This window comes from Streptomyces narbonensis, assembly GCF_014649015.1.
In the GTDB taxonomy this organism is placed as follows: domain Bacteria; phylum Actinomycetota; class Actinomycetes; order Streptomycetales; family Streptomycetaceae; genus Streptomyces; species Streptomyces narbonensis.
This window is the reverse complement of record NZ_BMSF01000006.1, coordinates 54,747-281,089: the sequence shown is the minus strand read 5'-3', so window position 1 is coordinate 281,089 and position 226,343 is coordinate 54,747. Positions and strand designations below refer to the sequence as shown.

The following is a 226,343-nucleotide window of genomic DNA, read 5'->3' as shown; positions in this document are numbered from 1 at the left end:
CACCACCAGCAGTGGCGGGGAGCACCGCCCCCGGCTCCCTCGACCGGGGGGCGAGGCGTCCGTCAGACGGGCTGGGTGGCGAAGACGAAAAGGCCCTCGGAGGTGCGGACGGCCGCGTACCCGTTCGTCGTGAACTGCGGCATCTGCTCGATCCCCGAGGCCAGCAGCTTCTTGTCGTCGGCGCCGAGCGCGGCTCCGGTGCCGTCCAGGTACGCGTAGAGGACGCCGTTGCCGGGGAGGGCGTTCGGACGGATCGTCACCTCGTCGTCGGCCTGGCGCCACAGCTCCTTGCCGGTCTCCGTGTTCCAGGCGACCGCGCCCTCGCCGTACTGCACCACGGCGGTCTTGCCGTCCGGGGAGATGGCGAGGCCGTCGTCCTCGATGGTGCCGTTGGTCTCGATGGCCGGCCCCTCGACGAGCCGGCGGCCGCTCTTGACGTCGACCAGCGTCATGACCTCCTCGGAGTCTCCGTACGAGGACCAGCCGAGGAGCACCTTGTCACCCTGGAACGGCATCAGCCGCGCGGTGGTCGCCTTGTCCGAGGTGACGAGCTTGGCGATGGCGGCCGGCGGCGCGAGGTCCTTGGTGCTCCACGCCTTCCTGCCCGTGACGACGTCCTTGGCGGTTATCCACCGGGCGGAGGGCTGGAAGGAGATGTCCTCCTGCGAGAAGTAGCCGGTGCCGGAGCCGACCCTCCTCTCCAGGTCGATGTGCGTGGTCTCGCTGGTCTGCGGCTCTCCGTCACCGATCGGGGTGAACGTGGAGCCCTGGGACAGGCCGGCCTCCTCGAGGTAGCCGTACCGGACCGGGGTGATCATGTGGGTGTCCCCGTCGAAGGAGGAGCTTCCCAGCTTCTCGCCGGACGGGGCGTACATGGTCAGCACGGTCTGGGTCGTGGCCTTCTTCAGGCCGCTCGCCGGGGTGTCGACCCGGTTGCGGATCAGCAGGGCCGGCGAACCGTCCCGCCACTCGGCCACCTGAGCCCGGGCAAACGTCGGCGGGGAGGATCCGTCCTGCTTGGGGACGGTGAACTCGAACTTCTTGCGCAGTTCACCGCTCTTGGCGTCGAGGAGCCGGGCGGTGAAGGTGCTCACGTCCGACTGCCCGTTGTTGGAGTCGGTGACGATGACGGCGTCCCCGACCGTGCATACGTCGAGCTGCCCCGTGTCCGGCTCGTCCGCCTTGCTCGCGCAGTTCCCCGCCTCTTCGGCGGTCAGGCTCCAGGCCGGCTTCGCGGCAAGGCCGGGCACCGGCTTGCCCTGGTAGACCGGGCTCTTGGGCGCCGCAGAAGCGGACTCCGTGGCCTGCCCCGTCTTCCCCGTCTCCCCGCCGCCGGGCTTGGCCTCGGGGTCCGCACCTCCGGAGCACCCGGTCACGAGACCCGCGGACAGCACCAGACCGAGCGCCACCGTCGTTCGTTTGCGATTCAAGTTCCTTGCCCGTCTTCCCTCTTGAACTGATCAACGGACAACCATACTGCGATCATGAACCGTCACTGCCGGGCCGCCGGGCCGCGGGGCCGCCGCGCCGCCGGGCGGTCGGCCAGGGCAGGGCAGGGCAGGGCAGGGCAGGCCAGGGCAGGGCAGGCCAGGCCAGGGCAGGGCAGGGGGCGGCCCGGTCGAGCGTGACGGCCGCCGGCGTCAGGGGCGTGGAGGGGGCACCGGTCCGGCCGTTCGAACTCCCGCGAGCCGAATCACCCTGCTTCCGGGCCCTGTTCGGCCTCAGGGGCGGTGGGCGTGGCCGCGGGGCCGGAGCCGGCGGACTCCCCGTCCTCCGTGGACGGTGCCGCGACCCGGCCCGTCAGCGCCGCGAGCGAATGGCGGATGTGCTCCATGTGCCCGTGGATCTCGTCCCGCGCCTCGCCGTGCTCCCGCAGCACCCGCTCCGTCTCGCGCTCGGCCCGCTCGCCCTTCATCCGGGCCTCCGCCAGCACCTCCTCCGCGCGGGCCTCCGCGTCCTCCTGGCCGTGCCGGGCCTGTTCCTCGGTCTCCGCGAGGAAGCGCTGCGCCTCCGCGAGCCTCTCCTCCGCGCGGGCCACCAGCTCCTCGTGGCGCGCGTCCAGTTCGGCTGCCGCGGTCTCCGCCGTGCGCTCGGCCTCGTCCCGTACGGCCGTCTGCTCGGCCCGCTGCTCCGCCTGGAGCTCCGCCGCCCGGCGCTCGGTCTCCTCGAAGACCTCCCGCGCCGCCGACCGCTGCTCCGCCGCCTCGCGGCCCGCGTCCGTCGCCAGCTCCTCGGCCCGCTCGCGCGCGGTCTTCAGGGTGGCGCGGGCCGTCGACTCGGCCGCCGCCCGGACGCCCTCCGCGTACGCCCGGGCCGACTCCTCCGCCTCCCGGCCCGCCGCGTCGGCCGCCTCCGCGAGGGCCTGCGCGTCGGCCTCCGCGGCGCGGACGAGCGTCTCGTCCTCCTGCTCGGCCATCGCCAGGATCTTCCGCGCGCGCTCGCTCAGCGCCTCGTACCGCTGCGGCGCGAGCGCCTCGACGGCCGCGCGCAGCCGTGCCGCCTCCGCCTCCATGTCCTTCGCGAGGACGGTGAGCCGCGCCGCCCGCTCCCACGCCCCGTCACGCTCCTCGGAGAGCGCGGCGAGGTGGCGGTCGACCTGCTCGGGGCGGTACCCGCGCCCCCGCCCGACTGCGAAATTCATCCGTGACGCCCCTTCCGTCCTACGGCCCGACCCATAAAGGATGCGCCATCAGAACGGACAAAAGGCGCCCAACGTGGATACACGTCGAGCGCCTTTCGTCACATTCTGTCCAACTGGGCCCACAGGCACCCGGAGGCACCTAAAGAAGGCCGTCCCACATCTGCTCAAGCAGCACCGACCACCAGTTCTCCGGCGAGGACAGCGCCGCCGGGTCCAGCATCGCCAACTGCGCCTGGAAATCGACCGTCCAGCGACCCGCCTGCTCCGGGTTGAGCCCGAAGCGCAGCCGCCACATCCGGCCCAGCAGCGCCATCGACCGCGTGAACTCCGGCAGTCCGCTGTTCACGAACTGCGGCGGCACCGACTGCCCGCCGGGACCGGCCTCCACCGGCACCGCCACGATGTGCGCGGTCCCGTACTGGACACAGATCGCCCGGCCGAAGTCCGAACCGAGCACCAGGTACGAGCTCGCGTCCGGCGCCGACTGCACCTGCCGCTGAGTCGCCAGCTCCGCGAGCGTCGGGACCACCGGCACGGCCGGCTGCGCCCAGAAGAACGGCCCGAAGTCCGCCGGCAGCCCCGCCCACACCAGAGTCCGCGCCACCAGCTCCGGCACGCCCTGACGCGACACCGCCTGCTGGTCGAAGCGCAGCACGCCCGGACCGAAGGCCCCGGCCAGCTCCTGCGCGATCGCCTCCGGCGGAACCGGCGGAGCCGGCTGCACCTGCGGCAGCGGGGCCCGCACCGGCGCGGGACGCGCCGGACCGTCCGCGACCTGATGCAACTCACCCTGATGCGTGAGGAGTTGTCGCATGCCCTGCTGCCGGCCGGCGTGATCGCGACCGTACGGGGCAATGCTCGTGATCCGCGCCTGCGGCCACGTCTCCCGGATCATCCGCGCGCAGTAACCACCCGGCAGCTCACAGGACTCCAGCTCCGTGTGCAGTTCGAGCACCTGCTGCGGCGGAACGTTCATCGCGCGCAGCTCGTGCAGGATCTGCCACTCCGGATGCGGGGTGCCCGGCGCCGAACGCCGGATGATCTGCGCCTCCGAACCGTCGGGCGCCCGGTAGCGCAGCACCGCCTGGTAGCCGGGACCCACCGTCGGCTGACCCGCGGCCTGCGGATACCCGTACGCGGGAGGTACGGGCCCCGGGCCGGGCGGCGGCGTGTGACCGCCGTGCACCGGCGGCGGCGGAGCCGGCGGCCCCGGAGGCGGCGGCACCGACGGACCACCCGGCCCACCGGGACCGGGGTGCGCCAGCATCGTCGCGGCGTGCGCGACACCACCCGCGGGCGTACCACCGGGCACACCCGGCGGCGGCGGGGGCGGCGGGGGCGCGCCGGGACCGGCCTGGCCCGGGTGCGCCAGCATCGTCGCCGCCTGGTGCACGGGCTGCGGCGGGGCCGGCGGCCCGGGCGGACCCGGAGGACCGGGCGGGGCGGGCTGCGGCGGACCGGGCGGCTGGAGCCCCTCGGGCCCGAGCTGCGACACGAGCTGGGTCGGTACGTACGCGGGGGCGCCCGACCCACCGGGCACGCCGGGCACGCCGGGCGGCGGAGGCGGCGTCGCCGGACCACGCCCGCCCTTCGGCGCCGGCGCGGCCTTGCTCGTCGCGGCGTCCGCGATGTCCCCGGCACCCGGCGCCCTCGGCGCGGGCGGCGGAGGCGGCACACCGGGCCCGGCGGACGGGGCCGGCGGAGGACCGGGAGGACCGGACTGGACAGGGGGCGCGGGAGGACCGGGCTGGACCGGAGGCGTCACCGGCGCCGAAGGCGGCGGCGCGGCCGGGTCGAGCCGCGGGGCCACCGCGGTCGCGGGCAGCGCGCTGCCCCCCTTCATCAGTGCGGTCGGCGCGTCGGCACCGACCACCGGAGGCGGGGTGTCCTCGTCGTCCGTCCCCGAAAGCGGCGGCGCGAACACGGTCGCGGGCAGCGGAACAGCCCCGTCGGCACCACCGGAACTCGCGTTCGCATCCGCCCACGGACTCGCCGCGGGGGCGGGGGTTGGGGTGGGAGGGGAGGCGGGGGCGGGCGTGGGGGTCGGCGCGGGGGCCGGCGCGGGCACGGAAGCAGGCGCGGGCGGAACCGGCGCAGTCGGCGGGGCGGGGGCGGCGGGCGCTGCCCCGACCGAAGCCGCGGCCACCGGCTCACGGTCACGATCACCGGATTCCGAAGGCGCGGGCACCGAAGGCACGGGCGAAGGCTCAGCCGAAGGCGCGGGCACCGAAGGCTCAGCCGAAGGCGCGGGCACGGAAGGCGCAGCCGAAGGCACGGGCACGGAAGGCGCGGGCACGGAAGGCGCGGGCACGGAAGGCGCAGCCGAAGCCCCGCCCACCGGCACCACCGCGTCCGACGCGTCGTCCACCGGCGCCGACGAACTCCCGCCCTCCTGCGAAGCGTTCGGACCCTGCGGCGGCAGACCGATCCGGTCCGCCGCGTCCTGCAGCCACTCCGGCGGACTCAGCAGGAACGACGTCTGGTTCAGGTCGATCCGGGCCGCCTGGGGCGCCGCCGGAGCGGGCGCCTCCTCCGGGGACCCGTACTCCTCCTCGTACCGCCGGATCACCTCACCGACCGGCAGCCCCGGCCACAGCGTGGCCTCGCCGCTGTCCCGGGCGATGACCAGCCGCTGCCGGCCGCCGTCCGAGACCGGACCGCCCTGGCGGTCCTCCGGCCACACCACGAAGCCCAGCTCGAACTCCCGCACCCGCACCTCGCGGTGCTGGTACGCCGGCAGATCGCCGTTGATCCATTCCTCGGCGCGCTCCTGCGCCTGCGCGAACGTCACCACAGCCAGTTCACTCCCCTACCGGGACCACGGGCACGGCGCGCGCGAAGCCGCCGTCCACCATCAGGTTCGCCACCGTCTCCAGCTCCGGCGGGCTGCCGGCGAGACGATGCAGGAACGCGTCGAAGTCCTCGCCGCAGGGCAGCAGCAGCCGCTCCACCCGCTCGGCCACCGTCCAGCCCGCCGCCTCCGGCCCCGAGTCCCGCGCGTCGTCGTACGCGCAGAACCACACCGAGCCGAGCGCGTCGCCCCGCACCTTCACCGCGACCAGACCGCCCTGGACGAAGGCGACGCCCAGATAGTCCTTGGTCAGGTGGTCACGCAGACACTTGTTGACGTAGACGAGGTCGTTCGTCCCCGCCTGCTCCCGCACCGTGAAGAACGGCTGGTCGACCAGGAGCCCGAGCTCGGCGTCGAGCGCCGTGCCCACCGGGGCACACCCGCCCGCCGCCTTCAGGAACGAGCGGTACGCACCGGGCAGCCGGTAGCCGAGGTCCTCCTCGACGCCCTGGAGCTGGAGCTCCGACACCGACACGAGCGCCTTCGGCAGGCCGAAGTGCGCGGGACGGGTCTCCTGCAGCGGCCGCGTGCCGCGCTTCGTGTGGTCGACGGCGGCCGTCGCCACCCCGCCGTGGTGCCGCAGCAGCGCCTTCACCTCGACCGGGACCAGCTCCATCCGGCGGCTGCGCGCCACGTGGTGCCAGGTCCAGCCGTGCGGGGTCGCCACCGACGGGATCGTGTCCCACAGCTCATGACCGGTCGCCGCCATCGCCGCGTTCGCCGACACGTAGTCGGTGAGGCGCAGCTCGTCGACGCCGAAGCCCTCCGGAGGGTCGGCGATCTCCGCCGCCGCACGCGCGTACGGCGAGAAGTCCGGGTGGCCGTGCTCGTCGATCCGTACCCCTCTGGGGTGACGGGCGGCGCGGACCGGGTCCGGGAAGTGCACGACCTGCCCGGCATAGGCCGCGTTCGGTGGCGCGGTGTCCTGCCCGAGCCGACCTGTCGTCATGGCGGTTGCCCCCTGCACTGGCGTCGCTGACTGCTGCTACCGACTGATCTGGCACAGCCTATGCGCTGCCACAAGAGCCCGAACGGCCCCCGCCCGACGGTGACCAAGTGTCACGACGCCATGACAGTTGCACCATGATTCCGACACACCGGCCCCACCGTTCGCGCCCCCAGCTTCCCCATATGGCTCCCTATTTGGCAGGCTGTGCACGCAACTCGGGGGATTGCACGAGGGGAAGACGAGCACCATGCAAACAGCAACGACGCCCACACAGGGTGACCCACGCCTCAACTGGAGCAGCAGCGCCGAAGCCACACGCGCGCCCTTACTGCTCCACCGCCGCGACGGCATCCTTCCCACCGTCGGGGCAGCCCTCTCCGTACGCGGCGAGACGCTCACCTGCACCGCGGGCCGCGGCGACCGCCCGCCCCTCCTGCACGCGCTCGTCCAGGACTTCCTGGACACCCTCACGAGCGGGCAGCGGGAGCGCTTCACCGGACGGTGCCCCGAGGCGATCCTGCTCTCCCGGCACCTCACCTCCACCGAGAACGGCCGCTCCAAGCGCGCCCAGCGCAAGCCGCTCACCCCCGGCGAGGCCCGCAGGTCCCTCAAGCACGCCAAGCTCACCGCCCGGCGCATCCGGGAGGACGGCGACCCGCTGCACGGCAGCTACGTGGCACCCTGCCGCTCCTGCACGGCGATGCTCGCCCACTTCGGGGTCCGCCCCGTCGACCCCACGACGCCTGTCGAGAACGGCTGACCGCACACCCATGCCCGACCACCTCAGCACCACGCGCTTCCCGGTCAACGTCGACGCCGCCCTCCGCGAGGCCGGCTGGCAGCCCGGCCGCTGGGACATCAAGCTCGCCGAAGAGTGGGCCGACGCCCTACGGGCCCACGTATCCCCCGCCGGCCACCGGCACAGCGTCTTCCCCGCGGCCGTCGAGGCCTGGGCGGAGTTCGGCGGCCTGCGGATCACCTCGCCCGGGCACGGGCGGCAGATAGCTCCCACGACGGTCCGCTTCGACCCGCTCGCCGGACTCCACCTCGCGCGCACCCTGGCCGACCTGGGGCGCGCGCTGGAGAGCGAGCTCGCGCCGCTCGGGGAGGAGGGCGAGCACCAGGCTGTCCTGGCGATGGACATCGAGGGCCGGGTCTACAGCCTCGACCACGCGGGCGACTGGTATCTCGGCAAGGACATCGACGCGGCGCTGTCGACCCTGGTCAACGGCGTCCAGCCGACCCGCCTGACGGCGGGGTAGACGGAAGCCCGGTCGTCACTCCGCGACCGGCAGCACGGCCGACACCCGGAACCCGCCCGCGTCCGTCGCACCCGACACGAACACGCCACCGATCCGCAGGACCCGCTCCCGCATCCCGACGAGCCCGTTCCCGCCGCTCGGCAGGTGCGCGTCGGCGACCACGGTGTCGGCCGGACACGGCCCGTTCTCCACCTGCATCGCGACCTCGGCCTCCCGGTGCGCGAGCCGGACCACGACCGCGGCACCCACCGCGTGCTTGTGGACGTTGGTCAGCGCCTCCTGCACCACGCGGTACGCCGTACGCTCCACCTCCGGCGGATACGCGCGCGCCTCCCCCAGCACCACGAACTCCACGACGGCCCCCGCGAGCCGCGACTGCTCGCACAGCGCCTCCAGGGCGTCCAGGCGGGGCCCGTCGTCGGCGGCGGCCTCGGCGGCAGCGGCGGCGGCGCGCCCCACGGCGGCCAGCGGCACCGGCGCGGGGGCGACGGGCGCCGGCCCCTCCCTCAGCACCCCCAGCATCTCCCGCAACTCGGTCAGGGCCTGCCGCCCCATGTCACCGACGAGCGCGGCGTTCTTCACGGCCTTCTGCGGATCCTTCAGGGCGACGGCCTGCAACGCCGCCGCATGCACCACCATCAACGACACGCGGTGCGCGACCACGTCGTGCATCTCCCGGGCGATCCGCGTCCGCTCCTCCTGCCGCGCCCACTGCGCCCGCTGCTCGGCCCGGTCGGCCAGCAGCGACAGCTCCTGCTCCAGGCTGTCGGCCCGTTCGCGCAGGCTCTCCATGAGACGACGGCGGGCCCCTATGTAGAGGCCGAAGAGCACCGGCGGCGCGTTGAGCCCGAGGGTCATGAAGAGCGACATGACGGGCACGTACCAGCCGCTCGGGTCGATGTCGGGCCGCCCGACGTCGGCCTGGTCGATGTCCTGGCGCAAACCCACGAAGGTCACGACGAAGACGGCGACCGTCGACATCGAGGCGAGCACGGCGGTGATGCGGCGCGGCACCTCGGAGGCGGCGAGCGTGTAGAGCCCGACGATCCCCATCAGGAAGCCCATCTCGGCGGGCGTGACGGCCATGGAGACGAGGACGACGGAAATCGGCCACCGGCGCCGCACGAGCAGCGTCGACCCGACGATCAGCCCGAACAGCACCCCCACGGGCACGGGCAGCCCGGCCTTCTCGGCGAACCCGATCCCCTGGAGCGCGCACTCCAGCGCGGACAAGAGGGCGAGCCCCACATCAAGAACGACACTGCGCCGTCTCCCCCACCACCACCAACTCCCCGAACGAACGCCCACAGCGTCCCGGTCTGCCCCCGTCGTGGTCATGCCCTCCACCCTAAAGGCGCACCGCACACGACAGGGCGCGCCGTCGGCTCTCCGGGCGCGGAGCTATACCGTCGCGTCGAAGGCTCCTGGTACGGCATAGTGGAGGCCGCCGGGGCACAGGACTGACGACTTGTCCGTTTTGACCCTTAATGCCATCCCCTGTGGTGTAATTGGCAGCACTGAGGCTTTTGGTGCCTTATGTCCGGGTTCGAGTCCTGGCGGGGGAGCTTCTTCACTCGGGTCCTGACCTCCACGGTCAGGACCCGCGCTCATGTCCGGACCCCGGCCCCCCGGTATCCTTCGTGCGTCCACCACCCAAAGCCGAAGGGCATTCCCGTGAGCGCCAACCGCCCGGCAGCCGTCGTCGTCCTCGCAGCGGGTGAGGGCACCCGCATGAAGTCGAAGACCCCCAAGGTCCTGCACGAGATCGCCGGACGTTCGCTCGTCGGGCATGTCGTGTCCGCCGCCCAGGAGCTCGAGCCCGAGCACCTCGTCGTCGTCGTCGGGCACGCCCGCGAGCAGGTGCGGGGGCACCTGGAGGCGCACTACGCCGGGACCCGGACCGCCGTGCAGGAGGAGCAGAACGGCACCGGGCACGCCGTGCGCATGGCGCTGGAGGAGCTCGGCAAGACGCCCGAGGGGACCGTCGTGGTCGTCTGCGGTGACACGCCGCTGCTGTCCGGCGAGACCCTCAAGGCGCTGGCCGGCACGCACGCCGCCGACGGCAACGCCGTGACCGTGCTGACCGCCGAGGTGCCGGACTCCACCGGCTACGGCCGGATCGTGCGCGACGCCGGGACGGGCGCCGTGACCGAGATCGTCGAGCACAAGGACGCCTCCGCCGCGCAGCTCGCCATCCGCGAGATCAACTCCGGAGTGTTCGCCTTCGACGGGAAGCTGCTCGCCGAGGCTCTGGGCCAGGTGCGGACGGACAACAGCCAGGGCGAGGAGTACCTCACCGACGTGCTGTCGATCCTGCGCGAGGCCGGGCACCGTGTCGGCGCCTCCGTCGCCGGTGACCACCGCGAGATCCTCGGGATCAACAACCGCGTGCAGCTCGCCGAGGCCCGTGGCCTGCTGAACCAGCGGCTCCTGGAACGCGCCATGATGGCCGGCGTCACGATCGTCGACCCCTCCTCCGTCCTCGTGGACGTGGCCGTCACCTTCGAGGCCGACGCCGTCATCCTGCCGGGTACGCAGCTCCTCGGCGCGACGCACATCGCCGAGGACGCCGTGGTCGGCCCGAACACCCGCCTCCAGAACACCCGCGTCGGCAAGGGCGCCCGGGTGGACAACACCGTCGCGGACACCGCCGTCGTCGGTGAGGGCGCCTCCGTGGGGCCGTACGCGTACCTCCGTCCGGGCACGAACCTCGGCACGAAGGCCAAGGCCGGCACGTACGTCGAGATGAAGAACGCGACGATCGGCGAGGGCACGAAGGTCCCCCACCTGTCGTACGTCGGCGACGCGACGATCGGCGAGTACACGAACATCGGCGCCGCGAGCGTCTTCGTGAACTACGACGGCGAGGCGAAGCACCACACCACGGTCGGCTCTCACTGCAAGACCGGTTCGGACAACATGTTTGTGGCTCCCGTCACGATCGGGGACGGTGCCTACACGGCCGCCGGGTCCGTGATCACGAAGGACGTCCCGGCCGGTGCACTGGCCGTGGCCCGGGGCCAGCAGCGGAATATCGAGGGTTGGGTGGCCCGGAAGCGGCCCGGCAGCGCTGCCGCGCAGGCCGCTCTGGTCGCCTCGGAGGACTCCGCAAGCGAAAGCTGACCGGAAACGGGTGCGTCGAACTCGGCGTACCGTGATACGTGCACACAAATTCGGCTGGCTCGCACACGCGCTCGCAGGGCGTGGGACCGCGGCCAGAGAACACGTCTGAGGAGACAGTGCTGTGACCGGGATCAAGACGACCGGCGAGAAGAAGCTGATGCTCTTCTCCGGCCGCGCCCACCCCGAGCTGGCCGAGGAGGTCGCGCACCAGCTGGGCGTCGGCCTCGTTCCCACCAAGGCGTTCGACTTCGCCAACGGTGAGATCTACGTCCGCTTCCAGGAGTCGGCCCGCGGCGCGGACTGCTTCCTGATCCAGAGCCACACGGCTCCGATCAACAAGTGGATCATGGAGCAGCTGATCATGATCGATGCTCTGAAGCGGGCCTCGGCCCGGAGCATCACCGTGATCATCCCGTCGTACGGCTACGCCCGTCAGGACAAGAAGCACCGCGGTCGCGAGCCGATCTCGGCCCGTCTGGTCGCGGACCTGCTGAAGACCTCGGGCGCGGACCGCATCCTGACCGTGGACCTGCACACCGACCAGATCCAGGGCTTCTTCGACGGCCCGGTGGACCACCTGTCGGCCCTCCCGGTCCTCGCGGACTACGTGGGTGCGAAGGTCGACCGCTCCAAGCTGACGATCGTCTCCCCGGACGCCGGCCGTGTGCGGGTCGCCGACCGCTGGTGCGACCGTCTCGACGCGCCGCTGGCGATCGTGCACAAGCGTCGCGACAAGGACGTCGCCAACCAGGTCACCGTCCACGAGGTCGTCGGTGACGTGAAGGGCCGCGTCTGTGTCCTGGTGGACGACATGGTCGACACCGGTGGCACGATCTGCGCCGCCGCGGACGCGCTGTTCGCGCACGGTGCCGAGGACGTCATCGTGACGGCCACGCACGGCATCCTGTCGGGTCCGGCCGCCGACCGTCTGAAGAACTCCAAGGTCAGCGAGTTCGTCTTCACGGACACGCTGCCGGTTCCGGGCGCCCTTGAGCTCGACAAGATCACGGTCCTGTCGATCGCGCCGACGATCGCCCGCGCCGTGCGCGAGGTGTTCGAGGACGGCTCGGTGACGAGTCTCTTCGAGGAGCACTGAGTCACCGCAGTCTCGTGACGAAGGGCCGTTTCCCCCGGTGGGGGAAGCGGCCCTTCCGCGTTCCGGTCACGTCCTGAGCGCGTCCACCGCGATCCTCGCCGCCCCGCCGATCACCGCGTCCGCCGCCGGCAGCGTCACGGCCGTGGAGGCCGCCCGGGTGAAGACGGCCACCGCGTAGCGGCCGCCGTCGGGGTACTCGACGACGCCGGCCTCGTGCCGGAGCGTGGGCAGGGAGCCGGTCTTGCCGCTGACCCGCACGTCGTCGAAGGGGAAGCCCGCGGCGAGCCGGTGGCTCCAGGCCTGGAGGCCGAGGAGGGCCCGCAGTTCCTCGCCGTACTCCCCCGGGCAGGCCTCGTCGCGCCAGACGGCGGTGAGCAGGGCGGTGATCTCGCGGGGGGTCGAGCGGTTGGTGCGGGTGGGGTCGAGGGCGCGGAGCCGGGCGACGACGGCGGGGTCGGTGAGTGCGGCGGGCTCGCCGGCGGCGTCCTCGCGGACGGTCGCGAGGAGCTCGCGCATGGTCTGGACGGCGTGGGTCCTGGTCAGTCCGAGGCCGGTCATGGTGGCGTTGACGGTGTCGAGGCCGAGGGCGTCCCAGAGGAGGTCGGCGGCGGTGTTGTCGCTGACGGCGACGGCGAGGCTCGCGAGGTCGCGGAGGGAGAGCCGGGCGGCGTCGCGCATGGCGGAGAGTCCGGTGGCGCCGGGGGCGCGGTTCCCGGCGGGGACGTCGACGGGGCGGGTCGGGTCGACGAGGCCGAGTGAGGACTGCCGGTAGAGGGTGGTGACGAGGCAGAGCTTGTGAACGCTGGCGGTCGGTACGAGGGTGTCGGAGCCGACGCCGAGTGCGGTGCCCGTGTCGATGTCGACGGCGTGGAGCTGTCCGGTGACGCCCGCGTCGGCGAAGGCCGCGGTGATGCGGCGGCGTGCGGCGGCGTGCGCGGTCACAGGGGGAACTCCGATGCGGGGCGGGGGAAGACCATCCTCGCCGACGGGGCGGTGCGCATGTCGGCGTGCTCGCGGAGGACGGTGTGGGCGGTGTCGGTGAAGAGGCGTACGGCGGGGCTGTCCTTGCCTTCGGGCCAGGCGGTGGAGGTGCGCCAGGTGACGGTGGTGCCGTGCAGGGGGCGCCAGACGGTGCCGGCCTCGTCGGGGGCGCGGGGGACGAGGGCGACGGCGCCGCCGGAGAGGACGAGGCCTCGGGTGAAGTCGGGTCCGGTGGCGGCGAGGACGGTGGCGGGGGTGCAGCCGTGGCGGGCGCAGGCGGTGAGGGTCTCGTCGTGGAGGGCGGGGGCCTCGGCGCGGGGGAAGAGGACGAGGTCGCGGCCGGTGAGGGCCGCGGCGGGGAGTTCGGGCCGGGCGGCGAGCGGGTCGTCGGCGGCGAGGAGGGCGCCGAGGGGCTGGTGGAGGGTGGGGCCGAAGGTGAGGCCGGGGGCGGGGCAGGGATGGCGGACGATGCCGACGTCGAGGGTGCCGGCGGTGAGTTCGGCGGTCTGTTCGGCGGTGGGGAGTTCGCGGAGTTCGAGGGTGGCGCCGGGTGAGCGTTCGCGGAAGGCGGTGAGGAGGGCGGCGACGGCGGTGGCGCCGAGGCCGGGCGGGGCGGCGGCGCGGAGGGTGCCGGCGGCGCCGCTGTGGACGCGGGCGACGGTGGCGGTGAGCCGGTCGGCGGCGGCGAGGAGGTGGTCGGTCTCGGCGAGGACGAGGCGGCCCGCGGGGGTGAGGGTGGCGCCGCGGGCTCCGCGGTCGAGGAGGCGGACGCCGAGTTCGCGTTCGAGGCGCTGGATGCGCTGGGAGAGGGAGGGCTGGGCCATGCGCAGAAGGGCGGCTGCCCGGCCGAAGTGCTGTTCCTCGGCGACGGTCCTGAAGTACCGCAGATGCAGGAGCAGGTCCATGAGCAGTAAGGATAGGCATTCGACTATGTCTTTCATGGCGATATGAGTCTTGGACCGGTCGCACACGTGTCTGTTTCGCTGCCGGTATGACGACTTATCGGGCGGCAGGGAGCGGTACGGGAACGAGGCGGGTGCGGCGGCGGCGCCGGTGGCCCGCGGTGGTGGTGGCGGGCGCTGTGGTGGCGGGGGTCGCGGGGTGGGCGGTGGCGTACGGCCCGCTGAGGGCGGAGGAGCCGCCGAGGACGGCGGATCCCGAGGCCGTGCGGACGGCGCGGGCGTTCCTGAGCAGCTGGGCGGCGGGGGATCTGCCGGCGGCGGCGCGGCTGACGGATGCGCCGGCGAAGGCGGAGGAGACGCTGCGGAACTTCACGGCGGGTCTGGAGATCGCGAAGCCGGTGCTGACGGCGGGCGCGGCCCGGGTGGACGGTGCGGCGGACACCGGGGCCCGGGTGCCGTACCGGGCGAAGATGCCGGTGGCGGGGCTGGGGACGTGGTCGTATGGCTCCGAGCTGGCCGTGGCGCGTACGGAGGCGGGGTGGCGGGTGCGGTGGGAGCTGCCGCTGATCCATCCGCAGCTCAACGCGGAGCAGCGGTTCAAGCTGGTGGAGGAGGAGTCGGCGGAGCTCGCGGCGGTGGACCGGGAGGGTGGGGCGATCTCGGCGGCGGAGCATCCCTCGCTGGTCTCGGTGCTGGGCCTGGGCGGCGGGAAGCCGCGCGGTGAGGTGCAGGTCGTGGACCGGATCACGGGCGAGACGAGAGCGACGGCGGTGCGGTTCGGGCCGGAGCCCGGGGAGGGCGGCGGTCCGCTGCGGACGACGATCGACGCGCGGACGCAGCGGGCGGCGGAGAGGGCGCTCGCCGAGCACGTGAAGGGGCGGAACGCGGGCCTGGTGGCGGTGCGGATCGACAGCGGCGAGGTGGTCGCGGTGGCGAACGGGCCGGCCGGTGGCTTCAACCGTGCCTTTCAGGGCACGTACGCGCCGGGGTCGACGTGGAAGGTGGTGACGAGTGCGGCACTGCTCGCGAACGGGTCGGTGACGCCGGAGTCGCGGGTGGCCTGCCCGAAGTACCTGACGGTCGGCAAGCAGTTCCACAACCTGGACACCTCGGAGATCCCCGGGGCGTCCTTCCGTGACGACTTCGTCCATTCGTGCAACACGGCGTTCGTGGCGCTGCGGGGGCGCCTCGCGGACGACGAGATGACCGTGTTCGCGAAGGACTACTTCGGCATCGGCCCGGAGTGGAGGACGGGCGTGGGTTCGGTGGACGCCAGGGTGCCGGTGCCGGCGAACGAGACGGAGAAGGCGGCGGCGCTGTTCGGGCAGGGGAAGCTTCAGGCGAACCCGCTGGCGATGGCGTCGGTGACGGCGACGGCGGTGTCGGGGACGTTCCGCCAGCCGCTGCTCGTGAAGGGGACCGAGCAGCCGGAGGTGGCCACGAAGCCCCTGCCTCCGAAGGTGGTGAAGCAGCTACGGTCGCTCATGCGGGACACGGTGACGAAGGGGTCCGCTTCGGTGCTCGCGAGCGTGCCGGGCGAGGTCGGGGCGAAGACGGGGACGGCCGAGGTGACCGAGGACGGGAACAACAACGGCTGGCTCGTGGCGCACGACGGGGAGATCGCGGTGGCGTGCGTGGTGGAGGAGGCGGAGAGCGGTTCGGGCTCCGCGGGCCCGGTCCTGCGCGACCTGCTGACGGAGCTGGCCGAGAGGTCGGGCGGGGCCGCGGGTTGATCCATTTGGGCGGTTCGGTGGCGGCGGGTAGACTGCCGTAGTTGCTCGGCGAGGGAGGCCGTACCCGTACGTGTGTACAGGGTCACGGCTGTCCGTTATCGACGCGCTCTTCGTAGCAGGCCATCGCCAGTCGTGGCCGGGTGACCACTTTTTTCGTCACCTTCTACGAGGAGTGCAACATGTCCGAGGTCAAGCTCGCCGCTTCCGTCCGTACCGAGTTCGGCAAGGGTGCTTCCCGCCAGCTCCGTCGTGCCTCCCTGGTCCCCACGGTCCTCTACGGCCACGGCACGGACCCGGTCCACATCTCCCTCCCGGCCCACGAGCTCGGTCTGGCGCTGCGTACGCCGAACGTCCTGCTCTCCCTGGACATCGAGGGCACCAGCGAGCTGGCGATCCCGAAGGCCGTCCAGCGTGACGCCATCAAGGGCTCGCTCGTGCACGTCGACCTCATCCTCGTGAAGCGCGGCGAGAAGGTCACCGTCGAGATCCCCGTCCAGGCCGAGGGCGAGCTCGCCGCCGGTGGCAACCTGCTGGAGCACGTGCTCAACACGCTCTCCGTCGAGGCCGAGGCCACCCACCTCCCCGAGGCCGTCACGGTCTCCGTCGAGGGCCTGGAGGCCGGTGCCTCCGTCCTCGCCAAGGACATCACCCTCCCGAAGGGCGCCACCCTGGTGACCGACGCCGACGCCGTCGTCATCCAGGTCCTGGCCGCGCAGGCCGAGGAGCCGGCCGCCGAGGCCGAGGCCACCGAGGGTGCGGAGGCCTGAGCCGTAGGCTCTGCCTGACGTGACGGGGTGACGGGCCGTGCGGCCCGTCACCCCGTTTCTCTTGTACGGACGCGTGGACGGACGTGCGTACGGAACGGATACGAGGAGACCTGACGCGATGACAGACGACGCCAACGCCCCCTGGCTGATCGTCGGCCTCGGTAACCCGGGGCCCGAATACGCGGCCAACCGCCACAACATCGGCTTCATGGTCGTGGACCTGCTCGCCGAGCGGATCCGCGGCTCGTTCAAGCGGGCGCAGAAGGCCCAGGCGCAGGTCGTCGAGGGCCGGATGGGTCCCCCCGGGCCGGAGAACCGCCGGGTGATCCTCGCGAAGCCGATGTCGTACATGAACCTGTCGGGCGGTCCGGTGACGGCGCTGCGCGACTTCTACAAGGTGCCGACGGCGCACGTCGTGGCGATCCACGACGAGCTGGACATCGACTACTCGGTGCTGCGGCTGAAGATCGGCGGCGGCGACAACGGGCACAACGGTCTGAAGTCGATGACGAAGGCGATGGGTGCCGAGTACCACCGGGTGCGGTGCGGCATCGGGCGTCCCCCGGGCCGGATGCAGGTCGCGGACTTCGTCCTGAAGGACTTCTCCTCGACGGAGCGCAAGGACCTCGACTGGTTCGTGGACCGGGCGGCGGACTCGGTGGAGTGCCTGGTCGCGGAGGGCCTGGAGCGGGCCCAGTCCGCCTACAACTCGTAGGACCTGGCCATCCGGACGTACGACTGTACGATCGCGGGTCATGACGCACGTCCGTAACGCCGCCATGGCCCTGGTCGCCCTGCTCCTCGTCGTCGGGGGTGCGTGGGCTTCGTGGGACTCCGCCCAGCACGTCCTGCTCGCCAAGGGCCGCGAGCACGGGACGCTGACGGTGACCGGCTGCACGGAGGAGACCTGCAGCGGTACGTACGCCTCCGAGGATCCGTCATCGCCCAGGCGGACGCTGACGATCGCGGCCTCGGTCGCGGCGGAGAAGGGCGTGACGATCCCGGTGGTGGTGAAGCCGGGGACGGACGAGGGCGTACGGACGGGCTGGGGCGGCGGTCTGCACGCGTGGCTGCCGCTGGGGGGTGCGCTGCTGCTCGCGGCGCCGGTGATCGGCGGCGGGCTGCGGATGACGCGGACGGCGTGGTCGGTGGCGGGTGGGGGCGGGGCGCTGTTGGTGGCGGCGTTCCTGACGCTCTGACCGGATTCCCCGCGATTGCCGGTGCGATCGTTACGCACCTCTGGGTTAAGGCCGGCCTGAAGCGGTGGATAGGCTGCCCCCGCCACCTCCCACGGGCAACCTTTTTCCCACAGATGGACGACTGCACATGCGACGTTCCCTGATTTCCGCCGGCGCGCTGGTCGCAGCGCTCGCCGGCTCCCTCGTGCTCGCCCCGGTCGCGTCCGCGTCGGAGGGCTCCAAGCCGCTTCCCCTGAACCCGGGTCAGAAGCTTCCGATCACCGCTGACAAGTTCGAGAACGGCGACTGCCCCACGGTCCCCGCCGGCAAGGACGGCTGGCACTTCGTCATCCCCGGCGGCAAGGGTGTGTTCACCAAGCTGACGGTGACTTTCGACAACGGCACCCCGATCGAGGTCACCGAGTTCGGCCCGCCGAAGGACGACCACGCCTACGTGGCCTCCGAGCCGGGTGCGAAGCTGACTGCCGTCGTGGCCCAGGTCTCGAACGACGTCACGAAGGACTTCTTCAACCTGTCCCACACCTGCCCGGCCACTCCGGTCGAGACCACGCCTCCGGTCGAGACCACGCCCCCGGTCGAGACCACGCCTCCGGTCACCGAGACCCCCGGCACGGAGACGCCCGGCACGGAGACCCCCGGTACCGAGACGCCCGGTACCGAGACGCCCGGCACGGAGACCCCCGGCTCCGAGACCCCGGCTCCGTCCGAGTCGACGCCCGCCGGCACCGAGTCCCCGGCCCCGTCCGGCAGCGCGTCCGTGACCGCCCCGGCCGGCGAGACCTCCGACACCGGCTCCACCGGCTCCACCGGTGAGGGCGACCTCGCCGAGACCGGTTCCAGCGCCCCGGTCGGCGTCCTCGCCGCCGTGGCCGTGGCCCTCGCGGGCGCCGGCGCCTTCCTGGTGACCCGCCGCCGCAAGGCGCAGCAGCACTGACGTACCCCGTCATGACGGTGCCCCCGTCGGAGTCCGAGGATTCCGGCGGGGGCACCTTCGTGCGTACGGACCGGGTCAGCCGGTGTTGCGCAGGCCCGCCGCGACACCGTTCACGGTGAGGAGCAGGGCCCGGGAGAGCAGCGGGTCCGGCTCCTCGTCGCTCTCGGCGGCCGCGCGCTGGCGGGCGAGGAGGGCGACCTGGAGGTAGGAGATCGGGTCCAGGTAGGCGTCGCGGATGGCGAAGGTCTGCTGGAGGACCGGGTTGGAGTCCAGGAGCTTCTCGCCTCCGGTGATCTTGAGGACCTCGGCGACGGTCAGCGCGTGCTCGGTCTCGATGGTGTCGAAGACGTGCTTCAGCTCGTCGGGGACGAGGGTGTCGACGTAGTGGCGGGCGATCCGCAGGTCGGTCTTCGCGAGCGTCATCTCGACGTTGGCGAGGAAGTTGCGGAAGAAGTGCCACTTCCCGTACATCTCGCCGAGGACGGCGTCGAGTCCGGCCTCGCGCAGGGCCTTGAGGCCCGAGCCGACGCCGAACCAGCCGGGGACGATCTGGCGGGACTGGGTCCAGCCGAACACCCAGGGGATGGCGCGGAGTCCGTCGAGGGAGACGCCGGACCCGGGGCGGCGGGAGGGCCGTGAGCCCAGGTGGAGGTCGGCGAGCTGGTCGACGGGGGTGGAGGCGAGGAAGTACGCCGGCAGGCCGGGGTCCTCGACGAGCTTGCGGTACGCGGTGTGGGCGGCGTCGGAGACGGTGTCCATGGCCGCGTCCCAGCGGGCGAGGGCCTCGTCGGACTGGCGCGGGGAGGTGTGCAGGGCGGAGGCCTGCAGCGTGGCCGCGACGGTCAGTTCGAGGTTCTCGCGGGCGAGGGACGGGATCAGGTACTTGTCGGAGATGACCTCGCCCTGCTCGGTCACCTTGATCTCGCCCTCCAGGGTGCCCCAGGGCTGCGCGAGGATCGCGGTGTGCGAGGGGCCGCCGCCGCGGCCGACGGTGCCGCCGCGGCCGTGGAAGAGGCGCAGGCGCACGCCGTAGCGGTGGGCGACGTCGCGGAGCCTGCGCTGGGCGCGGTGGATCTCCCACTGGCTCGTGGTGATGCCGCCGAACTTCGAGGAGTCCGAGTAGCCGAGCATGACCTCCTGGACGTCGCCGCGGAGCGAGACGAGGCGCCGGTAGGAGGGGTCGGCCAGCATGTCGTTGAGGATGACGTCGGCGGCCTTGAGCTCGTCGGTGGTCTCCAGGAGCGGCACGATGCCGATCTTGGCCCAGCCGGCGTGCAGGTCGATGAGGCCGGCCTCGCGGGCGAGGACGGCGGCGGCGAAGACGTCGTCGGCGCCCTGGCACATCGAGATGATGTAGGACTCGATGACCTCGGGGCCGAAGCGCTCGAAGGCCTGCTTGATGGTGTGGAAGACGCCGAGGGTCTTCTCGCCGGCGGCGTCCAGCGGGGCCGGGGTCGGGGCGAGCGGGCGGCGCGAGCGCAGCTCCTTGGCGAGCAGCTTCTGCCGGTAGTCGCGGGGCATGTCCGCGTACCGCCAGGACTCCTCGCCGAGGCGGTCGAAGAGCTGGCCGAGGGCGTGGTGGTGGGCGTCGGCGTGCTCGCGGACGTCCATGGTGGCGAGCTGGAGGCCGAAGGCCGACAGGGTGCGGATGGTGCGGTCCATCCGGCCGTCGGCGAAGAGGCCGCCGCGGTGCTCGCGCAGCGAGGTCTGGATCAGGGTGAGGTCGTGGATGAGCTCGGCGGTGCCGAGGTAGTCGCGGCCGTCCTGGTGCGGGGTGCCGGAGGCGAGGCGCGCGCGGGTGTTGACGAGCTTCTGCCGGATGCAGGTGGCCTTGAGCCGGTAGGGCTCCTCGGCGTTGAGGCGCTTGTAGCGGGGGCTGATCTCCGGGAGGAGCTCCAGATCGCGCTGGAGGGAGTCCAGGAGTTCCTGGGTGGCTCCGGCGTAGCGGATGGAGTTGGAGAGGAGTCCGCGCAGGTAGTCGACGAGTTCGAGGGCGTCGGTGATCCCGTGCTCGTGCTGGAGGATCAGGATGTCCCAGGTCACCTGCGGGGTGACGTTCGGGTTGCCGTCGCGGTCGCCGCCGATCCAGGTGCCGAAGGTCAGCGGGCGCGTGCCGGCGGGCAGCTCGACGCCGACGCGGTCCAGCTCGGCGGCGAGGTCCTCCAGGACGTCGCCGACGGCGTTGGCGTGCAGCTCGTCGAGGTAGTAGATGGCGTTGCGGGCCTCGTCGGCGGGCTCGGGCCGGACGACCCGGAGCTCGTCGGTCTGCCAGATGAGGTCGATGTTCTCGGCGAGCCGCAGGTCGTGGCGGCGCCGGTCGGCCTCGATGACCGGGGTCTCCAGGAGGGCGGCGATCCGGCGCAGCTTGTTGAGGACGGAGCGGCGGGCGGCCTCGGTGGGGTGCGCGGTGAAGACCGGTCGCACGTTGAGGTTCTTGACCGTCTCGCGTACGTGCTCGGGGTCGCCGTCCTTGAGCATGTCGGCGGTGCGGGCGAGGAGGCCGCCCTCGGCGGCCCGCTTCTCGCGCATCTCGCGGCCGCGGTGGACCTGCTCGGTGACGTTCGCCAGGTGGAAGTAGGTGGAGAAGGCGCGCACCAGCTTGGCGGCGGTCTCCAGTTCGACGCCGCGGAGCAGCTCGGCGGCGGCCTCGCCGTCCTCGCGGGTCAGGCTGCGGACCTTCTCGACGAGGTCGAGGAGCTCGTGGCCCTCCTGGCGGACGAGGGTCTCGCCCAGGAGGTCGCCCAGTCGGCGGATGTCGGCGCGCAGCTCGGCGCTGGCGGTGGGGGTCTGGTCGGCACTGCTCACAGGTGCGGCTCCTTGCAGTGTTTGAGCACGTCTGGAGGGGTACTGGAGGCTTGCGGACCGCGCTGTCCGACGCACCCAGGATAGGTGTCCGCCGTGGCGGCGCGGGCAACGCCCCTCTCGTGCCCCCTTGCCGCGCGTCACGGCACTGCCATACTTACGACGCCGTAGGTTACGGAGGCGTAGCCACGGCTCAGGTTTCCGCTCTTTTCACCCTCACCCTCACCCTCATCCCCAGGGGACACCTATGACCATCAGCCCCGAGGTGACCTCGACGCCCGAGGCGCCCGAGGCGCCCGCCGGCGCCGCGGCCCTTCCCTTCGCCACGCTGGGCGGTGACCGCAAGGGTTCGACCGAGCAGATCGCGCTGGGCCTGTTCATCACGGTGCCGTTCGTGGCGCTGCTCGCCGCGGTGCCGCTGGCCTGGGGCTGGGGGGTGAGCTGGCTGGATCTCGGGCTGATGGTGGCGATGTACTACATCGGCTGCCACGGGATCACGATCGGCTTCCACCGTTACTTCACGCACGGTTCCTTCAAGGCGAAGCGGCCGCTGCGGATCGCGCTCGCGATCATGGGGTCGCTGGCCGTGGAGGGGCCGCTGGTGCGCTGGGTGGCGGACCACCGCAAGCACCACAAGTTCTCGGACGCGGAGGGCGACCCGCACTCGCCGTGGCGCTTCGGGGAGACTGTCCCGGCCCTGATGAAGGGCCTGTGGTGGGCGCACATCGGGTGGATGTTCGACGAGGAGCGGACCCCGCAGCACAAGTACGCCCCCGATCTGATCAAGGACCCCGCGCTCCGGGCGATCTCGCGACACTTCCTCTCCTGGACGATCCTGTCGCTGGCGATCCCGCCGCTGGTGGGCGGCCTGGTGACGATGTCGTGGTGGGGCGCCTTCACGGCGTTCTTCTGGGGCTCGCTGGTCCGGGTGGCGCTGCTGCACCACGTGACCTGGTCGATCAACTCGATCTGCCACGCGGTGGGCAAGCGTCCCTTCAAGTCGCGCGACCGCTCGGGCAACGTGTGGTGGCTGGCGGTGCTGTCCTGTGGCGAGTCCTGGCACAACCTGCACCACGCGGACCCGACCTCGGCCCGGCACGGGGTGCTGCGCGGCCAGGTCGACTCCAGCGCGCGGCTGATCCGCTGGTTCGAGCTGGCGGGCTGGGCCTCGGACGTGCGCTGGCCGGCGAAGGAGCGTCTGGAAGCCCGGCGGCAGAACCCGTCGTCAGAAGCGGCATGATGGAAGACGTGGCGATCGACGGCAGTTCCCTTGGTACCGGCAGCGCAGGCGGCGACAGCGGAGAGCAGAAGCCCCGGCGTGGCCGCCGGGTGCGGATGACGGGCGCGGAGCGCCGGGAGCAGCTCCTCGACATCGGGCGCGCGCTGTTCGCCGAGAAGGGCTTCGAGGGCACGTCGGTGGAGGAGATCGCGGCGAAGGCCGGGGTCTCCAAGCCGGTGGTGTACGAGCACTTCGGCGGCAAGGAGGGGCTGTACGCGGTCGTCGTCGACCGGGAGATGCGGCAGCTCCTGGAGGGGGTGACGGGTGCGCTGACCGCGGGCCACCCGCGTGAGCTCCTGGAGCAGGCGGCGTTCGCGCTGCTCGACTACATCGAGAACTACACGGACGGTTTCCGGATCCTGGTGCGGGATTCGCCGGTGGCTCAGTCGACGGGCACCTTCGCCTCGCTGATCAGCGACATCGCCACGCAGGTCGAGGACATCCTCGGGATGGAGTTCAAGAACCGCGGCTTCGACCCGAAGCTGGCCCCGCTCTACGCGCAGGCGCTGGTCGGCAGCGTGGCGCTGACGGGCCAGTGGTGGCTGGACGTCCGCAAGCCGGACAAGGCGGAGGTCGCGGCGCATCTGGTGAACCTGGCGTGGCACGGACTGGACGGTCTGGAGCAGAAGCCGCGGTTGATAGGGCATCGCAAGAACTGAACCGGAAGGTTCGGTTCGGGCAGTTTCGCTGAGTAAAGCTCTGGCATAAGGCGCCCCCGTGGGTAGACTCACGTTCAACATCCGGGGGGGTGTTCCGACCTTCGGACGAAGCCGTCTCCGCGCGCCCAGTGGCCTGCGCTGACGCCGTCCGATGCCTGTACGAGCCCCCCTGTTTGGTTCCTGCGAACCTCTGATTCCCTGGGGGGATCTTCTTGTTCTTCCTTCGCTCCAAGCGTGCCGGCCGCCTCGCCGCCTGCACGGCTCTCGCCCTCTCCGCCGGCATGCTCCTCACCGGCACGGCCTCCGCCGAGACCCCGGCGCCGCGACCGTCCGTCGAGAAGAAGACGCCCGCCTTCACCCCGCCGAAGCTGACGCTTCCGAAGCAGGACGGCGCCCGCGCGGGCATCGCCGCTGCCGAGGCCGCCTCCCCGCTGCTCTCCGACCTGGACGGGGACGGCGTCGAGGACCTCATCCTCCGCGCGCTCGACGGCGAGCTCTACACGGACGTGTCGACCGAGCCGTTCGAACTCCACCGCTTCGAGGACGTCGCGAAGGAGATCGTCCCGATCGGCAACCAGGGCGGTGACACCACCGAGCCCGAGGTGCTCGTCGTCTCCGAGACCGGCGCCCTGACGCTGTACCAGGACGCCGGCCCGACCGGCACCCCGTACGAGCACCCCGTGGGCGGCGGCTGGCAGATCTACAACAAGGTCACCTCGCCCGGTGACGTGAACAACGACGGCCGCGCCGACGTGCTCGCCCGCACCAAGGACGGCCAGCTGTACCTGTACCTGGCCACCGGCAACCTGACCAGCCCGCTCGGCACCCGGATCAGCGTCGGCGGTGGCTGGGGCGTCTACGACCAGCTCGTGGGCGCCGGTGACGTGACCGGCGACGGCAAGGCCGACCTGTACGCCCGCGACACCGCCGGCAACCTGTACTTCTACACCGGCACGGGCAGCACGACCGCTCCGTTCTCCGGCAGGAAGCTGATCGGCGGCGGCTGGGGCGTCTACAACCAGGTCCTGCCCGTCGGCAACGGCGACCTGCTGGCCCGGGACAACGCGGGCACGCTCTACTTCTACGTCAGCAACAGCAACGGCACCCTGGCCGCACGCCAGCAGGCCAGCAGCGTGGGCGACTGGGCGGGCGTCACGCAGTTCGCGCTCGCCGGCAACAACCCGTACACGGGCAAGGAGGGTGTCATCGCCGGCACCTCCGGCGGGTCGCTGTACTGGTACGGCAACGACACCACCGGCAAGCTCGGCGCGCGCCAGATCCTCGACGAGCCGGGCAGCTGGGCAGGGCTGAAGGTCTCGCACCTGTCCTCGATGAACCAGGACGGTTTCTCCGACTTCGGCACCGTCTTCAGCGACGGCGAGCTCTGGATCAACGGCCCCATCGGCTACGGCTGGAACTCCTACAACGCCCTCGTCGGCCCCGGTGACCTCAGCGGCGACGGCAAGGGCGACCTGCTCGCCCGTGACGGCGCCGGTGTCCTGTGGATCTACCGCGGCGACGGCAAGGGCGAGGGCCTCTCCGGCCGCGTCAAGGTCGGCAGCGGCTGGGGCGCGTACAACAAGATCCTCGGTGCGGGCGACTACACCGGCGACGGGCGTGCGGACGTGCTGGCCCGCACCACGGGCGGCGACCTGTACCTGCACCCGGGCTCCGGCAACGCCGCCTCGCCGTTCAAGCCGCGCGTGAAGATCGGCAGCGGCTGGGGCACGTACAAGCAGCTGGCCGCTCCCGGTGACCTCAACGCCGACGGCAAGGCCGACCTGCTCGGTGTGACCTCGGGCGGCGACCTCTACCGCTACCTGGGCACCAGCCCGTCGAAGTTCTCGGCGCGCACCAAGATCGGCTACGGCTACCAGGCCTACAACTCCATGTCGTAAACGGCTCCGCCGTTACCAGCCGGCCCGCATCGGAGTTCCGGTGCGGGCCGTCTCATCCCTGGGGGGATTCTTGACTTCCGCGTTCTTCGGGCGCGCCCGCCGTGTCACCACGTGCACCGCGCTCGCCCTGTCCGCCGGCATGCTCCTCGCCTCGCCCGCCGTGGCCGAGCCCGCCGAGCCCGGACCCCGGACCTTCGTGAAGCAGGCGCCGCGCGATGACAGCACGACGCCGGTACTGGACATGTCGCAGCCGGCCGTCGAGCAGGGCACGGCTCGCACCGCCGCGGCGACGGCCGTCGTGCGGCCCCGTTTCGACGTGACCGGGGACGGCAAGACCGACCTGGTCCACCGCAGGTGGACCGGCTGGACGTTCGTCGCGCCGTCCAACGGCGCGGCCGCCACCGTGTTCGACGAGCCCCACGGCTCCGGGCTGAGCTTCGACCTCGTTCCGCTCGGCGACCAGAACGGCACGGGCAAGCCCGAGCTGCTCACGCTCGCCGAGGACGGTGTGCTCCGTCTGTACTCGGAGTCGACCCTGACCGGCGGCTCGATCACCTGGTCGGGCAAGGGCTGGACCCTCTACAACAAGATCTTCTCGCCCGGTGACATCAGCGGCGACGGCAAGGCCGACCTGCTGGCCCGCCAGCACAACGGCGACCTCTACTACTACCGCTGGACCGGCGCGGCGTCCGCGCCGTTCGCCGGCCGCGTGAAGATCGGCGGCGGCTGGGGCGTCTACGACCAGCTCGTGGGCGTCGGCGACAACAGCGGTGACGGCCGCGGTGACGTCGTGGCCCGGACCACGGACGGCAAGCTGTACTTCTACGGCAGCACCGGCGACCCGAGGGCGCCGTTCAAGCCCCGCCGGGAGCTCGGCAAGGGCTGGAACACGTACAACCAGATCCTCGCCCCCGACGACCGCAACGGCGACGGCAGGGCCGACCTGCTCGCCCGGGACGCCGCCGGCGCCCTCTGGGCCTACAGCGGCCTGGGCAACGGCTCGTACTCGGCGCGGGCGAAGCTCTCCGGCAGCTGGTTCGACGTCGACCAGTTCGCCTCGGCGGGCAACGTCCCGACGAACGGCAAGCGCGGGATCCTCGCCCGCGACAAGGCCGGGACGGTCTTCGAGTACCGCCACCGCAACGGCGGCAAGCTCGGCGCCCGCGATCAGGTGGGTCCCACCGGCTACTTCGCCGGGGCGAGCGTCTCGTTCGCCTCCGCGCTGGACCCGGGCCCGATCTCCGACCTCCTGGAGGTCTACCAGGGCCACCTGTACAGCAACGGCTCGGTCGACCTCGGCGGCGGCTGGCAGATCTACAACCTGATCGTCGGCCCCGGTGACCTGACCGGCGACGGCAAGGCCGACCTGGTCGCCCGGGACCGTACCGGTGTCCTCTACCTGTACCCCGGCAACGGCAAGGGCACGGCGGTGGCCTCGCGGATCCGGGTCGGCGACGGCTGGAGCGCGTACAACCGCGTCCTGGGCGCGGGCGACTTCTCGGGCGACGGCCGGACGGACCTGCTGGCCCGCGACGGCTCCGGCACCCTCTGGCTGTACCGGGGCACGGGCTCCGCGACCGCCCCGTTCGCCAAGCGCGTGAGCCTCGGCGGCGGCTGGAACACGTACAACAAGCTGGCGGCGCCCGGCGACATGAGCGGCGACGGCAAGGCCGACCTGCTGGCGGTGAACTCGGCGGGTGACCTGTACCGCTACCTGGGGACGGGCACCGGCGCGACCCTCACCCCGCGGGTGAAGATCGGCTACGGCTACCAGACCTACGGCGACCTGTACTAGAAGGACGGGCCGGCCACGGGAGCCCCGCACCGGAACTCCGGTGCGGGGCTCCCGCACGTTAAGGCACTCACGCCGGCTTGCGTGCGACGGCGAAGACCCGGCGGAACGGGAAGACCGTGCCGTGCGGGCCCGGTGGATAGGCCTGGCGGAGCAGGGTGCGGTACTGCGCGAGGAACGCGTCGACCGCCGCCTGGTCGTCGCCCAGGGTCGTGAGGACGGGCCGCAGCGCCGTCCCCATCACCCAGTCGAGAACGGGGTCCTCACCCTGGAGGAGCCGGCAGTACGTGGTCTCCCAGACCTCGGTCTCGCAGCCGAGGTCGGTGAGCCGGGTGAGGTATTCGGCCGCGTCGAGGATGTGGACGAAGCGGCGGCCCTGGTCGCCGAGGCGCGAGCGCCACTCGGGGGTGTCGCAGAGTTCGCCGATCAGGGCGTGGCTGGGCGAGACGAAGTTGCCGGGGACCTGGAAGGCGAGGGTGCCGCCGGGGCGGAGCCCGTCGATCCAGGCGGCGAAGGACTCCGGGTGGTTCGGCACCCACTGGAGGGCCGCGTTGGAGACGATCAGGTCGAAGGGCTCGGCGGGCGTCCAGTGCGCGGCGTCGGCGGGCCGGAAGTCGAGCCAGCCGCCGCCCCTCGTGGTGCCTGACCAGTCCTTCTCGGCGCGCTCCAACATGTCGGGCGACAGGTCGAAGCCGGTGATGTGGGCGTCGGCCCAGTGTTCGGCGAGGAGCGCCGTGACGTTTCCCGGCCCGCAGCCGAGGTCGGCGATGCGGGCCGGCCGGTCCTTGGCCGGCAGGCGTGGTATTCGGGCGAGCAGGTCGAGGAAGGGCCGGGTGCGGTGGCCGGAGTGACGGAGGTACTGCTGCGGATCCCACGTTGGTGCGGCGGATTCCACGGAATGCATGTTCGAAGCCCCCTTGCTGGAACGAGTTACCAAAACGGAATGATGTTCCGGCCGGTCTCTTCCCCACAGTTGGCTGAAATATATCTCGCAATCGAGATTCTCGATATCGAGAAACTTGAACCCAAGAGACTTTATGTCAACAGACCCTCTACACTGATCGTCATGGAGGACGAGGTCGACCGACTGGTCGCAGCATGGCGCCGCGAGCGCCCCGACCTCGACGTGGAACCGCTCGAGGTGCTCAGCCGCGTCTCGCGGCTCGCCCGGCACCTCGACCGCGCCCGTCGTCTCGCCTTCTCCGAGCACCAGCTGGAGCCCTGGGAGTTCGACGTCCTCACCTCGCTCCGCCGGGCCGGCGCGCCCTACCAGCTCTCCCCCGGTCAGCTCCTGACACAGACTCTGGTCACCTCGGGCACCATGACCAACCGCATCGACCGGCTCACGAAGAAGGGCCTGGTCGAGCGGCTCCCCGACCCCAGCGACCGGCGCGGGGTCCTCGTCCGGCTCACCCCCGAGGGCCGCGACCGCGCCGACGAGGCGCTCGCCGGGCTGCTCGCCCAGGAGCGCGCCATCCTGGCCCAGCTCTCCCGCGCCCAGCGCGGCGATCTGGCCGCGCTGCTACGCCGGCTGACCGCCCCGTTCGACAACATCCCCGGGTAGTACGCGACCGGGCGGCGCCTGCCCCGGCAGCACCTGCCCGGCCGGCTCCCGGCCCGGCGGGGGGTCCGTTTCCAGCTGCGCCGGGCCGACGCCCGCGCGGCGGGCCAGCGCCACCGCCGCCAGGGTCGAGTGGACGCCCAGCTTCCCCAGCACGTTCTGCATGTGCGTACGGACGGTGTGCGGGGAGAGGAAGAGCCGCTCGGCGACCGCCTTGCGGCCCAGGCCCGCGACCATGCAGCGCAGCACCTCCCGCTCGCGCGGCGTCAGGGACTCCACCAGCCGCTCGCTGTCCGTACGGTGCTTCCGCGCCGCCGTCAGCTCCCGCAGGACGCCCGTGAGCAGCGCGGGCGGCAGATGCGTCTCGTCCCGCAACACCCCCCGGACCACGGCGAGGAGACGCTGGAGCGAGCAGTCCTTCGCGACCCAGCCCGAGGCCCCGGCCTGGAGGGCGAGCGCCGCCCTGCGCGGGTCGTCCTTCTCGGCGAGGACGACGGTGCGGACGGCGGGCTGGGCCCGGCGCACCCCCGCGACCAGGGAGATCCCGTCGACCACGGGCTCCGCCTGGTCCGGTACGGCGCGCGCCGCGGCGCTCGCCGGCACGACGGGACCCGCGCCCAGCTCGGCGTCGACGAGCAGCACGTCGAACCTGCGCCCCTCCGCGGCCCCGCGGTCCAGACAGCGCATGGCGGCCGGGCCGCTGCCCGCGGCGGAGACGTCGACGTCGGGTTCCGCCGCGAGAGCCGCGGCCAGAGACTCGGCGAAGATGCGGTGGTCGTCCACCACCAGGACCCGGATACGTGCCACGGACACCCCCAAGTGTCGAGGAACGGACCGGCGCGGGCACGGCGCCGGGGGCGGGTCCGTCGGTCACACGGCCGCCGCCGTGCGTTGACTGTTACCCCCGCTCGCGGCACCGTACCCGGCAGGTCTCGACCCCTGATCGGCACCGGCCCCCACCGACGCCGCCCCTCACAGTAGGGGTGGGGCGTCGCGGCGGGGGCCGTTTGGCGGAACTGTGTGAAGTCGTCCGTTTGTACGACGGGGGATGGGCGGGGGTGGGCGGGGCTCAGAGGCGGCGCGCGCCCCCCGCGGGCACGGCCGGGAAGATCCCGGGAGCCGTGTACCCGGCCTCGGCGAAGGCCTTCCCGACGGCGGCGGCGACCGCCTCCGCCCGGGCGGTGTCGACGAGGACGACGGCGGAGCCGCCGAAGCCGCCGCCGGTCATCCGGGCGCCGAGGGCCCCGGCCGCGTTCGCCGCCTCGACCACGAGGTCCAGCTCGGGGCAGGAGACACGGAGGTCGTCCCGAAGGGAGGCGTGGCCCTCGGTGAGGACGGGGCCGACGGCCCGGGTGTCCCCGGCGTCGAGGAGCGCGATCACCCGCTCCACCCGGGCGTTGTCCGTGACGACGTGCCGGACGTAGCGCAGAACCGTCTCATCGCTCAGGAGTGCGAGCGATTCGGGCAGATGCACGGAGCTCACGTCACGCAGGGCGCGCACGCCGAGCGCCCGCGCACCCGCTTCGCAGCCGGCGCGCCGCTCCGCGTACGCGCCGTCCCCGAGCGCGTGCTTCACCCGGGTGTCGACGACGAGCAGCCGGAGCCCCTCGCGGGCCAGGTCGAAGGGGACCTGGCGGTACGAGAGGTCGCGGGTGTCCAGATGGAGGGCGTGTCCCTCCTCCGCGCAGGCGGAGGCCATCTGGTCCATGACGCCGCAGGGGACGCCGACGAAGGCGTTCTCCGCGCGCTGGGCGAGCCGCGCGAGCTCGGGCCGGGTGAGTCCGAGGCCGAAGAGGTCGTCGAGGGCGAGCGCCGTGACGACCTCCAGGGCCGCCGAGGAGGAGAGCCCGGCGCCCGTCGGCACGGTCGAGGCGAGGTGGACGTCCGCCCCCGTCACGGGGTGCCCGGCCTCCCGCAGCGCCCAGACGACTCCGGCCGGGTAGGCGGCCCAGCCGCCGCCGGAGAGCGGTTCGAGCTCCTCGACGTGCAGCTGGACGATCCCGCCGTCGATGTCGGCGGAGTGCAGGCGGAGGATGCCGTCGTCCCGGCGGGAGACGGCGGCGACGGCGGTGTGCGGCAGCGCGAGCGGCAGCACGAAGCCGTCGTTGAAGTCGGTGTACTCACCGATGAGGTTGACCCGCCCGGGGGCGGCCCACACCCCGTCGGGGGCAGCGCCGTACAGCGCCTCGAAGCCGGCGGCGACACTCGTCGACATCACGGCCGCACCCCCGCCCGCTGCCGCGCGAAGGCCCAGGCGTCGGCGACGACGTCCGCGAGGTCCGGGCGGGACGGCGTCCAGCCGAGCCGCTCGCGGGCGGTGTCGGCCGAGGCGACCAGGGCGGCCGGGTCGCCGGGGCGGCGGGCGGCGGTGATCTCGGGGACCGGGTGCCCGGTGACCGCACGGACGGTCTCGACGACCTCGCGGACGGAGAAGCCGTTGCCGTTGCCGAGGTTGCAGATCAGGTGTTCACCGGCCGGCACCTCGCCCGCCGTCATGGCGTCGAGCGCGCGGAGGTGGGCCTCGGCGAGGTCGGCGACGTGGATGTAGTCGCGGACGCAGGTGCCGTCCGGGGTCGGGTAGTCCTCGCCGTACACGGAGATGGCCTCGCGCTCGCCCAGGGCGACCTGGAGGACGAGCGGGATCAGGTGCGACTCGGGCGCGTGGCGCTCGCCGAGCGAGCCGTACGCCCCGGCCACGTTGAAGTAGCGCAGCGAGACGGCGGCCAGGCCGTGGGCGGCGCACTCGCCGCCGATCATGTGGTCGACGGCCAGCTTGCTCGCGCCGTACGGGCTGGTGGGCGCGGTCGGCGCGGACTCGGGGATCGGCACGGACTCGGGCTCGCCGTAGGTCGCGGCGGTGGAGGAGAAGACGAGCCGGCGCACGCCGGCCGTGCGCATGGCGGCGAGCAGGGCCATCGTGCCGCCGACGTTGTTCTCCCAGTACTTCTCCGGCTTGGCGACGGACTCGCCGACCTGGGAGAAGGCGGCGAAGTGCAGGACGCCGTCGTAGGAGTCGTCCAGCCACTTCGCGGCGTCCTGGACGCGTCCCGCGATGAACTCGGCGCCCTCCGGGACGCCTTCGGCGAAGCCGGTGGAGAGGTCGTCGAGGACGGTGACCCGGTGGCCCCGCTCCAGGAGGTGGGCGGCGACGACGCTGCCCACGTATCCGGCCCCGCCGGTCACCAGGTACTTCTCGGCTGTCGTGGTCACTTGCTCGCCACCTCTCGGATGCGTCGGGCCGCGTCCTCCGGCCGTACGTCGTTCATGAACGCGCCCATGCCGGACTCGGTGCCCGCGAGGAACTTCAGCTTGCCAGAGGCCCGTCGGACGGTGAAAAGCTCCAGGTGCAGTCCGAAGTCCTCGCGCCGCGCGTCCGTGAACGGCGCCTGGTGCCAGGCGGCGATGTAGGGCGTCGGCGGCTCGTCCGGGCCGAAGAGCCGGTCGAAGCGCCTCAAGAGTTCCAGGTAGACCTGTGCGAACTCTGTGCGGGCGGCCTCGTCGAGGGCGAGCAGGTCGGGCACCCGGCGCCTGGGGTGCAGGTGGACCTCGTACGGCCAGTGGGCCGCGTACGGCACGAAGGCGATCCAGTGCTCGGTCTCCAGGACGATCCGCTCGCCGTCGGCCAGCTCCCGGGCGACGACGTCGTCGAAGAGGTTCCGGCCGGTCGCGGCCCGGTGCTCGTCGAGGCGGCGGCGCATCTGGGCCGTGCGGGGCGTCACGTACGGGAAGGCGTAGATCTGGCCGTGCGAGTGGGGCAGGGTGACGCCGATCTCCTGGCCGCGGTTCTCGAAGCAGTAGACCTGCTCGACGCCGGGCAGCGCGGAGAGTCCGGCGGTCCGGTCGGTCCAGGCGTCGAGGACGAGCCGGGCCCGCTCCTCGGTGAGGTCGGCGAAGGAGGCGGTGTGCTCGTCGGTGAAGCAGACGACCTCGCAGCGGCCGACGCCGCCGGACAGGGAGGGGAAGCGGTTCTCGAAGACCACCACCTCGTAGTCCGCGGCGGGGATCTCGCTCTCGCGGCCGTCCCGGCCGGGGCAGAGCGGGCAGGCGTCGGCCGGCGGCTGGTAGGTGCGGGCCTGCCGGTGCGAGGCGACGGCGACGGGGTCGCCGGTGAGCTCGTCGAACCGGATCTCCGAGCGGGAGACGACGGGGGTGAGGGGGCGCGGGTCGACGGCGTCGCGGACGGTGTCGTCGCGGGAGTCGTAGTAGATCAGCTCGCGCCCGTCGGCGAGCGTGGTGACGGTCTTCTTCACGGGGGTGCCCTCCGGGCAGGATCAAACAGAACCACGCACAAAGAATCACATCCGAACATCGCCGTCAATGCCGAAGCCCGCCCGCACATCCGCGCGACCGCCCGCCGGACGCCCGCGCGTCCGTACGTACGGACAAGTGATCGAAGGATTACGGCAGTGCGCCCCGCTGGATCGGCACCGCCCGATCGAGCAGCCCCGTCCGGGCCGCGAGCGCCGCAGCCTCCAGACGCGAACCGACGCCCAGCTTCATCAGGACCCGCTGCACGTGCGTCCGCGCCGTGCTCGGCGCGATCCGCATCCCCGCCGCGATCAGCCGGGTGTCCTCCCCCTCCGCGACCCGGACCAGGACCTCCACCTCCCGCTGCGTCAGCAGCCGCAGCAGCCGCTGCCCCTCGTCGTCCTGCCGCACCGACGGGTTGAGCAGCTCCGCGAACGCCGACTGGAGCAGCTGCGGCGCCACCGCCGTCTCCCCCGCCCGGGCCTTCACGAGAGCGCGCTCGACGCCCTCGATGCGCTCGTCGTGCCGGACGTATCCCGAGGCCCCGGCCGCGAAGGCCGCCGCGATCCCGCGCGGCGACGGCACCGGGCCCAGCACCACCACGGCCACCTGCGGCCTCTCCCGCTTGATCCGGGCGACCACGTCGAAGGCGCCGGGCTCGGCCGGGGCCGCGGTGCCCAGCAGGCAGACCTCCGGCGCCCGGGCCACCACGAGCTCCGCCGCACCCGCCACCGGCGCCGCCGCCGCGAGCACCCGGTGCCCTCGCAGCTTCAGCGCCGAGGCCAGCGCCTCGGCGAGCAGTCGGTGGTCGTCGACCACCACGAGGCGTACGCCCATCCCGGTCATCCCCCATCCTCCGGGCCCGCCGACACCCGGCACGGCCCGCTCGACCTCGAATTCCTCACCAGCCCACGTGCCACGCAAACGGCCCGGCGCATCGGGTGAACCGATGCGCCGGGCCGCGCGGCGAGTGCTCCGAGGGCGTCAGCGGGTGCTGTACGACACCGCCAGAGGCTCCTTGTCGGCCGGCGATGCCGACGCCCGCGGCTTGGAGAGAATCATGGCGGACATGAACAGCCTTCCGTCGCGGTACAGGATCTCCGAGTAGTCCGGAGAGAAGGTGTTCTCGATGTCGTTGACCGTGGCGTCCGCCGGGTTCTCCAGGAGCAGCGTCTCCTTCATGGTGACGCCGTCGATCGAGACGACCCGACCGCCCTTGTTGTACGGCGGGGCCTTGTAGGCGATGAGGCTGCCGCCGTCCATGCGGAGCGGGACCAGCGTGTACTTGTCCCCCGCGTCCGCCTTCTCCGGCGCCGTCCGCCCCGTGGCCAGGTCGAAGGCGATGACCTCGTTGGTCTCGTCGCCGTACTCGCCGCTGGCGCCCTCGTGCTCCTCGGTCGGCACGTACAGGCGGTTGTTGCCGACGAGGACCTTCGTGCAGGACTCGACCTTCGTCGAGCGGCAGCGGCCCGCGTACTGGTCGGGGTCCGCCGTGATCTTCGCCTTCAGCTTGCCGGTCTTCTCGTCCAGGGAGAAGAAGTCCGAGATGCCGCTGCCGTCGCCGGCGCTGTCGCCGACGTCGGCCGCGACGACCAGCGGCTTGGTGGAGACGATCGACGCGTACTTCACGCCCGACGGCATCTTGTACTGCGAGAGCGGCGCTCCCGTCATCGGGTTGAGGTTCTGGATCAGCACGTACTGGGAGTCGTACGGACCGCACTTGCGGACCGCGACGAGACCCGCGCCGCCGCCGTACCCCAGGTCGAAGCAGTCCTGGTCGTTGGCCTGCGGCTTCCAGCGCGGGTTGCCGTTGGCGATGTCGAAGGCCGCGCCCCCGTCGTTGCCGCCGGCCGCGACCGTCTTCCCGCTGATCGTGACCTCGCCGAACCTGGCCTTCTGGTCGCCGGCGGAACCACCGGTGACCGAGGTCGACCAGAGCAGCTTGCCGGTGCCGAGGTCGACCACACCGACCTCGGTGCACTGCTGGTAGTAGCGCGGCGGGACCCGCTTGGTGGCCTCGAAGAGGATCGCCAGCTTGTTGTCGGCCGTCAGATGGCGCGAGGTGCCGCAGATCTGCCCCGTCAGCGGCAGGGTCCAGGCGGGGGTGCCCTTGGTGAGGTCGTACGCGACGAGCGAGTTCACGCCCGTCTTCACGTACGCCTTGTCGGTGACCCACGAGCCGGAGACGTCGGTGACGTCCGGGACCCCGGGCTTGGGCAGCTGGAAGGCCAGCTTCGCCTGGGTCTCGGCCGGCGCCTTCTCGCTGCCGCCCCCGCCGGTCCCCTGGGACCCGCCGCCGGAGCCGCCCTGCGAGCCGCCCTGCGCGGTGCCCGCCGAGCTCAACGGCTGCTCGTTCTTGCCATCGCCGCTCTCGGAGTTGGCATACCAGATGCCGGTGCCGACGATCAGGACGACGGCGACGGCCGCCGCGATCACGATCTGGAGCTGCACGGACAGCTTCTTGCCACCGGGCGCCACGGCCGGGACCGGGGCGGTCTGGTAGCCGCCGTAGGGCTGTTGCGGCGGCGCGGCCGGGTAGCCGTACGGCGGCTGGACCGGCTGCTGTCCCCCTGGGCCCTGCGGCCCGGGAGGTGCCCCCAGCGGGGCCGTCGGGTAGTTGTACGGGGACTGCGGCTGCTGCGGCTGCTGGTAGCCGTAACCGGGGTCGGGCTGCTGCGGCGGGGGCTGCTGCGGATAGCCGTAACCCGGCTCGGGCTGCTGCGGCGGGGGCTGCTGCGGATAGCCGTAACCCGGCTCGGGCTGCTGCGGGTAGCCGTAACCCGGCGCCTGCGGCGGGGGCGTGGGCGCGCCGAAGCCGCCCTGGGGATCCGGGGGCTGGTTCGGCGGGGGCGGGGGTGGCTGCGTCATCGGTCCGAATCCCTCACTTGCTGAAGGCCATCATCGTCTTGACCTGCTTCTCTTCCTTGTCGTTCGTGGCGGAGACGCGTCCGCTCGTCACGACGAAGGTGCCGCTGCCGTAGGCGTAGCCCGGGTCGTAGAAGTTGCCCTCGATCTCGGCGGTCGAGGCCGGGTGCTGGAGCACGATCTTCGGCGCTCCGCCGGTCGGGGCGATGGTCGCGACGGCGCCGCCCTTGTCGTACGACGCGTCGACGTAGACCAGGACCTGACCGCTGTCCATGCGCAGCGGGATCATCTGCTGCTCACCCGGCGCCTTGGAGCGCCACTTGGGCTTGCCGGTCTTCAGGTCGAAGGCGACGACCTCGTTGGGCTTGCCGTACGAGGTCTCGGTGGCCATGTAGAAGGTGTTGGCGTCGGCGGCGACTCCGGTGCAGCCCTGGAGGTTCTTGCCGAAGATGACGAAGCTGCCGCCGCAGGACGGGGCGAACTTGTCCTTGCCGCCCTGGATCTGCGAGCGGAGCTTGCCCTTGGCGTCGAGCGCGAAGATGGTCCACTTCTTCTGCTCGCGCTGGGTGGCGGAGACGACCAGCGGGTCGACCGAGTAGACCTTGTCGACCTCCCAGTTCGCCTCCAGCTGGAAGGTGTACTTGGGCTTGCCGGTGGCCGGGTTGACCTCGCCGACCGCGTGGATCTTCTTCGTCGTGCTGCCCGAGGGGCAGTCCATCGCGGCGATCAGCTTGCTGCCGCCCGCGTAGGCGAAGGGCTTGCAGCCGGAGGCGGGGCTCGCGAAGAGCTGCTTGCCGTCGGTGAGGGAGAAGCCGTAGGCGGTGCTGGAACCGGCCGCGGTGACCGTGTTGCCGCTGATGGCCAGGGTGTTGTCGGAGAAGGCGAAGAGGCCGGTCGGCTTGGGGACGGACTTCTTCCAGCCCACCTTGCCGGTCTTCAGGTTGACCTGCTGGAGCCCGAGGCACTTGGCGCCGTCCTTGGCGCTGTCGTTGTGCCCGAAGACCATGAAACCGCCGGTGGAGGGGGCCGGCGGGGCCGCGCACAGCTCGAACGGCACGTCGACGTGCCACTTCAGGGAGCCGTCCTTCAGGCTGTAGCCGTCGATGCTCTTGTACATCGCCTTGACGACGACGTCACCGACGATCCACGGGCCGAGGACGTCGGAGCCGTTGCGGGGCAGGTCGACGTTGTTCTTCAGCAGCCAGTTGACCTTCGCCTCGCCGGGCTTGCGGCCGGCGTTGAGGTCGTCGTCACCACCGCGGCCGTCGCCCGAGCCGTCGCCCTCGTCCACCGACTCGCTCGGCTTGGGGGCGGCGGACTCCGACGCGGAGGCCGAGGCCGTCGCGGTCGGCTGGGCGATCGGGTCCTTCTCGTCGTCCCCGCCGCCGACGACCGCCCAGGTCGTGACGGCGGCGACCAGGACGGCCACGGCGGCCACACCCGCGACGACACCGGTCCGGCCCTTGAGGCCACCGCCGCCGGAGGCCGGCGGCGGAGTGGGCGCGCCCTGGTACATGGGCTGCGTGGGGTAACCACCGCCGTAAGGGCCGGGCTGCTGACCGTACGGGCCCGGCTGCTGGCCGTACGTGCCGGGCTGGCCGGGCTGGCCGGGCTGGCCGGGCTGCTGCGGGTAGCCGTACGGGCCGGGCTGCTGCCCGTACGGGCCGGGCTGGGCCGGCTGGCCGGGCTGGGCGGGATATCCGTAACCGGGCTGCGGCGGCTGCTGGCCGTACGGACCGGGCGCGCCGGCCTGCGGGGCCTGCGGCGGCACCGGCGGGGCCTGCGGCGGGACGGGCGGGACGGGCGGCATGCCTTGGCCGGGGACCTGGTTCGGATCCTGGGGGGCTCCGAAGCCCCCCGGCGGCTGGTTGCTGGGCGGCTGGGTCATCAGCGGTTCCCCCTAGACGTGAGCGACTTTTCTTTCTACCACTCACGCGACGGCGCAAAAGCGACCGGTCCGCCCCTTGTGCCCAAGGGAGGACCGGCCTGTGATGCCCTTGTTATGCGGCTCGTTTGCGTTTGGTTATGCGTCCTCGGCCAGTTCGAGCCAGCGCATCTCCAACTCCTCGCGCTCCCCGGCCAGTTCCCTGAGCTCCGCGTCGAGCTTCGCCACCAGCTCGAAATCGGTCGCGTTGTCGGCGATCCTGGCGTGCAGCTTCGTCTCCTTCTCGGAGACCTTGTCGAGCTGCCGCTCGACCTTCTGCAGCTCCTTCTTCGCCGCGCGCGCGTCGGCGGCGGAGACGCCCGGCTTCTGCGGCGCGGCCGCGGCGGCGGGCGTCGGGACGGCCGCCTCGATCATCTTCCGGCGGCGCTCCAGGTACTCGTCGATGCCGCGCGGCAGCATCCGCAGGGTCTTGTCGCCGAGCAGAGCGAGCGTCTTGTCGGTGGTGCGCTCGATGAAGAACCGGTCGTGGGAGATGACGACCATGGAGCCCGGCCAGCCGTCGAGGAGGTCCTCCAGCTGCGTCAGGGTCTCGATGTCGAGGTCGTTGGTGGGCTCGTCGAGGAAGAGGACGTTCGGCTCGTCCATCAGCAGGCGCAGCAGCTGGAGGCGGCGGCGCTCACCGCCGGAGAGGTCGCCGACCGGCGTCCACTGCTTCTCCTTGGAGAAGCCGAACTGCTCGCAGAGCTGGCCGGCCGTCATCTCGCGGCCCTTGCCGAGGTCGACGCGGTCGCGGATCTGCTGCACGGCCTCCAGGACGCGCAGCGAGCCGGGGAGCTCGGTGACGTCCTGCGAGAGGTAGGCGAGGCGGACGGTCTTGCCGACCGTGACGCTGCCCGCGGCGGGCTGGGTCTCGCCCTGGGTGACGGCCGCGTCGGCGAGCGCGCGCAGGAGTGAGGTCTTGCCCGCGCCGTTGACGCCGACGAGACCGATGCGGTCGCCGGGGCCCAGCTGCCAGGTGAGGTGCTGGAGGAGCGTCTTGGGACCGGCGGTGACGGTCACGTCCTCCAGGTCGAAGACCGTCTTGCCGAGGCGGGCGTTGGCGAACTTCATCAGCTCGGAGGTGTCGCGCGGCGGCGGCACGTCGGCGATCAGCTCGTTCGCGGCCTCGATGCGGTACCGCGGCTTGGAGGTGCGGGCGGGGGCGCCGCGCCGCAGCCAGGCCAGCTCCTTGCGCATCAGGTTCTGCCGCTTCGTCTCCTCCGTGGCGGCGATGCGCTCGCGCTCCGCGCGGGCGAAGACGTAGTCCGAGTAACCACCCTCGTACTCGTGCACGTCACCGCGCTGCACGTCCCACATGCGGGTGCAGACCTGGTCGAGGAACCAGCGGTCGTGGGTGACGCAGACGAGCGCCGAGCGGCGCTCCTGGAGGTGCTTGGCGAGCCACGAGATGCCCTCGACGTCGAGGTGGTTGGTGGGCTCGTCGAGGACGAGCAGATCCTGGTCCTCGATGAGGAGCTTGGCGAGCGCGATCCGGCGCCGCTCGCCACCGGAGAGCGGGCCGATGACGGTGTCGAGGCCCTGCTCGAAGCCGGGCAGGTCGAGCCCGCCGAAGAGGCCGGTGAGCACGTCGCGGATCTTGGCGCTGCCGGCCCACTCGTGGTCGGCCATGACGCCGATGACCTCGTGCCGGATGGTGGCCTTCGGGTCGAGCGAGTCGTGCTGGGTGAGCACCCCGAGGCGGAGCCCGCCGCTGTGCGTGACACGGCCGGTGTCGGCCTCCTCCAGCTTCGCGAGCATCCGGATGAGGGTGGTCTTGCCGTCGCCGTTGCGCCCGACGACCCCGATCCGGTCCCCTTCGGAGACGCCGAGCGAGACGCCGTCAAGGAGGGCACGGGTGCCGTAGACCTTGGTGACGGCCTCGACATTGACGAGGTTGACGGCCACGTTGACTCCTGTAGGGGGGAACGATCGACGTCCCAGAGTACGTTGCCGCCACAAGTACACCTCCGGTATACCCCGGGTGTACTTTGGTGCCATGGCTGACTCCACGATCAAGGTGCCGGACACCACGCGCGACCACCTCGCCTCGCTGGCGCGCGAGCGGGGCACCACGATAGGAGCGCTCGTCACGGAACTGGCCACGTCCCAGCTGACGGAAGCGCAGGCGCGGGAGAAGGTGGCCGAGAGCCGACGGATCATGCGCGAGCGCATGCACTCCACTCTTACCGACGACGAGTTCGACGCGACCCCGAACGCCCTCGACAAGGTCTACGAGATCGCCGCCGAGAACGCCCGCCGCGCCTTCGGGGGCACGGCGGCGTGATCATCCTGGATACCTCGGCCGTGCTCGCCCTGGCCGGCGGCCACCGCGAGCTCCAGCGAGTCGCCGACAACGCGGCCGCGTCACCGTTCCGCCACCTCCAGGTGCCCGCCCTCTGCCTGCTCGAGGCCGAGACTCAGAACGAAGGCGCGGGCGACGCGGCCCTCGCACTCCCCGGCATCGACGTCGTCCCTCTCGACACGGTGGCCTCCGTGACCGTCGCGCGAATGGTCCGCGGCGGGTTCGGCGGCCCCGACGTCTGCCATGCCCTGTACACCGCGCTGCCCGCGCCTCACCGTCCCACCATTGACCTGATCCTCACGGACCGTGCGGACCTGTATCCGCCCGGGACGGTGACCGTGGACATCGACGACGAGCGGCTCGACGACTGACCCCGGTGGTCAACCGTCCCTGCCCGCCCGCTCCACCAGCAGCCAGCCCGCCAGGGCGAGGCCGACGGCCGCCGGGGCGGTGACCGGGACGGCGATCAGGGTCGCCGTGTGACCGTCGAGGAGTCCCGCGAAGCCCGTCAGCGAGAGACCCAGGACGCCGAAGAGCGCGAGCGTGATGCCGGCCGCCGCCACGGGGCCGCCCTCGCCGGTCGCCGGGACCGCCGGGACCGGGGCCTCGAAGCGACGGAAGGCGGCCACGAGCAGCGCCGTGAGAAGGCCCGCCGCGAGGAAGCGGAGGGGGACCTGCGCCCACCAGGAGCCGGTCGCCGGGACGGGCAGCTCCGCACCGAGGCCGAGCATCGCCCCGTACACCCCGAGCATCGCCGTCAGGTGCCACAGGAACGCCGTCATCGCGATCCCGTTCGCGGCGACCACCGTCCGCCACACCCCGGCGCGTGCGACGAGCCGCGCGCCGGGGCCCTTCAGGAGCTCGACCGCGCCGACCAGCCACAGGCCGTGGCAGAGCAGGGCGAGGGTCGGCGGGGCCATGTTCGACACCTCCTCGCCGGGCAGCCCCACCATCGACAGCGGATACGGGCCGAGGGCGACGAGCGCGGTCGCGCCGAGCAGGCCCGTGCCGGCGAGCAGGGCGGGCCGGCGGATCACGCCGTCGGCGCGGAGGAAGCCGAGCTGGTGGACCGCCAGCCAGACGAACGCGAAGTTCAGGAACTCGACGAACGGCACGTCCGCCGCGAACCGCAGGACGTCGACGAGGACGGCCGCTCCGACGAGCCCGGCGAACGCGCCCCAGCCGTACCGCTCGTGCAGCCGCAGCAGCGGCGGGGTGAAGGCGACCATCGCCAGGTAGATCCCGATGAACCAGAGCGGCTGCGTGACCAGCCGCAGCGCGACCCCGGCGAGCCCGCCGTCCGCGCCGGCCAGCTGGAGGACGAGCGCGGCGGCGCCCCAGACGCCGACGAAGACCATCGTCGGCCGCAGCAGCCGCTGGAGCCGGGCCCGCAGGAAGGCCGCGTACTGCGGCCGGGAGCGGTGGGCGAGGGCGTGCGAGAAGCCGCCGACGAAGAAGAACACCGGCATGACCTGGAAGACCCAGGTCATGACCTGGAGCTCCGGTACGACGGCGAGGAGGTTCCCGACCTGGCCGTCGACGGTGACCGCCGCCATCAGCCAGTGGCCGAGCACGACGACCGCGAGCGAGGCGACCCGGAGCAGGTCCACGTACCGGTCCCGGGTCGCCGGGGTGGCGGCGGCGAGTTCGCGAGCGCTGATTCCCATGGGGGTACGGTCCCGCGCGGGGGCGCGGCGCCGACAGGGCGCGCGTACTCAACCGGCGGGTAAGTACCCACCCTTCGGCCCCGTTGTGTGTCGCTCAGGCGGGGAGGACCGTCGCGCCCGGTGCCGGGGACGTCGCCACGCGGGCCGTGCGGCACGTGCCCGAGGCGGTCAGGGCCGTGGCGACGGATTCCGCCGCCTCCGCGTCCTTCACCAGGAAGGCCGTCGTCGGGCCCGAGCCGGAGACCAGGGCCGCCAGGGCGCCCGCTTCCGTGCCGGCCGTCAGGGTCGCCGCGAGCGACGGGCGCAGGGAGAGCGCCGCCGCCTGGAGGTCGTTGGCGAGGGCGCCCGCGAGGGCGTTGGTGTCGCCCGTGCGCAGGGCCTCCAGGAGGACCGGGGAGGCCGTCGGCTCCGGGACGTCGACGCCCTCGGTGAGGCGGTCGAACTCGCCGTACACCGCCGGGGTCGACAGCCCGCCGTCGGCGACGGCGAACACCCAGTGGAAGGCCCCGCCGACCGGCAGCGCGGTGAGCCGCTCACCGCGTCCGATGCCGAGCGCCGCCCCGCCGACCAGGCTGAAGGGCACGTCGGAGCCGAGCTCGGCGCAGATCTCCAGGAGCACGTCGCGGGGCGTGTCCAGGCCCCAGAGCGCGTCGCACGCGAGCAGCGCGCCCGCGCCGTCCGCGCTGCCGCCGGCCATGCCGCCGGCGACCGGGATGTCCTTGGCGATGTGCAGGTGCACGTCCGGGGAGATGCCGTGCCGGGCGGCGAGCAGCTCGGCGGCGCGCGCGGCGAGGTTGGTGCGGTCCAGCGGCACCTTGTCGGCGTCCGGGCCCTCGCAGGTGATCGTCAGCTCGTCGGCCGGGGTGGCGGTCACCTCGTCGTACAGGGAGACGGCGAGGAAGACGTTGGCCAGGTCGTGGAAGCCGTCGGGGCGGGCCGCGCCGACCGCCAGCTGGACGTTGACCTTGGCGGGGACGCGGACCGTGACGCCGGCGGGGGCGGTCATGCCTTCGCCTCCGCGATCCGGGCGAACTCCTCGACGGTCAGGGCCTCGCCGCGCGCCTGCGGCGAGATCCCGGCCTTGACCAGGGCCTCCTCGGCCGCGGCGGGCGAGCCCGCCCAGGTCGCGAGGGCCGCGCGGAGGGTCTTGCGGCGCTGGGCGAAGGCCGCGTCGACGACCGCGAAGACCTCCTGGCGGGAGGCGGTGGTCGCGAGCGGCTCGGTGCGCCGGACAAGGGAGACGAGACCGGAGTCGACGTTCGGCGCGGGCCAGAAGACGTTGCGGCCGATGGAGCCGGCCCGCTTGACCTGCGCGTACCAGTTCGCCTTGACCGACGGGACGCCGTAGACCTTGTTGCCGGGCTTGGCGGCGAGCCGGTCGGCGACCTCGGCCTGGACCATGACGAGGGTCCGCTCGATGGTCGGGAACCGCTCCAGCATGTGGAGCAGGACCGGCACGGCGACGTTGTACGGGAGGTTGGCGACGAGCGCGGTCGGCGCCGGGCCCGGCAGCTCCTGGACGTGCATGGCGTCGGAGTGGACGAGCGCGAACCGGTCGGCGCGGGCGGGCATGCGGGCCTGGATCGTGGCGGGCAGCGCGGCGGCGAGCACGTCGTCGATCTCGACGGCCGTCACGCGGTCCGCGGCCTCCAGGAGGGCCAGGGTGAGGGAGCCGAGTCCGGGCCCCACCTCCACGACGACGTCGTCGGGCCGCACCTCGGCCGTGCGGACGATCCGCCGGACGGTGTTGGCGTCGATGACGAAGTTCTGGCCCTTCTGCTTCGTGGGGCGCACGCCGAGGGCGGCGGCCAGCTCACGGATGTCGGCGGGGCCGAGGAGGGCGTCGGGGCTTTCGGGGCCGGTGGTGGTGCTCACCGGTACAGCCTACGGGGCCCCGGTGGGCCGGACCTACGGCTCACCCGTGGGGCCCCGGCACGGGCCCGCCGTGCGCTCACCCGTGCAGCCGTCTGCCGCAGTGGGGCCACGGACTCGCCCCCCGCTGCACGTACAGCTTCTTCGCACGGAAGGTCTGCTCGGCGGCGGGCGCGTTCTGGGCGACTCCGCTGCCGCCGAGGGAGCGCCAGGTGCCGGGGTCGAACTGGTAGAGCCCGCCGTAGGTCCCCGAGGGGTCGACGGCGTTCGGGCGGCCGCCGGACTCGCAGGCGGCGAGGGCGCCCCAGTCGAGGCCGTCGGCCCCGCCGACGGAGGTGGGCAGGGCCTTGGTGCCGATCCGCACCTTGCGGCTGACGGGTTCGCGGACGATCTCCTCGCCGGTCCTGCGGGGCTTCTGCCGGACACCGTTGACCGTGCGCAGGCTGTACGTGACGCGGCGGACGCCGGTGACGCCCTGCCGTTCGACGACCTCGTTGCCCGCGAAGAGGTCCGGGTCGCGGACCTTCTCGACGGCGTACGGGATGGTCTCCTCGCGGACCTGCCGGGAGCCGGTGATGCGGAGCACGGTGACGGTCTGGCCGTCGCGGGGGAAGGAGCCGGCCGCGACGGAGGCGGTGTCCTGGCCGGAGAGGGTGATCCCGGCCTCGGCGAGGGCCTCGCCGATGGTGGCGGAGTTGGTCCGGACGACGCGTTCGCGGCCGTCGGCGAGGAAGGTGACCGTCCGTTCGGTGCGGACGTCGAGGGCGAGGCCCTGGCGGGTGATCGGGGCGGCGCGGGAGACCGAGAGGAACGCGCCCTCCGCGCGGACGCCGAGCTGGCGCAGGGCCCCCTCGACGGTCCTGGCGGTGGTCCAGATGGTGTGGCGCTGCCCGTCGAGGGTGAGGGAGATCGGCCGCCCGTACCGGACGACGACCTCGTCGCCGTTGGCCAGGGCCTCGCCGGGGGCGGGGGCGACGATGTCGTGGGAGCCGACGGTCAGGCCCTCGTGGGCGAGGAGCTCGTCGACGTCGTCGGCGAAGGTGTGGAGGGTGCGCGGGACGCCGTCGACGGAGAGCCGGACGGCCTTGTCGTTGGCGACGAAGGCGCTGGTGCCGCCGGCGAGGAAGGCGACGACGAGGGCCTGCGGGACGAGCCGGCGCAGGCCGTCCCGGGGGGAGCCGGAGGCCTTGCGGCGGCGGGCGGCGCGCCGGGCTCCGGCGCGGGAGCCGCCCTGACCGGGGACGCCGCCGGGGACGCCGCCGGGGCCGGACGCGGGGCCGGTGCCGGGGCCGGACGCGGGGCCGGTGCCGGGGCCGGACGCGGGGCCGGTGCCGAGGCCGGCGCCGGGGATGACGAGCGGCGCCGCTTGGGTCGGCTGCTCGTGGACGGGCAGGGTCGCCGCTCGCCGTCCGGCTCGGTGACTGCCCTGGGAAGTACTCACGAGGCCGGGACATTAGCCCCGGCCGCGGTCACTCTCCCGAACCTTCCGGCTACGACACGTAACCGTTATGGATCAGTAATCGAAGGCGCGGGCCGTGTTCACGGCGATCGCCTCGGCGAGGTCGTTCTCCCCGATCCCGCGCACGGCCGCCATCGCCCGGAGGGTGACGGGGATGAGGTACGGGGCGTTGGGGCGGCCCCGGTAGGGCGCGGGGGTGAGGTAGGGGGCGTCGGTCTCGACGAGGACGAGCTCCAGCGGGGCGACGGCGAGCGCGTCCCGCAGGGGCTGGGCGTTCTTGAAGGTGACGTTGCCGGCGAAGGACATGTAGTAGCCCTTGGCGGCGCAGATCTCGGCCATGGCGGCGTCGCCGGAGTAGCAGTGGAAGACGGTCCGCTCGGGGGCGCCCTCCTCGTCGAGGACGCGCAGGACGTCGGCGTGGGCCTCGCGGTCGTGGATGACGAGCGCCTTGCCGTGCCGCTTGGCGATCTCGATGTGGGCGCGGAAGGAACGCTCCTGCGCGGCGATGCCCTCGGGGCCCGTGCGGAAGAAGTCGAGGCCGGTCTCGCCGACGCCGAGGACGTGCGGCAGGGCGGCGAGGCGGTCGATCTCGGCGAGCGCGTCGTCGAGGGCGGCGTCCCCGCCACCCTCGCGGGCACCCTGCCGGGACCAGCCGTCGGGGTCCCCCAGCACGATCCGGGGCGCTTCGTTCGGGTGCAGGGCGACGGCCGCGTGCACGTTGGAGTGGGCGGCGGCGGTCTCGGCGGCCCACCGGGAGCCCTTCACGTCGCAGCCGACCTGGACGACGGTGGTCACGCCGACGGCGGCGGCCTTGACCAGGGCCTCCTCGACGGTCCCGGACTGCATGTCCAGGTGGGTGTGCGAGTCCGCGACCTCCACGAGGAGCGGCTCGGGCAGCGGCGGCGGGGCGTCCTTGGCACTCATGGCCCCGATCGTACGAGGGCCACGAGTACCGGCGCGGCACGCGGGGTCACCGGCGGGGGCCGCCCGCCGGGACGTCCGCCGGTTACTCCCTGGGCGGCTGCTTGCCGTGGCGGAAGGGATGCAGGAGGTCGGAGAGGTGCCAGTGGTGCGGGACGGGCGGGGTCTCCGGGCCCGTGGTGTTCGCCGCGCCCACGGTGTCCGCCGTGTCCCGGGTGTCCTCGGTGAGTTCCTGACCGATGGGCCCGGCCATCGAGACGGGCTTGGTCGCCCTCGCCCCGTGCTGGTGCCTCTCCGTCGCGGCGATCAGGTCGAGCACCGACGACACCTGCCCCGCGCGCATGATCCGGACGACGTGACCGCCGCAGTTCATGCAGGTGGGACTGGACAGCGGGGACGGGACCCGCTCCCCCTCGGCCTTGTAGACGACGAATTCCTGGCCGGCGGCGTCGACGTGGTGCTCGATGTCGTACGCCTGCTCCCAGCCGTATCCACAGCGCATGCAGGCGAAGGCGTACGCCTCATGGGCGACGGATATGCCGGTGCCGGTGATCTCGCTCATGCCAGCTCCTCTCCACTGATCAGTGGACGCCTTTTCGGGCCGGAGCGCATCAGCAGGGGACGAACCATGGAAGGCTTTTGGCTCTTCCCTTGCCAAGCACCCAAGGAAATGTCCCGGCGCCGGGTTCGGCTTTACCTTTCAGCGTAAATCCGCAAGGGACGCCATGACCGTCGGACCGGAGAGACGAGTTTCCCCATTCGACGGCAAAGTCACACCCGGTAGCGATACGGTCACTCGCGTGAAGATCGTGGTGCGGGTGAAGCTCCTGCCGGATGCCTGTCAGGCGTCGGCGTTGGGAGCGACCGTGCGCGCGGTCAACGAGGCGGCGAACTGGGTGTCCACCGTGACGTTCGAGCGCGGCGTGCCGCGCGAGTTCGAACTACGGAAACACACCTACGCCGAGCTGAAGGCTTCCGGCCTTGGGGCGCAGGCGGCCCAGCACGTGATCAAGAAGGTCCGTGACGCCTACACCACGCTGAAGGCGAACCTCCGGGCGGGGAACCTCGGCAGGCCCGGATCGAAGCGCAGGGTCAAGGCAGAGTCGAAGCCGATCAACTTTCGGCCGAACTCGGCGCAGCCGTACGCCGACCGGTGCCTGTCATGGCAGCACGACGCCCGGACTGTGTCCATCTGGACGACTGCGGGACGGCTGAAGCACGTCCGCTTTCGCCTGCTCTGCCGACATGTTCACGACGCTGCGCGAGTACCGCAAGGGCGAGTCGGACTTGATCGAACGCGACGGCGTGTTCTACCTGATAGCGACGTGCGACGTCCCCGAGGCCAAGACTTACGAACCATCCGGGTTCATCGGAGTGGATCTGGGCATCGTCAACATCGCGACCACGTCCACTGGCTACCGGGCGGCCGGGCGCGGCCTGAACCGCCACCGCAAGCGGCAGCTCGAACTGCGCCGCAAGCTCCAGGCCAAGGGAACCAAGTCCGCCAAGCGTCTCCTGAAGCGACGTAACCGGCGCGAACGGTGTCACGCCGCCAACGTCAATCACATCATCGCGAAGAAGATCGTCACCACCGCTGGGGGCACCTCCCGTGCCGGAGGCTACGGGGGAGCACCGGCCGCGGTATCGCGCTCGAAGATCTGAGCGGGATTCGTGACCGGGTACGGCTCCGCAAGGACCAGCGGACACAACTGCACACGTGGGGCTTTCACCAGCTCGGCCGGTTCATCGCCTACAAGGCGCTGCGGGCCGGAGTGCCGCTGGTGTACGTCGATCCGGCGTACACCAGCCAGCAATGCTCCCAGTGCGGTCACATCGACCGGAGGAACCGCGTCGATCAGGCTACGTTCGCGTGCCGCGCCTGCGGCGCCCTCATGCACGCGGACGACAACGCGTCCCACAACGTCGGCAGCAAGGGCGAAGCCGTGTGGACTGCGGGGCGTGAGTCACGCGTCCCTGCCACCCCGTAGGGGGTGTCTGGACGGAGGAGACGGCCCGACAGCCAGCCGGGCCCTACCTCCAAGCCCGGCCCTCGGGGCCGGGTCGAGTCGACATGAGTCCTTTACCGGCGGCCGGCCGCCGCGTTCTTTGCCGCCACGACCGCATCGAACACCTCGCGCTTGGGCAGCCCCGCCTCGGCCGCGACCGCGGCGATCGCCTCCTTGCGGCGCTCCCCCGCCTCCTCGCGCACCTGCACCCTGCGCACCAGCTCCTCGGCGTCGAGTTCGGCCGGTCCGGTCTCGGGCGCGCCCTCGACGACGACGGTGATCTCGCCCCGTACGCCCTCGGCGGCCCAGGCCGCCAGCTCGGCGAGCGGGCCGCGCTTGACCTCCTCGTACGTCTTGGTCAGCTCGCGGCAGACGGCGGCGCGGCGCTCGGCGCCGAAGACCTCGGCCATCGCGGCGAGCGTGTCGTCGAGCCGGTGCGGGGCCTCGAAGTAGACGAGGGTGCGGCGCTCGTCCGCGACCTCGCGGAGCCGGCCGAGGCGCTCGCCGGCCTTGCGCGGCAGGAATCCCTCGAAGCAGAAGCGGTCCACGGGCAGCCCGGAGAGCGCGAGCGCGGTGAGCACGGCGGAGGGGCCGGGGACGGCCGTGACCTTGATGTCCTGCTCGACGGCGGCGGCGACCAGCCGGTAGCCGGGGTCCGAGACGGACGGCATGCCCGCGTCGGTGACGAGCAGCACACGGGCGCCGCCCACGAGCGCCTCGACCAGCTCGGGCGTACGGGCGGACTCGTTGCCCTCGAAGTACGAGACGACCCGTCCCGAGGTGTGGATGCCGAGGGCCCGGGTCAGGCCACGCAGCCTCCGGGTGTCCTCGGCGGCCACGATGTCCGCGTTCTGCAGTTCGGTGGCGAGTCGGGGCGGAGCGTCCGCGATGTCACCGATGGGGGTCCCTGCGAGTACCAGCGTTCCAGTCACACAGGACATCCTCCCAGCCCGGACAGGCGACGCGCACAGGCGCGTTCCCTACGATGGCGCGGTGACCAGTACCGCACCCGAGGCCCTGGAGGGCCAGCACCCCATGGCGGCGCCCGTGGCAGAGCCCTCTTCGTGGCAGCAGAGGCTGCGGCGCTTCGGCTACGCGCCCCGCGCCGAGAACGCCGCTCCCATCGGGCTGCGGGAGCGGCTCGATCCCCCGTACGCCCGTCCCTCGGCGCGCGTGTGGTCGCTCTTCGGCATCGGGCCCGACCGGGCCGACCGGCTGTGGCGGCTCCTGGCCTGGGGCGGTCCGCTCCTGGTCACGGCGGTCGCGGGCGTGCTGAGGTTCTGGAACCTCGGCAAGCCGCACGCGGTGATATTCGATGAGACGTACTACGCCAAGGACTCCTGGGCCCTGATCAACCAGGGGTACGAGGGCGCCTGGCCGAAGGACATCGACAAGACGATCCTGTCGGACCCGGGCGCGGTGCTCGTGCCGACGGACCCCGGCTATGTCGTGCACCCTCCGATGGGCAAGTGGGTCATCGGCGTCGGCGAGAAGCTCTTCGGCTTCGAGCCCTTCGGCTGGCGCTTCATGGTGGCGCTGCTGGGCACGCTGTCGGTCCTGCTGCTGTGCCGGATCGGCCGCCGTCTCTTCCGCTCCACCTTCCTGGGCTGTCTGGCGGGCCTGCTGCTCGCCGTCGACGGCCTGCACTTCGTGATGAGCCGCACGGCGCTCCTCGACCAGGTGCTGATGTTCTTCGTGGTCGCGTCCTTCGGCTGCCTGGTCGTCGACCGCGACCGCACCAGGAAACGGCTCGCGGCGGCGCTCCCCGAGGACGAGGAGGGGGTGCTGCGGCCGGACGCGGAGGTCGCGGACAGGCTGCGCATGGGGTGGCGGCCGTGGCGGATCGCGGCCGGCGTGATGCTGGGGCTCGCGGCGGCGACCAAGTGGAACGGCCTGTACGTCATGGTGGCGTTCGGCCTGATGACGGTCCTGTGGGACGTGGCGGGGCGCCGCACGGGCGGCGCGGTCCGCCCGCACCTCTCGGTGATCAAGCGGGACCTGCTGCCGGCGTTCGCGTCGGTGGTGCCGGTGGCGATCGGCACCTACCTGGTGACGTGGACGGGCTGGATCGTCTCCGACAAGGGCTACTTCCGTGGCTGGGCGGCGCAGCAGGACAAGCTCGACGGAGGCGGGGCCTGGAGCTGGATGCCGCAGTGGTGGCGCAGCCTGTGGCACTACGAGTCCGAGGTCTACAACTTCCACGTCGGCCTGACCTCGCCGCACACGTACGAGTCGAACCCCTGGTCCTGGATCGTCCTCGGCCGCCCCGTCTCGTACTTCTACGAGTCCCCGGCCCCCGGCACCAACGGCTGCCCGGCCACCGCCAAGGAGAAGTGCGCCCAGGAGGTCCTGGCCCTCGGCACCCCGCTCCTGTGGTGGGCGGCCTGCTTCGCCGTCCTGTACGTCCTGTGGCGCTGGGCCTTCCGCCGCGACTGGCGCGCGGGCGCGATCGCCTGCGCGGTCGCGGCGGGCTGGGTCCCGTGGTTCCTCTACCAGGAACGCACCATCTTCCTTTTCTACGCGGTCGTCTTCGTGCCTTTCCTGTGTCTTGCGGTGGCCATGATGCTGGGCGCGATCATCGGCCCACGCGGTTCCTCGGAAAGGCGCCGGACGTTCGGCGCGGTGGCGGCGGGCTGTCTGGTTCTGCTGATCGTCTGGAACTTCATCTATTTCTGGCCCATCTACACCGGCACTCCCATTCCGATAGACGAATGGCGGGGCCGGATGTGGCTCGACACGTGGATCTAGCGGCTTAGGGCCTGTCCGGCGGATCAGGGTCGGATAGGCCATTCACGGCGCCGTGCGGGAGGGGCGCGACCGGAAGGAACGGTCGCGTCCCTCCCGGCGTTCCGGGGCCCGGGCTGCCCGATCGGCCGCTCGCCTCTGCCCCCGCCTCTGCCCCCCACGCCTCGAACAGGCGGCCCGCTCCCGGGTATCCAGGAAGCCCAGGCCGCGACCAGGAGTGAGGTAGCCGTGCGGACCCCGAGCGACGGCAGGACGAACAACGGCGGACAGCCGGACCGGGCGCCGGACGGCAGGGCGGCCGCGCGGCGGGGGCCGGAGTCCTCCGCGCCGGGCCCGGACCGCCGGCTGCCGCTCGGCGCGGGCAACGCGGCCGTCGTCCAGATGCTCCGGCAGGCCGGCCACCCCTGGGCCCAGGAGCAGCACCGGCACGGCGCCGGCTGCGGGCACGGGCAGCAGGCGGAGCCCTCGGTGCAGCGCTCCGCCGTCCACGACGTGCTCCGCGGTCCCGGCCGCGCCCTGGACGAGTCGACCCGCACCGACATGGAGGCCCGGCTCGGCGCGGACTTCTCCGACGTACGCGTCCACGACGACTCCGCCGCCAAGGCTTCCGCCGCCGAGGTCGGCGCCCGCGCCTACACCTCCGGCAGCCATGTCGTCATCGGCGCAGGCGGAGCCGACAGCCACACCCTCGCCCACGAGCTGACCCACGTCATCCAGCAGCGCCGGGGGCCGGTGGCCGGGACGGACAACGGCTCGGGGCTCCGCGTGAGTGACCCCTCGGACCGCTTCGAGCGCGAGGCCGAGGCCAACGCGAGGCGGGTGATGGCGGGCCCGGCGCCCGCGTCGCAGGCGCCGGCGGAGTCAGGAGCGGCTGTGCCGACGGAGGCAGGTCCGTCTCCGTCGGTGCAGCGCGCGATCGGCCTTGAGGTGGAGGTCGACCGGCCGGTCGTCCGGCACACCGGCACCGACGTCAAGAACGGCAACAGCACCGGCATCGAGATGATGGAGCACCCCGGCCAGGGCATCAAACTGGTCTCGGACAGCCGAGGCACCTACACGAACGCCGAGTTCGTGGCCGAGCCCAGCGCGGTGCTCCCCGGCGAGGGGGAGCGGTTCCCGCGCACGACGGAGCAGACCATCGCCCATCTTGAGGAGGCCCACCGACGCCTCTACACCCCCGAAGCGGGATCACCTCAGGCCGACAAGCAGATGAGGAAGCTCTATCCCGAGAGCCAGGGATACGCGGTGACCCCCGGCTTCAAGATGGCGAGGGTGGCCCCGGAGAAGGAGCACGTGGAGAGGAACGGCAAGGAAGGGAAGGGGCAGGGGCTCTTCATCCACCAGACCGTGGGCCTTCCCCTGAACGGCATGACGGACGTCTTCGCGGAGGCCGTACAGACCCCGGAGCCGAGGAACCGAACCGGGAGCAAGGTCCGCGCGCTGGTGAAGAGCAAGGCCCACGACCACCTGGTGAGGTCGGTCCAGGTCGGGAACGAGCTCGGCGCACGGTTCCTGCAGTCACCGGCCGCCGCCGCTCCCGCTCACCAGGTCGCGGTGGGCGCGCAGGAGGTCCGCGGCTTCGGTTCGCTGTGCTACACCCAGTTCGCCGCGCTGGCGGACAAGCTCCGCGCGGACGATCCGGAGCGACCGGGCGTGACGGCGGCGGGCCAGGTGAAGAACAAGACCGCGGTCCTGGCACGGGTGAGCCTCGGCACGGTCCAGCAGTCCCTGCCGGACCCCGCGAAGCTCTTCCTCGTCGGCGACGTGGACGCGATCCGGGACGGCATGTGGGCGCACTACTTCGCGGTGGCGCCGAGGACCGGCCCGGATCTTCCGCCGATGAGCCAGGAGAGCATCGACGAGTTGAACACGTACCTGCGCGAAGCACTGTCGGGTATCGCCGAATTCCTCCCGCCCGCGGATGACCCGAACCGCCTGGTGGGCCCGCAGGAGAGGGCCTTCGGCGGCATGACCGAGCTCACGTCGCTGGACTCCCCCGGCGGGGTCCCCGTCGTCCCCCTGGAGTTCCGCAGCTTCGGGGTCGGCATGGCGAGCTTCGCCGACCTGCGCCAGGACGTCGGCCATCTGGAGAACTGGTCGAAGGCGGCGCACGGAACCGCGGCGAAGGCCCGCAGCGGAGAGCAACAGCGTGAGTTCACCCCCATCGAGGTGACGGCTCCCTGGAGCGTCGCCGCACCCCAGGCCGCCGCACCCCAGGCGGCGCCGCAGCTGTCGCACGAGCAGCAGTTCGCGGCGTCCCTGGAGCGGTGCCGTCAGATCTACACCCGGCAGTCCGGGAATCCGGCCACCGCGGCACTCGCCCCCTTCCTGCAGATCGCGAGCGTGCTCGCGCCGAGGGGTGGCAACGCCCAGGGTCCCGCCGAGACCCTCTCCGCGCTGGAGCACGTCATGACCAACGGGGGGTCCCTGGCCGACGTGCAGCAGATCGCCGCCCGCTTCACCGAATGGGCGACGGCGGTCGGCATGGCGCCGCAGATGAGCAGGCCGATCGCGAACGCCGTCGCGGCCTTCGGGCGCGCCGTGAGCGGGTAGGCGCGACCGGGCCGGCCCGCGGCCCTCCCCGCCCATGTGACGGATGTGTCGATAGTTGCTCGACACACTCAGGGCCCGCTGGTTGACTGGACGGCCACCTGGGGAGGGGACTGTCAGTCATGCGCAGTGGAGCCAAGACCGCAATCGTCGGGGGTGTGTTCCTCGTCGTGGCGGGCGGGGTCGGGTACGGGGGCCTCAACCTCTACAACGGGATCACCGGCGGCAACACGACCCCGGAGGTCCGTGCCGGTGACGCGCCTCGGACCGGGCCCGTCACCCCGGACGAAGTGACCGCCACCGCTCGGGACTTCCTCGCCGCCTGGGCCGCCGGGGAGCCGGAGAAGGCCGGGCAGCTGACGAACGACCCGGTCTCGGCGGGGCCGGCCGTGGCGGCCTACCGTGACGGCGCGAGCGTCTCGGAGGCGACCATCACGCCGGGGACGCCGGTCGGGACGACGGTGCCCTTCACGGTGAAGGCCACGATCACGTACAAGGACGTGTCGAAGCCCTGGTCGTACGCCTCCGAACTGACCGTCGTCCGGGGGCAGACGACGGGCCGGCCGCTGGTGAAGTGGGCGCCGTCCGTGCTCCACCCGAAGCTGCTCGGCGCCGACGCCACGATCCGTACGGGCGTCGCGAAGGCCGCGTCCGTGAAGGCCGTCGACCGCAACGGCGTCGAGCTGACGGCGGAGAAGTACCCCTCGCTCGCCTCGGTCCTGGCCGAACTGCGCAAGCGGTACGGGGCGAAGGCCGGCGGCTCGTCCGGCATCGAGACATGGATCGACTCGGGCACCGAGTCCGGGACCGACATCCCCCTCCTCGTCCTGTCGAAGGGCAAGGAGGGGACGCTGAGGACCACCATCGACGCGGGCGTGCAGGCGGCGGCCGAGAAGGCGGTCAAGGCGTTCGACAAGGCCTCGGTGGCGGCGATCGAGCCGTCCACGGGCGCGATTCGGGCGGTGGCCAACAATCCGGCCACCGAGTTCAACACGGCCCTTGAGGGTCAGCAGGCGCCCGGCTCGACTATGAAGATCGTCACGGCGGCGATGATGATGCAGAACGGCGTGGTGGACGGGCCCGGCAGCAAGGTCGAGTGTCCTCCCGACGTGCTGTCGAGGGGACAGACCTTCGAGAACCTGGACCGGTTCAGCATCCCGAACGCCACCCTCGCCCAGGCGTTCCGCCGATCCTGCAACACCGCCTTCATCAAGGCGATCACCGTCCTCAGTGACAAGAAGATCGCGGACACCGCCCTCGGCGACACCGCCCGCGACTCCTTCGGCATCGGTCAGAGCTGGCAGGTGGGCGTCCGGGCGATGGACGGCAGCGTCCCCGAGTCCGCGGGGAATGAGACCTCGGCCTCGTACATCGGCCAGGGCAGGATCCAGATGAGCGCCCTGAACGTCGCCTCGCTCTCCGCGACCGTGAAGAACGGCGGCTTCCTCCAGCCGTACCTGGTGGCGAAGGACCTCGACGACCGCGAGTTTGCCGCTGCCGAACCGCTCTCGCGCGGGGTCGCCTCCGCGCTGCGGAAGATGATGAACGAGACGGCGACCCTGTCGGACGGCACCGCGGTCGACGCGATGTCCGGCGTTCCCTCCCCCAAGGGGGCGAAGACCGGCTCCGCCGAGGTCGGTGGCCAGTCCAAGTCCAACAGCTGGTTCACCGGCTACTCCGGCGACCTCGCGGCGGCGGCGGTCGTCCAGAGCGGCGGCCACGGGGGTGACGCGGCCGGGCCGGTGGTCGCGAGGGTCCTGAAGGCCGGCTGACCGCCGGCGCCCGGAACCCGGTCGCATGGCCCGTACAGCTACCGCTAGCGTGCGGGCCATGACCACTGACGCTCACCCCCAGTTCGCCGCCGCCCTCCAGGAGTTGGGCCTCGACGTCGAGATCCGCCGCTTCCCGGACGAGACCCGCACCGCGCAGCAGGCCGCCGAGGCCATCGGCTGCCGGGTCGCCGAGATCGTGAAGTCGCTGATCTTCGCCGCCGACGGGGTGCCGGTCCTCGTCCTGATGGACGGTGCCTCGCGGGTGGACGTCGAGCGGGTACGGGAGGAGCTGGGCGCGGAGAAGGTGACGCGGGCCGACGCGAAGGTGGTCCGGGAGACGACGGGGTACGCGATCGGGGGCGTCCCGCCCTTCGGGCACCGCACCCGGACGCGGGTCCTCGCCGACCGGGGCGTCCTCGACCACGAGGTGGTGTGGGCGGCGGCGGGCACCCCGCACACGGTGTTCGCCCTCGACCCGAAGACCCTGGTCGCTCAGGCCGGCGCCACGCTCGTCGATGTCCGCGAGGCCTCGGCATGACACCGCTCGTCACCCTCGCGGTCCTCGTCGCGGCGATCACGCACGCGAGTTGGAACGCGATCGCGCACCACATCAAGGAGCAGTTGCTCTCCTTCACCCTGATATCCGGCGGCGGGGCGCTGCTCGGCCTGGTCACGGCCGCCTTCGTGCCGTTCCCGGCGGCCGGCGCCTGGCTGTACCTGATCCTCTCGGCGGTCCTCCACATCGGCTACTACGCCCTGCTCATGCGCTCGTTCACGCTGGGCGACTTCGGACAGATGTACCCGATCGCCCGCGGTACGGCCCCGCTCGTGGTGACCGTGCTCGCGGCGGTCTTCCTCGACGAGGTGCCGGGCGGCTGGCAGTTGCTCGGGGTGGCGGTGGCCTGCGCGGGCCTGACGGGGCTCGCCCTGTGGGGCATCCGGGGGAAGGGCGCCGCCCGCCCGCAGTGGCCGGCGCTGGCAGCCGCAGGCGCGACGGGACTGTCGATCGCGCTCTACACGGTGGTCGATGGCGTCGGCGTCCGCGCCTCCGGCACCCCGCTCGGCTACATCGCGTGGCTGATGGTCCTGCAGGGCCTCGTGATCCCCGCGTACGCCCTCTGGCGGCGCCGCGCGGCCCTCCTCCCCCAGCTCCGCCCGCACGCGGCCCGGGGCCTCCTGGGCGCGGCGCTGTCGGTCTCGGCCTACGCCCTCGTCCTGTGGGCCCAGACGAAGGCCCCGCTGGCCCCGATCGCCGCGCTCCGCGAGTCCTCGATCATCGTGGGGGCGGCGATCGGGGCCCTCTTCTTCAAGGAGCGCTTCGGCGCCCCGAGGATCGCGGCGGCGGGACTGATGGTCCTCGGCATCGGACTGATGCTCCAGGCCGGCTGACCGGGTCGCGATGCGCGGGCGCTCGGCTCGGGTGCCGCCGGATCGGACTGCGTCGACTCAGGCACCCTCGGCTCAGGCACCCTCGGCTCAGGTGCCGCCGTCTCGGACTGCGTCGGCTCAGGTGCCGCCGGATCGGACTGCGTCGGCTCAGGTGCCGCCGGATCGGACTGCGTCGGCTCAGGTGCCGTCGCAGGAGGCCCGGAAGAAGTCGGTCCTGATGCGACGGAAGCCGGTGTGACCGGTCTCCTCGGCGTGGGCCAGGCACCAGACGGCGGGCCCGCGCCCGTCGTCCGCCGCGCCGGAACCGTCGTGGCAGGTGGTGCACTCGGCCTCGGTGATCAGGCCGCTCCCGGACCGGTCGGCCCGTAACGCCCAGAGTTTCGGCCGCCGGGCCCCCCGGTGGTACGGCCCCGCCATCCGACCGGCCGCGATTCCCTCACGACGCATCCGACTCCCCCTCCACGGCAAGCTCGCCCACCCCAGCTTTCCCGCCCCGGGGCGGTCGCAGACACCCCACTTGTCGGCGAGGACACCCACGAGGGGAAGCCCCACCCGCGGGTGGTGACGGTCAGGGCGAAGCCGGCCGCGTGACCGGCCGAGGGGCTCGCCCCTTCGACCGGGGTTCCTGGTCAGTCGAGACGGTCCTTCGCGCGCCCGGCCCTCCGCCAGAGCACTGTCATCCCCAGCGCCAGGACGCCCAGGGCGGCGACCACGACGGCGACCTTGATCGCGCGGTCCGGCAACAGGTGGTGGAGGAGGCCGGACGGGTCCGCCGCGAGGCTGATCATCGTCCACCACCCAGTCGCCGCGACCGGGAGGCACCGCTCCGCCCGTCCTCGAACCGTCGCGCGGCGGCACGCAGTCCGGCCTCACCACGGGGTCCGCATAGCGGCGCACTTCGTCGAGCCTGCCCCTGCGCTGCGGTTCGCCCTGCAGGCGATGCTCGACCGGGTCGGCCCACTCCTGACCCACCTGAACGATCTGTCACTGCCCGATTGACGACCATGGCGAGGGCGGCGGCCCGGCTGCCGGCACCCTCGCTCACCCGGGAGGCCTCGTTCCGTCAGTTCGCCGGATCGGCCGCCCGGGGAGTCACCACCGGTGACGGGATCGTCGGGCCCGGCGAGGGCGATACCGGGCCCGGTGTGGGCGGTGCCGGATCGCTGATGCCAGGCGGGCGGGCCGGCTGGACCGGGATCGGGGCCGGGGTGCTGCCCGGGAACAGGTACAGGAGGCAGACGGCCGCCACCGCCGCGGCTGCGGCCAGCGCCGCGAGGGCCGGGGCGCGCAGGGCGCGGACCGTCCGCGTGCGGCCCCGCGGGGGGTCTTCGCGGCGGAGGTCACGGGGGGTGATCTGCGCCGCGCGGGCCGTCAGGGCGGCCCTGAGCCGGATCTCCGTCGTGGTGCGGCGGTCTTCGGGGGGCGGGGTCGTCGTCACCGGGACGCCTCCAGTCTCTTCTCCAGGGCGTCCAGGGCCCGGCTCGCCGTGGACTTCACCGTGCCGCGCGAGAGGCCCAGGGTCTGCGCGATCTGCGCCTCGGTCAGTTCCGACCAGTAGCGCAGGACCAGTACCTCCCGCTGGCGGTGGGTGAGTCGGGCCAGCGCTTCGAGGACCGTGCGGTGCTCCTCCGCCAGGAGCAGGCCCTCGTCCACCGGGGCGCTCGCCGGCTGGTGGGGCGGGGTGTAGCCGCGGGCCGTGCGGCGGCGGCGCAGGACGGAGCGGGCGGCGTTGACCACGGCCGTGTGCAGGTACGCCCCCGGGTCCTGGAGGCCGTCCAACGAGGTCCCGTACGCCCTGCACACGGCCGTGAAGGCGTCCTGGACGACGTCCTCCGCCGTGGGCAGGTCGTCCACCAGGAAGAGCGCCAGCCGCACCATGTCGAGCCGGCGGGCCCGGTAGAGGTCGGTCAGCGTGGGCGGTCGCTCGTCGTGCGTGGTGATCCGCGCGCGCGGACGGAGTTCGCGTACGACCGCCGTTCCCCGGGTCCCGGACACGCGGGCCAGCAGACGGGACCACCAAGGCGGCGGCGGTGCCACGGCCATCGCGTACTGCATGCGCTGCTCTATCCGTCGGGGGTGGTGGGAGTTGGTGGGGCGGGCGGGCCGGCCCCTTCATCGAGGGGGCCGGCCCGCCCTCCCGGTCACTTGCCCGGGGCGATCACGCGGGGCTCGTTCTCCGGCGCGGCGGTCTTCTCGGCCGGGGCGGGCCGGGGCACCGCCTTGCCCGGCGTCACCACGGCCGGCTTCGGGGCCGGCGTCTCCACGGCAGGCTTCGGGGCCGGAGTCTCCACGGCGGGCCTCGGGGCCGGCGTCTCCACGGCGGGCCTCGGGGCCGGCGTCTCCACGGCAGGCTTCGGGGCCGGCGTCACGACGGCCGGCTTCGGAGCCGGCTTCGCGGCCGTTTCCGCCGGGGTGACGACCTTCGGTGCCGGCTTCGCACCGGAGTCGGCGACCGCCTGGGCCGTGAAGGCACCGCCCAGGAGCAGTGCGGCGCCGGTGACGGCGCCCAGGATCCGGCGACGGCGAGAGATGCGGGTCATGAGGTTCTCCCAGTGAGGAGGTGGAACAGGACGTGAAGGGCGCCTTCAACCCACCAGACGTGCGGCACCTCCCGAGGTTGCGTCCGCGGGCGGAGAAGTTCCACGGGCCGAGAAGTCCGCGGTCACCCCTCAGTCCCCCAGTACCTCCGCGAAGTGCGTGTTCACCGCCAGCAGGCCGCCGTCGACCCGCAGGACGGTGCCCGTGATCCAGGACGCGTCCCGTGAGGCGAGGAACGCGACGGCGGCGGCCACGTCCTCCGGCGTGCCGACGCGGCCCAGCGGGTAGACCCGGTCCGCCAGGGCGGCGAGGTCGGCCTCCCGGCCCGCCCAGGCGGTCGTGGCGATCGTCCCCGGGTTGATCTGGTTGACACGGACGCCGCGCGGCGCCGCGTCGCCCGCCAGCGTCCGGGTCAGCGAGGCGAGGCCCGCCTTGGCCGCGCTGTAGGCGTGGTTGCCGAAGTCCACCTCGGCGTTGACCGAACCGATGGTGACGATGGCTCCGCGCCCGCCCGCCGCCGCGAGGTGCGGCAGCGCGGCCCGGGAGCAGCGGACCGCGCCCATCAGCGTCACGTCGAGCTGGCCCGCCCAGCCCCCGTCCTGATCGTCCTCGAAGCGGTCCGTGTCGGGGGCGACGGGGGCGAGGGCGTTGTTGACGAGGACGTCGAGGCCGCCGAAGGTCTCCACCGCGTACGCGACGGCCGCCTCCACCGAGTCCCGGTCGCCGACGTCGCAGCGCAGGGCCACCGCTCCGGGCAGTTCGGCGGCGGTGCGGAGGGCCTGGTCCTCGTCGATGTCCGTGACCAGCACCCGCGCGCCCTCGGCCGCGAGCCGCCGCGCGGTGGCCGCGCCGATGCCGCGCGCCGCGCCCGTGATCAGTACCGCGTATTCGTCGAAGCGCCTTGTGTGCGTTTTCGTTTGTGCGTTTGCGTTCATGTCGTCCATGGAGGGATCACAGCATGAGGAAGGCCTGCTGTGAGGGGAGTTATGACAATTCGGCCGCGACCGAAAGACTTTGACATGCCCCCGCCGCGAATACCACGATCGGTTCGACCGATGATCACTTGGACACAGGGGGAACAATGTCTTCGTCGTACGCGTCCGGAGTAGAGGAAATATGCGAGTCCCTTTCCTCCCGGAGCTTTGACCTCCGCTCCGGTGAGAAGGTCAGGGAACTCCTCCTCCAGCGGTCCGAGACCGCGCTCGACGACCTGGAGCCCTTCCGCGAGAGCTGGGGCCGGATGCCGCTCGACAGCTACATGGCGGACGGCGGGCGCTACCGCCGCCGGCGGCACGCCACGCTCAGCGCGCCCCGGTCCAGTACGGACTACCGCGTCGAGGCCCACCAGCCGCACTACCAGGGGCTCGACTACAACACCCTCAACGGCGGCGTCGCCCGGCACTACGAGCCCTTCGAGGACGCCTCGCTGCGCGGCGCGACGATGAACAGCCTGGTTACGCTGGGCTGCGACATCTTCGGTCGGCTCGCCCCGTACTCCGCCTGGCACATCGAGGCCCACCAGTTCCGCATCGAGGTCGACGGCGAGGAGGTCGGCCTGCCCACGCCCGAGGGCGTCCACCGCGACGGCGTCACCTTCGTCCTGATGGCGATGATCGGCCGCTCGAACGCCACCGGCGGCGAGAGCACCGTCTTCAACCTGGACAAGCAGCCGGTGGAGAAGTTCGCCCTCACCGACCCCCTCGACCTGGCGCTCGTCAACGACGAGCGGGTCTACCACGGCGTCTCGCCGATCGAGCGGATCGATTCCTCGGTCCCGGCCTCGCGCGACGTGCTGGTCGTGACCTACCGTCACAAGCCCTGACGTCAGGGGCGGGCGGGAGGGGACAGGCTCCACAAGGGCTCTGCCCCTCCCGCCCGCTCACCCTTGAGTGAGAACGTGAGCGAGAAGGCGGGAAGTCGGGTACATGGGTCAGCTCATAGCCGTGGCGGTCATCACCATTCTGGCTGTCATCAGCCCCGGCGCGGATTTCGCGATGACCGTCCGCAACAGTTATCTGTACGGAAGGACCGCCGGAGTTCTCGCGGCCGCCGGAATCGCACTCGGCGTTCTCGTCCACGTCACCTACACCATGCTGGGCGTGGGACTTCTGGTCTCCCGTACCCCGATGCTCTTCACGGCGATGAAACTCATCGGCGCCGCATATCTGGTGTACATCGGCTACAAGACGTTCGTCACCAAGGCCCAGGTGGACATCGACCTTTCGGAGGACGGCGGGCTTTCGAAGGCCGGCGCGCTGCGCACCGGCTTTCTGACCAACGCACTCAACCCGAAGACGATGCTGTTCGTGCTGAGCACGTACACCCAGGTCGTCAGCGCGGACACCCCCGTCTTCCAGCAGATCGGCTACGGACTCTTCATGTCCTTCGCCCACCTCGTCTGGTTCGCCCTCGCCGCGGTCCTCTTCTCCAACCAGGCCCTGCGGTCCCGGCTGCTGCAGCGGCAGACCGTGCTCAACAAGGTCATCGGGGCCGTCCTCGTCGGCCTCGGAATGCTGCTCGCACTGACGCCCGCCATGGCCTGATCCGCCTCCGACCGCCCGCCGCGCCCTCAGTCCGTCGAGACCCGCTCCACGCGCGGCTCCGCGATCGACCGGTAGTCCGCGCTGGAGAGGGCGATCGAGCGGTCGAGGCGGGCGGCGTTGAAGTAGAACTCCTCGTGTGCCAGCAGGTCCGGGTCGACGAAGAGCTCCAGGCGCTCGTCGAAGGAGAACGGCAGGATCGTGCCGCTCTCCGAGCCCGCGAGGTCCTCCGCGATCTCCGGGGACGCGAAGGAGACGTAGGTGCCGCCGTACAGCGCCTTCACCGCCGCGAGGTCGATCCGCCGGTCACCGGGGACGACGACCAGCGCGAACCGCTTCTCCTTCTTGCCGATCTTGACCATCGCGATGATGCACTTGGCCGCCTGGGCGAGTTCGTGCCCCCGCAGGGCGCTGACCGCCTCGGTGGCGCCCTCGGGCGCGTGCTCGATCACCCGGTAGGCGGCACCGCGCTCGTCGAGCAGGGCGACCAGCTTCTCGTACGTTTCCTGGGACATGCGTTCTCTCCTGTTGCAACCTGTGTACGTGTACGGCGAGTTGACCCTACTGCCCGGTCACCGCACCGCCGGGGTCCCGCGCGCGTGGTCCAGCTGCCTCAGCAGCACCGCACCCGGGCGGTCCAGCTCGTAGAGCACGCGCACGCCCACCCTGCGCCGCCGCACCACGCCCGCGGCCACCAGCGCCGTGAGGTGCTGGGAGACGGTGCTCGGGGCGAGGCCGAGGGCCGTCGCGAGGTCCGAGGTGGTCGTGGGCGTCACGAGGGCCCGGACGACACCGGCCCGGCTGCGGCCGAGCAGGATCTCCAGCCGGTCGCCGCGCACGGGCGCGTCGGCGCGCCGCCCGGCCGGTGCCTCGCCGACGAGGACGGCGGACCCTTCGACCGGGTAGGACAGGGCGGCCTCGGAGCCGTCCGGGGCCGAGGTGGAGAAGGGCGCTCCCCGGCCGAACAGCAGGGGTACGAGGACGAGTCGGGAGACGCCCGACACGGCCATCACGCCGGGCACCGCGACCCCGCCGGGCACCGCGATCCCGCCCACCGCGTCCAGCAGCGCCTCCGGGCCCCGGGTGGCGAGCGTGCGGGCGCGGCGCAGGACGTCCTCCTCCGTCGCCGCCCGCAGGGCCGCCGCGTAGGGGGCGAGCGCGGCCTGCCAGTACCGCGGCAGGAAGGCGCGGAGTTCGGCGACGCGCGCCACGGGGTCCGCGTACAGCGGGCGGATTTCGGTGGGCACGCCCTGCGGGAAGCGCTGTTCGAGCTCGGCGCGGACCCGGGACGGGCAGACCGCCGCCAGGGTCGCGAGCTCCTCCCTCAGGTCCGGCCCGTCCTCGGCCGGGACGGCGAGGAGGAACGGCGGAAGGCTCCCGCCGCCGGCCCGGAAGAGATGGACGAGCCAGCCCGGGATGGTCACCTCGGAGCTGCTCAGCGAACGGCGTGCCGCCTTGGCCCAGTGGGCGTACGGCCAGGGCACGAGGCCCCGGTGCGCGGCGAGCAGTCCGATGCTGCCGTAGATCTCCCAGAGCCGGCTGCTCGCGATCCGCAGCGCCATGCGGTCGGCGGGCGCCGCCGCCCGCGCCGCCGCGTGTGGTGCCGTTCTCGGTGCTCGTGCCGTTCCCAAGGCCCTCGCCGGTCGCGACGGTCGCGACGGAATCCCGCTCACCCCTGCACCCCCGTGCCCGCCCATCGGTCAGTGGGCTCGCACACGGTACTGGCCGCGCACCCCTTGACCCGCGGGTCGACGGCGCAGAATGTCAGGTCAGTTCAAGGCGCTTCAGCGGCAGGTCAAGGCAGGGTCAGGGTCGGTTCAAGACGGTTCAGGGTCAGGTCAAGTCGGGCGCAGGATCGGGTCAGGTCAAGTCGGGCGCAGGATCGGGTCAGGTCAAGTCGGGCGCAGGATCGGGTCAGGTCAAGTCGGGCGCAGGATCGGGTCAGGTCAAGTCGGGCGCAGGATCGGGTCAGGTCAGGTCCACGACCGACCGCACCGCCCGGACCAGCGCCTGGGCGCGCGGGTCGGCCGTGACCGTCTTCCGCATGCCGTTGGTGACGTACCCGAAGGCGATCCCCGACTCGGGGTCGGCGAAGCCGAGGGAGCCGCCGCGGCCGGGGTGGCCGAAGGAGGACGGACCGAGGAGCGGGGAGGCCGGTCCGTGCAGCATGTGGCCGAGCCCGAAGCGGGTGCCGACGAGCAGCACCCGGTCCGCTCCCGCCGACTCCTCCGTACGGGCCAGGGTGAGCGTCGCCTGGGCGAAGAGGCGCTCGGCGCCGTCCACGGGGCCGAGGGTCGCGGCGTAGAAGCGGGCGAGCGCGCGGGCGGTGGCGACACCCGCCGAGCCGGGCAGTTCGGCGGCCCGGTAGACGGGGTCGTTCTCGTCGGGCTTGGGCTCGATGACCCCGAAGGCGCGCCGGGTGAGGGAGTCCGGGTCCTTGTAGGCCTCGCTGACGGAGCGCTTGGGACGGAGCTTGAGCGCCCCGCCGCCGGGCGGGTCGATCTCCTCGACGGGGCCGAGGCGGCCGACCCGGTGGACCTCCGCGTCCGGCAGCCCGATCCAGAGGTCGAGGCCGAGGGGGCCGGTGATCTCCTCGGCGACCCAGCGGCCGATGGTGCGGCCGGTGACGCGGTGGACGAGGCCGGAGAGCAGCCAGCTGAAGGTGTGGGCGTGGTAGCCGTGGGCGGTGCCGGGCTCCCAGACGGGGGCCTGGGCGGCGATCGCGCCGGTCGCCGTCGGAAGGTCGATCGCCTCGGCGAGGGTGAGCGGGCGGTCGAGGACCGGGACCCCGGCCCGGTGCGCGAGGAGCTGCCGTACGGTCACACGGTCCTTGCCGGCCGCCTTGAACTCCGGCCAGTACGTGGCGACGGGTGCGTCCAGGTCGAGCAGGCCGCGCTGGTGCAGGAGCAGGGGTACGGCGGCGGCGACGCCCTTCGTCGCCGAGCGGATGACCTGGGCTGTCGACTCGGTCCACGGGGCCGTGCCGTCCACGTCACGGCTGCCGGCCCACAGGTCGACGACCTTCACCCCGTCGCGGTGGACGGCGACGGCCGCCCCGCGCTCGCCGCGCTGCTCGAAATTGCGCAGGAACGCGTCCCTGACCGGCTCCCAGCCCGCCGCCACCGTGCCCTGGACGTCCACCTGACCCACTCTCCCTTTCGTACGACCGGCTCCCATGGTGCAACGCGAGGGGAGAAGGCCGGATTCCGGGGTCAGGGGGACGTCGGGGCCGTCAGGGTTTGATCGTGATCGTGAAGCGCCGCTGGCCCATGCCGATGGTGTCGGCGTGGATCGAGCCGCGGGCCCGGTCGTACTGCCCGGTGCCGCCGGTGATCGCGTTGTCGAACGACGGAGGGGGACCCGGGTTGAGGTGGCCGAAGACCATCCCCTGCACGGCGAGCTGGCCGCCCGGGAGGGTGTAGGTCACGACGCACACCTCGGCTCCGCCGGTCGCGAGGTCGGCCCGGGTGGTGGTGCAGGTGCCGGCGGTCTCGCCGATCTTCTTGTCGTCCAGGTCGTAGAGGTCCGAGCGGAAGGCCGTCCGGTCGCCCTGTGCGGCAGGGCCTTCGGGGTTCACGGGGAAGCGGGTCTGCTCCGCGAGCTTGCCGATGACGGTGATGACCTTGGCTTTGTCCCTGGCGGGGGCGGTGCCGGTGTCCGTCGCGGCGGCGGTCGTGATCGAGGTGCAGGCGAAGACGCCGGCCAGTGCCGTGGCCATGCCGAGACGGGCTGCTCCGAGGGGGCGCATCATGCGGCTCCTGAGGTCGATGTGAGGAAATGATCGAATGACGAACTGTCATCCGATTTCCTTCATAACCTCGGCTCCGGCCCCGTACGTGACAGCGCGGCGCGACCCACCGGCGGATCCGACCGGTCGGAGCAAGGTCAGACCACGGAACTCGGTACGAAGCCGAACGGCAGCTCCAGGCGGTGCCGGGCCATCAGCTCCGTGTCCGCGAGGATCTCGCCGGTCCGCCCGTCGGCGGCGATGACGCCCTCGCTGAGGATCACCGCGCGCGGGCAGAGCTCCAGGGCGTACGGCAGGTCGTGGGTGACCATGAGGACGGTGACGTCCAGGGAGCGGAGGATGTCGGCGAGCTCGCGGCGCGAGGCCGGGTCCAGGTTGGAGGACGGCTCGTCGAGGACGAGGATCTCCGGCTCCATGGCGAGGACGGTGGCCACGGCGACCCGGCGGCGCTGCCCGAAGGAGAGGTGGTGCGGCGGCCGGTCCGCGTACTCGGCCATGCCGACCCGGTCGAGGGCCTTGCGCACGACGGCCTCCAGCTCGGCGCCCCGGACGCCCGCCGCCGCCGGCCCGAAGGCCACGTCCTCGCGGACGGTCGGCATGAAGAGCTGGTCGTCGGGGTCCTGGAAGACGATGCCGACCTTGCGCCGGATCTCGGCGAGGTGCTTCTTCCCGACCGGGAGCCCGGCGACGGTGACCGTGCCCGCGCCGCCGGTGAGGATGCCGTTGAGGTGGAGGACGAGGGTGGTCTTGCCGGCGCCGTTGGGGCCGAGCAGGGCGACCCGCTCGCCGCGTCCGACGGTCAGGTCCACGCCGAAGAGGGCCTGGTGGCCGTCGGGGTACGCGTAGGCGAGGCCGGACACCTCCAGGGAGGGGGGAATCGTCATGAGGTCGTCCATCCGAGGAGGCAGATCAGGAGTGCGGTGAGGGGCAGCACGGCGGCGTGGGTCCACTGGGCGCGGGTGGCGGTCACCTCGTCGAGGACGGGCATGGTGCCCGTGTAGCCACGGCTGACCATGGCGAGGTGGACCCGCTCCCCGCGCTCGTACGAGCGGATGAAGAGCGCGCCCGCGGACTTCGCGAGGACGCCCCAGTGCCGGACGCCCCGCGCCTCGAAGCCGCGCGAGCGGCGGGCGATCGACATGCGGCGCATCTCGTCGGTGATGACGTCGCCGTACCGGATCATGAACGAGGCGATCTGGACGAGCATCGGGGGCAGCTTCAGCCGCTGGAGGCCGAGGAGGAGCGCACGGAGTTCCGTGGTGGAGGCGAGGAGCACGGAGGCGGCGACGCCGAGGGTGCCCTTCGCGAGGACGTTCCAGGCGCCCCAGAGGCCGGGGACGCTGAGCGACACACCGAGGACGGTCGTCTGCTCGCCGGGGACGACGAAGGGCATGAGGAACGCGAAGGCGACGAACGGCACCTCGATGAGCAGCCGCTTCAGCAGGAAGCCGGCCGGGACGCGGGCCTTCGCCGCCACGACCGCGAGGAGCAGGGCGTAGCCGGCGAAGGCCCAGACGGCCTCGCGGGGCGTCGAGACGACGACCACGACGAAGCCGAGGACGGCGGCGAGCTTGGTGTGCGGAGGCAGCTCGTGCACCGGCGAGTGCGCGTGCCGGTAGAGCTTGTGGGCGTGGCCGGCTCCCATGTCAGACCGATCCCCTGTCCCGGACCGCACCCGCGCCCCGGACGCGGCCCATGTCCCGGACCGCACCCGCGCCCCGGACGCGGCCCTTGTCCCGGACCGCACCCGCGCCCCGGACGCGGCCCATGTCCCGGACCGCACCCGCGCCCTCGACGCGGCGCATGCTCTGGGCCGCACTCGGGTCACGGACCACGCTCGTGTGGCAGACGGCACCCACGTCAGGCCGCCGCGGCTTCCTGGCTCGTGCGGCGGCGGCGGACCACCCAGAAGGCGCCCGTGCCGACGGCGAGGGTCGCGCCGACGCCGATGACGCCGGCCAGACCGCCGGAGAGGCGGGCGTTGTCGACGTCCTTGACGCCGTAGTCGGCGAGCGGCGAGCCCGCGGCGGCGTGCTCCTCGACCTTGGCGTCGATGCCCTTGTCGGCGGCGACCTTCTCCAGGCCGTCGGGGCTGGCGGAGGCGTAGAAGGAGACGAAGCCGGCGAGGACGAGGGCGGTGACGAGGCCGCCGATCCACAGCTTCCTCGGGGAGCCGGAGGCCGTGGGCGCGGGCACCGGGGTGGCCGCGTCGACCAGCTCGCCGTCGACCCGGAGCTTGAGCGGGGCGGTCAGGCCCCGGGCGCCGAAGACCAGGTCGGGGCGGACCGCGATGACCGCGCCGACGGTCAGCATGGTGATGACGGCCTCGCCGATTCCGATGAGGAAGTGGACGCCGACCATGGCCGTCAGGACCTTGGAGATCGGCACGTCGGTGGTGCCGCCGATCGCGTAGATCAGGGTGAAGGCGGCGGCCGAGGCCGGTACGGAGACGAGTGCGGCGACGAAGGAGGCCGCGGTCACCGAGCCGCGGGTGCGCGGCAGTACGAGGACGAGGCCGCGGAAGAGCGCGTATGCGACGACGACCGTGACGACGCCCATGACGGTGATGTTCACGCCGAGGGCGGTGAGGCCTCCGTCCGCGAAGAGGATGCCCTGCATCAGCAGGACGACGGCGACGCACAGGACGCCGGTCCAGGGGCCGACGAGTATCGCGGCGAGCGCGCCGCCGAGCAGATGTCCGCTGGTCCCGGTGGCGACCGGGAAGTTCAGCATCTGCACGGCGAAGATGAAGGCCGCGACGAGACCGGCGAGCGGCGCCGTCCGCTCTCCCCCGTGGCCTTCGCCAAGTTCGCGGCGGGCCCCGCGCAGGCTCACGGCGACGGCGCCGGCGGCGACGACGCCGGCCACGGCCGACACGGGGGCATTGATGAATCCGTCAGGTACATGCACGCCCCGAATGATGAGCTTCCTGCGAACCAGTTGCAAGAGCGCATGGGTCACAGATCACAGCGTGGACGGCGCATGCCCCGCGCACAGCGGGGGAAGGAGTGGCACATTGGCTTATAGCAGGACAAATGTGAGGAGCGCGCGATGGCCGCCGTAGACGAGCAGCACGCAGCCGACGTTCACGCGGTCGACGACCACGCCAGGGGACGGATCATCAGCGACGCCCCGCTCTCCCGGCCCGTGCCCGTGACCCTCCACTACGACGCCGACCTCTCCCCCGCGACCGTCCGCTTCGGCTTCCCCGGCGACGTCGAATGGTCCTTCCCGCGCACGCTCCTGGAGACCGGACTGCGTACCCCCACCCGCCGCGGCGACATCGAGGTGTGGCCCTGCGGCCGGGTGCAGACGGTCGTCGAGTTCCACCAGGACGACGGCGTCCAGGTCGTCCAGTTCGACACGGCCGCGCTGCTCCGCTTCCTCCGGCACACGTACGCCGCCAGTACGTCGATGACGACACACTGACGGCGTACGGGGACGGGACCGGGCGTCAGACCTTCACGAGGTCCGGCCCGGTGCGCGGGTCCGCGTCGACGGTGGCGGCGAGGCCCTCGCCCTCCACGTCCACGGTCGGCAGGGCCCGGTCCAGCCACTTCGGCAGCCACCAGGCCTTGTGGCCGAGGAGCGCGAGCACGGCCGGGACGATCGCCATGCGGACCACGAAGGCGTCGAAGAGGACCGCGACGGCCAGGCCGAAGCCGATCATCTTGATCATCTGGTCGTCCATGCCGATGAAGCCGGCGAAGACCGCGATCATGATGACCGCCGCGGCGACGACCACCCGGGCGCTGTGCCGGAAGCCGGTCACGATCGCCTCGCCGGGCCGCTCGCCGTGGACGTACGCCTCCCGCATCCGCGTCACGAGGAAGACCTCGTAGTCCATCGCGAGACCGAAGACGACACCCACCATGAAGATCGGCATCATCGACATGATCGGGCCGGTCTGCTCGACCCCGAAGAGGCCGCCGAGCCAGCCCCACTGGAAGACCGCGACGACCGCGCCGAGGGCTGCGACGACCGACAGCAGGAAGCCGAGGGCCGCCTTCAGCGGCACCAGGATCGACCGGAAGACCACCGTCAGGAGCAGGAAGGCGAGGCCGACGACGAGTGCCAGGTAGGGCACGAGCGCGTCGTTCATCTTCTGCGAGAAGTCGATGTTCATCGCGGTGGCGCCGGTGACGAGGACCTCGTCGCCGGTGGCGCCCCGAATGTCGTGGACCAGTTCCTCGGTGGCGCCGGAGGACGGGCGGTCCTTCGGGATCACCGTGATCATCGCGGCGTCGCCGGCCTTGTTCGGGGTCGCCGGGGTGACGGCGGCCCAGCCTTCGAGGCCCTTGATCGTGGAGACCGCCTTCTCGGCGGTGGCCTTGTCGCCGTCGACGACGACGAGCAGCGGGCCGTTGAAGCCGGGGCCGAAGCCGTCCGACAGGGTGTCGTACGCCCGGCGCTCGGAGGTCGAGGTGGGCTTGGCGCCGTCGTCCGGCAGGCCCATCTCCAGGGAGGCGGCGGGCACGGCGATCGCGCCGAGGCCGAGCACGCCGACGAGCAGCACCATCAGGGGGCGGCGGATGACGAACCGGGCCCAGCGGGTACCGCCGTTGGGCTTGTCGCTCTCCTTCGCGGTGCCCAGGCGCTGCTTGCGGCCGACGATCTTGTCGCCGGCGAAGCCGAGCATCGCGGGGATGAGGGTGAGGCCGACGAGGACGGCGATGACGACCGTGCCGGCGGCGGCGAAGCCCATCTTCGTCAGCATCGGGATGTTGACGACGGCCAGGCCGACCAGGGCGATGACGACGGTGAGTCCGGCGAAGACGACCGCCGAGCCAGCCGTGCCGACCGCGCGGCCCGCCGCGTCCTCCTTCTCGCGCCCGTCTGCGAGCTCCGAGCGGTAGCGGGAGACGATGAAGAGGGCGTAGTCGATGCCGACCGCGAGGCCGATCATCATCGCGAGGGTGGAGGTGGTGGAGCCCAGGTCGAGGACGTTGGCGAGGGCGGCGATCGAGGAGACGCCGATGCCGACGCCGATGAGGGCGGTGAGCAGCGGGAGTCCGGCGGCGACGAGCGAGCCGAAGGTGATGACGAGCACGATGCCGGCGATGATGATGCCGATGGCCTCACTCGCGCCCTGCTCGGGCATGCTCTGCAGGGCGTCGCCGCCGACCTCGACGGTCAGCCCCTTGCCCTGCGCGCTGTGGCCGGCCTCGGTGAGGGCCTTCTTGCTCTCGTCGGTCAGCTCCATCCCGTTGACCTTGTAGGAGACGGAGACGTAGGCCGTGGAGCCGTCCTGCGAGACGGCCTGCGCCGTGTACGGGTCGGTGACCGAGACGATCTGGTCCGAGCCGGACTTCAGCGCGGCGACGGTCTCCTCGACGACGGTCTTGTGGGCCGGGTCGGTCATCTTCTGGCCGTCGGGGGCCTTGAAGACGACACGGGCCGTGGCCCCGTCGGCGCCTGCACCCGGGAAGCGCTCTTCGAGGAGGTCGAAGGCGCGCTGGGCCTCGGTGCCGGGTATCGAGAAGGAACTGGACGTGGGGGCGGGCGCGGTGGCGGCGCCGATACCGGCGACCGCCAGGAGCGCCACCCAGAGGAGGGCGACGAGCCGTCGGCGCCGGAAGGCGGAACGGCCCAGCTTGTAGAGGAACGTGGCCACGGGGGCGTACTCCCATTGTGGGGCGGGACAGGACATGGGGAGCCGGCCCGACGGCGTGAGCGGTTCGACGTCAGGTGGAGAAAGGGTCCAGCGGTACTGCGGGGAGGATCAGACGCCGAGTGAGGGGAGCACGACGGCGTCGAAGTACGCGCTGAGGAAGGCGCGGTCGACCGGCCGGTCCTCGATCAGCGGGCGGGCGATGAACGCACCGATCAGCATGTGCGGGACGAGCTTCAGCGCCGGGTTGTCGGCGGCGACCTCGCCCCTGCGGACCGCTCGTTGCAGCACTTCGTCGAGGCCGTTCATCTCGGGTTCGATGAGCAGCTCGCGCAGTGCGCGGTGCAGTTCGGGGTTGGTGTGGACGGCATGGGCGAGGCCCCGCATCAGCGCGGCGTCCTTGTCCATCTGGCAGTCGTCGGTGTGGGCGAGCATCTCCTGGATGTCGCCGCGCAGCGAGCCGGTGTCGATCTCGGAGAGATCGGCGGGCTTGTTGGCGCGGAGTGCCCGGGCGACCAGCTCCGGCTTGCTCCCCCACTGGCGGTAGAGGGTGGCCTTGCTGGAGTGGGTGCGGGCGGCGACGGCGTCCATGGTGAGGGCGTCGTAGCCGACCTCGCGGAGGAGGTCGAGCACGGCTGTGTACAGCTCGGACTCCCGCTCGGGAGTGAGTCTGCTGCGAGCCATGACCGGCTCCTCCGATCGACACTGCGAACGAAACGGTTTCGTACAGTACGAAGATACCCCCGCCCCCAACGAAACGAAACCGTTTCGTACGTGTCCTGGCCCACACGCGCGTCCGCATCCCGTCCTCGCGCACGCGGACACACGTACGAGTTGCCGCGCCCCCTCCGCGCGGAAAGCATGTACAGGTGAGTGACGACGTCGCGTATCTCCGGTTTCCGCACCTCCACGACGACCTGCTGTGCTTCGCGGCCGAGGACGATCTCTGGATCGCGCCCCTGGTCCCCGAGGGCCACCGCCCCGGCCGGGCCTGGCGGCTGACCGTCGACCGCACCCGGGTCGGCCACCCGCGCTTCTCCCCGGACGGCCGCCACATCGCGTACACGAACTGGCGCAGCCTCGACCCGGAGATCCACCTCGTCCCCATCGACGGCGGCTCCGCCCGGCGCCTCACCTACTGGGGCTCCACCGACACCCGGGTCTGCGGCTGGACTCCACCGGACCCCGACCGGGACGGCCGCTCCGATATCCTCGCCGTCTCCTCGCACGGGCAGCCCTTCTCGTACTACTCCTGGGCCTACACCGTCCCCACCGACGGCTCCCCCGGCCTCCGCATGCCCTGGGGCCCGGTCTCGGACATCGCCGTCACCGACGACCCCGTCGTCTGCGGCCACCCCGGCGCCACCGGCAACGGCGGCGACCGCCGTACCCTCCTCCTCACCGGAAAGCCGCCGCACGAGCCGGCCTCCTGGAAGCGGTACCTCGGCGGCGCCACCGGACGGCTCTGGCTCCACGGCGAACGGCTGCTGCCCGACATCGGCGGCCACCTGGACTGCGCGATGGCCGTCGACGGCCGGGTCGCCTTCCTCTCCGACCACGAGGGCATCGGCAACCTCTACTCCTGCCTGCCCGACGGCACCGACCTGCGCCGCCACACCGACCACGACGCCTTCTACGCCCGGCACGCCTCCACCGACGGACGCCGGGTCGTCTACCAGTGCGCGGGCGAGCTGTGGATCGTCGAGGACCTCGCGGCCGACTCCCGCCCCCGGAAGCTGGAGGTCCGGCTCGGCGGGCAGCGCGTCGGCCGCCGCCACTACCAGGTGCCCGCCGCCCACCACGTCGACGCGGTCTCCGTCGACGAGACGGGCCGGGCCAGCGCCGTCTCCGTACGCGGCAGCCTGTACTGGCTCACACACCGCGACGGCCCGGCCCGCACGATCATCGACACCCCGGGCGTCCGCGTCCGTCTCCCCGAGATGCTCGGCAGCGGCGGTCAGGTCGCGTACGTCACCGACGCCGACGGAGAGGACGCCATCGAGGTCGCCTACCTCCCGCGCGCCAGCGGCGACCGGCCGCCGCGCCGGCTCGCCTCGGGCCGGCTCGGCCGGGTCGAGGAACTCATCTCCGACCCGGACGGCGAGCGCCTCGCGATCGCCTCCCACGACGGACGGCTCCTCCTCATCGACGCGACGGAGGACGCGACGGAGGACGTGAGCGAGGGCTCGACGGAGGACGCGGGCGAGGGCTCGGCGGAGGACGCGGGCGAGGGCTCGGCGGCGGACGCGGGCGAGGGCTCGGCGGAGGACGCGGGCGAGGGCTCGGCGGCGGACGCGACGGAGGACTCGGGGAAGCACTCGGGGGAGGACTCCGGGCCGGACTCCGCCGAAGGCTCCGCGGGAGGCTCGGCCGAGGGCTCCCGGGAGGGCGGGGTCACCGAGCTGATCCGATCCGTCAACGGACCCGTCCGCGACCTCGCCTTCTCCCCCGACGGCGCCTGGCTCACCTGGTCCCACCCCGGCATCGGCCGCTCCCTGCGCTCCATCAAGATGGCCCGCATCTCCGGACCCGGCGCCCGGACCGTCATCGACGTCACCAACGGCCGCTTCGAGGACGAGAACCCCGTCTTCACCCGGGACGGCCGCTACCTCGCCTTCCTCTCCTGGCGGGGCTTCGACCCGGTGTACGACGTCCACACCGGCGACCTCTCCTTCCCGCTCGGCTGCCGCCCCTACCTCGTACCGCTCTCCTCCGCGACGCCCTCGCCCTTCGCGCTGCTGCCCGACGGGCGCCCCGCGGCCGGCGGCCTCGACCCCGCCGACGACGAGGCGGACACCGGCGACGGCACGGTCACCGTCGAGATCGAGGGGCTGCCCGACCGCGTCACCCCCTTCCCGGTCACCGCCTCCAAGTACTCCGCCCTGCACCCCGTCAGCGGCGGCGGGCTGGTCTGGCTGCGCTGGCCCATCTCCGGCGCGCTCGGCGAGACCTTCGCCAACCCCGCCGACACCTCGGGCCGCCCCACCCTGGAGCACTTCACCATCACCAAGGCCCGCAAGACCGAACTCGCCAAGGACCTGGACTGGTTCGCCGTCAGCGGCGACGGCACCCGGCTCGTCGTCGCCGACGAGGGGGAGCTGCGGGCCGTGCCCGCCACCGAGTCCGGGGACGGCGACTCCACCGTCTACCTGGACCTGAGGCGCATCCTCCACGAGGTCGATCCGGGCGCCGAGTGGCGCCAGGCCTTCGACGAGGCCGGCCGGATCGTCCGCGCCTACTTCTGGGAACCCGGCATGGGCGGCGTCGACTGGCCGGCGGTCCTCGACCAGTACCGGCCGCTCGTCGAACGGGTCTCCTCCCCCGACGAGTTCGCCGACCTGCTCCGCGAGGTCGTCGGCGAACTGGGCACCTCGCACGCCTACGTCACCCCCGCCCGCCGCAACGAGGGCCCGCCGCACTACCAGCGGCCCATGGGCCTGCTCGGCGCCAACCTCGTGCCCCGGGAGGCCGGCTGGACGGTGAAGCGGATCCTGCCCGGCGAGTCCTCCGACTCCAAGGCCCGCTCGCCGCTCGCCGGCACCGGCATCCGCGAGGGCGCCGTCCTCACCCACGTCGACGGCCGGCCCGTCGATCCGGTCGCCGGCCCGTACCCGCTGTTCTCCGGCACCGGCGGCACCACCGTCGAGCTGACCTTCACCCCCGCCGAGGGCGAGGGCCGCTCCCGCCGCGTCGCCGTCGTCCCGCTCGTCGACGAGCGGCCGCTGCGCTACCAGGACTGGGTCGCCAAGCGCCGGGCCGTGGTCCGGGAGCTCAGCGGAGGCCGCTGCGGCTACCTGCACATCCCCGACATGGGCGGCTCCGGCTGGGCGCAGTTCAACCGCGACCTGCGCATGGAGGTCTCCCGGCCCGCGCTCATCGTCGACGTCCGCGGCAACGCCGGCGGCAACATCAGCGAGCTGGTCATAGAGAAGCTCACCCGCAGGATCCTCGGCTGGGACCTCACCCGGAACGCCCAGCCCGTCTCGTACGCCTCGAACGCCCCGCGCGGCCCCGTCGTCGCCCTCGCCGACGAGGCCACCTCCTCCGACGGCGACATGATCACCGCGGCCTTCAAGCTCCTCGGCCTCGGTCCCGTCGTCGGCCAGCGCACCTGGGGCGGCGTCGTCGGCATGACCGGCCGTCACCGGCTCGGCGACGGCACCCAGATCACGGTCCCGATGAACGCGGCCTGGTTCCCCGAGTACGGCTGGTCCCTGGAGAACCACGGCGTCGAACCCGACCTCGCGGTCCTGCGCACGCCCCTCGACTGGGCCGAGGGGCGGCACGCCCAGCTCGACGACGCCGTGATCGTCGCCCTCTCGCTCCTCGAGGAGACCCCGCCGGCCAGCCCCCCGGGCTACGAGGCGGTCCCCGACCGCTCCCGCCCGAAGCTGCCGCCGCGGCCCTCGGGCCCTCCGGACGCCCCCTAGGGCGTGTGGGTCGCGCCGAGGTCCAGCTCGTAGGAGGTGCCCGGCTCGCCGTCCAGCGTGACGCTCCCGACCGCGCCGAAGCCGACCCGCCCGAGCACGGTCCTCGACCCGGTGTTGTCGAGGGTCGTGGCGGCGGTCAGCCGCGTCAGCCCGTACGCCTCCCGGGCCAGCCGGCACACCTCGCGCACCCCGGCCGTCGCCACACCCCGCCGGGCCGCCTTCTCGGCGACCCGGTAGCCCAGCTCGGCAGCCCCGTCGGCGGCGTCCACGAGGTTGAAGCGGCCGAGCACCTCCCCGTCCTCCCCCACCAGGACGTGGAAGTGGATCGCACCGGTCTCCTGCTCGTCGAGGAGCGCCCGGTGCCGGTCCTCGAACTCCTCGAAGAAGGCGTCGCCCCGGTCGGGCACGGAGGCGGCGAAGTAGGCGCGGTTGTCCCGCTCGAACGCGAGCAGGGCGGGCGCGTGGTCGGAGCGCAGTCGCTGCAGTTCAGGCATGGGGGCACGGTATGCGCTCGCCTGGGATAGGGCGCCCTAATATCCTGCGGCCCGGGGCCGGTCACGGCGGAAACCCGCCGGGCGGAGCACGCCGTCCAGGATGCAGAAGATGCAGAACAGGAATCCGCATGCCCGCACGACCACCGAACGGCCAGACCCTCATCCAGTCCGTCCAGCGCGCCGTCCACCTCCTGCGCGCCCTCAACCACCGGGGCGGCAGCGCCAGCGCGAAACAGCTCGCGCGCGACACCGACCTGCCGCTTCCCACCGCGTACCACCTGCTGCGCACCCTCTGCCACGAGGGCCTGGTGAGCAAGGACCGCCACGGGTACGCGCTCGCGGACCCGGACGGCCTCGCCGTCCCGCAGTCCTCCGCGCCCGAGAGCCTGCCCACCCAGGAGTGGGCCGACCAACTCAGTCTGGAACTCGACGCCGCCGTCTACTTCGTCGTCTACCGCGAGGGCGAGATCCGGGTCACGACCGCCTCCCGCAACCCCGACTGCCCGCCCGTCGGCGAGTGGGCCGAATTCCGCCTCACCGGCCACGCGCACGCCGCCGGCCAGGTGCTCCTCGCCCAGCTCGGCGACGAGGAGCGCGCCGACCACCTCGACCGGCACCCCGCGACCCCGCTCACCCGGCACACCGTGGCGGGGCGCGCCGCCATCGAGCGCCGCCTCGCCTCCCAGCGGCGCGGGACGCCCTTACTCGAGTACGAGGAGTACGCCCTCGGCTCCGTCTGCGCCGCCGTCCCCATCACGGTCGGCTCCTCGGCCGCCGCCCTGGCGATATCGCTGCCGTCCGTCCGGACCTCCGACCTCAAGCCGCTCGCGCACCGTCTCCAGGACCGCGCCGAGAGCGTCCTCCTCGACCGGACCTTCTCCATCACCCCCCGCACGCCCCGCCCGTCCCGCACCGGGAACGCGTGAAGGCGCACCCGGCGTCCCGGGTGCGCCTTCACGGAGCGGGCGTCAGGCGTCGTAGTCCTGGTCGAAACGGTCCTGGGCCTCCTGCTGGGCCCGGCGCGTCTCGTCGTCGGTGCGTTCACGGCCCTTGGAGGCGCGCTCGGACGCCTCGTCCTTCGCCTTGCCCGCGGCCCGCTTGGCCTGTTCCTTGAGCTGCTCCGCCTTGTCCTTGAACTGGTCTTGCATGCCCATGAAGGTTCACTCCTAGAAGGGTGTGAGGGGGACGGGGCGTCGCGCCCCTCGGGCTCGACCAGCCTTGCACGCGCTCACATTCCACGCATTTCGATCAGCACGGCCCCCCTCACTCCCCGTCACCGACGGGCTGTGCCTCCCGGGTCTCCCGCGCGCGCCTGCTCGTCGGCCGCTCCGCCGGCGCCCACGAGGCCCTTGGAGACGGAGCCGAGCCGGGGCTCGAAGCGCCGCATCTCCCGCTGTCCGACGGTCGCGATCATCCCGGGCAGGTAGCCCCGGACCGACTGCATCCCGCGCAGCCACCACTGCGCGTAGACGTGGGAGGAGCGCCGCTCGATGCCCGCGACGATCCGGTCGACGGCGGGGCCGAGGGGGTAGGTGCGGTTCGCGGGCCACGGAAGCCGGGAGCGGAGCTCGCGCATCACGTCGTCCTGGTCGGCGCCCCGCACCATGTCGGTGTCGGTCCAGGAGAGATAGCCGACGCCGACCCGCACGCCCTTGTAGGCGACCTCGGCGCGCAGGCTGTGCGCGAAGGCCTCGACGCCCGACTTGGAGGCGCAGTACGCCGTCATCATCGGGGCCGGGGTGATCGCCGCGAGCGAGGCGATCTGGAGGAAGTACCCGCGGGACTCCATGAGGACGGGCAGGAACGCCCGGCCGGTCACGGCGCCGCCGATCAGGTTGACCTCGATGACCCGCCGCCAGGCGTCGGGGTCGGACTCGACGAACGGACCGCCCGCCGCGACACCGGCGTTGGCGACGACGATGTCGACCTTCCCGAACCGCTCCTTGACCTCGGCCGCGACCTTCGCCATGGCCTCGTGGTCGGTGACGTCGGCGTGCCACCAGTCGGCCTCGGTGTGCAGCCGCCCCGCGACCTCCTTGAGCTGCTCGGGCTCCAGGCCGACGAGCGCGATCTTCGCGCCGCGCGCGGAGAGCTTGCGGGCGAGGAGTTCGCCGACGCCTCGGGCCCCTCCGGTGACGACCGCGACCTGTCCTTCCAGGCTCACCCTGCTCATGCCTGCTCCTTCTCCTTCTCCTGGTCCCCGGACTTCACGCCCAGGTACGTGAGGGTCAGTTCGCGGATCTGCGCGGTGACGGCCTCGGGGGCCTCCACCGGCGTCATGTGGCCCATGCCGGCCAGCTGGACGAGGCCCGTGCAGTGCGGCAGCGCGTCCGCCATCGCGCGGGAGTGGACGGCCGGGGTGAGCCGGTCGGCGGTGCCGACGAGGACGGCCACCGGCAGCCGGAGCTCACGCAGTCCGGCTTCGAGGTCGAGGCCGGCGAGCACCTGCGACCAGCCGTGGCGGGCGCCGCGCGGGCAGGCGTGCACGATCCGGGCGCAGGCCTCGACGCGGTCGGGCGCCGTACCCGGTCCCATCGTCGCGTACTTGAGGACCTTCTTCGAGACGGCGTTGACCGGGCCGAGCGGCGCCTTCGCACCGAGGACGGCCGTGGTGAGCCGGCTGCGCAGGCCGCCGGGCCGGAGCGGGACGACGGTGGCCTCGGCGGTGAGCCGGGAGGGCCCGGTGGAGCAGAGGAGGACGGCGGCGGCGTGCTGCCGGAAGCGGGGGCGTGCGGCGGCGGCCATGATCGTCATGCCGCCCATGGAGTGGCCGGCGAGGACGGCCCGCTCGCCGGGACCGAGGGTGGCCGCGAGCACCGCCTCCAGGTCGTCGGCGAGCGCCGTCGTGGAGTAGCCGCCGGGGGCGGCCGCGGGGGACCCGCCGTGGCCGCGCTGGTCGTAGGCGATGACCCGGTGGTCGGCGGCGAGCGCCCGTATCTGCTCGGCCCAGAAGGCGGTCGAGCAGGTCCAGCCGTGGGCGAGGACGACGGCGGGCGCGCCCTCGGGGCCGTACACCTCGACGTGGATCGGGGAGCCGTCGGCGGAGAGGGCGGTGAGCTCGCGGGGCGCGGGCAGCGGGCCGGGGCGGGCGCTCACTGGGCGGCCTCCTTCTTGCGGGAGGCGGCGCGGCCCTTCTCCGCCGGGGCGGGCTCCGCCGCGCGGACCACCTCGTACTCGGAGAGGTCGACCTGCCGGGTCTCCTTGCGGAACTCGCCCGTCGTGCCCGGCCACAGCGTGGTGTTGCGGCCGTTGGCGTCGAGGTACCAGCTCTCGCAGCCGCCCGCCTTCCAGACGGTCCGCTCCATCCGGGCCTGCACCTTGCGGTTCCAGACGCCGACGGCGGAGGGGCGGACGGCGAGGGCGGCGCGACCGCCGCGCCCGGAGGAGGTGAGCAGGGTGAGCTGGCGCAGGTAGTCGGCCATGTAGTTCAGCTGGGACTCGATCATCAGGATCATCGAGGAGTTCCCGAGGCCGGTGTTGGGGCCGATGACGGTCATGAAGTTGGGGAAGCCGACGGCGGTGGCGCCGCGCAGCGCCTCCATGCCGCCCTTCCAGGTCGCGGCGAGGGTCTTGCCCTCGGCGCCGACCACTCGCTCGGCGATCGGCATGTCGGTGACGTGGAAGCCGGTGCCGAAGACGATCGCGTCGACCTCGGTCTCGGTGCCGTCGGCGGCGACGACGGTCGAGCCGCGGACCTCGCGCAGTCCGGAGGCGACGACGTCGACGTTGGGCTGGGCGACCGCCGGGTAGTAGGTGCTGGAGAGCAGGATGCGCTTGCAGCCGATGCGGTACGAGGGCGTCAGCTTGGCCCGCAGCGCCGGGTCCTTGATCGCCTTGGCGATGTTGGCCTTGGCGAGCTTCTCGATGAGGCCGAGTTCGTTCGGGTGCTTGGTGAAGGCGCCGACCTGGAGTTCGCGGATGCCCCAGAGCAGGCCGCGGCGGAGGGTGCCGGTGACGGGCACGGCGCGGTGCAGCCAGCGCTCGGGGCCGCTGATCGCCCGGTCCATGCGGCGCATGACCCACGGGGGCGTGCGCTGGAAGAGCGTCAGCTTCCCGACCAGGGGCTGGATCGCGGGCACGATCTGGATGGCGGAGGCGCCGGTGCCGATCATGGCGACGCGCTTGCCGGTGAGGTCGTAGTCGTGGTCCCAGCGGGCGGAGTGGAAGACCTTGCCGGGGAAGTCGGCGAGCCCGGGGATGTCGGGGATCTTGGGGTCGGAGAGCGGCCCGGTGGCGGAGACGACGACGTCGGCGCTGAAGCGTCCCCGGCCGGTCTCGATCTCCCAGCGCAGCGCCTCGGCGTCCCACTCCATCCGCAGTACCTCGTGGCCGAGGCGCAGGTGGGGGCGGATCCCGAAGGTGTCCGTGACATGCTCCAGGTAGGCGCGGATGTGGCGCTGTCCGGAGAAGGTCCGCGGCCAGTCGGGGTTGGGCGCGAAGGAGAAGGAGTAGAGGTGCGAGGGCACGTCGCAGGCGCAGCCGGGGTAGCTGTTGTCGCGCCATGTGCCGCCCACGGAGTCGGCCCGCTCCAGGACGACGAAGTCGGTGATTCCCTCGCGACGCAGCCGGACGGCGGCGCCGAGGCCACCGAATCCCGATCCGATCACCGCCACCCGTACGTGCTCGTGCTTCGCCATGCCGCCTCCCGCGCGCCCAGCAGATCACGCCAGCAATCACTGGCACAGTCGGGACTGTAGAGCAGCTCCAAACCGAGCGGTAGGGGTACGGCGAGGGAAAGTTACCGGCGGTACAACATAGGCTGGCGTGCGTGGCAGAAGGATCAGTCGAAGGATCAGTCGCGGGGCCGGTCGAAGGACCGGGGCCCGGCGGCGTACGCGAGTACCGCATGGAGGAGCTGGCGACGGCCGCCGGCATCACCGTGCGCACCCTCCGCTTCTACCGCGAGCGCGGACTGATCCCGCCGCCCCGCCGCGAGGGCCGGATCGCCTGGTACGACGAGCACCACCTCGCCCGGCTGCGCACCATCGCCGCCCTTCTGGAGCGCGGCCACACCCTCAACGGCATCGCCGATCTCACCAGCGCCTTCGAGAGCGGCCGGAACGTCCGCGAGGTCCTCGCCCTCGGCTCCCCCACCGAGGAGGAGCCCGTCCGCCTCACCCCCGAGGAGCTCGCCGACCACTTCGCCGGCGAGGTCACCCCCGAGAACCTCGCAGCCGCCCTCGACCTCGGCTACCTCGTCACCGACGGCGAGGAGATCATCCACATCAGCCGCCGCCTGCTCGACGTCTCCGCCGCCCTCGTGCGCGAGGGCATCCCGCTCGCCGAGGTCCTCAAGGCGGGCGCCCGCGTCCGCGAACACGCCGACGCCCTCGCGGAGCTCTTCACCGACCTGCTGCGCGCCCACGCCGCCGAGGACGACGTCTGGCGCCTTCGCCCGCTCGCCAAGAACGTCGTCGAGGCGGAACTGTCCCTCGCCCTCGACCGCCACCTGCGCTCCGAGAAGGGCTGATCCCCCCGCGCGGGGGGGCCTCATGGCCGCCAGACAGGTTCTTCAAAGGTTCTTCATGACCCCGGTCCTACGGTCGGGCCACCCACCGCGCTCACGGCCCGGGGCCCGACGGCCACGCCTACGGCGACCACCAGTGGGACTCGACCACGGCCGCCGCCAAACGGGCCGCCCGCACCTGCGCGCCGATCGTCGGCGACCCGGTGGAGCAGGGCCCGCGCCGAGCGGGAAACACGGGGGAGGATGCCCCCGGACGGCCTCTACAGCTCGTAGACGGCGGTCACGGGTGCGTGGTCGCTCCACCGCTCGCCGTGGGTGGCGGCGCGCTCGACGTAGGCCTTGACGGCCTTGGCGGCGAGGCCGGGGGTGGCGATCTGGTAGTCGATGCGCCAGCCGCTGTCGTTGTCGAAGGCGCGGCCGCGGTAGGACCACCAGGAGTAGGGCCCCTCCTGCTCGGGGTGGAGGGCCCGCACGACGTCCACGTACCCTCCCTCGCCCTCGTCGAGCACCTGGCCGAGCCACTCCCGCTCCTCGGGCAGGAAGCCGGCGTTCTTCTTGTTGGCCTTCCAGTTCTTGAGGTCGACCTCGCGGTGGGCGATGTTCCAGTCGCCGCAGACGACGACCTCGCGCCCGTCGGCGGCGGCCCGCTCCCGGAGTCCCTTCAGATAGGGCAGGAACTCCCCCATGAACCGGTACTTCTCGTCCTGGCGCTCGGTGCCGACCTCGCCGGAGGGCAGGTAGAGGCTGGCGACGGTCACGCCGGGCAGGTCGGCCTCGATGTACCGCCCGCTGCCGTCGAACTCGCTCGACCCGAAGCCGACGCGCACGGCGTCGGGCTCGCGGCGGGTGTAGAGGGACACCCCGGCGCGCCCCTTGGCGGCGGCGGGCGCGTGGGCGGTGAACCAGCCCTCGGGCGCCCGGACCTCGGCGGGCAGCTGCGCCTCCTCGGCACGCACTTCCTGCAGGCAGACGGCGTCGGCGGAGGTGCCGGCCAGCCACTCGACGAAGCCCTTCTTCGCGGCGGCGCGGAGACCATTGACATTGACTGACGTGACAGTGAGCATCCCGGGAGAATACCGACACCCTCACCATGCATACATGTACGATGAATCGCATGAACATCCAGCCCACGCCTTTCGACCACCCCGACGCCGTCAAGCTCAACGACGCGGTGCAGCTCGAATACGCCGCCCGCTACGGCGACGAGGGCGACGCCACACCGCTGGACGCCGCGATGTTCGTCCCCCCGCTGGGCCTGTACCTCCTGGCCTACGACACGGAGGGCCGCCCGGTCGCCACGGGCGGCTGGCGCACCCAGGACGAGAACGACGAGGGCTACGCGGACGGCGACGCCGAACTGAAGCGCATGTTCGTGGTCCCGGAGGCCCGCGGCCTGGGCCTGGCCCGCCGCTTCCTCGCTCTCCTGGAGGCCGACGCCCGCACGGCCGGCCGCACCCGCATGGTCCTGGAAACGGGCACGGCCCAGCCGGAGGCGATAGCCCTCTACACCTCCAGCGGCTACGAACCCTGCACCAAGTTCGGCCACTACCGCGACTACCCCAACAGCCGCTGCTTCGCGAAGAACCTCGCCTGACCCTTCGCCGCTCCCGGGGGAGGGCGGCCGGGTCCACCAACCACACAAAAGAGAGGATCCCGCCCGATCTTACGATCGGACGGGATCCTCTGTGTCTGTGGACCTGTGGGGATTTGAACCCCAGACCCCCTCGATGCGAACGAGGTGCGCTACCAGACTGCGCCACAGGCCCTTGCGACGTGTGAAACATTAGCATCCCGACCGGCTCACGCAAAAATCCGTTCCGCCGCAGGTCACCGGGGGCCGTCGCGAGCCCCCGGCGGGGTCACTCGTTGGCCGCCCGGGGGCGGTCGTCCTCCGCGTACTGGTCGAAGAGGGGGGTGCGGCCGTCGTCGCGGCCGCGGCGGGGCGGGGTGGCCCGGCGACGGGGGGCCGGGGACGGTGCCGGGGCCGGGTCGGCGGCCGTGGAGGAGCGGGCCGCGCTCCAGGTCTCCGGGTCCGTGATGTCGACGCCGCTCGACGCCCGCGGCGCGACCGGCGCCGTGACGTACGTGGGGAGCGGGACCGGGACCGGCTCCCAGCTGTCACCGCGGGCCGGGCCGCGCTCGCGCTGCTGGTCCACCCACTCCGCGTGGTCCGTCTGCTCGACCAGGGCGCGGCGGCCCGCCTCCTGCGGGGACACGGGCGGCGTCGAGACCGGGGCCTGGTCGGCCTCCGGCTCGGGCGTCGGGGCGGGGCGCCGGCTCTCGCGCAGCCGGGCCGCCGCCGCTTCCGCGCGGCGCCGGTCCATCACGTACACGAAGCGGCGACGCTCCTGGACCCGCAGGTGCACGATGTACGCGCTCAGGAGCAGCGCCGGGACCGCGGGCACCCAGAGGAAGGCGACGCCGCCGACGGCCGCGACGACCGCGCCGAGGGTGAACCCGGCGAAGAGGAGCGTCGTGGTGCGCCGGCGCCGGGCGAGGACCTTGCCCCGCCGGGCCCGCTCGGCCGCCGCGCCGCTCGTGGCGGGGCGGGCCGGCGCGGGGGCCGGTTCCGGTGCGGGTTCCGGCTCGGGCTCCGGGAGTTCGAGGCGCGCCTCGGTCCTGGCCGCGGGCGCGGAAAAGGCCCGGACGTCGACCGAGCTCAAATGCTCGGTCGCCGCGTCCGGGTCCACGTCGGGCGTCGGTCCCTCCGCCGTACGGTCCCGCTCCTTCAGCTCCTTGGCGTACCGGCGCTCCATTCCCGCCCGTCCGGACAGCAGCCGGATGGCGGTGCTGAAGCGTTCCGTCGGACGGGCTTCGTTCAGCTCGTCCTGCCTGCGGAGCCACATCGGCACCAAGTAGGCGGCCCAGGCCCCGACGATGACTGCGTAGATGAGGCCGCTGCTGCTCACGCCTCACACGGTAGAGGGGTTCACGGGAGGGCATCGGCCAATTGGCCCGGTGTGTCGCACGATCTGGCTGATATCACTGAACTTTTTTGTGATTGTTCAGATCGTTTGCGTTCCAACTACCGATTGAATTCGAACACTTATTTTATTCTTGCCTGTCGCCAACGCCTCAGCAATCCCTCCGGCACCTCTTCCACCGTCATCGCGAAGACCAGATGGTCCCGCCACGCGCCGTCGATGTGGAGATAGCGGGGCCGCATCCCCTCCTCGCGGAAGCCGAGCTTCTCGACGACCCGGCGCGAAGGGCCGTTCTCCGGGCGGATGCACACCTCCATCCGGTGCAGTCCGACCGCGCGGAAGCAGTGGTCGACGGCGAGCGCGACCGCCGTCGGCATCACCCCGCGCCCGGCCACCTCGCTGTCCACCCAGTAGCCCACGTGCCCCGAGCACATCGAGCCCCAGGTGATCCCGGCCACCGTCAACTGCCCGACGAGACGCCCCTGGTACTCGATGACGAACGGCAGCATCCGGCCCGCCTTCGCCTCCGACCGCAGATGGCGGACCATCTGACGGTACGTCGGCCGCTGCGCGACCGGGCCGCTCGGCGCCGGAGGCGGAACCGTCGCCTCCCAGGGCCGCAGCCACTCGCGGTTGCGCCGGTTCACCTCGCGCCAGGCCGCCTGGTCGCTCATCTTTATCGGGCGGAGGACGACGTCCCCGTCCACGAGGACCACGGGCCAGGACGGGATCATGACGTTCTCGGGTGGTCGCCGCCGCGGATCTGGTCGACGGCGTGGACCAGCAGCGGCTCCAGGACGGCCAGGCCGTCCTTGACCCCGCCCGGGGACCCGGGCAGGTTCACGATCAGCGTGCCGCCCGCGACACCGGCGAGACCCCGCGAGAGCGCCGCCGTCGGCACCTTCTCCCGGCCGTACGCGCGGATCGCCTCCGGGATGCCCGGGATCTCGCGGTCCAGGACCCGGCGGGTCGCCTCGGGGGTCTCGTCGGTGGGCGAGATGCCCGTACCCCCGGTCGTGACGATCGCGTCGTACCCCGCCTCGACCCCGGCCCGCAGCGCGGCCTCGACCGGCGCCCCGTCCGGGACGACCTGCGGGCCCTCCACCGCGAAGCCCAGAGCGGTCAGGCCCGCGGCGATCAGCGGGCCGCCCTTGTCCTCGTAGACCCCGGCGGACGCCCGGTTCGAGGCGGTGACGACCAGCGCCCGGTACGGGGAGGGCGAGGCGTCGTGCTCGTGCCCGCCCGGCACCCGGCCCTCGCGCGTGCCGTGCTCGTGCCCGCCCGTCACCCGGCCCTCGCGCGTCACGAGTCGCTCCGCGTCCAGTGGCCCGACTTGCCGCCCGTCTTCTCCTCCACCCGTACGTCGGAGATGACCGCGCCCTTGTCGACCGCCTTGATCATGTCGACGACCGTCAGGGCCGCCACCGAGACCGCCGTCAGGGCCTCCATCTCGACGCCCGTGCGGTCCGTGGTCTTCACCGTCGCCAGGATCTCGACCGCCTCGTCCGTGACCGCCAGGTCCAGGGTGACGCCCGAAACCGCGAGCGGATGGCAGAGCGGGATCAGGTCGGGGGTCTTCTTCGCGCCCATGATCCCGGCGATCCGGGCCGTCGCGAGCGCGTCGCCCTTCGGGACCCCCTCGCCGCGCAGCAGCTCGATCACGCGCGGCGACACGAGGACCCGCCCGCTGGCCCGCGCGGTGCGGGCCGTGACGTCCTTCGCGGAGACGTCGACCATGCGGGCCGCACCCGCCTCGTCGATGTGGGTGAGACCTTGCTGCGTGCTCATGGCCGTGACACTCCCGGTCGCTGTATGGGGACGACACCGTACCCCCACCCTCGCCCCCTCAGCCGAGGAGGACCACTTCCAGCTCGCTGCCCGGCTCCACGCCCTCCGCCTCCTCCGGGACCACGAGCAGGCAGTCCGCGTGCGCGAGGGCCGCGACGAGATGCGAGCCGGCACCCCCCACGGGAGTGACGGTGCCCGCCTCCGGGTCGTACGTGCCGCGGAGGAACTGACGGCGGCCGGCCGGGGACGACAGCGCCTTGTCGGCGGCGAGGACCGCCCGGACCGTCGGCCTGTGCAGGTCCTCCACACCCATCAGGGCCCGGATCGCGGGCCGCACGAACAGCTCGAAGGAGACGTACGAGGACACCGGGTTGCCCGGCAGCGCGAGCAGCGGGATCTGCTCCTCGCCGATCGCGCCGAAGCCCTGCGGCTTGCCCGGCTGCATCGCCAGCTTCCGGAAGTCGACCTGACCCTCGGCGGTCAGCGCCTCCTTCACCACGTCGTACGCGCCGACGCTCACCCCGCCCGTCGTCACGATCAGGTCCGCCCGGATGAGCTGGTCCTCGATCGTGGCCCGCAGGGTCTCGGCGTCGTCGGTGACGGCGCCCACCCGGTAGGCGAGGGCGCCGGCGTCCCGCGCGGCGGCGGCCAGCGCGAAGCTGTTGGAGTCGTGGATCTGGCCCTCGCCAAGCGGCTCGCCGGGCTGGACCAGCTCGCTGCCCGTGGAGATCACGACCACCCGGGGGCGCGGCCTGACCCGCACGGTGCCCCGGCCGATCGCCGCGAGCAGCCCGATCTGCGGCGGCCCCAGGACCGTGCCCGCCGCGAGCGCCAGCTCCCCGGCCCGTACGTCGCTGCCCTGCGCGCGGACGTGCGCGCGGTCCTCGGCCGCGCGGTGCACCCGCACCTCGCCGCCCGCCCCCTCCGGCGCGGCGCTCGCGGCGCGCATGCCGGTGGCCGCGCCCCCGCCCGTACCGCCGTCGGTCCACTCGACGGGGACCACTGCCTCGGCGCCGGGCGGCAGCGGGGCGCCCGTCATGATCCGGGCGGCCTCCCCGGGGCCGACGGTGGGCAGCCCGCCGTCACCGGCGGCGACGTCCCCGATGACCGTGAGGACGGCGGGGAACTCCTCGGTGGCACCGGCGACATCGGCGACCCGCACCGCGTACCCGTCCATGGAGCTGTTGTCGAAGGGCGGCAGTGCGACCGGGACCGTCACGTCCTCGACGAGGACGCAGCCCTGCGCGTCGAGCAGTTGGAGCTCGATGGGTTCGAGCGGGCCGACCGTCGCGAGGATGTCGGCGAGGTGCTCGTCCACCGACCACAGGCCTCGGACCGGCCCCTCGCAGGGGTCCGCCGGGGCGCCCTCGGGGCCGTGCTCGTGGCCATGACCGTGCTCGTGGCCGTGGGCGTCGCCGTGGTCGTCGGACGGCGACGGTGCCGCGCTGCTGCTCAAGGTCCTACATCTCCTCGCTGACATACCTCCGGAGCCAGTCCCGGAAGTCCGGTCCCAGATCTTCACGTTCGCACGCGAGTCTGACAATGGCACGCAGATAGTCCCCGCGGTCACCGGTGTCATAGCGGCGGCCCTTGAACACGACACCGTGCACCGGCCCGCCGATCTTCTCGTCGGCGGCGAGCTTCTGCAGGGCGTCGGTCAGCTGGATCTCCCCGCCGCGGCCCGGCTCGGTCTCCCGCAGCGTCCCGAAGACGGCCGGATCCAGGACGTAGCGGCCGATGATCGCGTAGTTGCTCGGCGCCTCCGCCGGCTCCGGCTTCTCGACCAGGTCCGTGACCCGCACGACGTCCGCGTCGGCGGTCGCCTCGACGGCCGCACAGCCGTACTGGTGGATCTGCGAGGGCTCGACCTCCATCAGCGCGATCACGCTGCCGCCCTCGCGCTCCTGGACCTCCACCATCCGGGCGAGGAGCGGGTCGCGGGGGTCGATCAGGTCGTCGCCGAGGAGCACGGCGAAGGGCTGGTCGCCGACGTGCGGGGCCGCGCAGAGCACCGCGTGCCCGAGGCCGCGCGGGGCACCCTGGCGCACGTAGTGCATGGTGGCGAGGTCGCTGGACTCCTGGACCTTGGAGAGGCGCTCGTCGTCGCCCTTCCGGGTCAGAGCTTCCTCCAGCTCGTAGTTCCGGTCGAAGTGGTCCTCAAGAGGACGCTTGTTGCGGCCGGTGATCATCAGAACGTCCGAGAGACCGGCCGCGGCGGCCTCCTCGACGACGTACTGGATCGCCGGTTTGTCGACGACCGGCAGCATCTCCTTCGGCGTCGCCTTGGTGGCCGGGAGGAAGCGGGTGCCGAGGCCCGCGGCCGGGATGACAGCCTTGCTGATCCGGCCGAGCCTGGGGAGCGACTGATTCATGGGGTGCACCTTAGTCGTTCGGAATGAGAGAAAGATGTGGCTTCGATTAACTTCATGCACATAAAGGCAGTTACAAGACTTTCGTGAATTCCGATGAGGCACCGATGACATCCGAGACATCCGATTCGCCCGAAAAGCCCCTGCTGCGCAGTCGACTTCTGGCCGCCCGCGCCGCCCTGAGCGCCGAGTCCCGCGCGGAGGCTGCCGCGGCCCTCGCCCGCCACGGAGTGGAACTGGCCGAGCTCGCCGAGGCGTCCACCGTCGCCGCCTACGTGTCCGTGGGCCGCGAGCCGGGCACCCGCGCGCTGCTCGACGCCCTGCACGCGCGCGGGGTGCGGGTCCTGCTCCCCGTACTCCTGGCCGACAACGACCTGGACTGGGCCTCGTACGAAGGTCCGGAGCATCCGGAGCGGCTCGCCAAGGCCGGCCGCGGACTCCTCGAACCGGTCGGCCCCCGCCTCGGACCCGAGGCCGTCTGCGCCGCCGACGCCGTCCTGCTGCCGGGGCTCGCGGTCGACGGGCGCGGGATGCGGCTCGGGCGGGGCGGCGGCTCCTACGACCGGGTCCTCGCCCGGCTGGCGCGGGCGGGCAAGGACCCCGCACTCGTGGTGCTCCTGTACGCGGACGAGGTGGTCGCCCGGGTCCCGGAGGAACCGCACGACCACCCCGTGCACGCCGTGGTGACCCCGGCCGGGGTCACCCGCTTCCGTACCGCCTGACCAGGGATCAGGGCTTGAGGACCAGCGTGTCCTTCGCCGCCGCGTCGACGGCCGCCTTGCCGTAGGCCCAGTCGTACAGCTCGCCCTTCGCCCAGGTGTCCGTCTGGTCGGTGTAGTTCGTGTGGAAGGCGTGACCGGAGGCGCCGGTCAGGTTGACCCACCGGGACTTGTCCCAGTCGCCGACGTTGACCACCATCCGCATCGACGGCACCCAGATGACCTCGTAGCCGCCGGCCGCGTTCCAGCCGGTCGCGTCGACCGCCGCCTCGCCGCCGCCCAGGTTCCACGGGCCGCGGTTGAGGAGCTGCTGCACTGCGCCGGGTCCGGCGGTGCCGAGGGTCTGGTTCTTCAGGGTCAGCTGGTGCAGCCGGCCCCAGCTCCAGGTGGAGATGTCCTTGCCGAGCTTGGCGGTCAGCTCCCAACGGGCGTCCTTCATGGCCCGGGCGAGCAGCTGGTCACGGGTCTCGGTGGCCGCGTCCATGCGGTTGCCCGGGGTCGTCCACCACTCGCTCTTCTCCTGCTTGAGCAGCGGGCGGACCACCTCGTACCAGCGGTCGCCGCCGTCCGGCTGCGCCGAGTCGGCATCGCGCTCGCCGCACTCGCGGACGAGCTTGTTCTGCTCGTCGACCGGTCCGGTGGCCTCCGCCGGGAGCACGTTGATGCAGTCGCCCTCGGCGCGCAGCTCCTTGGGCAGCTTGTCGCCGAAGGCGAGCTTCAGGACGTTGCGCCAGACCGCGTTGAAGTAGGCGGCGGCGGCCGAGTCGGGCTCCTGGGTGTAGTCCCAGCCCTCCAGCAGCTTCTGCGCCTCGCGGACGTACGGGTCGGAGATGTCGACCTTCAGCAGGAGCGGGTTGAGCAGCGTCGCGATCTCGCTGCGGTTGTCCGTCTGCATGGTCCGCATGTCGTCCGGCGAGATCTTGCCGCCGTCCTTGGTCTTCGACTCGATGAGGTCGTTGATCCGCTGGCTGCGCGAGCCGTAGCCCCAGTCCTTGGTGAGCAGGTCGGGGTAGGTCTTCTGGTCGATCACGGCCTGGTTGGCGGTGACGATGTAGCCGCGCGCCGGGTCGAACTCGTACGGCAGCTGCTCGAAGGGGATGTACCCCTTCCACTTGTACGTGGAGTCCCAGCCCGGCGCCGGGAGCGCGCCGTCGCCCTTGGTGCGCTGCGGGATCTTGCCCGGGGACTGGTAGCCGATGTGGCCCTCGGTGTCGGCGTAGATCAGGTTCTGGGACGGGACCTCGAAGTTCTTGGCCGCGGCCCGGAAGGTGGTGAAGTCCTTGGCGCGGTCGAGCGCGAAGATCGCGTCCATCGACTTGCCGGGCTGGAGCGCCGTCCACTGGAGGGAGACGCCGTAGCCGGTGCCGCGGTCGGGGGCGGCGTTGCCGACGGGGGCCTTCTGGCCGACCGTCTCCAGCTCGGAGGAGCGGTCGGAGACGAGCGGGCCGCGCTCGGTGGAGCGGACCGTGATCTTGCGGTCTTCGCCCCCGGCGACCTTGATGACCTCTTCGCGGGTCGTGAACGGCTTGGTCCTGCCGTCGACGAGGTAGCCGTCCGGGCCGATCTTCTCCAGGTAGAGGTCGGTGACGTCGGCCCCGAGGTTGGTGAGACCCCAGGCGATCTTGTCGTTGTGGCCGATGATCACGCCGGGCATGCCGGAGAAGGTGTAGCCGGCGACGTCGTAGCGGCACGTCGCGGAGACCGAGCGGCAGTGCAGGCCCATCTGGTACCAGAGGGACGGCAGCTGCGGCGAGAGGTGCGGGTCGTTGGCCAGGAGCGGCTTGCCCGAGGTCGTCTTGTCGCCGGCGACGACCCAGGAGTTCGAGCCGATGCCGTTGCCGTTGGGGCCGAGGAGCGCCGGGATGCCGTCGAGCACCTCGGAGAGCGCGCCGAGCTGGGCGTCCACGCCGCCGCCGCCGGAGGAGGAACCGGAACCGGAACCGCCGGGGCCGGTGCCCGGGGTGTCACCGGTCGTCGCCCCGTCGCCCTCGGTGGCGTCGGCCGCCGGGTCGAACTTCCCGGTGGTCTCGTCGACGGCACCCTTGTCGAGGATCGGCTGGTGCAGCGCGTACGGGTACTCCGGGTAGAGCTGCTTGATCTGGCTCGCGCTCATCCGGCTCGTCATCAGCGAGCGGTCGATCTCGTCCTGCATGTTGCCGCGCAGGTCCCAGGCCATGGCCTTGAGCCAGGCCACCGAGTCGACCGGGGTCCACGGCTCGATCGTGTAGTCGTTGGTGAAGGACAGGGCCGCGTACTCGACGGAGATGTCCTTCGGGGCCCGGTCCTTCAGGTAGGCGTTGACGCCCTCCGCATAGGCCTTGAGGTACTTCTTCGTCTCGGCCGACAGCACCGTGTCGTACTCCTGCTGCGCGACCCGGCGCCAGCCGAGCGTGCGCAGGAAGGAGTCCGTCTCGACCTGGCTCTCGCCGAACATCTCGGAGAGGCGGCCCGCGGTCACGTGCCGGCGGACGTCCATCTCGTAGAAGCGGTCCTGTGCCTGGACGTAGCCCTGGGCGCGGAAGAGGTCCGTCTCGTTGTCCGCGTAGATCTGCGGGACGCCGTTCGCGTCGCGTTTGACCTCGACGTCGGCGGAGAGGCTGTCGAGCCGGATCTCGCCGGTGGTCTGCGGGAACGAGGCCCGGACGGTGCTGACACCCCAGTACCCGCCGAATCCGATGCCCGCGACCAGTGCGAGGACCAGGACGAGGAGGAACAGACGGGCGCGCCGCCCTTTCTTCTTGGCGGTCTTCTTGCCCGGGGGCGCGGTCGTGTTGGAGGGCATCGCTGTCCTTCGAGGGGCAGGGTGGTCCTGGAGTACGGGTGCAACCTTAGGCGCAGCGTCCGGAGGGCCCGGACTCGGTGTCAGGAAGAGAACCGTACTGATGAGCGGGCCGACGCAAAGAAGGCGTCAAGAAAACGTTAAAGATTAGGTAAGGTAACGAAGTGTCGGCCGCTGGAGGAACGATCCAGCTGCATGCGAGGGGAAGGAACGGCCACTGACTGTCCACGAGCTCAACGAACTTCTGCTCATCTGCTCGCTGGTGTTGCTGATCGCCGTCGCGGCCGTGCGGATCTCGTCGCGGAGCGGGCTCCCCAGCCTGCTGCTCTACCTCGGGATCGGTGTCGCGATAGGGCAGGACGGCATCGGCAACGTCGCCTTCGACAACGCGGAACTGACGCAGGTCATCGGCTACGCGGCCCTCGTCGTGATCCTCGCCGAGGGCGGCCTCGGCACGAAGTGGAAGGAGATCAAGCCGGCCCTGCCGGCCGCCACCGTCCTCTCCACCGTCGGGGTCGCCGTCAGCGTCGGCATCACGGCCACGGCCGCCCACTACCTCGTCGGCCTGGAATGGCAGCAGGCGCTGATCATCGGCGCCGTCGTCTCCTCCACCGACGCCGCCGCGGTCTTCTCCGTGCTGCGCAAGGTGCCGCTGCCGTCCCGGGTCACCGGTGTCCTGGAGGCCGAGTCCGGCTTCAACGACGCCCCCGTCGTCATCCTCGTCGTCGCCTTCTCCACCGCGGGACCCGTCGACGCCTGGTACGTCCTCGTCGGCACGATCGCCCTGGAGCTCGCGATCGGCGTCGCCGTCGGTCTCGCCGTCGGCTTCCTCGGCGCGTACGGCCTCCGGCACGTCGCCCTGCCCGCCTCCGGCCTCTACCCGATCGCCGTCATGGCCATCGCGGTCGTGGCGTACGCGGCCGGCGCCCTGGCCCACGGATCCGGCTTCCTCGCCGTCTACCTGGCCGCGATGATCCTCGGCAACGCCAAGCTGCCCCACGCGCCCGCCAACCGCGGCTTCGCCGAGGGACTCGGCTGGATCGCCCAGATCGGCATGTTCGTCCTGCTCGGCCTGCTCGTCACCCCGCACGAGCTCGTCCACGACTTCTGGCCCGCCGTCGTCATCGGCCTCGTCCTGACGATGGTCGCGCGGCCGATGGAGGTCCTCGTCAGCCTGGCGCCCTTCCGGATCCCGTGGCAGGAGCAGGCCCTCATGTCCTGGGCCGGCCTGCGCGGAGCCGTCCCCATCATCCTCGCCACCATCCCGATGGTGTCGCAGATCGAGGGCAGCGAGCGGGTCTTCAACATCGTCTTCGTCCTCGTCGTCGTCTACACCCTGGTCCAGGGGCCGACGCTGCCCTGGCTGGCCAGGGCGCTGAAGCTGGGCGACTCGTCCGAGGCCGCCGACCTCGGCGTCGAGTCCGCGCCGCTGGAGCGGCTGCGCGGACACCTGCTCTCCGTCGCCATCCCCGAGGGATCGCGGATGCACGGCGTCGAGGTCGCGGAGCTGCGGCTCCCGGCCGGGGCGGCGGTCACCCTCGTCGTACGCGAGGACAAGAGCTTCGTCCCGGGCCCCGCGACCGTCCTGCGCCGCGGCGACGAGCTGCTCGTCGTCGCGACCGACCCCGTGCGGGACGCCACGGAGCGGCGCCTGCGGGCCGTCGGCCAGGGCGGCAAGCTCGCCGGCTGGCTCGGCACGGGCGGCGGCAAGGAGCTGTCGACGACCACTGGCGGGACGGCGATGCGGTTCCACCTGCCGGGCGGACACTCCGGCGGACAGACCGGGGCAGGGACCGACGGCCAGACCGGTCGGCAGCCGGGCGGACGAACCGGCGGACGAACCGGCGGACAATCAGGCGGACAATCCGGCGGACAATCCGGCGGACGGAAGAAAACTTCCGGTTAATCGCAGGCATTATTTCGGGTGCGGGAGCGTTTTCCCAGGCGGGAAGATGCTCTTCCCTGTACCATGAAGGCACACCTGATCGAACCAACTCTGCCTGACGCAGAGCTGGCGCGACCGTATGGCGGCCGTGGCGCCCCTCCGCAGTGGGGCCGGCCCGGTATCTACCGCAGTAACGCGCATGAGGACAGCTCTCGGCGACACCCGCACCACAGTGCCGGGGGCGCGCTACCAGGCGGCAGAAAGGCCAGGACCGTGGCGTCCACGGTCATCTCGGACAAGCGGCCCGGCTACGGGCAGCTGCTGCGCACTCCCGGTGCGCTGTCCTTCCTGCTCCCCGGCTTCGCCGCCCGGCAGCCCTTCGCGATGCTGACCATCGGCATCGTCCTGCTCGTCCAGCACACCACCGGCTCCTTCGGCAGCGCCGGCGCGGTCGCCGCCGTCACCGGTGTCTCCATGGCGCTCTTCGCGCCGCAGAGCGGCAAGCTCGCCGACCGCTTCGGCCAGCGCGCCGTCCTGCTCCCCGGCGTCCTCGTCCACACCGCGTCCGTCTCCCTGCTGGTCGTGCTCGCCCTGAGCGGCGCCCCGCTGTGGGCGCTGTTCCTGGCCGCCGTGCCCGCCGGCGCGTCCGTGCCCCAGGTCGGACCGATGGTCCGGGCCCGCTGGGCGGCGAAGCTGGACGGCACCCCGCTGATGCCGACGGCCGCGGCCTTCGAGTCCGTGACCGACGAGTTCACCTTCGTCGTCGGACCCGTCCTCGCGACCGCCCTGTGCACCGGCATCCACCCGGCCGCCGGCCTGATCGCCGAGGCCGCCCTCACCCTCGTCGGCGGCCTGTTCTTCGCCGCGCAGCGCGCCACCCAGCCCGCGTACGGGATCTCCGCGGCCGCCGCCTCCGAGCCCCACCGCTCGGCCCTCTCCATCCCCGGCGTCCGCGTCCTGATCGTCGCCTTCCTCGGCATCGGTTCCGTCTTCGGCGGCATGCAGGTCTCCCTGACCGCCTTCACCGAGGAGATCGGCAACCCCGGCGCCAACGGCCTGCTGTACGGGATCTTCGCCGCCGGCAACATGCTCGCGGGCATCGCGATGGGCGCCGTGGCCTGGAAGACCGGGCCCCGCCGCCGCCTGATCCTCGGCTACGCCGGCCTCACGGTCGCGGCCTCCCTGCTGTGGACCGCGCACTCGGTGCTCCTCCTCGGCGCCCTGGGCCTGGTCGTGGGTCTGTGCATCGCCCCCGCCCTGATCACCGGCTACACCATCGTCGAGACCCTGATCCCGGCGTCGGCCCGTACCGAGGCCTTCACCTGGCTCACCGGCGCCGTCGCGCTCGGCCAGGCCGCGGCCGTCACGATCGCCGGCCGCCTCGCCGACTCCCAGGGATCCAGCGCCGGATTCCTGGTCCCGATGGCCGGCACCGTCCTCGCCCTGGGCACGCTCCTCGCCCTCCGGTCGCGGCTGAAGCCGCGCGAGACCAGCCGGGTCGCGGCACGTGGTATCGGTCACCGCGTGCCGGTGGCGGTGGACTGATCCCACGGAATACGTCAGTATGGATCGTCGTTAGCACTCGATGAGTGTGAGTGCCAGGAGGAAGTCAAGTGCCGACCTACCAGTACCAGTGCACCGAGTGCGGCGAAGGCCTCGAGGCGGTGCAGAAGTTCACCGATGACGCGCTGACCGAATGCCCCAGCTGCAAGGGACGCCTGAAGAAGGTGTTCTCGGCCGTCGGCATCGTCTTCAAGGGCTCCGGCTTCTACCGGAACGACAGCCGCGGCTCGTCGTCCAGCAGCTCGCCGGCCTCGTCGAAGTCCTCGACCCCGTCGTCTTCGTCCTCGTCGTCCTCGACGTCGGACGCGAAGCCGGCCGCGTCGAGCTCGACCGCCACCGCGTCGTCCTCGTCTTCGTCGTCGAGCGCCGGGAGCTCGACCTCGGCCGCCTGATCCGGTTCCTCACCGAGGGCCCCGTCGCCGCACGGCGACGGGGCCCTCGGCGTTTCCCCACCCCGCCCGTAGGGTGACCGTCATGGCGACCCATGATGCGTACGCGGACATCGGTGTGATCGGCGGCTCCGGCTTCTACTCCTTCCTGGAGGACGTCACGGAGGTGTCCGTGGACACCCCGTACGGCAGCCCGAGTGACTCCCTCTTCCTCGGCGAGATCGCCGGCCGACGGGTCGCCTTCCTCCCCCGTCACGGCCGCGGCCACACCGTCCCTCCGCACCGGATCAACTACCGCGCCAACCTCTGGGCGCTGCGCTCCGTGGGCGTCCGGCAGGTCCTCGGGCCCTGCGCCGTCGGCGGGCTCCGCGAGGAGTACGGCCCGGGCACCCTCGTCGTGCCGGACCAGCTCGTCGACCGGACGAAGACCCGGGCGCAGACGTACTTCGACGGGGAGCCGCGGGCCGACGGAGCCGTACCGAACGTCGTCCACGTGACCTTCGCCGACCCGTACTGCCCCGACGGGCGCCGGGTCGCGGTCAAGGCCGCCCGGGGGCGGGGCTGGGAGCCGGTGGACGGCGGCACGATGGTCGTGGTCGAAGGGCCCCGCTTCTCCACCCGGGCCGAGTCGCGGTGGCACGCCGCCGCCGGCTGGTCGGTCGTCGGGATGACGGGGCACCCCGAGGCGGTCCTCGCCCGCGAGCTGGGCCTCTGCTACACCTCGCTCGCGCTGGTCACGGACCTGGACGCGGGCGCCGAGACGGGCGAGGGCGTCTCGCACACCGAGGTGATGCGGGTCTTCGGGGAGAACGTGGGACGGCTGCGGGACGTGCTGTTCGACGCGGTGGGCACCCTCCCGGCGACGGCCGACCGGGACTGCCTGTGCACGCACGCGCACGACGGCTGGAAGCTGGGGATCGAGCTGCCGTAGAGGTCCCGCGGGCTGCTCAAACCGCCCTTGCGGGTGAGGGAGTTGTCCACAGTCGGCGGGTGGTCCCCAGGCCGGAGCGGGGATGTGGCGGGGCCGGGAGAGTGGGCGTGGCTCTTCCCCCGATCCCCCGATCTCCCGATCTCCCGACCAGGACAGGCGGTACCCGCGATGACGACGACCGGCACGCCCCCTTCTCCCCTCCTTCCCTCTCCCCTCCTTCCTTCTCCCCTTCTCCCCTCGCCCTCCCTTCCCTCCCTCCCGCCCTTCTCGGCTTCCTCCGTGCCGGGGCCGTGCGTCGTGCCGGACTTCGAGCCGGTACGGGGTCGGGGCCCACGACGCGGGCCGTTCCGGGCGCTGCGGCGGGGGCGGCGGGCGCCGGTCGTGCTGCTCGCGCTGACGGTGGCCGCGCTGACCGTCGCGGGGTCAGGGGCCGGCTCGGGGCCGGGGTCGGACACAGCGCCTTCCGGCGCCACCACCGTGACGCCCCGCGCGCGACCGCCCGCCGCCGTCGCGGTCCGGCTGGTGTCCGCGCCGGTGCGGATCGCCGACGCCGAGACGGTGCGGCTACTGCGCGCCGGCGACCGGGTCGACGTGATCGCCGCACCCAACTCCCCGATGGGCGGCGGCGGTGAGGCCCGCGTGGTCGCGACGGGCGCCCGAGTGGCCGAAGTTCCGCGCTCGGGCGAGACTCGTTCGGACGGAGGGGCACTCGTCGTCCTGTCCGTGCCGCGGTCGACGGCGGCCGCGCTGGCGGGCGCCGGTGTCACGTCCCAACTGGCGGTGACGGTGTGCTGATTCGCACTGACTGCCTGTCAAGTCACCGGTCCGTGTGTACGGATTGGACGCCTCTGCGCCGTTCACGGCGTAATGGCTCCGCACACAGCACACATGACGAGAACGAAAGGCACCTTGGTGGCCGAGAAGAAGGAAAGCTTGCTCGGAGGCTTCAAGGCCTTCCTGATGCGTGGCAACGTGATCGACCTGGCGGTCGCGGTCGTGATCGGCGCCGCGTTCACCAACATCGTGAACTCGGTCGTCAAGGGCATCATCAACCCGGTCGTCGGTGCCTTCGGCACGAAGGACCTGGAGAGCTACTCGTCCTGCATCAAGGGCAGCTGCGCGGTGGTCAACGGCGAGGTGCAGGGCGTCCAGCTCCAGTGGGGCCTGGTCCTCAGCGCGATGCTGAGCTTCCTGATCACCGCGGGCGTCGTCTACTTCCTGATGGTCCTGCCGATGGCCAAGATCCTCGCCAAGCGGGCCGCGCACGACAAGGCGAAGGAAGGCGTCGCGGAGACCATGGAGATCAGCGAGCTGGAGGTGCTCAAGGAGATCCGCGACCACCTCGTGGCCCAGCGCGGGCCCTCCACGGGGACGGGCGCGGGTGCGGGCACCACCGGTTCCGGCACCGGTCCGGGCACCGGTTCGAGCACCGGCGGTGGCACGGGGACGCACCCCACCTCCTGACCGGCGGAGCGCGCCGGGATCAGAGGTGGTGCGGCGGCTTCTCGTCGAGGAAGCGCGCGAGATCGGCGGCGCTGTCGCCGCCCTGAGGCCGCTCTCCCCACCCGCGGTCCGTGTCGTCCGCGGACTGCTGGTCCAGCGGATCGTCGAAGACGAGTACCGGCTTCGGTGCGTTCTCGGAATGGGGTCGGGAGCCGGGTCGCTTCGCGTCTCGCGGTCCGTGGGCGGGGGCGGTGCTCATACCTTCAGGGTACGCCGCTCCCCCCGCCCCGTACCCCTCCTCTTACCGCTCCTCACCGCTCCTCTTACCGCTCCTCCTACCGCTCTGATCAGCGGAGGTCGGCTCAGCGGTCCTTCGGGTCGACGAGCCAGATGCCGAGCACGACCAGGAACGACAGGACGAGGAAGCCGGCACCCCACCAGGCGGTGCCGGTGTCGCCCGCCATCCACTCGTCCACCACGATCGTCAGCCCCCAGAGCTGGCCGATGACGACCGTGAGCGCCAGCGTGAGACGGGCGGACAGCTTCGAGGAGCGCTCCGGCTCCTGCTCCGTACCGGCTCCGGGGCCCGGTCCGGTGTGCCGGATCCGGGGGTCGCCGTAGCCGCTGGTGGGCCGGATCTGCGGGTAGCGCTCGTGCACCGGCCGGTTCAGGCGCGGCTGGGCGCTGCCGGGGGTGTACGCGGGCGGCCTGGGCGGCTCCGGCGCCGCCCCCGCTGCCTCCGGCGCCCCGGGGTCCCTCGGGAACGGGGTCTCGCTCATGTCCGCTCACTCCTCTCGGCCGTCTTCGGGGCCGGGCCGGCCGGGCCTCCCGCGCCGAAGCCGGGGCAGCCGGGGCGGTCGTCGCCGTTCTGGCGGCAGAAGCCCTCGACGAGGCTCTCGCCCGAGCGGGCCGTACCGATCGCCCAGACGCTGCCGTCGACCTGCTCGATGAGGATCACCTTCGGCAGCCCCCTCGGCGGCGGGCCGGCGGTGACCTCTCCCGTGCGGGCGTCGAAGATCCCCTCGTGGCAGGGGCAGTACAGCTCTCCTTCGCTCCCCCGCTCCTTGCGCCACAGCACGGCGCAGGCGAGGTGGGTGCAGACGGCGGAGTAGCCGGCGAGGGTGCCGTCGTCCATGCGGACGGCGATGGCCCGGTCCTCGTCGCCCGGGTAGCGGAAGGCGAGCGACTCCCCCGGTTCGATCCGGTCGGCGACCTTCTTGGGCTCGGGGGCGCCTTCGCTGTCGCCGTGTCGGTGCAGGATGCCGGAGGCGACGGCGACGCCGCCGACGGCCAGGCCGCCGGAGACGGTGGCGACGATCCGCAGGTAGTCGCGTCGGGTGGTGAGGGAGTCGGCGGCGATCCGGTCGCGCAGCGCCTCCTGCGCCGCGTCGGCACGGGGGTCCGGCGCGGGTGGCTGGGGGTCGGTGACGCTCATCGGACGTCCCTTCCGTTGATCTCGACGACGGGCAGGCCGCCCGGCACCGGCCACTGGACCTTGTCGGCGGGGACCACCATGGCGACGCCGGTGGTGACGGTGGTCGTGCCGAAGGTGAAGGAGTCGGCGACCTGTACGCCGGGGCGTTCGGCCTGGAGCTCTTCGAGGGTTCCGTAGAAGAGGGCGCCGGTGGGGCAGACGGTGGCGCACATGGGGGCGAGGCCGTAGGCGGTGCGGTCGTAGCAGAGGTTGCACTTCATCTGGAGCTTCGCCTGGAGGTCGATCTTGGGGACGCCGAAGGGGCAGGCGTTGACGCAGTTGGCACAGCCGATGCAGCGGGTGGTGTCGGCCTGCTGTACGACGCCGTCGGCGGTGACGAGGATCGCGTCGGCGGGGCAGACCTCGGCGCAGGGGGCGACGGGGTCCTCGCAGTGCATGCAGACGGTGGGGAGGGAGGCGACGGAGTGGCCCTCGTCGGGGTAGTCGAGGTGGATCATCGACTTGCCGCGGTGGGAGTCGCATTCGCGGCAGGCGGAGACGCAGGCCTGGCAGCCGATGCAGCGGCCCGGGTCGATGAAGATCGTGCGGCCCATCATGTGCGGGTCAGCTCCTCTCCGCGGTGCCGCGGCCCTGGGGGGAGGTCGGGGGCAGCGGGTCGAGCCGGGAGACCTGGGTCTCCGGGTAGGCCTGGTGCCCGGGGGCGGTGGGCGGTGCGGGGACCTCGTCGACGCGTTCCGCGGCCTCGATGCGGGCGGCGCAGACCTTGTACTCCGGGATCTTGGAGCGTGGGTCGAGGGCGTCGATGGTGAGGGCGTTGGCCGCGGTGGGGACGGGCCAGTGGTAGGGGACGAAGACGGTGTCCGGGCGGATGGCCTCGGTGACGAGGGCGGGGAAGACCTCGCTGCCGCGGCGGGTGACGACCCGGACGGGGTCGCCGTTGCGGAAGCCGTGGGAGGGGTGGACCTCGACCCAGGGGCGGGGGGTCTGTTCGACGAGGGCGCCGAGCCGGCGGGTCTGGTTCCCGGAGAGGAAGTGGGCGACGGTCCGGCCGGTGGTGAGCGAGAGGGGGTACTCCTCGCTGTACGGGTCCATGGGCGGGTGCCACTCGACGACCTGCATGTGGATGGTGCCGTCGGCGTGGTAGGTCCTCCCGTCCTCGAAGAGGCGGGGGGTGCCGGGGTGCTCCGTGGTGGGGCAGGGCCAGGCGATGCCGCCGGTCTCCTCCAGGCGTTCGTAGGTGATGCCGTAGTAGTCGTTGACCGTGCCGGCGGAGGCGATGCGGAGCTCCTCGAAGACGGAGCGGGAGTCCGGGAAGTCGAACTTGTCGCCCGCGCCGAGCCGTCGGGCGAGCTCGCACATGACCCAGGTGTCGGTGCGGACCCCGGCGGGGGGTTCCTGGGCCTTGTTGTGCTTGACGACCCGGGCCTCGGCGTTGGCCATGACGCCTTCGTCCTCGGCCCAGACGGTGACGGGGAAGACGACGTGGGCGTTGGCGGCGGTCTCGGAGAGGAAGAAGTCGAACTGGGCGTGGAACTCGAGGGTGTCGTAGCCGTCCTTGACGGTGGCGTAGTTCGGGAGGGAGACGAAGGGGTTGTTGCAGATGCCGACGAGACCGCGGATCTCCTGGCGTTGCATCTGCCAGACCATCTCCATCATGGAGGTTCCGGCGAGCGGGAGTTCGGCCTCGTCGATACCCCAGATCTCGCAGATCTGGCGGCGGTGCTCGGGGTTGGCGATGGAGCGGCCGCCGGGCAGCAGGTCGGACTTCTGGCCGTGCTCGCGGCCGCCCTGGCCGTTGCCCTGGCCGGTGATGGTGCCGTAGCCGGCGCCGGGCTTGCCGATGTTCCCGGTGGCGACGCAGAGGTTGATGATCGAGAGGCAGTTCTCGACGCCCTGGGAGTGGTGCTCGACCCCCCGGGCGTGCCAGGCCATGGCCTTGCCGGCGCCGGCGAACATGCGGGCGACCTGGACGATCTGCTCCTCGGGGACGCCGCAGATCGTGGCGGCGCGGGAGGGCGGGTAGTCGGCGACCGTCTTCCTGACCTCGGCCCAGCCGGTGGTGTGGGCGGCGAGGTAGGCCTCGTCGGTGAGGCCCTCGGCGACGACGACGTGGAGGACGGCGTTGAAGAAGGCGGAGTCCGTGCCGGGCTTGAGTGCGACGTGGACGTCGGCGGTGCGGGCGATGGCCGTCTCGCGGGGGTCGACGACGATGAGGGTGGCGCCCCGGTCGCGGGCTCCCCACAGGTACTGGGTCATGACCGGGAAGCACTCGCCGACGTTGGAGCCGGCGATGAGGAGGCAGTCGGTGAGGAGGATGTCGGAGAAGGGGTTGCCGGCGCGGTCGATGCCGAAGGCGAGCTTGTTGGCTCCGGCGGCGGAGACCATGCAGAGGCGGCCGTTGTAGTCGACGTGCTTGGTCTTGAGGGCGACGCGGGCGAACTTGCCGACGAGGTAGGTCTTCTCGGAGTAGAGGCTGGCGCCGCCGAGGAGCCCGAAGGCGTCGTTGCCGTACTCGGCCTGGATGCGGCGGATCTCGGCGACGGTGTGGTCGAGGGCCTCGTCCCAGCTGACCTCGCGGAACTCCTCGTCGCGGTTCCTGCGCATGAGGGGTGCGGTGAGCCGGTCGGGGTGGTTGACCTGCTGGTAGGCGTTGATGCCCTTGGGGCAGAGCCGCATGCGGTTGATGTCGTGGTTGCGGGGCTCGACGCCGAAGACCTTGCCGCCACGGTCGACGCGGAGGTACATGCCGCACTGGACGCCGCAGAAGCAGCAGTGGGTGGGGACGAGGGTCTCGCCGTTCTGGTCGGCGTGCCAGCGGTCGGCCGGGATGCCGCCGGCGTCGCGGAAGCCGCGGGTGCCGGGCGGGGCGAGGGAGGGGTCGAGCGGCACCGGCTGCCCGGAGGTGGTCGCGGGGTCGGTCGCGGTCACTTGAAACCCTTCTTGACGTGGTCGAGGTAGGCGTTGCCGCGGAGGACGCGCTTGCAGCGGGGGCAGTACCGCGCCCACTCGTCGAAGCCCAGGTCGAGGTCGCGCATGGTGCCCTGGAGGTTCTCGACGTAGGGGGCGGTGTCGATGGGCTCCTGGCAGCGGCGGCAGGCGAGGACGGACTCGTCCTCGCGGCGGGAGGTGTACTTGAAGAGCTGCATGCCGACGGCCGCGGGCCGCTGGACGATGTGGAAGAACTTCCCGAAGGGGATGTAGATGAGGGTGAAGACCACGGACACCATGTGGAGGACGGCGAGGAACTCGTAGCCGCCGCCGTGCAGGAAGATCGACGAGAAGGTCAGCAGGAGCCCCGTCACCGAGATGACGACCAGGCAGATGAGCGGCATCAGGTCGTAGGCGAAGCGCTGGCCGGTGATGGCGCCGCGGTCCTTCATGCGGCGCCAGAGGAAGTAGGAGGCGCCGGCGATGACGAGGACGGCCGCGATGTCGAGGCCGTGGAACATGAGCCAGCCGAGGACGCTGAGCGCGTCGAAGCCGATGACCTTGAAGCCCCAGATCCGCATCTCGTAGCCGGGCCCGGATCCGGTGGAGGAGGTGAAGGTGAACCAGCCCCAGGTGAGGGGGAAGGTGATCGCGGCGGCCAGCAGACAGCCCCAGAAGACGAGCTGATGGGCGGCCCAGCGGGCGTGCGAGCGGGCGCCGAGGAACTTCTGGAAGCCGAGGTAGGTGGCGATCATCTTCGGCAGCGCGGTGGGCGCCCTGCGGAAGTTCGCGACGGAGAAGAAGGAGCCCCAGCCCTTGCGGAAGAGGCGGCGGGCGCCGGGGGCGGAGACCCAGACGGTGTACCGGTAGGCGACGCCGAAGGCGAGGAAGACCGTGGCGACGGCGTACGGCAGGAGGGCCGAGTCGAAGTCGCGGAGCAGCCGGCTGCCGAACACGATCGCGAGGATCAGGAGCACGGAGACGACGGTGCCCGCGACGGCCGCGCGGCGGCGCACGGTGGCGGGGCTCTGTGGCGGGGCCCCGGCGACCGGGGGCTCTGCCGTGGTGGGACCGCCCGTGGCAAGGGCGCTGGCGGCCGGATCGTCCGGCCCGGGCGTCGGCTCGACTGTCTGTGGTGGCTCGGTCACGCCGCCACGGTAAGGCCATACGGGCCCTTTCTCCTGTTTTGTGTGGTTACGGAGTGAGGGCGTCGCTCAGACGGCGTGCAGGCCGTGGGAGAGGAAGACCTCGCGGGCCGCGGCGACCTGCTCGGGCGTCGGGGAGGGGGTGTCGTGCAGGGTGAACGGCTTGGCGAGTGCTTGCCACTTGGCTTCGCCGAGCTTGTGGAAGGGGAGGATGTCCACGCGGGTGACGTTGCCGAGACCGGCGGCGAAGGCGGCGACTCCCTCGACGTCGGCGGGGTCGTCGGTGAGCCCCGGGACGAGCACGAACCGGACGTGGACCTCCTGGCCGAGGTCGGCGAGGCGTCGGGCGAAGTCCAGGGTCGGCCGCAGCGGGCGGCCGGTGACCTTCTGATAGGTGTCCGGGTCCGAGGACTTGATGTCGAGCAGGACCAGGTCGGTGTCGCGGAGCAGGGCGTCGGTGGCGCGGACGCCGAGGAAGCCCGAGGTGTCGAGGGCCGTGTGGAGGCCGAGCTCGTGCTTCATCCGGTGCAGCAGCTCACCGGTGAAGACGGGCTGGAGGAGCGGTTCGCCTCCGGAGACGGTGGCGCCGCCGCCGGAGGCGGAGATGAAGCGGACGTACTTGGCCGCCTCGGCGATCACGTCGTCGGCGGAGGTGCGCTTGCCGCTGCGCATCCTCCAGGTGTCGGGGTTGTGGCATTGAAGTGCTCGCCCGGCTGGAGCCGAGAGATTCCCGCTTACCTTGCGGTAGCGGGCTTGACGCGCTTGACGCGCCTGACGACTGCCCTCCCGGCAGCCGGGATGAGCGCGAGGCCCATCCGGTACAGGTGCAAGACGTTCCGGGCCGCGTTGTGGTCGGCGTTGCCCGACCAGCCGCATTCCGGGTTCTTGCACACGAACACGGCCTGGGACTCCCGGCTGCCGGGCGTGGTGCGGCCGCAGGCGGAGCAGCGCCGGGACGTGCCGGGGGCGGGAACCTTGTGCAGGGTGCCGCCGTGCCGGGCGGTCTTGTACGTCAGCATGGTGACCGTCCGGCCCCATGCCTCCCCGCTGATGGAGCGGTTCAGCCCGGATTTCTGGGCGACGTTCTTCCCTGGTGCTTCGGTGGTTCCCTTGGCGGACTTGACCATGCTCGTGATGGTGAGTGCTTCGACCACGACGGTGCCGTAGGTGCGGGCGATGTGGGTGGTCGTCTTGTGCTGCCAGTCCAGGGCCCTCCGCGTCCAGGCACTGGAGGTCAAGCCCGAGCCTCACCAGGGGCCGGAGGTCGGCATCGACGTGGGCGTCACCGTGCCCCTCGCCCTCTCGGACGGTGGAACGTACTACCCGCCCAAAGTCCAGCTCTCCAAGCTGGTCAACTCTCTCAAGGGTGTCAGCTCCCGCAGGCCGGGAGTACGACACCCACGTCCGCCGGTACCTGTGGGGCGGCCACTTCTGTTCCGGCTCCTACTTCGCAGGATCATGCGGCGGGGCAGCCCTTACCGCATCAGGCAGTACGTCGAAAACCAGCAGCGTCCCGTCTGGTCACCACCCCGGAACACAGAGCGCTCCGGCGTTCCGGGCCTCCGGGCCTCCGGGCCTCCGGGCCTCCGGGCCTCCGGGCCTCCGGGCCTCCGGGTCTCCGGGTCTCCGGGTCTCCGGGCCTCCGGGCCTCCGGGTCAAGGATGGCCTTCACCCCCGCCCCGATAGGCGGAGCACAGGCCAAGATCAGAGGTAGAGCGCGACACGGCGGTAGTCGCCGATGATGCGGCCGCGGCCGTAGGCGTCGGGGAGTCCGGGGACGATGCCGGCCTTGCGGGCGGCGCGGATCTCGGGGGTGTACGCGTCGAAGACACCGGCGTTGTGGGTCTTGCGGTACTGGGTGAAGACCTTCTCGAGGGTCCGGGGAGACCGGGTAGCCGTAGGTCTCCAGGGCGCCGGCGACCATCCGCCAGCCGCCGTTCGGCATGATCGCGCGCTTCAGCGGGGCGTCGGTCTGGAGGCCGACGATCAGGTCCTTGTCGCGGTCGATGTAGCCGGGGGCATGGGACGTGATGGTGGAGGGGACGTCGTACGAGACGTCGTGGACGCCCTTGGCGCGCTCCTCGGGGAACTCGTCCGTGACGGCCTTCCACACGGCGGTGGTCCGCTCGGTGGGGCCGGCGAGGAAGGAGCCGTCGCCCTCGTACGGGGTGTAGTTCTGCTGGATGAAGTCGCGGACGTCGACGGCGTCGCGCCAGAGTCCGCCCTTGAAGCCCTTCCAGGCCCGCTCGGTCACCGTTGCCTCAGCAGGGGTCGCAGTCACTGCCCGCACCGCCTTCTTCGATTCATTCGATCGCGTCGTTGCTCACCTCCATTTCACTCCTTTTGATCGATCATTCGTGGCGGCATTGGTCACCGCTCGACGGGCTTTGGTCCTGTCCCCGGAATGCCGGAAGGCCCCGCCGTGGCGGGACCTTCCGGGAGGGGACGGGGCGGGATGCTCAGCTGGGTGCCTCGGCGCTCCTGCGGGCGTAGAACCACCAGGTCACGACCATGCAGCTGACGTAGAAGGCGACGAATCCCCACATCGCGCTGGTCACGGCCACCGAGGCGAAGAGGGCCGGGATGAAGAAGAATCCATAGGCGGCGACGGCCGAGGTGAATCCGGTGACGGCACCCGACTCCATTTCCGCCTGCTTCAGCGCCTTCGTGTATTCCGGCGTGCCTTCCGTGAGGCCCTTGAGGTGGGTGCTGCGGAAGATGACCGGGATCTGGCGGAAGGTCGAGCCGTTGCCGATTCCGGAGAAGAAGAACGCGGCGAGGAAGCAGAAGAAGAAGCCGTAGAAGGATCCGCCGTCACTGCCCGAGGGGAGGAATTCGATCACCCCGACGATGGAGACGGCCATGCCCACGAAGGACAGGATCGTGACTCGCGCCCCGCCCCACTTGTCGGCGATCCAGCCGCCGCCCCAGCGGGCGAGCGCGCCGACGGCCGGGCCCATCCAGGCGTAGGTGGCGACGGAGTAGTCCGGGAACGTGGTCTTGATCAGCATCGGCAGGGCGGCGGCGAAGCCGATGAAGGAGCCGAAGGTGCCGACGTACAGCCAGGTCATCAGCCAGTTGTGCTTGCGCTTGAAGATGATCTTCTGCCGGCTGAAGGGTGTCGAGGCCACCTTGAGGTCGTTCTGCCCGAACCAGGCGACGGCCGCCAGGATCAGCAGGACCGGGACCCAGAGGAAGGCGGCGTTCTGCAGGTGGACCGGGGTGCCGTCGGCCTTGTGCTGGGCCGAGCCGATCGCGATGGTCGACCAGGTGATGACGATCGGCGTCAGGAGCTGGACGACGGAGACGCCGAGGTTGCCGAGGCCGCCGTTGATGCCGGTCGCGCTGCCCTTCTTCGCCTTGGGGAAGAAGAAGCCGATGTTGGCGAGGGAGGAGGCGAAGTTCGCGCCGCCGATACCGCAGAGGGCGGCGATGGCGACCATCACTCCGTACGGGGTCGTCGGGTCCTGGATGGCGATGCCGAGCCAGATCAGCGGCACGATCAGGACGACCGTCGACAGCGCGGTGAAGCGGCGCTGGCCGACCATCGGCCCGAGGAAGGTGTAGAGGATCCGGGCCGTGCCGCCGGTCAGACCGGGGATGGCCGTCAGCCAGAACAGCTGCGAGGTGGAGTAGCCGAAGCCGACGTCCTTGAGGTTGGTCGCGGTGACCGACCAGACCTGCCAGACGACGAAGGCCACGAGCAGCGCGGGAACCGCGATCCAGAGGTTGCGGGCGGCGACCTTCCTGCCGATCGACTTCCAGAAGAGCTCGTTCTCGGGCTCCCAGTCGGTGATCGGCTTCCCCGGGCGGTACTGCTCCGTGTCGTACGACGGAGCCGGCCCGCCCGCCCTTCTGCTGCCCTGGTCCTGGTCCCGGGGCTGGTCCTGGTCCTGGGGATGGGGATGGGGATGGGACTGGGACTGGACTACGGAACTCATGGCGCTTCCCTGCCTTTTCGCCTGATCGGCTTTCGCAGAATCTCCTTGCGAATTCCCTTGCCCTTCCAGGCTGCGGCCCGGCGCAAGAGCAGGTGAGTGCCGATGGTCGCCGGACGGACGGGCCTAGGTCGGCGCTTCCGGCGGGCCTAGGTCCCGTCAGCGGAGGGCCGGAGGAACCGGGAGCACCGGGAGCACCGGGAGGGCAGCCGGCGGTCCGGCCGACGCCGTCGTCGTCGCCGGGGCCGGGGCCGGGGCCGGGGCCGGCTCCTGCCGGCCCGGGCCGCCTGACGGAGCGCCATGCCCGTACGGCGGTGACGGATCCGCCGTCCCCGTCACCACGACCGGGGCGGACGGCAGGGCTCCGCGAGCGCCCCGCCGCGCTGTGCTGTTCTGGAACGCATGACACAACCGTTCCTCCCGCTCACCGCCCGCTCCCGCGAGGAGTCGCACCGGGCCGCCACCCCCCTGGAGCTCTTCTTCGACCTGTGCTTCGTCGTCGCCGTCGCGCAGGCCGGCGCGGAGCTCGTGCACGCGGTCGCCGAGAACCACACCGGCGAGGGGATCCTCAACTACGCGATGATCTTCTTCGCCATCTGGTGGGCGTGGATGAACTTCACCTGGTTCGCCTCGGCCTACGACAACGACGACGTCCTCTACCGCGTCGTCACGCTCGTCCAGATCGCCGGCGTCCTCGTCCTCGCCGCCGGCGTCTCGCGGGCCTTCCAGGACCACGACTTCCTCGTCGTCTACATCGGCTACGCGGTCATGCGGCTCGCGCTCGCCTTCCAGTGGCTGCGCGCCGCCCACCACGCCACGGACCCCGCCGAGCGGACGATGTGCCGGCGGTACGCGGGCGGGGTCGTCGCCGTACAGATCGGCTGGCTCGCGCTCGTCCTCGCTCCCGAGCCCGCCCGGGGCTGGATCTTCCTCGTCATGGTCCTGGCGGAGCTGTCCGTGCCCGTGTACGCGGAGAAGGCCGCGCCCAGCACCTGGCACCCGCACCACATCGCGGAGCGGTACGGCCTCTTCACCATCATCGTGCTCGGTGAGACCGTCGCCGCCGCGACAGTCGCCGTGAAGTCCGGCATCGCCGAGAACGACGCTCTCGGCGAGCTCCTGCCGATCGCCATCGGCGGCCTGCTCCTCGTCTTCGCCGCCTGGTGGATCTACTTCGTCGTGCCCGCCCACAGCCGGCTGACCTCCAGCCGCCAGGGCTTCCTGTGGGGCTACGGCCACTACGTCATCTTCGCCTCGGCCGCCGCCGTCGGCGCGGGCCTGGAGATCGCCGTCGAACAGTCCGTGGGCGAGGCCCACATCTCCACGACCGCCGCGTCCGCCGCCGTGACGATCCCGTCGGCCGTCTTCCTGATCTCCGTCTGGCTGCTGCACGCCCGCTACTTCAAGGTCGGCATCGCGCAGCAGCTCGTGCTGCCCGTGTCTTCGCTGGCGATCCTGCTGTGTACGTTCGCGGGCCGCTGGGCGGTCCTCGCCGCGGGTCTCGTCGCGGCGGCCACGGTCGCGACCGGCGTGACCCTGACCGCCCGGAACCCGGCCTCCCGGGAAACGCCCACCTGAGGCCGGGGCAGAAGGGCCGGAGAGGGTTCAGGGCTGAGGCCTGAGCTCTGAGGCCTGAGTTCTGAGGCCTGAGTTCTGAGGCCTGAAGCTGAAGTCGTGCGCCTGGAGGCGCCGCCCTTCGCCGCGCGACAATCCGGTCCATGATCTTCCGCCTCCTCGGCCCGCTCGCGGTGTCCGACCCCGCCGGCGTCACCGAACCCGCCGCCGGCGGCCCCAAGGTCCGCGCCCTGCTGGCCCGGCTCCTCCTCGACGCGGGCCGGACCGTGCCCGTGGACCGGCTCGTCGACGGGCTGTACGGGGACGAGCCGCCGGCCGGTGCGCAGGGCGCGCTCCAGGCGCAGGTCTCCCGGCTGCGCCGGGTCCTGCCGCCGGGGGTGACGGTGGAGCACTCGCCCGCCGGGTACCGGCTGGTCCTCGGGACCGCGCCGGCGGACGTGGACGCGCTGCGGTTCGAGGCGTTGGCCGGGGCGGGCGCCCGGGCCGGGGCGGCGGGCGACCCCGTACACGCCGCGGAGCTGCTGCGGGAGGCGCTCGGGCTGTGGCGCGGGCCGGCGCTCTCCGACGTGCGGGACGCGCCCTTCGCCGCGGCCCAGGCGGCCCGGCTCGAAGGGCTGCGGCTCGACGCGCTGGAGGCCTTGGCGGCGGCGGAGCCGGCATCGGACGCGTCGGGCGGCTCCGGCTGGTCGGACCGGTCGAGCGGCTCCGGCAGGTCGGACCGTTCCGGAAGCTCGGACCTTTCCGGCGGGTCGGGCCGGGACCTCCTCCCCCTGATACGCGAGTTGGAGGCTGCGGCCCGGGAGCACCCGCTGCGCGAAAGGCTGCGCGGGCTCCAGATGCGGGCGCTGGGGGCGGCGGGACGGCAGGCCGAGGCGCTCGCGGTGTACGAGGAGGTGCGGGCGGCACTCGCGGAGGAGTTGGGCGCCGATCCGTCGCCGGAACTGTCCGCCGTCCACCTGGGGCTGCTGCGCGGCGGGGAGGCGGTCCGAGGGGAGGCGGTCCGAGGAGAGGCGGGCCGAGGAGAGGCGGGCCCTGCACCGGCGGGCATGGCCGCTCCCGCGTTGCCCGCGCCGCTGACGGACTTCGTGGGGCGGGAGCGGGAACGCGAGCGGCTGGCCTCGTTGGTGACGGTCGCCCGCCTGGTGACCGTGGTGGGGCCGGGGGGCGCGGGCAAGACCCGGCTGGCCCTGGAGGTGGGCACGGCCCTGCCGGGCGAGGCGCGCTTCGTGGACCTGGGGGCGGTGTCGGGAGGCGGGCGGACCGGTTCCGGGGAGGTCGTCGAGGCCTTCGCGACGGCGCTCGGCGTGCGGGGCGGCGGCGCGGAGCGGCTCGAAACGGCGCTTGCCGGGCGGCCCGTGCTGCTGATCGTGGACAACTGCGAGCACGTCGTCGACGAGACGGCCGTCCTCGTACGCCGCCTGCTCACCGCCTGTCCCCGGCTGAGGGTCCTGACGACGAGCCGGGAAGCGCTCGGGATCACCGGCGAGTCGCTGCTGCCGCTCGGGGCGCTGACGTCCGAGGCGGCCGAGGAGCTGTTCGTGCGGCGGGCCGCGGCCGTCCGGCCCGGATTCACGGGCCACGCGCGCGTGGCGGAGCTCTGCGCGGGGCTCGACGGGCTGCCGCTCGCCGTCGAACTCGCGGCGGCCCGGCTGCGCTCGCTCTCCGTCGACGAGCTGGCCGACGGCCTCGGCGAGCGGCTCGAACGCTTCGAGCTGCTGTCGCGCGGGGACCGCACGGCGCCGCAGCGGCACCGCACCCTGCGGGCGGTGGTCGAGTGGAGCTGGTCGCTCCTCGAACCCGGCGAGCGGGAACTGGCGGCCCGTTTCTCGGTGTTCCGCGGCGGCGCGACGGCGGAGGCGGTGAGCCGGGTGTGCGGCGCGGGGAGCGGCGCGCTGGCCTCCCTCGTGGAGAAGTCGCTCCTTGAGGCGCGGGACGGCCGCTACCGGATGCTGGAGACGATCCGCGCCTACGCCGCCGGGCAGCTGCCGGACGCCGACCGGCGGCCGCCGCCCACCACGCGTACTACCGCGAGCTCGCGGAGACCGCCGACCCCGAACTGCGCGGAGCCGCGCAGCTGGAGTGGCTGGCCCGGCTGGACGCCGAGGACGCGAACCTGCGGGCGGCTCTGCGGCGGGGCGCGCCGGAGGACGGGCTGCGGCTGGTGGCCGCGCTCACCCCGTACTGGTGGCTGCGCGGGCTCCGGGGCCGCGTCGCCGCGCCGGTCGCGGAGCTCCTGGAGCGGGTGGTGCCGACGGCGGAGCTGGGCGAGGAGTACGCGCTGTGCGTGCTGGCGGCGGGGCTGCGCGACGGCCCGCACGTCGAGCGCGCCCGGGGGTTCCTGGCGGCGCGGACGGTTCCACTCCGGCAGCCGTACACGGCGTTCCTGTGGTCGACGTCCGTGGGCCCGGTCGAGGGCCTGCCGATGGGCGACGACCCCTGGTCCCGGTCGCTGGTCCTGGTGGGCCGGGCCTTCCTGACGACCGCGACCGCGACCGCCACCGGCACCGGCACCGGCACCGGCACCGGCACCGGGGACGACGCCCGGGCCACTGCCGAGGCGCTCCTGACGGAGGCCCTGGCCGGCTTCCGGGCGCTCGGCGACCGCTGGGGAACGGCCACGGCCCTGGAGGGCCTGGCGGCCCTCTCCCCCGACCCGCTGCCCCTCCTCGCGGAGGCGCTGGCCCTGTTCGGCTCCCTGGGCGTGGCCGAGGACGTCGTGGACCTGCTCCACCGCCGCGCCGCCGTCCACGAGGCGGCGGGCGCCCGGGACGCGGCCGAGTCCGACCGCGCCCACGCGGCGGAAACGGCCCGCAGGGCGGGCTTGCGGGGGACGCCGGAGACGACGGACCGCGCCACCGTCTGAGCCGGGCCGCCGCCGATGCCCCGTACGCGCCGGCCGCCGACGCTGGGCGAGTACGGGGCGGCCCGTCGACACCGGGAAGCCGCCCCGTCAGCGGCGGTCAGCGTTCGGTCAGTGGCTCGTCAGTGGCCGGCGCGAGTCTTCTTCCGTGCCCCGGGGAAACGGCCCCGGCCGGCACCGGAAGCAAGCCCGAGGAGCCCGTCATGCAGCAGCAGCCCACCACCCGTACCGCTCTCGTCACCGGTTCGTCGCGCGGCATCGGGCGGGCCATCGCACGGCGACTCGCGGCCGACGGGATGGTCGTCGCCGTCCACTACGGGCAGGACGCCGCCGCCGCGCGGGAGACCGTCGACCTGATCGTGCACGACGGCGGCCGGGCCTTCTCCGTGGGTGCCGACCTGGCCACGCACGACGGGGTCCTCACGCTCGTCGAGGGCGTACGGTCCGGGTTCGCCGCCCACGCCGGGGAGGCCGTGCTCGACGTCCTCGTCAACAACGCCGCCGCGAGCCGCTCGGGCGGTCACCTGCGGGACGAGACCCCGGAGCTCTTCGACCGGCTCTTCGCGGTCAACGTCCGGGCGCCGTACTTCCTCGTGCAGGGGCTGCTGCCGGTGCTGCGGGACGGCGGCCGGATCATCAACATCGGTTCGGCGGTCACCCGGATCGCCCTCGCCGACGAGCTGGCGTACGCGATGACGAAGGGGGCGATGGAGACCTTCACCCGCACCCTCGCCAACGTGGTCGGGGAGCGCCGGATCACCGTCAACACGGTCGCGCCCGGCCCGACCCAGACCGCCGAACTCACCGCTGCCATGGCGGCGGTTCCCGAGCTGGAGGGCATGCTGATCGGCGGTCAGGCGCTGCCGTGGGTCGGGCAGCCGGAGGACGTCGCCGACCCGGTCGCCTTCCTCGCCTCCGAGGACGGCCGCTGGATCACCGGGACCGTCATCGACGCCTCGGGCGGCACCTACCTCGGGCCCAAGCGCTGAGCCAAGCCGCGTGGTAGGCAGGGGACATGACACAGCCCGAGAAGGACGCGGACGGCATCACCGACGTGAGCGGGGTGCGCGTGGGGCACGCGCGCGTGGCCGGGGCCGGGGCGCTGAGCGGGACCACGGTCGTGCTCGCTCCGGAGGGCGGGATGGTCGCCGCCGTGGACGTGCGGGGCGGCGGGCCGGGCACGCGGGAGACGGACGCGCTCGATCCGCGCAATGTGGTCCAGCGGATCGACGCGGTCGTCCTGACCGGCGGCAGCGCGTACGGACTGGACTCGGCGGCCGGGGTGATGGCCTGGCTGGAGGAGCGCCACCGGGGCGTGCGGGTGGGGCCCGACCCGTCCCACGTGGTACCGGTCGTGCCCGCCGCGTGCGTCTTCGACCTGGGGCGCGGCGGCGACTTCTCGGCCCGGCCGGACGCGGCGACGGGGCGGGAGGCGGTGGCGGCGGCCGACGCCGGCGGGGACCACGCGCGCGTGGAGACGGGTGCGGTCGGCGCGGGCACCGGGGCCGTCGTCGGTGGGCTGCGGGGCGGGGTGGGGACGGCCGGCACGGTCCTGGAGTCGGGGATCACGGTCGGCGCGCTGGTCGTGGTGAACGCGGTCGGCTCGGCCGTCGATCCGGCGACGGGCGTCCCGTACGGGAGCTGGTTCGAGGACGGCAGGGCCGCCCTCCCTTCGGCGGCCGTGCACGAGGCGGCGCTCCGGCGGCTCGCGGAGGCGCGGGCGGCGAGCGCCCCTCCCCCGTTGAACACGACGCTCGCCGTCGTCGCCACGGACGCGGTGCTCACGCGCGCGCAGGCGCAGAAGGTCGCGGGCACGGCGCACGACGGCATCGCGCGCGCCGTCCGTCCGGTGCATCTGATGAACGACGGGGACACCGTCTTCGCCCTCGCCACCGGACGGAAGGAACTTCCGGAGGAGCCGGGTCCGCTCGCCCTGAACGAGATCCTCGCGGCCGGCGCCGACCTGGTGACCCGGGCGATCGTCCGGGCGCTGCTCGCGGCCCCCGGCGGGCAGCGCGGCCCGGGCGGCGACTTCCCCTCGTACGGCGAGCTGTGGGCGGGGATCCGGCCGTGAAGCCGGCGAAACCGGGGCCGATGAACACTCTCCACGGACGTACTGCCGGTAACCACAAGGGAGTTGACGAAGAACCGGGCGGGAACTTCCGGTGGACGCCCTTCGTTTTGCAGAACCCAGGACACGATGTCAGACCCAGGGACTACGTTTAGCAAGCACCAAGTGACATGCGGCGACGGCCTGGAGACCCTCTTGAACGATCCGCAGGATCCTCACGATCCTTACGAGACGACCGAGACGCACCTTGAGCGACTCCTCGGCAGGGCGCTCAACTCCTTCGACCTGCCCGACTCCACCGTCGAGCGCCTCGGCACGGCGCTCGCCCACTCCAGCGCGCTGCACTCCTCGCACCACAGCGCGTCGCTGCACCGGACCACCTACCGCCACACGTATCTGCTCGCCGACGGCAGCGCCCTCAGCCTATGGGAGCTCACGCACAACACCGGACGCGACGGCTCCGACCAGCACGAGCTGTACCTGGAGGAGTCGGAGGCCCGGCTCGCGGCCTCCCGCCTGCCGGCGAGTCCGCTGCCCGGCTGGACCGTGGAGCGCTCCGACGGCACCGCCCTCGACAGTGACGACGACGATGACATGGCGCTCCTGAGCGCCCTGCTCGCCCGCCCCATACCCGCCCAGCCGCGGATGTACGTACCGGACAACTCCGCCGACCACGCGCGCCGCGTCCTGCGGCGCGCGGAGAACGTGGACCGGCCGGGCGAGCGGACCGCCCGACGGCTCCGCCTGGCGTTCGCCCACCACATCACGCAGGCCTTCGGACGCCAGTGCGCGGTAGAGGGAGGCCGGGACGCCGGGTTCACCCTCTACGAGCACCAGTTCCTGCTGCTCGACGGCAGTGAGGTCAGCCTCTGGGAGATCGAGCACACGGCGACCCCGGACGGCCGGCACATGTGCGAGGTGTACGAGGACGAGCGCTCGGCCCGCGAGGCGATGGAGACCCGCGCCCGGGTCCGCTGACGCCCACCGTTGGTCCCCGACCCCGCCCCCGTCCCCGCCGTCAGGCGAGTACGGGGGCGGGGTCGGCGCCGGGGACGTCGGCCCCGGTCTCCGCCAGCTTCCCCAGGGCGAACCCCCTGTTGGCCCGGGTCTGTTCGCGGTACGACGCGGGCAGGTCCGGCAGGGCGAGCAGCCGGTCGCAGGCGGCGAGCGAGGCGGCGTAGTCGCGTGTCCAGTAGGCGGTGATCGAGTACTCGAAGAGCAGCCCCCACCGGTACACCCACGGCTGCATGAACAGCAGGTCGTCCGGCTGCCGCCCGTCCAGTACGGCCGTGACGATGGCGTGGGCCGCCCGGTAGCGGCGCTTCGTCCGCAGCCGCGCCACCAGCTCGTAACAGGCTTCGAGCCGCTCCGGCCGCGACTCCCAGGCCCGGGTGAGCGCGTCCATCGCGGACGGCCAGTCGCCTGCCTCGCCCCTGAGGACGCCGGACTGGAGGAGCGAGTAGTAGACCTCCTCGCCCCAGCCGCCCATCGCCGCGCGCCGCTCGTAGAGGGTGACGGCCTCGTCGGTGCGGCCCATGTCCCGCATCGTCTGGGCCAGGTAGAAGACGGTGCGCGGATTGGCCGGGTCGCGCTCCAGCTCGGCCCCCAGGAGCCTGGCGTCCCGCTCGAACTTGTCGTGGCGTGACCCGCCGTCGGCGTGGTCCTCGACGACCAGGGCGTCCAGGTTGCGCTGCTCGTGGCCCCGGTCGGCGGTCAGGTACTCGTGGGTGACCCCCTCGTACCTCCAGGGCAGATCGCCTCTGACCAGGCGTTTGATGCGGTACTCCAAGGATCCCGCGTGTCGGATCATGTACGCGTCCGAGGTCAGCTCCGGCAGCGGACCGTCCTGCCGCAGGACGTGGTCGGCGTCCAGGAGCAGGAGGTAGTCGGCCCGGCCGCGGGCGTGCGCGATGTTGCTGCTGCGGTTGTGGCCGAAGTTCACCCATGACTCCTCCCGCAGCTCGCCCGGGATGCCCGCGAGGGCGGTGCGGATCAGCTCCTGGGTCCCGTCGGTGGAACCGGTGTCGGAGATGACCCAGGTGTCCACGAGACCTCGGACGGAGGCGAGGCACCTCTCGATGACCTTGGCCTCGTTCTTGACGATCATGCACAGGCAGATGGACGGCTGCACGGCAACACCACTTCCGGCGGGGACGGGGGAGCTGTCAGGGGGTGGGCGACCCTACGGGCGCCCCGGGAGGACGCTTCGTCGGCGCGCCGACGGGCGGTTCGAAATTCGCCTTCGTGTACGCATCCATCCGGCTAGCAGCGATACGCCATGGCGTTGGGAGTGCCGCGAGACCGTCAAGCCTTCGCAAGCGCGATCCGATGATCTGATCAGGAAGCGCGAATGGGCTTCCCGGACATCACTCGGACCGGCCGCCATGCCGTGCGGCCGGTGGAGGAAGGAGCATGCATGCGTCCTGATGCCAGGACCAGGTCCCCGCTGGGTCCCCTGCCCCGACGACGCCCGTGGCTCGTCGGCGGAGCCGTGGCCTCCGTCGCACTCGTCCTCACGGGCTTCGCCTCACCGGCGGCCTCCGCCGCCTCCTCCTGGGACACCCCGGGTAGGACGACGGCGGGCCCGCCGACGGGCGACCACTGCGAGGAACGGCCCCCGCACCACCCGGACGGCCCGCCGCCGCACCACGACGGACCGCCGCCTCACCACGAGGACGGACCGCCGCCGTGGGAACAGCATCAGGACGGGCCCCCGCCGTGGGAACAGCAGGGCGGCCCCCGCAACTACACCGAAGGCGGCGCACCGGAGTTCGCCGGCTTCCAGGAGTTCCTGGACCACGAGATCCGGCCCCTGGTCGAGTCCCCCGGGATGCACGCCCTGCGCGCGGTCCCGGCCAGTGGCGGCGACGGCGACTGCAAGGTCGGCCCAACCGGCCCGACGGGCCCCACCGGACCGCCCGGCCCGACGGGCGACACCGGTGACACGGGTGACACGGGAGCGACCGGCGCTACGGGCGAGACCGGAGCCACGGGAGCCACCGGCGCCACCGGCGCTACCGGCGCTACCGGAGCCACGGGAGCCACGGGCGAGACCGGAGCCACGGGAGAAACCGGCGCCACGGGCGAGACCGGAGCCACAGGCGACACGGGCGCTACGGGCGCTACGGGCGAGACCGGAGCCACCGGCGCCACTGGCGCTACTGGTGAGACCGGAGCCACGGGCGCGACAGGCGAGACGGGCGCCACCGGCGCCACAGGCGAAACCGGCGCCACCGGAGCCACGGGAGCCACAGGCGAAACCGGCGCCACGGGAGCCACCGGCGCCACGGGCGAGACCGGAGCGACCGGAGCGACCGGCGCCACCGGAGCGACCGGAGCCACTGGCGCGACCGGAGCCACCGGAGCCACCGGACCGACCGGGCCGTGCAACGACGTCGACGCCTACGTGCCCAACAACAGCAATGAGGTCAAGGCCGCGATCCACAACGGGATCGCCTTCGCGGGCATCCGGCAGATCCGCCCCACCGTGGGCACGTTCGTCTGGTACGACCTGACCGACGGCGACCCCAACGACAGCTACCCGACGGACGCCTGCTCCATCTCGATCGCCGATCAGGCCAACGCCACATCGATCCAGGTGCTGACCAGGACCGGTGACGTGTACGAGACCTTGTGCGACGTCGACGCCGACAGCGACACGCTCGAATGCGACGAGGTGTGGGCGCCCCTCGCGAGTCCCTCGCAGGGGGACCTGAAGCGGTTCGGGCTGAGCGGCGCCGATCCGAACCATCTGCCGAAGGACCCGAAGAAGAAGCGTCCCTGACCGAGAGGTGACATGACGAGGGCCCCGGCCCCGGGAAGCTTCCCGGGGCCGGGGCCCTCCGCCGCTGCGGCTCAGTGCGTCAGCACCGGCTCCTTCTCGATGCTCTCCGGAGCGTCGTCGCCGTCCTCGTCGGCGCCGCCCTCCAGGTGCTGCTTCGGCTTCGCCGGCAGCGCGAACATCACCAGGAAGATCGCGCCGAGCACACCCGCCGCCCAGCCGAGCGAGTTCTGGAAGGCGTCCGTGAAGGCCGCCCCCACCTCGGTCGGGGCCTGCGCCAGGTTCCGGTCGTCGATCACGCCGAAGAAGACGACCGACACGAGGCCGAGGCCCAGCGCGTTGCCCATCTGCCCCGTCGTGTTGATCAGGCCCGAGGCCGAGCCCGCGTGTTCCTTCGGCACCTCCGAGAGGACCGCGTCCGTCAGCGGCGCCACGATCAGGCCCATGCCCAGGCCCATGACCACCAGCGGCGCGATCATCTGCCAGGGCTCGATGCCGTTCCCGTAGCGGCCCGAAACGAAGGAGTAGAGGAGGATGCCCGCGATCATCGTGAGCGCGCCGGCCTGGAGCACCTTGCGCCCGAAGCGCGGCACCAGCTTCTGCACCGAGAGGCCGGCGGCCGTGGAGACCGCGATCGAGAACGGCACACCGGTGACGCCCGCCTTCAGCGGGGTCCAGCCGAGCCCGATCTGCATGTACATCGTCCAGACCAGGAAGAAGATGCCGAGCACGATGCCGAAGGTCAGCTGCACGGCGATACCGGCGGCGAAGCTCTTCACCGTGAACAGCGGCAGCTCGACGAGCGGCGAGCCGTCCTTCCGCGCCTTGTACCTCTCGTAGAGGACGAACGCGCCGAAGACGAACAGGCTGCCGACCATCATCGCGTGGCCCCACATCGGCCAGTCCAGCTCACGGCCGCGCGTCAGCGGGTAGATCAGCATCAGCAGCGCCGCCGTCACCAGGAGCATGCCGACGATGTCGAGCCGGAGCGCCTTCGGCGCCTTCGACTCGGAGATGAACTTGCGGCCCAGGATCAGGCCCGCGATGCCGACCGGCAGGTTGATCAGGAAGATCGGGCGCCATTCGAGACCGGCGATGTTCCACTGCGTGAGCAGCGCGCCGAGCAGCGGGCCGGAGACGGCGCCGAGGCCGATGATCGCGCCGAACATCCCGAAGACCTTGCCGCGCTCGTGCGCGGGGAAGGTGACGTGGATGATCGAGAGGACCTGCGGGACCATCATCGCCGCCGCCGTGCCCTGGAGGAGGCGGGAGGCGACCAGCATCTCGGGGTTGGCCGCGAAGCCGCAGAGCGCAGAGGCGATCGTGAAGCCGGCGGTCCCGAGGAGGAAGAGCCGCTTGCGGCCGTAGATGTCACCGAGCCGGCCGCCGGTGATCAGCCCGGCCGCGAAGGCCAGGGCGTAGCCGGCGGTGATCCACTGAATGGCCCCGAAGGAGGCGCCGAGGTCCCGCTCGATGCTGGGGATCGCGATGTTGACGATCGTGGCGTCGACCAGGTCCATGAAGGCGGCCGTCATCACGATGGCGAGGGCGATCCACCGCCTCTTGTCGCTCGTGTCCGTGGGGGCCGCGTCCGTGACGGCTTCGTGTGAACTCATACGAAGAAGATAAAAGTCATCTAGGTCAAATGAAGTCCTAGATGGCCTCCATCCTGGAGAACATGACGGACACCCCGGTACGACTCCTGAATCTCCTCTCGCTCCTCCAGACCCCCCGCGAGTGGCCCGGCAGCGAGCTCGCCGAACGGCTCTCGGTCTCCCCGCGCACCATCCGCAGGGACATCGACAGGCTCCGTGACCTCGGCTATCCGGTCGAGGCGACGCTCGGCGCGGTCGGCGGCTACCGCCTCGTCGCCGGTACGGCCATGCCGCCGCTGCTCCTCGACGACGAGGAGGCCGTCGCGATCGCCGTCGGCCTGCGGGCGGGCGCCGGACACGCCATCGAGGGCATCGAGGAGGCCTCCGTAAGGGCCCTGGCGAAGCTGGAGCAGGTCCTGCCCAGCCGCCTCCGCCACCGGGTCTCGACCCTCCAGAACGCGACGCTGCCGCTGACCAGGGGCGATGGAGCCACGGTCGCGCCCGCCACGCTCACGGCCCTCGCGGGCACGGTCACGGGCCGGGAGAAGCTGCGCTTCGGCTACCGGGCGGGCGACGGCGTCGAGTCGAAGCGGCTCGTCGAGCCGTACCGGCTGGTCTCGACCGGGCGCCGTTGGTACCTCGTCGCCTACGACCTGGGGCGCGAGGACTGGCGGACCTTCCGGGTCGACCGGGTGAGCGACCCGTTCGCGACGGGCGCCCGTTTCGCCCCGCGTGAGCTGCCGGCCGGCGACGCGGCCCAGCTCCTGGTCCGCTCCATGTCCCGGGCCCAGACCGAGCTGGAGCTCGACGTCAGCTTCGAGGCCCCGGCGGACTTCGTGACGGCCCGGCTCCCGTCCCACCTCGTCCCGACGCCGACGGGCCCGACGACCTGCCGCCTCCGCACCCGCTCCACGGACTCCGTCGAGTGGCTGGCGCTCCGCCTGGCCCTGGTGGACGCCCCCTTCACCATCCACGGCCCGCCGGCCCTCCACGGCCACGTGGAGGAGCTGGCGACCCGCCTGGCGGCGTCGACACGACCGTCGGAGGGGCGGGAAACCGTAGACAGCTGAGAGAAGGCACGAGGGGCGGGGCGGCCACTCGCGCGGTCGCCCAGCCCCTCACGAGGTCACGCCCGTGACCTCTTCGCCCTACGCAACGGCGACCTGCACCACCGCGTCTTACGCCACTTCGCCTTACGCCACCGCGTCGAAGCCCGTGTCGTGGGCCATCTTCTTCAGCTCCATCAGGGCGTGCTTCTCGATCTGGCGGATCCGCTCGCGCGTCAGACCGTGCTGCTTGCCCACCTCCGTCAGCGTCCGCTCGCGCCCGTCCTCGATCCCGTACCGCATACGGATGATCGACGCCGTGCGGTGGTCGAGCTTGGCGATCAGGTCGTCGAGCTCCTCGCTGCGCAGCAGCGTGAGCACCGACTGCTCGGGCGAGATCGCCGACGTGTCCTCCAGGAGGTCGCCGAACTGGGTCTCGCCCTCGTCGTCCACCGACATGTTCAGGGAGACCGGGTCGCGCGCCCAGTCCAGGACGTCCGTGACCCGCTCGGGCGTCGAGCCGAGCTCCGCGGCGATCTCGGCGGGCTCGGGCTCCCGGCCGTTCTCCCGGTTGAACTCGCGCTGCACGCGCCGGATGCGGCCCAGCTCCTCCACCAGGTGGACGGGGAGCCGGATCGTCCGGGACTGGTCGGCGATCGACCGGGTGATGGCCTGCCGGATCCACCACGTCGCGTACGTGGAGAACTTGAAGCCCTTCGCGTAGTCGAACTTCTCGACCGCGCGCACCAGGCCCGCGTTCCCCTCCTGGATCAGGTCGAGCAGCGGCAGCCCGCTGCGGGGGTAGCGCCGCGCGACGGCGACCACGAGCCGGAGGTTGGACTTGATGAAGAGGTCCTTGGCCCGCTCGCCCTCGGCGACCAGCGCTTCGAGCTCCTCGCGGGCAGCGCCGCCCGCCTCGCTCTCTATGTCTCCGTCCAGGATCTGCTGGGCGTACACGCCCGCCTCGATCGTCTGGGAGAGCTCGACCTCCTTGGCGGCGTCGAGCAGGGGTGTACGCGCGATCTCGTCGAGGTACATGCCGACCAGGTCGCGGTCGGCGATGTCCCCGCCCACGGCGCGAACGCTGCTGGCCCGGCTCGCCCCGCTCTTGGCGGAGGTCTGACGACGGGCGACGGCACGGGTTGCCATGCGTGCTCCCTTGCTGAGTAGGTCGCGACACCCTCTCGGGTGCCCTGCATCCGACGGAAACAACGACTGGAATCAGGACAGAATTCCCACCCGGCACATGGATTTTCGCGATCATGCAGTATCCTGCGCGGCCTTCGCCCCTTCGGGCATACCGCCGGAACCCACGGAGGCGCAGGTCAGACCGGGCACGGAGGGTGATGCGACGCCGCTCACGAGGGCTCCGACCACGCTGTCGGATGAGACCGCGATCACATGCGGCGTCATCCCTTCAGACGTCGTCGGGGGCGCCGGGGTTGCGCGCGGCGGCGACTCCGCCCCGAGGACCATCCGGTTCCCGGTCCCGAGGCCTAGGTCCGGAGCCCGTTACGCCCCGCCGCGCCCCGTCCTAGCGTCGCCTCCATGAGCGACAAGAGCGCCGACACGACCGGCATCCTCGACGAGGCCCTCGAACGCCTCCACGCCACCGGCCCCGAACGGGGCGGCTGGCTCACCAACCACGCCCCGATGGCCGTCGAGGCACTCGTCCACAACGGCCAGGCGCGGACCGTGCACCGCTGGCTCGACGGCTACGCGCACAAGCTGGAGGAGCTGCCGCCCGCGCACCGCCCCGTCACGGCGGACGACTGGGGCGAGGCGCTCGGCGACCCGTCCCGGATCACGGACTGGACGCGATTCTTCGCCCGGGAGCTCGACGGCCCCGAGGCCCGCCCGTGGCGCGAGGTCCTCGCCGAGTGGTGGCCCCGGCTGCTGCCCGCGATCACGGCCGTGGCGACGCACCCGGCGATCCGCACCGGTCACGCCGTGCGGACGCTGCTCACCTCGCCGGAGACGGCACCCCGCCGCGCCGAGCTGGCGCACGCCCTCGGCTACTGGGCCGCCCGCCACCAGCCGCTGCCGCCGCTCGCCCCGCTGGCCGTGGCGCCGAGCGCGGCGGCCGCCCTGGACGCCGTACCGCCCGTCCCGGAGCAGGAGGGCGGGATCCTGACCCGGCTCGACCAGCTGACGGCGTTCCCGCGGTGGGGCACGGCCCCGGACCCGGATACGGCGAAGGCGCTGCTCACGGAGCTGGTGACGGCGGCGACGCACCGGTACGCGACGCGCGGCCACGGCGATCCGATCATGTTGGTCCATGCGGCGACGGCGCCGAACGCGGTCCTCCGCGCGCTGCCCGCGCTCCCCCGGGAGCTGTGGGTGCCGAGCCTGGCGGCGGCCTGGACGGCGGCGGCCGCGGTGACGGCGGCCTACACCGCGCGGGAGGCGGTCCCGTACGCGCGGACGGCCCTCACCGCCGAGGAGGTCTTCGAGCGGGCGGCGGCGCACGGCGACGACCACACGATCAAGTTCACCGACACGGCGCTCGACGTCGGCGACCCGCTCGCGCTGGCCGCTGCCGTCCGCTCGATCGAGCTGAACCCGCCGCTGCTCTGACCCGCCCGGCACAGGTCCTGCCGGGGCTCAGCCGAACCGGACGGACCGCCCGGCGCAGGTCCTGCCCGGGCTCAGCCGAACTGGACGGACCGCTTGGCGAGCCCCATCCAGAAGCCGTCGATGACGGATCGCTCGGCGTCGAGGTCGCCGGCCGCGTCCGCCGCGCCCATCGTGACGAAGAGGGGGGCGAAGTGCTCCGTGCGCGGATGGGCGAGGCGGCCGGCCGGGGACTTGTGCTCGAAGTCGAGGAGGGCGTCGACGTCGCGGGCGGCCAGGGCGCGGTGCCCCCAGTCGTCGAACTCGGCGGACCAGCCCGGCACGCCTCCGCCGGTGTGGCGGAGGGCGGCGAGGTTGTGGGTGAAGAAGCCGCTGCCGACGATCAGGACGCCCTCGTCGCGCAGTGGGGCGAGCTTGCGCCCGATGTCCATGAGGCGGCGCGGGTCGAGGGTGGGCATGGAGATCTGGAGTACGGGGATGTCGGCGCCCGGGAACATCTCGACGAGCGGCACGTAGGCGCCGTGGTCGAGCCCGCGGTCGGGGATGTCCTGGACGGGTGTGCCGGGCGCGCGGAGCAGCTTGCGGACGGCCTCGGCGAGCTCGGGGGCGCCGGGGGCTCCGTACCGGACGCGGTAGTAGTGCTCCGGGAAGCCCCAGAAGTCGTAGACCAGCGGGACCGTCTCGGTGGCGCCGAGGGCGAGGGGGGCCTCCTCCCAGTGGGCGGAGACCATGAGGATCGCCTTGGGGCGGGGGAGGTGCGCGGACCAGGCGGCGAGCTCGCCGGGCCAGACCGGGTCGTCGGCGAGCGGCGGGGCGCCGTGGGAGAGGTAGAGGGCGGGCATCCGTTCCGGCGTGGCGTCCATGCTGACGACCTCCGACTTCCGTAGTCATTGAAACTTCAAGCTCAATGCCTGCAGAGTAAACCTATGTAGTTCAACTTTCAAGAACGAGTCGTACGATAGGACCCATGGGAGACATGACCGAACCTCGCTGGCTCACCGACGAGGAGCAGCGCACCTGGCGCGCCTACCTGCACGCCACCACGCTCCTGGAGGATCACCTCGACCGCCAGTTGCAGCGCGACGCCGGGATGCCGCACGTCTACTACGGGCTGCTCGTCCAGCTCTCCCAGGCACCGCGCCGGCGGCTGCGGATGACCGAGCTCGCCAAGAGCGCCAAGATCACCCGATCCCGACTCTCGCACGCGATCGCCCGGCTGGAGAAGAGCGACTGGGTGGTGCGCGAGAACTGCCCCTCCGACAAGCGCGGCCAGTTCGCCCGGCTGACGGACGAGGGCATGGAGGTGCTGCGCCGCACCGCGCCCGGCCATGTGGCGGCCGTGCGCCAGGCGATGTTCGACCGGCTCTCCGCCGAGCAGATGACGCAGCTCGGCGAGATCATGCGCGTGATGGCCGAGGGCCTCGAACCCTCGGGCCCGGACGCGGACCTGCCCTGGCTCCGCTGAGCACGAGGCTCATGGGACCAGGGCAGGAAGCGCCGGGAGGAGTGCGGGCGCGTACGGGGCTCGGTGCGCGAGGACCGGCACCCTCACCCCGTACCGGGCTCAGTGCGCGAGGACCGGCACCCTCACCCCGTACCGGGCTCAGTGCGCGAGGACCGGCACCTTCACCTCGTACCGGGCTCAGTGCGCGACGACCGGCACCTTCACCTCGTCGTCCGCGCCCGAGCCGGACCCGGCGACGACGCCCATGTCCGGCTTCCCCGTGGTGATCAGGGTGAAGGCGATCACGGCCGAGACGACCAGGATGCCGACGGCCCACCAGATGGCCGCGGTGTATCCCTCGACCATGCCCTGGAGCTGGAGCAGCTTCTGGGCGGCCGGGGTGGTCGCGCCCGCCGCGTGGTCGGTCAGGTAGGCGGTGGTCGCCGAGGCGGCGATCGTGTTCAGCAGGGCCGTACCGATGGCGCCGCCGACCTGCTGCGAGGTGTTGACCATCGCGGAGGCCACGCCGGCGTCCCGCGGGTCCACGCCGAGCGTCGCGAGCGACATGGCCGGCATGAACGCCGTACCCATGCCCAGACCGAGCAGCAGCTGCGCGGGCAGGATCAGACCGGCGTACGAGGTGCCGACCTCCAGCTGCGTGAGCAGCAGCATGCCGAGACCGGCGGTCAGGAAGCCGGGGGCCATGAGCATGCGCGGCGGGACGCGGGTCATCAGCCGCGTACCGATCTGCGTGGAGCCGATGATCATGCCCGCGATCATCGGGAGGAACGCGAAGCCCGTCATGACCGGCGAGTAGCCCTTCACGACCTGCAGGTAGTAGGTCAGGAAGAGGAAGAGGCCGAACATCGAGATGACGGCGAGACCCAGCGAGAGGTAGACACCGCCGCGGTTGCGGTCGGTCAGGACGCGCAGGGGCAGCAGCGGGGACTTCACCTTGGCCTCGGTGAGGACGAAGGCGAGCAGCAACACGGCGGAGGCGACGAACAGGCCGATGGTGCTCGCGTCGCTCCAGCCCTGGGACTCGGCGCGGGTGAAGCCGTACACGAGCGCGACCAGACCGAGGGTGGACAGGATCACGCCGGGGATGTCGAGCGTGGAGCGGTTGCGGCCGCCCGCGGGCTCACGGATGACCAGGTACGCGCCGACGGCGGCGACGATCGCGAACGGGATGTTGACGAAGAACGTCCAGCGCCAGTTCAGGTACTCGGTGAGGAAGCCGCCGAGGATCAGGCCCACGGCGCCGCCACCACCGGCGATCGCGCCGTAGATGCCGAAGGCCTTGGCGCGCTCCTTGCCGTCGGTGAAGGTCACGGCGAGCAGCGAGAGCGCGGCGGGCGCGAGGAGCGCGCCGAAGGCGCCCTGGAGCGCGCGGGCACCGAGCATCATCGCCTCGCCGGTCGCGGCGCCGCCGAGGGCGGAGGCGGCGGCGAAGCCGATCAGTCCGACGACGAAGGTCCGCTTGCGGCCCCACAGGTCGGCGATGCGGCCGCCGAAGAGGAGGAGACCGCCGAAGGCGAGGGCGTAGGCGGTGATGACCCACTGCCGGTTGCCGTCCGAGATCCCGAGGTCCTGCTGGGCGGAGGGCAGCGCGATGTTCACGATCGTCGCGTCGAGCACGACCATCAGCTGGGCGAGGGCGATGAAGACGAGCGCCTTCCAGCGGCCGGGATCGGCCTGACTCTCGGAGGTCACGGGGATTTTGGACATGGGGGTAGCCACCTCTTGGCGCGTACAGGTGAAAAAAGGATGTAAGGGAAGTGCAGGGGGCGGGACGGAACCGCCGCTTACGGAGGCAGGGGCGGAAGCGGGGACGGGGCCGCTAGACGGTGAGCATCACGACCGCCGGCAGGAGTCGCGTCTCAGGTCCTCCAGCGTCGCGGCCGTCCCGGGCAGCTCGGAGCGCGCGGGCGCCTCCAGGCCGTCGAGGAACAGCTGCAGGTGACGGTGGACGAACTGATCGAAGTTCACACAGGCCGTGCCGGGCAGCGGACGGGTCAGCTGCGAGACCGCCACCATCAGGTCCCCGACGCCGACGTCGGCGCGGAGGCGGCCGGCGCGCTGCGCCCTCTCGACGAGGCCCTGGACGGCCTCCTCCAGGCGCTCGCGCTCGACCGTCAGGTCGGGGTGGTCCTTGTCGAAGGCGCCGTCGAGCATCGGGCACAGAGCGCCGATGCGTTCGTCGGCGGCGGCGTGGGTGAAGCGGCGGAGGGCGGCGAAGGTGTCGGCCTCCTCCTCGGTGGCGCGCTCGGCGAGCTCGGTGACGCGGGCCATGAGGGAGAGGACGACCTCGCGGACGAGGTCGAGGCGTTCGGGGAAGTTGCGGTAGAGCGTGGCGTTCCCGACGCCCGCGCGGCGGGCCACCTCGTCGTACGGCACCTGGGGGCCGAACTCGACGAACATCTCGCGCGCCGCCGTCACGATCCGCTCGCGGTTGCGCAGGGCATCGGCGCGCGGGCGCGGTACGCGGCGGACGGGCGCGGTGTCCGGGGTGCTGGTCACGCCACAACCTCCTCAAGTGATCCGGGGACGGACTCCCCACTTCGCTGAACACAGGTCCAAACGGGGAGAGAGCCCCCGGTTATTTCCCGGCCGTCATGTGACCTGGGTCACGGCCGACACGCCGCGTGCGATACCGACCCGATCGGTCCACCCGGCGCGCGCCCCGGAGCCACTCGCCACAGGCTGATCGCACGACACGGATCTCCGGTCTCCCCCGCAGGAGATCCGTGCCGCAGACCTGCCCCGACCGGAGAGGCGCCCGTATGCAGCACCCCCGCCGACGGATACGCAGGCCGGTCGCCTTGGCGGCGACCACGGCCCTCTCCCTCGCGCTGCTCGCCTCCGCGAGCACGACGCTCCCCGACCCCGCCCCGGCCTCGGCCGGCCCCGTGGCCGCCGCGCCGAGCGGCGCGCAGCTCGGGCCGTGCCGGATCGCGACCACGATGGGCGTGCAGATGTCGGAAGGGCTGCCGACCGCCCCCGGATACGTCCGCTCCACGGGCCACATCAGGGCGCTCACCCTGATGGTCGACTTCCCGGACGCCGTCGGCGAGGGCACCGCGATGAGCCGTTTCCGCGAGTTCTTCCCGCAGACCTCCGACTGGTTCCGCACCAGCTCGTACGGGCGCCTGAAGTACCAGGCCGAGGTCCCCCTGACCGACTGGCTCCGGATGCCCCGGCCGTTCTCCGAGTACGGGATCGAGCGCGGCTCGCCCTACGAGCCGGGGTACCGCTCGCTCGTCGAGGACATCGTGAAGGCCGCCGACGCGCAGGTGGACTTCAGCGCGTACGACCTGGTCAACGTCCTCGCCACGCCGAACGCCGGGCCGTCCGCCCTCGACACCGTCCTGTCCGTGACCTTCTCCGGCAACGACGACGCCCCCTACGCCGACGGCGTGCCGCTCGCCAACACGTCCTTCGTCTACAGCCGCCAGGACGACGGCTCCGGCAGCTTCGCCGAGACCGGCTACCGGGTGCTGCCCCACGAGAACGGCCACGTCTTCGGCCTGCCCGACCTCTACACCTCGGACGGCGGCGGCACCGTCGGACACTGGGACATCATGTCCGAGGACTGGGGCGCCAACAACGACCTGCTCGGCTGGCACAAGTGGAAGCTGGGCTGGCTCGACAACGACCAGATCAACTGCGCCTCGGGCCCCGGATCCGCCGACTACACCCTCACCCCGCTGGCCGTCACGGGCGGCCCCAAGCTGACGTTCGTCCCGCTCTCCGGCACGTCGGGGTACGCGGTCGAGGTCCGCAGCAAGGAGGGCAACGACGAGGCGGTCTGCGAGCAGGGCGTCCTCGTCTACCGGGTCGAGTCCGACGTGGACACGGGCCACGGCCCGGTGACCGTGTCCGACAGCGACCACTCCAGCGGCGGCTGCACCCGGCGCCCGAACGTCCACGCGGAGCTGTCGGACGCCCCGTACCGGCCGGGCGAGACCTTCACCGACCGGGCGAACGGCATCCGGATCAGCGTCCTCGCCGAGGAGGAGGCGGGCGCCTACCGCATCCGCGTCACGCGCGGCTGAAGAGCCCCCGCAGCTCCCGCTTCAGGATCTTCCCGGTCGGATTCCGCGGCAGCTCCCCTTCCCGTACGAGGACACGGGCGGGCACCTTGAAGGCGGCGAGGCGCGCGCCGACGTGGGCGCGCAGCGCCTCCGCGGCCGGCTCGGCATCGGCCCCGGGCCCGGCACCGGGGCGCAGTCGCACGACGGCCACGACCTCCTCGCCGAGCACCGGATGCGGAACGCCCAGGACAGCGGCGTCGGCGACGTCCGGATGCTCGTGCAGGACGCTCTCGACCTCGACGCAGTACACGTTCTCGCCGCCGCGGATCACCATGTCGGTGATCCGGTCGACGATGCTGACGCGCCCGTGCCCGTCGACCCGCGCGAGGTCCCCGGTGCGGAACCACCCGTGGTCGGTGAAGGCCGCGCGGGTCGCGGCCTCGTCGCCCCAGTACCCCCGGATGAGCGACTGCCCGCGCAGCCAGAGCTCCCCGACACCCTCCCCGTCGGGCCGCTCGATCCGCACCTCGGTCGCGGGCGAGGGCCGCCCGACGCTCCCCGGGTGCGCCCGGTACTCGGCCCCGACGTTCGACAGGACTCCGCCGCAGGTCTCGGTCAGCCCGTAGCCGTTGCGGGGCTCGACGCGCTCGCCGTACGCGGCGGTGATCCCGGCGACGATCCCGGGCGGCGCGGCGGCGCCCCCGGTGCTGAGCAGGACGAGGCTCTCCATCGGATCGCCTGCGGCGCGGGCGGCGTCGAGAAGCTGGAGCGCGGTGGTGGGCACTCCCGCGTAGTGGGTGACGCCGTGCCGCCGGATCAGCCCGAGGGCGGCCCCGGCGTCCCACTTCCGCATCATCACCAGGGTCCCGCCGGCGGCCATGACGGCGTAGAAGGAGGTGAAGGCGGCCACGTGGAAGAAGGGGAAGGTGGTGAGCGAGACGGGCGCGGGCGCGGCCCCGGGGACCTCCCCGCGGGCGAGGGCCGCGGCGGCGGCGAAGTACCGGGGGTTCATGGCGGCGCCGACCTGCGCGAGGTGCGTGGCGACGGCGCCCTTGGGCCGGCCGGTGGTGCCGGAGGTGTAGATGATGGTGGAGTCGTGCTCGGGGAGGACGTCGACGACAGGCGGTCCGAGGAACGGATCGCTGTCGGGGACGTACGCGACGAACCCCTCCTCGGCATTCCCCTGGAAGACGATCCCGGGCACCCCGTGCCCGACGGCCCAGCGGCGCACCCGCGCGACCCGCTCCCCGTCGACGAGCAGCACGCCGGGCGTGCAGTCGTCGAGGGCGTACGCGAACTCGTCCTCGGTCCACCAGGCGTTGAGCGGGACGGCCACGAGCCCGGCGAGCTGCGCGGCCCAGAAGGCGATGTGCCATTCGGGGAGGTTGCGCATGGCGACGACGGCCCGGTCCCCGGGGCGCAGCCCGTACTCCCCGACGAGCCGCCGGGCGAGCCCGCAGGCGGCGTCGAAGAACTCGCGGTAGGTGGTCTCCCCGGCCTCGGAGACGAGGAAGACCCGGTCGCCGTAGGCCCAGACGACCTCGACGAACTCCCGCAGGGTCCGCGGCCCGCCGACGTACACCCCGTCCTCGACGGCGAAAGGAGCCCCGTCCGCGGTCAGCCGCTCCGCTCCACCCGACACCACCACGCGACCTCCTGAGCAGCTGCCCACCCCAGCGCGGCGACGCTATGCGCCCCTGGTCCGGGGGTCAACCCGGAGGGGTGCGACGGGCGCGCGGGGCACGCCGTCACCACACCATCACCACAATTCGCGCAATGTGACGCCCGTCACATCGCAAGGCCTACGGTAGGCGCCCGTTTACTCGGGCATTACTCTCCAAGTCCATCATCCGGACGCGCAGTCACCGCCGCCTGACCAGCGGAGCGCGGCACCGGTGCACGGCAGAGTTCGGGGGGCTCGTAGATGGCGGTAACAGGCATGCGCGTATTGGGACTCTCCGAACTGGAAGAGAGCATCTACCGGCACTTCCTGCGGAATCCCGACACGACCGACGGAGACATCCACCTCCTGCTGCGGGCCGACCGCGAGGCCGTGGCCACCGCCCAGGACCGGCTCCGCGAGCTCGGCCTGCTGTACGGGACGGACCGGCGGACCGTCTGCCCGACGGACCCGGCGATCGTGGTCGACCGGCTCACCGAACTGCGGCTGCGCGAACTGCACCAGGAGCTGCAGGAGGTCACCCGCTCCCGGCACCTGGTCGCGGAGCTGCGGGACGAGCAGAGCCCGGCACTGGCCTCGACGCAGTCGGTCGAGCGCATGGAGAACGTGGCGCAGATCCGCAACCGCATCGACGACCTCGCCTTCTTCGCCCGCGAGGAGATCCTGTCCGTCGAGCCGTACACGGTGCTGACGCCCGAGAACATCGCGCACTCGCGCCCGCTGGACCTGCGCTGCCTGAGCCGGGGCGTCCGGATCCGCAGCGTGGTGCTCCAGGAGGCCCTCGCCGACCCGCTGACCGTCGGCTACCTGCGGGAGCTCACCGCGAAGGGGGCGCAGATCCGGGTGGCGGAGGACCTCTCGGAGCGCGTCCTCGTCTACGACCGGCGCACCGCCCTGGTCCCGATCGACCCCGAGGACACCTCCCGGGGCGCCCTCGTGGCCCAGGAGACCGGCCTCGTCTCCGGCATCCTCGCCCTCTTCGAGAAGATCTGGTGCCAGGCCACGGACCTGGCGACGATCACCGAGGACGACGAGGAGTGCCCGGGCGGTCTCGCCGAGACCGAGCGGGACGTCCTGAAGTCCATGTGCCACGTCGGCAAGGACGAGATCGGCGCCCGGGACCTGGGCATGTCGGTACGCACCTACCGGCGGCACGTGGCCGACCTCCTGCGCGTCCTGGGCGCATCCAGCCGCCCCCACGCCGCCCTCCTGGCACGCGAACGCGGCTGGATCTGAGGGACGCGGCGGGGGCAGGCCTCGCCGCCCGGAAACTCGTCGGCCGGGGACGCGCCGTCCGGGGCTCGTCGGCTGGGAACGCGCCGTCCGGGGCTCGTCGGCCGGGGACGCGCCGCCCGGAAACTCGTCGGCCGGGAACGCGCCGTCCGGGCCTCGTCGGCTGGGAACGCGCCGTCCGGGGCTCGTCGGCCGGGGACGCGCCGTCCGAGACTGCGGCCCACGGCCGTGGCCGGGCCTCGCGGCCCGCACCGCGCCCTCCCCTCCGCTACGAGACCGCCGCGCCCTGGAGGTCCTGGACGGCTCGGCGGACCGCGGGCGACACCGGGGCCGCGGACTCGGACAGGGCCGTCAGCCGGTCCTTGAGCGCGCGGCGCCGGTCGGCGGACAGGGCCGTGCCCAACTGGCCGCCCGCATGCGCGAGTCCGGCAAGCAGCGCGGCCCGGCCGTCGGCCGCTCGGCCCGCCGGTTCCTCGGCCGCGGCGGCCACCGCGGCACGCACCTCACCGGCGGCCGCGAGGCCCTCCGGGGTGAGGCCGACGCGCTCCAGCGGGAAGAGGCCGAAGACCCGGCCGGCGCTCCGCTCAAGGAGACCGTCCTTCTCCAGACCCCGCAGCACCTCGTGGACCGACGCGCGGCCGTCCTTGCGGACCCAGTGGAGCCACTTCCTGCCGGGCTCCGCCGAGACCCGCTGCCACACCTCCCGGAGCGCGGCGTCCCGCGGGGCCTCGCCCACGGCCCCGGCCGTACCCGCCTCGTCCGTCAGGGCGCCGCCGTCGAGCAGTTCGGCGAGCAGCGCACCCCGCACCGCCGGGGCCAGGGACTGCCGTACGGGAAGCCTGCCGCCCTCCGCGTCGAAGGCGAGCAGGATCATGTCGCCTGCCAGAGTCGTCACAGCCGTTCCTCTCATCCGGGCACCGCACCGGCGGCAGCCGCCGGTTTCCTGGCGGTCTGTCCCGCCAGCATGCCGAGCGCCGCTTCCTCGCCGGGCGGGAAGCCCAGCCTGTTCATCACCATGTGCAGGTGATGGAGCACCTGATGGTCCCGTGAGCCGGGGGCCCGCAGGAGGAGTTCGGCCAACGCGTCGGCGTGCGCGTCGATCCGCTCCCGCACGCCCGGCGCGGGCACGCCCTGCTCCCGCACGCCCGCCGAGAGGCCGCCGAGCAGGGGCCGGAGCGGCTCCCCGCCGGCGGCCAGGCGCAGCTGCCAGCCCCACCGGGTGCGGTGCCGGACCCAGAAGACGTCCCGCTCCTCCTCGGTCAGCACCCGCGCGGTGAGCGCCCGGGCGAAGTAGACGGCGTGCGCGGCCCGTTCGTACCGCCGGGGCAGGCCCGCGAGGTCGAGCCGGGCGCAGAAATCGCTGTCCAGCCGGAAGATGCGTTCGGCGAGGGCGACCCCGTCCGGACCGCCGTACTTGGCCGATTCCGGCGCGTACAACGCGGGGGTGATGCCGCGCGTCGGCGAGCCGGCCGGCAGCACGCCGGGCAGCAGGCCGACGGAGTCCGCGGGCCGCTCCTCCAGGGTGTCCAGCAGACCGGTGAGCTCCTCGCGGGCGACGGCGTCCAGCGCGTCCACCGCATCGGCCCCGGCGCGCAGCCGCAGCCGCACGTGATGGCCGGTGGCATCCCAGTACCTGATGAAGAACCAGTCCTCGCTGCCCAGCCTCCCGGCCTGCCCGGCCAGCCAGGGCACGAGGGTGCGGACCGCGGCGTCCATGAGCCGGGGACCGCCCGGGTAGACCCGTACGTACCACCAGTCCCGCCGGGGAACGGTCGTGCTCATGTTTCCTCCTCCGGGCGCCGCCAACGCAGCAGCGCGATGTGCTCGGCGGCGCGCGTGCCGCCCTCCGCGTCCCGCAGCGGGTGCGCGGACCTGACCGGCAGCGCCTCGACCAGACGCAGGTGGCCCGTGGCCGGACCGGCCCACTGGGCGAGTACGGACAGCGAGAGCGGGGAGGCCAGCGACACCCACAGGGGCTTGCGGTCCGTGCCCTGGTCCCCCGGTCCGAAGCCGGTCAGCCGATGGCAGAAGACCTCCTCCGGCAGACCGTGCGCACGCCGGAACTCCTCGGCGCGCAGGACGGTCTCGGCATCGCTCTCGCCCGGCCTCGGCACCGGCAGCTCGGCCGCCGGGACGACCCACGAGGCGCGGGAGACCGTGACGCGGCCGAAGCCGTCCCGCGCCGACGGCACCACCTGGTCGGTGCGCTGCTCCTGGAGTCCGAACGGCAGGACGTAGTCCGAGTGCGGCGAGCCGTTGACCCACGGGTCCGCGAGCACGGCCAACAGCCGGGCGAACGGCGGGAAGAGGTGCGGCGGGACGAGCCCGAGGTAGGCGAGCCCCACGGGGTCGCCACCGCGGTCGCGCAGCGCGAGGGTCCCTTCGGCGGGGTCGTGCGTGAGGACGGTGTCGGCCAGGTCGAGGCCGTCGGCCGCCGGGGTCTCGCCGGGCAGCAGCAGCGGCGGCAGCAGGCCGGCCGACCGCGACTGGGCCGTGTTGATCTCCGTCCACAGCACGAGCTCCCGGCAGGTCCGGCCGGGCCAGCAGGCCCGGACGTGGGCGCGCAGCCGCTCGCGGAAGCCTTCGCCGAGGATCCCCCCGAAGCGGGTCACGAGCCCGCCCGTACCGGGGTTGAACTGGTTGACCACCAGCCGGTAGTCGCCGCCGCGCACGGCCTCCTGGCCACTTGCGGCGAGCTGGAACAGCACCGCAGCGGCAGGCGGCGCGCTGCTCGGCCCGACCGGCAGCCAGGCCCGCTCCCCCGCGGTCTCCCGCTCGGCGCGGTCGGCGACGGAGGCCTTGTCGAGGTCGGGCTGGGAGTCGCCGTCGACGGCGACACGCATGAGGAAACCGAGGACGTCGGTGCAGGTCCCGCCCGGTCCGTACTCGGCCGTGAAGCGGTCCACGAGCACGTCGTAGAGGTGCGAGCGGAAGACGAACGGCCGCATGCGGCGGCCCAGTTCGGTCAGATCGGACCGGACCTCCGGCACGTCGAGGAGCCGCGGCAGGGCGAGGTCGCTCGCCACGTCCTCGTACAGCACCTCCCCGGAGTCGAACCGGTCGAGACCGGCCCGCCGGGCCCAGCTCCGGGCCGTGCGGCGGGCCCGGGTGAGCGTCTCGGTGCGCTCGTCCTCGCCGGCGGCTGCGAGCGCCGCGGCCGAGTCCCTCAACTCCCTTACCTCGCCCGCGATCCCGCCTCCGTCCCCCTGCTCGGGAAGGTCCGCGAGCAGCTCCGCCACGGCCCCCACCGGGTCGCCGCCGCGCCGCCAGGGCGGTACGGGTGCGATCAGCCCGGTGTCGAGGAGCCGCCGGAAGCGGCGGAAGGGGTCGGGGCCGCCGAGGCCGGACAGCAGCACGTCCAGGGAGTGTTCGGCGTCGGATGCGAAGCCGGCCAGCCAGGGCACCGCGTGATCGGCCTCCACGACCCGGTCGAGCCGCCAGGCGAGACCGCCGTCGGCGACGGGCTCGGGCAGCAGGACGAGCCCGCGCGGCGCCTCGGGGCCCCCGGGCCGGACCGGCGCGAGCCGGTAGCGCAGCAGCCCGGCGGTGGCGGCCTCCCGGGCCAGGCAGCGCAGGGCGAGCTGGGCGAGGGCGGTGGCGGCGTAGCTGTGGGCGGGGGGCCTGCCGGTGGAGACGGGGGCGCCGGCCTCGCCGACCGTGGTCAGCGTCGAGAACGGGCTGGTCTTCACGGCCGCCCGGGACACGTACGAGTAGAGCGTGCGCAGGTTCCGGGTCTCGGCGGGGCGGCGGCGAGGGCGGCCGTGGCGCAGCCAGTCGGGGGCGGCGAGGGCGGCGGCCCGGGCGAAGCCCGGATCGGCGAGGTGGCCGGCGAGTGCGGCCGGGGCCGCCGCCCGGTCCTCGGCGAGCAGGGCGTCGAGCCGCCGGGCGGTCTCGTCGCGCAGCCGTACGGCCGCCTGCCAGCCGAGGAACTCCGCGACCGCGTCGGGTCCGGCCAGCTCGGCTATACGGGGCGGAAGTTCGCCGCCCCACGGCAGGGCGCGCAGCCGGTGCGCGGCCCGCTTGGCGGCCAGCACCTGCCGCCGCAGCGGCACTTCGTCGTCCAGGAGGGGCACCAGCGGGAAGCAGGCGTCCTCCACGGCGGTCCGCCGGCGCTCCAGTTCGGCGTGCGCGTCGGCGGCCTCGGCGATCGCCCGCCGCGTCGCCGCCCCGGTGAGGTCCAGGGCCTCGGTGGGCAGACCGCCCACCCGGGTCAGCAGCGGTCCGGAGATCTCGGGGGCGGTCACGGCATCGACCGTCCGACCAGCTCGAACGACCAGATCAGGGACTGGACGACGAAGAAGCCGAGCGCCACGGTGTAGACACAGCACACGATGCCGTACGTGACGTGCAGCCGGCGGCTGCGGGCCGGCATCCGCTCCAGGAAGCCCGGCAGGGGGCGGCCCAGCAGGCGGTGCTTGAGCAGGGTGAAGGCGCGGCCCCGCGCGTCGACGAGACCGAAGCCGGCCTCCAGCGCCGCGTAACCATCGCTCGGGAGCATCGGGTTGATGTTGGTGACCAGATTGAGCATCTGGAAGATCAGCAGTGCTCCGGCGACCTGCGCGACCGGCCCGTCCGCGGTGAGCACGAGCAGGGCGGCGGCTCCGGTGAACCAGCCGTCGCTGAGCGGTCCGGCGACGGCGAGCAGGACCCGGCCGCCCCGGGAGCGGACGCGGTAGGCGTCGGTGCGGTCGACGTAGGCGAGCGGCATGAAGTAGAAGAGCAGCGCCACTCCCAGGCCCCGCACGGGCACCTTGAGCACCTGGCAGACCATGGCGTGCGCGCTCTCGTGCACGAGGATCTGGAGGAACATCAGCGCGATGGCGACGAGGGTTCCGGTCCCCAGCAGGTCCTTGGCCGGCGGGGCCGAGGTCAGGACCGCGTAGAGGCCGAGCAGGATGCCGAGGACGCCGCCGCCGGCGAAGACGCCGACCGACAGCCGGGCCGGGACCGGGCGCAGCAGCCGGGCCACCGGTTCCAGGACCTTGGGGAGCGAGCGGGTGATGACGAATCGGGGCATGAGCATGCTGGTGCCGAAGCGGCCGCCGGCGCGCTTCTTGGGTTCCCGCTCCGCTTCGGTTCCGACGAGGAGGCCGCTGCGGCTCAACTCGTCGACGAAGGCGGTGAGCTCTCCGCGTACGCCCTCGGCGGGGACGCCCCGGCGCTCGGCCATCAGGGCCGAGAGCTCGTCCAGCGAGTGCGCTCCGTCGAACTGGCGGAGCAGCGCCGCCGCCGACTTGGTCAGCCGGTGGTAGGTCCCGCCCTTCGGATCGAACATCAAGGGGTGGTCGTCCATCCCCCGGATGATCTCCAGATCCTCCCGGAGCTTGGGTGCGGTGCACGTGTCCACGGCGCGGTTCCTCCCTCCGCAGCGGCGGCCGGTCCGCTACCGTGCCGGGCCGCCTGGCTCTAATCTGGTCGTGTCTGGTGCAGTCCGGTCCGGGAAAAGCGGACCGGGCTTTGCCTGCCGGACAGGCGTTGGGGCCCTGGGCCCCGGGGTACTAGGACCACCCCGGAGCCCAGGGATCCGAGCTGCTGATCAGCCGCCCTGGCTGGAGACGCTGCTCATCGAGCCGACACAGCCGACGGGGCAGCTGGCCGAGCCGGCGCAGGCGCCGCAGAACGCGGTGGTGAAGCCGGGGCTGACGGCGTCCTGGAGGACCTCCAGGTCGAGGGACTCCGACCACAGCTCGAGCTCGTTGTCGAGGTTCTCGTTCATGGGGTTCGCTTCCTTTCGGGTGGGTGTGGTGGTGCGGGTGCCTTCGCGGGCGGGATCAGCCGAAGCTGGAGGCGCTCGCGGAGGAGGAGGCGGTGCTCGTCGGGCACGAGGCCGTCGAGGCGGTGCCGGCGGTCGCCCAGGTGCCGAGGGCGACGCCCTCCTTCAGGGGCTCGAGACCGAGCGCGTCCGAGGCCAGCTCGTCGGCGGACAGGTCCAGTTCGAGGTCGTCGAAGTCCTTCATCCGGGGAATCCTTTCTGCGTAACGGGTAGCCGGCGACGGGTAGTCGTCACGGCTGTGGAGGGGTACTGACCGGGGGTCAGCCGATCGTCGACGCGGACGACGCGGTGGCCGCGGACGTGCCGGGGCAGGACGCGGTCGAAGCGGATCCGGCGCAGAAGAAGCAGCCGAGGGCGTTGCCCTCCGGGAGCTCCTCGATGGCCAGCTCGTCACCGTCGATGACGTAGAGCTCGATGTTGTTCTCCATGGTGTTCACCTCCCTTCGGTGTGCGGTGCGGTGGGGACGGCCGGGCGGGCCGGCCTGGGGGCTTCGGATCACCCGTAGGTGGACGCGCTGCTGACGGACGACGCGGACGTCGCCGGGCAGGACGCGGTCGAAGCGGAACCGGCGGACGCCCAGCTCGCGAGGGCGTTGCCCTCGGGCAGCTCCTCGATCGCCAGTTCCTCGGCGTCGACGGCGTACAGCTCGATGTCCTCCATGCGAGGCACCTCCTCAGGTGTCATGCGGTGGGTAAGGGCTCCCGCACCCGGTCGGGGCGGGAAGTCTCAGGGGGCCGGCGGCAGGCCCAGGGCCAGCGCGAAGATCTGCTGGCGGCTCGTCCCGTCGCTGAGCAGCGGGCCACGGACGGCCGCCGGGATGAAGCCGGCGAAGACGCTGCCGACCAGTCCGTGGGCGACGCCGTCCAGCCACATCGCGTACGCGGCGGAGCCGGCGCGGGTGAGCAGCAGCCGGTAGCCGTGCCCGCCGTGGCGGTGGACCGCGGCGTCCAGGGGTACGCCGATCGAGACGATCGCGGCGGCGTCGGAGAACTCCGGCTGCAAGGTCAGTCCGTAGCGGGCCGCTCCGGTGGGCAGTTCCATCACCGGGGTGAAGGAGGACGCCGCAGGGTCGAAGCGGTGGACGGCGGGGGTCACTCCGGTCAACCGGTGGGCGACGACGGTGAGTTCGAGCGGGCAGTCCGCGTCGTCGCCGTCCCTCTCGTCGAGGTCCAGGGCCCGGGCCATGATGCCGGCCAGCAGTCCGGCGGGCAGCGGCTCCTGGGAGAAGCCGCGCAGGGAACGCCGGTTCTCCAGGGTGGTCAGGAGGTCGTGGGGCACGGTCCGGTGGGTGTACGGAGCGACCGTGACGGCCGGTCCGATCGCCACCGGTGCGGGCACCTGCCCGGCACGTGCGGTTCCGGCGGGGGCGGTTCCTGCGGGCGCGGTTCCTGCGGGCGCGGTTCCTGCGGGCGCGGTTCCTGCGGGCGCGGTTCCTGCGGGCGCGGTTCCTGCGGGCGCGGTTCCTGCGGGGGCGGTTCCGGCGAGACCGGTTCCGGCGGGGGCGGTCGGCGGGCGTTCGGCGAGTGCCGTGGCCGCGGCGGAGCCGCGCTGCTCGCGGAAGGACGCCAGCATGTCCATGGCCAGTTCGTGCGGGGCGCTCACGGGGCTCCTCCCAGGTCGACGAGGGTGGTGATCGGTTCCAGGTCGGGGTCGATCCCCAGGGCCGCGGCGACCGCGAGGTCGTCCCAGCGGGTGCGGATCGCGATCGGCAGGTCCAGCGCGGCCGCCGCGGAGCGCAGCGTGGCGGTGGCGCAGCCGGCGTCGAGCAGGACGATGCGCAGGGCAAACGCCGCGTACTTCTTGGCGACCTTGGTGAAGTCGCCGGTGAGCACGACTGTCAGCGGCGCCTCGCCGGGGATGGCGCCGGGGTCGGCGGCGAGCCTGGCCAGCCGGTGCTCGGAGGCCACGTAGCCGTAGACGCCGGGCTCCAGACCGGGCACGTCACGGACGACGAGGTGGGCGACGACGGAGCCGATGTTCCCGCCGCTCGCCGTCCACCGCTGCACGCGGCCGGGCAGCAGAGCCCTGCGGCCGGCGGTGACGGCGAGGAGCAGTGCGGCGGTCCGGTCGTCGATGAGGGCCGGCGACGGGGAGCGCAGCGAGGCGAGCGGGGGTTCCGGGAGGGGTACGGCCGCCGCGACGGGCCAGGTCTTCTCGTCGTTCTGCAGGGCGATGTTCGAGGGCTTGTAGTGGGCCTGGTGGGCCTTGCCGTCGGCGTACTCCCGGGGCGGGAAGGCGATCGCCGCCTCGTAGCGCGCGGCGAGCGGCGGGTCGACCGGGTCGCCCGGGGCCGCCGAGCAGTGGGGGCAGCCGGGCCGGGTGGCGGCCGAGCGGCGCTGCTGGGAGAGGTCCGCCAGGTCGACCGTGCGCCACTGGGAGGGCAGTGGGCTGGGGGTGCTCCGCGAGAGCAGCGCGAAGAGGTCGCGGGCGAAGAGCGCGGCGGCCAGTTCGGCGTCCCCGGGCAGCGGGGGCCGGTCGTCCGTCGCGTCCTCGGCGGTGCGGCAGGCCAGGCAGGGCGTGAAGGCGAGGTCGACGTACGGCCCGAGGTGGGCGGTGCGGCCGGTGAGCGCGAGCCGGATCAGCGGTGTGCCGGTCTCGGCGCAGGCGGCGGCGAGCTCCTCGGAGGCGGCCGGGTCGAGCCCGGCGGCGACGGCGAGGGTGGTGCCGGGCGCCGGTGCGAGGCCGCTGCCACCGTCGCTGTCGCCGTCGGTACCGGTGTCCACGAGGGAGCCGGCGAGGTGGCGGCGGGCGGCCTCGGCCAGGAGGCCGGTGCCGAAGACCTCGACCCGGGCCCGGGCCAGCCGGTCCAGGGCCTCCTCCCAGGCGTGGTTGGCCCCGGTGGAGTCGCCGATACGGGAGAGGAAGTCTGCGAGCGCGTCGGGCACCGCCGCGGCCCGGGCGGCCGACGCCGGGGACGCGGCCTCCTCGATCAGACCGCAGGTCCACAGCAGGGAGAGGGCCTTGAAGACGGTGCCGGCCGGGATTCCCAGGGCCTCGGCCACGTCCTCGTGGCCACGGCTGCCGTCGAGCAGGGGGAGCATCCGGGGCAGCAGTTCCCGGGCGGCGGCGCCGCGCAGCAGCTGCTTCTTGGGCGTCCCCTCGACGACGAGGGCCTCGGCCGTGTGGTGCAGGGAGAGCCCGCGCCGGAGCCTGGGCCGTGCCGGGACGTGGAACTGCGGGTCGTTCAGGGCGGCCGAGGCCATGGCTTCGGCGGTGATCACAGAGTGGTCCGGCATCGAGGCCTCCTTTCCGGTTCAGGACGTACGAGCGGGACGATCGGGTCGTACGGGTCGCACTGGTCGTACGGGTCGCACTGGTCGTACGGGGTGCGGTGGCCGCACGGGGCGTACGGGGCGCACGGGGCGCACAGGGCGCGCTGGTCGTACGGGGTTCGGTGCGGGTGTTGGTGCGGGTGTTGGTGCGTGCGCGGGTGCGGGGTCACCGGCCGACGGGGGCCGGGAGGGCCGCGAGCTCTGCCGCGATCGCCTCGAACCGCTCCAGGCGGCTCTCGGGCGTGCGGGCCGGCCGGCAGCGGGCGCACCGGTCGACGGCGACGACCGCCGAGGTGGAGGTGGCGCCCTCCACGACCCCGAAGACCCGCACGGTGGCGCCGATGCCCTCCGCCGCGCCCGGCTCACCGGGCCCGGCCAGGGCCTCGCGCACCGCCTGGTCGGCGAGGCCCACGGCGATGGCCACGTGGTGCGGGGCGTGTCCGGAGACCGGGGGCGCGGTGGTCGCGTCGCCGCGGGTCCCGTCCGCCGTCGGAGCGGTGTGCTGTGCGCGGCGGCGGGTGTAGCAGCGGTGGCATGCGGTGCGGCCGGGCACGACCACCGGTCCGCACCGCAGGTCGAGGGGGCCGGCCTGGACGGGGAACCAGGGCCGGTCCCAGGCGTGGGCGCTGGCGTCCACCATGTCGGCCAGCACCTCCCGGTCCTGTCCCGTGGCCAGCACGATCAGGTCGCTGTCGGGCCACAGGCTGGGGTGGGTGCCCTGGCTCACGTCGAGCACGGTCGAGCCGGCGTGGCGTGCGGCCAGCCCTTCGGCGACGGCTGCGCCGAACGCCCCCGCGGCGAGGATCAGCAGGCGCGGATCGGTCATCTTCGGACTCCTCGTCGGACGTTCACGGCAGCCGGAACAGTCGGGTTGCGGGGTACCGGGAATCGGTACCGCGGATCAGGCGAAGGGCTGGGGGTGCGGGTTGATGTCGTCCTCGCCCCGTACCGGGTGGCCCATGGCGGCGGGTGCCGCGTAGAGCCGGGGGTGCGCCAGGTAGCGGGCGCGGTGCACGAAGGAAAGCGGCATGAGCTGGGGGATGAGCATCCGTACGACGGTGGCTCCGACCTGCTCGGCCTCGTCGGTGGTGAGGTCGACGGCGACGACCTCGCAGCCGGCGGCGTGCAGGCGCTCCAGCAGCCAGGCCAGGGCCGGCAGCGGCTCCTCGGACGGGGCCCGGGGAAGGTCGCGCAGCCCGTGCACCGGGCGTTCGCCCTCCAGCAGGAAGTCGAAGCGGTGGCGCTGGGACAGCGGGCCGGACAGCAGGGCGCCGTCGACGACGCTGACGATGTCCTCCTCGGCCGCGGGGGCCGCGGAGTCCTTCTCGGCGGCCCGCGCCATGTGGCGGAGCGCGATCCGGAGGGAGGAGGCCTCGCGGTAGAGCTTGGCGATCCCCTTGCCGGGGTCGAGTTCCGCGGTCGCCGCGACGAGCTGGGCGATGACCCGGTCGTCGTCGGCGAGCTGCACCCCGTAGATCACCGGGATGCCGAGGTCGGTGGTGGCGTCGTAGAGCTGGGTACGCAGCCGTTCGCTGCTGCCTCGCTCCACGAACGCCCGGAACTCCGGGGCCAGTTCGGCCGGGTCGAACTCCAGCCGGGGAAGCCGGAGCCGCTGGAGCCAGGTCAGGGCGATGGCGTCGCGCTCGACGATCTCCAGGATGCCGTTGACGACGGCGGCGGCCGGATCGGAGTGCGCGGCGCAGCCGGTGGAGACCGGGTGGACGTAGCGCTCCGCGATGGACTCGACGGGGTTCTTCAGCCAGACCTGCATGGCCGGGACGTACACCGGACGGTTGCGGGTGAAGGACCAGCCGCGCACCCAGCGCATGGGGCCGTCGGGGTCGGTGGGGACGAGACCGCTGCGGGGGTCGGCCAGTTCGGCCGGCGAGCAGCGGGGCCAGCGGTCGCTGGGGATGGCGTCCTCGCCGAGTTCGGCGGCGGTCGCCCAGACGATCTGCTCGGGGTCCCGGGCGCAGGAGGAGTACCGCTCCAGCGATTCGGCGACCGCGAGGTGCGCGGCGCGCTCCGGGTCGAGGTCACCGCCGGCCCCGTCGAAGTTCCCGGAGCTGGGGTTGTGCTCCCAGCCGGACTGCTCGCTGAGCACTTCGCCGGGGTTGCCGAGCGAGGCGGTGAAGATGGGGAAGTCGGGCTCGCCTTCGGCGACGGGGAGCCGGGTGACGCGGTTCACCAGGCCGTAGGAGGAGGCGAGTTGGCCGATGCGGAGGAGCGAGTCGGGTATGGCGGGGTGGTCCGGGCCCGCGGTGGTGCCGGCAGGGCTCTGGCTCATCGTACGAACGGTCATCATGCACGCTCCGTGTCCCAGCGGAACGTCCGTGCCGCGAGGGCGGTGAGCCCCGCGGCCGTCGCCGCCATCACAGTCCAGTCGAGCCACAGGGGGTGGCGGGTGATCCCGCCGACCACGTCGTGGCGAAGGGCGTCTCCGAACATCGCCAGCGGGGTCCAGGAGAGCGGACCCGCGACCGAGTCGGGGAGGAGTTCGAGGGGGAACAGCAGTCCCGTGCTCATCAGCAGGACCGGGGTGAGCAGCCCGGAGATCGCGTTGGTCACCTCGGGCGAGGAGAGCAGTCCGCCGAGCAGGTAGCCCAGGGCGAGCAGCATCACGAGGCCGATGGCCGTGGTCAGCAGCAGCCGCAGCATCGAGGCCGGCTCCAGGAGTCCGCCGGCGACGGCGCCCGTTCCCATCAGGGCCAGGACGGCCAGGGCGAGCAGGCCTCGGCCCGGGAGGAGCGAGAGCAGGACGGCGGACCGGCGGGCGGGTGTCGTCGACAGCAGCCGCAGGGTGCCGCTGGCCCGCATCGCGACGAGGGCGGACGCGGTGCCGGTGAGGGCGAGCGAGAGCAGCGCGAAGGCGAGTACGCCGGGGATGACGAAGGCCATGGGGTCGAAGAGCGCGGATCCGTCGCTGCCGACGGCCGTCACTTCCCAGCCCTGCCAGCCGGTGTCGTCCAGGGCGGCGCGCACCGCGGCGACCACGGACGGCTGTTCCGGATCGACGGCCATCCGCAGGGTGCGGGAGGCCGCGTCGGGGACGATCACCGCCGCCTTGCCCGGCTGTGGGCCGGCCTCGGCGACGGCGACGGCGGTGCTGCCTTCGCCGAGCGCTTCCTGGAGGGCGGTCGCCTGGGTGCCGGGTCCGACGACGGCGAGGTCGAAGGGGCCCCGCACCCAGGTGAGTTGCATGAGGACGACGAAGAACACCGCCATCAGCAAGGGGAAGACCACGGTGAAGAAGAGCGCCGCGGGGTCACGCAGGAGCTGTCGGGTCATGGCCCGGGAGAGCGCCTTCAACTGACGCGTGGTGGACACGGTCGGTGCCCCGACACTGACGTGATTCATCGCATGCCCTCCTGTCCTTCCGCCATGTCCGATGTGGGTTCGAGCGAGGTTCCGGTGAGACGGAGGAACACGTCCTCCAAGGTCGCGGGGCGCGGCCGGACGTCGGCCGCGGGGTCGAGCCCGGTGATCCACGCGGCGGTGGCGTGCGGGTCGTCCGCCGTCACCTCGAAGCGGATCCGCCCCGAGCGCCCGGCCGACTCGACGGCCGTCACGGCGTCGCCGTGACGTGCGCGCACCTGGTCGGCGAGGTCGGCGCGGTCGGTTCGTACGGAGACGACGCCGCCGGATGCGTACCGGGCGATCAGCTCCGCAGGGGAGCCGGCCGCCACCACCCGCCCTTCGTGCATGACGGCGAGCCGGTCGCACATCTCCTCTGCCTCGGCCATGGCGTGGGTCGTGAGCAGGAAGGTGGTGCCGCCGGCCTGGGCCCTGCGGATCAGGTCCCAGACGGCGTGGCGGGCGTGCGGGTCGAGTCCGGTGGTGGGTTCGTCGAGGACGACCACGGGGGTGTCGCCGACCAGCGCCGTGGCGAGCAGCAGCCTCTGCTGCTGACCGCCGGAGAGCCGGGCGGAGCGCGCCCCGGCCTTCTCGGCCAGGCCGATCTCGTCGAGCAGCGCGTCCACGTCCCGGGGCGCCGGGTACAGCGCGGCCCAGGTCTCCAGGGTCTCCCGCACCTTCAGCCGCGGGAAGAGACTGGCCTGCTGGGGCTGGAGGGCGAGCGAGGCGCGCAGGAGGTCGGTCCGCGCGAGCGCGTCCTCACCGAGGATGCGGACCTGTCCGGCATCGGGCCTGCGCAGCCCCGCGATGGCCGAGATGGTGCTGGTCTTGCCGGCTCCGTTACGGCCGAGGAGACCGAAGATCTCGCCCGGAGCGACGGAGAAGGAAATCCCCGCCACAGCTTCGATGTCGGCGTATCTGACCCGTAGGTCGACGACTTCGAGAACGTTTTCCGAACCACCCGGGAATTCCGTGACACTCGGGAGCTGACTTGTCATGACCATCTCTGCTCTCGCCCTCTGGATCAGCAGTCGTGGAAAGGGGCGGGAACTACTGCCAGCCGTTGACCGGCTTGCAGGGCGGGATCGGAACCAGGTGCGGCACGTGCGGCAGGTTCGCCCGGATCTCGCAGATCAGCTCACCGACCTCCGGCGGCACCGGCCACTGCGCCTCACCGTGCAGCCCGACACTCCGGCCGACACCCTGCCCCTCACCCTGCTCGACGGCAGCCGCGCTGCCCGCCGCCACGGTGAGACCGGTGATCGTCAGAGCCAGACAAGCAACTGCCGAAGTGATTCGAATCCGCACTGTTTCCCCCTGGGTTCCGCTTCTTTGTTCCCTCTGCGTTTCCGCTGAGAAAGACAATGCCAGCGGGCCGGGGGCCACTCCACGCCATCCGGTGTCAGCTTGCTGCAGACCCCCGTGCAACAAGCTGACGGCGAAGGGAACCGCCCACGAAAGCCACCCGGAAGCCGACCGAGAACCGCCCAACGCCCCACCCCTCACCACCGCCACCACCCGCCCCCGCCCCGGCCGACATCTCCCCGGACGCCGGGCACACCACCCGCTACACTGGCGTCGCGCACTGCCTTCGTGCCTTCGTGGGATCTGTCGGAAATTAGATCGCCGCAGATCAGGGCGAATGCGCTGGAAGGCCACCGAACGCGCCAGGGCATTTTTCCGAACGAGTTTCCGGGTTCGCGCAGGTCATGTCAGGTCTCACACCATTCACCGGCTGCCACTCGGAGCGCCGACTGAAGCACCTCAGCCCATCCCTTTGGGCGCGCCAGCTCACCCGTCCGACGGCCCAGAAGTTGCTACTCAAATAGCAACTCGTGAGGCTTGAGATGTGACCCTTCATGCTGCCCCTTGGGTGCCCTGGCCCCGCTTCGACCGCCGCGCGTATCTCCTCCTACTGGACGACCAGCGCCGACTCCTGCTATGCGGCGGGTGCTGCGGCGGCTGGACCGTCCCACAGGTCCGTCTGACGAGCGGCGCCCACTTCATGGAGTCGGCCACCCGATTCCTGGACGAGCGATTCGGGGTAACGAGTCCACGCTTTGGCTCCGTCTACGGAATCCGGCAGTCGCGCGCCGGCGACAACTGGGAGTTCGATCGCGTGACGGCGGCACATGCCTTCATCGTCCGCATCAGCGACGCCGAGGGAGCGACGATTGAGCAGACATCGGCCACACACACTCGATGGGGAACCGCGGAGCTACGAAGGCGGAGGCGGGAGATCTCCCCAGAGGGGATCGTCCTACTGGTCACCGGTTACATCGAAGGCTGGATCCCCGACGGCCCCATCTCCCTATACTGATCGCGACTATGCGGTGAGCTAACAGCCTGGCACGAGGGGGCGGACGACTTGTCACACACTGGACACCCGGACTCACCTTCGGCAAGCTCGCGCCGCGCGCAACCTGCTTCCCCAGCTGAGAATCTCTGCGCGCCGAGCACGACCACGGGTCACGAACAGCAGCCACGAGCCGATGACCAATAGCTGACCGCCAGGCTTGCCCAGTCGGATGCCCCTACTGCGGCACCATCCCGAGGCAGCGCTGGCTGACCGGCTTGCGTCGCCGGGGACTGGGGCGTGCGCCGGCTGAGGGCCTACCAACGGAAAGGCCTGGGCACCCGAAGAACCCGCGGCCCTGAGCCTCATGCTTGCCCAGTCAAGAGCGCGTAGCGACAGAGAAGGATCCTGGCCGGTTCCCCCGAAGCAGTGCGTCGCCACACCGGAACTCGTCACTGACAGCCACTTCTATCAGCACGGCAACGAGCGGAACGGGCGCTTCGGTCAGCAAGTATCGAACAGGATCAGCATGTGGGGCCAGCTACGGGGAGCCCGCCCCCTCCGAGTGAGGCAAACAAGTTGCTCGATGCCACAACACATCCCACATGGGCAGACTTCCTCCCGTGGCTCAAAGAGCTGAGTCCAGAGGAAGAGCACAGCCTGCGACAACTGGGGGGCGCAGATCTGTGGTGGATACGAGAATGCCCTGCGACGACGGCGGAGCGTCGCCAGTACATGGACGACCTGTACGACTCCCTGGGCAATCTGCTGTGTGAAGGATCGCGGGCATCTCGCCCCTTCCTGGCCCTACTTCCATTTCTACCGAGCCAGGCAGCACTGGAAAGTGAATTCATTACACCTCGCCAGCGCCAACGCCTGGCCTCTAAAGGTCTATCTTCGGGAGCAGCACTGCACCGATGGACGCCACAGCAATTGCAACAAATTCTCGCACTTCCCCATTACACCGAGAGCGACTTTCTGGGCAATCTAGTACGGGGCGCTACGGTTTTACCACGAACGAACTCAACTTATCGACGAGGGCCCGCGGAAACATTTCAATTCTGGTTCAACGGATTGGGGATTCGCGAGAAAGACGTCGTTCGCGAGCTCGCATGCGCTACGCACCCTGTCCCGATCGACTCATTGGCAGCCAAGCATGGAACGCTTCCGTATGCCATACGCAAGCTTCTCAATAGGCTTCCAAATTCCCTCCAGAGCGCCATCGACGGTGACCCACACACGAGCCGTCAGGTCCAGGCGCTACAGTCGGACATCTCGACGCCAGCAAGTATCCCTGAACTCACACTTCATCACCCTTGGATCACGCAAGCAATCGAAGGTGACATTTCAGCCATTTCTCTACTTTGTAGCCTTAAATGGCCTGGATCTCTACGTGAGGGATGGGTGTGCGCCGGAGACTTCGATCACCATATCCATGCAACGCTAGCCACTCTCGCAATGGAGCCAGGAGAGAGTATGGAGATAAGTACGGTGAAGCGGCTTCTAGGTGCGGCAGGCGCGTGGAGCGGGGGCGACGACTCCCGCATCAGGCGATGGCTCCTTCGGTGCGGTCTAAAGACCGAAGGAGATCAGGTCCGTTCTCCACTTCCAGACCGGGCTCCCCTCGATGAGTCGGTCGCAGTCGTTCCAGTGTCTTCTGATGCAGAACCCTTGCACTTCGATCCGATTGCGACGCAGAGCGATCTCTTGATGAACGCGCTCAGAAAACTGGGGAAACTTACCTCTGGACAAGAATCTAATAATACCCTCGGATCTCTCCTAAAGAATGCCGACCTGCTGGACGGAGAAGTTGGCTCTCTCGCCCGGAAGATTCGAGATGCTCGTATCTCCAACGACGGAGTGTGGCAGTTCGACTCCAGAACTAGTAACCAACCTAGCCAGCATGAGTCATACGCCGAAATGGCGGGACCTGCCGACTCCGGGAAGGGAAACGAGTACGATCACGAGCCGCCTCGCACAACCTCGGAGCCCTCTGATCACGCATCGCTCGCGAGCCGCGTGATCGAGGTTCTTTCTCATTCCTCGGCACCACTCTCCGTCCGAGAAATCGCCGAGAGACTGCAAGTAGAAGTTTCCGATCTCTACCTTGCACGCACCTTCTTTGCCTACGACCGCGTCAAAATCTCCGCCGCTGGCACTTGGTGCCTCATCACCTCGGATGGCGACGAGAGCGGAGTCACTCCCACGGTAAGCGGCAGTACCAACGACTCCGTGCGGACAGGCAGCTCAACCGAGGAATCGACTGACGAAAGCCAGGAGTCCGGTCGGGAAGAATGGCTCGTGAGGCTACGGCATGAGATCGAGGGCATCTTGCGCCAGGCGTCTTCGGCAATGAGTACTTCACAGATCGCCGATCGCCTCGCGCGGAAAGTTCGTCTGAAGACCTTGCGTCAACAGCTCGGCGGAGATCCCAGGTTCCGCTACATAGGCGATGATCGTTGGGCTCTCAAGCGACGTGAAGCACGTGGGGCAGGTGCCACACCGACAGTGGCATCGATCATCACCGGCCAACGGGGGCACCAAGCTCTCCCCACAGCAGTGCCACCTCCTCGTGGACGCGCAGCCGTAGGGAAACTTGAGGGCGTCCTAGACACCCTCGCGGAGACACTCAGGAAGGTTGGCCATCCTCTGTCCACGCAGATCCTCCGAGATCGGGCTGGCGGCGCAATCGACACTGGAGTCCTGAAGCAGGTGCTTTCGACCGACGCCCGCTTCCACCTGAGCGACCGCGATGCTTGGGCGCTCACCGAATGGGACATGCCCAGCTACAAACCGATCAAGGACTTGATCGGCGACATGGTCGATGCGCATGGTGGCGCTGTGCCAGCGTCCGAGGTGGTCAAGAAGCTGACCACGAACTTCACATTGAAGGAGTCCAGCCTGAGGCAGGCCATGTCGTCTCCACCGTTCAGCGTCAAAAATGGCTTCGTGCGACGGCTAATCGACGTGGAAGAGGAACAGCTCCGACAGGCACGTGCCGCGCAGAACAGCACGGGGCATCAAGGAAGCGACGTGCCAACGGCCGATGAGCTGGTCGCGGACATGGGCTTGGACTTCTGATGTCTGAGATCCGCACCCTCCGCGGTGCCAACCTTCGGAGCGAGTATCGGAGTGACCGCAGCGACGTCGTCAACGAGTTCTACGTCCCTTCCTTGGTAGTAGCGGGACAGTACGACCGAGCTGTCGGCTACTTCACCGCGAGTACTCTCGCAGTGTTGGGAAGCGGCATGGATGACTTCATCCAGCGTGCCGGCAAGATGCGCATAGTCGCTTCTCCTTATCTCCAACCCGATGACATTGCCGAAATCGAAGCTGGCTACGAGCTCCGCGCTGTACTAGAGAATGCCGCTCTCCGCGATCTGGAGCGCGCCGTCCAAGACCCGCGCGCGGCCAGGAGCGTCGGCAAGTTGGGGATGCTCATCGCACAGGGCAGGCTCGACATCAAGCTCGCCTATGTGGCTGACGGTAATCGTGTCGGCATGTACCACGAGAAGATCGGGGTCTTCCGGGATACTCAGGACGTCGTCGCATTCAAGGGAAGTGCCAACGAGACACTCTCGGGTCTGATCGGCAATTTCGAGTCAATCGAGGTCTTCCGAAGTTGGGACGAGCGAGACTCTGAACGAGCGCTCCGCATCAGCCGGGACTTCGAGGACCTTTGGCAGGATCGGACGCCGAAGCTGCGGATCGTGCCCTTCACCGATGCGGCGAAGGTTGTCGTAGAGCGGTGCAGACGCGAGGCAAGTGTTCCGGGCGAGGCAGATGACATCCCATCTAGCGGCGCGCCCATTTCGGTGGCACGCCAGGACAGTACTGGCGTGCTGACGATCCCTGCAGACCTGCAAGTCCGAAGCTACCAAAAGCAAGCGGTACAGAACTGGTTCAGTCATGGATGCCGGGGCATCCTTCGCATGGCCACAGGCACGGGCAAGACACTTACTGCGCTGGCTGCCGCGGCTCAGGTCACCAAGATCCTTCAGAAGAGGGAGCAGCCGCTACTCACCGTGGTGATCGCTCCCTATCAGCACCTTGTCGATCAGTGGTCGAAGGACATCGAGAGATTCGGCGTCACACCGATTCGTGCCTACGAGTCAACCGACGCCTGGTATGGACGTGCCTCGAATCTCCTCCACGCGCTTGCCCTGAAAGGCGCCCCCGGCGGTGTGATCGTGACGACGAACAAGACCTTCGCCGACACTGCGTTCCAAGGCATCCTCGAACGGCACAAGGGGCAGATGCTGATCGTCGCTGATGAAGCGCACAACCTCGGCGCCAAGCGTCTGCGGACGAAGCTGCCGCCTAACGCAACGTTCCGGCTCGGTCTTTCCGCCACTCCCGAGCGGTGGTTCGACGATGATGGTACAGCCGCGCTGATCGAGTACTTCGGTGAAGTCGTATTCGAGATGGGCATCGGCGACGCCATCAAGGCAAGGGCACTGTGCCGCTACACCTACACGCCCGTCATCGTCGAGCTCGATGCTGAGGAGACCGAGCTGTACGTTGAGGTGACCGAGAAGGTTGCCAAGATCCTCTCGGCACAACAGTTCACCGAGGAGGCAGCCGAGGACAGCCCGCTTGGTGCCCTGCTCCGCAAGCGATCGAACATCCTCGGGCACGCACGTGCAAAGCTGCCGGCGCTGAAGCGAGAGATCGAGAAGCGACAAGACGACTGGTACCAGTTGCTCTACTGTGCCGAGGGCAGTCACCCGCTCTCGCACGAGAGCGGCGAGGCTGAGGAGCCTTCCCAACTCGATCTAGCCATGGACCTTGTCGGTAACCAACTCCGCATGCCTGCCGCCCGCTATGTCTCAGAGACCAAGCGACCAGAGCGGAAGGAAGTCCTAACACGGTTCGGCAACCGAGACCTCCAAATTGTGGTGTCGATGCGATGCCTCGACGAGGGTGTCGATGTTCCGGCTGCCCGCACCGCGTACCTCCTGGCCAGTTCATCGAATCCCCGCCAGTTCATCCAAAGACGCGGCCGGGTTCTCCGCCAGGCCCCGGGTAAGGACTTCGCGGACATCATCGATTTCATCGTCGTACCTCCCGATGACGCAGTCGGCATTAACCGTGAGACCGAGCGTCGCATGGTCGCCCGCGAATTGACTCGGGTAACCGAGTTCGCTCGCCTCGCGGTGAATGAGGCCGAAACACTCGACATTCTGCGCCCACTGCGCGTCCGCTACGGACTGCTTGACATATAACCAACCAATTCCGCTGTACCACGCATTAGGAGTTTCCGTTGAATGATCATCAGACGGCACAGGACATCCTAAACGAGTTGTCACCTGAGGGTATGAAGCTTGCCAAGCGCGTCTTGGAGCTCGAGCGAGAGAACCTTCACATCAAGAGTCCAACAATCCTGGTTTCTAAGGTTGTTGAGGCCGCTAAGGAGCTCGCCAAGTGAGGCTACTGAAGCTCACCCTGGACAACTTCCGGGCTTTCTATGGTCGCCAGGTCCTCGACCTCAGCGTTGACGACGGCAGGCCGGCTGTCCTGATCTTCGGTAACAACGGTGCTGGAAAGACGACCTTGCTCAACGCTTTCACTTGGGCGTTGTACGGCACATTCTCCGACGATGTGGAGCAGCAACAGCGTGTCATCCACGACCAGGCTTGGGCAGACACATCCTTCGGAGTACCAGTCAGCGCTTCCGTGAAGTTGGAGTTCGAGCACGACGGTGCAGTGTTCTCCGTCCTGCGTGAGGTGTCCGTGGTGAAAGATGCCGACGAGCAGAGTGCCGTAGTACCCCGCCTCGTCGTGAATGAGGTCCGGCACGGTCAGAGTGTCAAGATCGAGAATGGCCAGGATCGCATCGAGAAAATCCTTCCCGAAGGTCTGCGGCGGTTCTTCTTCTTCAATGGTGAGCGCATGGAGAAGATGTTCACCACTGACGAGAACAACGACCAGGTCAAGCGGGCTATCAAGACCTTGCTGGGGCTTGAATCTATCGAGCGCGCCATCACCGACCACTTGCCGGCAGCTGCCAAGCGACTGGCTCGAGAGATCGGCAAGGACGGCGACACGCGCCTACAGGCACTGCGTGACGAACAGGACGGCCTTGAGCAGCGGAAGCTGGACATCCGCAACCATGCACTCAAGGTCTCTAAGGACATCAGCAGTTACAAGGCGCAGGTAGAAGTAATGGAGCGGGCGCTTCGCGACAATGAGCAAGCGGCTCCTATGCAGCGCGCACGTCAGAAGATCGAGAAACAGATCAGCGAGGCGGTCGAGCAGCGGCAGATACGCCAAGCCCGCAAGCGCGAACTGCTCTCCAAGGCAGGCTTCCTCGCCTTTACAGGTGGCATCGATGCCACCGTAATCGAACTCGCGGAGGGCATGCGCCGCCGCCGAGAGCTCCCCGCAGGCATCCAGCGAGACTTCATCGACGGCCTGTTGGAAGAAGGATCCTGCATGTGTGGGACACCGGTACCTCCCGGTACGCCCGCCTATGAGGAGCTGGACAAGCGCCGCTACAACGCCGGACTCGCCGATGTCGAAAGCCGCTGGATGTACGTGAGTGGCCAGATGAAGCATCTTGGCGAGGCACGCCGTGCTCTGTTGGAAGAGCTCAAGCAGGCGACCCAAGACATTCAGGCGTCTGAAGACAGCATCGCCCGCCTCGACGCAGAGAAGAGCGAGATCGACCGCCAGCTCGATGGCGTCGACGTCCAGGATGTCCAGCGCCTGGAGCAGGGGCGCAGAGAGTACGACGAAAAGCGCATCGACGCCCTGTCCACCCACCGACGCCTCGAAGAAGAAATCGTCGAGATCGACAAGCAGATCGATACGGTCAAGAGACGCTTCCACGGCGCCCAGGTTGCGGACGAGGCGTCACGCCGAGTCCAGCGTCAAGTCAATCTCGTCAACGAGGTTCTTGATGCCTTCCGCAACGTCTTGGAGCTGAAGACGGAAGAAGTGCGCCAGCAGCTCGATGCTAAGGTCAGAGAGGTATTCTCTCGCATTTTCATCAAGTCATACACGCCGGAACTCACTGACACGTTCGAGCTGCTGCTGAAATCCTCAGCGGGAATCGCCATCCGCAGCACCGGTGAGAACCAGGTCCTTGGCCTTTCCTTCGTCGGCGCTGTCTCCGAGGTTGCGAAGCAGATCCATGATCGGAAGGGTAAGTCCAGCGAAGAGATCCTCGGAGAGGGCGGCATCTATCCGGTAGTCATGGACGCCCCATTCGGCAGCCTCGACCTCACCTATCAGGAGGAGATCTCTCGGGCATTGCCCCAGCTCACGTCACAGATCGTGACTCTCCTCTCGCAATCACAGTCCCGCGGGAACGTCATGGCAAACCTTCAGGGTGCTGCAACACGCATGTACGTGCTCCGATCAGTAACGCCGAACAGGAATGCTGAAGAAGAGACGATCGCGATCAACAACCGGGCTGTCCCATACGTCACACACGGCGAGTTCGAGCACACCCTCCTGGAAGAGGTGAACGTCTGATGGCAACCGAGGACCGCTTCCGGAGGCCCGCAGAGCACGAACAGCTGTTGAACGACCTGACTAGCAAAGATGGACCGTTCCGCGCAATGGTCGATGCGCTGATGTTCGCCGCTGCGCTTGGCCGACGCAAGGACAGGCGCGAGAACTTCGACAAGCAAGGCGAACCGATCCGTCTGGCTCTGATGGAAGGCCGCCAATACGGTGACGTGCTAATCGACATGATCGCTGCAGCAGAGATAACAGACGATCCGAAGATCCTTGCTGACGAGCGGCAAAACGAGCGCATCCGGATCTTCGAGGAGTACGCCAACGGCGGCCTCAACATCATCCGAGGAGAGATCAACTCTAGCGGCAGTCGTGACCTAGTGCTGATCGTAGGCAATCTCGTCATGGATGCACTCGCGGCTCCGAGGGAGGAGGACGACGTCTCCGCCTTGTTGCAGGCGGCCGATCTCCAGTGGTCCTTGTAGCACGGCAGCGGGGCGGGAGCAGCGGGAAGTGCTACGCCCGCCCCACCGATACCAGGTGATCAGACAGCAGCCACCGATCCGATCAAGCCCTCAACGGTTGTCAGTTCCTTCTGCCCTCCGAGGTACCCGATGCCTCGATGCAGATGCACCATCAAAGCCCGGGCAACGTTCTCGTCAGTGGGCTCGTCACCATCCGAGACGCAACGCTGCTTGAGTAGCGCCAGGTAAATGGCACCGTGCTGACCGCCAAAAGTCTTCCACGTCATCTCAACGTTGGAGTCAGCGACGATGTCCTTGACCAGTGGCGTTGACGGATCGTTCAAGGAGAGCGCGAGAGCCCAGCGGCAGAGGACGTTCCACTGCGTGATGCCGGTGGTGCGCTTCAGCCGAACAAGTCGATCGCGGGCCGGCTGGGACAGGCGGACGGTATCAAGCGACATGCGAGGCTCCTGCGTTCCACCAGTAGCCCTCGACGACGTTGGTGGTGAAGTTCGTGTCGTCGTGGACCAGGGTGTAGGTGTGGGCGACGGACCTCTTGAGGCGGCCCAACAGGTACTCGTCAATCTCCTCGTCAGTGGACAAGAGGAGGACCTGTTCACTGGCGTGCGGGAAGTAGCGGTCCACGAGGTGTTCACGGTGGCGGCTGTCGAGGCGGCCGAGCGGGGTATCGATGACACTGGGGAGACGGTTCCCCGCAACCTTCATTAGCCCCCAGAGGAGAGAGACCGCCAGGAGCTGACGCTCGCCGGCGCTGAGACGGCCCGGGTCGATCGGTGCGCCTTCGGAGTCGGTGAGGGCCAACGTGAACTTGTCGGTGTCGATGCGCAGGTCTTGGACCAGGCCCTGCTTGCGCATGAGCTCCTTGAAGCTTTGAAGCATGGCGACTTCGAGTCGGCTGATGTGCCGCTGAAGCAGTGCTTCACCGAAGCGCTCCAGAGTGCCACGGGCCTTCTCGGAGTATTTGATGATCCGCTCGACTTCTTCCGCCTTGACCTTCGTCCGTACGAAGTCGTTGTGGGCTCGTTCCAGTGCCGCGGTGACGTGCTCTCGGCGCCTCTTCAGCTCTGTGATTCGCTCAGTGTCACGGGCGACTGCGGCCTGGATCTGGGCGAAGTCCTGGAGCTGCTCCTCACGCGCGAGTTGGATGGCCTCGACCCTGCTCTGCTCAGGGACACCGGCCAGCTGACGGTCCAACTGGTCAAGTTCCTCAGCGGCGGTAGCGGTGAGTGCCAGGAGTTCGGTCGCTCGGGTCTTGTCCCGTACCAGAACTTCATCCAGCACTGTCAGCTGAGCCAGGGCATCGTGGGGAAGGCCGAAGTCCACCTTCAGGGCGGTGGACTTGGACCGCTTAGTCCGGTCTTCCTCGAGTTTCCTTACGACCGCGTCCCGTGCATCCTCGGGGAGGAAGTCGAGCAACCACTGGTCGCGCTCTTCCAGGACGTTGAGGACCTGGCCGGCTTCGGCGGCCGACTGCTCGCGTTTGGCCTGCTCGTGGACCTCCCTAAGCTGCGAGCTCATCATCAGCAGAGGGAGCGGCCCGGCGGCAATCTGGTTCAGGGAAGCGCGGAGTTCAGCGAGTCGCTCGGAAGCCCGCTTGCGATCCTGCTCGATCTCGATGCGGCGCTCGAACAAGCCGCCGCCTTCCTTCTCGAACTCCCGCTCCAGAGTCTCGAGAGTGCGCTTCGCTTTGCCGAGCTCGGTCTTGCGCTGCGCCAGGCCCTGGACAGCCGTCTCCAGCTCCGCCTGCACGGCGTCGCGCTCTTTCTCCTGCGCATGGATGTTGTCCATCAGGTGCTGTTCCTCGTCAGACAGTTTCTGACGTCGCTGGAGCGCAAGCAGGTCTGTACGGAGCTGCTGCACGGTGCTCACACCGAGCAAGGAGTGCACCGCAGACTCGATGACCGAAGCCGCCCGCTCGGGATCGGCGAGGGATTCAATCTTCTCGCCGTCGAAGAAGGACAGCGAGGCGACCTCGAGTGGGAGCAAGTCCTCCACGTGGTCCGCCCAGCCCTCGCTGAGCATCTTGCTGAACTTGGTGTCCGGCTGAGCAAAGCGGGCGGGCTTGGCGTCGTCGTACTCCTCGTCGACGAAGACGTTGAGGAACTCCTTCAGAGTCTTGCCGCTGATGCGCCAGCTACGAACAACCTTGTAGTAGTGCTCCTTACCATCCACCGTTACGGTGAACTCCAGGGTTACTGCGGAGCCGCGGGCAGGATCGTGCTGTCGATTGATGCTCTCGCGCAGATAGGTGTCGTATGCCTTGCTGCCCCTGCCGCTACACCTGGCACGCGGGCCATATAGGGCCAGTTGGATGGCGTCAAGCAGGGTCGTTTTACCACAGCCGTTGAGACCGCCGATCAGGATGATCGGCTTATCCTTCTTCACGGTGAGGTCAAGCGACTGCTTACCCCGGTAGGCCCCGAACTCTTCGAGGATGATCTTACGCAGGAGCATCGATGTCGGTCTCTTCATCCAGAGTCGGGTTGGTCGCTACGTCATCGCGCCACTTCTTCTTGCGCTGCGCGAATGAGACGGCGTCGTCGTGACCGTCGTAGAAGCCCTTCTGGACGGCGTCTTCGAGCGCCTTGAAGAGGCCGGAACGCCGCGTCATTGTGCGGTACTTGCGCTCCACCGACAGCAGCTCGCGCACCATGTCGTAGTGCAGCTCGTCCCCATCGCAGAGCTCCCTAAGAAGTTCCATCTCCTCGGCACCCATGACGAGCTGTTCGTCGAGCGGGCCGCCAGGGAAGTCCTCGCCGGTGGCCTTCTTGTAGATATCCGGCAGAGTGTCCTCGACCTCATGCTTATCGAAGACCCAGATACGTCGGATCTCGTGGAGCTCGTCGAGAGTGATCAGCTCGATGTGGCGGACGTGCTCGGGGGCATGGGATCTGATCCAGGTCTGCGCGGTGAGTAGCTCCTCAAGCCACTCCTGCCGAAACTTCTGAAGATAGGGACCGTGGACAGCTACTTCCTTGCCATCGCTGCGGCGAGTGAAGAGATTGACCTGACCGTTCATCCGGCGGAAGTCGCGAGCGGCCCTATCGGGCCGAGGGTGAGGCAGCTTCTTGCCGGGCTGGTAGTCAGGGTCTTCCTTGTCCTCCACAGTACCGAAAGGAGAGTCGAGCTTGTCTCGCAGTTGCAGGAGCGGAGTCATCCACTCCTTCTCCTCGTCGTTCTGAATCATCGCGGTCATGGACTTGTCCTGCTCGACCAGCGTGCACGTCCAGCAGCCGAAGCGGCTGGAGCCGCACGACGGGGTGGTCGAGTCGACGACCAGCGGGCACTCGCCGTCGGCGGAAGCGCCCTGGTACATGGTGAGGAGGTCCTGATTGTTGTAGCCCCAGGGATTGGGCTTCTGCATCAGGTACTCCCACACGTCGTCGTTGGTCCAGTCCTCGACGGGGCTGTAAACGAGCGAGTTGGGGAGGTTCGCGTTCGGGGAGAGGCGGTCGCGGACACGTCGCTTCTCATGCTTCTCCATCGCGCGGGCACGGGCTTGGCTCTCCGTCTTGCGGATGCCGAGGACCATGATGGCCTCACCGTGGGCGGCGACGACGTTGCGGATGAAGGAGTTCGAGGGCTTGATCTTGAGTCGCTCGGTGCACCAGCGGAACTTCGGGCGGGGCGCGGGATAGCCGCGACCGATGAGATTGACCCAGAAGGTGTCCTTGATCTCCGGGGTCAGCCGGTGGGGCTGGATAGGCAGGCCCTGTTCGGTAGCTGCCTTCTCCATGGTCTCCAGCGACGTGGTGACCCACGCGGCGACAACGGGGTTCTCGACCAGAGTGTCTGTGCTGATGACATGAACCGGTTTGTTGAGCTTCTCGGCCGGCAAATCCCTGAGCGCTGTCCAGACCAGCTGAAGGACGGCGGTGGAGTCCTTGCCGCCGCTGTAGCCGATAACCCAGGGGACCTCATCCGCGGTGTAGAGCTCGCGGATCTCGTTGGTCAGCTCGGTGGCTACTTCGTCGAGCGAGCGGCCGTCGAACGCCAGTCGCCGGACAGAAGGGATGCCGAGAGGCAGAGGGGTGTTCATGCATCGCCTCGCAGGTACGCGTCTTCCACTCGCTGCTCCTCGGGGCTGAGCCCGAGACCGAGGTGGTTACGCAGGTAGTTCACGGTCAGGGTCACGTTCTGGTGGCTCTTGGAGACACGGCCGCCGACGATGGCTCGTCCCTCCCAGTCGATGTTGGAACGGGTCCAGTCCACCCTCTTGAGGGGTGTGAGCCGCTTCTTCCACGTGGACGGTGCTGTGGACTCCCTGAGTAGAGAGTTCCCGATGCGCCCGAGAGCGTGCAGAGCAATACCGTGGCTGTGGATGAAGTCTCGGCGCATCTCAGTGGCGGAGAGTGTCCGGTTGCGGACCATCGCCCACTCCGGGAGCGTCTTGTCGATCGCCTCCCAGTACGACTGGGCCAGGTCGGACGCCTCGCCGGGCTTGATGTCCAGCCCTTGGAAGAGGGCCTGGGTTCCGTAGTAGAGGGCACTCAAGGTGAACATCATCCGGGAGCGGGCTGAGAGGTTACTCTTCTCCATCTCGACGAAGCCCTTGAAGACAGTCGACCGGCCAGCCATGACGCGCACGACCTGCGCGGAGCTGTCACGGTGGTCGTAGAGGACGCCGATGGAGCGAGCCGGACGGACCGCGTGCCGGTTGAGATCGGCGAACATTTGTTGCGAGCGAGCGAGCCCCGCATCGTGAAAGAAGACGACGGCGATCGTCTCCTCGCCAAGGTCAGGGTTCTCTTTGAGCGCGAGGTCGATGGCAGCGCGACGGTGCTGACCGTCGTTGATCAGGAACCGGGATTCCATCGGAATGTGGAGCTGCCCGGTTCTGAAGCCGGCGCCATCGGGGCTATGACTGTCGAAGTGCATGTTGCCGTCGACGGAGGCGGTCAGGGCACTGAAGACATAGTCATCTGGATTGTCCAGAATGTACTTACTGAGAGCGGGGAGACGCCCCTTATTAAGGAGGCGCTGGGCTCGCAGCTCGGGGGGCAGCTCATCCTCGTCGAAGATGAAGATCTTAGGGATCAGCCGCAGGGGGCACATGGAGACGTAGAACTCTCGCCCTGCCTGGATGCCACGGATGGCGGGAAAAGTGTACTCAAACCCTGCGGATGTGCGTGGGGGGATGATTCGGGTCACACCTGCCACAGCTTCGCTCTCCACTCCGACAACTTTAACGTACTCACGATGACTGACATCCCTCGTTTGACGTACCAGGGCACCCCCTTCGTGCGCGCAGGTCACGATGGAGGCAGCGCACGGGACTGAGCGCACGCTCGTGGGCGCCATGCCGGATTGCCACTCCGCGGGATGACGTGCGGCGCCGTCAGTGTTGACAGACGCACCGGCGCCCGATGCGCGCTAACACGTTACGCGTGTACGTTAACTCGGTGACGTGCACGATGGCAGGGAAACGTCTCAGAAGTGGGTGGCAGTTGTGGTGGCGTATCTGGATGTGGCAGCAACGACCCGGGTCGACCCCCGGGTGGCGGACGTGGTGCTCCACTGGATGACCGAAGACTTCGGGAACGCCGGCAGCCGTACCCACGAGTATGGGGCACGCGCCAAGAAGGCGGTTCAGGAAGCGCGGGCGTTCCTCGCAGCGACAGTCGGCGCCAAGACTGAAGAGGTCATCTTCACTAGTGGAGCGACCGAATCCAACAACATCGCCCTTCTCGGCATCGCACCGCACGGCGAGAAGCACGAGCGCCGGCACATCATCACCTCTGCCATCGAACACAAGGCAGTCATCGAGCCCCTCCTTCACCTTCAGAGCAAAGGCTTCGAGGTCGACTTCCTTGAGCCCGGGCTGTCCGGCCGGATCACCACAGAGGCCGTGCTTGAGAAGCTGCGCCCGGACACCCTCTTGGTCTCCCTGATGCACGTGAACAACGAGACCGGGGTCATCCAGCCCGTCGCCGAGCTCGCCGAGGAGCTACGCAAGACGCCGACCTTCCTCCACGTGGATGCCGCGCAGGGCTACGGGAAGATCCCGCAGGACCTTAAGGCCCCCATTGACATGATCAGCATCAGCGGTCACAAGATCGGGGCTCCGAAGGGGGTGGGCGCCCTGGTAACCCGTCGCCGCGGCTGGGACAAGGCTCCGCTGGAGCCGATCATGTTCGGAGGCGGCCAGGAGCGGAAGCTTCGGCCTGGCACGCTCCCTGTGCCGCTGATCATGGGACTCTACGAGGCGGCGAAGGCCTTCCAAGAGGGACAGGCGCGCTGGGCGCGAGAGGCCCTTGCAATGCGTGAGCGCATGCTCACCGCCCTCGGGGCGACTCGATTCCACATCAACGGTGACGCCGATCACACCGTGCCACATATTTTGAATGTGACCTTCGACGGACTCAACGCGGAAGCGCTGATCGTACGGCTGAAGGACCAGGTCGCCGTCGCCACGGGATCGGCGTGCACCAGCGCCTCGTACACGCCGAGTCACGTCCTGACCGCCATGGGGTTGCCGGAGGAGGTAGCCACCAACGGGCTTCGCTTTTCGTGGTTCCCGAGTCAGGTCGCCGACTTCGATCCGGAGGACCTCGCAGCGACGATCGCACGGATGCAACCGGCTGCCTCCGCGTAGATGAAGGTCAGTCTGCTGCGCGGCGCACCAGCCGGTGCCCGCGCAGCTCGCGCCCGCACCTGATCAGCTCGGATGCCCAACCATCCTCCGTACCGATGAGATGGGGGTTCTCGTAAAGCCCCGCTTTCAGCTCGGACTCGGTGAGGCGGCGATAACGGCGCACGTCTGGATCGTCGGGTGCGAGAAACTCGTGCTTACGGTGCAGGAGTGGCCGATTCGTGGATCTCGCGTACGACACATGAGACGTCTCCAGCGACTGGAGATCCACTATGTACGAGGACTGGATGCGCGGGTGCGGATCCTTGTCGAAGTCCGGGTAGTCGAGCCAAGAGACAGCGCGGCCCTGGTGCTTCAGCTTGGCTACCGCCCACTCCTGCGGGCGACCAGCGGCGATCGAGGCGCAGTGCTCGTACAGCCGCAGCACGGTGGGCATTCGGTCCAGCGCGCGCCGGTGCACGTACAGAGCTGTTGGCGTCACCTTCCCGACCTGCGACGCATTCATCGCGCCACGCACGTATCCGTCATCGCGAAGCTTGAGCAGTAGTCGATCTGAGCGCTGGCAGGCTTCTTTATACGAGGAGAAGAACGTGCGCACGTCGAGCTGAACACTGAAGGGGAGACTGCTGAAGGGGCCACGTCCGTTGAACAGTTCGACGGCGAGGAAAAGCAAGGTATTGAGGGTTGTACGCTTGGCCCCTTCCGACACCTTCTCAGGGTCGGCGGAGTCGCGAACCAGCCGCTTGAGCTCGTTCGGCTTCAGGTGGGCAAGGAGCTCTGCCACCGGACGCGGCGTCTCTTCGACGCGAGGCTGACGCCCCCGTCGTTCTACGTGATCGATGACAGCGGCAATAGCTGATGTCATGTCCTCAGAAGCCAGCCATGCGGCATCCGGAACAACGCGGTGAGCTAGGTAGCTGAGTCGCGCCGAATCGTCCTTGAAGGCGTAAACGACGCCGGGGGATGCTGAGACACAGCGAGTACCGGTGACTTCCTCGACGTAGCCACGAAGCTCGCTGGCGCCGAAGAGGTGCTGGAAAGTCTGCCGACTGGTGATGAGGCCATCTCCGAACTCTTGGCCTCGAACTTTGGACTTCTCCCACGTGAGTCGCGCAGAGGCGATGAGCACAGTGTTGGCCAACTGCCATGCCTGCATGAGGGTGCGTCGACGTTCCGTAGGATCCTCGATCACGTTCAGGACGTAGGTGAGGAGCACAACGTCGACCTGTTCCAGCTGCGGCTCTGGGCGGTAATACGGATCCCAACCAGTGATCCGGCAGTCCAGCCTCTCGAGTGATCGCACGTCGTCTCCTCGCCCACATCCGTAGTCGAGGATCGTCCGCTCCGGACCAAGCTGCTTGTCTGCGAAAGCCTGCCGGGCGGGGACAGATAGTGCAGCTCGTCCGATCGCAGTAAGACGGCGTTCGCTATTCCAAGGCTGTTGCATGACGTCCTCGCAGGTGTGGCGAGTTGGGACGGTCGCAGGGTAGTGGCGGTCGGAGGCTCTGCGAAGGGCGATCACTCAACAATCAGCGGACCGGGTGAGGAAAGTGGGTCTCCTGGAACTGAGGCTGTTGGTGACGGCTGGAACCAGGGCTCGGCGGTCGTGGGGGGGCAAGAGCAACGAGCAGACCCGCCGGGCTGGCTCGTGCGGCGCAGCGTGGCGCAGAGACGACCTTGACCAACTCCATATGGGCTGATCCGCTTGGCAAGTTGGGAAGCAGAGACTTCGGGGGCGGACGTGACCAGAACTGGATATGGGCGGCAGCGTGTGTACTTGAGGGCGACGCGCGCATGAGACTCCGGCGGGGGATCACGGTCGCCATCGTGGCGGCCGGCGGAGCCGTGACGACGATGCTGGTCGGGCTCGTCACGAACGCGGTGTCCGAGTCGGAGTGGCCCGGGTGGCTGGGGTGGCTGCAGCGCCATGCCTGGTTCTCGTTCGCTGTGCTGGGCGGGGCTTTGGTCGGGCTGACTGTGCTTCTTGCGGCGCTGTCGGAATCAGGGGCGCCGGAACGTCCCGCTGATCCGGCGCCGCGGCCAGAGGAAGGCGCGGAGCCTCCGGGTGCCGCGCTCGTGCTGCGGTCTCTGCCACGCGATACCACCGCGTTCACCAATCGGACCGCCGAGCTGGAGGCGTTGGTGCGGTCCGTACAGAACTCGCAGGAGAGTGGCGAAGCGCTGCCTGTGCATGTGATCGACGGAATGCCAGGGGTAGGGAAGACGACGTTCGCCGTGCACGCGGGGCATGTGCTGTCGGAGCGGTTTCCGGACGGCCAGCTCTTCGTGAACCTCAACGGGCACACCACGGGCAGGCCGCCCGTACAGGCCACCGAGGCGCTGGCCTCCTTACTGGCGGCGTCCGGGGTACCGGCGCAGCAGATCCCCGTCGGCGACGACCTGGGTGCGGTCACCGAGGCACGGGCAGCCATGTGGCGGAGCCAGCTTGCGGGCAAGAAGGCGCTGCTCATCCTCGACAACGCGGCCAGCTATCGGCAGCTGGAGCCCCTGCTGCCTGGCGGGAGCAGCTGTCTCGTGCTGGTGACCAGTCGGAAGCGACTGGCTGCGTACGAGGAGGTGGTCCTGCCTGTGGAAGCGTTACCCCCGGAACACGCGGTCGATCTATTCGTACGGCTCAGTGGACGGTCAGCTGACTCTCTCAATCGAGCCATCCTCGAGCAGCTGGTAGCGCTGTGCGGGTATCTGCCACTCGGGGTGTCACTGCTCGCCGCGCGGCTGCGCCATCATCCATCGTGGAGCGCCGAAGATCTGCATACGCGTCTGGTCGCGACCCGGGACCGGTTGGGAGAGCTCCGAGCTGGGGAGCGTGCAGTCGCCGCAACGTTCAACCTGTCCTACCAGGACCTCACACCAGAGCGGCAACACTTCTTCCGGTGCCTCGGCCTCTACTCTGGCACCGACCTCGACGTGTTCTCCGGTGCCGCGCTCGGCTCGGTTTCGGTGGCGGCAGCGCGCGAGGGGCTCGACGCGCTCTATGACGCCCATCTGATCGATGAGCACCCGGGAAGCCGCTTCCGGCTGCACGATCTGCTACGCGACTACGCCCGCGGTCTCGCCGGCGAGGGAGGCAGCATGGAACCTGTTCAGGCCGTTCAGCGCGTGTGCGCCTACTACCTGGCCGGCCTCGCTGTCGCGAACGTACACATCGGCCGCAGTGGCGCTGCCTCCCCAGAACCTCGGGATGGCGCCTCCCCGGTCGAGACCCCGCCCATCGAGTCGCGTACGGCGGCCCTGCGTTGGCTGGAGGACGAGCGGGCCAACGTGCTGGCCTGCATCCGGAGGGCAAACGACCTCGCGCTGCACGAGCTGGTAATCCACATGGCTGCGGCGATGGCACCCTTCCTCCGCCAGGCGGGCCCCTGGGACCAGGCCGTTGGCCTCCATCGGACAGCCGCCGAGGCTGCTCGACACACCGGCAACCGGCGGGCGCTGGCGGACGCGCTGGCCGAGCTCGGAGTCGTACGGCGTTTCATGGCGGCCTACCCCGAGGCCGTCGAGGCACTGAACGAGGCGGTGACGGAGTACGAGGCGGTCAGGGAGAAGCGAGGCAAGGCCGACGCCCTGAACCAGGTGGGCATCGTCTGGTACATGATTGCGGACAACGAAGCATCCACACGGGCCCAGATCGATGCTCTCGCGCTCTACCGTGAGCTCGGCGACCGGCTCGGCCAGGCGAACGCGCTCGCGGACCTCGGCATGGTGCGTCGACAGACCAGCCGGTTCGACGCGGCGGTGGAGGCGCAGAGCGAAGCGCTGTCGATCTACCGTGAACTGGGCGACCGGTACGGCGAAGCCAACTCCCTGCGAGATCTCGGCATCGTGCACTGTCTCCTGGGCGAGTACGGGCTGGCCGCACAGCACCATCGCGAGGCGCTCGACATCTATCGGGAACTCGACGACCGGGTCCACCAGGCGTACGCCCTCAACGAGCTCGGAGTCGTACAACGCCTGACCGACGATCTCACCGGAGCGCGGGAGGCACACACCCAGGCGTTGGAGTACTTCACTGAACTCGGCGAACGGTTCGGCCGCGCGAACAGTATCCGCCACCTCGGGGTACTGGACCGCATGGACGGGAACGTCACTGAGGCGATCCAACTGTTGGGTGACGCCCTGGACTCGTACCGCGATCTCGGCAGCCGTGGCGGCGAGGCCGCATCGCTGAGTGAGCTGGGTGTGGTGCGCGGGGTTGCCGGGGAGCTGGACGGTGCCATCGAGTCGTTCCGGCGAAGTCTGGAGATCCTGCGGGAGCTTGGCGACCGGTGCGGTGAGGCGGAGGTCCTGAACCATTGGGGAACGCTGCTGCGCTCCTCCGGCAACTGGGCCGCCTCACGCGAATTCTACGAGCAAGGGCTGAGGCTGGCCCGGGACATCCGCTGCCCGCTGGAGGAGGCACGGGCTCTGGAGGGGATCGGTCGTTGCGACTTGCTGGCCGGCGAGCGGGCGCGATCCGAAGAGTTGCTGTGTGAAGCGCTCCGCGCATACCGGCACATCGGCGCGGGCAGGGCAGCAAACGCCATCGAGCGGCTGCTTGCGTCTCCGGCCGGGTGAGTCTGGCATGTGGCCGGATCAGGTATGCCGACGAAGTTGGCGGCGCTGCTACGTTGCGTGCGGGTCTGCCGCTTCAATCACCGTTGTACTGCATCAAGGAGCGTCGAATGCCGTCACGCACGCCCGTTCCTACAGCGCACGCCCCGGCGCCTGCCGTCGCGCAACCCGCGCACGGTTCGGCCGTCCTGGACCGTGTCGCGGTCCGCGTACGGCAGCGGTTGATGGCCGAGCAGGCCACGCCGAACCATACGGGCGAAGGTGGTCACCAGGCTTCGCTGATCGGAAACTGGCCTCTGTAAGTCTTGCCGATCGATGACACCGCGCAAGGACACCACCCCCTTTCGGTCGTTCATTCTCAAGGTCGCCAACCGCTGCAACATCGACTGCGACTACTGTTACGTCTTCAATTCCACGGACCAGGCATGGCGGCATTTGCCCTCCCGGATGAGCGTGGACGTGGCCCAGGCGGTGGGGCGGCGGATCGGTGAGCACGCCGCGGCACATAACTTGCAGGACGTACATGTCGTACTGCACGGCGGTGAGCCGTTACTTGCCGGACCGCGGCATATGGCCGACCTGCTCAGCGCTGTACGGGGAGGTGTGCTGGCAGATGTGGCCGTCCATTTCGAGCTTCAGACCAACGGGACGCTTCTCACGAAACCGTGGCTGGACATCTTCGAGCGATACGCGGTTGTCGTGGGTGTCAGCCTCGACGGACCGCCGACTGCGAATGACCGGCACCGGCTGACGCATGCCTCGCGGTCGAGCGCCGCCTCGGCCGTACGAGGGATCGAACTGCTGCGGTCCCGACCGCACCTGTTCGCGGGACTACTTGCCGTCGTCGACCTGGCCAACGACCCAGTCGAGGTCCACGACTATCTGGCCTCCTTCGATCCGCCTGTGATCGACTTCGGCCTGCCACACGGGACCCACGACGAACCACCGCGACGCAACGACCGGAGAGTGCCCGAGTACGGGCTGTGGATGAGCCGCGTCTACGACGCCTGGCTCGCTCGACCGGCGCATCGGCACAGCGTGCGGATGCTGGAGGACATCGTGGCGCTGAGCTCCGGCGTTCGTGGCTCGGTGGAGTCCCTCGGCCTGGCCCCGCCAACGAGCATCGTGGTCGAGTCCGACGGCACGATCGAAGGCGTGGACACCCTGCGGTCCGTCGAAGAAGGCGCCTCCTGGCTGGGACTCGACGTTTTCAGGCAGTCATTCGACAAAGCCCTTCACCATCCGAAGCTCCTGTATCGGCGATACGGGATGGCTGCGCTCGCCGAACAATGTCAGAGCTGCCCTCTAGTGAAGGTGTGCGGCGGGGGCTACCTCCCACACCGCTTCAGTACCGACCGCGGCTATCAGAATCCGTCCGTCTACTGCGCGGATCTGGAGTACCTCATCCGGCACGTTCAAGACTCCTTGCGCCAATACGACTGGGCCCTGCACACGGCAACGCCCCCATAGCCACAAGTCGTGCCCACACCAGGATCACGCGTTGGAACGAGCGAGTGAAGCAATGAGAGAGCGACAGGAGAAGTCGATGACCGTGACGATCCGCCCCGCCGACAGGAGCGACATCGTGGCCCTGGCCGAACTGATCGAGGAGATCGAGCGGTTCTACGGATCGACCGAGATCCAGGCACTCGAAGAGCGCCGGTCCCAGGTGGAGGAGGCGCTCTTCGGTTCCCCGCCGCTGGCATCCACACTCCTGGTCGAGGACGAGGCTGGTGATCTCGTCGGGCTCGCCTCCTACTCGTTCCTCTGGCCGGCGGCCGGCTCCTCCCACTCCCTATTCCTGAAAGAGCTCTATGTCCGCGGCACCCTCCGCCGCCAGGGCGTCGGCGCCCGCCTCATGGGCGAGCTTCGCTCCTTGGCCGCTGCACGCCCCGGGTGTAGCCGGATCGAATGGATGACGGACCGCAACAACCCGGAGGCAAGGGCCTTCTACAAGTCGTTGGGGTTTGCGGAGTTCGACGGGAAGATTGTCTATCGTGTGGACACTGGAACGACGCAAGGGTGAGGCAGAGCCATGGCGGAACTGCGCTGCGATCGGTGTGACTTCGTCATCGGAATGGGCTGTGCGTGCCCGGCCGACGGATCTGCTCCAAAGGCACGCCCCGCAGCCTCTCCTCGGCAGGAGAGGCGACGCTTCCCTGCGGACACGATTCTGATCTCCCCGACGCAGTACGCACACCTTCCCGGCGCCTGCACCCACCTGACCGAGGAACTGGTGACCGCACCTCGCTGGGGCTGGATCCCCACACCTCCAGCCGGACTCTGGGACCGACTGAGCAGCAGCTACCCGGCGACCGCGACGGAAGGAAACACTGCTCGGCAGGCGGTACGGCGATGCGAAGAGTGCCAGACGACGCCAGCGTGACGTGAGCTGCCATGGGCACGGGCATGAGTGTTCATCTTGTTCGCCAGGCGGGGGCTCCCCTCAGGCGTTTCCGCCCTATCTGACCGTCGGCAAAAGGCCTGGCGACATCGCTCATCGCATGCTGTCCGGTGCGCTTGAGCCTTCGACGGGCGGGCCCTCCACCTCGTCGCTGTAGCCCTTAGGGGCCTCGCCTGGGGCAGGAATGCGCCACTGCACGTGATCGGGCCACAGGATCACACCCAGGGCACCTTCCAGGTCGATCACGGTCAGCGTGTCGGCCCAGACCGTGCCGTTCAGGACGTTGGCGATCACCTGTCGATTGACCCCGCTCCTGCGGGCGAGGGCATTGGCGCTCAGCCCTTGGTCAGACATCGCCTGGGCGAGTTTCCGGGCGATGGCCTGTGCGACGAGGGCGCCACGGTGCGGCTCCATCATGGCATGCGGCCATTCGCCGCCGACCACGTATGTGTTCGGCCTCTGCGCACGTCTCGTTCCTCCAGGCACCTGACAAGTGTGACGGAAGGGCGCTCGGAATGCGGACCCACCTCACCCATGCTACTGATATAGCACCCCTAGAGAAGCGGGTCCGGAAAGGAATCTTTAGTGATCTTTCGCGAGCGACCGAGCTGCGCCTCACGCTTGGGACGGCCGCTTCAAGCGGCCTATCCACATGCGGCACAGATGGCACACAAAACCCACCGCCAGCGCTGGCGTGGATCAAGTTATTAGCGTCACGCCTCACCCCCTGCAGCACCGCCGGGCTGCACCATGAAGACGTCGTTAGGGGCGCCGCCCTGGCGCGTGCAGGTGCTGACATGCCAGCGCAGCTCCAACTCCGTCCGCTGGCAGGCGTGTTGCTTGGCAACAAGATCCACAGTTTGCCTGCGCCAGGCGACGACCGTGTTCTACGCTGCGCACGCACCAACTCTCGCACGGCCCCTGGAGGACGCCTTGGCTGGCAAAGGTCACCACTCGGCACAGGCCGAGCCGGCGAAACCGCTGCCTCACCCTCGCGTACCTGCGTCGACGTACTGCGACCTGATCGCTACGGCGGGGAGGTTCACCGAGCAGTTCCACGTCAGCGCGCTGGACGAGGCAACTGACATCGGTCCATGGCGGATCGGGATCTCCATGAAGTTCTTGGCCGACTGCGGTCTGGTCGAGAAGATCTCCGCTCGGGGCATCTACAGGCCATCACTGAGCGCTCAGGAGATCGCCCGCGCCTGGGCAAGCGGCCGGGCAGAGGGGCTGAGCGCCCTCCGCACGGACTGGCAGAAACTGTGGTTCGTACGATCCGCACGAGAGCGTCTGGAGCAGGGATCCGCACCCCGGGTCGCACTCAGGCTGAAGTTCCTTCGGCAGGTACGAACTCGTGGTCATGAAAAGGCGGTCGACCGTCTCCTCGATCTGATGGTCGCGACGGGCTTTCTCATCGAGGAGCCCGACGGTCTCATCCGGTGGTACGAGCACGTTGCCCCCGCCTCAGGCAGCACCGCAGCGTCCGAGGAGCCCACCGCGCAGACGAGTCCAGGGCAATCCTCCACGACCGAAGAGCCTCAGACAGGCGAGCCGGCTGGCGACGCCGGATTCTCGTGTTCTTCGGACCCCGACGCCGAGACCCCCCGCCGTTCAGACAAGGACGAGCCAACCGTCCCCGGCCCTCGCAGAGAAGGCGAGTCCGACCCCCGCCTGGGCCCCGACGTGGACGTCGAGAAGCTGCTGTCGACACACCTCGGCATGGGCGAGGCGTGGCACATGAATCCCGACGAGGCCGCCGCCCTGCATGACCACGTGACCGGGCTGGTCACTGTGTTGTCTGCGGTGAGCGCTCGCGCGCAGACGAGCGAGGCTCCCCTGAAGGCCGAACTCCTCGTCCCGTTGTGGCCACTGGGTGCCATCGCAGCGATGGACCGTGGCGAATGGCTCGACACCCATCGGTTGATCAAGCAGCTGGGTTCCGCCGCGCCGCTGCGAAAGGAGTCCATGAACAACTGAGAGCTGGGTCCGGAGGCGCTCATTCCTTGGCCGGTTCGGCGCCTCCGGACCCCCACCGAAAACCCACCACTTCCCCGCGGGCAAAGAGCCCACGAGAGAGGGGGCTTTGGCGTGCCCTCACACAAGGCGAGAGCCACCAGTCACCGTAGCGCGACTGAGCCGCACACCCCATACGTTTCGTCGAATCCAGTGATCATGACCGCTGTCCAGCGGCACTCCAGTGAGCGAGCGGGAGGCGTCCATGTCTAGGATCACCCTCCGCTCGGCTTTCCTTCGCGTCGTCCGCGAGTGGGACACGGCCGTCCGGCACGGGCGCCTGAGCGCCCAGACCGCCGAGTCCTATATCAAGGTCGGCGAGCGCCTGCTGCGGTTCACCAGTGCCCTGAGCATCACTCGGCTGGACGACATCACGGACGTCGTCGCTCAGACCTTCGTGGACGCGCCAGGACGCAACCGGCAGGGGCGACTGATCACGACCCCCGCCGACAGCACGCGCCGTGTCCGCAAGTCGGGCGTCGACGCCCTGTTCGCGGAAGCCCGGCACCTCGGCCTGACGACGAAAGCCCCGCTGCTCGACCTTCCGCCGATCCCGCGGTCCGCGCCCCGGCCCGCCGGCGCGCTCACCGACCGCGATATCGAAGCGCTACGGTTCCACGCCGAACGCGGCATGCCCCAGACTCGGCACGCCACCGTCCTCGGCCTCCTACTCTCCGGCCTGCACACCGGCGAGATCGGCTACACCACCGTCAGCGACCTCGATCTCCCGCACGCCCGGGTCTGGGCCTGCGGCACCACTCACACCACAGCCCGCTACTGCCCGCTCGACGACGACTGGAGCATCAGAGTCCTGCGCCTGCGCGCCGACTGCATCGTCAAGCGCTCAAGCGCGGACGGCTCCGGAACCCTCGCCACCATCGCCGGCTCACCCGCCTACCGGCGCCAGGCCAGCGTGTGCACCGCCTTCGGCGAAACCGTCCGCAGCGGCGGCATCACAGCTGAGGGACGCTCGGCGGCCCCGCGCGACGTCTCGAGCTGGCTCGCCGCGAAGATCTTCGAGCAGACCGGTCAGATCGCCGACGTCGCTCTCCGCTTCGGCCTGTCCTCCCTCGATGGTGCAGCCCGGCTGGCCGGCTACCAGTGGCGGCCCTCCGCAGAGGAGGCCGACACGTGAGCCCGTCCACCAGCGCCCCGCGCAAACTCAAGAAGGCCACCAAGGCCAAGAAGAAGCCCGACTGGATCCTTGGTCCCACACCTCGGGACATCTTCAGCCCGGCCAGCTTCGATCCCGAACCCAAGGGTCCCGAAGCGCGGAACATCCCGGAGATCGAACGGCTGGAGCTCGTCGTCGCGAACCCCGCCCTGTACGAGGTGGCCACCGCAGTCCTCCCCCGAAAGGGGCCGGGGACACGCGGACGCACCCCCCACTATCCGCCCTACGTCTTCCTCATCTACGTCTGCGCCATCTCTGTCTTCAACACGGCCCGCTCCACCGAAGCAAACCTCCAGCACAAGACGATCTGGGAAATCGTCCGCGAAGGAGTACGCCGGTGCCTGGGCGACGTGGAGGCCGACTCCCTCCCCGAAACCGGACCTCAGCGCCATCACTGGCTGCAGTACCGGCACAAAATGCTCGACGCCCTCCCTCAGCTCCGTGAAGCTTCCCGGGACGCCTGGATCTAGCAGGCGATCGCTCTCGGCTACCTGTCGGAGGAGAGACCCCGCGGCTGCTGGTTGCGCCCGGACCGTAGCCAGGTGATCAACGGCGACGCCACCGTCGTCAGACCCCCTTCGGACCAGACCGAGCAGTTCACCCGCGACGAGAAAACCGGCAAGATGCGACGGCGCAGAGTCGATCCGGACGCCGGAATCCAGATCGAGGGTGGCGACAGGGCCGTCTACGGAAAGAAGATCGTCTCCTTCTCAGTACGCCTGCCGGAGAGAGCTCACAGCCGGATCATCCTGAACGCCGACGGCGCCCGCCACCGGTCCCCGGAAGAGGATCCGGACAGGGAGGAGGAGGCGAGCACGGCCCTGCGCCTCGCCCACGAGATCCTCGACCGCGCGCCAGGCGTCATCGCCGCCGTGTTCGACACCGCCTGGCGCGGAACCCACCGGGCCAGACTCGTCGCCCGGGGAATCGTCGTCTACACACCACAGCACGACGGAATCAGCCCGAAGCCACTGAACAAGTACGGCTACGACCACTGCATCCACGACGTCTACGCGGCAGCGGGCCGGTCATGCGAACGGCACATCTCCGTCGACGGGCAGACCATCTACACGCCGCTCCCCGTCCGAGAGCTCCCGGTGCGCCCCGGAGTGAACAGCTACCGCTTCTACCACGCAGTCGAAATTCCCTGCAGGAACGGACCGCACATCGAGCTGATCCCCGTCTACGAGACGAAGGAGGACAGGACACTCGACCCCAGAACCAAGCGACCGAAGTTCAACCGCTGCGAGCACCTCCGCCAGATCCCGCCGAACACCGACCTCGGGGACCGCCTCAAGGGATTCCGCCAGGACAGCGAGTCCACCAACTGCACCCTCGACTACTCCCACTGGGACAAGCGCCTGCCGGCCTACGGTGCCCCGGGAGCCCTGCTCATCTACCTCGGCTTCGCCTGGATGATCAATTCCATCGCCCTTGGCACCGTAGGTGGGCCACATAGGTAAGCCGCTGCCTGGCTGGCGGCTGGACCTCTGCCCTCCAGGCGCTGGGCGGGTAACCCCCTCGCCTGCGCACCCCCACCCGCTACACTGACGGCGGCGCGCCAGTCCGCTGGCGCACCGCTGGATCAGTGGACCGATGTGTCCGGGATTGCGGCCTCCGTCGCAATTTCCTGCACATTTTCCTACAGATCCCTGCCTTCGTAGCTCAGGGGATAGAGCACCGCTCTCCTAAAGCGGGTGTCGCAGGTTCGAATCCTGCCGGGGGCACAGTGGAGTAGCAGGTCAGAGGCCCCGTCGTCCTTGTGGACGGCGGGGCCTCTGTCGGATCCGGGGCGCGGATCGGGGATCGCGCATCAGGAACCGGGGATCGGGGATCGGGGATCGGGGGATCGGGGATCGCCAGGGATCGCGGATCAAGGATCGGGGAGACTACGCCTCATGGGGACACTGCCGTACGTCGACGAGCATGCCGTCATCGTCGAGCTCGGGGCCCACGAGGCGTGGGTGAGGGTGCGGGGCGGGGTGGAGCGGGCGTTGGCGCGGCCGTGGCTCGCGGCCTATGCGCGGGTCGTGGGGGCCGAGCCCCGGGAGGGCGGTGGGCCCCGGCCGTTGGCCGAGGGGGCCGTCTTTCCCGGGTTCCGGGTCGTTCGGGCCGTGCCGGGGCGGGAGCTCGCCCTTGAGGGGCGGCACCGGTACTCCTCGTACTCCCTGGTCTTTCGGATCGAGGAGCTCGCCGACGGGCGGTCGCGGCTGCGGGCCGTGAGCCGGGCCGCGTTTCCCGGGGTGGCCGGGCGGGTCTACCGGGTGCTCGTCATCCGGAGTGGCGGGCACGCCGCGGGGATGCGGCGGATGCTCGCCTCGATCAGTGGCGGGGGCTGAGGGTCAGCGGAGCTCCTCCGGGCACGGCGTGCCCCGGGAGAGTTTGTACGGGGCCGCCAGGCGGTAGACGCCCGCCTTCGGGGCCAGCAGCTCCGTCCACTCGTCGCCCTCCGCGTCCGCCTCCGCCTTGAAGAGGCAGCCCTCCTCGTTGGCGAAGACCTTCACGAGCTCCGTCTCCGACTCCTCGCGGGCCAGCTTCGAGGCCTCGGTCTCCTGCGGGGCCTCGATCTTGCCGCCGTTCGCGTCCATCAGCGCGAGCCACGGCGAGTACGGGACGCGGATCTGGACCCGGCCGGGGCTGCCCACCCGGATCACGACCTCGTTCTCCTCCGCGCTCAGCACCTCCGCCGGCGCGTCCGCGAGCGGGGTCGGGTTCTCGACCTCGTACAGCCGCCAGTTCTCGTCCGACCAGACCTGCTCCAGGTACGGCAGCCCCTCGCCGACCAGTTCCGCCTCCTGCTCGGCGCCCGAGTCGGGGGCGCCGGTGGGCAGGACCACGTAGTGGACGGCCCAGCGGTGCAGCCATTCCTCGTAGTTCACGGAGTTCAGCGTGTCGTCGTAGAAGAGCGGGTTGCGCTCCATGTCCGCCTGACGGTTCCAGCCCCTCGCCAGGTTGATGTACGGGCTGAGCGCGGACGACTCGCGGTGGCTGGAGGCCGGCACGACCTCGACCCGCGCCTTGCCCGCGTCCCGCACCTGGAGCTGGTTGACCAGTGGCGCGAGCTCGCGCGCCCAGGAGGCGTCCGGGGCGGTGCGGATGACGTCGTCGACGCCCTTGAAGCCGATCCAGAAGTTCAGCCCGACGAAGGCCAGCACCAGCGCGTACCAGCGGCGCGAGCGCGGCGCCGTGTACGGCAGGGCCGCGAGCAGCACGACGCCCGCGAAGAGCATCGGCAGCCGCGAGATGTTCGAGCCGATCTGCGAGTCGATCAGCCAGGTGAGGAGCGTGCCGATCGTGTAGACCGCCGCGGCGGTGCGGACCGTGCGCCAGTCCCTCGGTACGAGGACGAAGGTCAGCGCCCCGAAGGCCAGCGGCAGCGCGGTCGAGCCGAAGGCCATCGGCTGCGTACCGGAGAAGGGGAAGAGCCAGGAGGAGAGCGCGACGACGGCCACCGGGGCCAGGCCCAGCGCGTACGCCCCCGGACGTCGCTTGTTCAGGAAGAGCGCCGCCGCCGCGACCCCGAGGAACAGGCCCGCCACCGGACTGCACGCGGTCGCGAGACCCGCGAGCGGGGCGGCGACCGCCGCCTTGGCCCAGCGCTTGCGGCGCCAGCGGTGCGGCCAGCAGAACACGGCCGCGACCGCGCCCACCGCGAACATCATGCCCAGGCCGAAGGTGACCCGGCCCGAGAGCGCGTTGCAGAGGAAGGCGAAGACGGCCGCGAGCGAGCAGGCCATCGGATTGCGCACCGCCGGCACGCGCACCAGGATCAGCGCGGTCAGCGCCGCCGAGAGCGTCCCGGCGACCATCATCGTGCTGCGCACGCCGAGCAGCGACATCAGGTACGGCGAGACGACGCTGTACGAGACCGGGTGCATCCCGCCGTACCAGGCGAGGTTGTACGCGGAGTCCGGGTGCCGTCCGACGAACTCGGCCCACGCGTCCTGCGCCGCCAGGTCCCCGCCGCTGTTCGCGAAGAAGAAGAACCAGAGGACGTGGGTGACGGCCGCGACGCCGGTGGCCGCCATGACCGTGTAGCGGCGCTTGCGGCGCGGCCGGGGCGCCGCGGTCGGGTCGGCCACGGATGCGAGGAGCGCCTTGGCCTCCGTGGGTTCCGGGGCCGGGCGCTGGGACGGGAACACTATTCGCGAGGGGGAAGTGGGGGAAGTGGAGGAGCTTGAGGGGCCGGGGGGCGAATCACCGGGGGGTTCGGTGCTGTCTGCTTCATCGGTGTGATCCTCGCCGTCGGCGTGGTCGTCGGCGCGGTCCGCGCGCGTCGGCTCAGCGGTGGTCACTGCTGCCCTTTCCCGTGCTTCCCGTGCTTCCGTCTCGCTTCTCGCGTATGTCACGCGTGCTGCTCGCCCCCCGGAAACGCTAACAGCCGGACGCCCCGGAGGTCCGGGGCGTCCGGCCGAGCGGATGACTGCCCGGCTCAGCCCAGGCGGGTCAGCTTCTTGTCGAAGCCCGGCTCCACCAGGTCCTTCTCCAGGGCGACCGGGGCGCTGACCTTGCCCACGCCCGTACCGATGGACACCTGGCCGATCACGTCGCCCGCCTTGCCCGCGTGCGGCACGGCCTTGCCGCCGTTGGTGAGCTCCAGCTTCACCTTGAGGCCCGGCCAGCCGATGGCCTTGAGCTCCTTCGTCGCCACGACCGGGGTCAGGCCGCCGAGGCCGTCGTCGATGTGGCCGAGGACCTGGCCCTTGCGGACCACGACGGCGGACGTGACGTCCTTCTGCGCCTGCTGGATCAGCAGGTAGCTGTTGTCGATGGCGAGCTGGAGCTTCTTGCCGAGGTCGGCCGCGTCCTTCGAGCCCATCACGATGCCCAGGATGCGGCGGTTCTCGCCGTCGACGATGGTGTTCGCCGCCCAGAGCAGGTTGCCGCCGGCGGGCGTGGAGGAGCCGGTCTTGATGCCGCTCACACCCGGCTTGAGCAGGATGTTGTTGTTGTTCTCGATCCGGCCGGGGATGCCGTCCACCGTCACGTTCGGCATGTTCACGATCTCGCGGAACACGTCGTACTGCATGACCGCCTTCGCCAGCTTCAGCTGGTCCTGCGGGGTCGACACGGTGCTGTCGAGCAGACCCGACGGGTCGGTGTACGTGGACTGGGTCATGCCCAGGTCCTTCGCGGCGGCGTTCATCTTCTCGACGAACGCGGCCTCCGAACCGGCGTCCCAGCGCGCGAGCAGCCGGGCCACGTTGTTCGCGGACGGGATCATCAGGAGCTCCAGGAGCTCCTTCTGCGTGTAGGTCTGGCCCTCCTGGACCGCCGCCGTCGACTCGTGCTCGGCCTTGCCCTGCTCGGCGGCCTTCTTGTCGATCTCGATCTCGGGGCCGTTCTGGCTGCCCTTGAGCGGGTGGTCGCGCAGGATCACGTACGCCGTCATCGTCTTCGTGACGCTCGCGATCGGGGCCGGCTTCTGGGGTCCGTACAGACCCATGGAACCGACGCCCTCGACCTCGACGGCACCCTGGCCCTCGTTGGGCCACGGCATCTGCAGCTCGCCGCCCTCGAAGGTGAAGGTCGGCGACGCGGAGAGGGTCAGAACGGGCGCGGGCAGCGGCCGGACCATCTGTACGATCGCAAAGACGATCAGCAGGAGCACGACCAGCGGCGTCCAGATCCGCACCCGGCGCGCGGTCGTCCGCAGCGCGGTCGGCGGCGGCGGCGGTGTGTTCGTCAGCTCCGCCAGCAGGTCCAGCGGGGGCAGCGGCGGCAGCGGCTGCTGCCGGGTCCGCTCCGCCTCGACGAGGGACGCCGGCGGTACGGGCGCGGCAGCCTCCGCGGCCGCACCGAAGGCCTGGGGGGCCTTGGAGGCCTCAGGGGCCCCGGCGGCGGGCTTGGGGGCGGGTGCGGGCGCCTGGGAAGACGCCTGGGCCTGCTGGGCCGCCTGGGCCTGCTCGGCCTTCCGCTCGGCGGGGATGTCCGCGCGCAGCGGTACGAAGGTGCTCGTGCGCTCGCTGTCGTAGTCCTCGCGCAGCGACTGCGGGAGCTTCAGCGCGGTCGTCGGCTGGTCCACGACGGGCGCCACGGGCGGACGGACGATCTTGAACATGGCGGTCGGCTGATCGACCGGTTCGTCGACGTCGTTGTCGACGTCGTTGTCGTTGTCGTTGTCGTTGTCCACAGCCGAAGCGTCGGCGACAGGCCCGCCAACGACCGGGCCGTCCTTGGCGGGCTCGGCCTCGGCCACGCCCTCCTCGGCCTTGTCGGCCATGTCGGCCACGTCGGCCTTGTCGGCCCCGCTCGACTTCCGCGCCGCGAACCAGGACTCGTCCGGCGTCTTGTCCTCGACGGGCTCGTCGGCCGGCTCCTCGGCCTCACCCTCGACCGACTCGACGACCGACTCGACGATCGGCTCCACCATCGGCTCCGCGTCGGTGGGCTGCTCGTCGGCCGCCTCGTCCGCGAGCTCCTCGTCGGCGTTCCCGCCGACTGCCGACCCGACCGGCGCCTCGGGCTCGTCGTCGTCCGCCGACGCCACCCACGCCGCCACGGCTGCCTTCAGCCGATCGCCCTCCGGCTTGTCCGCGGACGCGGACGCGGACGTGGCCGGCTTCGGCGCGTCGTCCTCCGACGTCCGGGGAGCCAGCGTCTTGAACACGGCCGTCGCCTGATCCACCTGAACCGACGACCCCGCCCCCGCCGTCCCCGCCGACCTCGACGGATCCGACGCGGATTCCGCCGGCGCGGACTCTGCCTCACGGAGTGCGGAGAGCCGCGGATCCCGGCTGCCGCCGCCCGAGGCCGCCGTCTCCTCCGACGACCCCTGCTGCTCCGCCTTGTCGGGGGACTCGCCCGCCACCGTGCCTCCTCCATGCGTCATGCGTACGTCCGAACCGTGTACCAGTGTCCTGTGTGAACCCCTTGGCCCCCGTGCTAGACGAGAACGACATACCTACTGGTTCCCGGATGAACCACCCAGGCACTCTCGACAGATGAATGTGAGAGGGGTCACCCTGTCATTCATCCACGCGGGGAGGCATGGATGGGCAGGAGCCGCAGAACTATTCCGGAGGAGCTTCTGCTGCTCGCTCTGGACCCGACCACGGGTACCACAGCGCAGCCGCAGTCGCTCGACCTCGGCCTGGCCGGAGCACAGCTAGTGGAGCTGGCTCTGGCAGGACGGATAGCCCCAGACGGGGATCGTATCGCCGTGGTGATGCCACGGCCGACCGGAGATCCGACCTTGGACTCCGCACTGGAGCTGCTGCGCAGGCGTGGCAGCCCGGTTCGGGCCGTCCATTGGATCGGCGGACCCCGACTGGGGCTCCGTCAGACGTATCTCTCGCATCTGGAGCGATGCGGCATGGTGCATGCCGTGGAGGGCCAGATGTGCGGGGTGTTGCCGACGACTCGCTACCAGGCGACGGACACGGCGATCAGCAGGGAGATCCGCTCCCGGCTGGACAATGCGATCCGCACCGGCGTACCGCCGGACCCGCGGACCGCGGCGCTTGCCGCACTGGCCCACGCGGTCGGTCTCGGGAAGCACCTGTACCCCGGCAACGAAGGACGGTCGTCGCGGTCCCGGCTGCGCGACCTGATCCGGCACGACCCGATGGGCGGCCTCGTGGCTCACGCCGTGATGGACGTCCAGAACGGTGCGGCGGCACAGCCGCGCCGTGCGCCCGCAGCGGGCGTACCGGCGCAGCCACGCGGCAGCATGGCCCGTGCGGCGGTTCACTGAGCCGACGTCCGGGTCGCGTACCGGGCAACCACCGGAACCATCCGGGAGCCGTACAAGTGTGCGGGGCGGTCGTGACGACCGCCCCGCACACGTACGTTGTACCGGTTTCCCAGCGCACACCCGGCCTCAGGTGGCAGTCTGCCAAGCGGTAGATACTCACAGCTACGCAGGCAGACAGCAGCCGGAGGTGCAGTTTCCGTGGCGTCCAACGTCAACCCCACCGTCAGGCGACGCCGATTGGGCCAGGAGCTGCGCAAGCTCCGAGAAGCGAAGAACATGACGGCCGAGCAGGTCGCCGAGCGCCTTCTCGTCTCCCAGTCCAAGATCAGCCGCCTCGAGAACGGCCGTCGTTCCATCAGCCAGCGCGACGTGCGCGACCTCTGCGGGGTGTACGAGGTCGAGGACGAGCGCATGGTCGACTCGCTCATGCAGATGGCGAAGGACTCGCGCCAGCAGGGCTGGTGGCACGCCTTCGGCGACATCCCGTACAGCGTCTACATCGGCCTGGAGACGGACGCCGAGAGCCTACGGATGTACGAGTCGCAGATCATCCCCGGACTGCTCCAGACCCCCGCGTACGCGGAGGCCGTGATCTCCGGCGCGATGCCCGAGTCGACGCCGGCGGACATCGACAAGCGCGTCACGGTCCGCACCCGCCGCCAGGAGCGCATCCGGGACGAGGAGCGTCCGCTGCGGCTGTGGGCGGTCATCGACGAGGGCGCCCTGCACCGGATCGTCGGCAGCAGGCAGCTGATGGTGCAGCAGCTGGAGCACCTCGTCGAGCAGTCGCACCTGCCGCACGTCACCGTGCAGGTGATCCCCTTCGAGATGGGCGCGCACCCCGGGATCAGTGGCCAGTACTCGATCCTGGAGTTCCCGGACACGTCCGACTCCAGCGTCGTCTACATCGAGGGCGTGACGAGCGACCTGTACCTGGAGAAGGCCCAGGACGTCGGCAAGTACAGCGTCATGTACGAGCACCTCAGGGCGCAGGCGCTGAACGTCGAGCAGACCCGTGAGTTCATCGCGAAGATGGCCAAGAAGCACGCTCAGGGCTGATCGGGGACGGGGTGCGAGCGGGTGGGCCAGGCACCGTACACCGCGTGATCGCTCCCACGGAAGCGCAGTTGGAATATGCCACCCGGTCGGGTGAACGCCGGTCCCGCAGGGCGGGGCCGGCGAGTAGCGTCGATCACGCCGGCAAGAACGTTGGCGCGACACCCCCACTCGGCAGAACCGGAGTTGAGCATAATGGCGATTTTTCAGGGTGCTACGGACACGTGGACGAAGTCTTCGTACTCGGGCGGGAACGGCGCCTGCGTCGAGGTGAAGTCCCCCGTCATGGCCGCCATCGCGGTGCGTGACTCCAAGGCTCCCGAAGGCCCGTCCCTCTCTTTCGGACCGGGCTCGTGGAACGCCTTCGTCGGCGAGGTGAGCAACGGGGCCCTCTGAGCCCCGATGCTCCCGCCGTCAGCCACGACAGCGAAAGCGACACAGCATCACCCGCAGTACCCGAAGAGCCCTCTCGACCGGTCCGCCGTCCTGGCCGAGAGGGCTCGGCCCTTTCCGGGCCTTCCCGTCCCGCTCAGCGCAGTTCGTCCACGTACCGGTCCGTGCCCGGCACCGTCGGAACGAACGGTGCCACCAGCTCCACCCGGCCCCCGGCGCCCCCGAGGGTCTCCAGGTCCGCGAAGCGCTCCGCCCAGCAGTCGCGCGGGTCCCGCTCCAGGAACCAGAGCAGGGTCAGCCGGGTGTCGACGCCCTCCACCTGCTTCACGTACGTCATGCGGTCGCCGGGCAGCGGGGTCGGCCGGAAGACCGTGACCATCGCCGCCGGCGAGCCGGCCAGCCGCGCGGGCAGCTCCCGTGACCGCAGCCGTTCGAGCAGCTCGGCCCGCGCCTCGGGGCCGTCGGCGTCGACGACCTGGAGGATCAGCCCGGCGTAGGGGTGGTCGAGGGCGTGGAAGTCCCGCGGACCGCCCGCTCCGTCACGGTAGACGGTGGCCTCGTGGTCCTGGAAGGCCGTGAAGACGTGCGTGCGGTCCTGGTGGACGCGGGCGTCGCGGTTGAGCCGCTTGTTGATGGCGACGGTCCACTTCATGTGCTCGTCGTAGCGGCCGTCGGTGATCCAGTACGTGGAGAGGTAGCAGCCCGCGGTGACGGGTTGGGCGACGGCGGACTTCTCCGGGCGGCGCAGCTCCTGGAGCTCGCGGGTGGCGACCCAGCGGCGGCCCGCGTACATCCAGGGCATGGCCATGGCGCCGGCGTAGTAGTGATCGTCCTCGTACCAGCGGTTGTACGCGTATTCATGGCCCGGGTGCGGTTCGACCATGGTGATCAGTGCGTGGCCGGGGCGCACCCCGTACGGCCCCACGGAGGCCAGCTCCGCGTACCTCTCGGCGAGCGGACCAGTCTCGCGCCCTTCGCTCTTCTCGCTCTTCTCGCTCTTCTCGCTCATCTCGCTCATCTCTCTCCTCTCGCTCACGCGCGCATCCCTTCCCAAGTCGGTGACCCAGGCCTACTCTGACGGACCGTCAGATGCTTCGCCAGGGTCGAGGAGGGTCCGGATGCTGCTCCAGGGGAAGACGGTCATCGTGTCGGGTGTCGGTGCCGGGCTCGGGCATCGGATCGCCGAGACCGTGGTGCGGGACGGGGGGAACGCCGTCCTCGGAGCCCGCACCGAGACGAACCTCGCCAAGTCCGCCGCCGAGATCGACCCGGAGGGGCGTCGTACCGCCTACCGGGCCACGGACATCACCGACGAGGAGCAGTGCACGACCCTCGCCGGGCTCGCCGTCGAGCGCTTCGGCGGGGTCGACGCCGTCGTCCATGTCGCCGCCTGGGACTCCTACTTCGGGGGCCTGGAGGACGCCGACTTCGCGACGTGGCAGGCCGTGCTCGACGTCAATCTCCTCGGGACGCTGCGGATGACCCGCGCCTGCCTGCCGGCGCTCAAGGAGCGCGGCGGCTCGGTGGTCCTGATCGGTACGCAGTCGGCGGTCGCCGCGCCCACGCAGGTGCGGCAGGCGGCGTACGCGGCCTCGAAGGGGGCGCTGACCTCGGCGATGTACTCGCTCGCGCACGAGCTCGGACCGCACCGGATCCGGGTCAACACCGTGCTCCCGGGCTGGATGTGGGGGCCGCCGGTGCAGGCGTACGTGCGGTTCGCCGCGGACTCCGAGGGGGTGCCGGAGGCGGAGGTCCTGGCCCGGCTGACCGAGCGGATGGCGCTGCCGGAGCTGGCGACCGACGGGGACGTGGCGGAGGCCGCGGCCTTCCTCGCCTCGGACCGCGCGCGGGCCATCACGGGCCAGTCCCTGCTGGTCAACGCCGGGGAGCTGATGCGCTGACGCCGCCCCGAGCCCCCTCCACAAGTTCATAGACATGAACAAGGGTCAGTAAACAGAACGATTTTACTGTCCCTTGACCCTCCATTGCATTGTCCCCGCCTTGTCGCGCGCCACACGATGAACGGCGTTCACAAGGCGGACCGGACCCCTTGGAGGGGGCTCAATGAACAGTCTCGACTGGGCCGTGCTCATCGGCTACTTCGGCGTGATGGTCGCGATCGGCGTCTGGTCCCACAAGCGCGTGGACAACGTCTCCGACTTCTTCACCGCCGGCGGCAAGATGCCCTGGTGGCTCTCCGGCATCTCGCACCACATGTCCGGCTACAGCGCCGTGATGTTCACCGGGTACGCGGGCATCGCGTACACCTACGGCGTCACCTCGTACGTCACCTGGTCCTTCCCCATCGCCATCGGCATCGCGATAGGCGCCCACCTCTTCGCCCCCCGCCTCAACCGGCTGCGCTCCCGGCTCCACGTGGCCTCCCCGCTGGAGTACCTCAAGAACCGGTACAACCTGCCCACCCAGCAGGCGCTCGCCTGGTCCGGCGTCCTGCTGAAGATCGTCGACGTCGGCGCCAAGTGGGCCGCCATCGCCACCCTGCTCTCCGTCTTCACCGGGATCTCCCTCAACGAGGGCATCCTCATCACCGGCGTCATCACCGGCATCTACTGCACGGTCGGCGGCCTCTGGGCCGACGCCCTCACCGAACTCGGCCAGTTCATCATCCAGTTCTTCGCCGGCATCGCCATGCTCGTCGCCGTCCTCGCCAAGCTCGGCGGGATCAGCGCGCTCTGGGACGTCTGGGACCGGCCCGAGCTCCAGGGGCACACGGCGCCCACGGCCGGCCCGTACACGCTGACCTTCCTGCTCGCCTACCTCTTCATCAAGACCTTCGAGTACAGCGGCGGCATGTGGAACCAGGCCCAGCGCTACATGGCCACCCCCAGCGCCCGCGAGGCCACCCGCTCCGGCCGGCTCTCCGCCGTCCTGTGGTTCGTCTGGCCGCTCGTCCTCTTCTTCCCCATGTGGGTCGCGCCGCTGCTCGTCGACCCCAAGAAGCCCGACGCCTCCGACAGCTACGCCCTGATGACCGAGCAGCTGCTCCCGCACGGACTGCTCGGCCTGGTCATCGTCGGCTTCTTCTCCCACACGATGGCCATGTGCTCCTCCGACGCCAACGCCATCGCGGCCGTCTTCACCCGGGACATCGCCCCCGTCCTCAGCAAGGCGGCGCGGAGCTGGACGCAGCGGGCCGGGCTGATCGCCGCGCGCTGGTCGACGATCGCCTTCCTCGCCCTGTCGATGGCGGTCGCCACCCAGGTCAACTCCCCCACCTTCAAGGACATCATCACCGTCGTCATCAAGTGGGTGGCCGGCCTGATGGGCCCGATCGCGATCCCGTTCATGCTGGGCCTGCTGAAGACCTTCCGGAAGTCGGGACCGACGGCCGCGCTCGTCTCCTGGGCCGCCGGGCTCTTCGTCTTCTGGCTGACCAACTACGGCCTCGACGGCGTCGAGCTCCAGATCCAGATCGTCTCGCCGCTCGCCACCTCCCTCGTCCTGTACGTCCTCATCGGCTTCGTCCGGCCGGAGGACACCCCGGAGCGGGACGCGCTCCTGGACCGGATCGGCACGGACCCGGACGGCGACGAGGACGGCTCCGGCGCCGTCGCGTCCGTACCCGCCCAGGGCGGCGCCCGGACCGATCAGCCCCTCGGGTAACGCGCCAGCCAGCCCGGCGAGGCCTCGGTGGCGGAGTGCAGGGCGGCGCCCTGGGTCATCTCCATCGAGAAGTCGTCCGCCAGCTCAAGGACCGTCGCACGGCCCTCCAGTTCGGCCAGCCAGGCCGGCGGGAGGGCCGTCTCGCCGTGCAGGGCACCGAGCAGTGCGCCGGTGAGCGCGCCCGTGACCGACGACGGCCCGTCGTGGTTCACGGCCAGCCGCAGCCCGTGCCGGACGTCCTCGCCGACCAGGGCGCAGTAGACGGCCGCCGCCAACTGTCCCTCGGCCCGGTCCTCGTCCGCGCCGAGTCCCGCCACCCGCTCCGCGTCCGGTGCCCCGTCCCGTACGGCTCCGAGGGCCGCGGTGAGGGCCTCGGTGACCGGCTCGTGGCCGGGGCGCTCCGCGAGCAGCTCCCCGGCCCGGGCCACCGCCGCCTCGACGGAGCCGCCGCGGGCGAGTCCGTGCACCGTGACGGCCAGGGCGCCCGCCGCGAGGGTGGCCGCCGGGGCTCCGTGCGTCTGCGCCGCGCACTCCACCGCGAGCTGGCAGACGAGCTGCGGCTCCCAGCCGACGAGGAGCCCGAAGGGCGCCGAGCGGACGAGCGCGCCGGAGTCGGCGGAGCCGGGGTTCTTGGGCTTGTCGAGGGTGCCGAGGAGCTCGTCGCCGAGGCCGGTGAGGCAGGCGCGGGACGGGTTGCGGCGGGCGTAGAGCCACTCCTCGCGGGCGAGCCAGCCGTTGTCCTTGCGGCGCTCGTCGGGGCCCCAGTCGCGCTGGGTGGCTGCCCAGCGGAGGTGCGCCCGGTGGACGTCGGTCGGCGGATGCCAGGCGCCGGTGTCGCGGCGGACGTGCGAGCGGATGAGGCCGTCGACGGTGAAGAGGCTCATCTGGGTGGCGGCGGTGACGGCGCCGCGCCGGCCGAAGGCGGGCACGGGCTCGGTCAGTCCGTCAGGTCCGTGGGCCTCCCGCGTCTGCGCGAGGGTGAGGCCGTCGGCCCCCGCCCCGAGCGCGTCACCGACGGCTCCGCCGAGGAGACAGCCCCGTACGCGGGCCCGGAAGTCCTGCTGCTCGGCGCGGCCCCACACGGCTGCGGCTGTCGTGGCCACGACGTGCCCTCCCCCGGTCGGCGGTTCGCTGACGGTTCCTCGCCGCACTGTAATCGACCGGGTACGCCCGATCGGGGACCGGAACGTTATGTGATCCGACGCCCTTCCGGCCGCTTTTGACCGCAGTTCACCCGAGGTTCGACCGCGGGCCTGGAGCGCGCCGGAGGTACGCGTATCCCGTCAGACACCCCCTGGGTCCTGTCGTCAAACTCCCGTCGTCCGCCCGAAGGGCGGGCGGGAGTTTGACGACAGGGCCTAGCGGCGGCGGGTCCAGAAGCTCGTGATCCTCGACCCGCCGGGCTCCGCGGACCAGGCGCCGTCGGCCTCGATCACCAGCAGGCGAGGGCCCCGAGGGATCGAACCGCTGCCGCGTCCCCGGTCCCGCCTGCTGTACGTGTGCTGCGCGTGTCCGCCGCGCCGGTGGACGTTGACACCGAAGTACCCCTCCTTGTCCTCGTCACCCTTGAACCGGAACCTGACGTCGGTCTCGTCGCCGGTGTGGGCCAGGACGTCCGGCCCGCACCCCTCCACGGGACCGTCGAAGACACGCAGGGTCGATACCGGCCGAAGCCTGATCGTCCACGCGGCCATACCCGGCGCGTCGACCCTCAGCCGCAGCGGCGACCGGCCGTCGTGGTGGAAGACGCCCACACCGTGCAGGTCCGGGAGGCCGCTGCCCAGGACCTCCCGCCATCGGCGCCCGCGCACGGTCAGCGTGACGACCTCGATGTACCCGTCGCCCTTCCTCAGCACGTCGACGACCACGAAGCCCTTGGGGAGGGTGAGACCGGGATCGACGTCCTCCTTCCCACGGCCCGAGAACTCGACGGGCTCGAACTCGGGACCCATCTCGCCGGGAAGATCGTTGCACCGCGCCGGCGGCACGCCGAGGGCCGGTGCGGAGAGCGGCGCGGCACCGCGCACCTTGCCGACAACCCCGCCGGCGAGGGGCACGGGGGCGGGGACGGGCGCCTGGACGGGGGCGGGGGCCTGGACGGGGGCGGGCGCCTGGACGGGGGCGGGCGCCTGCACCGGCACCACCGCCACTCCCTCCGGCGGCACAACCGCCGTTTCCTCCGGCGGCCCCGCTGTCCCCTCCGGCACCGTCTCCATCGGAGCCTCGACCGTCCCCTCCGGCACCGTCTCCTCCGGCACCGCGAACCCGAAGTCCTCCGCAAGGCCCGGCAGTCCGGAGTCGTACCCCTGCCCCACCGCGCGGAACTTCCACCCGCCGGCCCTGCGGTAGAACTCGCCCAGCAGGATCGCCGTCTCCGTCGTCGCGTCCTCGACCGCGTACAGCGCCAGCTGCTCCCCGGTGGTCGCGCTCACCGCCCGCAGGTACAGGTCCTCGACCTCACCGAACGTCGCGTCGTCGCAGGACGCCGCGACCACGATCCGCTCCACGGCCGGCTCCACGCGTCCGGGGTCGATCTCCAGCCAGTCCGCGACCACCTCGCCCTCGCCCCGGACGTTCCCCGTCAGCCGCACGCCGCTGCCGGCGTGCGCGGACTGGTTGTAGAAGACCAGGTCCTCCCTGTCCCTGACCTTGCCGTCCGCGCCGACGAGCAGCGCCGCCGCGTCCACCTCCGGTGCTCCCGGCCCGTCGGACCGGCGCACGACGGCGACCCGCATCGGCTCGCCGCTGAGCTGAAGGTTTCCCCCCTTGATGATCTGCGTCATGGACGCATCATCCCTCTCACTCCTGGACGAGCGGCAGGAGTTCCGGAAGATGACCGTCGGAGGCGGTCGCGGTGCGCCGGCGCTCCTCGGGGACCTCCCCGTAGAGGGTCGTGCGGGGCTTCGCGGGGCGGCCGGCCGCGTCCGCGATGGCGACGAGGTCGCGGATGGAGCGGTACGAGCCGTAACTCGACCCGGCCATCCGGGAGATGGTCTCCTCCATCAGGGTGCCGCCCAGGTCGTTGGCGCCCGAGCGGAGCATCTCGGCGGCGCCTTCGGTGCCCAGCTTCACCCAGCTGGTCTGGATGTTGGGGATGTGCGGGTGGAGGAGGAGCCGGGCCATGGCGATGACCGCGCGGTTGTCGCGGGCGGTCGGGCCGGGGCGGGCGATGCCGGCGAGGTAGACGGGCGCGTTGGTGTGGATGAAGGGGAGGGTGACGAACTCGGTGAACCCTCCGGTCTCCTGCTGGATGCGGGCCAGGGTCCGGAAGTGGCCGAGCCAGTGCCGGGGCTGGTCGACGTGCCCGTACATCATCGTGGAGGAGGACCGGATGCCCAGCTCGTGGGCGGTGGTGATCACCTCGATCCAGGTGGCGGTGGGCAGCTTGCCCTTGGTGAGGACCCAGCGGACCTCGTCGTCGAGGATCTCGGCGGCGGTGCCGGGCATGGAGTCGAGCCCGGCCTCCTTGGCGGCGGTGAGCCACTCCCGGATCGAGAGCCCGGTGCGGGTGGCGCCGTTGACGACCTCCATCGGTGAGAAGGCGTGGACGTGCATGCCGGGGACGCGTTCCTTCACCGCCCGCGCGATGTCGAAGTAGGCGGTGCCGGGCAGGTCCGGGTGGATGCCGCCCTGCATGCAGACCTCGACGGCGCCGACGTCCCAGGCCTGCTCGGCGCGGTCCGCGACCTGGTCGAGGGAGAGGGTGTACGCGTCGGCGTCGGTGCGGCGCTGGGCGAAGGCGCAGAAGCGGCAGCCGGTGTAGCAGACGTTGGTGAAGTTGATGTTGCGCGTGACGATGTACGTGACGTCGTCGCCGACCGCCGCCCTGCGGACGTCGTCCGCGATCCGGGTCAGCGCGTCGAGCGCCGGGCCGTCGGCGTGGAGCAGGGCGAGCGCCTGGGCGTCGCTGAGCTTCGTCGGGTCGTCGGCGGCGACGGCGAGGGCCTCGCGGACGTCGGTGTCGATGCGCTCGGGGACCATCCCGGGGGCGGCGGCCTCGCGGAGCGCCTCCCAGTCCCCGTACACCTCGTCGAAGTCGTCGCGGCGGTCGTGGGTGCGGCCCGTGGTGTCGATGGTGCGGTGGAGGTCGGTGCGGCCGGCGGCGGTGAAGGCCTCGTCGGGCTCCTGCCAGGGCAGGCCGCGCACGGGCGCGTCGGGGTTCGCGAGACCGGTCTCGGCGTCGGCGAGGGCGCGGACGTGCGGGAGGAGCCGGGGGTCGAGCCAGGGCTCGCCGCGCTGGACGAACTCGGGGTAGACGCAGAGCCGTTCGCGCAGCTCGAAGCCGGCGGCGGCGGACCGCTCGGCCAGCTCCTCGATCCTCGGCCAGGGGCGCTCGGGGTTGACGTGGTCGATGGTGATCGGGGAGACGCCGCCCCAGTCGTCGATGCCGGCGGCGATGAGCCGCTCGTACTCGGAGTCGACCAGGTTGGGCGGGGCCTGGAGGCAGGCGGAGGGGCCCATGATGAGCCGCGCGACGGCGACGGTGGCGACCAGGTCGTCCAGCTCGGCGTCGGGCATGCCGCGCATGGCCGTGTCCGGCTTGGCGCGGAAGTTCTGGATGATCAGTTCCTGGATCGAGTGGTACGCGCGCGCCACGCGCCGCAGCGCGAAGAGCGACTCGGCGCGCTCCTCGACGGTCTCGCCGATGCCGAGCAGCAGGCCGGACGTGAAGGGCACGGAGGACCGTCCCGCGTCCTCAAGGACCCGGAGCCGGACGGCCGGCTCCTTGTCGGGAGAGCCGTGGTGCGGGCCGCCGGGCTCGCTCCACAGCCGGGTCGCGGTGGTCTCCAGCATCATGCCCATGGACGGCGCGACGGGCTTGAGGCGCTGGAAGTCGGTCCAGGACATGACACCGGGGTTGAGGTGCGGGAGGAGTCCCGTCTCCTCCAGGACGCGGATCGCCATAGCCCGTACGTACGCGAGGGTGTCGTCGTAGCCGTGCGCGTCGAGCCACTCGCGCGCCTCGGGCCACCGGTCCTCGGGCTTGTCGCCGAGGGTGATCAGGGCTTCCTTGCAGCCCATCTCGGCCCCGCGGCGGGCGATGTCGAGGACCTCGTCCGGCGACATGAACATCCCGTGCCCGTCGCGGCGGAGCTTGCCGGGCACGGTGACGAAGGTGCAGTAGTGGCACTTGTCCCGGCAGAGACGGGTGAGGGGTATGAAGACGCTCTTCGAGTACGTGATGACCCCGGGCCGCCCCGCGGCCTCAAGACCCGCGTCCCGCACCCGCCCGGCGGACGTGACGAGGTCTTCCAGGTCCTCCCCGCGCGCCCGCAACAGCACGGCGGCCTCGGTGACATCGAGCGCGACCCCGTCCCTGGCCCGCTTGAGCGCGCGCCGCATGGCGTTCCCGGTGGGACGTGCTGCCTGGTGATCCGTCATGAACCGAGCATACGAGCGGGCGGGCCGGGGCGGGTTCGGGTCCCCGTAGGAAGGTGCGTCAGTCGGTGTCCTTGGGGTGCCGGGGCGCCGCATACACCAGGTGCACCGTCCTGCGCGGCTCATCGACGAGGTACCTGACCCGGCCTCCGGCCGTCACCTCGAACTCCCACTGCGGGTAGGCCCGCCCGCCGAGGGTCGCGGTGGCAAGGCGCCCTCGCAGCCTGTGCTGCCGGTCCGGATCGTCCTGCCGAAGCGGATTCACGCGCAGGGCCTCGAAGCACCGCCGGGTGTTGCCCGGGGCTTCCGCGGCGAGTTCGCCCCAGCCTTTGGCGGCCTCGTTCGTCGCGAAGCGAAGACGCCACTCCTGGCCGACCGGCGGCGGTGCGACGTCGTCGCCGCGCTTCGGCGTCACGGCGCCGACACCTCGCCGTGGTCCTCGTCGGGGAGGGCCCGCGTGAGCTGAGCCGTGAGGTCCGGGTCGGCGAGGACGCGCGCCGTGGCCCGCCACTCGACGATCGTGCGGTGGAGGGTCGCGTGGACATCCAGCTGTGCGGCGTCGTGCGTCGCGTCCAGCAGGTCCTGGACGAATTCCCGCAGCTCCTCCGCGGACAGGTGCCGCACCCAGGGGAAGACCGAGGGGAGGGCACGCCCTATGACGCGGGCGCCGTCGTCGGCGGCGAGGAGAGCGGCGAGGAGACGCGCCGTGACGTCGGCCGTCTCCTCCCGGTCATGGTCGTAGCCGGCGGTGGTGAGGTAGAGGTCCTGCCCGTCGCGGCGCGTGACGAGCAGGCGGTACTCACTGTCGAGCCTCTCGGCGACCCGCTTCGAATTCTTGGAGAGCTCGGAGAAGGAGACGGTCGGGGTCAGCATGGACCGACAGTACTTCGGAACGTATTCCGAAGTCAATCGCTCAGAGATACGCGGCATACGCGTCCAGGACCCCCAAGACCTCCCGCTCGTCGCCCGGAGGCAGCTGGAGCACGACCTCCTCGCAGCCCAGTTCCGCGTAGTGGGCGAGCTTGCCGGGGCTCGGGAGGACCGCGTACGGGACGAGCTGGAGGGTCTTCGGGTCGCGGCCCGCGGACTCCCAGGCCTCGCGCAGGACCGGGAGCGACTCCGTCAGGCCCCGGCCGCCGATCGGCATCCAGCCGTCCGTCTCCGCGGCGATCCGCGCGAAGAGCTTCGGGCCCGCCGCGCCGCCCAGCAGGATGCGCGGCGCGGCGCCCCGGGCCGGCTTGGGCCAGACCTCCGAGGCACTGACGGAGCGGCCGAACTCGCCCTCGTACGCCGTGGGTTCCGGCGCCCACAGGGCCCGCATCAGGGCCAGCCGGTCGTGGGTGAGCGCCCGGCGGGTGGACCAGTCGACACCGTGGTCGGCGGCCTCCTCACGGTTCCAGCCGTAGCCGACACCGAGGGTGAAGCGGCCTCCGGAGAGGTGGTCGAGGGTCGCGATCTGCTTGGCGAGGGCGATCGCGTCGTGCTCGGCGATCAGCGTGACCCCGGTGCCGAGCCCGAGCCGCTCGGTGACGGCGGCGGCCTGCCCGAGCGCCACGAAGGGATCCAGTATGCGGCTGTACTCGCGGGGCAGTTCGCCGCCCGCCGGGTAGGGCGTGGTCCGGTCGACGGGGATGTGGGTGTGCTCGGGGAGGTAGAGCCCGCCGAAGCCCCGCTCCTCCAGCTCGCGCGCGAGCCGCACGGGGGTGATGGTCTCGTCGGTCAGGAAGATCGTGGTCGAGATCCGCATAGCCGCACGGTAGGGGGTGCGGCGCGGATTTCCGAGAGGTACGACACGAGCCGGCCCTCAGGAGCGGACCGCGTCCACCGCCCGCTGCTCCGCCGCCAGGTCGCCGTACCCGCCGTGCTCCCAGACCTTCTCGCGGAAGCGCTGGAGCGTGAGCGGGGTGCGGTCCTCGCCGGGTACGCCCTCCAGGTGGACCGTGCCGCAGCGGTGGCAGTACCAGCCGTGCGACCAGAGTTCCTCGGCGCGGTGGCGGCCGCGCGTCCGGTGGGCGAAGGCGGTCTTGCGCCGCCGGACCTCGAGGACGACCAGGAGGGTGACGCCCAGGGCGGCGGCCGACAGCCAGCCCGTGAACCCCAGATCCGGCCCGAGGTCGGCCGGCGGCGGTCCGAACGCCCCGAAGTCCGCCTCGGGGGCCTCGTCGTCCTCCAGAGCGCCGCCGACGAAGACCCAGGCCATGAACGAGGCGACGCACACGAACCCGGAGAGGAAGCCGAGAAGGCCGATCGCGTGGGCGGGCGCCGTCGGCACCGGCGCGAGCGCGTCCGAGAGCCCCGTGGTCACCCTGCGCGTCACCGTCCGCATGTCGCCGTCGCGGTCCCGCTCGCGGCTCGTCACCGCGTCCCGGCCCGCGAGGTACACGGCGGGCACCGCCTGCACCCGGTCGTCGCGGGCACAGCCCGGGCAGGTGTTCCCCGTACGACTCATCGCTCCCCCTAGGCCTGTCCCCCCGACACTTCCCGCACTGGGTGACGGGCTCATGCCAGTCCCGGTTCCGCTCCGCCGGGAAAACTCACCTGCGCGGCCCCCGCACCGACGCCTACCGTGGCCCGGTGCTGCAGCGAATCGAGACGTTCTACGACGCCGTCCCCCGTTCCTCCGCCCGCGCCGAGGCGCACGGGCCCCTGACCCTCTTCGTGCAGGAGGGGAAGGGCTGGCCCTACTACGCCCGCCCCACACTCGGCCACACCGGCGACGTGCCGGTCGACGCCGTCGAGGCCGTACGGGCCCGGCAGCGGGAGCTGGGGGTCCCCGAGGCGTTCGAGTGGGTCGCGGAGACGACGCCGGGCCTGCGCGCGGCCGTGGAGGCGAGCGGACTCACGGTCCACGAGCACCCGCTGATGGTCCTGGAGGGCGAGGGGATCGCCGTACCGGCCCCCGAGGGAATCACCGTACGGATGGTCGACGCCGGCGACAGTGCCCTGGAGGCCGCCGTCGCCGCCCCGTACGCGGCCTTCGGCATGGCGCCGGAGCCCGGCACCGCCGAGCGCGTCGGCGAGCGGATCACCGCCGGGCGGACCCGGCTCGCGGCGGCCCTCGACAGCTCCGGCGAGGCCCTCGCAGCCGGGCAGCACCAGCCCGTCGGGCCCGTCACCGAGGTCGTCGGCGTCGGCACCGTCCCGGCGGCCCGCCGCCGCGGCCTCGGGCTCGCGGTGACGGCGGCGCTCGTCGCGGACGCCCGCGCCCGGGGCGCGGAGTTGGTCTTCCTGTCGGCGTCGGACGAGGACGTGGCCCGGCTCTACGGCCGGCTCGGCTTCCGCACGGTCGCCACCGCCCTCATCGCGGAGGCGTAGAGCGGAGGGCTGGAGCGAGGCCTGGAGCGAGGCCCGAAAAGTTTCTCGGGAAAAGCTCTCCCGTCGTGTCACATCCTCAGCGCGCGTTCCGTCAATGCACTGAAAGCGACGAACGAACGCCCGAACGAACGACCGACGAGAGACGCCGAGGAGCGATCACCATGGCGACGCACCAGCCCAAGGCCCGCATGACCAACCCCGCCTACGTCCTGCCCGACGCCGGTCCGGCGATCATGAACCTGGTGAAGGCCGCCAAGCAGGGCGGGGTTCCGGAGTCGACCCTGGAGCTCGTGCACCTGCGGGCCAGCCAGATCAACAGCTGCGGCTTCTGCGTCGACATCGGCGCGAAGAACGCCAGGAAGGCCGGGGTGAGCGACGAGAAGCTGTTCGCCGTCGCCGCCTGGCGCGAGGCCCCGTACTTCACCGACGAGGAGCGCGCGGCCCTCGCGCTCGCCGAGGCCGCGACCCGGCTGGCCGACGTCTCGGACGCGGTGCCGGACGCGATCTGGGACGCCGCCGCCGATCACTTCGACGAGAAGCAGCTCGCGTCGATCGTCCTGATGGTCGGGATAACGAACCTCTTCAACCGGCTCAACGTCACCGTCCGGCAGCCGGCCGGCGTGGGCTTCTGACGGTACGGGCGGCCTCTCGCACCATCCATACGTCCACCGGGTCCTCGGCCTCGACCGCGAATCCCGCCCTCTCGTAGAGACCGCGGGCCGCGCTCCCCTGGAGGACCTGGAGGCGTACGGGTGTCCCCGCCTCGTCCGCCCGGTCGAGCAGCTCGCGCAGCACCGTGGTCCCGAGGCCCCGCCCCTGCACCGCGGGGTCCAGGTAGAAGTGCTCCAGGTAGAGCCCTTCGCCGTCCCCGGCGGGGCGCATCGTGACGCAGCCCGCGAGGGCGCCGTCCAGCTCGATGACCGAGGTGTGCGCGGGCGAGAAGCCGTCCCGCAGCCGCTGCCGCACCCGGTGCTCGTCGTAGCGGCCGAGCCGCACCAGGTCCTCGCGCATGACCTCGGCCCGCAGGTCGGCTATCACCTCGACGTCCTCCGCCCTGCCCGGGCGCAGCGACCAGTCGGTTTCCCCGTACGCGAAATCCATGCACGCATCCTAGGGAGCCCGCCGCGGCCGGCCGGGGCGGGCCGGCGGGGCCTACGGGGCCGACCTGGCCTGCGGGGGCCGGTCGTAACCGGATCCGACCCGTCCGCGTTGGAGCGGGCATGAAGAGGATCCTCACCGCAGCCGCCCTGTCCGCCTTCGCCGCCGCGGGTCTCGCGGGCGCCACCGCCGGGACCGCCGCCGCCGACACCGGCGGCATGAACCTGCCCTCGGTCGTCCCGCTCAGCGGCGTCCTGGCCCCCAAGGCGAAGCCGGCCGGCACCCCCGACCTGCCGCCGGCCAACGCGGCCGTGGAGCGCCTGCTCCCCGGGCGCTGACCCCGTACGACGGAATGACGAAGGTGGCGGGACCCCCCACGGGCCCGCCACCTTCGCGTTTCGGATGACTCAGGAACGTACGGGCGCCGTCAGTCGGCGACCACCAGCGACGGGGTCTCCTTCGTCAGGATCTCGCCGCGGAAGAACGCCGGGCTCCTGCGCTGCATGACCAGCATGATCACCACGCCGAGGAGCAGCAGCCCCACGCCGATCACGAAGACCGAGCCGACGCCGAAGACCGCGGAGCCGGAGCCGTAGGCCGGGTCCCACATGTCGTACAGGGTCTTGCCGAAGACCGCCGTCAGCATCAGTCCGCCGAGCAGCGGCATCAGGCCCTTGTAGGCGAAGTCGCGACCCGAGCGGAAGAGCTCGCCGCGGAAGTACCAGACGCAGGCGAAGGCCGTCAGGGCGTAGTAGAAGCAGATCATCAGGCCGAGCGCGTAGATCGTGTCGACCAGGACGTTCTCGCTGACGAGGGTCATCACGGTGTAGAAGACGCCGGTGGCGACGCCGGCCACGATCGTGGCCTTGCCGGGGGTCTTGAACACCGGGTGGACCTTGGTGAAGGACTTCGGCAGCGCCTCGTACGTGGACATGGCGAGCACCGTGCGGGCGACCGGGATGAAGGTCGTCTGGAGGCTCGCGGCGGCCGAGGCGAGGACCGCGACGAAGAGCAGGATGCCGAGGGTCGGGCCCATGACGGGGCCGGCGAGTGCGGCGAAGACGTTGTCCGAGGTCTCCGGGTTCGACAGGCCGAGGCCCTCCTCGCCGGAGCCGACGGCCATCTGCGCGGCGATGCCGGTGGCGAGGTACGAGCCGACGAGCACGACCATCGCGATGAGCGCGGCGCGGCCGGGGGTCTTGGCGCTGCCGGTGGTCTCCTCGTTGGTCGCCATGCAGGCGTCCCAGCCCCAGTACATGAAGATCGAGAGCGAGAGGCCGGCGGTGAAGGCCGCGAAGGACTGGACCGCGAAGGGGTTCATCCAGGACCAGGAGAAGTCGACCGAGGTCTCGAACTCGCCGGCCTTCGACAGCGCCATCGCCACGAAGACGACGAGGACGACGAGCTGGAGGCCGACGAGGGCGTACTGGATGCCCTTGGTGGCGGTCATGCCGCGGTAGCTGATCGCGGTGGCGACGGCGATGAGCGTGAGGCAGGTGATGATGTGGACGGCCTTGTTGTCGTCCAGGGCGGCGATCGACTCGCTGCCGGTGATCTCACCCGCGAGGAGCCAGAAGTAGGAGGTCGCGACGCCGGCGAGGTTGGAGAGCACGATGATCGTCGCGATGACGAGGCCCCAGCCGCACATCCAGCCGATCTTGGGGCCGAAGGCCTTCACGGTCCACGTGAAGGAGGTGCCGCAGTCGGGCATGACCTTGTTGAGCTCCCGGTACGCGAAGGCGACGAGGAGCATCGGGAGGAAGCCGGCGAGGAAGATCGCGGGCATCTGCAGGCCGACCTCGCCGGCCGTGGAGCCGAGTGTCGAGGTCAGGCAGTAGACGGGGGCGACGGTCGAGATGCCGATGACGGCACTGCCGAGCAGGCCGACGGAGTTGCCTCCGAGGCCCTTGGTTCGTACGGCCTGAGTGCCGCCCGGGGCGTCGACGCCCCTTACCGTGTCTCCGGCCTGGGGCCGTGCATCCACCTGAGTCATGAACAGGACGTTAAATGCTGCGGTTTCCATATCCGGAAGATCTGAGTCCGCTCACCTGATCGATCACCCGCCTTGCATTGGGCGGGTCGAAGCGGACCCACGCCAATGATTGAAAGATCGACCACCGACACGGACCGACCAACTGGTAGGTCGGTCGATCCGTGTCCGATATGCGGGAACCGCAGCGGTACCCCAAATGTCCGTTTCTAAAATTTCCCGAGGAAATTTCGGCGGCCTGGGCGGCGGCCTGCCCGGGGGCGCCGCCCGCCCTGTCCCGGCCGCTGTCTCAGCCCGGCCAGACCACCGCCTGCAGCTCGCTGTAGGCGTGCAGCGCATACGAGCCGACGTCCCGTCCGACCCCGCTCCGCTTGAATCCGCCGAACGGCGCCTCCATGTTCCGTCCGATCGTGTTCACGCCCACCCCGCCGGCCCGCAGCCGGGCCGCGACCCGGAAGGCGCGGGCCACGTCGCCCGACCACACGTAGTCGATCAGCCCGTAGTCGCTGTCGTTGGCGAGCGCGATCCCCTGCTCCTCGTCGTCGAAGGGGACGACCACGACGACCGGACCGAAGATCTCCTCCCGGACCACCCGCATCTCGTTGGTGCAGTCGGCGAGCAGGGTCGGGGCCACGTAGAAGCCCTTCGCGAGGTCCGGGCGCTCGCCGCCCGCGACGACCCGCGCCCCTTCCTTCCGCCCCAGCTCGACGTACGACTCCACCCGGTCGCGGTGGGCCGCCGAGATCACCGGGCCGACCACCGTGCCCGGCGCGGCCGGGTCCCCCACCTTCATGAAGGCCAGGAAGCCGGTCAGCTTCTCGATCAGCTGCTCGTATATCCCGCGCTGCGCGAGCACCCGGGTCGGCGCCGTGCAGATCTGCCCGCTGTAGAAGGCGAAGGTCGTCCCGATGCCCATGACCGCGGAATCCAGGTCCGCGTCGTCGAAGACGAGCGCGGCCCCCTTCCCGCCCAGCTCCATCAGCTGCCGCTTGAGCGCACGCCCGCAGACCTCGCCGATCGCCTGGCCGACTGCCGTGGAACCGGTGAAGGAGACCATGTCGACCTCCGGGGAGTCCACGGCCGCCTCGCCGACCGCCTGCGCGGAGCCGGTGACGACGTTCACGACCCCCGCCGGGACCCCCGCCTCCGCCAGGGCCCGGGTCATCGCGTACACCGAGAGCGGGTCCTGCGGGGCGGGCTTCACGAGGACCGTGTTGCCCATCGCGAGGGCCGGCGCGATCTTCCCCGCCGGGTTGGCCCAGGGGTTGTTGTAGGAGGTGATGCAGGTGACCACACCGACCGGGCGGCGCACCGCGACCGCCCCGAACACCCCGGCCTTCCCCATCGGCCCGGCCTCGTTGATCTGTGGTGGCAGCGCCTGTTCGACCGGTTCCATCGCGCCCCGGGCGTACCGCCGGAAGCGGGAGGAGCCGACCGCGACCTGCATGCCGCGCGCGGTGCCGGTGGTGGCGCCCGTCTCGGCCCGCGCGAGCAGGACGTTCTCCTCGGCGTCCCGGGCCATCAGGTCCGCCGCCCGGTCCAGGATCGCCGCCCGCTCCTCCGGCTTCGTCCGCGACCAGGAGTCGAAGGCCTCGCGGGCCGCGGCGGCCGCCTCGTACACCTGGGCGCGGGAGGCCTCCGGCGCGTAGCCGACGACCTCCTCCGTGGCGGGGTCGACGACGGGGTAGTGACCGCCGTCGGGCTCGACCCACTCGCCGCCGATGAAGAGCTTCTCGGTCCTCACGCTCTCGCTGCTCACCTGGTGCTCACCGTCCTCGTGTCACGGCCGGAGCGCAGGACCCTGCCGGGGATCGCGCCGGTCACCTCGTCGTCCCGTACGGTCTCCACGCCGTTGACCCGGACCGAGACGATCCCGATCGCCCGTGAGTCGAGCCGCGGGCTGTCCCCCGGCAAGTCGTGCACGAGGGTCGCAGGGCCCGCCTCGATCCGCTCCGGGTCGAAGAGGACCAGGTCGGCGTGGAAGCCCTCCTCGATCCGGCCGCGCTCACGCAGCCCGAAGAGCCGGGCCGGGTCGTCGGTCAGCATCTTCACCGCGCGCTCCAGCGGCACCAGCTTCCGGCCCCGCAGGCAGTCGCCGAGGAAGCGGGTCGTGTACGGCGCCCCGCACATCCGGTCCAGGTGTGCTCCGGCGTCCGAGCCGCCGAGCATCACGTCCTCGTGGTCCCAGGTCTCGCGGCGCAGCGCCCAGGAGGCCGGGTCGTTGTCGGTGGGCATCGGCCACAGCACGGTCCGCAGGTCGTCGTTGGCGCAGATCTCGACGAGGCACTGGAAGGGGTCCTGGCCGCGCTCGGCGGCGATGTCCTTCACGACCCGGCCGGTCAGGCCCTCGTTCTCGGCGCTGTACGTGTCCCCTATGACGTACCGGCCGAAGTGCGCGAGCCGCCGGAAGACCCCGGCCTCCTTGGAGTCGGCACGCCGCAGCATCTCCGCCCGCACGTCGGGGTCGCGGAGCTTCGCGATCCGCTCGGGTAGGGGGAGGGCGAGGATCTCGCCCCAGCCGGGGATGAGGTTGAGCGCGCAGAACGTGCCGAGCGACATGTTCATCGGGGTGAGGATCGGCATCGTGAGGGCGACGATCCGGCCGCCGGACTTGCGGGCCCGCTCGGAGGCGGTGAGCTGGCGCGGGACGCGTTCGGGGACGGCGGCGTCGATGGTGAGGACGTTCCAGTTGAGCGGACGGCCGGCAGCGGCCGTCATCTCGACGAAGAGGTCGATCTCCGCGTCGGAGAACTGGTCGAGGCAGCCCGCGAGGATCGCCTCGATCTGCGTGCCCTCGTGCTCCCCGACCGCCTTCGACAGGGCGATCAGCTCGGCGGGGCCGGCGTGCCGGGAGGCGACGGGGGCGCCGTCGCCGTCGGAGTGGGTTGCGGACTGGGTGGTGGAGAGCCCCCAGGCCCCGGCCTCCATGGCCTCCTTGAGGAGGCCGACCATCCGCGCGAGCTGCTCGTCCGTGGGCTGTCCGCCGACCGCGTCGGGGCCCATCACGTACCGGCGCAGGGCGCAGTGGCCGACCATGAAGCCGGCGTTGACGGCGATGCGTCCTTCGAGGGCGTCGAGGTATTCGGCGAAGGAGGACCAGGTCCAGTCGACGCCCTCCTCGAGTGCGGCGAGGGCCATGCCTTCGACCTTGGACATCATGCGGCGCGTGTAGTCGGCGTCCTCGGGCCGGTCCGGGTGGAGCGGGGCGAGGGTGAAGCCGCAGTTGCCGCCGGCGACGGTGGTGACGCCGTGATTCATGGAGGGGGTGGCGTACGGGTCCCAGAAGAGCTGGGCGTCGTAGTGGGTGTGGGGGTCGACGAAGCCGGGGGTGAGGACGAGGCCGGTGGCGTCCTCGGTGGTCCGGGCCTCCTCGCGGACGGTCCCGGGTTCGGCGACGACGGCGATGCGGCCGTCGCGTATCCCGACGTCGGCGGTGATGGCGGGGGCGCCGGTGCCGTCCACGACGGTGGCACCGGTGATCAGGTGGTCGAGCATGGACGGAACCTTCCTGTTCTGCGCGTGGACGCGGGGCGGCTGCTGCGCGTGGACGCGGGTCTCGTACCGGCGCGTCGACGCGGGCGTACCCCGATCGCGGCTGCCTCCGGACACGGCTTGCCTCCGGACGCGGCTGCCTCCGGATTGCGGCTTGCCCCCGGACGCGGCTTGCCCCGGCCGCGGGCCGCCGCGGTCGGGGCGTGCGGGCGGCGGTCCGGGAAGACGCCGCCCACGCGTGGGCTGACCCGCCTGCCGCCTACTGGCCCGCTGCCTGGCGGAAGCGGGTGGTGCGGTGGACCGGGTCCGTGTCGATCTTCGGGATCACGTGCTCCCCGATCAGCTTGATCGAGTTCATCGTGTCCTCGTACGAGATCCCGATCGGGATGCCGAAGGAGAGCTGGTCCGCCCCCGACTGCTCCCAGCGCTTGCACTGGGCGAGGACCTCCGAGGGGTCTCCGCAGATCATCAGCTCCTCCTGGATGAGGAGTTCGATGATCTCGGCCGAGTACTCGGGGAGCAGCTCGGGCCACTCGGGGATGCCCTCGGGCCGGGGGAAGGTGTCGTGGTAGCGGAAGAGCAGCGACTGGAGGTAGTTGAGGCCGCCGGAGACGGCGATCTCGACGGCCTTGTCGTGGGTCTCCGCGCAGATCGCCGTCGAGGTCACCATGACGTTGTCGTTGACGAAGTCGCCGACCGCCTTGGCCTCCTTGATCGCGGTCTTGTAGGACTCGACGACCCACTCCATGTCGGAGACCTTCTGCACGCTGAAGCCGAGGACGCCGAGGCCCTTCTTGGCGGCCATGGCGTACGAGGAGGGGGACCCGGCCGCGTACCACATGGCGGGGTGGGAGGCCCCGTACGGCTTGGGCAGGATCTTGCGGGGCGGCAGCGACCAGTGCTTGCCCTGGAAGCCGACGTACTCCTCCTGGAGCCACATCTTGGGGAACTCGGCGATCGTCTCCTCCCAGATCTCCTTCGTGTGGTTCATGTCGGTGATGCCCGGCATGAACCCGAGGATCTCGTGGGAGCCCGCTCCGCGCCCGGAGCCGAACTCGAAGCGTCCGCCGGAGAGGTGGTCGAGCATGGCGACCTTCTCGGCCACCTTCACCGGGTGGTTGACGGGGGCGAGGGGGTTGAAGATGCCGGAGCCGAGGTGGATGCGCTCGGTGGCGTGGGCGAGGTAGCCCAGGTAGACGTCGTTGGCGGAGATGTGCGAGTACTCGTCCAGGAAGTGGTGCTCGGAGGCCCAGGCGTACTTGAAACCGGACTTGTCCGCCTGGATGACGTACTCGGTCTCCTCCATGAGGGCCTTGTGCTCGGCTTCGGGATCGGTCTCGGCGCGCTTGCCGACGTATCCCTGTACGAAGATCCCGAATTCCAAGGGGGTTCACCGTCCTCGTGAGTTTCTGACGAGCCGTCAGATTCGTGATGTGCCCGACTGTCGCACCGAGCGGCAGGTGCGTCAATACCTGACGAGACGTCAGAGAATGCTGACGCCCGCCAGCCAGCCGCCGTCGATGACGAACGGCTGGCCCGTGATGTACGCCGAGTCCTCCCCCGTCAGGAAGAGCGCGAGGGCGGCGACCTCGTCCGGCCGACCGATCCGCCCGAGCGGCACGAGCTTCCGGTACAGCCCGGCCGTGGAGGCCGGGTCGACGCCCTCCGGGTTGCTCATCGGGGTGTCGATCGCCCCGGGGCAGACCGCGTTCACCCGGATGTTCCGCGCGGCCAGTTCGAGCGCCGCGACCCTGGTGAGTCCGAGGACGGCGTGCTTGCTCGCCGCGTAGGCACCGACGCCGGCCATGCCGGTGAGCCCCGTGTACGAGGCGGTGTTGACGATCGTCCCACCGCCGGCCGCCGCGATCTCGGGCGCGACCGTCCGGATGCCCAGGAAGCAGCCGGTCTGGTTGACCGAGACGATCGCCTGGAACTCCTCCAGGGGAGTGGAGAGCAGCTCGTTGAAGCGGAGGATCCCGGCGTTGTTGACGAGCCCGTCGATCTTCCCGAACCGCTCCTTGGCGAGGGCGACGGCGGCGGTCCAGTCCTCCTCCCGCGTCACGTCCAGGTGGACGTAGACCGCCCGCCCCTCCCCCAGGCCCTCCGTCAGCTCCTTGGCCAGCGCCTCGCCGGCGTCGTCGAGGACGTCCGCGAGGACGACCCGCGCCCCCTCGGCGGCGAAGAGCCGCGCCTCCTGCTCGCCCTGCCCGCGCGCCGCGCCGGTGACGAGGACGACCCGTCCGTCGAGCTTGCCCATGCCTGCCACGCTCCTCAGTTCAGGTGGGGGGCGACCTCCGTGCCGAAGGCCGCGATCTGGTCGGTGAGTTCGGTACGGCTCCGGGAGCGGAACCGGACCTGGATCTGGTGCACGCCCATGTCCCCGTACGCGCGCAGGGAGGCGGCGAGTGCCTCGGGGGAGCCGCTCAGGGTGCGGCGGCCGACGTCCCAGCCCGGGGCTCCGACGTACAGCGCCTCGGTGATGGCGCCGACGGTGATCGGCGCGGCGATCCCGGCCTCGGCGCGCAGGCGCAGGAGCCGCTGGATCCGGTCGGCGAGCTTCTCGCGCGGGTCGCCCTGCGGCAGCCAGCCGTCCCCCTTGAGCGCGGCCCGGCGCAGGGCGGCCGGCGAGGAACCGCCCACCCAGAGGGGGACCCGCTCCTGGGCGGGCCGGGGCAGCTGTCCGAGGTCCTTGAAGGCGAAGCGCTCGCCCAGGTGCTCGGGGTACTCCTCGGGGCCGAGGGCCGCCCGCAGCGCGTCGACGGTCTCGTCGAGGACGGCGCCGCGCCGCTCGAAGTCGACCCCCAGCACCTCGAACTCCTCCTGCACGTGCCCGGCGCCGACCCCGAGGACCAGCCGGCCGCCGGAGAGGTGGTCGAGGGTCGCGTACGCCTTGGCGGTGACGAGCGGATGCCGCAGGCCGACGACGGCGACGTGCGAGAGGAGCCGGACGCGCTCGGTGGCGGCGGCGAGGAAGGAGAGCGTGGCGACCGGGTCGTACCAGACGGTGCTCATCGGACCGGCGAGGCGGCGCGGGATGGCGACGTGATCGCAGCTCGCGAGGTAGTCGAAGCCGTGCTCCTCGGCGGCCCGGGCGACGGCGAGGAGATCGGCCGGGCCGGCGGCCGCCTCCCAGGCCTCGGCGTAGAGGGTGGACTGCGACTGGACGGGCAGCTGCATGCCGTAGACGACCATGAGAACCCCTTAACTGACGCTCAGTCAGATTCCGAAGAGACTCATCGTCGCGGGCGGAGGGCCGAGGGGCAAGGGGTCGGGCGGAGCGCGTGGGCGATGCCGACGGGCGTGCGCTTCGAAGGAACCCGAGGCGTCATAACAATCCGACTGTTAAAGTCGTCGCATGAGTGAGACCACGCAGCCGGGGCCCGGCGAGGGCCCGACCCGCCCCGTGTCCGTCTCCCTGCACGCGGGGACGATCGCCGCGCTCAAGGAGCGCACCGGCAAGCGTGGCATGTCCGCGTACATCGAGGCGCTCATCCAGCGCCAACTGGAGCGGGAGCGGCTGCGCGAGCTGATCGAGGACGCCGAGGCGGAGTTCGGCCCGGCCGATGCCGCCGCCGTCGAGGCGAAGCGCGCGCTGCTCCGTGGCGAGGCCGCACCCCGGGCGGATGCCGCGTGAGCGGGACGCTCGTCCTGGACTGCGAAGGCCTGTCACTGCTCGTACGACGTTCCGCGGACCTCCTCGAATGGCTCGTCGCGGCCGAGGCCGAGGACATCCGGGTCGTGACCAGCTCCGTCACCCTTGTCGAGGCCCGCGACGCCCGAGTCCCGCAGGCGCGCTTCGACTACGCCGTATCCCGCGTGAACGTGATCCCACCGAGCGAGACCATCGCCCGCAAGGCCTGCAAGCTCTTGGCGGGCGCCGGGCTGCACGGCCACAAGTACGCCCTCGACGCACTCGTGGCCGCGACCGCACTGTCCGCTCCGGCACCGGTGACGGTCCTGACCTCGGACCCGGAGGACCTGGCCGCGCTGTGCGGTCCGGGTGTCCGCGTGGTCAAGGTCTGAGCGGACCGGCACTCCGCTACGGCCGCCAGAGACCCTCCGGCGACAGCCCCAGCAGGTCGATCGCGTTGCCTCGCACGATCCGCTCGACGACGTCCGGGGCCAGGTGGCCCATCTGGGACTCGCCCACCTCCCGCGACTTGGGCCAGGTCGAGTCGGAGTGCGGGTAGTCCGTCTCGTACAGGACGTTCCCGACGCCGATCGCGTCGAGGTTCCGCAGCCCGAAGGCGTCGTCGAAGAAGCAGCCGAAGACATGGCCGGCGAAGAGCTCGGACGGCGGGCGCAGCACCTTCTCGGCGACCCCGCCCCAGCCGCGGTTCTCCTCCCAGACGACGTCGGCGCGCTCCAGGATGTACGGGATCCAGCCGATCTGCCCCTCCGCGTACATGATCTTGAGGTTCGGGAAGCGCTCGAACTTGCCGCTCATCAGCCAGTCGACCATCGAGAAGCAGCAGTTCGCGAAGGTGATGGTGGAGCCGACGGCCGGCGGGGCGTCGGCGGAGGTGGACGGCATCCGGCTGGAGGAGCCGATGTGCATGGCGATGACCGTGCCGGTCTCGTCGCAGGCGCGGAAGAAGGGGTCCCAGTGGTCCGTGTGGACGGAGGGGAGCCCGAGGTGGGGCGGGATCTCCGAGAAGGCGACGGCCCGGACCCCGCGCGCGGCGTTGCGGCGGACCTCGGCGGCGGCGAGCTCGGGGTCCCAGAGCGGGATGAGGGTGAGCGGGACGAGTCGGCCGTGGGCCTCGGGGCCGCACCACTCCTCGACCATCCAGTCGTTGTAGGCGCGGACGCAGAGCAGGCCGAGCTCGCGGTCGCCCGCCTCCGTGAAGGTCTGCCCGCAGAAGCGCGGGAAGGTGGGGAAGCAGAGCGCGGACTGGACGTGGTTGACGTCCATGTCGGCGAGGCGGTCGGGGACGGAGTGGGAGCCGGGCCGCATCTGCTCGTACGTGATGACTTCGAGCCGTATCTCGTCCCTGTCGTAGCCGACGGCGGTGTCGAGGCGGGTGAGGGGCCGGTGCAGGTCCTCGTAGACCCACCAGTCGCCGATGGGTCCGTCGTCGCCCTTGGCCCCCATGACCGGCGCGAACTTGCCGCCGAGGAAGGTCATCTCCTTGAGGGGGGCGCGGACGATCCGGGGTCCGGTGTCGTGGAAGCGGGACGGGAGCCGGTCCCGCCAGACGTGCGGGGGCTCCACGGTGTGGTCGTCGACCGAGATGATCCTCGGGAAGGTCTCGGGCGCTGTCTCCGTGCTCTCCATGCTCTCCATGGCTTTTACGGTAGCGTCGATCTGACGACCCGTCAGCTATCGTGTCGCACAACGGTCCGGCAACGGCGCGGTACCAGGCCCGCTCCAGCCCCCGCTCTCGGCCGACCCGATGCTGACGGACTCCCTCCGGACAAGGCAGACTGTCCTGGGCGAAACCAGCGGTAGGCAGGGGGAGCTATGGGCCGTGAAGACGGGCCGCGAGTTCCGGTGCAGCGGGCTCCGAAGGCGAGCGCGGGTGCCGACGCGGGCGCGGGCACGGGTTCCGAGGAAAGAGCGCATACGGGTACGAGTACGGGTGCGACCCCGGGTACGGGACCCGAAGCGGGCGCCCGCACGGAGGGCGCGACCGGTGGCGAGCTGCGGTTCGGCGTGCTCGGGCCCGTGCGTGCCTGGCGCGGTGGCGAGGCGCTTCCCACCGGGTCACCCCAGCAGCGTGCCCTGCTCGCCGCCCTGCTCCTGCGCGGCGGGCGCACCGCCACCGCCTCCGAGCTGATCGACGCGCTCTGGGGCGAGGAACCGCCCTCGCAGGCCCTCGCGGCGGTACGGACGTACGCCTCCCGGCTCCGCAAGGCCCTCGACCCGAAGGTCCTCGTCAGCGAGTCCGGCGGCTACGCCCTGCGCACCAAGGCCCTGGACCTCCTCACCGCACAGGAACTGGCCGCCGGGGCCGAGAAGCTGCGGGCGTCCGGGGACCGGGCGGGCGCGCGGGCGCGGCTCGCGGAGGCCCTCGCACTGTGGGACGGCGAGGTGCTCGCCTCCGTACCCGGCCCGTACGCCGAGACGCAGCGGACCAGGCTGGAGGAATGGCGGCTCACGCTCCTGGAGACCCGCCTGGACATCGACCTGGAGGTCGGCGCGCACGCGGAGGCCGTCTCCGCGCTGACCGCCGCGCACCCGCTGCGCGAGCGGCTCCGCGAGCTGCTGATGCTCGCCCTCTACCGGGGCGGCCGGCAGGCGGAGGCGCTCGCCGTGTACGCGGACACGCGCCGGCTCCTCGCCGACGAGCTCGGCGTCGACCCGACCCCCGAACTCTCCCGGCTCCAGCAGCGCATCCTCCAGGGTGACGCCGAACTCGCCCGCCCGGTCGAGGAGGCGGCCCCCGCCGCCGCACCGCCGGCCCGCCCGGCACAACTCCCGGCCACCGTGCCCGACTTCACGGGCCGCACCTCCTTCGTGCGGGAGCTGGGGGCCCGGCTCGCGACCGCCGAGGGCCATGTCATGGCCGTCTCGGCGCTGGCGGGCATCGGCGGCGTCGGCAAGACGACCCTCGCGGTGCACGTGGCCCACGAGGCCCGGCCGCACTTCCCGGACGGCCAGCTCTACGTGGACCTCCAGGGCGCGGGGAACCGCGCCGCGGCCCCGGAGACCGTCCTCGGCTCCTTCCTGCGCGCGCTCGGCACACCGGATTCGGCCATCCCCGACTCCCTCGACGACCGCGCCGCGCTCTACCGCTCGACGCTCGACGGCCGCCGGGTCCTGGTGCTCCTGGACAACGCCCGCGACGCGGCGCAGATCCGGCCGCTCCTGCCCGGCACGGCCGGCTGCGCGGCCCTGGTGACCAGCCGGATCCGGATGGTCGACCTGGCGGGTGCGCACCTGGTGGACCTGGACGTGATGTCCCCGGAGGAGGCGCTCCAGCTCTTCACGCGGATCGTCGGCGCGGAGCGCGTCCAGTCCGAGCGGGAAGCCGCCCTCGACGTGGTCGCGGCCTGCGGCTTCCTCCCCCTCGCGATCCGCATCGCGGCCTCCCGCCTGGCGGCCCGCCGCACCTGGACGGTCTCGGTCCTCGCGGCGAAGCTGGCGGACGAGCGGCGGCGCCTCGACGAGCTCCAGGCGGGCGACCTCGCGGTCAAGGCGACCTTCGAACTCGGCTACGGCCAGCTCGAACCGGCCCAGGCCCGCGCCTTCCGCCTCCTGGGCCTGGCCGACGGCCCGGACATCTCCCTCGCGGCCGCCGCGGCCGTCCTGGACCTCCCCCTCTGGGACACCGAGGACCTCCTGGAGGCCCTGGTCGACACGTCCCTCCTGGAATCGGCGGCTCCCGGCCGCTACCGCTACCACGACCTGGTCCGCCTCTACGCGCGTGCGTGCGCGGACCGCGACGAACAGCCGCCGACGGAGAAGGAGGCGGCGCTCTCGCGCCTCCTGGACTTCTACCTGTCGACGGCGGCGCGGGTCTACGCGATCGAGCGCCCCGGGGACCGTCTGGTGGACCACCTGGAGCCGACGGCCTACGAGGGCCTGACCTTCACGGACCGCCACGAGGCCCAGGACTGGCTCTACGCCGAGGCCAACTGCCTCCTGGCCACGGTCCGCCAGTCGGCCGCCTCCCCGGCGACCCTCCGCCGTGCGGTGGACCTCCTGTGGGCGTCCCTGGACCTCGCGGAGTCGGGCGCGAACTCGAAGGAGTACGAGGCGGTCGCGACGGTCCTGCGGGGGGCGGCGGGCACGGCGGGGGACGTCCGGGCGGAGGGCCGGGCGGCGCTGACGCTGGCGTACGTCCACCATCACCAGGGCCGCTTCGACCAGGCCGACCGCGAGGCGGAGGAGGTCGTCGGCATGGCCCGCTCCGTGGGGGACCCGCTCCCCACGTGCTGGGCTTCGAACGCCCGGGGCGCCATCGCGCTCTACCAGAAGCGCTACGCGGACGGAGACGAGCACCTCACTCTTGCCGTCGACGAGTTCCGCAGGGCCGGGGACCGGGCCGGCGAGGCGGCGGCCCTCTGCAACATCTCCCGTATCCGGCTCGCGACAGGGCGCCAGGAGGATGCCGTACGCATGGCCCAGCAAGGCGTGGCCATGTACGACGAGATGGGCCACGCGCTGCGGGGAGCGAACGGTCGGTACGCCCTCGGCCTCGCCCTCACCGAGAGCGGCAACCTGACGGCGGCGGGCGAACGGCTCCGGGAGGCCCTCGCCGTGTTCGTGGACTGCCGCCAGAGGCTGTGGGAGGGCATGAGCCTCTTCCGCATCGCGGAGGTCGACATCGCTGCCCGGCGGTACGGGGCGGCTGCCGCCTGCGCGGAGAAGGCCCTGACCGTGCTCCGGGGCATCGGGGGCGACTGGCGGAGGGGGCAGGTCCTCACGGTGCTCGGACGAGCGCTCGCAGGCATCGGGCAGTCCGGCCGCGCACAGGTGTGCTGGCAGGAGGCGCTGGACATCTACGAGGAGTTGAACGTACCGGAGGCGTTCGAGGTCAGGGCTCTGCTGACCCCCCGCGCGGCCGCCTGATCACCAGCCTCCGATCGGGCGTTCATCATTCGTTTATCACCCTTCGGCAGAATTCTTCTCATCGATCCGTCGCGTCGGGGGGCAGACGGTTCGCCGGTGAGGTCATCACCCGCACGCACTAGGGTGAACGGCCCGGAGGAGCCCGACCGGCCGTCCACGGGGGAACAGCCGGACGGGCTCCGCACACCAGCACGCCAAGCCATCCACCAGGAGGGGACCACCATGGGTGACACCAACGCCACGGACCCGATCGTCAAGCCGCAGGACCTGCACGCCACGGGCACGGGTGAGCAGATCACCACCAAGGACCTGCACGCCACGTCCGAGCCCGCCAACGCGATCGCGGACAAGGTTCTCCACCCGGAGCAGGACCCCGCCATCGTGACCAAGGACCTGCACGCCACGTCAGAGCCGTTCAAGCCGGCCAAGTAGACCATTCCCGACGGGGAAAGCCCGCGGCGGCGACTTCGGGGGAGCCGCCGGGGCCAGGGAGGTCCGGTCGACGGGGGAGCACACGGACTCGGGGGACACCCGACGGGACCAGGGGGATTCCGTCCGGGCAGGGCCCGTGCGCAACGCGATCGGACCACCGCACAAGGAGGGGCCGGGCATCTGCCCGGCCCCTCCGACGTGCGTGCAGGGGGTGCGCCGGGGGTCAACAGGACGAGCGGGCGCCCGCCGGGAAGCGGGCCACCAGGCGCGCCCCGTGGTCCGAGTCCTCGATCGTCAGTGTGCCCCTGTGGTGGGTGGCGATGTCGCGGGCGATGGGGAGGCCCAGGCCCGCGCCGCCCGAGGTGCGGGTGCGGGAGGCGTCGAGGCGGGTGAAGCGGTCGAAGACGCGGGATCGATCGGCGGGCGGGATGCCCGGGCCGTCGTCCGACACGGTGAGCCACGTCCAGGTGCCGTCGTCCTCCACCGTGACGTCGACCCGCGTCTCCGCGTGGCGGCAGGCGTTCGCCAGGAGGTTGCGGAGGAGCCGTTCCAGGCGGGTCGGGTTGCCGTGGGCGAGGGTCGGCGCCGCCGGGATCCGGCACGTGAGACGAAGGCCCGTCGCATCCGGCAGGTGCTCGTGTTCGCGGACCAGGTCCTCGGCCAGCGCCGCCAGGTCGACCGGTTCGCCCGCCGGCGCGGTCGCCCGGTGGCTGGCGAGGAGCAGCAGGTCGTCGGTGAGGGCCTGGAGGCGTACGACGTCGGCCGCCGCGCCCGCCACCACCTCCGGCCAGTCGGTGACCGAGTCCGGGTGCCGCAGGGCCGTCTCCAGCTGGGCGCGCAACGCCGCGAGCGGGCTGCGGAGTTCGTGGGCGGCGTCCGCGACGAACTGGTGCTGGCGGGCGGAGGCCTGTTCGAGGCGGTCGAGGGTGTCGTTGGTGGTCTCCGCGAGGCGCCCGATCACGTCGTCCGTGGGCGGTACGGGGACCCGGCGGTCGAGGGACTGGCCGGTGATGTCGGCGAGTTCACGGCGGATCGCCTCGACGGGGCGCAGGGCCCGCGCGGCGGTGACGTGGACGAGGAGGCCGGTGAGGAGGGCGACGAGCGGCACCCCGATGATCAGCGTGACCCAGTACGTGTTCGTCCACGGCTCCTGGTGCTCCGGCTGCGCCCGTCGCAGGACCTCGATGGTCACCGCGAACAGCCCGCCGGTCGTCGCCGCCGCCACCAGGACCGTACGGTCGCGGTACGGCAGCCGGCCCGCACCGCCGCCGAGCGCCGCCGCCGCGGCGGCCGCCGTGAGCAGTCCCGTCGAGGGGCCGATGAACATCAGCCCCCAGCGGTACGCCTCCTCCGCGACCAGCCACGGTTTGATCGGGTTCTCCCGGACGAGCCACTGGGTGTACGTGGCGAGGAGGGCTCCCGAGGCGAGGAGGGCGGCCGCCGCCGCCCGCAGGCGTGCCGCCGGCGCGTGCCCCCGGCCCGCGAGCCAGCCGACGGCGCCGACGCCCACCGCGCCGAGGAGGCAGCCGGGCCAGGCCAGGAACGCGATCTGCGGGCCGACCCGGTCGGTGGCGATCATCTCGGGGATCGCCGTCGGGATCGGCCCGACCGCCCGGTCCCGCGCCTCCAGCCAGATCACCGCCGCCGCCACGACCAGCGTCGCGGCGAGTCCCGACGCCCACACCGGCCGGTACCGGCGGCGGCGCGGGGTCGTCGCGGTCGGCGCGGTCCGGCCCGGACGTTCCCGCCGTTCAGCCACGACCGCCCCCCACCACGCGGTACCCCGCCCCCCGCACCGTCTCGATCGTCGTCCGCCCGAAGGGCGCGTCGATCTTCCGGCGCACGGCGCTGATGTAGACGTGCACGATGTTCGGGTCGCCCGTGAAGTCCGCCGACCAGACCTCGTCGAGGATGTCGAGCGTCGGGACGACCTCGTCCGGGCGCGTCAGCAGGCACTGCAGCACCCCGAACTCCTTCGGCGTGAGCGCGATGTCGGCCGCGCCCCGGCCGCAGGTCCGGCGGGCCTGGTCGAGCCAGAGGTCGCCGCACTCCAGGCGGGTGCGCGTGCGGGCGCCGCCGCGGCGGAGGAGGGCGCGGAGGCGGGCCTCCAGGACGACGTACGAGAAGGGCTTGGCCAGGTAGTCGTCGGCGCCCGTGTCGAGGCCCTCGGCCTCGTCGTACTCGCCGTTCTTGGCCGTCAGCATCATCACCGGCACGTCGTTGGACTCGGCGCGCAGCCGGGAGCAGACCTGGTAGCCGTTGAGGCCGGGCAGCATGATGTCGAGGAGGACCGCCGCATAGCGGTGCTCCCGGGCCATGTGGAGCCCGGTGACGCCGTCGTGGGCGACGTCGACCGTGTACCCGACGGCCGAGAGGCCGCGCCGCAGCGAGGCGGCGATCCTCTCCTCGTCCTCGATCACCAGTACGCGCATGGGACCGAGTATCGCCGGGCCGCAGCAGCCGGGGCTGAGTAAATCCTCAGGCTTCTTCAGGACCACCTCAGGGGCGCTCGCCGAGGCTCCCCCTCATGGCCTTGATCATGAAGCCCGCGGCCGGGCGCCGGCCCCTGACACCGCCGCCCACCGCCTCCCGCTCCGTCCCCGCGCTCCTCGGCGCCGTCTTCTTCGCCCTCTTCAGCGTGTTCGCGCTGCGCGAGCACACCCGCTTCCGGACCACGGGATACGACCTCGGGATCTTCGGGCAGGCCGTGCGCGCCTACGCGGAGGGGCGGGCGCCCGCCTCCGAGATCCGGGCCGCGACCGCCCCGCCGGGTTTCGCCGCCGACGCGTATCCGCTCCTCGGCGACCACTTCCACCCGGTCCTGGCCCTCCTCGCGCCGCTCTACCGGCTCGCCCCGCACGTCGGCACGCTGCTCGTCGCGCAGGCCGCGCTCGTCGCGCTCGCCGTGTACGTCCTCGCCCGCACCGCCCAACAGCACCTCCCCGGGAGGAAGTTCGCCGCGCTCGCGATCGGATCGGCGTGCGGGCTCGGCTGGGGGGTGCAGCAGCTCGTCGGCTTCGACTTCCACGAGGTCGCCTTCGCCGTGCCCCTGCTCGCCCTCGCCTGCCGCGCCTATCTGGACGGGCGGACCCGCGCCGCCGCGTGCTGGGCCGCCGCCCTGCTGCTCGTGAAGGAGGACCTGGGCGCGACCACCGCCGTCTTCGGGCTGCTGCTCGCCCGGCAGGACCGCCGCACCGGGCTCGCCCTCGCCGCCGGCTCCGCGCTCGGCACGGTCCTGATCGTGTACGGGGTGGTCCCGGCCCTCGCGCCGGACGGGCGGTATCTGTACGCGGGCCAGGTCACCGGTGCGTACGGGCTCCTCGACGGCTGGCACGTGAAGGTGCTGACCGTCCTGCTGCTGCTCGCCGTGACCGGCGGGCTCGTCGTGCGCAGCCCGCTCGCCCTGCTGCTCCTGCCGACGCTGGCCTGGCGGTTCACCTCGGCCAATCCGGCGCACTGGGAGCCGGGCCTGCACTATTCGGCGGTCCTCGTGCCGATCGCGCTCGCCGCACTGGTCGACGCGCTGCGCCGGGGCGTACGGCTGCCGCTGTCCGTGCCGGTGGCCGTGGCGCTCCTGCTGCTGCCCACGCAGCCGTTGGCGTCCCTGGCCACGCCGGGCTTCTGGCGGACGAGCCCGCGGGAGGTGGCCGCGCGGGAGGCGCTGGCCCTCGTGCCCGCCGGGGCCCGGGTCGCGGCGAGCAACAGCCTGGCCCCGCACCTGACCGACCGGGCGACCGTGCACCTGGTCGCGGACGGGGTGCTCGGCCGGAGCCCCGCCGTGGAGTGGCTGGTGGCGGACCGGACGGATGCCTGGCCCGCCGGGGCGGTCGGGCGCGTGCTGCGGCAGGCCGCCGACGACGGCGAGTGGCGGGTCGTACGCGACGAGGCCGGGATCGTCGTTCTCGCGCGTGAGCGGGGTCAGACGCGCTGAACCCGCACGTGCAGCGGACACAGCTTGGTCATGTCGTCCTCGTCGGAGGTGAACACCGTCACGAGCCCCCTCTGCCGCCCCGCGATCACCGCGAGCGCGGCGTCGATCGCGTACTTGTGTCCATGAAGACCGGCGTTCTTCAGAACGCTGATCGCCGAGTCCGCGATCTCCTCCGTGACGGGTTCGACAATGATCCGGGAGAGGAGCCATCTCCAGGCCGGGTGGGGGACCTTGGAGTGGTAGGCCTCGATCATCGTCATGGAGCTGGTCACCACGCGAACGCCGACGCCACGCGCATCCTTGAGACGAGCCTTCATCACGGGGTCGCCGAGCACCGTCCTGGAAAGCCCCTCGCTGTCCAGGACGTAACAGATCTCGGTCATGCGGCGTCCGCCCGACGCTCCTCCGGGACGTCGGACTCCGCGCGCTCACGCGCCACTCGTTCCTCGTGCCAGCGGATGATCTCCTGCCGCTCGGCCTCGGCGGCCGCCAGGTCCTCCTTGGTGACGGGGCCGAATTCGCTCTCCATCCAGTCCACCAGCTCCCCCAGCCGGTCCTGCTCCCGCTGGCGCTGTATGGCCTGCGTGACATACGCGCTGAAGCCGCCCTGCCCCACCTCGCGGCGGATCTCCTCGGCGAGTTCCTCGGGCAGCGTCACGGTGTACTTCTTCGTTGCCATACCTGTCACCATACCACCGCGCAAGTGATCCACCTCACACGCCTACCGCCCCCGCAGCTCCCCCTTCACCACCTTCCCGCTCGCGTTCCTCGGCAGCTCCGTCACGAACTCGACCTCTCGCGGGACCTTGTAGTTGGCCATCTCCCGCCGCGACCAGGCGATCAGGTCGTCCGCCGTCACCCGCGCCCCCGCCCGGCGCACCGCGAAGGCCTTGCCGACCTCGCCGAGCCTCCGGTCGGGGATGCCGACGACCGCGACGTCCGCGATGTCCGGGTGCAGGCCCAGGAGTTGCTCGATCTCGGCCGGGTAGGCGTTGAAGCCACCCACGATGAACATGTCCTTCAGCCGGTCCGTGATCCGCAGGTTCCCCGCCTCGTCCAGGACTCCGACGTCCCCGGTGCGCAGCCAGCCGTCCTCGTCGATCGCCGCCGCCGTCGCCTCCTCGTCCTCGAAGTAGCCGCGCATGACGTGGTGGCCGCGGACGAGGACCTCGCCGGTCGGCGAGAGCCTGACCTCGGTGTCGGGAACGGGCCGGCCCGAGGTCGTGGCGACCGTCCCCGCGGGGTCGTCGCGGCGGCACATGGTGACGAGGCCGCTCGCCTCGGAGAGGCCGTACGCGGTGAGGACCGTGCCGATCCCCAGCTCGGTGCGGAGGCGTTCGACGAGCCGGAGCGGGACCACGGCCGCGCCCGTCACGACGAGGCGGAGCGAGGAGAGGTCGTGGCCGGCGCGGGCCGGGTGGTCCAGGAGGGACTGGTGGAGGGTGGGCGGTCCGGGGAGGACCGTGATGCGCTCGGCGGCGATGTTGGCGAGGACCGTGTCCACGGTGAAGACGGACTGCGGGACGATCACCGCGCCCCGCATGAGGCAGGCGAGGACCCCGGCCTTGTAGCCGAAGGTGTGGAAGAACGGGTTGACGACGAGGTAGCGGTCACCCTCCCGGAGGCCGGCGAGCTCGGACCAGACCTCGTAGCAGCGCAGGCTCTGGGCGTGGCCGATGACGGCCCCCTTGGGCCGACCCGTGGTGCCCGAGGTGTAGATGATGTCGGAGGGGTCCGAGGGGTCGATCGCGTCGGCCCGGGCGCGCACCCGCGCGGCCGGCACCCGGTCGCCCTCCGTGAGGAAGGCCTTCCAGGTCGTCCATCCCGCGTCGTCGGGCGCGGTGTCGCCGAGGACGACGGCCTTCTCCAGGTGCGGGAGCGCCACGCCCGAGCGGCGCAGGGAGGCCACGTACGAGGTGCCGAGGAAGGTGCCGGTGACGAAGAGCAGGCGGGCCCGGGAGCGCTGGAGGACCTGGGCGGCCTCGGTGCCCTTGAAGCGGGTGTTCAGGGGGACGAGGACGGCGCCCGCGGAGACGGCGCCGAGCGCCGAGACGATCCAGTCGAGGGTGTTGGGGGCCCAGATCGCCACCCGGTCCCCCGCCCGTACTCCGGTGGCGATGCAGGCGGCGGCCGCCCGCTCGACGCGCTCGCCGAGTTCGGCGTAGGTGACGCGGACGCGTCCGTCGACGACGGCCTCCCGCTCCCCGTACCGCTCGGCCGCCGCCCGCACGAGCCCGGGGATCGTGCCCCACTCCAGGTCGCCGCGCATGCCCACCCCTCCCTGTAGCTGACTATCCGTCAGATTAGTTGTAACCTGACGCGCTGTCAGCAGTGCTGCCCCAAAAGGAGGTCCGGTGCTCAAGGACGCCACGGCCATCGTCGGCATAGGACAGACAGCCTTCGCGAAACACCTCCCCGAGTCCGAGAAGGCGCTCGCCTGCCGGGCGATCCTCGCCGCCCTCGACGACGCCGGGATCGACCCCTCCGAGGTCGACGGCTTCGCCTCGTACACGATGGAGGAGACCGACGAGGTCGAGGTCGCCAAGGCCATCGGCGCCGGCGACGTCACCTTCTTCTCCAAGGTCGGCTACGGCGGCGGCGGCTCCTGCGCCACCGTCGGCCACCTCGCCGCCGCCGTCGCCACCGGCCAGGCGAGCGTCGGAGTCGCCTGGCGCTCCCGGAAGCGGGGCTCCGGCCCCCGCCCGTGGAAGAACACCGCCGCCCAGCTGCCCACCCCCGGCCAGTGGACCCGCCCCTTCGGGCTGCTCCGCCCCGCCGACGAGATCGGCATGCTCGCCCGCCGCTACATGCACGAGTACGGCGCCACCCGCGACCACCTCTTCAACGTCGCGCTGGCCTGCCGCAACCGCGCCAACCAGAACCCCGCCGCGATCATGTACGAGCGCCCGCTGACCCGCGAGATGTACATGACCTCCCGCTGGATCAGCGAGCCCCTCTGCCTCTTCGACAACTGCCTGGAGACCGACGGCGCCCTCGCCTGCGTCATCGTCTCCGCCGAACGGGCCCGCGACTGCCGCCAGAAGCCCGTCTACGTCCACTCCGCCGCCCAGGGCCTGCCCGCCCAGCACCACGGCATGGTCAACTACTGGAACGACGACCCGCTCTCCGGACCCGCCTGGACCGCCGCCCGACACCTCTGGAAACAGGCCGACTTCGGGCCCCAGGACGTCGACGTCGCCCAGATCTACGACGCCTTCACCCCGCTCGTCCCGCTCTCCCTGGAGGGCTACGGCTTCTGCGGGCGCGGCGAGGGCGCCGCCTTCACCGAGGGCGGCGCGCTGGAGATCGGCGGCCGGCTGCCCCTCAACACCGGCGGCGGCGGACTGAGCGAGGCGTACGTCCACGGCTTCAACCTCATCAACGAGGGCGTGAAGCAGCTCCGCGGCAGCTCCACCGCCCAAGTGCCCGACGCCGCCACCTGCCTGGTCACGGCCGGCGAGGGCGTGCCCACCTCCGCGATCCTCCTTCGAGCCTGAGGAGCCGAGACACCATGCCGATGCTGACACCGGTCACCGACGAGGACGGCGCCCCCTTCTGGGAGTACGCCGCCCGGGGCGAGCTCCGCGTCCAGGCCTGCGCGGCCCCCGACTGCGGCGAGCTCCGCTTCCCGCCCCGGCCCTGCTGCCCGCACTGCCACTCCTTCGACAGCGAGTGGCGGCTCATGTCCGGACGCGGCCGCATCTGGTCGTACGTCCTGCCCCACCCGCCGCTCCTGCCCGACTACGCCGCCCAGCCCGGGTACAACGCGGTCCTCGTCGAGCTGGCCGACGCCCCCCGCATCCGCCTCGCCGGCAACGTCGTCACCGCCCCCGACGCACCCCTGAACTCGCTCGACCCGGGCCGGCTGCGCATCGGCGCCGCGGTGAGGGTCGCCTTCACCGAGGTCGACGGCGTCACGGTCCCCCGCTGGCTCCTGGAGCGCGGCTAGATGGCCGTCCGCGTCGACCGCGACAAGGAGACCGGGGTCGCGGTCGTCACCCTCGACCGGCCGGAGAAGCACAACGCGATCACCCTGGACATGGCCCGCGAACTCGCCGCCGTCTGGCGGGGATTCCGGTACGAGGACGAGGTCCGCGCGATCGTCGTCACCGGATCCGGCGGGCGGGCCTTCTGCACGGGGATCGACCGGGACGCCGTCGGGGACATCCCGCAGCCCTCGTCCCCGTACACGATCGACGACCCCCTGCTCACCATCGGCCCCAAGGCGAACGACCTGTGGAAACCGGTGATCGCCGCCGTCGAGGGCATGGCCTGCGGCGGGGCGTTCTACCTGCTCGGCGAGGCCGAGTTCCTGGTCGCCGGCGAGGACGCCACCTTCTTCGACCCGCACACCACCTACGGCATGGTCAGCGCCTTCGAGACCATCCACATGGCCCAGCGGATGCCCTACGGGGAGATCGCCCGGATGGCCCTGATGGGCAGCGCGGAACGGGTCTCGGCCCGGCGCGCCTACGAGACGGGGCTCGTCTCCGAGCTGACCCCGGCCGGCGGGGCTCTGGGGGCCGCCCTGCGGGCCGCGGCCGTCGTCGCCGCGCACCCGACCGAGGCCGTCCAGGGCACGGTCCGGGCGCTCTGGTCGGTCACCGAGGCGTCCCGCGCCCCGGCCCTCGCCCACGCACCGCACCTGGTCGCGCTGGGGAACCTGACACCGGAGCGTCAGGCGGGGCTGTTCACGGGGCGGGGGAAGGGGTACCGGACGCGGTAGGCGTCACGGTGGGCGTCGCGGTGGTCTCGTGCCTGCGCACCTCGTAGACCCAGCAGTCCGTCACCCGGTCGACGTACTGCGGATTCTCCATCTCGACCTCGAACGTCTTCGTCTCGTGGCTCCCGACGGTGACCTCGGCCTCGCCGAGGTCCACCATCGTCCCCGAGGCGTTCCTGAACTGCAGGGTCACCCAGTACGTCCCCGGGAGCGCGTCCCGCGAGACGGCCTTCAGGGTCGCCGTGGTGTCCGCCTTCCGGGCGGGCTTGCCCTTGCGCTTCTTCCGGGCGGGCTTCACGCAGTCGACCACGACGACCTCGACCTTCACCGTCGCCGAGGTGGGGGCGGGCGATGCCGTGCCCGTGGAACCGCCCGAGCCGCCCGAGCCGCTGTAGTCGTCGTTGCTCTTCTCGTCGCTGGAGCAGCCGCCGCCCGAGTCGTCGTCCGAGCCTCGGCTCTTGCTCTTGCTCTTCCCGCTGCCGCCGCCGCTGCTGCTGCCGTGGCCGGTCTGGAATCCGGTCAGCGCAAGCACCACCACCGTGAGCGTCGCCGCCATCTTCAGGCGCGTGCGCACCATCGGTCCTCCCTCGTGCTGTCGTGTCCGCGCCACACCCTAAGGGGTGTGGCGGACCGCAAATGGCGGGCCCCCCGCACCCGGCGTAGCGTCGGGAGCGAGAGCCGGACCGTCTAGGAGGCCGATCGATGATCCGCAACGTCATCGGCTCGGTCCTGGCCCTCGCCGGAGCGACGGCCGCCGTCTGGAGCCCCTTCCGTGCCTGGTACGACGGCCGTCACGGCCGCGACTACGCCATCGACGAGCTGTTCACCGGCATCACGGACGCACGGGCCGACGTGCTCGGCTCGATCCTCCTGCCCTTCGCCTTCGCCGCCCTCGTCACGGTCCTCGGCGTCGCCCTGCGCTCCCGGCTCCTCGTCGCCCTCGCCGGGCTCGTCGTCCTCGGCTTCACGATCTTCTGGATGGTGCGCGTCGGGCAGGCCGAAGGCAGCCTCGTGATCTCCGGCGACGGTACGGGCCTGGGCGACGGGGTCGCCAACGCCTTCGGCGGCGGGGTGCTGCTGCTCCTCGGCGCGCTCGTCATGTCCGGCCGGCACCACCACGGACACCGGCTGGACCGGGCGGACCACGAGCCGCGGCCCACCCACCCCACGCTGGACGGACCGCCGCCCGTCACGGAGGTCGGGGACGGACCGCAGCACCACCCGCAGGCCTCGACCCCGTATGCCGCGCCCACACAGCCCTACGACGTCCCGACCTGGGACCCGGACCGGGACGGACCCCCGGGTCCCCCACCGCGATAGCGGGGGCCGTCGTCGTCAGGGGCCCCCTCCCGTCGGGGGCCCCTTCCGTCAGGGGCCCCTTCCGTCAGGGGCCCCTCCCGTCAATCAGGGGCCCCTCCCCTCAGCGGGCACCCTCGTCAGCGGGGGAGCCGTCGTCAGCGGGGCGCGGACCCTCTGCCCGTGGCCGTGCCCTTGACCGCGTCGAGCGCGTACACGCAGCGGTCCTTGCTACAGGCGTACACGACCCCGCCCTTCGCCACCGGCGAGCCGGTGATCTCGCCGCCCGTGGCGAGCTTCCAGCGGAGCTGCCCGCCGGTCGCGTCCAGCGTGTAGAGGACGTGGTCGGCGGAGCCGAAGTGCACCCGGCCGTCGGCGACGACCGGGGAGCCGACGAGCTCGCCGCCCGCCGCGAACCGCCACCTCGGGGTGCCGGTGACCGCGTCGAGCGTGTAGAGCGCGCTGCCGCTGCCGACGTGGACGTTGCCGTCGGCTACGAGCACCGGCTCGGCCGACTGGCGCGGCTCGGTCGCGATCCGCCACCGGTCCTGACCGGTCGTGGCGTCGAGCGCGTACACCGTGCCGAGGTGGTCGGAGAGGTACACCCCGCCGCCCGTGACGGCCGGTCCCGGCGCGAAGGCGGGCGGGGAGAGGAAGACGGCGGGCGCCTCGAAGTGCCAGCGGACGTGGCCGGCGGCGATGTCGATCGACAGGACCCGCGTGCCGGCGGAGACGTACACACAGCCGTCCTCGGCCGGGGCGACCCGGACCGGCACGTTGGCGCAGGAGGCGGCATCGCCGATCGGGTACGACCAGCGCTCCACGCCCGTCCGGGCGTCGAGGGCCAGGAGCCGGGCGTCCTTCCAGACGTACACGGTGTCGCCGTGCACGGCGGGACCCGCCTCCGGGGTCTCGAAGTCGGTCTGGGCACCGGTGATCTCCCACAGCTTGGCGCCGTTGGAGGCCTCCCAGCCCTGGACCCCGCCGCCGCGCGTCCCGGTGACGACCGTGCCCCGGTCCACCTGGAGGGAGTACACCCAGGCGTCCGTGTGCAGCCGCCAGCGCTCGCTGCCGTCGGTCGCGTCGAGCGCGTACAGCGTGGGCCCGTCGGAGGCGTGGATACGGCCCGAGGAGACGGCCATCGACCAGGCCACGTCCCGGGTCTTGAACTGGCGCCGCCCGCTCCCGGTGTCCAGCGCGTGCACCTCGAAGGAGGTCACGTAGAGCAGGTCGCCCTCGACGACCGGGGTGCCCCAGACGTCGTTCGACATCCGGAAGCGCCAGGGCCGCCAGGGACCGGGCTCCGGCGGCTGCGCCGGGGCGGCCGGATCACCTTGCGGGGGTACGGCGACGGGGCGCGAGCCCGGCAGCGGGCCGGGCTCGGCGCCGTGCGCTCCGCCGGCGGGCGGCCGGATCCAGCCGGTCGCCGGGCCCGCGTCGGCGCTCCGGCCGACGGCGAGCGCCGCCCGGGTGTCGGAGACCCGGGGGCCGGGGCCGATCGGGACGGTGGCGCCGCCCAGCCGGACGGGGCCGCCGGCGCTCTCGGCGGGACCGGCGTGGCGGCCGCCGAGGTGCGCGGGCTCGGGCTGCCGGCCGCCGACGTGCGAGGGCTCGGGGTGCCGGGGGCCGGGCTCCGGGGAGCGCGGGTCGCCGGACCAGTCGGCGGGCTCGCGGGGCGGGCGCGGCGGCATCGGCGGCGCGGCCGGTCCGGGGGCGGAGCGGCCGCCGTTGCGCCGGTCCTCGATCATGGCGGTGGCGCGGTGCGGCAGCCAGGCCGAGGCCGTGCCGCTGTCGTCGCTGCCGGGACCGAAGAGGTGCGGCGCGAGCTGGGCCTGGAGATCGGCCGGACTGGGCCGCCGGGTGACGTCCATCTGCATGCAGGAGTCGATGAGGGGCCGCAGCTCCTCGGGCAGGCCCTCCAGGTCCGGGCCCTCGCGCAGCAGCATGAAGACGGTCTCGACCGGGTTGGCGCCGTGGAAGGGCGCGTGGCCGGTGGCGGCGAAGACCAGCATGGAGCCCAGCGAGAAGACGTCGCTCGCGCCGGTGACGCTGCGCGAGTCGCGGGCCTGTTCGGGCGACATGTAGGCGGGGGTGCCGACGGCGACGTTGGTCATGGTCAGGCGCGTGTTGGAGACGCCCGACGCGATGCCGAAGTCGATCACCCGGGGGCCGTCCTCGACGACGAGGACGTTGGAGGGCTTGAGGTCGCGGTGGACCAGGCCCGCACCGTGGATGGACTGGAGGGCCTCGGCGACACCGGCCGCGAGCCAGCGCACGGCCTGGGCCGGGAGCGGCCCGCACTCGTTCACTATCTCTTCGAGGGAGGGCGCCGGGACATAGGCGGTGGCCAGCCACGGCACGGCGGCACGCGGGTCGGCGTCCACCACGGCGGCCGTGTAGAAGCCCGAGACTGCCCGGGCGGCCTCCACCTCCCGGGTGAAGCGGACCCGGAACAGCTGGTCCTCGGCGAGCTCCGTACGCACGGTCTTGATCGCCACGCGCCGGCCCGAGGCCGAGCGCGCGAGATAGACCAGGCCCATTCCGCCCGCGCCGAGCCGGCCCAGCACCTCGAAGGGCCCGATACGTCTCGGGTCGTGCTGCGTCAGCTGTTCCACTTGCCTGCCACCTCCCCGTACGGGCCATGAAGGTACGGCCCCGTGGCCCTGATTCTTCCTGTCCGAGGGCCTGGTTGCGAACCCGGGGGCGGATCGGGGTGTCGCCTGTTCGACTTTCGCGAATGCGAGTGAGTGTTCGAGATGTCGCTTGTTGTGATGCACATGTGCGGTAGCGGCGCGTTTGTGCGGATGTCGGTGGCACGGTGGGCGGTGGGAAGCTCACAGTGCGGATGCACCAGTGCCCGTCGCATCTGCGGACGGTGACGGTTGGGGTCTCTCTCCCCTGGCCACTCGGGGCGGGCCCGCATGCCTGACTCCGCTCTACGGGCGATCGAGCCGTCTTACGTGGCCCCGGGTCGTCAGGTGTGACGATCCGCACTCGACTCAAAGGCCACGCCCGGGGACGAACGGATGCTTGAGCTCGTGGGCGCGCACGCCCTCACCCGCCTCCTCCACTGGGCCCTGGCCTGCGACGTTCGCGCGATCGCCATCGAGGACCTCGACTTCGCGGCAGAGAGGACGAGGGAGAAGAACGGCCGCAAGCGTCGGTTCCGGCAACTCGTCTCCGGCATGCCCACCTCCAGACTCAAGGCCCGGCTGACCTCCATGGCCGACGCCACCGGCATCACGATCGTCGCCGTCGACCCCGCCTACACCGGCAAGTGGGGCGCACAGCACTGGCAGAAGCCGCTCGCCAGCAAGACCGGGAAGACCACGCGCCACGACGCAGCTGCCGTGGCCATCGGAAGACGCGCCCAAGGACACCCGATCCGGCGTCGGACGGCACCGCCCCCACACGACCGGGGTGATCGTGCGGGGCATCGGACCGTCCAGGCCGGACCGGGCGACCTTGGGCGCGAGGAAACCCGCCCCCGCATCCCCGGACCACGGACACGATCCGTGCCGCCCGGACGCCGGGCGAACGCGGGCGACCAGCGTCCCCAAAACCGTTCGGGGCACGCGGCTGAGCACGAGCCCTGGCAACAGGAACAGCTCCCACTCGGTCCCTAGGGACGGTGTCACAGGTCATACCGGAGCCATCCGGAGGGAAATCCTCACGGCGTGGCGGGCGGCTCCGAGAGGACGGCGAAGCGGGCGCCCTGGTTGTCGTGGAGGACGGCGATGCGGCCGTGCGGGGTGTCGAAGGGCGGCGTGGCGACCCGGCCGCCGAGCCGGACGGTGGTCTCGCAGGCCTCGTCGCAGTCGACGACGACGAAGTAGACGAGGACGTGGCCGGGCATCTCGACGGGGAAGTCGTCGCTGATGACCGCACGCCCGCCGAAGGCACTGTCGTCGCCGGGCCGGGAGCCGGGGGGCGACCAGACGCGGTAGTCGAAGCCGGGGTCCCGGCCCTCGTCGTCGGCGTCGGCCTGGCGGCCGAGGTAGCCGAAGACGGTGGCGTAGAAGGTGTCGACGGCGTCCGGCCGGCGGGTGTAGACCTCCATCCAGCAGAAGGCACCCGGCTCGTTCGTCTTCTCGAAGCCGTCGTCGTCACCGGCCTGGCGGAGCCCGAAGACGGCGCCGCCGGGGTCGGCGGCCAGCGCCATGACGCCGAACGGGCCGACGGGGTAGGGCTCCATGACCATCTGGCCGCCGGCGGCCTTGATCCGGGCGGAGAGGGTTCCGGCGTTCTCGGTGGCGAGGTAGACGGTCCAGGTGGTGGGCATACGACCGTCCCGCTTGGGGAGGAGCCCGGCGACCCTGCGTCCGTCGAGGAGGGCTTCGTCGCGGTCGGGGTCGAAGGTCCAGCCGAAGAGCTCACCGTAGAAGCGCTTGCCCGCTTCGAGATCGGGAAGCTGTGCGTCCACCCAGCACGGGGTGCCCTCAGTGCGTACGGCCATGGTTCCACGCTAGGTCGGCGGAGGGCCTCCCGCACGCCCCGACATGGGAACATAAAGGCGATTTATGGGGCCCTCGCGGGCCCGGAACCCTTGGGACGCTTGAGTTGTCCACCGAAGTTGTCCACAGGCTGTTCATAAGCCTATTCGGGTACGGGTCTCCTCCGGCCGGTCCGGCGGCGGTGCGGGGACGGGCCGGCGGGGGCCCGGCGGTGCCGGTCCGGGGGCGGTCCGGCGGCGGTCCGGCGACCTTGGCGGGCTGCCCGCCTCATGGCTTGAACCCGCCCCCTCCACTGCGGGCCGCCACGCCGAGCCGACCTCGGAGAACGCCCCTGGAACAGGGCCGCACCCCATTTGCACTCGGCCGAATCGCGCGCCGATCGCCCCTCGGTAAGCTGACGGCATGACAGGACAAGTACGCACCGTCGACGGCCGCGTGGCCGGACGACGCGGTCAGGCGACGCGGCAGAAGCTGCTCGACTGCCTCGGTGAGATGCTCAGCTCCTCGCCCTACCGGGACGTCAAGGTCATCGATGTGGCCCGGAAGGCGGGTACTTCACCCGCGACGTTCTATCAGTACTTCCCGGACGTCGAGGGTGCCGTTCTCGAGATCGCAGAGGAAATGGCCAAGGAGGGCGCCGGGTTGACCGAGCTCGTCTCCGGCCGCTCCTGGGTCGGCAAGGCCGGCTGGCAGACCTCCGAGGAACTCGTCGAAGGCTTCCTGGACTTCTGGCGCAAGCACGACGCGATCCTCCGTGTCGTGGACCTCGGTGCCGCCGAGGGCGACAAGAGGTTCTACAAGATCCGCATGAAGATCCTGAACTCGGTCACCAACTCCCTCACGGACGCGGTGAAGGAGCTCCAGGCCAAGGGCAAGGTCGACAAGGAGGTCAACCCGGCCGCCATGGCCGGCTCCCTGGTGGCGATGCTGGCCTCGGTCGCCGGCCACCAGAAGGGCTTCCAGACCTGGGGCGTCAAGCAGGCCGAACTCAAGCCGAACCTCGCCCTCTTGGTCCACCTGGGCATCACCGGCAAGAAGCCGACCAGATAGCCCTTCCCGCCTCCTCCACCCGTCCTGTCGTCGACGCCGACGGCGGTCCCGCTCCGCCCCCACGGAGCGGATACCGCCGTCGGCGTCGGCGTTTTCCGGCCGGAGGGTCCGAATGGAGCGTCGGCGTTCCCGGCCGGAGGCCCGAGTGGAGCGTCGGCGCCGGGTCAGCGACGGGTCACGCCGGGTCAGCGCCGGGTCAGCCGGAAGAGCCTGATCTCGCGCTCCACCCGCTGCTGGTACGTGGCGTACGGCGGCCAGAACGCGAGCGCCGACTTCCAGGCCGCCGCCCGGGCCTCCCCCACGAGGAGCTCCGCCCGTACGGGGACGTCCTCACCCCGCCAGTTGACCTCGACGTCCGGGTGGGCGAGGAGGTTCGCCGTCCAGGCCGGGTGGCCCGGACGGCCGAAGTTGGAGCCGATGAGCAGCCAGCCGCCGTCCGGCTCCGGCATGCAGGCGAGCGGCGTCACCCGTGGCCGGCCGCTCTTCGCGCCCCGCGCGGTCAGGATCACCCCCGGCAGCATCCGGGCGCTGAGCAGCACCTTTCCCCTGGTCAGCCGGTGTACGGCCTTGTCCATGGCCGGGATGACGTGCGGGGCGATCCGGGCGAACGTCCGGGTCGAGGACACCTTCTGCATCAGTCTCACGCCGACGGGCATCTAGGCCGCCACCTCTCCGAAGAGTCCGGTCCGTTCCGCCGCCCGGGCGCGCAGCCGCCGGGCGGGTCCGAAGAGCAGTTCGTCGGAGGCGGCCCGCTGGTAGAAGAGCCGCGCCTCCCGCTCCCCGGTGCTGCCGCCGCCGTGGAGCCGGACGCCCTCGCCCGCGGTGGCGCGCAGCGCCTCCAGGGCCTGGGCGAGCGCGAGCGGCCCGCTCTCGGGTCCGGGGCCCGACTCCCTGGCCGCGCAGTAGGTCAGGGAGCGGGCGGCCTCGACGCGGACGTAGAGGTCGGCGAGGGTGCTCCGGGCCGCCTGGAGGGCTCCGGCGGTCCGGTGGCCGGGGCGGGCGCGCGGGCCGAGGCCGGCGATGGCCCGGTCGAGCGCGGCGCCGGCGGCGCCGACCGCCTCGGCGGCGAGCATCACGGCGGCGATGCGGCCGGTGGCGGCGAGCGCGCCGAGGACGTCGGCCGGTTCCTCGCCGAGGAGTTCGGCCTCGGCGTCGCGGAGTTCGACGGTGGCGTGGGGGCGGGTGAGGTCGAGGGCGTTCCGCCGGGTCCGTACGAGTCCGGGGGTCCCGCCCTCCCGCTCCCGCACGAGGAAGAGGAGCGTGCGGCTCCGGGCGAAGCCGCCGGTGTGGGCGGCGACGAGCAGCAGGTCGGCGCTGTGCCCGTCGAGGACCTGGGCGGCTTCTCCGTACAGCCGCCAGCCTCCACCGCCGGAGCCGTCCCCGTCGCCCGCGGCGACGGCGCGCGCCTGGATCCCGCCGGCCCGGCCGCCGCCCGACCAGTCCTCCGCCGTGTTGTCGCCGGTCAGGCCGAGGGCGAGCGCGAGGGAGCCGCCAGGGACGGCGAGGGCGGAGGTCAGGCTCCCGTCGACGAGGCGCGGGAGGAGTTCGGCGCGCTGGGCTGGGGTGCCGAGGGCCGCGATCAGCGGGGCGGCGAGCACGGCGGTGGCGAGGAGTGGGGAGGGTGCGAGGGCGCGGCCGGTCTCCTCGCAGGCGAGGGCGAGTGCGGCGGGGCCGTGGCCGCCTCCTCCGTACTTCGCGGGGAGGGCGAGTCCGGCGAGGCCGAGGCCGGCGGACAGGCGGGCCCAGAGCTCGGGGTCGTAGCCCTCGGGGGTGGCGGTGGCGGCGTGGTTCTCCTCCGGTCCGGTCCGTTCGGCGAGCAGGTCCCGCAGGGTGCGGCGGATCCTCTGCTGCTCCCCGGTGAGCGCGGCGGCCTCGGCCGCCGTGTCGGCGTCGGCTGCCCTGTCGGCGTCGGCCGCTGTGTCGGCGTCGGCTGCTGTGTCGGCGGCGTCCATGGAGCTCCCTCCGTATCTGACGGTCCGTCATGCTAGGGCGGTACAGTGCCGGTTGCCCAGAGAAGCGCCGGTCCCGATTCGGGAAATCTGATGTACCGTCAGATTCATGGTCGCCACTCCACGCAGCCCCCGCCGCGTCGCCGTCGTCGGCGTCTCCCTCTCCGACTGCGGACGCGTCGACGAGGCCACCCCGTACGCACTCCACGCCCAGGCCGCCCGGCGCGCCCTCGCGGACAGCGGCCTCGACCGCTCGCTGATCGACGGCCTCGCCTCGACGGGGCTCGGCACGCTCGCCCCGGTCGAGGTCGCCGAATACCTGGGCCTGCGCCCCCGCTGGGTGGACTCGACGGCCGTCGGCGGTGCCACCTGGGAGGTCATGGCGGCGCACGCCGCCAACGCGATCGCCGCCGGCCACGCGAACGCGGTGCTGCTCGTCTACGGCTCCACCGCCCGCGCCGACATCCGGGCCCGGCGCCGCACCGCCAACCTCTCCTTCGGTTCGCGCGGCCCGCTGCAGTTCGAAGTCCCTTACGGGCACACGCTGATCGCCAAGTACGCGATGGCCGCCCGCCGCCACATGCACGAGTACGGGACGACGCTGGAGCAGCTCGCCGGGGTCGCCGTGGAGGCGCGGGCCAACGCGGCGCTCAACCCCGAGGCGATGTTCCGGGACCCGATCACCGTCGACGACGTCCTGGACGGCCCGATGATCGCGGACCCGTTCACCAAGCTGCACTGCTGCCTGCGCAGCGACGGCGGCTGCGCGGTGCTGCTGGTCGCCGAGGAGTACGTGCGGGACTGCCGGACGGCCCCCGTCTGGATCCTCGGCACGGGCGAGCACGTCTCGCACACGACGATGTCGGAGTGGGAGGACTTCACGGTCTCCCCGGCGGCGGTCAGCGGCCGGCTCGCCTTCGAGCGGGCGGGGGTGCGCCCGGCAGACGTCGACCTCGCCGAGATCTACGACGCCTTCACCTACATGACCCTGGTGACCCTGGAGGACCTGGGCTTCTGCGCGAAGGGCGAGGGCGGCGCGTTCTTCGGGGAGAAGGGCCGGCTGCCGGTGAACACGGACGGTGGCGGGCTCTCGGCCTGCCATCCCGGGATGCGCGGGCTGTTCCTGCTGGTGGAGGCGGTGCGGCAGCTGCGCGGAGAGGCGCCGGGACTGCAGGTGCGACGGCCGGACGGCTCGCTGCCGCGCCTGGCGGTGGCGTCGGGGACGGGGGGCTGGTTCTGCTCCTCGGGGACCGTGGTGCTCGGCCGGGACTGAGCCGCCGGCGCCCTCCCTCCAAAGAATCTATACAAGCGTCATAGACAGTCGTGTAGGACATCCGTATAGTCATCGGTGCGGGCAAGGAGACGCCCGCACCACCGACAAGGAGTCCGCCATGAGCAGCACCGCGAAGACCGCCGCGAAGACCGTCCTCATCTCCGGCGCCT

The 226,343-nt window shown here is 71.4% G+C and carries 200 protein-coding genes, 3 tRNA genes and 5 pseudogenes (1 of these 208 only partly in view); 88 read left to right on the top strand and 120 right to left on the bottom strand.

Translation table 11 applies throughout. The features are described from left to right. Window positions 1–62: 62 nt before the first annotated feature. From IE124_RS13965 to IE124_RS13950, 4 genes are all read right to left on the bottom strand, one after another. Window positions 63–1,430, bottom strand: coding sequence for an outer membrane protein assembly factor BamB family protein (locus IE124_RS13965; protein ID WP_189508035.1), 1,368 nt, complete (start codon window positions 1,428–1,430; stop codon window positions 63–65). 263 nt (window positions 1,431–1,693) lie between these two features. Continuing rightward, entirely contained in the window at window positions 1,694–2,641 is a 948-nt protein-coding gene (locus IE124_RS13960; protein WP_229832440.1) for a coiled-coil domain-containing protein, read from the bottom strand. Between the two features lie 139 nt (window positions 2,642–2,780). Then, on the bottom strand, window positions 2,781–5,435 hold the full coding sequence (locus IE124_RS13955) for an SUKH-4 family immunity protein (RefSeq protein ID WP_189508034.1): 2,655 nt from the start codon (window positions 5,433–5,435) through the stop codon (window positions 2,781–2,783). A 7-nt stretch (window positions 5,436–5,442) separates the two neighbouring features. Beyond that, a complete protein-coding gene (locus IE124_RS13950; protein ID WP_189508033.1) occupies window positions 5,443–6,441 on the bottom strand; it encodes an SMI1/KNR4 family protein in 999 nt (332 codons plus the stop codon). Between the two features lie 247 nt (window positions 6,442–6,688). Between IE124_RS13950 and IE124_RS13945 the strand changes: the two genes are divergently transcribed. Continuing rightward, the gene (locus IE124_RS13945; RefSeq protein WP_189508032.1) at window positions 6,689–7,201 is read left to right on the top strand and encodes a YwqJ-related putative deaminase; all 513 of its coding nucleotides are present in this window, start codon (window positions 6,689–6,691) and stop codon (window positions 7,199–7,201) included. A 10-nt stretch (window positions 7,202–7,211) separates the two neighbouring features. Next, window positions 7,212–7,703, top strand: coding sequence for an SUKH-3 domain-containing protein (locus IE124_RS13940; protein WP_189508031.1), 492 nt, complete (start codon window positions 7,212–7,214; stop codon window positions 7,701–7,703). A 15-nt stretch (window positions 7,704–7,718) separates the two neighbouring features. Here IE124_RS13940 and IE124_RS13935 read toward each other — a convergent pair whose 3' ends face one another. Continuing rightward, entirely contained in the window at window positions 7,719–9,041 is a 1,323-nt protein-coding gene (locus IE124_RS13935; protein ID WP_189508030.1) for a sensor histidine kinase, read from the bottom strand. A 155-nt stretch (window positions 9,042–9,196) separates the two neighbouring features. Here IE124_RS13935 and IE124_RS13930 point away from each other — a divergent pair. The 3 genes from IE124_RS13930 (at window position 9,197) to IE124_RS13920 (ending at window position 11,922) form a co-directional block, all read left to right on the top strand. Beyond that, a tRNA-Gln gene (locus IE124_RS13930) sits at window positions 9,197–9,268 on the top strand. 109 nt (window positions 9,269–9,377) lie between these two features. Then, entirely contained in the window at window positions 9,378–10,826 is a 1,449-nt protein-coding gene (gene glmU / locus IE124_RS13925; RefSeq protein WP_189508029.1) for a bifunctional UDP-N-acetylglucosamine diphosphorylase/glucosamine-1-phosphate N-acetyltransferase GlmU, read from the top strand. Window positions 10,827–10,947: 121 nt separating this feature from the next. Further along, window positions 10,948–11,922: a ribose-phosphate diphosphokinase gene (locus tag IE124_RS13920; protein ID WP_017241154.1), complete on the top strand. Its 975-nt coding sequence runs from the start codon at window positions 10,948–10,950 to the stop codon at window positions 11,920–11,922. A gap of 66 nt (window positions 11,923–11,988) precedes the next feature. Here IE124_RS13920 and IE124_RS34880 read toward each other — a convergent pair whose 3' ends face one another. Beyond that, a complete protein-coding gene (locus tag IE124_RS34880; RefSeq protein ID WP_229832439.1) occupies window positions 11,989–12,864 on the bottom strand; it encodes a serine hydrolase in 876 nt (291 codons plus the stop codon). Next, window positions 12,861–13,808, bottom strand: a complete 948-nt coding sequence (locus IE124_RS34875) for a LysR family transcriptional regulator (protein WP_229832438.1) — start codon at window positions 13,806–13,808, stop codon at window positions 12,861–12,863. The genes IE124_RS34880 and IE124_RS34875 overlap by 4 nt, the downstream gene beginning before the upstream one ends. Before the next feature lie 86 nt (window positions 13,809–13,894). On the opposite strand from IE124_RS34875, the gene IE124_RS13910 reads away from it, so the two are divergent. The 5 genes from IE124_RS13910 to IE124_RS13890 all read left to right on the top strand — a co-directional run bounded on the left by IE124_RS13910 (window position 13,895) and on the right by IE124_RS13890 (window position 18,438). Further along, window positions 13,895–15,538 carry a penicillin-binding transpeptidase domain-containing protein gene (locus IE124_RS13910; protein WP_189508028.1) on the top strand — a complete coding sequence of 548 codons (1,644 nt, stop codon included), beginning with the start codon at window positions 13,895–13,897 and terminating at the stop codon, window positions 15,536–15,538. Window positions 15,539–15,717: 179 nt separating this feature from the next. Further along, window positions 15,718–16,305 carry a 50S ribosomal protein L25/general stress protein Ctc gene (locus tag IE124_RS13905; protein WP_189508155.1) on the top strand — a complete coding sequence of 196 codons (588 nt, stop codon included), beginning with the start codon at window positions 15,718–15,720 and terminating at the stop codon, window positions 16,303–16,305. Between the two features lie 118 nt (window positions 16,306–16,423). Beyond that, window positions 16,424–17,020: an aminoacyl-tRNA hydrolase gene (gene pth, locus IE124_RS13900; RefSeq protein WP_189508027.1), complete on the top strand. Its 597-nt coding sequence runs from the start codon at window positions 16,424–16,426 to the stop codon at window positions 17,018–17,020. A gap of 40 nt (window positions 17,021–17,060) precedes the next feature. Beyond that, window positions 17,061–17,504: a hypothetical protein gene (locus tag IE124_RS13895; RefSeq protein WP_189508026.1), complete on the top strand. Its 444-nt coding sequence runs from the start codon at window positions 17,061–17,063 to the stop codon at window positions 17,502–17,504. A gap of 127 nt (window positions 17,505–17,631) precedes the next feature. Then, window positions 17,632–18,438 carry an LAVTG motif-containing sortase-dependent surface protein gene (locus IE124_RS13890; RefSeq protein WP_189508025.1) on the top strand — a complete coding sequence of 269 codons (807 nt, stop codon included), beginning with the start codon at window positions 17,632–17,634 and terminating at the stop codon, window positions 18,436–18,438. 75 nt (window positions 18,439–18,513) lie between these two features. On the opposite strand, the gene ppc is transcribed toward IE124_RS13890, so the two are convergent. Continuing rightward, window positions 18,514–21,243, bottom strand: a complete 2,730-nt coding sequence (ppc, locus tag IE124_RS13885) for a phosphoenolpyruvate carboxylase (RefSeq protein WP_189508024.1) — start codon at window positions 21,241–21,243, stop codon at window positions 18,514–18,516. 244 nt (window positions 21,244–21,487) lie between these two features. On the opposite strand from ppc, the gene IE124_RS13880 reads away from it, so the two are divergent. The 4 genes and pseudogenes from IE124_RS13880 (at window position 21,488) to IE124_RS13865 (ending at window position 26,871) form a co-directional block, all read left to right on the top strand. Further along, window positions 21,488–22,480 (top strand): acyl-CoA desaturase, encoded by a 993-nt coding sequence (locus IE124_RS13880; protein ID WP_189508023.1) that lies wholly within the window; start codon window positions 21,488–21,490, stop codon window positions 22,478–22,480. After that, complete coding sequence (locus tag IE124_RS13875) at window positions 22,480–23,178, top strand: TetR/AcrR family transcriptional regulator (RefSeq protein ID WP_370468764.1); 699 nt, start codon at window positions 22,480–22,482, stop codon at window positions 23,176–23,178. The genes IE124_RS13880 and IE124_RS13875 overlap by 1 nt, the downstream gene beginning before the upstream one ends. 281 nt (window positions 23,179–23,459) lie before the next feature. Next, window positions 23,460–24,905, top strand: a pseudogene (locus tag IE124_RS13870) (FG-GAP-like repeat-containing protein); the annotation flags it as partial. Between the two features lie 241 nt (window positions 24,906–25,146). Beyond that, a complete protein-coding gene (locus tag IE124_RS13865) occupies window positions 25,147–26,871 on the top strand; it encodes an FG-GAP-like repeat-containing protein (protein WP_229832436.1) in 1,725 nt (574 codons plus the stop codon). A 67-nt stretch (window positions 26,872–26,938) separates the two neighbouring features. Here IE124_RS13865 and IE124_RS13860 read toward each other — a convergent pair whose 3' ends face one another. Continuing rightward, window positions 26,939–27,772 carry a trans-aconitate 2-methyltransferase gene (locus tag IE124_RS13860; protein WP_189508021.1) on the bottom strand — a complete coding sequence of 278 codons (834 nt, stop codon included), beginning with the start codon at window positions 27,770–27,772 and terminating at the stop codon, window positions 26,939–26,941. A gap of 162 nt (window positions 27,773–27,934) precedes the next feature. Between IE124_RS13860 and IE124_RS35370 the strand changes: the two genes are divergently transcribed. Beyond that, window positions 27,935–28,432, top strand: a complete 498-nt coding sequence (locus tag IE124_RS35370; protein ID WP_189508020.1) for a MarR family winged helix-turn-helix transcriptional regulator — start codon at window positions 27,935–27,937, stop codon at window positions 28,430–28,432. On the opposite strand, the gene IE124_RS13850 is transcribed toward IE124_RS35370, so the two are convergent. From IE124_RS13850 to IE124_RS13815, 8 genes are all read right to left on the bottom strand, one after another. Next, on the bottom strand, window positions 28,391–29,236 hold the full coding sequence (locus tag IE124_RS13850) for a response regulator transcription factor (RefSeq protein ID WP_229832435.1): 846 nt from the start codon (window positions 29,234–29,236) through the stop codon (window positions 28,391–28,393). The genes IE124_RS35370 and IE124_RS13850 overlap by 42 nt on opposite strands. A 262-nt stretch (window positions 29,237–29,498) precedes the next feature. After that, a complete protein-coding gene (gene galK / locus IE124_RS13845) occupies window positions 29,499–30,644 on the bottom strand; it encodes a galactokinase (RefSeq protein ID WP_189508018.1) in 1,146 nt (381 codons plus the stop codon). Continuing rightward, entirely contained in the window at window positions 30,644–31,639 is a 996-nt protein-coding gene (gene galE / locus IE124_RS13840) for a UDP-glucose 4-epimerase GalE (RefSeq protein WP_189508017.1), read from the bottom strand. The genes galK and galE overlap by 1 nt, the downstream gene beginning before the upstream one ends. Further along, the gene (gene galT / locus IE124_RS13835; protein WP_189508016.1) at window positions 31,636–32,679 is read right to left on the bottom strand and encodes a galactose-1-phosphate uridylyltransferase; all 1,044 of its coding nucleotides are present in this window, start codon (window positions 32,677–32,679) and stop codon (window positions 31,636–31,638) included. Before galT ends, galE begins: the two co-directional genes overlap by 4 nt. A 148-nt stretch (window positions 32,680–32,827) precedes the next feature. After that, a complete protein-coding gene (locus IE124_RS13830; protein WP_189508152.1) occupies window positions 32,828–33,514 on the bottom strand; it encodes a response regulator transcription factor in 687 nt (228 codons plus the stop codon). Window positions 33,515–33,661: 147 nt separating this feature from the next. Beyond that, window positions 33,662–35,545 carry an outer membrane protein assembly factor BamB family protein gene (locus IE124_RS13825; protein WP_189508015.1) on the bottom strand — a complete coding sequence of 628 codons (1,884 nt, stop codon included), beginning with the start codon at window positions 35,543–35,545 and terminating at the stop codon, window positions 33,662–33,664. Between the two features lie 13 nt (window positions 35,546–35,558). Beyond that, the gene (locus tag IE124_RS13820) at window positions 35,559–37,430 is read right to left on the bottom strand and encodes a PQQ-binding-like beta-propeller repeat protein (RefSeq protein WP_189508014.1); all 1,872 of its coding nucleotides are present in this window, start codon (window positions 37,428–37,430) and stop codon (window positions 35,559–35,561) included. Window positions 37,431–37,565: 135 nt separating this feature from the next. Next, entirely contained in the window at window positions 37,566–39,371 is a 1,806-nt protein-coding gene (locus IE124_RS13815; RefSeq protein WP_189508013.1) for an ABC-F family ATP-binding cassette domain-containing protein, read from the bottom strand. 91 nt (window positions 39,372–39,462) lie between these two features. Between IE124_RS13815 and IE124_RS13810 the strand changes: the two genes are divergently transcribed. Then, the gene (locus IE124_RS13810) at window positions 39,463–39,750 is read left to right on the top strand and encodes a hypothetical protein (RefSeq protein WP_189508012.1); all 288 of its coding nucleotides are present in this window, start codon (window positions 39,463–39,465) and stop codon (window positions 39,748–39,750) included. After that, entirely contained in the window at window positions 39,747–40,139 is a 393-nt protein-coding gene (locus IE124_RS13805; RefSeq protein ID WP_189508011.1) for a PIN domain-containing protein, read from the top strand. The genes IE124_RS13810 and IE124_RS13805 overlap by 4 nt, the downstream gene beginning before the upstream one ends. 9 nt (window positions 40,140–40,148) lie before the next feature. Here IE124_RS13805 and IE124_RS13800 read toward each other — a convergent pair whose 3' ends face one another. The 6 genes from IE124_RS13800 to IE124_RS13775 all read right to left on the bottom strand — a co-directional run bounded on the left by IE124_RS13800 (window position 40,149) and on the right by IE124_RS13775 (window position 46,249). Beyond that, window positions 40,149–41,435, bottom strand: a complete 1,287-nt coding sequence (locus tag IE124_RS13800; RefSeq protein WP_189508010.1) for an acyltransferase family protein — start codon at window positions 41,433–41,435, stop codon at window positions 40,149–40,151. Window positions 41,436–41,529: 94 nt separating this feature from the next. Then, window positions 41,530–42,441, bottom strand: a complete 912-nt coding sequence (locus IE124_RS13795; protein ID WP_189508009.1) for a 4-(cytidine 5'-diphospho)-2-C-methyl-D-erythritol kinase — start codon at window positions 42,439–42,441, stop codon at window positions 41,530–41,532. Next, a complete protein-coding gene (gene rsmA, locus IE124_RS13790; RefSeq protein WP_189508008.1) occupies window positions 42,438–43,310 on the bottom strand; it encodes a 16S rRNA (adenine(1518)-N(6)/adenine(1519)-N(6))-dimethyltransferase RsmA in 873 nt (290 codons plus the stop codon). The genes IE124_RS13795 and rsmA overlap by 4 nt, the downstream gene beginning before the upstream one ends. 76 nt (window positions 43,311–43,386) lie before the next feature. Then, a complete protein-coding gene (locus IE124_RS13785; protein WP_229832434.1) occupies window positions 43,387–44,748 on the bottom strand; it encodes a resuscitation-promoting factor in 1,362 nt (453 codons plus the stop codon). 72 nt (window positions 44,749–44,820) lie between these two features. Continuing rightward, a complete protein-coding gene (locus IE124_RS13780; protein WP_189508007.1) occupies window positions 44,821–45,690 on the bottom strand; it encodes a TatD family hydrolase in 870 nt (289 codons plus the stop codon). Window positions 45,691–45,772: 82 nt separating this feature from the next. Then, on the bottom strand, window positions 45,773–46,249 hold the full coding sequence (locus IE124_RS13775; protein ID WP_189508006.1) for a hypothetical protein: 477 nt from the start codon (window positions 46,247–46,249) through the stop codon (window positions 45,773–45,775). Window positions 46,250–46,487: 238 nt separating this feature from the next. Between IE124_RS13775 and IE124_RS13770 the strand changes: the two are divergent. Then, window positions 46,488–47,675 (top strand): annotated as a pseudogene (locus tag IE124_RS13770) (RNA-guided endonuclease InsQ/TnpB family protein). Between the two features lie 92 nt (window positions 47,676–47,767). On the opposite strand, the gene rsmI reads toward IE124_RS13770, so the two are convergent. Next, on the bottom strand, window positions 47,768–48,634 hold the full coding sequence (gene rsmI / locus IE124_RS13765; RefSeq protein ID WP_189508005.1) for a 16S rRNA (cytidine(1402)-2'-O)-methyltransferase: 867 nt from the start codon (window positions 48,632–48,634) through the stop codon (window positions 47,768–47,770). A gap of 52 nt (window positions 48,635–48,686) precedes the next feature. On the opposite strand from rsmI, the gene IE124_RS13760 reads away from it, so the two are divergent. From IE124_RS13760 to IE124_RS13740, 5 genes are all read left to right on the top strand, one after another. Beyond that, the gene (locus tag IE124_RS13760) at window positions 48,687–50,441 is read left to right on the top strand and encodes a dolichyl-phosphate-mannose--protein mannosyltransferase (RefSeq protein WP_370468763.1); all 1,755 of its coding nucleotides are present in this window, start codon (window positions 48,687–48,689) and stop codon (window positions 50,439–50,441) included. A 225-nt stretch (window positions 50,442–50,666) separates the two neighbouring features. Continuing rightward, window positions 50,667–52,991: an eCIS core domain-containing protein gene (locus tag IE124_RS34860; RefSeq protein ID WP_229832433.1), complete on the top strand. Its 2,325-nt coding sequence runs from the start codon at window positions 50,667–50,669 to the stop codon at window positions 52,989–52,991. A gap of 119 nt (window positions 52,992–53,110) precedes the next feature. Then, window positions 53,111–54,760, top strand: coding sequence for a penicillin-binding transpeptidase domain-containing protein (locus tag IE124_RS13750; protein ID WP_189508004.1), 1,650 nt, complete (start codon window positions 53,111–53,113; stop codon window positions 54,758–54,760). A gap of 58 nt (window positions 54,761–54,818) precedes the next feature. Beyond that, window positions 54,819–55,298: a YbaK/EbsC family protein gene (locus tag IE124_RS13745; RefSeq protein ID WP_229832432.1), complete on the top strand. Its 480-nt coding sequence runs from the start codon at window positions 54,819–54,821 to the stop codon at window positions 55,296–55,298. Beyond that, the gene (locus IE124_RS13740) at window positions 55,295–56,149 is read left to right on the top strand and encodes an EamA family transporter (RefSeq protein WP_189508002.1); all 855 of its coding nucleotides are present in this window, start codon (window positions 55,295–55,297) and stop codon (window positions 56,147–56,149) included. The genes IE124_RS13745 and IE124_RS13740 overlap by 4 nt, the downstream gene beginning before the upstream one ends. Before the next feature lie 177 nt (window positions 56,150–56,326). Here IE124_RS13740 and IE124_RS13735 read toward each other — a convergent pair whose 3' ends face one another. The 6 genes from IE124_RS13735 to IE124_RS13710 all read right to left on the bottom strand — a co-directional run bounded on the left by IE124_RS13735 (window position 56,327) and on the right by IE124_RS13710 (window position 59,622). After that, a complete protein-coding gene (locus tag IE124_RS13735; protein ID WP_229832431.1) occupies window positions 56,327–56,596 on the bottom strand; it encodes a DUF7848 domain-containing protein in 270 nt (89 codons plus the stop codon). A gap of 182 nt (window positions 56,597–56,778) precedes the next feature. Then, the gene (locus tag IE124_RS13730) at window positions 56,779–56,937 is read right to left on the bottom strand and encodes a hypothetical protein (protein ID WP_189508001.1); all 159 of its coding nucleotides are present in this window, start codon (window positions 56,935–56,937) and stop codon (window positions 56,779–56,781) included. 275 nt (window positions 56,938–57,212) lie between these two features. Beyond that, window positions 57,213–57,587 carry a hypothetical protein gene (locus tag IE124_RS13725; RefSeq protein ID WP_189508000.1) on the bottom strand — a complete coding sequence of 125 codons (375 nt, stop codon included), beginning with the start codon at window positions 57,585–57,587 and terminating at the stop codon, window positions 57,213–57,215. Then, entirely contained in the window at window positions 57,584–58,204 is a 621-nt protein-coding gene (locus tag IE124_RS13720; RefSeq protein WP_189507999.1) for an RNA polymerase sigma factor, read from the bottom strand. The genes IE124_RS13725 and IE124_RS13720 overlap by 4 nt, the downstream gene beginning before the upstream one ends. An 86-nt stretch (window positions 58,205–58,290) precedes the next feature. Beyond that, a complete protein-coding gene (locus IE124_RS13715) occupies window positions 58,291–58,689 on the bottom strand; it encodes a hypothetical protein (RefSeq protein ID WP_189507998.1) in 399 nt (132 codons plus the stop codon). Window positions 58,690–58,818: 129 nt separating this feature from the next. After that, window positions 58,819–59,622: an SDR family NAD(P)-dependent oxidoreductase gene (locus IE124_RS13710; protein WP_189507997.1), complete on the bottom strand. Its 804-nt coding sequence runs from the start codon at window positions 59,620–59,622 to the stop codon at window positions 58,819–58,821. Between the two features lie 146 nt (window positions 59,623–59,768). Between IE124_RS13710 and IE124_RS13705 the strand changes: the two genes are divergently transcribed. Next, on the top strand, window positions 59,769–60,509 hold the full coding sequence (locus IE124_RS13705; protein WP_189507996.1) for a 2OG-Fe dioxygenase family protein: 741 nt from the start codon (window positions 59,769–59,771) through the stop codon (window positions 60,507–60,509). 103 nt (window positions 60,510–60,612) lie between these two features. Further along, window positions 60,613–61,230: a LysE family translocator gene (locus tag IE124_RS13700; protein ID WP_189507995.1), complete on the top strand. Its 618-nt coding sequence runs from the start codon at window positions 60,613–60,615 to the stop codon at window positions 61,228–61,230. A gap of 26 nt (window positions 61,231–61,256) precedes the next feature. Here the strand turns inward: IE124_RS13700 and IE124_RS13695 are convergent, their stop codons facing one another. The 8 genes from IE124_RS13695 to IE124_RS13660 all read right to left on the bottom strand — a co-directional run bounded on the left by IE124_RS13695 (window position 61,257) and on the right by IE124_RS13660 (window position 67,885). Then, entirely contained in the window at window positions 61,257–61,742 is a 486-nt protein-coding gene (locus IE124_RS13695) for a YbaK/EbsC family protein (protein WP_189507994.1), read from the bottom strand. Window positions 61,743–61,799: 57 nt separating this feature from the next. Further along, complete coding sequence (locus IE124_RS13690) at window positions 61,800–62,858, bottom strand: ArsR family transcriptional regulator (protein ID WP_189507993.1); 1,059 nt, start codon at window positions 62,856–62,858, stop codon at window positions 61,800–61,802. 337 nt (window positions 62,859–63,195) lie between these two features. Next, window positions 63,196–64,404, bottom strand: a complete 1,209-nt coding sequence (locus tag IE124_RS13685) for a serine hydrolase domain-containing protein (RefSeq protein WP_189507992.1) — start codon at window positions 64,402–64,404, stop codon at window positions 63,196–63,198. A gap of 55 nt (window positions 64,405–64,459) precedes the next feature. Further along, complete coding sequence (locus IE124_RS13680) at window positions 64,460–64,978, bottom strand: allene oxide cyclase barrel-like domain-containing protein (RefSeq protein WP_189507991.1); 519 nt, start codon at window positions 64,976–64,978, stop codon at window positions 64,460–64,462. A 134-nt stretch (window positions 64,979–65,112) separates the two neighbouring features. Further along, window positions 65,113–65,859 (bottom strand): energy-coupling factor ABC transporter ATP-binding protein, encoded by a 747-nt coding sequence (locus tag IE124_RS13675; protein ID WP_189507990.1) that lies wholly within the window; start codon window positions 65,857–65,859, stop codon window positions 65,113–65,115. Further along, window positions 65,856–66,620, bottom strand: coding sequence for a cobalt ECF transporter T component CbiQ (gene cbiQ, locus IE124_RS13670; protein ID WP_189507989.1), 765 nt, complete (start codon window positions 66,618–66,620; stop codon window positions 65,856–65,858). Before cbiQ ends, IE124_RS13675 begins: the two co-directional genes overlap by 4 nt. A gap of 1 nt (window position 66,621) precedes the next feature. Further along, a complete protein-coding gene (locus IE124_RS13665; protein WP_189507988.1) occupies window positions 66,622–66,780 on the bottom strand; it encodes a hypothetical protein in 159 nt (52 codons plus the stop codon). Between the two features lie 55 nt (window positions 66,781–66,835). Then, window positions 66,836–67,885 (bottom strand): energy-coupling factor ABC transporter permease, encoded by a 1,050-nt coding sequence (locus tag IE124_RS13660; RefSeq protein WP_189507987.1) that lies wholly within the window; start codon window positions 67,883–67,885, stop codon window positions 66,836–66,838. Between the two features lie 141 nt (window positions 67,886–68,026). Here IE124_RS13660 and IE124_RS13655 point away from each other — a divergent pair, with 141 nt between their 5' ends. Continuing rightward, window positions 68,027–68,404: an SsgA family sporulation/cell division regulator gene (locus IE124_RS13655; protein ID WP_189507986.1), complete on the top strand. Its 378-nt coding sequence runs from the start codon at window positions 68,027–68,029 to the stop codon at window positions 68,402–68,404. A gap of 25 nt (window positions 68,405–68,429) precedes the next feature. Here the strand turns inward: IE124_RS13655 and IE124_RS13650 are convergent, their stop codons facing one another. Together IE124_RS13650 and IE124_RS13645 are read right to left on the bottom strand one after the other, a co-directional pair. Continuing rightward, window positions 68,430–70,589 (bottom strand): MMPL family transporter, encoded by a 2,160-nt coding sequence (locus IE124_RS13650; RefSeq protein ID WP_189507985.1) that lies wholly within the window; start codon window positions 70,587–70,589, stop codon window positions 68,430–68,432. A 108-nt stretch (window positions 70,590–70,697) separates the two neighbouring features. Beyond that, window positions 70,698–71,270 (bottom strand): TetR/AcrR family transcriptional regulator, encoded by a 573-nt coding sequence (locus IE124_RS13645; protein ID WP_189507984.1) that lies wholly within the window; start codon window positions 71,268–71,270, stop codon window positions 70,698–70,700. Between the two features lie 185 nt (window positions 71,271–71,455). On the opposite strand from IE124_RS13645, the gene IE124_RS13640 reads away from it, so the two are divergent. Next, window positions 71,456–75,016 carry a S41 family peptidase gene (locus tag IE124_RS13640; RefSeq protein WP_189507983.1) on the top strand — a complete coding sequence of 1,187 codons (3,561 nt, stop codon included), beginning with the start codon at window positions 71,456–71,458 and terminating at the stop codon, window positions 75,014–75,016. On the opposite strand, the gene IE124_RS13635 is transcribed toward IE124_RS13640, so the two are convergent. Next, complete coding sequence (locus IE124_RS13635) at window positions 75,013–75,510, bottom strand: GNAT family N-acetyltransferase (RefSeq protein WP_189507982.1); 498 nt, start codon at window positions 75,508–75,510, stop codon at window positions 75,013–75,015. The genes IE124_RS13640 and IE124_RS13635 overlap by 4 nt on opposite strands. Before the next feature lie 128 nt (window positions 75,511–75,638). Here IE124_RS13635 and IE124_RS13630 point away from each other — a divergent pair, with 128 nt between their 5' ends. Next, window positions 75,639–76,436 carry an IclR family transcriptional regulator gene (locus tag IE124_RS13630; RefSeq protein ID WP_189507981.1) on the top strand — a complete coding sequence of 266 codons (798 nt, stop codon included), beginning with the start codon at window positions 75,639–75,641 and terminating at the stop codon, window positions 76,434–76,436. Window positions 76,437–76,478: 42 nt separating this feature from the next. On the opposite strand, the gene IE124_RS13625 is transcribed toward IE124_RS13630, so the two are convergent. The 4 genes from IE124_RS13625 to IE124_RS13610 form a co-directional block, all read right to left on the bottom strand. After that, window positions 76,479–76,664, bottom strand: coding sequence for a hypothetical protein (locus IE124_RS13625; protein WP_189507980.1), 186 nt, complete (start codon window positions 76,662–76,664; stop codon window positions 76,479–76,481). Window positions 76,665–76,783: 119 nt separating this feature from the next. Further along, window positions 76,784–77,683, bottom strand: a complete 900-nt coding sequence (locus IE124_RS13620) for an SDR family oxidoreductase (RefSeq protein WP_189507979.1) — start codon at window positions 77,681–77,683, stop codon at window positions 76,784–76,786. After that, window positions 77,680–78,606, bottom strand: a complete 927-nt coding sequence (locus IE124_RS13615; RefSeq protein WP_189507978.1) for an alpha/beta fold hydrolase — start codon at window positions 78,604–78,606, stop codon at window positions 77,680–77,682. The genes IE124_RS13620 and IE124_RS13615 overlap by 4 nt, the downstream gene beginning before the upstream one ends. Beyond that, window positions 78,603–80,147 carry a flavin-containing monooxygenase gene (locus tag IE124_RS13610; RefSeq protein WP_189507977.1) on the bottom strand — a complete coding sequence of 515 codons (1,545 nt, stop codon included), beginning with the start codon at window positions 80,145–80,147 and terminating at the stop codon, window positions 78,603–78,605. The genes IE124_RS13615 and IE124_RS13610 overlap by 4 nt, the downstream gene beginning before the upstream one ends. 209 nt (window positions 80,148–80,356) lie before the next feature. Between IE124_RS13610 and IE124_RS13605 the strand changes: the two genes are divergently transcribed. After that, complete coding sequence (locus tag IE124_RS13605) at window positions 80,357–80,980, top strand: MerR family transcriptional regulator (RefSeq protein WP_189508148.1); 624 nt, start codon at window positions 80,357–80,359, stop codon at window positions 80,978–80,980. Between the two features lie 257 nt (window positions 80,981–81,237). On the opposite strand, the gene IE124_RS13600 is transcribed toward IE124_RS13605, so the two are convergent. Further along, on the bottom strand, window positions 81,238–82,041 hold the full coding sequence (locus tag IE124_RS13600; protein WP_189507976.1) for an exodeoxyribonuclease III: 804 nt from the start codon (window positions 82,039–82,041) through the stop codon (window positions 81,238–81,240). Between the two features lie 50 nt (window positions 82,042–82,091). On the opposite strand from IE124_RS13600, the gene IE124_RS13595 reads away from it, so the two are divergent. Continuing rightward, window positions 82,092–82,571, top strand: a complete 480-nt coding sequence (locus IE124_RS13595) for a GNAT family N-acetyltransferase (RefSeq protein WP_189507975.1) — start codon at window positions 82,092–82,094, stop codon at window positions 82,569–82,571. Window positions 82,572–82,669: 98 nt separating this feature from the next. Here the strand turns inward: IE124_RS13595 and IE124_RS13590 are convergent. The 7 genes from IE124_RS13590 to galU all read right to left on the bottom strand — a co-directional run bounded on the left by IE124_RS13590 (window position 82,670) and on the right by galU (window position 88,061). Then, window positions 82,670–82,743 (bottom strand) — tRNA-Ala (locus IE124_RS13590). A 93-nt stretch (window positions 82,744–82,836) separates the two neighbouring features. Beyond that, the gene (gene sepX / locus IE124_RS13585) at window positions 82,837–83,886 is read right to left on the bottom strand and encodes a divisome protein SepX/GlpR (RefSeq protein WP_189507974.1); all 1,050 of its coding nucleotides are present in this window, start codon (window positions 83,884–83,886) and stop codon (window positions 82,837–82,839) included. A 137-nt stretch (window positions 83,887–84,023) separates the two neighbouring features. Continuing rightward, on the bottom strand, window positions 84,024–84,635 hold the full coding sequence (locus IE124_RS13580) for a GNAT family N-acetyltransferase (RefSeq protein ID WP_189507973.1): 612 nt from the start codon (window positions 84,633–84,635) through the stop codon (window positions 84,024–84,026). Beyond that, window positions 84,632–85,150, bottom strand: a complete 519-nt coding sequence (locus IE124_RS13575) for a MogA/MoaB family molybdenum cofactor biosynthesis protein (RefSeq protein WP_189508147.1) — start codon at window positions 85,148–85,150, stop codon at window positions 84,632–84,634. The genes IE124_RS13580 and IE124_RS13575 overlap by 4 nt, the downstream gene beginning before the upstream one ends. A 53-nt stretch (window positions 85,151–85,203) precedes the next feature. Next, the gene (gene moaC / locus IE124_RS13570; protein WP_189507972.1) at window positions 85,204–85,689 is read right to left on the bottom strand and encodes a cyclic pyranopterin monophosphate synthase MoaC; all 486 of its coding nucleotides are present in this window, start codon (window positions 85,687–85,689) and stop codon (window positions 85,204–85,206) included. 58 nt (window positions 85,690–85,747) lie between these two features. Continuing rightward, entirely contained in the window at window positions 85,748–87,145 is a 1,398-nt protein-coding gene (gene glp / locus IE124_RS13565) for a molybdotransferase-like divisome protein Glp (RefSeq protein ID WP_229832430.1), read from the bottom strand. A 4-nt stretch (window positions 87,146–87,149) separates the two neighbouring features. Beyond that, window positions 87,150–88,061, bottom strand: a complete 912-nt coding sequence (gene galU / locus IE124_RS13560; protein ID WP_189507971.1) for a UTP--glucose-1-phosphate uridylyltransferase GalU — start codon at window positions 88,059–88,061, stop codon at window positions 87,150–87,152. Between the two features lie 104 nt (window positions 88,062–88,165). On the opposite strand from galU, the gene IE124_RS13555 reads away from it, so the two are divergent. Further along, a complete protein-coding gene (locus IE124_RS13555) occupies window positions 88,166–88,780 on the top strand; it encodes a 5-formyltetrahydrofolate cyclo-ligase (protein ID WP_189507970.1) in 615 nt (204 codons plus the stop codon). A 7-nt stretch (window positions 88,781–88,787) separates the two neighbouring features. Here IE124_RS13555 and IE124_RS13550 read toward each other — a convergent pair whose 3' ends face one another. Beyond that, window positions 88,788–91,559, bottom strand: a complete 2,772-nt coding sequence (locus IE124_RS13550; RefSeq protein WP_189507969.1) for a penicillin acylase family protein — start codon at window positions 91,557–91,559, stop codon at window positions 88,788–88,790. Window positions 91,560–91,818: 259 nt separating this feature from the next. On the opposite strand from IE124_RS13550, the gene IE124_RS13545 reads away from it, so the two are divergent. The 6 genes from IE124_RS13545 (at window position 91,819) to mscL (ending at window position 97,788) form a co-directional block, all read left to right on the top strand. Beyond that, on the top strand, window positions 91,819–93,462 hold the full coding sequence (locus IE124_RS13545) for a potassium/proton antiporter (protein ID WP_370468762.1): 1,644 nt from the start codon (window positions 91,819–91,821) through the stop codon (window positions 93,460–93,462). A gap of 252 nt (window positions 93,463–93,714) precedes the next feature. Then, complete coding sequence (locus IE124_RS13540; RefSeq protein WP_189507968.1) at window positions 93,715–94,986, top strand: MFS transporter; 1,272 nt, start codon at window positions 93,715–93,717, stop codon at window positions 94,984–94,986. Window positions 94,987–95,054: 68 nt separating this feature from the next. Then, complete coding sequence (locus IE124_RS13535) at window positions 95,055–95,396, top strand: FmdB family zinc ribbon protein (RefSeq protein WP_189507967.1); 342 nt, start codon at window positions 95,055–95,057, stop codon at window positions 95,394–95,396. An 82-nt stretch (window positions 95,397–95,478) separates the two neighbouring features. Next, entirely contained in the window at window positions 95,479–96,324 is an 846-nt protein-coding gene (locus IE124_RS13530; protein ID WP_189507966.1) for an S-methyl-5'-thioadenosine phosphorylase, read from the top strand. A gap of 381 nt (window positions 96,325–96,705) precedes the next feature. Then, window positions 96,706–97,119, top strand: a complete 414-nt coding sequence (locus IE124_RS34855; RefSeq protein ID WP_306432401.1) for a hypothetical protein — start codon at window positions 96,706–96,708, stop codon at window positions 97,117–97,119. A gap of 93 nt (window positions 97,120–97,212) precedes the next feature. Further along, a complete protein-coding gene (gene mscL, locus IE124_RS13520; RefSeq protein ID WP_229832428.1) occupies window positions 97,213–97,788 on the top strand; it encodes a large conductance mechanosensitive channel protein MscL in 576 nt (191 codons plus the stop codon). A 19-nt stretch (window positions 97,789–97,807) separates the two neighbouring features. Here the strand turns inward: mscL and IE124_RS13515 are convergent, their stop codons facing one another. From IE124_RS13515 to IE124_RS13480, 8 genes and pseudogenes are all read right to left on the bottom strand, one after another. Beyond that, a complete protein-coding gene (locus tag IE124_RS13515) occupies window positions 97,808–98,026 on the bottom strand; it encodes a hypothetical protein (protein WP_189507965.1) in 219 nt (72 codons plus the stop codon). A gap of 103 nt (window positions 98,027–98,129) precedes the next feature. Then, a complete protein-coding gene (locus IE124_RS13510) occupies window positions 98,130–98,546 on the bottom strand; it encodes a DUF6755 family protein (protein ID WP_189507964.1) in 417 nt (138 codons plus the stop codon). After that, window positions 98,543–99,202, bottom strand: coding sequence for a QcrA and Rieske domain-containing protein (locus tag IE124_RS13505; RefSeq protein ID WP_189507963.1), 660 nt, complete (start codon window positions 99,200–99,202; stop codon window positions 98,543–98,545). Before IE124_RS13505 ends, IE124_RS13510 begins: the two co-directional genes overlap by 4 nt. After that, complete coding sequence (locus tag IE124_RS13500) at window positions 99,199–99,798, bottom strand: 4Fe-4S dicluster domain-containing protein (protein ID WP_055642974.1); 600 nt, start codon at window positions 99,796–99,798, stop codon at window positions 99,199–99,201. The genes IE124_RS13505 and IE124_RS13500 overlap by 4 nt, the downstream gene beginning before the upstream one ends. A gap of 7 nt (window positions 99,799–99,805) precedes the next feature. Further along, on the bottom strand, window positions 99,806–102,130 hold the full coding sequence (locus tag IE124_RS13495) for a molybdopterin oxidoreductase family protein (RefSeq protein WP_189507962.1): 2,325 nt from the start codon (window positions 102,128–102,130) through the stop codon (window positions 99,806–99,808). Further along, window positions 102,127–103,278, bottom strand: a complete 1,152-nt coding sequence (locus IE124_RS13490; RefSeq protein ID WP_189507961.1) for an MFS transporter — start codon at window positions 103,276–103,278, stop codon at window positions 102,127–102,129. The genes IE124_RS13495 and IE124_RS13490 overlap by 4 nt, the downstream gene beginning before the upstream one ends. Before the next feature lie 66 nt (window positions 103,279–103,344). Next, a pseudogene (gene pflA, locus IE124_RS13485) lies at window positions 103,345–103,977 on the bottom strand (pyruvate formate-lyase-activating protein); the annotation flags it as partial. Between the two features lie 32 nt (window positions 103,978–104,009). Continuing rightward, window positions 104,010–104,513, bottom strand: coding sequence for an RNA-guided endonuclease InsQ/TnpB family protein (locus tag IE124_RS13480; protein WP_502266931.1), 504 nt, complete (start codon window positions 104,511–104,513; stop codon window positions 104,010–104,012). 79 nt (window positions 104,514–104,592) lie between these two features. Between IE124_RS13480 and tnpA the strand changes: the two are divergent. Continuing rightward, a pseudogene (tnpA, locus tag IE124_RS34850) lies at window positions 104,593–104,793 on the top strand (IS200/IS605 family transposase); the annotation flags it as partial. 192 nt (window positions 104,794–104,985) lie between these two features. On the opposite strand, the pseudogene IE124_RS13475 reads toward tnpA, so the two are convergent. Both IE124_RS13475 and IE124_RS13470 read right to left on the bottom strand, forming a co-directional pair. Continuing rightward, window positions 104,986–105,556 (bottom strand): annotated as a pseudogene (locus IE124_RS13475) (pyruvate formate lyase family protein); the annotation flags it as partial. A 178-nt stretch (window positions 105,557–105,734) separates the two neighbouring features. Then, window positions 105,735–107,216, bottom strand: a complete 1,482-nt coding sequence (locus IE124_RS13470) for an MFS transporter (RefSeq protein WP_229832427.1) — start codon at window positions 107,214–107,216, stop codon at window positions 105,735–105,737. A gap of 399 nt (window positions 107,217–107,615) precedes the next feature. Here IE124_RS13470 and IE124_RS13465 point away from each other — a divergent pair, with 399 nt between their 5' ends. The 6 genes from IE124_RS13465 (at window position 107,616) to IE124_RS13440 (ending at window position 114,697) form a co-directional block, all read left to right on the top strand. Beyond that, entirely contained in the window at window positions 107,616–108,791 is a 1,176-nt protein-coding gene (locus IE124_RS13465; RefSeq protein ID WP_189507960.1) for a low temperature requirement protein A, read from the top strand. Window positions 108,792–108,931: 140 nt separating this feature from the next. Further along, on the top strand, window positions 108,932–111,265 hold the full coding sequence (locus IE124_RS13460; protein ID WP_189507959.1) for an AfsR/SARP family transcriptional regulator: 2,334 nt from the start codon (window positions 108,932–108,934) through the stop codon (window positions 111,263–111,265). Then, complete coding sequence (locus IE124_RS13455; RefSeq protein ID WP_189507958.1) at window positions 111,211–111,651, top strand: hypothetical protein; 441 nt, start codon at window positions 111,211–111,213, stop codon at window positions 111,649–111,651. The genes IE124_RS13460 and IE124_RS13455 overlap by 55 nt, the downstream gene beginning before the upstream one ends. A 200-nt stretch (window positions 111,652–111,851) precedes the next feature. Further along, a complete protein-coding gene (locus tag IE124_RS13450; protein ID WP_189507957.1) occupies window positions 111,852–112,637 on the top strand; it encodes an SDR family oxidoreductase in 786 nt (261 codons plus the stop codon). Window positions 112,638–112,663: 26 nt separating this feature from the next. Beyond that, the gene (locus IE124_RS13445) at window positions 112,664–113,722 is read left to right on the top strand and encodes a P1 family peptidase (protein WP_189507956.1); all 1,059 of its coding nucleotides are present in this window, start codon (window positions 112,664–112,666) and stop codon (window positions 113,720–113,722) included. A gap of 126 nt (window positions 113,723–113,848) precedes the next feature. Then, window positions 113,849–114,697, top strand: coding sequence for a DUF6227 family protein (locus IE124_RS13440; protein WP_229832426.1), 849 nt, complete (start codon window positions 113,849–113,851; stop codon window positions 114,695–114,697). A gap of 40 nt (window positions 114,698–114,737) precedes the next feature. Here IE124_RS13440 and IE124_RS13435 read toward each other — a convergent pair whose 3' ends face one another. Continuing rightward, a complete protein-coding gene (locus tag IE124_RS13435) occupies window positions 114,738–115,850 on the bottom strand; it encodes a tetratricopeptide repeat-containing glycosyltransferase (RefSeq protein ID WP_229832425.1) in 1,113 nt (370 codons plus the stop codon). 285 nt (window positions 115,851–116,135) lie between these two features. Here IE124_RS13435 and IE124_RS13430 point away from each other — a divergent pair, with 285 nt between their 5' ends. Then, window positions 116,136–117,503: a hypothetical protein gene (locus IE124_RS13430; protein WP_189507954.1), complete on the top strand. Its 1,368-nt coding sequence runs from the start codon at window positions 116,136–116,138 to the stop codon at window positions 117,501–117,503. A 71-nt stretch (window positions 117,504–117,574) separates the two neighbouring features. On the opposite strand, the gene IE124_RS13425 is transcribed toward IE124_RS13430, so the two are convergent. Beyond that, on the bottom strand, window positions 117,575–119,116 hold the full coding sequence (locus IE124_RS13425; RefSeq protein ID WP_189507953.1) for an MFS transporter: 1,542 nt from the start codon (window positions 119,114–119,116) through the stop codon (window positions 117,575–117,577). Window positions 119,117–119,178: 62 nt separating this feature from the next. On the opposite strand from IE124_RS13425, the gene IE124_RS13420 reads away from it, so the two are divergent. Next, on the top strand, window positions 119,179–120,165 hold the full coding sequence (locus IE124_RS13420; protein WP_189508140.1) for a helix-turn-helix transcriptional regulator: 987 nt from the start codon (window positions 119,179–119,181) through the stop codon (window positions 120,163–120,165). A gap of 123 nt (window positions 120,166–120,288) precedes the next feature. On the opposite strand, the gene IE124_RS13415 is transcribed toward IE124_RS13420, so the two are convergent. Beyond that, on the bottom strand, window positions 120,289–121,290 hold the full coding sequence (locus tag IE124_RS13415; protein ID WP_189507952.1) for a sigma-70 family RNA polymerase sigma factor: 1,002 nt from the start codon (window positions 121,288–121,290) through the stop codon (window positions 120,289–120,291). A gap of 399 nt (window positions 121,291–121,689) precedes the next feature. Here IE124_RS13415 and IE124_RS13410 point away from each other — a divergent pair, with 399 nt between their 5' ends. Further along, the gene (locus IE124_RS13410) at window positions 121,690–122,718 is read left to right on the top strand and encodes a questin oxidase family protein (protein WP_189507951.1); all 1,029 of its coding nucleotides are present in this window, start codon (window positions 121,690–121,692) and stop codon (window positions 122,716–122,718) included. Window positions 122,719–122,789: 71 nt separating this feature from the next. Here IE124_RS13410 and IE124_RS13405 read toward each other — a convergent pair whose 3' ends face one another. Continuing rightward, a complete protein-coding gene (locus IE124_RS13405; protein ID WP_189507950.1) occupies window positions 122,790–123,578 on the bottom strand; it encodes a dioxygenase family protein in 789 nt (262 codons plus the stop codon). 113 nt (window positions 123,579–123,691) lie between these two features. Between IE124_RS13405 and IE124_RS13400 the strand changes: the two genes are divergently transcribed. After that, window positions 123,692–124,180: a MarR family winged helix-turn-helix transcriptional regulator gene (locus IE124_RS13400; protein ID WP_189508139.1), complete on the top strand. Its 489-nt coding sequence runs from the start codon at window positions 123,692–123,694 to the stop codon at window positions 124,178–124,180. Window positions 124,181–124,357: 177 nt separating this feature from the next. On the opposite strand, the gene IE124_RS13395 is transcribed toward IE124_RS13400, so the two are convergent. Together IE124_RS13395 and IE124_RS13390 are read right to left on the bottom strand one after the other, a co-directional pair. Next, window positions 124,358–125,887, bottom strand: a complete 1,530-nt coding sequence (locus tag IE124_RS13395) for an MFS transporter (protein WP_189507949.1) — start codon at window positions 125,885–125,887, stop codon at window positions 124,358–124,360. A 126-nt stretch (window positions 125,888–126,013) separates the two neighbouring features. Beyond that, a complete protein-coding gene (locus IE124_RS13390; protein WP_189507948.1) occupies window positions 126,014–126,679 on the bottom strand; it encodes a TetR/AcrR family transcriptional regulator in 666 nt (221 codons plus the stop codon). Between the two features lie 263 nt (window positions 126,680–126,942). Between IE124_RS13390 and IE124_RS13385 the strand changes: the two genes are divergently transcribed. After that, a complete protein-coding gene (locus tag IE124_RS13385) occupies window positions 126,943–128,214 on the top strand; it encodes a M6 family metalloprotease domain-containing protein (protein ID WP_189507947.1) in 1,272 nt (423 codons plus the stop codon). Here the strand turns inward: IE124_RS13385 and IE124_RS13380 are convergent. After that, window positions 128,201–129,841, bottom strand: a complete 1,641-nt coding sequence (locus IE124_RS13380) for a class I adenylate-forming enzyme family protein (protein WP_229832424.1) — start codon at window positions 129,839–129,841, stop codon at window positions 128,201–128,203. The genes IE124_RS13385 and IE124_RS13380 overlap by 14 nt on opposite strands. A gap of 276 nt (window positions 129,842–130,117) precedes the next feature. Here IE124_RS13380 and IE124_RS13375 point away from each other — a divergent pair, with 276 nt between their 5' ends. Continuing rightward, on the top strand, window positions 130,118–131,110 hold the full coding sequence (locus IE124_RS13375; RefSeq protein WP_370468761.1) for a helix-turn-helix domain-containing protein: 993 nt from the start codon (window positions 130,118–130,120) through the stop codon (window positions 131,108–131,110). A gap of 265 nt (window positions 131,111–131,375) precedes the next feature. Here IE124_RS13375 and IE124_RS13370 read toward each other — a convergent pair whose 3' ends face one another. The 15 genes from IE124_RS13370 to IE124_RS13300 form a co-directional block, all read right to left on the bottom strand. Continuing rightward, window positions 131,376–132,002, bottom strand: coding sequence for a GOLPH3/VPS74 family protein (locus IE124_RS13370; protein ID WP_189507944.1), 627 nt, complete (start codon window positions 132,000–132,002; stop codon window positions 131,376–131,378). Window positions 132,003–132,013: 11 nt separating this feature from the next. Further along, window positions 132,014–132,889: a lantibiotic dehydratase C-terminal domain-containing protein gene (locus IE124_RS13365; RefSeq protein ID WP_189507943.1), complete on the bottom strand. Its 876-nt coding sequence runs from the start codon at window positions 132,887–132,889 to the stop codon at window positions 132,014–132,016. Continuing rightward, window positions 132,886–135,351 (bottom strand): lantibiotic dehydratase family protein, encoded by a 2,466-nt coding sequence (locus tag IE124_RS13360; RefSeq protein ID WP_189507942.1) that lies wholly within the window; start codon window positions 135,349–135,351, stop codon window positions 132,886–132,888. Before IE124_RS13360 ends, IE124_RS13365 begins: the two co-directional genes overlap by 4 nt. After that, window positions 135,348–136,454: a PqqD family peptide modification chaperone gene (locus tag IE124_RS13355; RefSeq protein ID WP_189507941.1), complete on the bottom strand. Its 1,107-nt coding sequence runs from the start codon at window positions 136,452–136,454 to the stop codon at window positions 135,348–135,350. Before IE124_RS13355 ends, IE124_RS13360 begins: the two co-directional genes overlap by 4 nt. A gap of 189 nt (window positions 136,455–136,643) precedes the next feature. Beyond that, window positions 136,644–136,823, bottom strand: a complete 180-nt coding sequence (locus IE124_RS13350; protein ID WP_055642953.1) for a thiocillin family RiPP — start codon at window positions 136,821–136,823, stop codon at window positions 136,644–136,646. Between the two features lie 55 nt (window positions 136,824–136,878). After that, window positions 136,879–137,064: a thiocillin family RiPP gene (locus IE124_RS13345; protein WP_189507940.1), complete on the bottom strand. Its 186-nt coding sequence runs from the start codon at window positions 137,062–137,064 to the stop codon at window positions 136,879–136,881. 76 nt (window positions 137,065–137,140) lie between these two features. After that, window positions 137,141–137,308 carry a thiocillin family RiPP gene (locus IE124_RS13340; protein ID WP_189507939.1) on the bottom strand — a complete coding sequence of 56 codons (168 nt, stop codon included), beginning with the start codon at window positions 137,306–137,308 and terminating at the stop codon, window positions 137,141–137,143. 68 nt (window positions 137,309–137,376) lie between these two features. Then, window positions 137,377–137,541, bottom strand: a complete 165-nt coding sequence (locus tag IE124_RS13335; protein ID WP_107105427.1) for a thiocillin family RiPP — start codon at window positions 137,539–137,541, stop codon at window positions 137,377–137,379. Between the two features lie 66 nt (window positions 137,542–137,607). Next, window positions 137,608–138,483 (bottom strand): nitroreductase family protein, encoded by an 876-nt coding sequence (locus IE124_RS13330; RefSeq protein ID WP_189507938.1) that lies wholly within the window; start codon window positions 138,481–138,483, stop codon window positions 137,608–137,610. Then, on the bottom strand, window positions 138,480–140,117 hold the full coding sequence (locus tag IE124_RS13325) for a tpaE (protein WP_189507937.1): 1,638 nt from the start codon (window positions 140,115–140,117) through the stop codon (window positions 138,480–138,482). Before IE124_RS13325 ends, IE124_RS13330 begins: the two co-directional genes overlap by 4 nt. 202 nt (window positions 140,118–140,319) lie before the next feature. After that, entirely contained in the window at window positions 140,320–140,979 is a 660-nt protein-coding gene (locus IE124_RS13320) for a TOMM precursor leader peptide-binding protein (protein ID WP_189507936.1), read from the bottom strand. Between the two features lie 75 nt (window positions 140,980–141,054). Beyond that, a complete protein-coding gene (locus tag IE124_RS13315) occupies window positions 141,055–142,440 on the bottom strand; it encodes a YcaO-like family protein (protein WP_229832423.1) in 1,386 nt (461 codons plus the stop codon). 14 nt (window positions 142,441–142,454) lie between these two features. Next, window positions 142,455–143,510, bottom strand: a complete 1,056-nt coding sequence (locus IE124_RS13310; RefSeq protein ID WP_189507934.1) for an ABC transporter permease — start codon at window positions 143,508–143,510, stop codon at window positions 142,455–142,457. Then, complete coding sequence (locus tag IE124_RS13305) at window positions 143,507–144,406, bottom strand: ABC transporter ATP-binding protein (protein WP_189507933.1); 900 nt, start codon at window positions 144,404–144,406, stop codon at window positions 143,507–143,509. The genes IE124_RS13310 and IE124_RS13305 overlap by 4 nt, the downstream gene beginning before the upstream one ends. Window positions 144,407–144,557: 151 nt before the next feature. Next, window positions 144,558–144,815, bottom strand: coding sequence for a hypothetical protein (locus IE124_RS13300; protein WP_189507932.1), 258 nt, complete (start codon window positions 144,813–144,815; stop codon window positions 144,558–144,560). A gap of 541 nt (window positions 144,816–145,356) precedes the next feature. Between IE124_RS13300 and IE124_RS13295 the strand changes: the two genes are divergently transcribed. The 6 genes from IE124_RS13295 to IE124_RS13270 all read left to right on the top strand — a co-directional run bounded on the left by IE124_RS13295 (window position 145,357) and on the right by IE124_RS13270 (window position 153,752). After that, window positions 145,357–145,827, top strand: a complete 471-nt coding sequence (locus IE124_RS13295; RefSeq protein WP_189507931.1) for a hypothetical protein — start codon at window positions 145,357–145,359, stop codon at window positions 145,825–145,827. A gap of 1,995 nt (window positions 145,828–147,822) precedes the next feature. After that, window positions 147,823–148,884 carry a hypothetical protein gene (locus tag IE124_RS13290; protein ID WP_189507930.1) on the top strand — a complete coding sequence of 354 codons (1,062 nt, stop codon included), beginning with the start codon at window positions 147,823–147,825 and terminating at the stop codon, window positions 148,882–148,884. Between the two features lie 167 nt (window positions 148,885–149,051). Then, window positions 149,052–151,028: a DEAD/DEAH box helicase family protein gene (locus IE124_RS13285; protein WP_229832422.1), complete on the top strand. Its 1,977-nt coding sequence runs from the start codon at window positions 149,052–149,054 to the stop codon at window positions 151,026–151,028. 38 nt (window positions 151,029–151,066) lie between these two features. Beyond that, the gene (locus IE124_RS13280; protein ID WP_189507928.1) at window positions 151,067–151,231 is read left to right on the top strand and encodes a hypothetical protein; all 165 of its coding nucleotides are present in this window, start codon (window positions 151,067–151,069) and stop codon (window positions 151,229–151,231) included. Then, the gene (locus IE124_RS13275) at window positions 151,228–153,282 is read left to right on the top strand and encodes an AAA family ATPase (protein ID WP_189507927.1); all 2,055 of its coding nucleotides are present in this window, start codon (window positions 151,228–151,230) and stop codon (window positions 153,280–153,282) included. The genes IE124_RS13280 and IE124_RS13275 overlap by 4 nt, the downstream gene beginning before the upstream one ends. Then, entirely contained in the window at window positions 153,282–153,752 is a 471-nt protein-coding gene (locus tag IE124_RS13270) for a DNA phosphorothioation-associated protein 4 (protein ID WP_189507926.1), read from the top strand. Before IE124_RS13275 ends, IE124_RS13270 begins: the two co-directional genes overlap by 1 nt. A 59-nt stretch (window positions 153,753–153,811) precedes the next feature. Here IE124_RS13270 and dndE read toward each other — a convergent pair whose 3' ends face one another. Genes dndE through dndB form a run of 4 tightly spaced genes read right to left on the bottom strand, consistent with a single transcriptional unit; the run spans window position 153,812 to window position 158,927 of the window. Beyond that, entirely contained in the window at window positions 153,812–154,192 is a 381-nt protein-coding gene (gene dndE / locus IE124_RS13265; protein WP_189507925.1) for a DNA sulfur modification protein DndE, read from the bottom strand. Then, window positions 154,182–156,206 carry a DNA sulfur modification protein DndD gene (gene dndD, locus IE124_RS13260; protein ID WP_189507924.1) on the bottom strand — a complete coding sequence of 675 codons (2,025 nt, stop codon included), beginning with the start codon at window positions 156,204–156,206 and terminating at the stop codon, window positions 154,182–154,184. The genes dndE and dndD overlap by 11 nt, the downstream gene beginning before the upstream one ends. Further along, window positions 156,193–157,791, bottom strand: a complete 1,599-nt coding sequence (dndC, locus tag IE124_RS13255) for a DNA phosphorothioation system sulfurtransferase DndC (RefSeq protein ID WP_189507923.1) — start codon at window positions 157,789–157,791, stop codon at window positions 156,193–156,195. The genes dndD and dndC overlap by 14 nt, the downstream gene beginning before the upstream one ends. Next, on the bottom strand, window positions 157,788–158,927 hold the full coding sequence (gene dndB / locus IE124_RS13250; RefSeq protein WP_229832421.1) for a DNA sulfur modification protein DndB: 1,140 nt from the start codon (window positions 158,925–158,927) through the stop codon (window positions 157,788–157,790). Before dndB ends, dndC begins: the two co-directional genes overlap by 4 nt. Window positions 158,928–159,192: 265 nt before the next feature. Here dndB and dndA point away from each other — a divergent pair, with 265 nt between their 5' ends. Next, window positions 159,193–160,347 (top strand): cysteine desulfurase DndA, encoded by a 1,155-nt coding sequence (dndA, locus tag IE124_RS13245; RefSeq protein ID WP_229832455.1) that lies wholly within the window; start codon window positions 159,193–159,195, stop codon window positions 160,345–160,347. A 7-nt stretch (window positions 160,348–160,354) separates the two neighbouring features. Here dndA and IE124_RS13240 read toward each other — a convergent pair whose 3' ends face one another. Continuing rightward, entirely contained in the window at window positions 160,355–161,791 is a 1,437-nt protein-coding gene (locus tag IE124_RS13240) for a DNA phosphorothioation-associated putative methyltransferase (protein ID WP_189507921.1), read from the bottom strand. 407 nt (window positions 161,792–162,198) lie between these two features. Here IE124_RS13240 and haaT point away from each other — a divergent pair, with 407 nt between their 5' ends. From haaT to haaN, 4 genes are all read left to right on the top strand, one after another. Further along, a complete protein-coding gene (gene haaT, locus IE124_RS13235) occupies window positions 162,199–164,916 on the top strand; it encodes a cyclophane-containing RiPP biosynthesis TPR protein HaaT (RefSeq protein WP_229832454.1) in 2,718 nt (905 codons plus the stop codon). Between the two features lie 107 nt (window positions 164,917–165,023). Then, a complete protein-coding gene (gene haaA / locus IE124_RS35515) occupies window positions 165,024–165,215 on the top strand; it encodes a HaaA family cyclophane-containing RiPP peptide (RefSeq protein ID WP_306432399.1) in 192 nt (63 codons plus the stop codon). Between the two features lie 13 nt (window positions 165,216–165,228). Beyond that, complete coding sequence (locus IE124_RS13230; RefSeq protein WP_189507919.1) at window positions 165,229–166,383, top strand: FxsB family cyclophane-forming radical SAM/SPASM peptide maturase; 1,155 nt, start codon at window positions 165,229–165,231, stop codon at window positions 166,381–166,383. A 76-nt stretch (window positions 166,384–166,459) separates the two neighbouring features. Continuing rightward, window positions 166,460–166,939 carry a cyclophane-containing RiPP N-acetyltransferase HaaN gene (gene haaN / locus IE124_RS13225; RefSeq protein WP_189507918.1) on the top strand — a complete coding sequence of 160 codons (480 nt, stop codon included), beginning with the start codon at window positions 166,460–166,462 and terminating at the stop codon, window positions 166,937–166,939. Window positions 166,940–167,410: 471 nt separating this feature from the next. Here the strand turns inward: haaN and IE124_RS13220 are convergent, their stop codons facing one another. Beyond that, entirely contained in the window at window positions 167,411–167,761 is a 351-nt protein-coding gene (locus tag IE124_RS13220) for a helix-turn-helix domain-containing protein (RefSeq protein WP_229832420.1), read from the bottom strand. 438 nt (window positions 167,762–168,199) lie between these two features. Here IE124_RS13220 and IE124_RS13215 point away from each other — a divergent pair, with 438 nt between their 5' ends. From IE124_RS13215 to IE124_RS13190, 6 genes are all read left to right on the top strand, one after another. Beyond that, entirely contained in the window at window positions 168,200–169,294 is a 1,095-nt protein-coding gene (locus IE124_RS13215) for a hypothetical protein (protein WP_189507917.1), read from the top strand. 241 nt (window positions 169,295–169,535) lie between these two features. Continuing rightward, a complete protein-coding gene (locus IE124_RS13210) occupies window positions 169,536–170,465 on the top strand; it encodes a site-specific integrase (RefSeq protein WP_189507916.1) in 930 nt (309 codons plus the stop codon). Then, window positions 170,462–170,974, top strand: a complete 513-nt coding sequence (locus IE124_RS13205) for a hypothetical protein (RefSeq protein ID WP_189507915.1) — start codon at window positions 170,462–170,464, stop codon at window positions 170,972–170,974. Before IE124_RS13210 ends, IE124_RS13205 begins: the two co-directional genes overlap by 4 nt. A 72-nt stretch (window positions 170,975–171,046) precedes the next feature. After that, window positions 171,047–171,967, top strand: a complete 921-nt coding sequence (locus IE124_RS13200; protein ID WP_229832419.1) for a hypothetical protein — start codon at window positions 171,047–171,049, stop codon at window positions 171,965–171,967. Between the two features lie 191 nt (window positions 171,968–172,158). Further along, window positions 172,159–172,231: transfer RNA gene (locus IE124_RS13195), tRNA-Arg, on the top strand. Window positions 172,232–172,402: 171 nt separating this feature from the next. After that, window positions 172,403–172,843, top strand: coding sequence for a hypothetical protein (locus IE124_RS13190; protein ID WP_189507914.1), 441 nt, complete (start codon window positions 172,403–172,405; stop codon window positions 172,841–172,843). Window positions 172,844–172,846: 3 nt separating this feature from the next. Here the strand turns inward: IE124_RS13190 and IE124_RS13185 are convergent, their stop codons facing one another. Together IE124_RS13185 and IE124_RS13180 are read right to left on the bottom strand one after the other, a co-directional pair. Beyond that, window positions 172,847–174,532 (bottom strand): DUF8823 domain-containing protein, encoded by a 1,686-nt coding sequence (locus tag IE124_RS13185; protein WP_229832453.1) that lies wholly within the window; start codon window positions 174,530–174,532, stop codon window positions 172,847–172,849. Between the two features lie 404 nt (window positions 174,533–174,936). Beyond that, on the bottom strand, window positions 174,937–177,336 hold the full coding sequence (locus IE124_RS13180; protein ID WP_229832418.1) for a D-alanyl-D-alanine carboxypeptidase: 2,400 nt from the start codon (window positions 177,334–177,336) through the stop codon (window positions 174,937–174,939). Between the two features lie 162 nt (window positions 177,337–177,498). Here IE124_RS13180 and IE124_RS13175 point away from each other — a divergent pair, with 162 nt between their 5' ends. The 3 genes from IE124_RS13175 to IE124_RS13165 all read left to right on the top strand — a co-directional run bounded on the left by IE124_RS13175 (window position 177,499) and on the right by IE124_RS13165 (window position 179,652). Then, window positions 177,499–178,200: a GOLPH3/VPS74 family protein gene (locus IE124_RS13175; RefSeq protein ID WP_150269251.1), complete on the top strand. Its 702-nt coding sequence runs from the start codon at window positions 177,499–177,501 to the stop codon at window positions 178,198–178,200. A gap of 198 nt (window positions 178,201–178,398) precedes the next feature. Then, window positions 178,399–179,259 (top strand): helix-turn-helix domain-containing protein, encoded by an 861-nt coding sequence (locus IE124_RS13170; RefSeq protein ID WP_189507912.1) that lies wholly within the window; start codon window positions 178,399–178,401, stop codon window positions 179,257–179,259. 192 nt (window positions 179,260–179,451) lie between these two features. Then, window positions 179,452–179,652, top strand: coding sequence for a DUF397 domain-containing protein (locus IE124_RS13165; RefSeq protein WP_189507911.1), 201 nt, complete (start codon window positions 179,452–179,454; stop codon window positions 179,650–179,652). A 133-nt stretch (window positions 179,653–179,785) separates the two neighbouring features. On the opposite strand, the gene IE124_RS13160 is transcribed toward IE124_RS13165, so the two are convergent. After that, entirely contained in the window at window positions 179,786–180,658 is an 873-nt protein-coding gene (locus tag IE124_RS13160; protein WP_189508134.1) for a hypothetical protein, read from the bottom strand. A gap of 109 nt (window positions 180,659–180,767) precedes the next feature. Between IE124_RS13160 and IE124_RS13155 the strand changes: the two genes are divergently transcribed. Further along, window positions 180,768–181,550: an SDR family oxidoreductase gene (locus IE124_RS13155; RefSeq protein WP_189507910.1), complete on the top strand. Its 783-nt coding sequence runs from the start codon at window positions 180,768–180,770 to the stop codon at window positions 181,548–181,550. Window positions 181,551–181,713: 163 nt separating this feature from the next. Further along, entirely contained in the window at window positions 181,714–183,273 is a 1,560-nt protein-coding gene (locus tag IE124_RS13150) for a sodium:solute symporter family protein (protein ID WP_189507909.1), read from the top strand. On the opposite strand, the gene IE124_RS13145 is transcribed toward IE124_RS13150, so the two are convergent. The 7 genes from IE124_RS13145 to IE124_RS13115 all read right to left on the bottom strand — a co-directional run bounded on the left by IE124_RS13145 (window position 183,258) and on the right by IE124_RS13115 (window position 191,101). Next, window positions 183,258–184,376, bottom strand: coding sequence for an ADP-ribosylglycohydrolase family protein (locus IE124_RS13145; protein ID WP_189507908.1), 1,119 nt, complete (start codon window positions 184,374–184,376; stop codon window positions 183,258–183,260). The genes IE124_RS13150 and IE124_RS13145 overlap by 16 nt on opposite strands. A gap of 255 nt (window positions 184,377–184,631) precedes the next feature. Beyond that, window positions 184,632–186,056, bottom strand: coding sequence for a TerD family protein (locus IE124_RS13140; protein WP_189507907.1), 1,425 nt, complete (start codon window positions 186,054–186,056; stop codon window positions 184,632–184,634). Window positions 186,057–186,072: 16 nt separating this feature from the next. Next, window positions 186,073–188,655, bottom strand: coding sequence for a bifunctional FO biosynthesis protein CofGH (locus tag IE124_RS13135; protein ID WP_189507906.1), 2,583 nt, complete (start codon window positions 188,653–188,655; stop codon window positions 186,073–186,075). Window positions 188,656–188,713: 58 nt separating this feature from the next. Next, window positions 188,714–189,067, bottom strand: a complete 354-nt coding sequence (locus tag IE124_RS13130) for a hypothetical protein (RefSeq protein WP_189507905.1) — start codon at window positions 189,065–189,067, stop codon at window positions 188,714–188,716. Beyond that, complete coding sequence (locus IE124_RS13125; protein ID WP_189507904.1) at window positions 189,064–189,525, bottom strand: prevent-host-death family protein; 462 nt, start codon at window positions 189,523–189,525, stop codon at window positions 189,064–189,066. The genes IE124_RS13130 and IE124_RS13125 overlap by 4 nt, the downstream gene beginning before the upstream one ends. 40 nt (window positions 189,526–189,565) lie before the next feature. Beyond that, window positions 189,566–190,399 carry an LLM class F420-dependent oxidoreductase gene (locus IE124_RS13120; protein ID WP_189507903.1) on the bottom strand — a complete coding sequence of 278 codons (834 nt, stop codon included), beginning with the start codon at window positions 190,397–190,399 and terminating at the stop codon, window positions 189,566–189,568. 57 nt (window positions 190,400–190,456) lie between these two features. After that, entirely contained in the window at window positions 190,457–191,101 is a 645-nt protein-coding gene (locus tag IE124_RS13115; protein WP_189507902.1) for a hypothetical protein, read from the bottom strand. A gap of 125 nt (window positions 191,102–191,226) precedes the next feature. Here IE124_RS13115 and IE124_RS13110 point away from each other — a divergent pair, with 125 nt between their 5' ends. Continuing rightward, a complete protein-coding gene (locus tag IE124_RS13110; protein WP_306432398.1) occupies window positions 191,227–191,967 on the top strand; it encodes a GNAT family N-acetyltransferase in 741 nt (246 codons plus the stop codon). A gap of 161 nt (window positions 191,968–192,128) precedes the next feature. After that, window positions 192,129–192,599 (top strand): carboxymuconolactone decarboxylase family protein, encoded by a 471-nt coding sequence (locus IE124_RS13105; RefSeq protein ID WP_189507901.1) that lies wholly within the window; start codon window positions 192,129–192,131, stop codon window positions 192,597–192,599. Here the strand turns inward: IE124_RS13105 and IE124_RS13100 are convergent. Next, window positions 192,565–193,068: a GNAT family N-acetyltransferase gene (locus tag IE124_RS13100; protein ID WP_189507900.1), complete on the bottom strand. Its 504-nt coding sequence runs from the start codon at window positions 193,066–193,068 to the stop codon at window positions 192,565–192,567. The two genes, IE124_RS13105 and IE124_RS13100, sit on opposite strands and share 35 nt — an antisense overlap. Window positions 193,069–193,187: 119 nt before the next feature. Between IE124_RS13100 and IE124_RS13095 the strand changes: the two genes are divergently transcribed. After that, on the top strand, window positions 193,188–193,403 hold the full coding sequence (locus tag IE124_RS13095; protein ID WP_189507899.1) for a hypothetical protein: 216 nt from the start codon (window positions 193,188–193,190) through the stop codon (window positions 193,401–193,403). Between the two features lie 89 nt (window positions 193,404–193,492). Here the strand turns inward: IE124_RS13095 and IE124_RS13090 are convergent, their stop codons facing one another. From IE124_RS13090 to IE124_RS13065, 6 genes are all read right to left on the bottom strand, one after another. Continuing rightward, window positions 193,493–195,058 carry an APC family permease gene (locus tag IE124_RS13090; protein WP_189507898.1) on the bottom strand — a complete coding sequence of 522 codons (1,566 nt, stop codon included), beginning with the start codon at window positions 195,056–195,058 and terminating at the stop codon, window positions 193,493–193,495. A 286-nt stretch (window positions 195,059–195,344) separates the two neighbouring features. Beyond that, entirely contained in the window at window positions 195,345–196,799 is a 1,455-nt protein-coding gene (locus IE124_RS13085) for an aldehyde dehydrogenase family protein (protein ID WP_189508132.1), read from the bottom strand. Window positions 196,800–196,810: 11 nt separating this feature from the next. Then, window positions 196,811–198,550 (bottom strand): N-acyl-D-amino-acid deacylase family protein, encoded by a 1,740-nt coding sequence (locus IE124_RS13080; RefSeq protein WP_189508131.1) that lies wholly within the window; start codon window positions 198,548–198,550, stop codon window positions 196,811–196,813. Between the two features lie 256 nt (window positions 198,551–198,806). Continuing rightward, on the bottom strand, window positions 198,807–199,931 hold the full coding sequence (locus tag IE124_RS13075; RefSeq protein ID WP_189507897.1) for an LLM class flavin-dependent oxidoreductase: 1,125 nt from the start codon (window positions 199,929–199,931) through the stop codon (window positions 198,807–198,809). Between the two features lie 99 nt (window positions 199,932–200,030). Beyond that, a complete protein-coding gene (locus tag IE124_RS13070; RefSeq protein ID WP_189507896.1) occupies window positions 200,031–200,804 on the bottom strand; it encodes an SDR family NAD(P)-dependent oxidoreductase in 774 nt (257 codons plus the stop codon). Between the two features lie 14 nt (window positions 200,805–200,818). Then, the gene (locus tag IE124_RS13065) at window positions 200,819–201,739 is read right to left on the bottom strand and encodes an LLM class F420-dependent oxidoreductase (RefSeq protein WP_189507895.1); all 921 of its coding nucleotides are present in this window, start codon (window positions 201,737–201,739) and stop codon (window positions 200,819–200,821) included. Window positions 201,740–201,902: 163 nt separating this feature from the next. On the opposite strand from IE124_RS13065, the gene IE124_RS13060 reads away from it, so the two are divergent. Then, entirely contained in the window at window positions 201,903–202,181 is a 279-nt protein-coding gene (locus IE124_RS13060; RefSeq protein WP_189507894.1) for a hypothetical protein, read from the top strand. Then, complete coding sequence (locus IE124_RS13055) at window positions 202,178–202,570, top strand: type II toxin-antitoxin system VapC family toxin (RefSeq protein ID WP_189507893.1); 393 nt, start codon at window positions 202,178–202,180, stop codon at window positions 202,568–202,570. Before IE124_RS13060 ends, IE124_RS13055 begins: the two co-directional genes overlap by 4 nt. A 16-nt stretch (window positions 202,571–202,586) precedes the next feature. Here the strand turns inward: IE124_RS13055 and IE124_RS13050 are convergent, their stop codons facing one another. Further along, entirely contained in the window at window positions 202,587–203,834 is a 1,248-nt protein-coding gene (locus IE124_RS13050; protein WP_189507892.1) for an amidohydrolase family protein, read from the bottom strand. A gap of 177 nt (window positions 203,835–204,011) precedes the next feature. Between IE124_RS13050 and afsR the strand changes: the two genes are divergently transcribed. Then, window positions 204,012–207,065: an SARP-family global regulator AfsR gene (afsR, locus tag IE124_RS13045; protein WP_189507891.1), complete on the top strand. Its 3,054-nt coding sequence runs from the start codon at window positions 204,012–204,014 to the stop codon at window positions 207,063–207,065. A 222-nt stretch (window positions 207,066–207,287) separates the two neighbouring features. Continuing rightward, the gene (locus IE124_RS13040; protein WP_189507890.1) at window positions 207,288–207,497 is read left to right on the top strand and encodes a hypothetical protein; all 210 of its coding nucleotides are present in this window, start codon (window positions 207,288–207,290) and stop codon (window positions 207,495–207,497) included. A gap of 223 nt (window positions 207,498–207,720) precedes the next feature. On the opposite strand, the gene IE124_RS13035 is transcribed toward IE124_RS13040, so the two are convergent. Further along, the gene (locus tag IE124_RS13035; RefSeq protein WP_189507889.1) at window positions 207,721–209,256 is read right to left on the bottom strand and encodes an ATP-binding protein; all 1,536 of its coding nucleotides are present in this window, start codon (window positions 209,254–209,256) and stop codon (window positions 207,721–207,723) included. Continuing rightward, window positions 209,249–209,929, bottom strand: coding sequence for a response regulator transcription factor (locus tag IE124_RS13030; RefSeq protein ID WP_189507888.1), 681 nt, complete (start codon window positions 209,927–209,929; stop codon window positions 209,249–209,251). Before IE124_RS13030 ends, IE124_RS13035 begins: the two co-directional genes overlap by 8 nt. A 95-nt stretch (window positions 209,930–210,024) precedes the next feature. Between IE124_RS13030 and IE124_RS13025 the strand changes: the two genes are divergently transcribed. Continuing rightward, window positions 210,025–211,428: a DUF2079 domain-containing protein gene (locus IE124_RS13025; RefSeq protein WP_189507887.1), complete on the top strand. Its 1,404-nt coding sequence runs from the start codon at window positions 210,025–210,027 to the stop codon at window positions 211,426–211,428. Here the strand turns inward: IE124_RS13025 and IE124_RS13020 are convergent. Genes IE124_RS13020 through IE124_RS13010 form a run of 3 tightly spaced genes read right to left on the bottom strand, consistent with a single transcriptional unit; the run spans window position 211,416 to window position 213,697 of the window. After that, on the bottom strand, window positions 211,416–211,811 hold the full coding sequence (locus IE124_RS13020; RefSeq protein WP_189507886.1) for a hypothetical protein: 396 nt from the start codon (window positions 211,809–211,811) through the stop codon (window positions 211,416–211,418). The genes IE124_RS13025 and IE124_RS13020 overlap by 13 nt on opposite strands. Continuing rightward, window positions 211,808–212,107, bottom strand: coding sequence for a hypothetical protein (locus tag IE124_RS13015; protein WP_189507885.1), 300 nt, complete (start codon window positions 212,105–212,107; stop codon window positions 211,808–211,810). Before IE124_RS13015 ends, IE124_RS13020 begins: the two co-directional genes overlap by 4 nt. Window positions 212,108–212,149: 42 nt before the next feature. Continuing rightward, window positions 212,150–213,697: a FadD3 family acyl-CoA ligase gene (locus tag IE124_RS13010; protein WP_189507884.1), complete on the bottom strand. Its 1,548-nt coding sequence runs from the start codon at window positions 213,695–213,697 to the stop codon at window positions 212,150–212,152. A gap of 85 nt (window positions 213,698–213,782) precedes the next feature. Here IE124_RS13010 and IE124_RS13005 point away from each other — a divergent pair, with 85 nt between their 5' ends. The 3 genes from IE124_RS13005 to IE124_RS12995 are packed head-to-tail and all read left to right on the top strand — an operon-like array spanning window position 213,783 to window position 216,154. Beyond that, window positions 213,783–214,925 carry a lipid-transfer protein gene (locus IE124_RS13005; RefSeq protein WP_189507883.1) on the top strand — a complete coding sequence of 381 codons (1,143 nt, stop codon included), beginning with the start codon at window positions 213,783–213,785 and terminating at the stop codon, window positions 214,923–214,925. 20 nt (window positions 214,926–214,945) lie between these two features. Continuing rightward, a complete protein-coding gene (locus tag IE124_RS13000) occupies window positions 214,946–215,377 on the top strand; it encodes a Zn-ribbon domain-containing OB-fold protein (protein WP_189508130.1) in 432 nt (143 codons plus the stop codon). Beyond that, entirely contained in the window at window positions 215,378–216,154 is a 777-nt protein-coding gene (locus IE124_RS12995) for an enoyl-CoA hydratase/isomerase family protein (protein WP_189507882.1), read from the top strand. It abuts the gene before it with no gap. Here IE124_RS12995 and IE124_RS12990 read toward each other — a convergent pair. Then, window positions 216,120–216,728 (bottom strand): hypothetical protein, encoded by a 609-nt coding sequence (locus tag IE124_RS12990; protein ID WP_189507881.1) that lies wholly within the window; start codon window positions 216,726–216,728, stop codon window positions 216,120–216,122. The two genes, IE124_RS12995 and IE124_RS12990, sit on opposite strands and share 35 nt — an antisense overlap. 125 nt (window positions 216,729–216,853) lie before the next feature. On the opposite strand from IE124_RS12990, the gene IE124_RS12985 reads away from it, so the two are divergent. Then, a complete protein-coding gene (locus tag IE124_RS12985) occupies window positions 216,854–217,471 on the top strand; it encodes a hypothetical protein (protein WP_189507880.1) in 618 nt (205 codons plus the stop codon). Window positions 217,472–217,605: 134 nt separating this feature from the next. On the opposite strand, the gene afsK is transcribed toward IE124_RS12985, so the two are convergent. Continuing rightward, entirely contained in the window at window positions 217,606–220,062 is a 2,457-nt protein-coding gene (afsK, locus tag IE124_RS12980) for a protein serine/threonine kinase AfsK (protein WP_189507879.1), read from the bottom strand. A 411-nt stretch (window positions 220,063–220,473) separates the two neighbouring features. On the opposite strand from afsK, the gene IE124_RS12975 reads away from it, so the two are divergent. Next, window positions 220,474–221,073, top strand: coding sequence for a hypothetical protein (locus IE124_RS12975; protein WP_229832417.1), 600 nt, complete (start codon window positions 220,474–220,476; stop codon window positions 221,071–221,073). Between the two features lie 44 nt (window positions 221,074–221,117). Here the strand turns inward: IE124_RS12975 and IE124_RS12970 are convergent, their stop codons facing one another. Continuing rightward, a complete protein-coding gene (locus tag IE124_RS12970; protein WP_189507878.1) occupies window positions 221,118–221,903 on the bottom strand; it encodes a VOC family protein in 786 nt (261 codons plus the stop codon). A 400-nt stretch (window positions 221,904–222,303) separates the two neighbouring features. Here IE124_RS12970 and IE124_RS12965 point away from each other — a divergent pair, with 400 nt between their 5' ends. Continuing rightward, window positions 222,304–222,951, top strand: a complete 648-nt coding sequence (locus tag IE124_RS12965; RefSeq protein ID WP_055642901.1) for a TetR family transcriptional regulator — start codon at window positions 222,304–222,306, stop codon at window positions 222,949–222,951. A 185-nt stretch (window positions 222,952–223,136) separates the two neighbouring features. On the opposite strand, the gene IE124_RS12960 is transcribed toward IE124_RS12965, so the two are convergent. Further along, window positions 223,137–223,607, bottom strand: a complete 471-nt coding sequence (locus tag IE124_RS12960; RefSeq protein WP_189507877.1) for a nitroreductase family deazaflavin-dependent oxidoreductase — start codon at window positions 223,605–223,607, stop codon at window positions 223,137–223,139. After that, window positions 223,608–224,903, bottom strand: a complete 1,296-nt coding sequence (locus tag IE124_RS12955; RefSeq protein ID WP_189507876.1) for an acyl-CoA dehydrogenase family protein — start codon at window positions 224,901–224,903, stop codon at window positions 223,608–223,610. 106 nt (window positions 224,904–225,009) lie between these two features. On the opposite strand from IE124_RS12955, the gene IE124_RS12950 reads away from it, so the two are divergent. After that, complete coding sequence (locus tag IE124_RS12950; RefSeq protein WP_189507875.1) at window positions 225,010–226,173, top strand: thiolase C-terminal domain-containing protein; 1,164 nt, start codon at window positions 225,010–225,012, stop codon at window positions 226,171–226,173. A gap of 118 nt (window positions 226,174–226,291) precedes the next feature. Continuing rightward, window positions 226,292–226,343 carry the beginning of an FAD-dependent monooxygenase gene (locus tag IE124_RS12945; protein WP_189507874.1) on the top strand. 1,289 nt of this gene lie beyond the right edge of the window, so 52 of the gene's 1,341 nt are visible here — the first part of the coding sequence; it begins with the start codon at window positions 226,292–226,294; the stop codon falls past the right edge of the window.

What these genes read in the sequence shown, in the direction of transcription:
- galU (WP_189507971.1), bottom strand. Translation starts at nt 88,061, where the DNA reads ATGAATCAGTCGCTCCCCAGGCTCGGCCGGATCAGCAAGGCTGTCATC.
- IE124_RS13165 (WP_189507911.1), top strand. Translation starts at nt 179,452, where the DNA reads ATGGCGATTTTTCAGGGTGCTACGGACACGTGGACGAAGTCTTCGTAC.
- IE124_RS13910 (WP_189508028.1), top strand. Translation starts at nt 13,895, where the DNA reads ATGACGACTTATCGGGCGGCAGGGAGCGGTACGGGAACGAGGCGGGTG.
- IE124_RS13050 (WP_189507892.1), bottom strand. Translation starts at nt 203,834, where the DNA reads ATGGAGAGCATGGAGAGCACGGAGACAGCGCCCGAGACCTTCCCGAGG.
- IE124_RS13510 (WP_189507964.1), bottom strand. Translation starts at nt 98,546, where the DNA reads ATGAGCGAGACCCCGTTCCCGAGGGACCCCGGGGCGCCGGAGGCAGCG.
- IE124_RS13700 (WP_189507995.1), top strand. Translation starts at nt 60,613, where the DNA reads ATGGGTCAGCTCATAGCCGTGGCGGTCATCACCATTCTGGCTGTCATC.
- IE124_RS13375 (WP_370468761.1), top strand. Translation starts at nt 130,118, where the DNA reads ATGGCGGTAACAGGCATGCGCGTATTGGGACTCTCCGAACTGGAAGAG.
- IE124_RS13610 (WP_189507977.1), bottom strand. Translation starts at nt 80,147, where the DNA reads ATGGCGAAGCACGAGCACGTACGGGTGGCGGTGATCGGATCGGGATTC.
- IE124_RS13445 (WP_189507956.1), top strand. Translation starts at nt 112,664, where the DNA reads ATGACACAGCCCGAGAAGGACGCGGACGGCATCACCGACGTGAGCGGG.
- IE124_RS13150 (WP_189507909.1), top strand. Translation starts at nt 181,714, where the DNA reads ATGAACAGTCTCGACTGGGCCGTGCTCATCGGCTACTTCGGCGTGATG.
- IE124_RS13735 (WP_229832431.1), bottom strand. Translation starts at nt 56,596, where the DNA reads ATGCGTCGTGAGGGAATCGCGGCCGGTCGGATGGCGGGGCCGTACCAC.
- IE124_RS13070 (WP_189507896.1), bottom strand. Translation starts at nt 200,804, where the DNA reads ATGGGCAAGCTCGACGGACGGGTCGTCCTCGTCACCGGCGCGGCGCGC.
- IE124_RS13515 (WP_189507965.1), bottom strand. Translation starts at nt 98,026, where the DNA reads ATGAGCACCGCCCCCGCCCACGGACCGCGAGACGCGAAGCGACCCGGC.
- IE124_RS13345 (WP_189507940.1), bottom strand. Translation starts at nt 137,064, where the DNA reads ATGAAGGACTTCGACGACCTCGAACTGGACCTGTCCGCCGACGAGCTG.
- haaT (WP_229832454.1), top strand. Translation starts at nt 162,199, where the DNA reads ATGCTGGTCGGGCTCGTCACGAACGCGGTGTCCGAGTCGGAGTGGCCC.
- IE124_RS13450 (WP_189507957.1), top strand. Translation starts at nt 111,852, where the DNA reads ATGCAGCAGCAGCCCACCACCCGTACCGCTCTCGTCACCGGTTCGTCG.
- IE124_RS13040 (WP_189507890.1), top strand. Translation starts at nt 207,288, where the DNA reads ATGGGTGACACCAACGCCACGGACCCGATCGTCAAGCCGCAGGACCTG.
- IE124_RS13015 (WP_189507885.1), bottom strand. Translation starts at nt 212,107, where the DNA reads ATGGCAACGAAGAAGTACACCGTGACGCTGCCCGAGGAACTCGCCGAG.
- IE124_RS13555 (WP_189507970.1), top strand. Translation starts at nt 88,166, where the DNA reads ATGACATCCGAGACATCCGATTCGCCCGAAAAGCCCCTGCTGCGCAGT.
- IE124_RS13500 (WP_055642974.1), bottom strand. Translation starts at nt 99,798, where the DNA reads ATGATGGGCCGCACGATCTTCATCGACCCGGGCCGCTGCATCGGCTGC.
- IE124_RS13625 (WP_189507980.1), bottom strand. Translation starts at nt 76,664, where the DNA reads ATGGGCATGCAAGACCAGTTCAAGGACAAGGCGGAGCAGCTCAAGGAA.
- IE124_RS13000 (WP_189508130.1), top strand. Translation starts at nt 214,946, where the DNA reads ATGCTGACACCGGTCACCGACGAGGACGGCGCCCCCTTCTGGGAGTAC.
- IE124_RS12990 (WP_189507881.1), bottom strand. Translation starts at nt 216,728, where the DNA reads ATGGTGCGCACGCGCCTGAAGATGGCGGCGACGCTCACGGTGGTGGTG.
- IE124_RS13600 (WP_189507976.1), bottom strand. Translation starts at nt 82,041, where the DNA reads ATGCTCACTGTCACGTCAGTCAATGTCAATGGTCTCCGCGCCGCCGCG.
- IE124_RS13315 (WP_229832423.1), bottom strand. Translation starts at nt 142,440, where the DNA reads ATGAGCCAGAGCCCTGCCGGCACCACCGCGGGCCCGGACCACCCCGCC.
- IE124_RS13890 (WP_189508025.1), top strand. Translation starts at nt 17,632, where the DNA reads ATGCGACGTTCCCTGATTTCCGCCGGCGCGCTGGTCGCAGCGCTCGCC.
- IE124_RS13065 (WP_189507895.1), bottom strand. Translation starts at nt 201,739, where the DNA reads ATGGTCGTCTACGGCATGCAGCTGCCCGTCCAGTCGCAGTCCACCCTC.
- IE124_RS13880 (WP_189508023.1), top strand. Translation starts at nt 21,488, where the DNA reads ATGACCATCAGCCCCGAGGTGACCTCGACGCCCGAGGCGCCCGAGGCG.
- IE124_RS13795 (WP_189508009.1), bottom strand. Translation starts at nt 42,441, where the DNA reads ATGACCGCCCCCGCCGGCGTCACGGTCCGCGTCCCCGCCAAGGTCAAC.
- IE124_RS13645 (WP_189507984.1), bottom strand. Translation starts at nt 71,270, where the DNA reads ATGGCTCGCAGCAGACTCACTCCCGAGCGGGAGTCCGAGCTGTACACA.
- IE124_RS13860 (WP_189508021.1), bottom strand. Translation starts at nt 27,772, where the DNA reads ATGCATTCCGTGGAATCCGCCGCACCAACGTGGGATCCGCAGCAGTAC.
- IE124_RS13025 (WP_189507887.1), top strand. Translation starts at nt 210,025, where the DNA reads ATGGCCTTGATCATGAAGCCCGCGGCCGGGCGCCGGCCCCTGACACCG.
- mscL (WP_229832428.1), top strand. Translation starts at nt 97,213, where the DNA reads ATGACGAGAACGAAAGGCACCTTGGTGGCCGAGAAGAAGGAAAGCTTG.
- haaN (WP_189507918.1), top strand. Translation starts at nt 166,460, where the DNA reads ATGACCGTGACGATCCGCCCCGCCGACAGGAGCGACATCGTGGCCCTG.
- IE124_RS13420 (WP_189508140.1), top strand. Translation starts at nt 119,179, where the DNA reads ATGACGGACACCCCGGTACGACTCCTGAATCTCCTCTCGCTCCTCCAG.
- IE124_RS13100 (WP_189507900.1), bottom strand. Translation starts at nt 193,068, where the DNA reads ATGGATTTCGCGTACGGGGAAACCGACTGGTCGCTGCGCCCGGGCAGG.
- haaA (WP_306432399.1), top strand. Translation starts at nt 165,024, where the DNA reads ATGCCGTCACGCACGCCCGTTCCTACAGCGCACGCCCCGGCGCCTGCC.
- IE124_RS13405 (WP_189507950.1), bottom strand. Translation starts at nt 123,578, where the DNA reads ATGGACGCCACGCCGGAACGGATGCCCGCCCTCTACCTCTCCCACGGC.
- IE124_RS13825 (WP_189508015.1), bottom strand. Translation starts at nt 35,545, where the DNA reads ATGACGCAGCCACCCCCGCCCCCGCCGAACCAGCCCCCGGATCCCCAG.
- IE124_RS13465 (WP_189507960.1), top strand. Translation starts at nt 107,616, where the DNA reads ATGACACAACCGTTCCTCCCGCTCACCGCCCGCTCCCGCGAGGAGTCG.
- IE124_RS13365 (WP_189507943.1), bottom strand. Translation starts at nt 132,889, where the DNA reads ATGAGCACGACCGTTCCCCGGCGGGACTGGTGGTACGTACGGGTCTAC.
- IE124_RS13425 (WP_189507953.1), bottom strand. Translation starts at nt 119,116, where the DNA reads ATGAGTTCACACGAAGCCGTCACGGACGCGGCCCCCACGGACACGAGC.
- IE124_RS13090 (WP_189507898.1), bottom strand. Translation starts at nt 195,058, where the DNA reads ATGACTCAGGTGGATGCACGGCCCCAGGCCGGAGACACGGTAAGGGGC.
- IE124_RS34875 (WP_229832438.1), bottom strand. Translation starts at nt 13,808, where the DNA reads ATGGACCTGCTCCTGCATCTGCGGTACTTCAGGACCGTCGCCGAGGAA.
- IE124_RS13550 (WP_189507969.1), bottom strand. Translation starts at nt 91,559, where the DNA reads ATGCCCTCCAACACGACCGCGCCCCCGGGCAAGAAGACCGCCAAGAAG.
- IE124_RS13410 (WP_189507951.1), top strand. Translation starts at nt 121,690, where the DNA reads ATGAGCGACAAGAGCGCCGACACGACCGGCATCCTCGACGAGGCCCTC.
- IE124_RS13180 (WP_229832418.1), bottom strand. Translation starts at nt 177,336, where the DNA reads ATGACGCATGGAGGAGGCACGGTGGCGGGCGAGTCCCCCGACAAGGCG.
- IE124_RS13655 (WP_189507986.1), top strand. Translation starts at nt 68,027, where the DNA reads ATGGCCGCCGTAGACGAGCAGCACGCAGCCGACGTTCACGCGGTCGAC.
- IE124_RS13020 (WP_189507886.1), bottom strand. Translation starts at nt 211,811, where the DNA reads ATGACCGAGATCTGTTACGTCCTGGACAGCGAGGGGCTTTCCAGGACG.
- IE124_RS12975 (WP_229832417.1), top strand. Translation starts at nt 220,474, where the DNA reads ATGCTTGAGCTCGTGGGCGCGCACGCCCTCACCCGCCTCCTCCACTGG.
- IE124_RS13230 (WP_189507919.1), top strand. Translation starts at nt 165,229, where the DNA reads ATGACACCGCGCAAGGACACCACCCCCTTTCGGTCGTTCATTCTCAAG.
- IE124_RS13905 (WP_189508155.1), top strand. Translation starts at nt 15,718, where the DNA reads ATGTCCGAGGTCAAGCTCGCCGCTTCCGTCCGTACCGAGTTCGGCAAG.
- IE124_RS12985 (WP_189507880.1), top strand. Translation starts at nt 216,854, where the DNA reads ATGATCCGCAACGTCATCGGCTCGGTCCTGGCCCTCGCCGGAGCGACG.
- IE124_RS13530 (WP_189507966.1), top strand. Translation starts at nt 95,479, where the DNA reads ATGGCGACCCATGATGCGTACGCGGACATCGGTGTGATCGGCGGCTCC.
- IE124_RS13830 (WP_189508152.1), bottom strand. Translation starts at nt 33,514, where the DNA reads ATGGGCGTACGCCTCGTGGTGGTCGACGACCACCGACTGCTCGCCGAG.
- IE124_RS13125 (WP_189507904.1), bottom strand. Translation starts at nt 189,525, where the DNA reads ATGCTGACCCCGACCGTCTCCTTCTCCGAGCTCTCCAAGAATTCGAAG.
- IE124_RS13720 (WP_189507999.1), bottom strand. Translation starts at nt 58,204, where the DNA reads ATGCAGTACGCGATGGCCGTGGCACCGCCGCCGCCTTGGTGGTCCCGT.
- IE124_RS13730 (WP_189508001.1), bottom strand. Translation starts at nt 56,937, where the DNA reads ATGATCAGCCTCGCGGCGGACCCGTCCGGCCTCCTCCACCACCTGTTG.
- afsR (WP_189507891.1), top strand. Translation starts at nt 204,012, where the DNA reads ATGGGCCGTGAAGACGGGCCGCGAGTTCCGGTGCAGCGGGCTCCGAAG.
- IE124_RS13285 (WP_229832422.1), top strand. Translation starts at nt 149,052, where the DNA reads ATGGATGACTTCATCCAGCGTGCCGGCAAGATGCGCATAGTCGCTTCT.
- IE124_RS12960 (WP_189507877.1), bottom strand. Translation starts at nt 223,607, where the DNA reads ATGCCCGTCGGCGTGAGACTGATGCAGAAGGTGTCCTCGACCCGGACG.
- IE124_RS13120 (WP_189507903.1), bottom strand. Translation starts at nt 190,399, where the DNA reads ATGCGGATCTCGACCACGATCTTCCTGACCGACGAGACCATCACCCCC.
- IE124_RS13505 (WP_189507963.1), bottom strand. Translation starts at nt 99,202, where the DNA reads ATGAGCGTCACCGACCCCCAGCCACCCGCGCCGGACCCCCGTGCCGAC.
- IE124_RS13665 (WP_189507988.1), bottom strand. Translation starts at nt 66,780, where the DNA reads ATGCGCCGCGTCGAGGGCGCGGGTGCGGTCCGGGACATGGGCCGCGTC.
- dndD (WP_189507924.1), bottom strand. Translation starts at nt 156,206, where the DNA reads ATGCTCCTGCGTAAGATCATCCTCGAAGAGTTCGGGGCCTACCGGGGT.
- IE124_RS13775 (WP_189508006.1), bottom strand. Translation starts at nt 46,249, where the DNA reads ATGAGCGAGATCACCGGCACCGGCATATCCGTCGCCCATGAGGCGTAC.
- IE124_RS13595 (WP_189507975.1), top strand. Translation starts at nt 82,092, where the DNA reads ATGAACATCCAGCCCACGCCTTTCGACCACCCCGACGCCGTCAAGCTC.
- IE124_RS12965 (WP_055642901.1), top strand. Translation starts at nt 222,304, where the DNA reads ATGACAGGACAAGTACGCACCGTCGACGGCCGCGTGGCCGGACGACGC.
- IE124_RS13060 (WP_189507894.1), top strand. Translation starts at nt 201,903, where the DNA reads ATGAGTGAGACCACGCAGCCGGGGCCCGGCGAGGGCCCGACCCGCCCC.
- IE124_RS13010 (WP_189507884.1), bottom strand. Translation starts at nt 213,697, where the DNA reads ATGCGCGGCGACCTGGAGTGGGGCACGATCCCCGGGCTCGTGCGGGCG.
- IE124_RS13960 (WP_229832440.1), bottom strand. Translation starts at nt 2,641, where the DNA reads ATGAATTTCGCAGTCGGGCGGGGGCGCGGGTACCGCCCCGAGCAGGTC.
- IE124_RS13675 (WP_189507990.1), bottom strand. Translation starts at nt 65,859, where the DNA reads ATGACGATTCCCCCCTCCCTGGAGGTGTCCGGCCTCGCCTACGCGTAC.
- IE124_RS13685 (WP_189507992.1), bottom strand. Translation starts at nt 64,404, where the DNA reads ATGGGAGCCGGTCGTACGAAAGGGAGAGTGGGTCAGGTGGACGTCCAG.
- dndC (WP_189507923.1), bottom strand. Translation starts at nt 157,791, where the DNA reads ATGAACACCCCTCTGCCTCTCGGCATCCCTTCTGTCCGGCGACTGGCG.
- IE124_RS13580 (WP_189507973.1), bottom strand. Translation starts at nt 84,635, where the DNA reads ATGATCCCGTCCTGGCCCGTGGTCCTCGTGGACGGGGACGTCGTCCTC.
- IE124_RS13800 (WP_189508010.1), bottom strand. Translation starts at nt 41,435, where the DNA reads ATGGGAATCAGCGCTCGCGAACTCGCCGCCGCCACCCCGGCGACCCGG.
- IE124_RS13030 (WP_189507888.1), bottom strand. Translation starts at nt 209,929, where the DNA reads ATGCGCGTACTGGTGATCGAGGACGAGGAGAGGATCGCCGCCTCGCTG.
- cbiQ (WP_189507989.1), bottom strand. Translation starts at nt 66,620, where the DNA reads ATGGGAGCCGGCCACGCCCACAAGCTCTACCGGCACGCGCACTCGCCG.
- IE124_RS13950 (WP_189508033.1), bottom strand. Translation starts at nt 6,441, where the DNA reads ATGACGACAGGTCGGCTCGGGCAGGACACCGCGCCACCGAACGCGGCC.
- IE124_RS13945 (WP_189508032.1), top strand. Translation starts at nt 6,689, where the DNA reads ATGCAAACAGCAACGACGCCCACACAGGGTGACCCACGCCTCAACTGG.
- IE124_RS13115 (WP_189507902.1), bottom strand. Translation starts at nt 191,101, where the DNA reads ATGAGTCGTACGGGGAACACCTGCCCGGGCTGTGCCCGCGACGACCGG.
- IE124_RS13415 (WP_189507952.1), bottom strand. Translation starts at nt 121,290, where the DNA reads ATGGCAACCCGTGCCGTCGCCCGTCGTCAGACCTCCGCCAAGAGCGGG.
- IE124_RS12950 (WP_189507875.1), top strand. Translation starts at nt 225,010, where the DNA reads ATGGTCGCCACTCCACGCAGCCCCCGCCGCGTCGCCGTCGTCGGCGTC.
- dndE (WP_189507925.1), bottom strand. Translation starts at nt 154,192, where the DNA reads ATGTCGCTTGATACCGTCCGCCTGTCCCAGCCGGCCCGCGATCGACTT.
- IE124_RS13155 (WP_189507910.1), top strand. Translation starts at nt 180,768, where the DNA reads ATGCTGCTCCAGGGGAAGACGGTCATCGTGTCGGGTGTCGGTGCCGGG.
- IE124_RS13895 (WP_189508026.1), top strand. Translation starts at nt 17,061, where the DNA reads ATGACGCACGTCCGTAACGCCGCCATGGCCCTGGTCGCCCTGCTCCTC.
- IE124_RS13635 (WP_189507982.1), bottom strand. Translation starts at nt 75,510, where the DNA reads ATGCCTGAACTGCAGCGACTGCGCTCCGACCACGCGCCCGCCCTGCTC.
- IE124_RS13105 (WP_189507901.1), top strand. Translation starts at nt 192,129, where the DNA reads ATGGCGACGCACCAGCCCAAGGCCCGCATGACCAACCCCGCCTACGTC.
- IE124_RS13605 (WP_189508148.1), top strand. Translation starts at nt 80,357, where the DNA reads ATGGAGGAGCTGGCGACGGCCGCCGGCATCACCGTGCGCACCCTCCGC.
- IE124_RS13135 (WP_189507906.1), bottom strand. Translation starts at nt 188,655, where the DNA reads ATGACGGATCACCAGGCAGCACGTCCCACCGGGAACGCCATGCGGCGC.
- IE124_RS13705 (WP_189507996.1), top strand. Translation starts at nt 59,769, where the DNA reads ATGTCTTCGTCGTACGCGTCCGGAGTAGAGGAAATATGCGAGTCCCTT.
- IE124_RS13175 (WP_150269251.1), top strand. Translation starts at nt 177,499, where the DNA reads ATGGGCAGGAGCCGCAGAACTATTCCGGAGGAGCTTCTGCTGCTCGCT.
- IE124_RS13740 (WP_189508002.1), top strand. Translation starts at nt 55,295, where the DNA reads ATGACACCGCTCGTCACCCTCGCGGTCCTCGTCGCGGCGATCACGCAC.
- IE124_RS13820 (WP_189508014.1), bottom strand. Translation starts at nt 37,430, where the DNA reads ATGACCCAGCCGCCCAGCAACCAGCCGCCGGGGGGCTTCGGAGCCCCC.
- IE124_RS13750 (WP_189508004.1), top strand. Translation starts at nt 53,111, where the DNA reads ATGCGCAGTGGAGCCAAGACCGCAATCGTCGGGGGTGTGTTCCTCGTC.
- IE124_RS13695 (WP_189507994.1), bottom strand. Translation starts at nt 61,742, where the DNA reads ATGTCCCAGGAAACGTACGAGAAGCTGGTCGCCCTGCTCGACGAGCGC.
- IE124_RS13780 (WP_189508007.1), bottom strand. Translation starts at nt 45,690, where the DNA reads ATGAGTGCCAAGGACGCCCCGCCGCCGCTGCCCGAGCCGCTCCTCGTG.
- IE124_RS13340 (WP_189507939.1), bottom strand. Translation starts at nt 137,308, where the DNA reads ATGGAGAACAACATCGAGCTCTACGTCATCGACGGTGACGAGCTGGCC.
- IE124_RS13270 (WP_189507926.1), top strand. Translation starts at nt 153,282, where the DNA reads ATGGCAACCGAGGACCGCTTCCGGAGGCCCGCAGAGCACGAACAGCTG.
- IE124_RS13810 (WP_189508012.1), top strand. Translation starts at nt 39,463, where the DNA reads ATGGCTGACTCCACGATCAAGGTGCCGGACACCACGCGCGACCACCTC.
- IE124_RS13335 (WP_107105427.1), bottom strand. Translation starts at nt 137,541, where the DNA reads ATGGAGGACATCGAGCTGTACGCCGTCGACGCCGAGGAACTGGCGATC.
- IE124_RS12955 (WP_189507876.1), bottom strand. Translation starts at nt 224,903, where the DNA reads ATGGACGCCGCCGACACAGCAGCCGACGCCGACACAGCGGCCGACGCC.
- IE124_RS13440 (WP_229832426.1), top strand. Translation starts at nt 113,849, where the DNA reads ATGTCAGACCCAGGGACTACGTTTAGCAAGCACCAAGTGACATGCGGC.
- IE124_RS13400 (WP_189508139.1), top strand. Translation starts at nt 123,692, where the DNA reads ATGACCGAACCTCGCTGGCTCACCGACGAGGAGCAGCGCACCTGGCGC.
- IE124_RS13940 (WP_189508031.1), top strand. Translation starts at nt 7,212, where the DNA reads ATGCCCGACCACCTCAGCACCACGCGCTTCCCGGTCAACGTCGACGCC.
- IE124_RS13095 (WP_189507899.1), top strand. Translation starts at nt 193,188, where the DNA reads ATGAAGAGGATCCTCACCGCAGCCGCCCTGTCCGCCTTCGCCGCCGCG.
- IE124_RS13160 (WP_189508134.1), bottom strand. Translation starts at nt 180,658, where the DNA reads ATGAGCGAGAAGAGCGAGAAGAGCGAGAAGAGCGAAGGGCGCGAGACT.
- IE124_RS13710 (WP_189507997.1), bottom strand. Translation starts at nt 59,622, where the DNA reads ATGAACGCAAACGCACAAACGAAAACGCACACAAGGCGCTTCGACGAA.
- IE124_RS13385 (WP_189507947.1), top strand. Translation starts at nt 126,943, where the DNA reads ATGCAGCACCCCCGCCGACGGATACGCAGGCCGGTCGCCTTGGCGGCG.
- IE124_RS13745 (WP_229832432.1), top strand. Translation starts at nt 54,819, where the DNA reads ATGACCACTGACGCTCACCCCCAGTTCGCCGCCGCCCTCCAGGAGTTG.
- IE124_RS13470 (WP_229832427.1), bottom strand. Translation starts at nt 107,216, where the DNA reads ATGAGTTCCGTAGTCCAGTCCCAGTCCCATCCCCATCCCCATCCCCAG.
- IE124_RS13460 (WP_189507959.1), top strand. Translation starts at nt 108,932, where the DNA reads ATGATCTTCCGCCTCCTCGGCCCGCTCGCGGTGTCCGACCCCGCCGGC.
- IE124_RS35370 (WP_189508020.1), top strand. Translation starts at nt 27,935, where the DNA reads ATGGAGGACGAGGTCGACCGACTGGTCGCAGCATGGCGCCGCGAGCGC.
- IE124_RS13630 (WP_189507981.1), top strand. Translation starts at nt 75,639, where the DNA reads ATGCCCGCACGACCACCGAACGGCCAGACCCTCATCCAGTCCGTCCAG.
- IE124_RS13320 (WP_189507936.1), bottom strand. Translation starts at nt 140,979, where the DNA reads ATGACCGATCCGCGCCTGCTGATCCTCGCCGCGGGGGCGTTCGGCGCA.
- rsmI (WP_189508005.1), bottom strand. Translation starts at nt 48,634, where the DNA reads ATGTCCTGTGTGACTGGAACGCTGGTACTCGCAGGGACCCCCATCGGT.
- IE124_RS13140 (WP_189507907.1), bottom strand. Translation starts at nt 186,056, where the DNA reads ATGACGCAGATCATCAAGGGGGGAAACCTTCAGCTCAGCGGCGAGCCG.
- IE124_RS13325 (WP_189507937.1), bottom strand. Translation starts at nt 140,117, where the DNA reads ATGCCGGACCACTCTGTGATCACCGCCGAAGCCATGGCCTCGGCCGCC.
- IE124_RS13185 (WP_229832453.1), bottom strand. Translation starts at nt 174,532, where the DNA reads ATGGCGGCCACCGGCGTCGCGGCCGTCACCCACGTCCTCTGGTTCTTC.
- IE124_RS13715 (WP_189507998.1), bottom strand. Translation starts at nt 58,689, where the DNA reads ATGACCCGCATCTCTCGCCGTCGCCGGATCCTGGGCGCCGTCACCGGC.
- IE124_RS12970 (WP_189507878.1), bottom strand. Translation starts at nt 221,903, where the DNA reads ATGGCCGTACGCACTGAGGGCACCCCGTGCTGGGTGGACGCACAGCTT.
- pth (WP_189508027.1), top strand. Translation starts at nt 16,424, where the DNA reads ATGACAGACGACGCCAACGCCCCCTGGCTGATCGTCGGCCTCGGTAAC.
- IE124_RS13240 (WP_189507921.1), bottom strand. Translation starts at nt 161,791, where the DNA reads ATGCAACAGCCTTGGAATAGCGAACGCCGTCTTACTGCGATCGGACGA.
- IE124_RS13310 (WP_189507934.1), bottom strand. Translation starts at nt 143,510, where the DNA reads ATGAATCACGTCAGTGTCGGGGCACCGACCGTGTCCACCACGCGTCAG.
- IE124_RS13875 (WP_370468764.1), top strand. Translation starts at nt 22,480, where the DNA reads ATGGAAGACGTGGCGATCGACGGCAGTTCCCTTGGTACCGGCAGCGCA.
- IE124_RS13080 (WP_189508131.1), bottom strand. Translation starts at nt 198,550, where the DNA reads ATGCTCGACCACCTGATCACCGGTGCCACCGTCGTGGACGGCACCGGC.
- moaC (WP_189507972.1), bottom strand. Translation starts at nt 85,689, where the DNA reads ATGAGCACGCAGCAAGGTCTCACCCACATCGACGAGGCGGGTGCGGCC.
- IE124_RS13430 (WP_189507954.1), top strand. Translation starts at nt 116,136, where the DNA reads ATGCGTCCTGATGCCAGGACCAGGTCCCCGCTGGGTCCCCTGCCCCGA.
- IE124_RS12995 (WP_189507882.1), top strand. Translation starts at nt 215,378, where the DNA reads ATGGCCGTCCGCGTCGACCGCGACAAGGAGACCGGGGTCGCGGTCGTC.
- IE124_RS13935 (WP_189508030.1), bottom strand. Translation starts at nt 9,041, where the DNA reads ATGACCACGACGGGGGCAGACCGGGACGCTGTGGGCGTTCGTTCGGGG.
- IE124_RS13395 (WP_189507949.1), bottom strand. Translation starts at nt 125,887, where the DNA reads ATGTCCAAAATCCCCGTGACCTCCGAGAGTCAGGCCGATCCCGGCCGC.
- IE124_RS13455 (WP_189507958.1), top strand. Translation starts at nt 111,211, where the DNA reads ATGGGCGACGACCCCTGGTCCCGGTCGCTGGTCCTGGTGGGCCGGGCC.
- IE124_RS13620 (WP_189507979.1), bottom strand. Translation starts at nt 77,683, where the DNA reads ATGAGCAGGGTGAGCCTGGAAGGACAGGTCGCGGTCGTCACCGGAGGG.
- galK (WP_189508018.1), bottom strand. Translation starts at nt 30,644, where the DNA reads ATGTCGACGAGTGTCGCCGCCGGCTTCGAGGCGCTGTACGGCGCTGCC.
- IE124_RS13190 (WP_189507914.1), top strand. Translation starts at nt 172,403, where the DNA reads ATGGGGACACTGCCGTACGTCGACGAGCATGCCGTCATCGTCGAGCTC.
- IE124_RS13680 (WP_189507991.1), bottom strand. Translation starts at nt 64,978, where the DNA reads ATGATGCGCCCCCTCGGAGCAGCCCGTCTCGGCATGGCCACGGCACTG.
- IE124_RS13350 (WP_055642953.1), bottom strand. Translation starts at nt 136,823, where the DNA reads ATGAACGAGAACCTCGACAACGAGCTCGAGCTGTGGTCGGAGTCCCTC.
- IE124_RS13210 (WP_189507916.1), top strand. Translation starts at nt 169,536, where the DNA reads ATGTCTAGGATCACCCTCCGCTCGGCTTTCCTTCGCGTCGTCCGCGAG.